General features: G+C 60.5%; 204 protein-coding genes and 8 tRNA genes (1 of these 212 cut by a window edge). 83 read left to right on the top strand and 129 right to left on the bottom strand.

What is annotated here, in order from left to right:
• Positions 1-255: 255 nt before the first annotated feature.
• Positions 256-1,143, top strand: coding sequence for a threonine/homoserine exporter RhtA (rhtA, locus tag EQV97_RS25300; protein WP_122841303.1), 888 nt, complete (start codon positions 256-258; stop codon positions 1,141-1,143).
• Between the two features lie 179 nt (positions 1,144-1,322).
• Positions 1,323-1,604: a hypothetical protein gene (locus EQV97_RS25295; protein ID WP_045058153.1), complete on the top strand. Its 282-nt coding sequence runs from the start codon at positions 1,323-1,325 to the stop codon at positions 1,602-1,604.
• A 7-nt stretch (positions 1,605-1,611) separates the two neighbouring features.
• Here EQV97_RS25295 and EQV97_RS25290 read toward each other — a convergent pair whose 3' ends face one another.
• Positions 1,612-2,172: a TetR/AcrR family transcriptional regulator gene (locus EQV97_RS25290; protein WP_225570752.1), complete on the bottom strand. Its 561-nt coding sequence runs from the start codon at positions 2,170-2,172 to the stop codon at positions 1,612-1,614.
• Positions 2,173-2,262: 90 nt separating this feature from the next.
• Between EQV97_RS25290 and EQV97_RS25285 the strand changes: the two genes are divergently transcribed.
• Both EQV97_RS25285 and EQV97_RS25280 read left to right on the top strand, forming a co-directional pair.
• Complete coding sequence (locus EQV97_RS25285) at positions 2,263-2,991, top strand: SDR family oxidoreductase (RefSeq protein ID WP_225570747.1); 729 nt, start codon at positions 2,263-2,265, stop codon at positions 2,989-2,991.
• Between the two features lie 34 nt (positions 2,992-3,025).
• Positions 3,026-3,616 (top strand): 2-hydroxychromene-2-carboxylate isomerase, encoded by a 591-nt coding sequence (locus tag EQV97_RS25280; protein WP_240890273.1) that lies wholly within the window; start codon positions 3,026-3,028, stop codon positions 3,614-3,616.
• 37 nt (positions 3,617-3,653) lie between these two features.
• Here the strand turns inward: EQV97_RS25280 and EQV97_RS25275 are convergent, their stop codons facing one another.
• The 4 genes from EQV97_RS25275 to EQV97_RS25260 form a co-directional block, all read right to left on the bottom strand.
• Complete coding sequence (locus EQV97_RS25275) at positions 3,654-5,462, bottom strand: aminopeptidase P family protein (RefSeq protein ID WP_240890272.1); 1,809 nt, start codon at positions 5,460-5,462, stop codon at positions 3,654-3,656.
• 65 nt (positions 5,463-5,527) lie between these two features.
• Entirely contained in the window at positions 5,528-6,685 is a 1,158-nt protein-coding gene (locus EQV97_RS25270) for an aminotransferase class V-fold PLP-dependent enzyme (RefSeq protein WP_240890271.1), read from the bottom strand.
• Between the two features lie 204 nt (positions 6,686-6,889).
• A complete protein-coding gene (locus EQV97_RS25265; RefSeq protein ID WP_122841309.1) occupies positions 6,890-7,504 on the bottom strand; it encodes a LysE family translocator in 615 nt (204 codons plus the stop codon).
• A 98-nt stretch (positions 7,505-7,602) separates the two neighbouring features.
• The gene (locus EQV97_RS25260; protein ID WP_240890270.1) at positions 7,603-7,872 is read right to left on the bottom strand and encodes a hypothetical protein; all 270 of its coding nucleotides are present in this window, start codon (positions 7,870-7,872) and stop codon (positions 7,603-7,605) included.
• A gap of 412 nt (positions 7,873-8,284) precedes the next feature.
• Between EQV97_RS25260 and msuE the strand changes: the two genes are divergently transcribed.
• The 4 genes from msuE to EQV97_RS25240 all read left to right on the top strand — a co-directional run bounded on the left by msuE (position 8,285) and on the right by EQV97_RS25240 (position 12,393).
• Entirely contained in the window at positions 8,285-8,848 is a 564-nt protein-coding gene (msuE, locus tag EQV97_RS25255) for an FMN reductase (RefSeq protein WP_240890269.1), read from the top strand.
• A gap of 10 nt (positions 8,849-8,858) precedes the next feature.
• Positions 8,859-10,004 carry an FMNH2-dependent alkanesulfonate monooxygenase gene (gene ssuD / locus EQV97_RS25250; protein WP_122841312.1) on the top strand — a complete coding sequence of 382 codons (1,146 nt, stop codon included), beginning with the start codon at positions 8,859-8,861 and terminating at the stop codon, positions 10,002-10,004.
• 73 nt (positions 10,005-10,077) lie between these two features.
• Positions 10,078-11,265, top strand: a complete 1,188-nt coding sequence (locus EQV97_RS25245; RefSeq protein WP_240890268.1) for an acyl-CoA dehydrogenase family protein — start codon at positions 10,078-10,080, stop codon at positions 11,263-11,265.
• Between the two features lie 24 nt (positions 11,266-11,289).
• A complete protein-coding gene (locus EQV97_RS25240) occupies positions 11,290-12,393 on the top strand; it encodes a sigma-54 dependent transcriptional regulator (protein ID WP_205892167.1) in 1,104 nt (367 codons plus the stop codon).
• On the opposite strand, the gene EQV97_RS25235 is transcribed toward EQV97_RS25240, so the two are convergent.
• Complete coding sequence (locus EQV97_RS25235) at positions 12,390-12,755, bottom strand: antibiotic biosynthesis monooxygenase (RefSeq protein WP_122841315.1); 366 nt, start codon at positions 12,753-12,755, stop codon at positions 12,390-12,392. The two genes, EQV97_RS25240 and EQV97_RS25235, sit on opposite strands and share 4 nt — an antisense overlap.
• A gap of 94 nt (positions 12,756-12,849) precedes the next feature.
• On the opposite strand from EQV97_RS25235, the gene soxR reads away from it, so the two are divergent.
• The 10 genes from soxR to EQV97_RS25185 all read left to right on the top strand — a co-directional run bounded on the left by soxR (position 12,850) and on the right by EQV97_RS25185 (position 20,217).
• Positions 12,850-13,305, top strand: a complete 456-nt coding sequence (gene soxR, locus EQV97_RS25230) for a redox-sensitive transcriptional activator SoxR (RefSeq protein WP_122841316.1) — start codon at positions 12,850-12,852, stop codon at positions 13,303-13,305.
• A 99-nt stretch (positions 13,306-13,404) separates the two neighbouring features.
• Positions 13,405-13,863, top strand: coding sequence for a VOC family protein (locus EQV97_RS25225; RefSeq protein ID WP_225570742.1), 459 nt, complete (start codon positions 13,405-13,407; stop codon positions 13,861-13,863).
• Positions 13,864-14,078: 215 nt separating this feature from the next.
• Entirely contained in the window at positions 14,079-15,272 is a 1,194-nt protein-coding gene (locus tag EQV97_RS25220) for a PepSY domain-containing protein (RefSeq protein WP_240890267.1), read from the top strand.
• A complete protein-coding gene (locus EQV97_RS25215; protein ID WP_122841319.1) occupies positions 15,269-15,811 on the top strand; it encodes a thiamine pyrophosphate-binding protein in 543 nt (180 codons plus the stop codon). Before EQV97_RS25220 ends, EQV97_RS25215 begins: the two co-directional genes overlap by 4 nt.
• Entirely contained in the window at positions 15,808-16,131 is a 324-nt protein-coding gene (locus EQV97_RS25210) for a hypothetical protein (RefSeq protein WP_122841320.1), read from the top strand. The genes EQV97_RS25215 and EQV97_RS25210 overlap by 4 nt, the downstream gene beginning before the upstream one ends.
• Entirely contained in the window at positions 16,128-16,700 is a 573-nt protein-coding gene (locus EQV97_RS25205) for a DUF6162 family protein (protein WP_122841321.1), read from the top strand. The genes EQV97_RS25210 and EQV97_RS25205 overlap by 4 nt, the downstream gene beginning before the upstream one ends.
• Positions 16,701-16,734: 34 nt before the next feature.
• Entirely contained in the window at positions 16,735-17,658 is a 924-nt protein-coding gene (locus EQV97_RS25200; RefSeq protein WP_225570739.1) for a metal ABC transporter substrate-binding protein, read from the top strand.
• The gene (locus tag EQV97_RS25195) at positions 17,655-18,398 is read left to right on the top strand and encodes a metal ABC transporter ATP-binding protein (RefSeq protein WP_225570738.1); all 744 of its coding nucleotides are present in this window, start codon (positions 17,655-17,657) and stop codon (positions 18,396-18,398) included. The genes EQV97_RS25200 and EQV97_RS25195 overlap by 4 nt, the downstream gene beginning before the upstream one ends.
• Positions 18,398-19,297 (top strand): metal ABC transporter permease, encoded by a 900-nt coding sequence (locus tag EQV97_RS25190; protein ID WP_045058132.1) that lies wholly within the window; start codon positions 18,398-18,400, stop codon positions 19,295-19,297. The genes EQV97_RS25195 and EQV97_RS25190 overlap by 1 nt, the downstream gene beginning before the upstream one ends.
• The gene (locus EQV97_RS25185) at positions 19,297-20,217 is read left to right on the top strand and encodes a zinc ABC transporter substrate-binding protein (RefSeq protein ID WP_240890266.1); all 921 of its coding nucleotides are present in this window, start codon (positions 19,297-19,299) and stop codon (positions 20,215-20,217) included. The genes EQV97_RS25190 and EQV97_RS25185 overlap by 1 nt, the downstream gene beginning before the upstream one ends.
• Before the next feature lie 100 nt (positions 20,218-20,317).
• Here the strand turns inward: EQV97_RS25185 and EQV97_RS25180 are convergent, their stop codons facing one another.
• The 5 genes from EQV97_RS25180 to EQV97_RS25160 all read right to left on the bottom strand — a co-directional run bounded on the left by EQV97_RS25180 (position 20,318) and on the right by EQV97_RS25160 (position 24,712).
• Positions 20,318-20,545, bottom strand: coding sequence for an MbtH family protein (locus tag EQV97_RS25180; protein ID WP_122841325.1), 228 nt, complete (start codon positions 20,543-20,545; stop codon positions 20,318-20,320).
• An 81-nt stretch (positions 20,546-20,626) separates the two neighbouring features.
• Positions 20,627-22,039, bottom strand: a complete 1,413-nt coding sequence (locus tag EQV97_RS25175; RefSeq protein WP_240890265.1) for an aspartate aminotransferase family protein — start codon at positions 22,037-22,039, stop codon at positions 20,627-20,629.
• A 41-nt stretch (positions 22,040-22,080) separates the two neighbouring features.
• Positions 22,081-22,602: a GNAT family N-acetyltransferase gene (locus EQV97_RS25170; RefSeq protein WP_122841327.1), complete on the bottom strand. Its 522-nt coding sequence runs from the start codon at positions 22,600-22,602 to the stop codon at positions 22,081-22,083.
• Between the two features lie 107 nt (positions 22,603-22,709).
• On the bottom strand, positions 22,710-24,035 hold the full coding sequence (locus EQV97_RS25165; RefSeq protein ID WP_045058127.1) for an ATP-binding protein: 1,326 nt from the start codon (positions 24,033-24,035) through the stop codon (positions 22,710-22,712).
• The gene (locus EQV97_RS25160) at positions 24,032-24,712 is read right to left on the bottom strand and encodes a response regulator (protein WP_122841328.1); all 681 of its coding nucleotides are present in this window, start codon (positions 24,710-24,712) and stop codon (positions 24,032-24,034) included. Before EQV97_RS25160 ends, EQV97_RS25165 begins: the two co-directional genes overlap by 4 nt.
• Positions 24,713-24,863: 151 nt before the next feature.
• Between EQV97_RS25160 and dsbD the strand changes: the two genes are divergently transcribed.
• Genes dsbD through dsbG form a run of 3 tightly spaced genes read left to right on the top strand, consistent with a single transcriptional unit; the run spans position 24,864 to position 28,203 of the window.
• Positions 24,864-26,600: a protein-disulfide reductase DsbD gene (gene dsbD, locus EQV97_RS25155; RefSeq protein WP_240890264.1), complete on the top strand. Its 1,737-nt coding sequence runs from the start codon at positions 24,864-24,866 to the stop codon at positions 26,598-26,600.
• The gene (locus EQV97_RS25150; RefSeq protein ID WP_045058124.1) at positions 26,600-27,457 is read left to right on the top strand and encodes a TlpA disulfide reductase family protein; all 858 of its coding nucleotides are present in this window, start codon (positions 26,600-26,602) and stop codon (positions 27,455-27,457) included. Before dsbD ends, EQV97_RS25150 begins: the two co-directional genes overlap by 1 nt.
• A complete protein-coding gene (gene dsbG, locus EQV97_RS25145) occupies positions 27,433-28,203 on the top strand; it encodes a thiol:disulfide interchange protein DsbG (protein ID WP_045058123.1) in 771 nt (256 codons plus the stop codon). Before EQV97_RS25150 ends, dsbG begins: the two co-directional genes overlap by 25 nt.
• Positions 28,204-28,392: 189 nt before the next feature.
• Here the strand turns inward: dsbG and EQV97_RS25140 are convergent, their stop codons facing one another.
• The gene (locus tag EQV97_RS25140; protein WP_240890263.1) at positions 28,393-41,376 is read right to left on the bottom strand and encodes a non-ribosomal peptide synthetase; all 12,984 of its coding nucleotides are present in this window, start codon (positions 41,374-41,376) and stop codon (positions 28,393-28,395) included.
• A gap of 271 nt (positions 41,377-41,647) precedes the next feature.
• Here EQV97_RS25140 and EQV97_RS25135 point away from each other — a divergent pair, with 271 nt between their 5' ends.
• Positions 41,648-42,196 (top strand): RNA polymerase factor sigma-70, encoded by a 549-nt coding sequence (locus tag EQV97_RS25135; protein WP_122841331.1) that lies wholly within the window; start codon positions 41,648-41,650, stop codon positions 42,194-42,196.
• Positions 42,197-42,348: 152 nt separating this feature from the next.
• Here the strand turns inward: EQV97_RS25135 and EQV97_RS25130 are convergent, their stop codons facing one another.
• The 3 genes from EQV97_RS25130 to EQV97_RS25120 all read right to left on the bottom strand — a co-directional run bounded on the left by EQV97_RS25130 (position 42,349) and on the right by EQV97_RS25120 (position 44,971).
• Positions 42,349-43,362 (bottom strand): GNAT family N-acetyltransferase, encoded by a 1,014-nt coding sequence (locus EQV97_RS25130; protein WP_122841332.1) that lies wholly within the window; start codon positions 43,360-43,362, stop codon positions 42,349-42,351.
• A gap of 99 nt (positions 43,363-43,461) precedes the next feature.
• On the bottom strand, positions 43,462-44,256 hold the full coding sequence (locus tag EQV97_RS25125) for an ABC transporter substrate-binding protein (protein WP_240890262.1): 795 nt from the start codon (positions 44,254-44,256) through the stop codon (positions 43,462-43,464).
• A gap of 88 nt (positions 44,257-44,344) precedes the next feature.
• Positions 44,345-44,971 carry a TetR/AcrR family transcriptional regulator gene (locus tag EQV97_RS25120; RefSeq protein WP_122841334.1) on the bottom strand — a complete coding sequence of 209 codons (627 nt, stop codon included), beginning with the start codon at positions 44,969-44,971 and terminating at the stop codon, positions 44,345-44,347.
• A 227-nt stretch (positions 44,972-45,198) separates the two neighbouring features.
• On the opposite strand from EQV97_RS25120, the gene EQV97_RS25115 reads away from it, so the two are divergent.
• The 8 genes from EQV97_RS25115 to EQV97_RS25080 all read left to right on the top strand — a co-directional run bounded on the left by EQV97_RS25115 (position 45,199) and on the right by EQV97_RS25080 (position 54,514).
• Complete coding sequence (locus EQV97_RS25115; RefSeq protein ID WP_163019542.1) at positions 45,199-46,989, top strand: acyclic terpene utilization AtuA family protein; 1,791 nt, start codon at positions 45,199-45,201, stop codon at positions 46,987-46,989.
• A gap of 12 nt (positions 46,990-47,001) precedes the next feature.
• Entirely contained in the window at positions 47,002-47,871 is an 870-nt protein-coding gene (locus EQV97_RS25110) for an SDR family oxidoreductase (RefSeq protein WP_240890261.1), read from the top strand.
• 3 nt (positions 47,872-47,874) lie between these two features.
• Positions 47,875-49,491 carry an acyl-CoA carboxylase subunit beta gene (gene atuC / locus EQV97_RS25105; protein ID WP_240890260.1) on the top strand — a complete coding sequence of 539 codons (1,617 nt, stop codon included), beginning with the start codon at positions 47,875-47,877 and terminating at the stop codon, positions 49,489-49,491.
• Between the two features lie 24 nt (positions 49,492-49,515).
• Positions 49,516-50,673 (top strand): citronellyl-CoA dehydrogenase, encoded by a 1,158-nt coding sequence (gene atuD / locus EQV97_RS25100; protein ID WP_122841338.1) that lies wholly within the window; start codon positions 49,516-49,518, stop codon positions 50,671-50,673.
• The gene (locus EQV97_RS25095) at positions 50,670-51,467 is read left to right on the top strand and encodes an enoyl-CoA hydratase-related protein (protein ID WP_122841339.1); all 798 of its coding nucleotides are present in this window, start codon (positions 50,670-50,672) and stop codon (positions 51,465-51,467) included. The genes atuD and EQV97_RS25095 overlap by 4 nt, the downstream gene beginning before the upstream one ends.
• Before the next feature lie 117 nt (positions 51,468-51,584).
• Positions 51,585-53,546, top strand: a complete 1,962-nt coding sequence (locus EQV97_RS25090; protein WP_240890259.1) for an acetyl/propionyl/methylcrotonyl-CoA carboxylase subunit alpha — start codon at positions 51,585-51,587, stop codon at positions 53,544-53,546.
• A gap of 71 nt (positions 53,547-53,617) precedes the next feature.
• A complete protein-coding gene (locus tag EQV97_RS25085) occupies positions 53,618-54,160 on the top strand; it encodes an exonuclease domain-containing protein (RefSeq protein ID WP_122841341.1) in 543 nt (180 codons plus the stop codon).
• Between the two features lie 69 nt (positions 54,161-54,229).
• On the top strand, positions 54,230-54,514 hold the full coding sequence (locus EQV97_RS25080) for a pyrimidine/purine nucleoside phosphorylase (RefSeq protein ID WP_045058110.1): 285 nt from the start codon (positions 54,230-54,232) through the stop codon (positions 54,512-54,514).
• 65 nt (positions 54,515-54,579) lie between these two features.
• Here EQV97_RS25080 and EQV97_RS25075 read toward each other — a convergent pair whose 3' ends face one another.
• Together EQV97_RS25075 and EQV97_RS25070 are read right to left on the bottom strand one after the other, a co-directional pair.
• On the bottom strand, positions 54,580-55,386 hold the full coding sequence (locus tag EQV97_RS25075) for an MOSC domain-containing protein (protein ID WP_240890258.1): 807 nt from the start codon (positions 55,384-55,386) through the stop codon (positions 54,580-54,582).
• Between the two features lie 76 nt (positions 55,387-55,462).
• Positions 55,463-56,398 (bottom strand): chemotaxis protein CheV, encoded by a 936-nt coding sequence (locus EQV97_RS25070; RefSeq protein WP_240890257.1) that lies wholly within the window; start codon positions 56,396-56,398, stop codon positions 55,463-55,465.
• 423 nt (positions 56,399-56,821) lie between these two features.
• On the opposite strand from EQV97_RS25070, the gene EQV97_RS25065 reads away from it, so the two are divergent.
• The 3 genes from EQV97_RS25065 to EQV97_RS25055 all read left to right on the top strand — a co-directional run bounded on the left by EQV97_RS25065 (position 56,822) and on the right by EQV97_RS25055 (position 59,049).
• Positions 56,822-57,292 (top strand): hypothetical protein, encoded by a 471-nt coding sequence (locus EQV97_RS25065; RefSeq protein WP_201148442.1) that lies wholly within the window; start codon positions 56,822-56,824, stop codon positions 57,290-57,292.
• Positions 57,293-57,499: 207 nt separating this feature from the next.
• Complete coding sequence (locus EQV97_RS25060; RefSeq protein WP_240890277.1) at positions 57,500-58,393, top strand: sensor histidine kinase; 894 nt, start codon at positions 57,500-57,502, stop codon at positions 58,391-58,393.
• Positions 58,390-59,049 (top strand): response regulator transcription factor, encoded by a 660-nt coding sequence (locus EQV97_RS25055; protein ID WP_122841346.1) that lies wholly within the window; start codon positions 58,390-58,392, stop codon positions 59,047-59,049. Before EQV97_RS25060 ends, EQV97_RS25055 begins: the two co-directional genes overlap by 4 nt.
• Here EQV97_RS25055 and yegS read toward each other — a convergent pair.
• The 3 genes from yegS to moaB all read right to left on the bottom strand — a co-directional run bounded on the left by yegS (position 59,033) and on the right by moaB (position 61,874).
• Entirely contained in the window at positions 59,033-59,950 is a 918-nt protein-coding gene (yegS, locus tag EQV97_RS25050) for a lipid kinase YegS (protein ID WP_122841347.1), read from the bottom strand. The two genes, EQV97_RS25055 and yegS, sit on opposite strands and share 17 nt — an antisense overlap.
• Positions 59,951-60,124: 174 nt before the next feature.
• Positions 60,125-61,312 (bottom strand): gephyrin-like molybdotransferase Glp, encoded by a 1,188-nt coding sequence (gene glp / locus EQV97_RS25045; RefSeq protein WP_240890276.1) that lies wholly within the window; start codon positions 61,310-61,312, stop codon positions 60,125-60,127.
• A gap of 22 nt (positions 61,313-61,334) precedes the next feature.
• Positions 61,335-61,874, bottom strand: a complete 540-nt coding sequence (moaB, locus tag EQV97_RS25040) for a molybdenum cofactor biosynthesis protein B (RefSeq protein WP_045058105.1) — start codon at positions 61,872-61,874, stop codon at positions 61,335-61,337.
• 81 nt (positions 61,875-61,955) lie between these two features.
• Between moaB and mobA the strand changes: the two genes are divergently transcribed.
• Both mobA and EQV97_RS25030 read left to right on the top strand, forming a co-directional pair.
• Positions 61,956-62,558 (top strand): molybdenum cofactor guanylyltransferase MobA, encoded by a 603-nt coding sequence (gene mobA / locus EQV97_RS25035; RefSeq protein ID WP_122841349.1) that lies wholly within the window; start codon positions 61,956-61,958, stop codon positions 62,556-62,558.
• A gap of 77 nt (positions 62,559-62,635) precedes the next feature.
• The gene (locus EQV97_RS25030) at positions 62,636-62,857 is read left to right on the top strand and encodes a YgdI/YgdR family lipoprotein (RefSeq protein WP_122841350.1); all 222 of its coding nucleotides are present in this window, start codon (positions 62,636-62,638) and stop codon (positions 62,855-62,857) included.
• Between the two features lie 68 nt (positions 62,858-62,925).
• On the opposite strand, the gene EQV97_RS25025 is transcribed toward EQV97_RS25030, so the two are convergent.
• From EQV97_RS25025 to EQV97_RS25015, 3 genes are all read right to left on the bottom strand, one after another.
• Complete coding sequence (locus tag EQV97_RS25025; protein ID WP_122841351.1) at positions 62,926-63,816, bottom strand: pseudouridine synthase; 891 nt, start codon at positions 63,814-63,816, stop codon at positions 62,926-62,928.
• 71 nt (positions 63,817-63,887) lie between these two features.
• Positions 63,888-64,205, bottom strand: a complete 318-nt coding sequence (locus tag EQV97_RS25020) for a transcriptional regulator (protein ID WP_122841352.1) — start codon at positions 64,203-64,205, stop codon at positions 63,888-63,890.
• Positions 64,206-64,334: 129 nt separating this feature from the next.
• Positions 64,335-64,571: a glutaredoxin family protein gene (locus tag EQV97_RS25015; protein WP_122841353.1), complete on the bottom strand. Its 237-nt coding sequence runs from the start codon at positions 64,569-64,571 to the stop codon at positions 64,335-64,337.
• Positions 64,572-64,775: 204 nt separating this feature from the next.
• On the opposite strand from EQV97_RS25015, the gene EQV97_RS25010 reads away from it, so the two are divergent.
• Positions 64,776-66,488, top strand: coding sequence for a monovalent cation:proton antiporter-2 (CPA2) family protein (locus EQV97_RS25010; protein WP_122841354.1), 1,713 nt, complete (start codon positions 64,776-64,778; stop codon positions 66,486-66,488).
• A 1-nt stretch (position 66,489) separates the two neighbouring features.
• On the opposite strand, the gene EQV97_RS25005 is transcribed toward EQV97_RS25010, so the two are convergent.
• Positions 66,490-67,698 (bottom strand): ammonium transporter, encoded by a 1,209-nt coding sequence (locus tag EQV97_RS25005; RefSeq protein ID WP_225570725.1) that lies wholly within the window; start codon positions 67,696-67,698, stop codon positions 66,490-66,492.
• A 305-nt stretch (positions 67,699-68,003) separates the two neighbouring features.
• Here EQV97_RS25005 and EQV97_RS25000 point away from each other — a divergent pair, with 305 nt between their 5' ends.
• The 9 genes from EQV97_RS25000 to EQV97_RS24960 all read left to right on the top strand — a co-directional run bounded on the left by EQV97_RS25000 (position 68,004) and on the right by EQV97_RS24960 (position 79,843).
• The gene (locus EQV97_RS25000) at positions 68,004-68,318 is read left to right on the top strand and encodes a YqjD family protein (protein WP_045058097.1); all 315 of its coding nucleotides are present in this window, start codon (positions 68,004-68,006) and stop codon (positions 68,316-68,318) included.
• A 1-nt stretch (position 68,319) separates the two neighbouring features.
• Positions 68,320-68,709, top strand: coding sequence for a phage holin family protein (locus EQV97_RS24995; RefSeq protein WP_122841356.1), 390 nt, complete (start codon positions 68,320-68,322; stop codon positions 68,707-68,709).
• Positions 68,706-69,047, top strand: coding sequence for a hypothetical protein (locus tag EQV97_RS24990; protein WP_240890256.1), 342 nt, complete (start codon positions 68,706-68,708; stop codon positions 69,045-69,047). The genes EQV97_RS24995 and EQV97_RS24990 overlap by 4 nt, the downstream gene beginning before the upstream one ends.
• A 135-nt stretch (positions 69,048-69,182) precedes the next feature.
• The gene (locus EQV97_RS24985; protein WP_240890255.1) at positions 69,183-70,346 is read left to right on the top strand and encodes an EAL domain-containing protein; all 1,164 of its coding nucleotides are present in this window, start codon (positions 69,183-69,185) and stop codon (positions 70,344-70,346) included.
• Positions 70,347-70,415: 69 nt separating this feature from the next.
• Positions 70,416-71,744, top strand: coding sequence for a deoxyguanosinetriphosphate triphosphohydrolase (locus EQV97_RS24980; RefSeq protein WP_240890254.1), 1,329 nt, complete (start codon positions 70,416-70,418; stop codon positions 71,742-71,744).
• A 180-nt stretch (positions 71,745-71,924) separates the two neighbouring features.
• Complete coding sequence (locus EQV97_RS24975) at positions 71,925-72,314, top strand: response regulator (protein ID WP_240890253.1); 390 nt, start codon at positions 71,925-71,927, stop codon at positions 72,312-72,314.
• A 251-nt stretch (positions 72,315-72,565) separates the two neighbouring features.
• Positions 72,566-73,192, top strand: a complete 627-nt coding sequence (locus EQV97_RS24970) for a response regulator transcription factor (protein ID WP_122841360.1) — start codon at positions 72,566-72,568, stop codon at positions 73,190-73,192.
• Between the two features lie 8 nt (positions 73,193-73,200).
• On the top strand, positions 73,201-76,845 hold the full coding sequence (locus EQV97_RS24965; protein ID WP_240890252.1) for a transporter substrate-binding domain-containing protein: 3,645 nt from the start codon (positions 73,201-73,203) through the stop codon (positions 76,843-76,845).
• Positions 76,846-76,894: 49 nt separating this feature from the next.
• Positions 76,895-79,843: an HD domain-containing phosphohydrolase gene (locus tag EQV97_RS24960; protein WP_240890251.1), complete on the top strand. Its 2,949-nt coding sequence runs from the start codon at positions 76,895-76,897 to the stop codon at positions 79,841-79,843.
• On the opposite strand, the gene EQV97_RS24955 is transcribed toward EQV97_RS24960, so the two are convergent.
• On the bottom strand, positions 79,844-80,326 hold the full coding sequence (locus tag EQV97_RS24955) for a GAF domain-containing protein (protein WP_240890250.1): 483 nt from the start codon (positions 80,324-80,326) through the stop codon (positions 79,844-79,846).
• Positions 80,323-81,213 (bottom strand): ATP-binding protein, encoded by an 891-nt coding sequence (locus EQV97_RS24950; RefSeq protein WP_122841364.1) that lies wholly within the window; start codon positions 81,211-81,213, stop codon positions 80,323-80,325. Before EQV97_RS24950 ends, EQV97_RS24955 begins: the two co-directional genes overlap by 4 nt.
• A gap of 166 nt (positions 81,214-81,379) precedes the next feature.
• Here EQV97_RS24950 and EQV97_RS24945 point away from each other — a divergent pair, with 166 nt between their 5' ends.
• A complete protein-coding gene (locus EQV97_RS24945) occupies positions 81,380-83,701 on the top strand; it encodes a response regulator (protein WP_122841365.1) in 2,322 nt (773 codons plus the stop codon).
• On the opposite strand, the gene EQV97_RS24940 is transcribed toward EQV97_RS24945, so the two are convergent.
• The 3 genes from EQV97_RS24940 to msrB form a co-directional block, all read right to left on the bottom strand.
• Entirely contained in the window at positions 83,685-84,143 is a 459-nt protein-coding gene (locus EQV97_RS24940) for a MarR family transcriptional regulator (protein ID WP_122841366.1), read from the bottom strand. The genes EQV97_RS24945 and EQV97_RS24940 overlap by 17 nt on opposite strands.
• Positions 84,140-84,628 carry a glutathione peroxidase gene (locus EQV97_RS24935; protein WP_122841367.1) on the bottom strand — a complete coding sequence of 163 codons (489 nt, stop codon included), beginning with the start codon at positions 84,626-84,628 and terminating at the stop codon, positions 84,140-84,142. The genes EQV97_RS24940 and EQV97_RS24935 overlap by 4 nt, the downstream gene beginning before the upstream one ends.
• Before the next feature lie 255 nt (positions 84,629-84,883).
• Entirely contained in the window at positions 84,884-85,279 is a 396-nt protein-coding gene (gene msrB / locus EQV97_RS24930; RefSeq protein WP_045058083.1) for a peptide-methionine (R)-S-oxide reductase MsrB, read from the bottom strand.
• Positions 85,280-85,505: 226 nt separating this feature from the next.
• Here msrB and EQV97_RS24925 point away from each other — a divergent pair, with 226 nt between their 5' ends.
• Entirely contained in the window at positions 85,506-86,717 is a 1,212-nt protein-coding gene (locus EQV97_RS24925; protein ID WP_008030363.1) for a pyridoxal phosphate-dependent aminotransferase, read from the top strand.
• A 318-nt stretch (positions 86,718-87,035) separates the two neighbouring features.
• On the top strand, positions 87,036-87,923 hold the full coding sequence (gene htpX / locus EQV97_RS24920) for a protease HtpX (RefSeq protein ID WP_045058082.1): 888 nt from the start codon (positions 87,036-87,038) through the stop codon (positions 87,921-87,923).
• Between the two features lie 121 nt (positions 87,924-88,044).
• On the opposite strand, the gene EQV97_RS24915 is transcribed toward htpX, so the two are convergent.
• Positions 88,045-88,701 (bottom strand): thiopurine S-methyltransferase, encoded by a 657-nt coding sequence (locus EQV97_RS24915; protein WP_045058081.1) that lies wholly within the window; start codon positions 88,699-88,701, stop codon positions 88,045-88,047.
• Positions 88,702-88,804: 103 nt separating this feature from the next.
• Here EQV97_RS24915 and EQV97_RS24910 point away from each other — a divergent pair, with 103 nt between their 5' ends.
• Entirely contained in the window at positions 88,805-89,572 is a 768-nt protein-coding gene (locus tag EQV97_RS24910; protein ID WP_122841368.1) for a class III extradiol ring-cleavage dioxygenase, read from the top strand.
• Positions 89,573-89,600: 28 nt separating this feature from the next.
• Here the strand turns inward: EQV97_RS24910 and EQV97_RS24905 are convergent, their stop codons facing one another.
• Positions 89,601-90,314 (bottom strand): UTRA domain-containing protein, encoded by a 714-nt coding sequence (locus EQV97_RS24905; RefSeq protein WP_122841369.1) that lies wholly within the window; start codon positions 90,312-90,314, stop codon positions 89,601-89,603.
• A gap of 340 nt (positions 90,315-90,654) precedes the next feature.
• On the opposite strand from EQV97_RS24905, the gene EQV97_RS24900 reads away from it, so the two are divergent.
• The 6 genes from EQV97_RS24900 to EQV97_RS24875 all read left to right on the top strand — a co-directional run bounded on the left by EQV97_RS24900 (position 90,655) and on the right by EQV97_RS24875 (position 95,947).
• Positions 90,655-91,719, top strand: coding sequence for an ABC transporter substrate-binding protein (locus EQV97_RS24900; RefSeq protein WP_122841370.1), 1,065 nt, complete (start codon positions 90,655-90,657; stop codon positions 91,717-91,719).
• A 118-nt stretch (positions 91,720-91,837) separates the two neighbouring features.
• Positions 91,838-92,644, top strand: coding sequence for an alkaline phosphatase family protein (locus EQV97_RS24895; protein ID WP_122841371.1), 807 nt, complete (start codon positions 91,838-91,840; stop codon positions 92,642-92,644).
• A 5-nt stretch (positions 92,645-92,649) separates the two neighbouring features.
• Positions 92,650-93,486, top strand: coding sequence for an ABC transporter permease subunit (locus EQV97_RS24890; protein ID WP_240890275.1), 837 nt, complete (start codon positions 92,650-92,652; stop codon positions 93,484-93,486).
• Positions 93,473-94,273 carry an ABC transporter permease gene (locus EQV97_RS24885; RefSeq protein WP_240890249.1) on the top strand — a complete coding sequence of 267 codons (801 nt, stop codon included), beginning with the start codon at positions 93,473-93,475 and terminating at the stop codon, positions 94,271-94,273. The genes EQV97_RS24890 and EQV97_RS24885 overlap by 14 nt, the downstream gene beginning before the upstream one ends.
• Complete coding sequence (locus tag EQV97_RS24880) at positions 94,270-95,259, top strand: ABC transporter ATP-binding protein (protein ID WP_045058074.1); 990 nt, start codon at positions 94,270-94,272, stop codon at positions 95,257-95,259. The genes EQV97_RS24885 and EQV97_RS24880 overlap by 4 nt, the downstream gene beginning before the upstream one ends.
• A 34-nt stretch (positions 95,260-95,293) precedes the next feature.
• Positions 95,294-95,947, top strand: coding sequence for an HAD family hydrolase (locus EQV97_RS24875; protein WP_240890248.1), 654 nt, complete (start codon positions 95,294-95,296; stop codon positions 95,945-95,947).
• A gap of 52 nt (positions 95,948-95,999) precedes the next feature.
• On the opposite strand, the gene EQV97_RS24870 is transcribed toward EQV97_RS24875, so the two are convergent.
• Positions 96,000-96,962, bottom strand: coding sequence for a zinc-binding dehydrogenase (locus EQV97_RS24870; RefSeq protein WP_240890247.1), 963 nt, complete (start codon positions 96,960-96,962; stop codon positions 96,000-96,002).
• Between the two features lie 139 nt (positions 96,963-97,101).
• Between EQV97_RS24870 and EQV97_RS24865 the strand changes: the two genes are divergently transcribed.
• Positions 97,102-99,183 carry a carboxy terminal-processing peptidase gene (locus EQV97_RS24865; RefSeq protein WP_163019545.1) on the top strand — a complete coding sequence of 694 codons (2,082 nt, stop codon included), beginning with the start codon at positions 97,102-97,104 and terminating at the stop codon, positions 99,181-99,183.
• A 130-nt stretch (positions 99,184-99,313) separates the two neighbouring features.
• Positions 99,314-101,143, top strand: a complete 1,830-nt coding sequence (locus tag EQV97_RS24860) for a bifunctional diguanylate cyclase/phosphodiesterase (RefSeq protein WP_240890246.1) — start codon at positions 99,314-99,316, stop codon at positions 101,141-101,143.
• A gap of 38 nt (positions 101,144-101,181) precedes the next feature.
• Here the strand turns inward: EQV97_RS24860 and EQV97_RS24855 are convergent, their stop codons facing one another.
• From EQV97_RS24855 to EQV97_RS24815, 9 genes are all read right to left on the bottom strand, one after another.
• Complete coding sequence (locus tag EQV97_RS24855) at positions 101,182-101,592, bottom strand: sel1 repeat family protein (protein ID WP_045058070.1); 411 nt, start codon at positions 101,590-101,592, stop codon at positions 101,182-101,184.
• Entirely contained in the window at positions 101,593-101,964 is a 372-nt protein-coding gene (locus tag EQV97_RS24850) for a hypothetical protein (RefSeq protein ID WP_045058069.1), read from the bottom strand. It abuts the gene before it with no gap.
• Positions 101,961-102,302 (bottom strand): helix-turn-helix transcriptional regulator, encoded by a 342-nt coding sequence (locus EQV97_RS24845; protein WP_045058155.1) that lies wholly within the window; start codon positions 102,300-102,302, stop codon positions 101,961-101,963. The genes EQV97_RS24850 and EQV97_RS24845 overlap by 4 nt, the downstream gene beginning before the upstream one ends.
• 127 nt (positions 102,303-102,429) lie before the next feature.
• The gene (locus EQV97_RS24840) at positions 102,430-102,885 is read right to left on the bottom strand and encodes a DUF1232 domain-containing protein (RefSeq protein WP_045058068.1); all 456 of its coding nucleotides are present in this window, start codon (positions 102,883-102,885) and stop codon (positions 102,430-102,432) included.
• 292 nt (positions 102,886-103,177) lie between these two features.
• Positions 103,178-103,894, bottom strand: a complete 717-nt coding sequence (locus EQV97_RS24835; RefSeq protein ID WP_045058067.1) for an FKBP-type peptidyl-prolyl cis-trans isomerase — start codon at positions 103,892-103,894, stop codon at positions 103,178-103,180.
• A 297-nt stretch (positions 103,895-104,191) separates the two neighbouring features.
• Positions 104,192-104,268 (bottom strand) — tRNA-Asp (locus tag EQV97_RS24830).
• 19 nt (positions 104,269-104,287) lie between these two features.
• A tRNA-Val gene (locus EQV97_RS24825) sits at positions 104,288-104,363 on the bottom strand.
• 197 nt (positions 104,364-104,560) lie between these two features.
• A tRNA-Asp gene (locus EQV97_RS24820) sits at positions 104,561-104,637 on the bottom strand.
• Positions 104,638-104,656: 19 nt separating this feature from the next.
• Positions 104,657-104,732 (bottom strand) — tRNA-Val (locus EQV97_RS24815).
• 161 nt (positions 104,733-104,893) lie between these two features.
• On the opposite strand from EQV97_RS24815, the gene rdgC reads away from it, so the two are divergent.
• From rdgC to sugE, 3 genes are all read left to right on the top strand, one after another.
• Positions 104,894-105,814 carry a recombination-associated protein RdgC gene (rdgC, locus tag EQV97_RS24810; RefSeq protein ID WP_045061665.1) on the top strand — a complete coding sequence of 307 codons (921 nt, stop codon included), beginning with the start codon at positions 104,894-104,896 and terminating at the stop codon, positions 105,812-105,814.
• A 157-nt stretch (positions 105,815-105,971) separates the two neighbouring features.
• Entirely contained in the window at positions 105,972-106,937 is a 966-nt protein-coding gene (locus tag EQV97_RS24805; protein WP_240890245.1) for a bile acid:sodium symporter family protein, read from the top strand.
• 119 nt (positions 106,938-107,056) lie between these two features.
• Positions 107,057-107,371: a quaternary ammonium compound efflux SMR transporter SugE gene (gene sugE, locus EQV97_RS24800; protein ID WP_045061667.1), complete on the top strand. Its 315-nt coding sequence runs from the start codon at positions 107,057-107,059 to the stop codon at positions 107,369-107,371.
• Positions 107,372-107,458: 87 nt separating this feature from the next.
• On the opposite strand, the gene EQV97_RS24795 is transcribed toward sugE, so the two are convergent.
• The 7 genes from EQV97_RS24795 to EQV97_RS24765 form a co-directional block, all read right to left on the bottom strand.
• Positions 107,459-108,253, bottom strand: coding sequence for an iron-containing redox enzyme family protein (locus EQV97_RS24795; RefSeq protein WP_122841380.1), 795 nt, complete (start codon positions 108,251-108,253; stop codon positions 107,459-107,461).
• 45 nt (positions 108,254-108,298) lie between these two features.
• Positions 108,299-110,758, bottom strand: a complete 2,460-nt coding sequence (locus EQV97_RS24790) for an EAL domain-containing protein (protein ID WP_240890244.1) — start codon at positions 110,756-110,758, stop codon at positions 108,299-108,301.
• Between the two features lie 105 nt (positions 110,759-110,863).
• Positions 110,864-112,642, bottom strand: coding sequence for an ABC transporter ATP-binding protein (locus tag EQV97_RS24785; protein WP_225570749.1), 1,779 nt, complete (start codon positions 112,640-112,642; stop codon positions 110,864-110,866).
• Positions 112,643-112,673: 31 nt separating this feature from the next.
• Entirely contained in the window at positions 112,674-113,276 is a 603-nt protein-coding gene (locus tag EQV97_RS24780) for a DsbA family protein (protein WP_205895994.1), read from the bottom strand.
• Positions 113,277-113,316: 40 nt separating this feature from the next.
• Positions 113,317-114,258: a rhodanese-related sulfurtransferase gene (locus EQV97_RS24775; RefSeq protein WP_225570713.1), complete on the bottom strand. Its 942-nt coding sequence runs from the start codon at positions 114,256-114,258 to the stop codon at positions 113,317-113,319.
• Positions 114,259-114,460: 202 nt separating this feature from the next.
• Positions 114,461-114,760: a BolA family protein gene (locus EQV97_RS24770; protein WP_240890243.1), complete on the bottom strand. Its 300-nt coding sequence runs from the start codon at positions 114,758-114,760 to the stop codon at positions 114,461-114,463.
• A 12-nt stretch (positions 114,761-114,772) separates the two neighbouring features.
• Entirely contained in the window at positions 114,773-115,294 is a 522-nt protein-coding gene (locus tag EQV97_RS24765) for a DUF2059 domain-containing protein (protein ID WP_045061674.1), read from the bottom strand.
• A gap of 192 nt (positions 115,295-115,486) precedes the next feature.
• Between EQV97_RS24765 and EQV97_RS24760 the strand changes: the two genes are divergently transcribed.
• Entirely contained in the window at positions 115,487-116,881 is a 1,395-nt protein-coding gene (locus EQV97_RS24760) for a class II fumarate hydratase (protein WP_122841385.1), read from the top strand.
• A 65-nt stretch (positions 116,882-116,946) separates the two neighbouring features.
• Here EQV97_RS24760 and EQV97_RS24755 read toward each other — a convergent pair whose 3' ends face one another.
• Positions 116,947-117,906, bottom strand: a complete 960-nt coding sequence (locus EQV97_RS24755) for a DMT family transporter (protein ID WP_122841386.1) — start codon at positions 117,904-117,906, stop codon at positions 116,947-116,949.
• Between the two features lie 199 nt (positions 117,907-118,105).
• On the opposite strand from EQV97_RS24755, the gene EQV97_RS24750 reads away from it, so the two are divergent.
• The gene (locus tag EQV97_RS24750; RefSeq protein WP_122841387.1) at positions 118,106-118,300 is read left to right on the top strand and encodes a DUF6316 family protein; all 195 of its coding nucleotides are present in this window, start codon (positions 118,106-118,108) and stop codon (positions 118,298-118,300) included.
• Positions 118,301-118,435: 135 nt separating this feature from the next.
• Here EQV97_RS24750 and EQV97_RS24745 read toward each other — a convergent pair whose 3' ends face one another.
• Together EQV97_RS24745 and pap are read right to left on the bottom strand one after the other, a co-directional pair.
• Complete coding sequence (locus EQV97_RS24745) at positions 118,436-119,620, bottom strand: thiolase family protein (RefSeq protein WP_225570711.1); 1,185 nt, start codon at positions 119,618-119,620, stop codon at positions 118,436-118,438.
• A gap of 102 nt (positions 119,621-119,722) precedes the next feature.
• Complete coding sequence (gene pap, locus EQV97_RS24740; RefSeq protein WP_122841389.1) at positions 119,723-121,237, bottom strand: polyphosphate:AMP phosphotransferase; 1,515 nt, start codon at positions 121,235-121,237, stop codon at positions 119,723-119,725.
• 159 nt (positions 121,238-121,396) lie between these two features.
• Between pap and mnmC the strand changes: the two genes are divergently transcribed.
• The 5 genes from mnmC to EQV97_RS24715 all read left to right on the top strand — a co-directional run bounded on the left by mnmC (position 121,397) and on the right by EQV97_RS24715 (position 128,992).
• A complete protein-coding gene (gene mnmC, locus EQV97_RS24735; RefSeq protein WP_240890242.1) occupies positions 121,397-123,379 on the top strand; it encodes a bifunctional tRNA (5-methylaminomethyl-2-thiouridine)(34)-methyltransferase MnmD/FAD-dependent 5-carboxymethylaminomethyl-2-thiouridine(34) oxidoreductase MnmC in 1,983 nt (660 codons plus the stop codon).
• Between the two features lie 297 nt (positions 123,380-123,676).
• On the top strand, positions 123,677-125,449 hold the full coding sequence (locus EQV97_RS24730) for an N-acetylglutaminylglutamine amidotransferase (RefSeq protein WP_240890241.1): 1,773 nt from the start codon (positions 123,677-123,679) through the stop codon (positions 125,447-125,449).
• Positions 125,450-125,452: 3 nt separating this feature from the next.
• Positions 125,453-127,201, top strand: a complete 1,749-nt coding sequence (gene ngg, locus EQV97_RS24725; RefSeq protein WP_225570708.1) for an N-acetylglutaminylglutamine synthetase — start codon at positions 125,453-125,455, stop codon at positions 127,199-127,201.
• A gap of 180 nt (positions 127,202-127,381) precedes the next feature.
• Positions 127,382-128,572 (top strand): osmoprotectant NAGGN system M42 family peptidase, encoded by a 1,191-nt coding sequence (locus tag EQV97_RS24720; protein WP_122841393.1) that lies wholly within the window; start codon positions 127,382-127,384, stop codon positions 128,570-128,572.
• Between the two features lie 192 nt (positions 128,573-128,764).
• Entirely contained in the window at positions 128,765-128,992 is a 228-nt protein-coding gene (locus EQV97_RS24715) for a YheU family protein (RefSeq protein ID WP_003199186.1), read from the top strand.
• Positions 128,993-129,000: 8 nt separating this feature from the next.
• Here EQV97_RS24715 and csrA read toward each other — a convergent pair whose 3' ends face one another.
• The 3 genes from csrA to EQV97_RS24700 form a co-directional block, all read right to left on the bottom strand.
• The gene (csrA, locus tag EQV97_RS24710; protein WP_045061684.1) at positions 129,001-129,186 is read right to left on the bottom strand and encodes a carbon storage regulator CsrA; all 186 of its coding nucleotides are present in this window, start codon (positions 129,184-129,186) and stop codon (positions 129,001-129,003) included.
• 153 nt (positions 129,187-129,339) lie between these two features.
• Positions 129,340-129,672 carry a YnfA family protein gene (locus tag EQV97_RS24705; protein WP_045061685.1) on the bottom strand — a complete coding sequence of 111 codons (333 nt, stop codon included), beginning with the start codon at positions 129,670-129,672 and terminating at the stop codon, positions 129,340-129,342.
• Positions 129,673-129,736: 64 nt separating this feature from the next.
• The gene (locus EQV97_RS24700; RefSeq protein WP_045061686.1) at positions 129,737-130,552 is read right to left on the bottom strand and encodes an SDR family oxidoreductase; all 816 of its coding nucleotides are present in this window, start codon (positions 130,550-130,552) and stop codon (positions 129,737-129,739) included.
• A 278-nt stretch (positions 130,553-130,830) separates the two neighbouring features.
• On the opposite strand from EQV97_RS24700, the gene EQV97_RS24695 reads away from it, so the two are divergent.
• Entirely contained in the window at positions 130,831-130,989 is a 159-nt protein-coding gene (locus EQV97_RS24695; RefSeq protein ID WP_169858239.1) for a DUF3309 family protein, read from the top strand.
• A gap of 58 nt (positions 130,990-131,047) precedes the next feature.
• Here the strand turns inward: EQV97_RS24695 and EQV97_RS24690 are convergent, their stop codons facing one another.
• The 10 genes from EQV97_RS24690 to EQV97_RS24645 all read right to left on the bottom strand — a co-directional run bounded on the left by EQV97_RS24690 (position 131,048) and on the right by EQV97_RS24645 (position 140,688).
• On the bottom strand, positions 131,048-133,141 hold the full coding sequence (locus EQV97_RS24690) for an LTA synthase family protein (RefSeq protein ID WP_122841394.1): 2,094 nt from the start codon (positions 133,139-133,141) through the stop codon (positions 131,048-131,050).
• 322 nt (positions 133,142-133,463) lie between these two features.
• A complete protein-coding gene (locus EQV97_RS24685; RefSeq protein ID WP_122841395.1) occupies positions 133,464-134,066 on the bottom strand; it encodes an START domain-containing protein in 603 nt (200 codons plus the stop codon).
• A 41-nt stretch (positions 134,067-134,107) separates the two neighbouring features.
• Entirely contained in the window at positions 134,108-134,362 is a 255-nt protein-coding gene (locus EQV97_RS24680) for a YkgJ family cysteine cluster protein (RefSeq protein WP_240890240.1), read from the bottom strand.
• A gap of 162 nt (positions 134,363-134,524) precedes the next feature.
• Positions 134,525-135,016 carry a translation initiation factor 2 gene (locus EQV97_RS24675; protein ID WP_122841396.1) on the bottom strand — a complete coding sequence of 164 codons (492 nt, stop codon included), beginning with the start codon at positions 135,014-135,016 and terminating at the stop codon, positions 134,525-134,527.
• Positions 135,017-135,105: 89 nt separating this feature from the next.
• Positions 135,106-136,545, bottom strand: coding sequence for a PLP-dependent aminotransferase family protein (locus tag EQV97_RS24670; protein ID WP_045061691.1), 1,440 nt, complete (start codon positions 136,543-136,545; stop codon positions 135,106-135,108).
• A gap of 282 nt (positions 136,546-136,827) precedes the next feature.
• Entirely contained in the window at positions 136,828-137,640 is an 813-nt protein-coding gene (locus EQV97_RS24665; RefSeq protein WP_045061692.1) for an OmpA family protein, read from the bottom strand.
• Complete coding sequence (locus EQV97_RS24660; protein WP_122841398.1) at positions 137,637-137,993, bottom strand: DUF4398 domain-containing protein; 357 nt, start codon at positions 137,991-137,993, stop codon at positions 137,637-137,639. Before EQV97_RS24660 ends, EQV97_RS24665 begins: the two co-directional genes overlap by 4 nt.
• 9 nt (positions 137,994-138,002) lie before the next feature.
• Complete coding sequence (locus EQV97_RS24655) at positions 138,003-138,818, bottom strand: transporter substrate-binding domain-containing protein (RefSeq protein WP_122841399.1); 816 nt, start codon at positions 138,816-138,818, stop codon at positions 138,003-138,005.
• A gap of 188 nt (positions 138,819-139,006) precedes the next feature.
• Positions 139,007-139,936 (bottom strand): FAD-binding protein, encoded by a 930-nt coding sequence (locus EQV97_RS24650; RefSeq protein ID WP_240890239.1) that lies wholly within the window; start codon positions 139,934-139,936, stop codon positions 139,007-139,009.
• Between the two features lie 2 nt (positions 139,937-139,938).
• The gene (locus EQV97_RS24645; protein ID WP_007987229.1) at positions 139,939-140,688 is read right to left on the bottom strand and encodes an electron transfer flavoprotein subunit beta/FixA family protein; all 750 of its coding nucleotides are present in this window, start codon (positions 140,686-140,688) and stop codon (positions 139,939-139,941) included.
• 548 nt (positions 140,689-141,236) lie between these two features.
• Here EQV97_RS24645 and EQV97_RS24640 point away from each other — a divergent pair.
• A complete protein-coding gene (locus EQV97_RS24640; protein WP_122839158.1) occupies positions 141,237-142,901 on the top strand; it encodes an electron transfer flavoprotein-ubiquinone oxidoreductase in 1,665 nt (554 codons plus the stop codon).
• A gap of 90 nt (positions 142,902-142,991) precedes the next feature.
• On the opposite strand, the gene EQV97_RS24635 is transcribed toward EQV97_RS24640, so the two are convergent.
• Positions 142,992-143,882: an AraC family transcriptional regulator gene (locus EQV97_RS24635; RefSeq protein WP_122839157.1), complete on the bottom strand. Its 891-nt coding sequence runs from the start codon at positions 143,880-143,882 to the stop codon at positions 142,992-142,994.
• A 190-nt stretch (positions 143,883-144,072) separates the two neighbouring features.
• Between EQV97_RS24635 and EQV97_RS24630 the strand changes: the two genes are divergently transcribed.
• Positions 144,073-145,125: an NAD(P)-dependent alcohol dehydrogenase gene (locus tag EQV97_RS24630; RefSeq protein WP_225570837.1), complete on the top strand. Its 1,053-nt coding sequence runs from the start codon at positions 144,073-144,075 to the stop codon at positions 145,123-145,125.
• Here the strand turns inward: EQV97_RS24630 and EQV97_RS24625 are convergent, their stop codons facing one another.
• From EQV97_RS24625 to EQV97_RS24600, 6 genes are all read right to left on the bottom strand, one after another.
• A complete protein-coding gene (locus EQV97_RS24625; protein WP_045061700.1) occupies positions 145,126-145,929 on the bottom strand; it encodes an IclR family transcriptional regulator in 804 nt (267 codons plus the stop codon).
• Between the two features lie 59 nt (positions 145,930-145,988).
• Positions 145,989-147,299, bottom strand: coding sequence for an MFS transporter (locus EQV97_RS24620; RefSeq protein WP_122839155.1), 1,311 nt, complete (start codon positions 147,297-147,299; stop codon positions 145,989-145,991).
• Between the two features lie 198 nt (positions 147,300-147,497).
• The gene (gene dgoD / locus EQV97_RS24615) at positions 147,498-148,646 is read right to left on the bottom strand and encodes a galactonate dehydratase (protein ID WP_240890238.1); all 1,149 of its coding nucleotides are present in this window, start codon (positions 148,644-148,646) and stop codon (positions 147,498-147,500) included.
• Between the two features lie 47 nt (positions 148,647-148,693).
• Positions 148,694-149,314: a 2-dehydro-3-deoxy-6-phosphogalactonate aldolase gene (locus EQV97_RS24610; protein ID WP_240890237.1), complete on the bottom strand. Its 621-nt coding sequence runs from the start codon at positions 149,312-149,314 to the stop codon at positions 148,694-148,696.
• Between the two features lie 21 nt (positions 149,315-149,335).
• On the bottom strand, positions 149,336-150,328 hold the full coding sequence (locus EQV97_RS24605; RefSeq protein WP_122839152.1) for a 2-dehydro-3-deoxygalactonokinase: 993 nt from the start codon (positions 150,326-150,328) through the stop codon (positions 149,336-149,338).
• Positions 150,329-150,517: 189 nt separating this feature from the next.
• Complete coding sequence (locus EQV97_RS24600) at positions 150,518-151,000, bottom strand: GNAT family N-acetyltransferase (RefSeq protein ID WP_045061705.1); 483 nt, start codon at positions 150,998-151,000, stop codon at positions 150,518-150,520.
• Positions 151,001-151,207: 207 nt separating this feature from the next.
• Between EQV97_RS24600 and EQV97_RS24595 the strand changes: the two genes are divergently transcribed.
• The 3 genes from EQV97_RS24595 to EQV97_RS24585 all read left to right on the top strand — a co-directional run bounded on the left by EQV97_RS24595 (position 151,208) and on the right by EQV97_RS24585 (position 153,134).
• Complete coding sequence (locus EQV97_RS24595) at positions 151,208-152,413, top strand: MFS transporter (protein WP_225570838.1); 1,206 nt, start codon at positions 151,208-151,210, stop codon at positions 152,411-152,413.
• An 84-nt stretch (positions 152,414-152,497) separates the two neighbouring features.
• A complete protein-coding gene (locus tag EQV97_RS24590; RefSeq protein ID WP_122839150.1) occupies positions 152,498-152,836 on the top strand; it encodes a hypothetical protein in 339 nt (112 codons plus the stop codon).
• Between the two features lie 43 nt (positions 152,837-152,879).
• Positions 152,880-153,134: a hypothetical protein gene (locus EQV97_RS24585; RefSeq protein ID WP_122839149.1), complete on the top strand. Its 255-nt coding sequence runs from the start codon at positions 152,880-152,882 to the stop codon at positions 153,132-153,134.
• A gap of 131 nt (positions 153,135-153,265) precedes the next feature.
• Here EQV97_RS24585 and EQV97_RS24580 read toward each other — a convergent pair whose 3' ends face one another.
• The 21 genes from EQV97_RS24580 to EQV97_RS24480 all read right to left on the bottom strand — a co-directional run bounded on the left by EQV97_RS24580 (position 153,266) and on the right by EQV97_RS24480 (position 171,352).
• Entirely contained in the window at positions 153,266-154,195 is a 930-nt protein-coding gene (locus EQV97_RS24580) for a PfkB family carbohydrate kinase (protein ID WP_122839148.1), read from the bottom strand.
• On the bottom strand, positions 154,188-155,654 hold the full coding sequence (locus EQV97_RS24575) for a cytosine permease (RefSeq protein WP_240890236.1): 1,467 nt from the start codon (positions 155,652-155,654) through the stop codon (positions 154,188-154,190). The genes EQV97_RS24580 and EQV97_RS24575 overlap by 8 nt, the downstream gene beginning before the upstream one ends.
• Positions 155,655-155,732: 78 nt before the next feature.
• Positions 155,733-156,731, bottom strand: coding sequence for an ADP-ribosylglycohydrolase family protein (locus EQV97_RS24570; protein ID WP_122839146.1), 999 nt, complete (start codon positions 156,729-156,731; stop codon positions 155,733-155,735).
• Entirely contained in the window at positions 156,728-157,441 is a 714-nt protein-coding gene (locus tag EQV97_RS24565) for a GntR family transcriptional regulator (protein WP_225570840.1), read from the bottom strand. Before EQV97_RS24565 ends, EQV97_RS24570 begins: the two co-directional genes overlap by 4 nt.
• Before the next feature lie 223 nt (positions 157,442-157,664).
• Positions 157,665-158,225, bottom strand: coding sequence for a DUF1285 domain-containing protein (locus EQV97_RS24560; RefSeq protein WP_122839144.1), 561 nt, complete (start codon positions 158,223-158,225; stop codon positions 157,665-157,667).
• Between the two features lie 17 nt (positions 158,226-158,242).
• A complete protein-coding gene (locus tag EQV97_RS24555) occupies positions 158,243-158,851 on the bottom strand; it encodes a DUF4823 domain-containing protein (protein ID WP_122839143.1) in 609 nt (202 codons plus the stop codon).
• A gap of 155 nt (positions 158,852-159,006) precedes the next feature.
• Positions 159,007-159,975 carry a radical SAM protein gene (locus EQV97_RS24550; RefSeq protein ID WP_240890235.1) on the bottom strand — a complete coding sequence of 323 codons (969 nt, stop codon included), beginning with the start codon at positions 159,973-159,975 and terminating at the stop codon, positions 159,007-159,009.
• 138 nt (positions 159,976-160,113) lie between these two features.
• Positions 160,114-160,752, bottom strand: coding sequence for a TetR/AcrR family transcriptional regulator (locus EQV97_RS24545; RefSeq protein ID WP_008152317.1), 639 nt, complete (start codon positions 160,750-160,752; stop codon positions 160,114-160,116).
• A gap of 397 nt (positions 160,753-161,149) precedes the next feature.
• Positions 161,150-161,941: a TatD family hydrolase gene (locus tag EQV97_RS24540; protein WP_122839141.1), complete on the bottom strand. Its 792-nt coding sequence runs from the start codon at positions 161,939-161,941 to the stop codon at positions 161,150-161,152.
• A gap of 15 nt (positions 161,942-161,956) precedes the next feature.
• Positions 161,957-162,313: a PilZ domain-containing protein gene (locus EQV97_RS24535; RefSeq protein WP_045061717.1), complete on the bottom strand. Its 357-nt coding sequence runs from the start codon at positions 162,311-162,313 to the stop codon at positions 161,957-161,959.
• A 32-nt stretch (positions 162,314-162,345) separates the two neighbouring features.
• Entirely contained in the window at positions 162,346-163,332 is a 987-nt protein-coding gene (locus EQV97_RS24530) for a DNA polymerase III subunit delta' (RefSeq protein ID WP_045061718.1), read from the bottom strand.
• The gene (gene tmk / locus EQV97_RS24525; protein ID WP_122839140.1) at positions 163,325-163,957 is read right to left on the bottom strand and encodes a dTMP kinase; all 633 of its coding nucleotides are present in this window, start codon (positions 163,955-163,957) and stop codon (positions 163,325-163,327) included. Before tmk ends, EQV97_RS24530 begins: the two co-directional genes overlap by 8 nt.
• 19 nt (positions 163,958-163,976) lie before the next feature.
• Positions 163,977-165,191: an endolytic transglycosylase MltG gene (gene mltG, locus EQV97_RS24520; RefSeq protein ID WP_122839139.1), complete on the bottom strand. Its 1,215-nt coding sequence runs from the start codon at positions 165,189-165,191 to the stop codon at positions 163,977-163,979.
• Between the two features lie 3 nt (positions 165,192-165,194).
• Positions 165,195-166,010 carry an aminodeoxychorismate lyase gene (gene pabC, locus EQV97_RS24515; RefSeq protein ID WP_240890234.1) on the bottom strand — a complete coding sequence of 272 codons (816 nt, stop codon included), beginning with the start codon at positions 166,008-166,010 and terminating at the stop codon, positions 165,195-165,197.
• Positions 166,010-167,254: a beta-ketoacyl-ACP synthase II gene (fabF, locus tag EQV97_RS24510; protein WP_122839137.1), complete on the bottom strand. Its 1,245-nt coding sequence runs from the start codon at positions 167,252-167,254 to the stop codon at positions 166,010-166,012. The genes pabC and fabF overlap by 1 nt, the downstream gene beginning before the upstream one ends.
• A 107-nt stretch (positions 167,255-167,361) precedes the next feature.
• On the bottom strand, positions 167,362-167,598 hold the full coding sequence (acpP, locus tag EQV97_RS24505) for an acyl carrier protein (protein WP_004371293.1): 237 nt from the start codon (positions 167,596-167,598) through the stop codon (positions 167,362-167,364).
• A gap of 191 nt (positions 167,599-167,789) precedes the next feature.
• Positions 167,790-168,533 (bottom strand): 3-oxoacyl-ACP reductase FabG, encoded by a 744-nt coding sequence (gene fabG / locus EQV97_RS24500; RefSeq protein WP_045061723.1) that lies wholly within the window; start codon positions 168,531-168,533, stop codon positions 167,790-167,792.
• Between the two features lie 16 nt (positions 168,534-168,549).
• Complete coding sequence (fabD, locus tag EQV97_RS24495; RefSeq protein ID WP_240890233.1) at positions 168,550-169,488, bottom strand: ACP S-malonyltransferase; 939 nt, start codon at positions 169,486-169,488, stop codon at positions 168,550-168,552.
• A 125-nt stretch (positions 169,489-169,613) separates the two neighbouring features.
• Complete coding sequence (gene plsX, locus EQV97_RS24490; protein WP_225570844.1) at positions 169,614-170,624, bottom strand: phosphate acyltransferase PlsX; 1,011 nt, start codon at positions 170,622-170,624, stop codon at positions 169,614-169,616.
• Positions 170,625-170,628: 4 nt separating this feature from the next.
• Positions 170,629-170,811 carry a 50S ribosomal protein L32 gene (rpmF, locus tag EQV97_RS24485; RefSeq protein ID WP_008152339.1) on the bottom strand — a complete coding sequence of 61 codons (183 nt, stop codon included), beginning with the start codon at positions 170,809-170,811 and terminating at the stop codon, positions 170,629-170,631.
• Positions 170,812-170,824: 13 nt separating this feature from the next.
• Positions 170,825-171,352 (bottom strand): YceD family protein, encoded by a 528-nt coding sequence (locus tag EQV97_RS24480; protein ID WP_004371317.1) that lies wholly within the window; start codon positions 171,350-171,352, stop codon positions 170,825-170,827.
• Between the two features lie 105 nt (positions 171,353-171,457).
• Between EQV97_RS24480 and EQV97_RS24475 the strand changes: the two genes are divergently transcribed.
• Positions 171,458-172,036 carry a nucleoside triphosphate pyrophosphatase gene (locus tag EQV97_RS24475; protein ID WP_122839134.1) on the top strand — a complete coding sequence of 193 codons (579 nt, stop codon included), beginning with the start codon at positions 171,458-171,460 and terminating at the stop codon, positions 172,034-172,036.
• A gap of 23 nt (positions 172,037-172,059) precedes the next feature.
• Here EQV97_RS24475 and sppA read toward each other — a convergent pair whose 3' ends face one another.
• From sppA to rluC, 3 genes are read right to left on the bottom strand one after another with little or no spacing between them, the layout of a single operon-like run.
• Positions 172,060-173,049 carry a signal peptide peptidase SppA gene (sppA, locus tag EQV97_RS24470; protein WP_122839133.1) on the bottom strand — a complete coding sequence of 330 codons (990 nt, stop codon included), beginning with the start codon at positions 173,047-173,049 and terminating at the stop codon, positions 172,060-172,062.
• A 22-nt stretch (positions 173,050-173,071) separates the two neighbouring features.
• Positions 173,072-173,734, bottom strand: coding sequence for an HAD-IA family hydrolase (locus EQV97_RS24465; protein WP_122839132.1), 663 nt, complete (start codon positions 173,732-173,734; stop codon positions 173,072-173,074).
• Positions 173,721-174,683, bottom strand: a complete 963-nt coding sequence (gene rluC / locus EQV97_RS24460) for a 23S rRNA pseudouridine(955/2504/2580) synthase RluC (RefSeq protein WP_045061729.1) — start codon at positions 174,681-174,683, stop codon at positions 173,721-173,723. The genes EQV97_RS24465 and rluC overlap by 14 nt, the downstream gene beginning before the upstream one ends.
• A gap of 701 nt (positions 174,684-175,384) precedes the next feature.
• Here rluC and rne point away from each other — a divergent pair.
• A complete protein-coding gene (rne, locus tag EQV97_RS24455) occupies positions 175,385-178,609 on the top strand; it encodes a ribonuclease E (RefSeq protein WP_240890232.1) in 3,225 nt (1,074 codons plus the stop codon).
• 76 nt (positions 178,610-178,685) lie between these two features.
• Here the strand turns inward: rne and EQV97_RS24450 are convergent, their stop codons facing one another.
• The 12 genes from EQV97_RS24450 to EQV97_RS24395 all read right to left on the bottom strand — a co-directional run bounded on the left by EQV97_RS24450 (position 178,686) and on the right by EQV97_RS24395 (position 190,151).
• Positions 178,686-179,276 (bottom strand): nucleotidyltransferase family protein, encoded by a 591-nt coding sequence (locus tag EQV97_RS24450; protein WP_122839129.1) that lies wholly within the window; start codon positions 179,274-179,276, stop codon positions 178,686-178,688.
• A complete protein-coding gene (locus tag EQV97_RS24445) occupies positions 179,273-180,256 on the bottom strand; it encodes an XdhC family protein (protein WP_122839128.1) in 984 nt (327 codons plus the stop codon). The genes EQV97_RS24450 and EQV97_RS24445 overlap by 4 nt, the downstream gene beginning before the upstream one ends.
• Positions 180,256-182,577 carry a xanthine dehydrogenase family protein molybdopterin-binding subunit gene (locus EQV97_RS24440; protein ID WP_240890231.1) on the bottom strand — a complete coding sequence of 774 codons (2,322 nt, stop codon included), beginning with the start codon at positions 182,575-182,577 and terminating at the stop codon, positions 180,256-180,258. The genes EQV97_RS24445 and EQV97_RS24440 overlap by 1 nt, the downstream gene beginning before the upstream one ends.
• Positions 182,574-183,044, bottom strand: coding sequence for a (2Fe-2S)-binding protein (locus tag EQV97_RS24435; RefSeq protein WP_045061734.1), 471 nt, complete (start codon positions 183,042-183,044; stop codon positions 182,574-182,576). Before EQV97_RS24435 ends, EQV97_RS24440 begins: the two co-directional genes overlap by 4 nt.
• Before the next feature lie 249 nt (positions 183,045-183,293).
• Complete coding sequence (gene murB / locus EQV97_RS24430) at positions 183,294-184,313, bottom strand: UDP-N-acetylmuramate dehydrogenase (protein ID WP_122839126.1); 1,020 nt, start codon at positions 184,311-184,313, stop codon at positions 183,294-183,296.
• Positions 184,310-184,774, bottom strand: a complete 465-nt coding sequence (locus EQV97_RS24425; protein ID WP_122839125.1) for a low molecular weight protein-tyrosine-phosphatase — start codon at positions 184,772-184,774, stop codon at positions 184,310-184,312. Before EQV97_RS24425 ends, murB begins: the two co-directional genes overlap by 4 nt.
• On the bottom strand, positions 184,774-185,538 hold the full coding sequence (kdsB, locus tag EQV97_RS24420) for a 3-deoxy-manno-octulosonate cytidylyltransferase (RefSeq protein ID WP_045061737.1): 765 nt from the start codon (positions 185,536-185,538) through the stop codon (positions 184,774-184,776). The genes EQV97_RS24425 and kdsB overlap by 1 nt, the downstream gene beginning before the upstream one ends.
• Positions 185,535-185,720 carry a Trm112 family protein gene (locus EQV97_RS24415; RefSeq protein WP_003179363.1) on the bottom strand — a complete coding sequence of 62 codons (186 nt, stop codon included), beginning with the start codon at positions 185,718-185,720 and terminating at the stop codon, positions 185,535-185,537. The genes kdsB and EQV97_RS24415 overlap by 4 nt, the downstream gene beginning before the upstream one ends.
• Before the next feature lie 24 nt (positions 185,721-185,744).
• The gene (lpxK, locus tag EQV97_RS24410) at positions 185,745-186,755 is read right to left on the bottom strand and encodes a tetraacyldisaccharide 4'-kinase (protein WP_122839124.1); all 1,011 of its coding nucleotides are present in this window, start codon (positions 186,753-186,755) and stop codon (positions 185,745-185,747) included.
• Entirely contained in the window at positions 186,755-187,186 is a 432-nt protein-coding gene (locus EQV97_RS24405; protein ID WP_045061739.1) for a biopolymer transporter ExbD, read from the bottom strand. The genes lpxK and EQV97_RS24405 overlap by 1 nt, the downstream gene beginning before the upstream one ends.
• Complete coding sequence (locus EQV97_RS24400) at positions 187,183-187,818, bottom strand: MotA/TolQ/ExbB proton channel family protein (protein ID WP_163019410.1); 636 nt, start codon at positions 187,816-187,818, stop codon at positions 187,183-187,185. The genes EQV97_RS24405 and EQV97_RS24400 overlap by 4 nt, the downstream gene beginning before the upstream one ends.
• Positions 187,819-187,916: 98 nt before the next feature.
• Positions 187,917-190,151 carry a DNA internalization-related competence protein ComEC/Rec2 gene (locus EQV97_RS24395; RefSeq protein WP_240890230.1) on the bottom strand — a complete coding sequence of 745 codons (2,235 nt, stop codon included), beginning with the start codon at positions 190,149-190,151 and terminating at the stop codon, positions 187,917-187,919.
• A gap of 135 nt (positions 190,152-190,286) precedes the next feature.
• On the opposite strand from EQV97_RS24395, the gene EQV97_RS24390 reads away from it, so the two are divergent.
• Complete coding sequence (locus tag EQV97_RS24390; protein WP_122839121.1) at positions 190,287-190,805, top strand: DUF2062 domain-containing protein; 519 nt, start codon at positions 190,287-190,289, stop codon at positions 190,803-190,805.
• 48 nt (positions 190,806-190,853) lie between these two features.
• Here EQV97_RS24390 and EQV97_RS24385 read toward each other — a convergent pair whose 3' ends face one another.
• The 4 genes from EQV97_RS24385 to EQV97_RS24370 all read right to left on the bottom strand — a co-directional run bounded on the left by EQV97_RS24385 (position 190,854) and on the right by EQV97_RS24370 (position 194,022).
• Positions 190,854-191,633 (bottom strand): ABC transporter permease, encoded by a 780-nt coding sequence (locus EQV97_RS24385; RefSeq protein WP_122839120.1) that lies wholly within the window; start codon positions 191,631-191,633, stop codon positions 190,854-190,856.
• Positions 191,630-192,562: an ABC transporter ATP-binding protein gene (locus EQV97_RS24380; RefSeq protein ID WP_045061744.1), complete on the bottom strand. Its 933-nt coding sequence runs from the start codon at positions 192,560-192,562 to the stop codon at positions 191,630-191,632. Before EQV97_RS24380 ends, EQV97_RS24385 begins: the two co-directional genes overlap by 4 nt.
• A gap of 133 nt (positions 192,563-192,695) precedes the next feature.
• A complete protein-coding gene (locus EQV97_RS24375; protein ID WP_122839119.1) occupies positions 192,696-193,319 on the bottom strand; it encodes a glutathione S-transferase in 624 nt (207 codons plus the stop codon).
• 43 nt (positions 193,320-193,362) lie between these two features.
• Positions 193,363-194,022 carry a transglutaminase family protein gene (locus tag EQV97_RS24370; RefSeq protein ID WP_240890229.1) on the bottom strand — a complete coding sequence of 220 codons (660 nt, stop codon included), beginning with the start codon at positions 194,020-194,022 and terminating at the stop codon, positions 193,363-193,365.
• Positions 194,023-194,266: 244 nt separating this feature from the next.
• Here EQV97_RS24370 and EQV97_RS24365 point away from each other — a divergent pair, with 244 nt between their 5' ends.
• On the top strand, positions 194,267-196,714 hold the full coding sequence (locus EQV97_RS24365; protein ID WP_240890228.1) for an acyl-CoA dehydrogenase: 2,448 nt from the start codon (positions 194,267-194,269) through the stop codon (positions 196,712-196,714).
• A gap of 74 nt (positions 196,715-196,788) precedes the next feature.
• Positions 196,789-197,196: a PA2817 family protein gene (locus EQV97_RS24360; protein ID WP_225570854.1), complete on the top strand. Its 408-nt coding sequence runs from the start codon at positions 196,789-196,791 to the stop codon at positions 197,194-197,196.
• A 163-nt stretch (positions 197,197-197,359) separates the two neighbouring features.
• Here EQV97_RS24360 and EQV97_RS24355 read toward each other — a convergent pair whose 3' ends face one another.
• Entirely contained in the window at positions 197,360-198,346 is a 987-nt protein-coding gene (locus EQV97_RS24355) for a LysR family transcriptional regulator (RefSeq protein WP_240890227.1), read from the bottom strand.
• 88 nt (positions 198,347-198,434) lie between these two features.
• On the opposite strand from EQV97_RS24355, the gene EQV97_RS24350 reads away from it, so the two are divergent.
• Positions 198,435-199,061 (top strand): alanyl-tRNA editing protein, encoded by a 627-nt coding sequence (locus tag EQV97_RS24350; protein WP_225570856.1) that lies wholly within the window; start codon positions 198,435-198,437, stop codon positions 199,059-199,061.
• Between the two features lie 173 nt (positions 199,062-199,234).
• Here EQV97_RS24350 and EQV97_RS24345 read toward each other — a convergent pair.
• From EQV97_RS24345 to EQV97_RS24330, 4 genes are all read right to left on the bottom strand, one after another.
• A tRNA-Gly gene (locus tag EQV97_RS24345) sits at positions 199,235-199,310 on the bottom strand.
• Positions 199,311-199,313: 3 nt separating this feature from the next.
• Positions 199,314-199,389, bottom strand: a tRNA-Glu gene (locus tag EQV97_RS24340).
• A 104-nt stretch (positions 199,390-199,493) separates the two neighbouring features.
• Positions 199,494-199,569: transfer RNA gene (locus tag EQV97_RS24335), tRNA-Gly, on the bottom strand.
• Positions 199,570-199,571: 2 nt separating this feature from the next.
• A tRNA-Glu gene (locus EQV97_RS24330) sits at positions 199,572-199,647 on the bottom strand.
• A 382-nt stretch (positions 199,648-200,029) separates the two neighbouring features.
• On the opposite strand from EQV97_RS24330, the gene EQV97_RS24325 reads away from it, so the two are divergent.
• Positions 200,030-200,800: a hypothetical protein gene (locus EQV97_RS24325; protein WP_082069242.1), complete on the top strand. Its 771-nt coding sequence runs from the start codon at positions 200,030-200,032 to the stop codon at positions 200,798-200,800.
• A 107-nt stretch (positions 200,801-200,907) separates the two neighbouring features.
• Here EQV97_RS24325 and EQV97_RS24320 read toward each other — a convergent pair whose 3' ends face one another.
• Both EQV97_RS24320 and EQV97_RS24315 read right to left on the bottom strand, forming a co-directional pair.
• Positions 200,908-202,872 (bottom strand): methyl-accepting chemotaxis protein, encoded by a 1,965-nt coding sequence (locus EQV97_RS24320; protein WP_240890226.1) that lies wholly within the window; start codon positions 202,870-202,872, stop codon positions 200,908-200,910.
• A 294-nt stretch (positions 202,873-203,166) separates the two neighbouring features.
• Complete coding sequence (locus EQV97_RS24315; protein ID WP_122839112.1) at positions 203,167-203,928, bottom strand: SDR family oxidoreductase; 762 nt, start codon at positions 203,926-203,928, stop codon at positions 203,167-203,169.
• A gap of 232 nt (positions 203,929-204,160) precedes the next feature.
• Between EQV97_RS24315 and EQV97_RS24310 the strand changes: the two genes are divergently transcribed.
• Complete coding sequence (locus tag EQV97_RS24310) at positions 204,161-205,165, top strand: NADP-dependent oxidoreductase (RefSeq protein WP_122839111.1); 1,005 nt, start codon at positions 204,161-204,163, stop codon at positions 205,163-205,165.
• Positions 205,166-205,303: 138 nt separating this feature from the next.
• Here the strand turns inward: EQV97_RS24310 and pyrF are convergent, their stop codons facing one another.
• The 11 genes from pyrF to EQV97_RS24255 all read right to left on the bottom strand — a co-directional run bounded on the left by pyrF (position 205,304) and on the right by EQV97_RS24255 (position 214,380).
• Positions 205,304-206,002: an orotidine-5'-phosphate decarboxylase gene (gene pyrF / locus EQV97_RS24305; RefSeq protein ID WP_045061815.1), complete on the bottom strand. Its 699-nt coding sequence runs from the start codon at positions 206,000-206,002 to the stop codon at positions 205,304-205,306.
• A gap of 114 nt (positions 206,003-206,116) precedes the next feature.
• Complete coding sequence (locus EQV97_RS24300; protein WP_122839109.1) at positions 206,117-207,169, bottom strand: AI-2E family transporter; 1,053 nt, start codon at positions 207,167-207,169, stop codon at positions 206,117-206,119.
• A 60-nt stretch (positions 207,170-207,229) separates the two neighbouring features.
• Positions 207,230-208,036 (bottom strand): DUF4892 domain-containing protein, encoded by an 807-nt coding sequence (locus EQV97_RS24295; protein ID WP_225570858.1) that lies wholly within the window; start codon positions 208,034-208,036, stop codon positions 207,230-207,232.
• A 136-nt stretch (positions 208,037-208,172) separates the two neighbouring features.
• Positions 208,173-209,027, bottom strand: a complete 855-nt coding sequence (locus EQV97_RS24290; RefSeq protein ID WP_240890225.1) for an alpha/beta hydrolase — start codon at positions 209,025-209,027, stop codon at positions 208,173-208,175.
• The gene (locus EQV97_RS24285) at positions 209,024-209,830 is read right to left on the bottom strand and encodes an alpha/beta hydrolase (protein ID WP_122839107.1); all 807 of its coding nucleotides are present in this window, start codon (positions 209,828-209,830) and stop codon (positions 209,024-209,026) included. Before EQV97_RS24285 ends, EQV97_RS24290 begins: the two co-directional genes overlap by 4 nt.
• Before the next feature lie 162 nt (positions 209,831-209,992).
• Positions 209,993-210,436, bottom strand: coding sequence for a hotdog fold thioesterase (locus EQV97_RS24280; protein ID WP_045061759.1), 444 nt, complete (start codon positions 210,434-210,436; stop codon positions 209,993-209,995).
• A gap of 32 nt (positions 210,437-210,468) precedes the next feature.
• A complete protein-coding gene (locus EQV97_RS24275) occupies positions 210,469-212,136 on the bottom strand; it encodes an AMP-binding protein (RefSeq protein WP_240890224.1) in 1,668 nt (555 codons plus the stop codon).
• A gap of 176 nt (positions 212,137-212,312) precedes the next feature.
• Positions 212,313-212,765 (bottom strand): phosphohistidine phosphatase SixA, encoded by a 453-nt coding sequence (sixA, locus tag EQV97_RS24270; protein WP_045061761.1) that lies wholly within the window; start codon positions 212,763-212,765, stop codon positions 212,313-212,315.
• Entirely contained in the window at positions 212,762-213,109 is a 348-nt protein-coding gene (locus tag EQV97_RS24265; protein WP_122839104.1) for a DUF4389 domain-containing protein, read from the bottom strand. The genes sixA and EQV97_RS24265 overlap by 4 nt, the downstream gene beginning before the upstream one ends.
• A gap of 43 nt (positions 213,110-213,152) precedes the next feature.
• Positions 213,153-214,178, bottom strand: a complete 1,026-nt coding sequence (locus EQV97_RS24260; protein WP_225570861.1) for an NAD(P)H-dependent glycerol-3-phosphate dehydrogenase — start codon at positions 214,176-214,178, stop codon at positions 213,153-213,155.
• A gap of 10 nt (positions 214,179-214,188) precedes the next feature.
• Positions 214,189-214,380, bottom strand: coding sequence for a hypothetical protein (locus EQV97_RS24255; protein ID WP_163019409.1), 192 nt, complete (start codon positions 214,378-214,380; stop codon positions 214,189-214,191).
• Here EQV97_RS24255 and EQV97_RS24250 point away from each other — a divergent pair.
• Positions 214,374-216,497 (top strand): TonB-dependent receptor, encoded by a 2,124-nt coding sequence (locus tag EQV97_RS24250; protein ID WP_122839102.1) that lies wholly within the window; start codon positions 214,374-214,376, stop codon positions 216,495-216,497. The genes EQV97_RS24255 and EQV97_RS24250 overlap by 7 nt on opposite strands.
• Position 216,498: 1 nt before the next feature.
• A protein-coding gene (locus tag EQV97_RS24245) for an ABC transporter substrate-binding protein (protein WP_240890223.1) crosses the window boundary here: on the top strand, positions 216,499-216,555 show its 5' end (the start). Its footprint extends 876 nt past the window's final position; only the first 57 of its 933 coding nucleotides appear in the window; its start codon is at positions 216,499-216,501; its stop codon lies beyond the right edge, outside the window.

The following is a 216,555-nucleotide window of genomic DNA, read 5'->3' as shown; positions in this document are numbered from 1 at the left end:
TTTGCGCTTCGATGACCTGAAGCAGCTGACCGTCAAAACTGCGTAACTCATTGTTTACCAAGGAGTTTTCCGTTTCGACTGCGCCGGAAGTGGGGCGAATTATAGACATCTGAAATCTGCCGTCAAGCACTGATTACGCTTTTCTATCAGAGCATCGAATTTGCTGCATAGAGATAGACGTAACACCACCGAATGCGCAGTATATTGCCCAGATATGGAATTACTCTCGCTTCCTGCCTTGGACGATGCCGCGAAATGAACAACCAGCCCCGCACTCTCTCCTCGACCCTGTTCTCGGTCGGCCTGCTATTAATAGCCATGGCATCGATCCAGTCTGGCGCATCGCTGGCCAAAAGCATGTTCCCATTAATAGGCGCTCAAGGGACCACGACCCTGCGCCTGATCTTCGCCAGCGTAATCATGCTGCTGATACTGCGGCCCTGGCGCGCCAAGCTCACCGCCAAGTCCCTGCGCACTGTCATCGTCTACGGCATGGCGCTGGGCGGCATGAACTTCCTCTTCTATATGTCCCTGCAAACGGTTCCCCTGGGGATCGCGGTCGCCCTTGAGTTCACTGGCCCCCTGGCCGTCGCGATCTATGCCTCGCGCCGAGCCATCGACTTCCTGTGGATTGCTTTAGCCGCGGTTGGCCTGCTCCTGCTGATTCCTACCGGGGCCACCAGCACCGGGATCGATCTCGTAGGCGCCGGTTATGCACTCGGTGCCGGCGTGTGCTGGGCGCTGTACATTCTTTTCGGGCAGAAAGCCGGCGCAGACAACGGCGTCCAGACAGCCGCGTTAGGCGTAATGATCGCAGCGCTGTTCGTCGCACCCATCGGGATCGTGCATGCAGGCGCGGCCTTGCTTACCCCATCGCTGATTCCCGTGGCCATCGGCGTTGCCATCCTGTCCACTGCCCTGCCCTATACGCTGGAAATGGTCGCCCTCACGCGCATGCCTGCCCGCACCTTCGGTACGCTGATGAGTATCGAACCCGCTTTCGGCGCACTGTCTGGCTTACTGTTTCTGCAGGAATACCTTTCGTTGTCACAGTGGATGGCCATCATGTGCATTATCCTGGCATCCGTCGGCGCGACCCTGACCATGGGCAGCAATGCCAAGCCTGCGGTCGCGGTAGATTGATGAAGGATTTTACGAGGGTCTGGTATTTGACGGCCAATTAGGCCATGTTTAACGCCCTGCCCGGCCCGACGACCCGGCGCCAGGCAGGAATGTTCAAGATCTGGATATCAAAACGCTTCAAACGAAAGCGAATGCAGTCAGACCCGGGCATCAGACCCGGGGACGCTATAGGGATAGTAATGAAACGAATTTTGATACTGATCGCGGTACTCGCAATTGCGGGTTGTGCGGCAACCTCCAAAACCCAGGTCAAGCACGGCAAGAAAGGGCTGCACATCAACTGTTCCGGTCTGTCGTCCTCTTGGGACAAGTGCTACACCAAGGCGGTCGACTCGTGTGCACCCAAAGGTTACAAGGTCATTGCCAAGTCGGGGGACTCAGTAGAAGAGCCAGGCGATTACCCGTTCGGCCTCAATCCAGCCGGCTACACCAGCCGCAGCATGATCGTCATCTGCAAGTAAGCGCACGTCAGGTTCGCGACTCTGCTATTTGCTTGCGGATTTCGTCGTAGCTGGACTTCAGCACCGTGCGCTGGACGTCCGGTGTCGCCAACATCCGCGCCACTACCAGCGCGCCAACGCACTGCGACAGGATGGCCCAGGCGAGGCTTTCGCTGCCCAGTGTCTGCGCCCAGTTTTGTTGAAGCCGACAGATCCAGTCTTGCGCCAGCTGACGAACCGCATCGTCCGAACGGGCAATCTCGGCGCCCAGGGCGGGCAAGGCACAACCGTTCTGCGCACTCTCGACATGCGCCATGCTGAGGTATTGCCGCAGACAGCGATCCAGCTTCTGCAAGTCCTGATCCCCTTCCAGCCGGCACAGGCTTTGCCCCAGCTCGCGCTCCACAATCGCAGCGAACAGTTCATCCTTGGACGAGAAGTGGCTATAAAAAGCTCCTCCGCTCAAACCGATCGCCTTCATCAGGCCATCCACCCCCACGGTAGAGAACCCGGACTGCTTCGCCGATACGGCGCTGCTCTGCAAGAGCCTTTCTCTGGTTTCCAGCTTGTGGTTGGCCGAATAACGCATCGCCTTGCCCTCAGAAGTAATCACCTTGACGCTAGTCGGATCGTAGCATAACGTTCGTTTAGTTAACGATCGTTTACTAAAGGGTTTGCCATGAATAACAAGAAGGTCGTACTCGTTGTTGGCGCCGGTGATGCTACAGGTGGCGCAATTGCCAAACGCTTTGCGCAGGAAGGCTTCATCGCCTGTGTCACCCGACGCAGCGCCGATAAACTCCAGCCTCTGGTCGATGCCATCAAGGCTCTTGGTGCAGAGGCCCATGGTTTTTCCTGCGATGCGCGCAAGGAAGACGAGGTCGTGGCGCTGATCGAGCAGATTGAAAGCCAGATCGGCCCCATCGAAGCCTTCGTTTTCAATATCGGCGCCAACGTCCCGTGCAGCATCCTTGAAGAGACCGCGCGCAAATACTTCAAGATCTGGGAGATGGCCTGTTTCTCAGGTTTTCTCAACGGGCGCGAAGTGGCCAAGCGCATGGCCCAACGGCAGCGCGGAACGATTCTGTTCACCGGCGCGACCGCCGGGCTGCGCGGTGCAGCAGGCTTTGCAGCTTTTGCCGGGGCCAAACACGGGATCCGCGCCTTGGCCCAGAGCATGGCCAGGGAACTGGGGCCGATGAATATTCACGTGGCCCACGTGGTGGTCGACGGCGCAATCGATACCGATTTCATCCGCGATAACTTCCCCGAGAAATACGCCACCAAAGACCAGGACGGCATCCTCAACCCCGAGCACATTGCCGACAATTACTGGCACCTGCACAGTCAGCCCCGTGATGCCTGGACCTTCGAGCTCGATCTACGTCCCTGGAACGAACGCTGGTAAGCCCTTCCCTACAATTAAGCAGAGCACTTCGATCATGACTAAAACCGTGGAGTTCTTTTTCGACCTTGGCAGTCCGGCCACCTTCCTGGCCTCTACGCAACTGCCGCGGATATGCCAGCAGACCGACAGCCAGCTGATCTACGTTCCGATGCTGCTGGGGGGTGTATTCAAGGCGACGGGCAACGCTTCGCCAGTAACCATTGCCGCCAAGGGCCGGTACATGTTCCAGGACCTGGCTCGATATGCGAAACGCTACGGCGTGCCACTCAAATTCAACCCGCACTTTCCCATCAATACCCTGACGTTGATGCGCGCGGTGACCGGCATGCAGCTACGCCATCCCGAGCGGCTCGAGGTATTCATCGACTGCCTGTTCCGGGCGCTGTGGGTTGAGGGTCGCAACATGGATGATCCGCAAACGGTTGCTGCAGTGCTGACGGAACACGGATTTGATCCAGCTGAAACGCTGGCACTGACCGCAGACGAGCAAGTGAAGACTGCGCTCAAGGACAACACTGAGCGAGCGGTGCAACGAGGGGTGTTTGGTGCACCGAGCATGTTCGTGGGTGATCAGCTGTTCTTCGGCCAGGACCGACTGGACTTCGTGGTTGAAGCCCTGAGCTGAAAACAGGCGCCGCCATCGGCGCCTGTTCTTGAGATAATCAGATGGCAGCTGTGCGTGTGTTCAACCACTCAAGCGCAGCGCCATCGAGCAGCGGAGCGAGGCGCTCACGCACTTGGGCGTGATACGCGTTGAACCACTGTTTTTCGTCCTCTGTCAGCAGCGCTGGCACCAGGCAGCGGGTATCGATTGGGCACAGCGTAAGCGTTTCGAATTTGAGGAATTCACCAAACTCGCTGTTGCCCGCTTCGCGATTCAGTACCAGGTTTTCGATTCGAACACCCCAGCGGCCAGGACGGTAGGTACCCGGTTCGATGGAGGTAATCATGCCCGGCTGCATGGCGGTTTGCGGTGCGGCAGCGGCTTGGTAGGCAATCACCTGCGGACCTTCATGCACGTTCAGGAAATACCCTACGCCGTGACCCGTACCGTGACCATAATCGACGCTTTCGGCCCAGATCGGCGCGCGCGCAATGGCGTCCAGAAGCGGTGAAAGAATGCCTTTGGGAAACTGTGCCCGGGACAAAGCGATGACGCCCTTGAGCACTCGTGTGCAATCACGCTTCTGCTCCTCGGTCGGGGTACCGACCGGAACCATCCGCGTAATATCGGTGGTGCCGCCCAAGTACTGGCCACCGGAGTCGATCAACAACAGGCCATCGCCCTCTATCACCGCGTGCGCTTCTTCGGTGGCGTGGTAGTGCGGCATCGCGCCGTTGGCGTTGAAGGCGGCGATGGTGTTGAAACTCAGCGACACATAACCCGGACGACGCATGCGTGCTGCCGTCAGGTGTTCGTCGATGGTCAGTTCGGTGATGCGCTCACGACCCCATGCCGACTCCAGCCAGGCGAAGAACTCGCACAGCGCCGCACCGTCCTGCTCCATGGCCAGGCGGATATGCTCGGCGTCCGCCAGGCTTTTCTGCGATTTGGCCAGGGTGGTCGGGTTCAGGCCCTCGACCAGTTTCACGCCGCTATCCAAATTGTCCAGCAACCCGGCGGTGACCCGTGCCGGATCGATTTGCAGGCTCGCGCCGGCCGGTAACGCGCGCAAAGCGTCAGCCACTTCGCTGTAATCACGCAGCGTTACGCCGTCCTGTTCAAGGGTGGCGCGCAACTCGGCGCTGACCTTGCTCATGGCCACGAACAAGGTAGCCTGGTCCTGCCCGATCAAGGCGAAGGAAACAAACACCGGATTGAACGACACGTCGCCGCCACGCAGGTTGAACAACCAGGCAATGTCATCGAGAGTGGCGATGAAATGCCAGTCAGCTCCACGCGCCTTCATTACCTCGCGCAGCTTGCCGAGTTTTTCGGTGCGGCTGACGGTCGCCTGGGGTGGCAGGTGCTGATAGATCGGCTCGTTGGGCAAGGTCGGGCGATCGCTCCAGACTTCGCTTAACAAGTCGATGTCCGTGCGCAAGCGAGCACCGCGCTCCTCGAGCTTGCCACCCAGGGTGCGCGCCGAGGCCACTGCCATCACCGCACCGTCCACTGCCACCACACCACCTTCGGGGGTTTGCTCAGCAAGCCAGTCCAGTGGCCCAGGCTGGCCAGGTTGCAGCTTGACCAGTTCGATGCCACTGCCCTCAAGCTCCCTGGTCGCCTGCTCCCAATAACGGCTGTCGGCCCAGACTCCAGCGAAGTCCGGTGTGACGATCAGCGTGCCGACGGAACCATGAAAGCCCGATAGCCACTGACGCCCTTGCCAGTAACCCGGCAGGTATTCCGACAAATGCGGGTCTGCTGACGGCACCAGCAGCGCATGAATGCCCTCCCGGCTCATCAGCTCGCGGGTTTGCGCCAGGCGCTGGGGCACTGACCCATTGATCGAAGGCTGCGTACTCATCATGTCTCCTGCTAATCACGTATTCATTATTGTTGAAGCGCTGAGGTGCATGGGCGCTTTAAGACCTATTGCCAGAATGCCGGAGCACTGGTGCAGGCCGCTTTTATCAGGTCTGCCGCCTGGTCGATGTCCTGCGCGGTGGTGAACCGTCCAAGACTCAAGCGGATGGTGCGACTTGCCGAGTGGGTGTCATGCCCCAGGGCGAGCAACACGTGAGAGGGGGCGTTGCTCGCGGAATTGCAGGCCGACGTCGCGGAAAAAGCGATCGAATGGCTCAACGCCGCGGAATTGAACTCACCCTCGGCAAACGTCAGGCTCAGGGTGTGGGGAATGCGTTGCGACGGGCTACCGTTGAGACGAACGCCGGGAATGCTTGAAAGTTGTTCGAGCAGGCGTTCGCGCAGACCGGCAACGATGACTTTTTCATCCTCGAACAGCTGCGCCGCCAACTCGAATGCCACACCCATGGCCGCAATCTGATGGGTAGCCAACGTACCCGAGCGCAAGCCGCCCTCGTGCCCGCCACCGTGAATCTGTGCGTGCAGGCGTTGTTGCGCACGGGGACCCACGTACAACGCACCGATACCTTTAGGGCCGTAGATTTTGTGGGCGGAAAACGACATCAAGTCCACCGGCAATTGCGCCAGGTCGATGACGACCTTGCCGGCGCCCTGCGCCGCGTCGACGTGAAACAAGGCATCACGCGCACGCACGATGTCGCCAATGGCGGCGATATCGTTGACCGTACCCAGTTCGTTATTGACCAGCATCAGCGAGACCAGGAAGGTGTCTTCACGCATGGCTTCGCTGACCGCCTGCGCGGTAATCAGGCCATCGGCATCAGGCACCAGGTAAGTGACCGCGACCCCGGCATCCTGCAATTGCCTGGCCGTGTCGAGTATCGCCTTGTGCTCGATCTGACTGGTAATGACATGGCCGCCAGCGACGCCTCGCGCCTGGGCCACGCCCTTGAGCGCGAGGTTATTCGATTCGGTGGCGCCGGAAGTCCAGACGATCTGATCGGCCTCGGCACCCACCAGATTGGCGACCTGCCGGCGGGCATGTTCTACGGTTTGCCGAGCCTGTTGCCCGAACGCATGGGAGCTGGACGCGGGGTTACCGAAGTTGCCGGTGAAACCCAGGCACTCGACCATGACCTTGATGACCCGCTCATCCACCGGAGTGGTGGCGGCGTAGTCGAAATACAACGGGCGTTTATTCATATAAGACTCGCAGAGCAGGTTCCGGGATCAGGAATCTCGTTGCTGGAACGGCAAAGCGCAGCCTCGTGAGCTACGCCGACATCCCAGAACGTTAGAAATACCCGATCAGAGGCCGTTAAAGAAGAACAACTTCATTTAAAAGTGCGTAGGAACGCTCCTGAAGTCGAGCTTAACAGGCATCGGCCAACCGGTTGAAGCAATGCATCAGCCGATGCTCTCCAGCAGCAGCGGATAAAGCGATATCACCAGCAGCGCGGCCATGCCCCAGTTGAACACGCGCAACCAGCGGTGATCCTTCAACACATTGCGCAGCAGCGTACCGCAGGCCGCCCAGACGCCGACGCTGGGCAGATTGATCACGGCAAAGACGGCGGCAATCACGATCACATTGATGAAGTAGCCCTGCATCGGTGTGTAGGTACTGATGGCGCCAATGGCCATGATCCAGGCCTTGGGGTTCACCCACTGAAAGGCCGCCGCACCCAGGTAGCTGATCGGCTTGCCCTTGCCGTCCTCGCTGTCGGACACCGGTCCGGAGTGGGCGATCTTCCACGCCAGATACAACAGATAGGCGGCGCCTGCATAACGCAACACGGTGTAAAGCAATGGATAGGTTTGAAACACCGCGCCCAGGCCGAAACCCACCGCCACCACCAATACGAAGAAGCCGCAGGTAATGCCCAGCATATGCGGGATGGTGCGGTTAAAGCCGAAATTCACCCCAGATGCCAGCAACATGGTGTTGTTCGGACCAGGGGTAATCGAGGTGACCAGTGCAAACAGCGCAAAGCCCAGCAGCAGATCGAGAGAGAGCGTCATCGGTGGCAGTCCGTCAGGGTCGGTCAGGTATCGACCCTATCGCAAGGGTTGCCTGAAGCCCATGGACAGTTAGGTAAAACTTCGAGCGGTACAGTCGTTCAGCTTGGGCGGCCGTGCAGCTGGACAGCACGTTCGGCGTTCATTTCGCCCTGTTTGTCGAAGCTGAAGGCTTTCTGCGGCTGGCCAAGCAATGCAGCTTTTTTCGCGTGGTACTCGTCAAACGACAGGCTGCGACGATTCAGATCTTCCAGGGCCAATTGGCGGCTTTCTTGCGGAGTGTATGGGCGTAACTCCGGGGAAAGGTGGCCCGCACATCCAGCGAGTACGGAGGCAGCGAGCAACAGCAAAACGGCGATGGGAGATTTCATGGCGTGGCGTCCTGGCATCTGGGTTCGGGGCAATGAACACAGGCTACTCGCGCCCCTCGCCGGGCAGAAATCAACGCTCTCGATAGTGGGTATCAAGCTTTCAGCCTCACTACCGCAAACACCTTGGAGGCAGACCGCCAATATTCTATATAGATCTATAAATATCTTTTAATGTTCTTTTGAGGAATAACAACTAGCCGTTATAACAACCCCATCGCGTCGGCATCACTGTTGCTCCTGCAACTGTTGGCCCGGCAACAGCGAATCAACAAACAGCACCCGGAAGCGACAGTGGTAAGCGCCAGGCGGGGCGCAGCCCCCATGAAACAAGGCTTTCAGGGGTTGGTATAGCTCTTGCTCAACCCAGTGACTACTCACTGCTCCCCGAGCAACTGTTTAAAAGGAACTGATCATGTCGCGCCCATTGAAAGTCGTTGCCGTCTCCGGTGGTACCTGGCGTCCATCCCGTACCCTGGCACTGACTCAAGCGCTGTTGGCCGAGTTGTCCGAACACTTGGTGATCGAAAGCAAAGTGATCGAACTGGGCGACATTGCCGGGCCCTTGGGTTCGGCGCTGTCCCGCCAGGAACTGGGACCGCAGGTCGAAGCCGAGTTGCAGGCGATCGAGAACGCCGATCTGTTGATCGTTGCCGCACCGGTGTTTCGCGGCTCCTATCCAGGCCTGCTCAAGCACCTGTTCGACCTGATTGACCTCAATGCGCTGATCGATACGCCGGTGCTGCTGGCTGCCACCGGCGGCAGCGAACGGCACGCCCTGGTACTCGATCATCAACTGCGCCCGCTGTTCAGTTTCTTCCAGGCCCTGACGTTGCCGATTGGCGTCTACGCCACCGAAGCCGATTTCTCCAACTACCAAATAACCAGTGAGCCCTTGAAGGCCCGCATTCGTCTTGCTGCAGAACGCGCCGCACCGCTGTTCGGCGCGCACCCCAAAAATCTGCTGAAAATCGCTTAAGGATCTCTTCATGGATGTTTTCTGGTTCCTGCCCACCCACGGCGACGGCCACTACCTGGGCACCACCCAGGGCGCTCGCCCGGTGACCCTCAACTATCTGAAGCAAGTCGCCCAGGCCGCTGACAGCCTTGGCTACCACGGCGTGCTGATTCCCACCGGGCGCTCCTGCGAAGATTCGTGGGTGATTGCCTCGGCACTGGTGCCGCTGACCGAGCGTCTGCGTTACCTGGTCGCCATCCGGCCGGGCATCATCTCGCCGACCGTATCGGCACGCATGGCTGCCACCCTGGATCGCCTGTCCGGCGGACGCTTGCTGATCAACGTGGTCACCGGTGGCGACCCGGATGAAAACCGCGGTGACGGCAGTTTCCTTGATCACAGCGAACGCTACGAGGTGACCGACGAGTTCCTGAAAATCTGGCGCCGTGTGCTGCAAGGCGAATCGGTTGATTTCGAAGGCAAACACCTGCGGGTCCAGAATGCCAAGGCGCTGTATCCACCGGTGCAGAAACCCTATCCACCGCTGTACTTCGGTGGTTCTTCGCAGGCTGCCCACGATCTCGCGGCCGAACAGGTCGACGTCTACCTGACCTGGGGCGAACCGCCCGCCGCCGTGGCGCAAAAACTCGCCGATGTGCGTGAGCGCGCTGCGCGCCAAGGGCGCACGGTCAAATTTGGAATTCGCTTGCATGTCATCGTGCGCGAGACGGCTGAGGAGGCCTGGAAAGCCGCCGACAAACTGATCGAGCACATCAGCGATGAAACCATCCAGGCGGCACAGAAATCCTTCTCGCGCTTTGATTCGGAAGGCCAGCGACGCATGGCCGCGTTGCATGACGGGCGTCGCGACAACCTGGAGATTTCACCCAACTTGTGGGCCGGTGTCGGCCTGGTACGTGGCGGTGCCGGTACTGCACTGGTGGGGGATCCGCAGCAGGTTGCCGCGCGGATTAAAGAGTACGCAGACCTGGGCATCGAGAGCTTCATTTTCTCCGGCTACCCGCACCTCGAAGAAGCCTACCGCTTTGCCGAACTGGTGTTCCCGCTGCTGCCCGAGCCCTACGCCAGCCTGGCCGGGCGCGGCGTGACCAACCTTACCGGACCGTTTGGCGAAATGATTGCCAACGATGTGCTACCCGGCAAAGCCACGGCTTAAAGGGTGCTCCCAGTGGGAGTGAGTCTGCTCGCTACCACTGGGGGATGTGCATCGAATTTCCTGAGGAACCCCCGTGACTGCCAAGCCACAAAGCGCCTTGATATCCCCGCTGCAGACCGCCCGGCAACTGGCCGCGCAGTTTGCACTCACCGCTGTCGAGCGCGATGAACGCGGCGGTACGCCCAAAGCCGAACGTGATGCGTTGCGTGAAAGCGGCCTGCTCGCCTTGAGCATCCCCACCGAATACGGGGGCCTGGGCGCTCGCTGGAGTGAAACCCTGGCCATCGTGCGCGAGTTCGCCAAGGTCGACAGCTCGATCGCCCATGTCTTCGGCTTCCATCACCTGATGCTCGCCACCGTGCGCCTGTTTGCCCGGCCCGAACAATGGCAACCCTGGTTTGAGCAGACCGCGCGCAAGAACTGGTTTTGGGGTAATGCCTTGAACCCCCTGGACACCCGCACCGTAGTACGCAAGCTGGATGGCTGGCGCGAGTTCTCCGGCAAGAAAAGCTTCTGCTCCGGTGCCAGCGATTCGCAAATGCTGATTGCCTCGGCGGTGGATGAAACGGCCGGTGGCAAGCTGTTGATCGCGGCGATCCCCAGCAGTCGCAGTGGCATTACCCTGCACAACGACTGGAACAATATGGGCCAGCGCCAGACCGACAGCGGCAGTGCCACCTTCGAACGTGTGCGGGTGGAGGAATCGGAACTGCTACTCGACCCAGGCCCGTTGAGCACGCCATTCGCCTGCCTGCGCCCACTGATCGCCCAACTGACCTTTACCCACATGTTTCTCGGTATCGCCGAAGGCGCCTTCGATGAGGCTAGGGCATATACCCTTACCGAAACCCGCCCCTGGCATAAATCCAACAGCCGGGAGGTCAGCCAGGACCCTTATGTACTGGGTCATTACGGCGAATTCTGGGTGGCGCTCGAAGGCGTTCGATTGCTCGTGGAGCGTGCCGCCGACCTGCTCGACAAGGCCTGGGCAAAGGGCCCGAAACTCAGTGCCGAAGAACGCGGGCACTTGGCGATTGCCATCGCTACCGCGAAGGTCGCCGCTACCCGCACCGGCCTGGACCTGTGCACCCGCCTCTTCGAGGTGACCGGTGCGCGCTCAACCCACGCCTCGCTCAGGCTGGACCGTCACTGGCGCAACCTGCGCACGCAAACCCTGCACGATCCGGTGGATTACAAACTCCATGAGCTGGGTGACTGGGCGCTGAACCAGTGCCTGCCGATTCCGACTTTCTATTCCTAGCCTGCCATTCATGGAGCGAACCCCATGCAACTGCTGACCTTACCGCCCTCGCCCGCGTTGGCCACCTCAATCCGAGCCACCGCCCAAGTGTTCGAAGACCCGAAATCCCAAGCTTTGCTTGCGCACTTGCAGCAGGTGGCGCCGAGTGAGGCCAGCGTGCTGATCATCGGCGAAACCGGCACCGGCAAGGAGCTGGTAGCCCGACACATTCATAACCTGAGCGCGCGGCGTAATCGCCCTTTCGTCGCCGTGAATTGCGGCGCCTTCTCCGAATCCCTGGTCGAGGCGGAGCTGTTCGGGCATGAGAAAGGTGCGTTTACCGGTGCACTCAGTGCCAAGGCCGGCTGGTTCGAAGAGGCGAATGGCGGCACCTTGTTCCTCGATGAAATCGGCGACCTGCCGATGGCGATCCAGGTCAAGTTACTGCGCGTGTTGCAGGAGCGCGAAGTGGTGCGCCTGGGCTCGCGCAAGAGCATTCCGATCGATGTACGGGTGCTCGCCGCCACCAACGTGCAGTTGGAGAAAGCCATCAACGCGGGGCACTTTCGCGAGGACCTGTATTACCGCCTCGACGTGGTCAGCCTGGAACTGAGCCCGCTGCGCGATCGACCCGGCGACATCCTGCCGCTGACCCGGCACTTCGTCGATGCCTACAGCCAGCGCCTGGGCTACGGCACTATCACGATCAGCAAAGAGGCTGAACTGAAACTGCGCAGCTACAGTTGGCCAGGCAATATTCGTGAACTGGAAAACGTCATCCACCACACCTTGCTGATCTGCCGCAATGGCGTCATCGAACGCGATGACCTGCGCCTGTCGAACATGCGCATCGAACGTCAGGACGACCAGGGCGGCAGCTTCGACGACTCCCCGGAAGCCCTGCTCGAGCGGGCATTTGAAAAACTCTTCGAGGAACAGGCCGGAGCGCTGCATGAAAAGGTCGAGGATGCATTGCTGCGCGCAGCCTATCGCTTCAGCCATTACAACCAGGTGCACACCGCCGCACTGCTGGGGCTGAGCCGCAATGTGACGCGCACCCGGCTGATCAAGATCGGTGAACTGGCGGTGAACAAACGCCGGCCTGCGGAAAACCTCCAGGGTGAGCGCTTGATGCAGCTGTCTATCTAGCCCACCAGATGGCAGTGCAGCGCGTTGTCATGACTACGTTCCAGGCTGTGCAACACCTGGAACGAGCCGAAGGTCACGGTCTTCGCCTGATGGGCACGAATCAATTGCCAGAAATCCTGCTCACCACTTTCAAACTGCTGGAACGCCGCTTCCCCAGCTTCGCGCGTCTGCCATTGAAGATAGTTGAGCACCCGCCGGCCATCTTCGCTGGCCTGGATACTGGCACTGAGGAAACCCGCGTAGTCCTGAGCCAGGCGTTCGGTTTGCATCGATAGCGCCGACACCAGTGCCGGTTGCTGATGAGGTTCGATCTCGAACTCGATTAGTTGGGTAAAACTGCGATTTTTCTCTGGCGCCTGCATGAAAAAGTCCCCGTCTGTGTATGCCGGACATTGCGATCCGAAGGCTTGCAGGGTAAAACCTCCAGTTAAGTCAAGGTCAAGAGGGATTTTTCAAATGATGACCCCGCCCCCCCTGCAGCGGGAACTCACGGTCGGCCAGGTTGCCGCCCGCAGCGGCGTGGCAGTCACCGCGCTGCACTTTTATGAAACCAAGGGCCTGATCAAGAGCAATCGCAACCAGGGCAACCAGCGCCGCTACCCGCGGGAAGTGTTGCGCCGGGTGGCGTTGATCAAGGTGGCACAACGCCTGGGCATTCCGTTGGCAGAGATTGGTAAGGCGCTGCAATCGCTGCCCGATAACCGCGCACCGACCGCCGCCGACTGGAGGGTGTTGTCGGCGCAGTGGAGCCGGGATCTGGATGAGCGGATCAACCAGCTGACGTTGCTGCGCGACCGGTTGAATGGATGTATTGGTTGCGGATGCCTGTCGATGGAGGCCTGCCCGTTGCGCAATTTTGGTGATGTTTTGGGGGACCGTGGACCTGGGGCACATTTGCTGGAGGAGGACTGAGTGCTGCGAAGGGTAAAGCAGGTCAAAAGATCGCAGCCTTCGGCAGCTCCTACTATATTTGTGGGACATTCTCATTGCATAAAAACTGGGAGAACCGCCATGAGCGTCAAACCCATTCCAGAGGGCTATCACAGCATTACGCCATATCTGGGTATTCAAAAAGCTGCCGAAGCCATCGAGTTCTACAAAAAAGCCTTCGGTGCCGTCGAAGTGATGCGCCTGGCGATGCCCGATGGTGGAATCGGTCACGCCGAATTGCGCATAGGCGATTGCCCGATCATGTTGGGCACCCCCTGTGATCAGGGGCCATTGAGCAATCCCGATGAGTCCCCTTGCGTGGGATTGCATCTGTACGTCAATGATGTGGATGCCTCGTATAAACAAGCGATTGCTGCTGGTGGCATTGTCGTGTCCGAGGTCAAGGATCAGTTCTATGGTGATCGGTCCGGCACGCTCAAAGACCCCTATGGACACCTGTGGTTTCTGGCCACGCGCAAGGAAGATCTGACCCAGGAGCAAATCGAGCAGCGCGCGCAGGAAATGTTCCAGCAGGGCTGACTTCCCGGTCCGCCTCCACCGTTACCTCGACGCTGGAGGCGGATTAACGACGCTAGAAACATTTTCTTGCATATGCGGGTTCGGGATTTTTGATTCTCATTCGTCTTATATAGATGCAGTCTGCTCGCGTAGGCAAAAGCCACGAGCGACTTTTCATCGACCCAACGCTGGGGAGCCTGCAGCCAAGGTCCTCTCATCGCTATAAGACTTACATCATGTCGAAGAAATCCCGTTCCAAAATCTGGTTTCTGGTGCACAGCTGGCTGGCGCTGCCGATCTGGTTTTTTGTACTGATCGTCTGCGTGACCGGCACACTTGCCGTGGTCAGCCAGGAGATCGTCTGGCTGGCCAATCCGCAAATGCGCGCCAGCCAGCCTTCCGATGATGCCCCGATGCTCAACTACGACCAGATCGTCGCCGCGATCAAAACGGCCGAGCCGAACACCCTGGTCGAAAGCATCAGCCGTCCCGACGAGTCGCACTTTGCCCTCGACGTCGAGGTCAGCTACCCGGACGGGCGTTCGGTGACGGTCTACGTCAATCCTTATACCGGGGTCATACAGGGCACGGCGCCGCAATTCAATTTCAAGGCCTTCACCCGCGCACTGCATGGCTGGTGGCTGGTGCCGTTTACCAACGGTTACAGCTGGGGCTGGTACCTGGTGTCGTTCCTGAGCCTGCCGATGCTGGCGTCCCTGATCACCGGGCTGGTGGTGTACAAGAAATTCTGGAAAGGCTTCCTCAAGCCGACCCTGCGCATTCGTCACGGTGCACGAATCTTCTGGGGCGACTTTCACCGGCTCAGCGGCATCTGGTCGATCTGGTTTATCGCGGTAATTTCCGTGACCAGCACCTGGTTCCTGATCGAGGCATTCATGTTCGATAACCAGGTGACGATTTCCACTGCCCCGGTGGCCCTGGTAGTGCCTCGAGAGAGCGTGCCGGTGAGTACCGATGGTTCGCCTGCGCCGATGATCAGCCTGCAGAATGCGATTACCCAGGCCAAGGAGCGTATTCCAGGGTTGGAGGACAGCTTTGTCAGCATGCCCGCCAATGCCTACAGCTACCTGACGGTAGGCGGACGCAGCTGGTACCCGCTGATGTTCCAGACCGCCGATATCAACCCCTACACCGGTGAAATCGCCTCCACTCGCCTGCTCTCGGATCGCTCCGGGCTGGAGCTGGTAACCGAATCCATGCGTCCCCTGCACACCGGCGACTTTGGCGGCCTGTGGATCAAGCTGATCTGGTTCTTCTTCGGCTTGCTGCTGAGCATGATGGTCCTCAGTGGCCTGCTGATCTGGACCAAACGCACCGCCCTGGCCACGGCCAACGCCCTGAAGCGGGAAAACAAACGTGCCCGAGTGCCAACTGCCCCTCGCCACGAAACCACGGAGGTGAGCCAATGAGCCTGCTCGTTGCGGATAAACCCTCTTCGAAACTGAGCCGTTTCTGGCACAAGTGGCGCTTCCACATCAATGTCCTGCTGTTGCTGGTACCGCTGGGTTTCATGCCCAAGTACTTCGCCGATGCCGCGCTGTTCCGGGGTGATACCGGTTTGGGTGAACGCGAAGCCGGAGAAGTGCAGGTCGGCCCCTGGAGCCTGCGCCTGGCTGAACTGCGCAACGAAGCGCCGCGACTGGATGGGCCCGCCGGCTACATGAAGAGCTTCAACGCCGCGCTATGCGACAGCTGCCGCGACCAGGTCAAGGCCACCTACCTGCGCATCGGCAAGCCCCGCAGCCTGCGCGCCGCCGGGGTGATTTTCTTTGGCACGCCTTACCGCATGGGCGCCATGTTGCCGATCCCGGAAAAGACCAAGGCCGATGCCGAACTGTGGATCACCATGGAGGGCTGGGACGGCGCCATGCACCAGGCTTCCATGCCCCTGAGCCAGGCATCCCCCGCCACCATCGAGTGGCTGACCAAACAAGGAGGCAAACCATGACTTTGCGTCATCTGCGCAACCTGGTGCTGGCGCTCTGCGCCGGATTCAGCACCAGCGCCCTGGCCCATAACCCGATGTGCGAATGCAAGGCCGTCGACGCCGAACAGATCGAATGTACCGGGGGCTTTTCCGATGGCAGCGGTGCCCCGGGTGTGACCCTGGATGTGATCGGCTACGACGAAACCATTCTGGTGCCCGGCAAGCTCGGCGCCGATTCGAAGATGACTTTCAAGAAACCCGCCGCCGAGTTCTATGTGCTGTTCGATGCGGGCCCGGGCCATGTGGTGGAAATAGACCAGGCGGACATCCAGACCCCATGAGCACCCCCACAAACCAGATAGTCCGCCCGGCCGGAGCCGGCCACGAAACGCTGTACGTATTGCTCTTGTGCCTCATGATCCTGGCCGTGGCCGCATCGGTCGTGGCCTGGCGCCATGAGTCCCAGGAGGTCAGCACCGTAGCCAGTCATCAACTGGATGCGCGCCGCGACCTGAGCGCTTCCGAACAGGGCATCTACGCCGACCTGCGGGTCACGCTCGACGAGATCCACTTGTTGCGCCAGGAGCAGCAGGCATTGCCAACGCCGGTGCTGCTGGCTGACGAAGGCTTCGCGCCATTTGCCCAGGACGCCAGCTCGGTCAGTCGTGGCAGCCATGCCTGGGAGTTGCTGCAGGACCAGGCTTATTTCGGCCAGAGCCAGTCTCCCGACGTGGCCGGCTCTTTCCTGATGCGCCTCACCGCGGGTGACGATGAGCCGGACATCTGGCTGCATCGCGGCAAAGCCCTCAAGGCGCCAGCCGATCTTGCCGACTCCGCGCTCGAAAGCGCCGGCTGGCAGCAGATCGTCGCGCAATTCGATGCCGGCGTCACTCGCCAGCATCGGCACTGACCCCTCGCCTTTACCCGAGAGAAACCGCTTTCCCATGCCTATTTCATCTCAACGTTTCATGCGCGCCCTGCTGGCTGGCCTGCTTGCCTGCCTGCTGGTCCCCCTGGCCAGTGCTGAAGAGGCCAAGCGCCTGCGCATCGGTATCACCCTGCATCCGTACTACAGCTACGTGGCAAATATCGTCGGCGACAAGGCCGAAGTGGTGCCTTTGATTCCCGCCGGTTTCAACCCGCATGCCTACGAGCCACGCGCCGAAGACATCAAGCGCATTAGCGGACTGGACGTGGTTGTGCTCAACGGGGTTGGGCATGACGATTTCGCCGACCGCATGATCGCCGCCAGCGAAACGCCCAACGTGGCGGTGATCGAAGCCAACGAAAACGTGCCGCTGCTGGCCGCTACCGGCGTGGCTGCCCGTGGGGCCGGCAAGGTCGTCAACCCGCATACCTTCCTGTCGATCAGCGCCTCGATTGCCCAGGTCAACAACATTGCCCGGGAGCTGGGGAAACTTGATCCGGCGAACGCCAAGACCTACACCCAGAACGCCCGAGCCTACGGCAAACGGCTGCGGCAGATGCGCGCCGACGCCCTGGCGAAACTCACCGAAGCGCCCAATGCAGAGCTGCGCGTAGCCACCGTGCATGCCGCCTACGACTACCTGCTGCGCGAGTTCGGCCTGGAAGTGACGGCCGTGGTCGAGCCTGCCCACGGTATCGAGCCCAGCCCAAGCCAGTTGAAAAAGACCATCGACCAGTTGCGAGAGCTGGACGTGAAAGTGATTTTCTCCGAGATGGACTTCCCATCGAGCTATGTCGACACCATCCAGCGTGAATCCGGGGTGAAACTGTACCCGCTGTCGCACATTTCCTATGGCGAATACACGGCTGAAAAGTATGAGAAGGAAATGACCGGCAACCTCAACACCGTGGTCCGGGCTATTCAGGAGTCGGGCGCATGACTGTCCAGGAGACCCTGATTGTCCAAAGCACCGGCCCGACCCTGGATTTTGCCGACGTCGGCCTGACCCTCGGCCGCACCACGATCCTTGACCAGGTGACCTTCCAGGTACAGCCCGGCAGCATTCATGCACTGGTCGGACCCAACGGGGGCGGCAAGAGCTCGCTGATCAAGACCCTGCTCGGGCAAATGCCCCACCAGGGCCGCCTGAGCCTGCAATGGCCAGGCACCCCGGGGACGATCGGCTACGTGCCGCAAGCGCTGGAGTTTGATCGCGGACTGCCGATGACCGTCGACGACTTCATGGCCGCGATGTGCCAGCGTCGACCGGCATTTCTGGGGGTGAGCAAGCATTACGCGGCAGCCATCGGTGATGCCCTGGAACGGGTCGGCATGCAGGACAAACGCAAACGACGCATGGGCGCTTTGTCCGGTGGCGAACGTCAGCGAGTATTGCTGGCCCAGGGGCTGATCCCGCCGCCGCAGTTGCTGGTGCTCGATGAACCCATGTCGGCTCTCGATGAAGCCGGCATCCAGGTTTTCGAGCGACTTCTCGGGCACTGGCGCCAAAGCGGCATCACGGTGCTGTGGATCGAGCATGACCTGGAAGCGGTAGGCCGTCTGGCGGACCGGGTCACCGGGCTCAACCGCCGGGTGCTGTTCGATGCAACGCCCAAGCAGGCACTGACACCGGAACGCCTGCTGACGCTGTTTTCCACCCATCCACGGAGCGCTGCCTGATGAGTTATGAAGCCTTTCGCCTGATGATTCAGGGCTGGGCGTCTTCGGGTTACCTGCCTGAAGCGCTGGCGTACGGGTTCGTGGTCAATGCGTTGTTGGCAGGCCTGCTGATCGGACCGGTGCTGGGTGGCCTGGGCACCCTGGTGGTGGTCAAGCGCTTTGCGTTTTTTTCCGAAGCAGTCGGCCACGCGGCACTGACCGGCGTGGCCGTCGGCATTCTGCTGGGGGAACCTTACACCGGGCCTTATGGCAGCCTGTTCGGCTACTGCCTGCTGTTCGGCATCCTGCTCAACTACTTGCGCAACCGCACCGGGCTGTCACCGGATACGCTGATCGGCGTGTTCCTCTCCGTTTCGTTAGCCCTGGGTGCCAGCCTGCTATTGATTCTCGCCGGCAAGATCAACGTGCACATCCTTGAAAACGTGCTGTTCGGTTCGGTCCTGACGGTCAACGGGAATGACCTGCTGGTGTTGGCCATCGTGGGTTCACTGGTCATGGCACTGGCCTTGCCGCTGTACAACCGCATCATGCTCGCCAGCTTCAATCCGCAGCTGGCGGCGGTGCGCGGGGTGGCGGTGAAGACCCTCGATTACCTGTTCGTGATTCTGGTAACCCTGATCACCGTCGCCGCCGTGAAAGTGATCGGCGCCATTCTGGTCGGGGCCCTGCTGGTCATTCCGGCGGCGGCTGCACGGTTGCTCAGCCAGTCGCTCAAGGGCTTTTTCTGGTGCTCGGTGCTGATCGCCACGATCAGTACCCTGTGCGGCATTCTCGCGCCGATCGTTTTTGATCTGCCTATTCCATCCGGTGCCGCGATCATCCTGGTGGCCGGCATCGCCTTCGCCCTGGCGGCCGTTGCCCGTGGCGTCGTTCCTGGCCTGAAAGGGAATATCGGATAATGTCTTTTAAGTTGCGTCAACTAACCCTGGCGGTCGCCTTGTGCACCTTGGCCCACACGGCCTTCGCGGCCAACAGCACAAAACCGCTACGCGTGCTGGCCTCACTGCCGATCACCTATGGCTTGGGCGAGGTCCTGCTCAAGGGCACCAACGTCCAGCTCGAACGCGCCGCGCCGGCGAACCTGCCCGGCAGCCGGCAGACCGCCTACTTCACCGGCCGAGGTGCACCGGCCCTGGCCAAACTGGCGACCGATGCCGATGCCGTGATCGGCCTGCGTTCGTTGTGGGCCGACGACCCGCTCTATCCCATGTCCCGACGCAGCAACATCCGGGTCGTCGAAGTCGATGCTGCCCGCCCGGTGGACGGCGCCTTGCCCGGGATCGCCGTACAGCCGGACAACAAGGTCGACGGCCTCAACAGCCAGCCATGGTTGTCCAGCAACAACATGGGACGCATGGCGGATGTGATGGCGGCAGATCTGGTGCGCCTGGCACCCGCAGCCAAGCCGGTCATCGAGGCCAACCTGGCGACGCTCAAACAGCGCCTGCTGAAGTTCAGTGCCGACAGCGAAGCGCGCCTGGCCCGCGCCGACAACCTCAGCGTAATGAGCCTCAGCGATCATTTCGGTTACCTGATTGGTGGTCTCAACCTGGAACTGATCGGCCTCGACGCCCGCCCGGATGCCGAATGGACCCCGGAGGCACTCAAGCAACTGGCGGCCACGCTCAAGGACAATGATGTGGCCGTGGTGTTACACCACCGCCAGCCGTCGGATGCGCTCAAAGCGGTGATTACCGAGGCAGGAAGCCGCCTGGTGGTACTGAATATCGATGGGGTGGATCCGGTGGCTGAGCTGGAAGGGAATGTGGATTCGGTGATCAAGGGGTTGAGTGACCCAGCCGCACCCTCCCCCCTGTAGGTGCTGTCGAGTGCAACAAGGCTGCGATCTTTTCTGCAGCCCAGGCACCAAAAAGCCCGCTGACTGCACCAGTCCAGCGGGCTTTTTGTGACAGGCAGGCTCAGAGCACCGCAGCCGCCTGCTCTTCCATCTTCTTGCGCAGGCTCAGTGGGCGCATATCCGTCCAGGTTTCCTCGATGTAGGCCAGGCACTCCTTCTTCAGGCCGCTCTTGCCCACGGTGCGCCAGCCTTGCGGCACGGCCTTGTAGTCAGGCCAGATCGAATACTGCTCTTCGTGGTTGACCACGACTTGAAATAGGATGTCCTCGCGGTCGAATACTGACGTCATTGGTGTTTCTCCATCGATGTAGGGTGGGCTGCACGCAAGTGCATCCGGTCTGTAGAAGGTACGTTCGGGACGCGGGAAAATTTAGAGACTGGCGGTGGCAGCGGCCATGGCCCTGCCAAAGATTTCGGCTACCTGATCGATTTCGCTGGAGGTAATCACCAGCGGTGGCAGGAAGCGCACCACGCCGCCATGTCGCCCGCCCAGCTCGAGGATCAAACCTCGCTTGAGGCACTCACGCTGCACCAGCGGAGCCAGGCGGGCAAAGATCGGCGGGTGACCTTGGGCATCCGGCACACCGGATGGATCAACCAGTTCTACGCCGAGCATCAGACCTCGACCGCGTATGTCACCCAGCTGCGGAAAATCCCGCTGCAGGATGCGCAGGTGTTCGCCCAGGCGCTCGCCCATGGCGATGGCATGCTCGCAGACCCTGTGCTCGGTCAGATATCGCATCACGGCGGAACCGGCGGCCATCGCCATCTGGTTACCGCGGAAGGTCCCGGCATGGGCGCCCGGAAGCCAGGTGTCGAGCCAGTCCCGATAGACCACCACCGCCAACGGCAGGCTGCCGCCGATGGCCTTGGACATCACCACCACGTCCGGAATGATCCCGGCGTGTTCAAAGGCAAACATCTTGCCGGTGCGTCCAAACCCGCTCTGGATTTCGTCGACTATCAGCGCCACCCCGGCTTTTTCGGTAATACGGCGCAAGCCACGCAACCAGTCGAGGTCAGCCGGAATAACCCCGCCTTCGCCCTGCACCGCTTCGACTATCACCGCCGCAGGCAACTCCACGCCCGCTTCCGGGTCACTCAGCAGATTTTCCAGGTAGCTCAGGTTGACCTTGACCCCTTGTGCACCGCCGAGCCCGAACGGGCAACGGTAGTCGTAGGGATAGGGCATGAATTGCACTCCGCTGCCGAGTAAGGCCGCCATGGGTTTTTTCGGCGCCAGGCTGCCCATCAGGCTGAGCGCGCCCTGACTCATGCCGTGGTAGCCGCCTTGAAATGACAACACGGTGCTGCGACCGGTGGCGGTGCGCACCAGCTTCAACGCCGCCTCCACGGCGTCGGTGCCGGTGGGTCCGCAGAACTGGATTTTCGCTTCGCCAGCCAACCCCTGTGGCAGCAGGGCGAACAGGTCCTGGACGAATTGATCTTTGACCGGAGTCGTCAGGTCAAGGGTGTGCAACGGCAATTCATCGGCCAGCACCTGCCGGATCGCCTCAATCACTACTGCGTGGTTGTGCCCCAACGCCAGCGTGCCTGCGCCGGCGAGGCAGTCGATGAAACGGCGGCCTTCGACGTCTTCGACATAGATACCCTTGGCCCGCTTGAGCGCCAGGGGGATGCGCCGTGGATAGCTGCGGGCGTTAGACTCCTGCCGGGTCTGTCGCGCCAGCAACGGCGACTCGTTGAACTGATAAAGCGTTTCGGCCGGCGCCGGAGTGACCCGCGCCGACTGATCTTGCACAAGGCTGGTAGCGACTGACATCTCTCGACCCCTCAAAAAGGTTTTCCTGTTGTGGAAACGCTTCAGGCGGCTGAGGATTTAGACCCTTGGTCAGCTTTTGCAGCAGGCAACAACAGCCCTTTACACATGGGAATGGCCTGCAGACCGGCAACCTTGAAGGTCGGGGCGCAGGGCTGGTATCCCAGATGCCGGTAGAACCCCTCGCCAGTGAGCGTGCTGTTGAGTTGCACGTGGTACAGGCCGTGACTGATCAACCAGCTTTCCAGGTCAGCCACCAGCGCCTGGCCCGCGCCGCGCCGAAACCATTCCGGTTGCACGTAGCAAAACGCCAGCTTGCCACTGATCGCAGCCATGGCGGCCCCCACTGGCTTGTCCTGTAGCAAGGCGATGTTGAGGTAAAACCGCGGGTCAGTCAGCCAGGCCATGACATGCCTGACGGTTTTGCTGTGGGTCCAGGTGGCAACGGTGTGTGGATCGTTGCGGTGATCAATGGCGCAGCCAACGCGGATCGAACGTTCGACTATCCGGCAGATGATGCCGGCGTCGGCGGGGGTTGCCTTGCAGACATGCAGGGATGTTTCCATGGCGCCAGTACCTCAATCCATTGAGTCAAAGCCGGCGAGGACGATAGCGCTACGGGGGCGGGATGCCTATCGGATAGACGTTACTTTTGATGTGTAACCACGCCCTCTCAGACCGGCTGCAATGGCATCGTCAGTTCAACCCGCAAGCCATCCGGCTTGCTGTCGAACTTCAGCGTGCAACCGCAGCGCTGGACAATTGCCTGGACAATCGCCAACCCCAGGCCACAGCCGGTGCTTTGGCCATTGCGCCAGAAGCGCTGGGTAAGATGTTGCAAATCATCCTCGGCGATACCAGGGCCATGATCGCGAACCACGAACTGCACGCGGTTTTCGACTGTTTCCACGCTCAAGTCCACCGGACCATCACCAGGGGTGTGACGCAGTGCGTTGTCCAGTAAGTTACGCAGTGCGGCAATCGACAGTACCGCCGGCATTTGCACCGGCGCTGCGGAAAGCCTTGCCGGCGCCTTGAAGCGGATGCGCTGGCGATCGCCACTGCCGGCGTCCTGGATCGCCAGCCTGGCCACCTGCTCGGCATTGCATTGCACACCGTCATCGAACGACAGACTGCCTTCGACACGCGCCAGCAACAGCAATTGTTCGAGGGTGCGGTGCAGACGGTCAGCCCCCTCTTCCGCCCGGGCGAGGGACTGGTCCCGAGCGGCGCCCTCGGTCATGCGCGCGACCTGCAGGTGGGTCTTGATCGCCGTCAGCGGGCTACGCAATTCGTGGGCCGCGTCGCCAGTCAGGCGCCGCTCGCGCTCGATGGTCTTGCCGATCCGTTGCAGCAACTGATTCTGGGTGTCGAGCAACGGCTGCAATTCGCTGGGCAGCGGCTGGATCTGCAACGGTTCCAGGGAGTCGGCGCTACGCCGCATCAGGGCATCACGCATGCGATTGAGCGGCGCCAGGCCCTGGCCGATCCCCAGCCAAAGGAGGCACAGGCAACCGAGCAACGCCACGCCGACCGGCACCGATGCCGCCAGCAGGATCGACATGTTCAACGCTTCGCGCTCGATCTGCCGGTCGGCGGTGGTGATGCGCAGGTCTCCCCGAACCAGGGTGAAACTGCGCCAGGGCGCGCCATCGATCATCTGGTCATGAAAACCCAGTTGCTCGGCTTCCAGGGTCTGTTGCGGATCGGTGTGACTGCGGGCCAGGATCTCGCCCCGCAGTGAACTGACCTGGCACGCCATGCCCCCCGGGATGTTCAGTTGCTCGGCACTGAAATGGGTGCCCTCGCCCTTGCTCGGAAGCGCCGGCAGTTGCTCCATCAACCCGGCGACCATGCGCGCCGACGCCACCAGGCGCTGGTCGAGGGAAAACATCATCTGGTTGCGCAGGTCGCTGAGCATCCAGGCAGCCGCCAGCGCCCAGATCAGCGCGAACGCGGCGCCCAGGGTCAGGCTCAGGCGCAAGCGCAGGCTCATCACTTCGAACGATCTCCACTGTCTGCCGGGCCCAGGCGGTAACCCAGGCCGCGTACGGTCTCGACGATGCCGTTACCGAGTTTGCGCCGCAGGTGATGGATGTGCACGTTCAGGGCGTTGCTTTCCAGCTCGTCGTTGAACCCATAGACACTGTCTTTGAGCTGTTCCGTGGACAGGACCCGGCCCCGGTTGTGCAACAGCGCCTGCAACAGCGATTGCTCACGCCGTGACAAGTCGACCGGCTGCCCGCCCAGGGTGGTTTCGCGGCTACTCGGATCGTAGGTCAGCGCGCCATGCTCGATCAGGTTGACGCTGCGCCCCGCCACCCGCCGCAACAAGGTGTGCAGGCGCGCGGCCAGTTCACGCAGGTCGAACGGCTTGAGCAGGTAATCGTCGGCGCCCGCTTGCAGCCCATCGACCCGGTCCGTGACCGAATCCCGGGCGGTGAGGATCAGCACCGGAATCTCCAGGCCACTGTGACGCAACTGCTGCAACAGCTTCAGGCCGTCCTCATCGGGCAGGCCAAGGTCGAGCACCATGACGTCGAACTCGGCAACCTTGAGCATCGCCCGGGCAGCCGATGCGGTAGCCACGTGCTCCACGGTCAGGCCCTGGGCGGTGAGGCCGGCGACTATGCCGCTGGCGATCAGCTCATCGTCTTCGCAAACCAGTACGTGCATAGTGAGTACCTGAAAAGAAACCAATTAGGCCTGTAGCCGATTAAGCCGACATTATGCCGCAAGCGCCGTTGCGACAAGGCCGTGGCGGTTAATCATCGGTTAATCGCCGTCTCTCATCCTGCCCCCACTTGCACAGGGATAAGGCTTACCCATGCGTCGAATTTTACTGCTTTTCGTTCTCCTGATATCGGGCATGGCCCAGGCCGCCAACGATCCATTCGCGACCAAACCGGACTTCCTTCCAGTAGGCAAGGCGTTCATCCTCACTTCCGAGCGCCTGGAGTCCGGTGAAACCCAACTTTTTTGGCAGATCGCCGATGGGTACTATCTGTACCAGCAGCGTCTGAAGTTCGACGGCTTGCCGCCAGAGCACAAGCCGGCCTTGCCCCCTGGCGAATCTCACAGCGATGAATTTTTCGGTGAGCAGCAGGTTTACCGCCAGGGCCTTGAGTTGAAAATACCGGCCGGTGCCACCGGCCAGGTGAAAGTAGGATTCCAGGGCTGTGCCGATGCCGGCCTGTGTTATCCGCCGCAAACCCAGGTCGTTGACCTGGGGGGGACAGTCATTGCCCCTGCCGCCGCCGAAGCGCCGGACCAGGCCCTGGCCAGCGGCCTGCAACAACGGGCGCTGGGCTGGAGCCTGCTGGTGTTCTTTGGCCTGGGCCTGCTGCTGGCATTCACCCCTTGCACCCTGCCCATGTTGCCCATACTCGCAGGGCTGGTCGTCGGCAGCGGCGCCAGCCCTCGACGCGGCTTCGCCCTGGCCGGCAGTTACGTGGTGTGCATGGCCCTGGTCTATGCCGCGATGGGCGTATTGGCAGCGATGCTTGGCGCCAATCTGCAGGCTTTACTGCAGAACCCCTGGCTGCTGGGCAGCTTCGCCGCCGTGTTTGTATTGCTGGCGTTGCCGATGTTCGGTTTTTTTGAATTGCAACTGCCCGTGGCCATTCGTGACCGCCTGGAAAATGTATCGCGCAACCAGCGTGGCGGCAGCCTGATCGGCGCTGGCGTGCTGGGTGCGGTGTCGGGGCTGCTGGTGGGACCTTGCATGACCGCGCCCCTGGCCGGCGCCCTGCTCTATATCGCGCAGAGCGGCAACGCCCTGCATGGCGGGCTGATCCTGTTCACCATGGGCATCGGCATGGGGATCCCGCTGCTGTTGCTGGTGACGGTCGGCAATCGCTTCCTGCCCAAGCCCGGCGCCTGGATGAACCTGCTCAAAGGCGTGTTCGGCTTCCTGTTCCTCGCCACCGCCTTGCTGATGCTGCGCCCGGTGCTGGATGAATCACTGTGGGTGGGGCTGTGTGGAGCATTACTGTTGATCGCGGCCTACAGCGCCTGGAAGCAATCGGAAGGTTTCGGCCGGGTTGCCCAGCTGTTCGGCGCAAGTTCCTTGCTGCTGGGGGTGTGGGGCAGCCTGCTGCTGATCGGTGCCGCCGGCGGCAGTGATGACCTGTTCAAGCCATTACAGGTCTACAGCACGGCAAATTCGACCAGCACCGCCCGCCCGGTTGGCCACGAGGCCTTCACCACCATCAAGGACCCGGCTGCGCTGCAACGGGAACTGGATGCGGCCAAGGCTCAAGGTCAATGGGTGTTGCTCGACTATTACGCCGACTGGTGCGTGGCCTGCAAAATCATGGAAAAACGCGTGTTCGGCCAGCCGCAGGTGCTCACGGCACTCAGTGACGTACGTTTGCTGCGTCTGGACGTAACCGCCGATAACGCCGCCAGTCGCGAACTTCTCGGTCGATACAAGGTGCCAGGGCCACCGAGCCTGCTGTGGATCGGCACCGACGGCGAGGAGCGACGTAGCCAGCGCATTACCGGCGAAGTTGATGCCGCCACATTCCTGCAACGCTGGAACCTCACCCGAGAGGCCCGTTAATGCTGACGCTCACCCTCGGCACGTTTGCCATTGCGCTCAATCACCTGCTGCTGATCGGTGCTCTGGCGCTGGCGACCTTTGTGGGTTGGCGAGCGGCCAGGCGCGGTGGCGAAAACCCCGAGTCGGTGCTGTTCAGCCTGTTCCTGATCGGCATGCTGGCGGCCCGGATCGGTTTCGTGGCGCTCTACTGGAAGCATTATCGTAACGATCTCTGGCAAGTCATCGACCTGCGTGACGGCGGCTTCCTCGCCTGGCCGGGGGTGATCGCGCTGTTGCTCGTTGCCCTCTACCGGGGCTGGCGCCGCCCGGGACTGCGTCGCCCCCTGGGGTTTGGCGTGGGTAGCGGCCTGGCGTTCTGGCTGCTCGCTACTTTTTCCCTCTCCATCTACGAACAAGGCACGCGCCTGCCGGAAATCACCCTGCGCAATGCGGCCGGGGAAACCGTGCGACTGGAGGATTACAAAGGGGGCCCGCTGGTGATCAATCTCTGGGCCACCTGGTGCCCTCCCTGTCGCCGGGAAATGCCGGTGCTGGAAAATGCCCAGCAACAGCGTCCGGACCTGACCTTCCTGTTCGTCAATCAGGCCGAAAGCATGCAAAGCGTAAGTACTTACCTGGAAACCCAGGGGCTGAGCCTGTCGAACGTATTGTTCGATGGCAGTGGCCGCCTGGGTCAGGCGGTGGGCTCCATGGCCTTGCCGACTACGCTGTTCTACAGCAATGAGGGCCGCCTGCTGGGCAGCCATCTGGGCGAACTGTCGGAAGCCAGCCTGGCCCGCGCCCTGGAAAACTTCGACAGCCCTGGTTCCGCCACTTCTTCAAGGAAACTGCCATGCCCCGCCTCCGCCACCTGCTGACGTTGACCCTGGGCACTGCCCTGCTGCACCTGCCATTCGCGCAGGCTGCCGAAGAATTGCCTGAAGCGATCAAGAAAATAGAAGCCAAGGGCGCAAAAATCGTCGGCCAGTTCGACGCACCAGACGGCCTGCGAGGTTACGCCGCGCAGTACCAGAACCGTGGCATGGCCCTGTACCTGACCCCGGATGGCAAACACGTGCTGCTGGGCAACCTGTATGACGCCGACGGCAATGACCTCAGCACCGCCCCCCTGCAAAAGCTGGTTTACGCGCCGATGTCCAAGGAAGTCTGGGGCAAGATGGAAGCGAGCAACTGGATTGCCGACGGCAACAAGGACGCACCGCGCGTGGTGTACCTGTTCAGCGACCCGAATTGCCCTTACTGCAACATGTTCTGGGAACAGGCGCGGCCTTGGGTGAAAGCCGGCAAAGTGCAACTGCGCCATATCATGGTCGGCATCATTCGCGAGGACAGCCCGGGCAAATCCGCAGCGCTGCTGGCCGCCAAGGACCCGCAAAAGGCCCTGGCAGACCACGAAAAAGCCGGCAAGGCCAGCTCGCTCAAGGCCTTGAAGGATGTTCCGCCGGCGATCCAGGCCAAGCTCGCGGCGAACATGCAGTTGATGGAAGAGCTGGAATTGTCGGCCACCCCGGCGATCTTCTATATGGACGACAAGGGTGAGTTGCAACAGCAGCAGGGCGCGCCGTCGCCGGATAAGCTGGTGAAGATTCTTGGGCCGAAGTAAGCGTCCGTTGGCTGCGGACTCCTTGAGTTCGCCTGTTTACTACTGACTGGAAGTTGAGTGTGGGTGCACGGCAATGACTCTACAGAAGGTTTCACTTAATGTGACTTACTGTTGAGTCATTTCAAACACCGCTGGTCTTTTCAACCTCAGGCATGGCAGCCCCAATCACTGCATTTCATTCCCAGACAGTCACAACCCCTCAAGCTCCGCCATCAGATCAGTCAACCGATCCACTTTCTCTTCGGTGATATCGCTCGCCGCCAGCCCATCGATGTATTCGGCCAGGTCCTCAACCGTACTGCACTCGAACATCGCCCGCAGCGGCACTTCGCGCTGCAGCGCTGTCTGCACCCGCGAAGCAATCTGCGTGGCCAGCAGCGAATGCCCGCCCAACTCGAAGAAATTATCGCGCACACCCACCCTGTCGACTTTCAACACCTGCGCCCAGATATCCGCCAGCTTCAGCTCAAGCTCAGTGCGCGGCGCCTGGTAGTCCTGGCTCTGCAACTGACCTATCTCCAGTGCTGGCAACGCTTTGCGATCCAGTTTGCCGTTGGCATTAAGCGGCATTTGCTCCAGCCACAGCCAGTGCAGCGGCACCATGTACTCCGGTAGCTCGGTGCGCAGACGCTGCTTGATGCGCTCCAGGCGTTCGCCGGAATTGAGCGCCGAATCCGCCGCTACCAGATAACCCACCAGGTGCTTGCCATTGGCGCCCTCCTGCACGCCCACCGCAGCGTCCCGCACTTCTGGTTGTTCGTGCAGGCGCGCCTCGATCTCACCCAACTCAATGCGATAGCCGCGAATTTTCACCTGATGATCGATTCGCCCGACGTACTCCAGCACCCCATCGCTGCGGCGGCGGGCCAGGTCGCCGGTGCGGTACAGACGATCCCCCGACGCGCCAAACGGGTTGGGCACAAATGCCTGGGCAGTGCGCAACGGATCGCTCACATACCCGCGGCCAACCCCTGTGCCGGCGACACACAATTCACCTACGGCACCCAAGGGCACCAGTTCCAGCGCGCCATCGAGCAGGTACAGGCGATTGTTGTCGGTTGGCATGCCGATCGGCAGATAACTGCTGCGGGTCGAGGCCAGGTCGACACGATGAAACGCCACGTCATCCGAACATTCCGCCGGGCCATACGCGTTCACCAGGCCGACTTGCGGGTAACGCAGCAGCCATTGGTGGGCCAGTTCAGGTGGCATGGCTTCACCGGTCGGCAGCATCCAGCGCAGGCCATCGAGGCTCATGTGTGCTTGAACGAGCATGCCCTGGATCAGCGACGGCACGCTTTCCAGCACGGTGACGCCCTGGGCCACCACGTGTGCCAGCAAGCCCTGCGGATCATGGGCGATGGCGTTCGGCACGATGTCCACACGTGCACCGAACAGCGGTGCCGCGAGGAACTGCCAGACGGATATATCGAAGCTTTGTGAAGCGGTCTGCGCGATCACATCGGCCTCGCCCAGCTTCAGGTACGGCACCTTGCTCAACTGATTGTTGAGCATGCCGCGCTGTTCGACCATCACGCCCTTGGGCAGACCTGTGGAACCGGAGGTGTAAATCACGTAAGCGAGGTTATCCGGTCCACTGTAGATCCCGGGATTGGCGACCGATGCAGCGCTCGCCTGCACCTCTTCCCAGACCAGCAACCTGGGCCGATGCGCACAGCTGAATGAATCCAGCAGCGAAACGGCCTGCTCCCGACAAGCCTGGGTGCACACCAGCAACGGCGTGCGGCTGAGATCGAGGATGCGGCTCAAGCGTTGGCTCGGCAGGCCCGGATCCAGCGGCAGATACCCCGCACCCGCCTTGAAGCTGCCGATGATCATGCCCAGCAATGCACAGTTGCGTTCGGCCAGCAGGGCCACCGGTTGATCCAGCCCCACCCCGGCCGCCAGCAGTGCATGACCGAGCCGGTTGCTGCACACGTTCAGTTCGGCATACGTGTGCCGCTGATCGAGACAGCTGGCCACCACTCGCTGCGGATGCCGGGCCACCTGCGCTTCGAACAGCGCCACGTAGCTCTGCTCCAGCGGATACTCATGGGCGCTCTGGTTGCAACCGTAGAGCAGGAAATCCCGTTCCTCGGTGCCCAGCAGCGGTAGATCCGCCATGTCACCATGGAAACCCTGTACCAGTGCCAGCAACAGGCGCTTGAACTCGGCGAGCATGCGCTCGACCGTGGTTTCATCGAAGAATCGCTGGTCGTACGACAGATGCAAGCCCAGGTCGTCCCCCGGATAACACACCGCCGTCAGGGGGAAGTTGGTGTGCGTACGGCCTGAGTCCGACGTGGCATTGAGGCTCTGCGCGCGGTCCAGAACGGAGACTTCGACCGGCGCGTTCTCGAACACGAACAGGCTGTCGAACAGCGGCTGGCCCTTGGGCAGCTCACTGTGTTCCTGGATGTTCACCAGCGGCAGGTACTCGTATTCACGCAGCTGCATATTGCTGTCGAGCAACTCGCCAAGCCATTGGCGAACGCTGCAACGCTGATCGTCCCCGGGCATCTTCACCCGCAGCGCGATGCTGTTGATGAACAGCCCGACCGTGCGTTGCATTGCCGGCATCTGCACCGGACGGCCGGCCACCGTGACACCAAACAACACGTCGCGATCACCGCTGAGGCGCCGCAGGACCAAGGCCCAGGCCGCCTGGGCGAAGGTATTGACGGTCAACTGATGGGCCTGGGCCAGTTCGCGCAGTTGCACACCGTCCCGGACAGCCAGACGGGTGTAACAGTCGCCGACGACCATGCCGCCGCTGTCGCCGGCATGCTCGCGCAGCAAGGGCCGATCGCTTGGAATCGGCGTTGTCCGTTCAAAACCCTGCAGATTGTCTTTCCACCACTGCCGGGCTTCGGCAAGGTTCTGCCGTTGCAGCCAGGCGATGTAGTCACGATAACGCGGCGGTAGCGATAATTGCGCTTCACGCCCCTCGCCCAAGGCGGTGTAGATCTCAAGGAAATCGTTCATCAATAGCGAACGGCACCAGGCATCGATAAGAATGTGGTGGTTGCTCATCATGAACCAGTAGCGCGCCGCGCCGACCCGGATCAGGCGCAGGTGAAACGGGGCCTGGTTGAGCAGGTCGAAGCCGGCTTCACGCTCGCTTTTGAGCAGCGCCTGCAACCTGGGTTCCTGCTCGGCCTGGGCAACAGCCGACCAATCGAGGTACTCGATCGGCGTGCTGCCCGGCTTGTGGATAACCTGCAGCATGTCCTCGCCAACGTTCCAGCAGAACGATGCCCGCAGGGCCTCGTGCCGGGCGATCACCGCGTGCCAAGCCTCGGCAAAACGTTGCGGGTCCAGTTCACTGTTGATGCGGTAACGGTCTTGCATGTAGTACAGGCCGGTGCCCGGTTCCAACAAGGTGTGCAGCAGCATGCCTTCCTGCATCGGCGTCAGCGCAAAGACATCTTCAATGAGCGCGGCAGGTACTGGCAGCGCATCGAGCTGGGGCTGGGTGAGTTTCGCCAGCGGGAAGTCCGACGGCGTCAGGCCTCCCGCGCCATCGCCCAGGCAATGCTCGATCAGACTCTGCAATTCTTCGAGGTAGGCGTGCGCCAGCTCGGCGATGGCCTGCGGGTCGTGACGCTCTGTACTGAAGGTCCAGCGCATTACCAGCTCACCGCCATAGACCTGGCTGTCGACGCTCAGCTCGTTGGGCAGCGGCGCCTCCGGATCGTGCGCCGCGCCGACCGGTTCGTCCAGCGGACGGAACAAGGCGTCGTCAGCAAAACTCTGGTCGAACTGGCCCAGATAATTAAAGGTGATCTGCGCCGCCGGCAAGGCCGACATGGCGTGGCGGCAGACGTCGTCGGCCAGGTACCGCAGTACCCCATACCCAAGGCCCTTGTGCGGTATGGCGCGCAGTTGCTCCTTGATTGCCTTGATCGTGTGCTCATGCTCAAGTCCTGGCGTCAGGCGCAGTACGAATGCGCTGGTGAACCAGCCAACCGTGCGGCTCAGGTCGATGTCGTCAAACAGGTTCTCGCGGCCGTGGCCTTCAAGTTGAATCAGCGCCGACTCGTGCCCGCTCCAGCGGCACAAAACCCGGGACAAGGCACTCAGCAGCAGGTCGTTAACCTGCGTGCGATAGGCACTCGGCGCCTGTTGCAGCAACTGGCGGGTGCGCTCGCCGTCGAGGCGTACGCTGATGGTCTCGGCGTGGCGATGCTGGCGTCCACCTTCAGGGCGGGCGCACGGCAGCGCAACATCCGGCCCTGCCAATTGTGCCTGCCACCAACCCAATTCCTCACGTAGCGAATCACTGCCCGCGTAGGCCTGCAGACGAGCCGCCCAGTCGCGCAAGGCGCTGGTTTTCGCCGGTAACTCGACGGGTTTTCCCGCGAGCAATTGACGATAAACCGTCTGCACATCGTCCAGCAGTACTCGCCAGGACACGCCATCCACCACCAGGTGGTGAATGGCGATGAACAGGCGTTGCTGACCCTGCGGTCCATCCACCAGCAGCGCCCGCAACAACGGCCCATGCTTGAGGTCCAGACTTCTCTGGGCGTCGGCGAACAGCGCGGTGCACTGTTCCATGGATTTGACCCGCACCTGCCACAGCACGGGGGTGTCGCTATCGATCCGATGTTCGGCGCGCCAGGCGCCAGCCACTGCGGTGAAGCGCAGCCGTAATGCATCGTGTTGCTCGATCACAGCCAGCAGTGCCTGCTCCAGGCAATGGGGTTCGAGCAGCACGGTCGGCTCTAGCAACAAGGCCTGGTTCCAGTGTTGAGGCTCAGGAATCTGGCTGTCGAAAAACCAGTGCTGGATCGGCGTCATTGGCGACTCACCGGTGAGCAGGCCTTGTTCGGCCACCACCTGTTCCGTACGCGTGGCGATGGCGGCGAGCGCCTGCACGGTCTGGTGCTGGAACAGGTCCCGTGGGCTGAAATGAATGCCCTGCTGACGGGCGCGGCTGACCACCTGGATCGACAGGATCGAGTCGCCACCCAGTTCGAAAAAGTTGTCGTTGAGACCCACCTGCGTGACGTTCAATACCTCGCGCCAGAGGCTGGCCAGGGTCAGTTCAAGCTCGCTGCCGGGTGCCACGTAATGCTGACGGTTGAGCGCCGGGTCCGGCGCCGGAAGCGCGCGACGATCGAGCTTGCCGTTGGCCGTCAGCGGCCAGTGTGCCAACAGGATCAGGTGCATGGGCACCATATAGTCCGGAAGCTGGGCATTGAGGTGAGCCTTGAGGGATTCGCGCAGGCTGCTCTGTTGCGCGTCATCCTGCTCGGCGACCGCCGTCAGCAGGTAGCCCACCAGCTGCTTGCCACTTGGCGCATCAAGCGCCAGCACCACCGCTTCACGCACCGACTCATGCTCCAGCAGGCGATTTTCGATCTCGCCAGGCTCGATACGGAAACCGCGAATCTTCACCTGATGATCGATGCGGCCGAGGTACTCCACCAGCCCATCGCCGCGCTGGCGCACCCGATCTCCCGTGCGGTACAGGCGTGTGCCATCGGCGGCAAAGGGGTCGGCCACAAAGCGTTCGGCGGTCATGCCCGGACGCTGGTGGTAACCCTGGGCCAGGCCGGCACCGCCAATGAACAGCTCGCCCGTCGCGCCCTGGGGTACCAACGCCAGGTCGGCGTCGAGGATGTACCCAACCCGGGCGCCGATCACGCTGCCGATCGGTACGCTGCCCATGCCCTCTTCCAGGTGTTCCGGGGCCAGGCTGGACAGGGGCATGACCACGGTTTCAGTGGGGCCGTAAGCATTGAAGAACAGGCTCGGCTTGAACGCCCCGCGAATTCGTTGCAGATGTTCGCCGGTCAAGGCTTCGCCGCCGGTGATGCACATACGCACTGGCAGGGTTTCATTGCGGGTGGCCAGCCACTGCGCCAACTGGCTGCCATAGCTTGGCGTGAAGCCAAGGATATTGATGTGGTGGCGACGGATCAGCTCGCAGATCTCCTGCGCATCCCACTGACCTTGCGCCCGCAAGACTACCTGGGCGCCGCTCAACAAAGGCACCAGCAATCGCTCGGTGGCGGCGTCGAAATTGATCGAATAGAAGTGCAGTTCGCAATCATCGACGCGCATGCCGAAGCGCTCGATCACCGCGCGGCAATGCATGGCGATTTCGCCGTGGGACACCATCACGCCCTTGGGTTTTCCGGTGGAACCCGAGGTGTAGATCAGGTAGGCCTGATGCTGGGGCAAGCTGCTGCGAGGCAACTCTGCCGCCGGGTAATCGGCCAGGGCGGCGCTGTCATCTTCAAGGCACCAGCGCGAAACGCCAGTCGGCAACTCGCCCAGGGCCGTGAACATGGCCGAGTTGCTGAGGAGCAAGCCGATGCCACTGTCCTTGATCATGTAGTGCAATCGGTCCAGCGGGTATTCCGGGTCCAGCGGCACGTACGCGCCGCCGGCTTTGAGTATCGCCAGCAGGCCGACCACCATCTCCAGCGAGCGCTCCAGCGCCAGGCCAACCCGCACCTGCGGCCCGACTCCACGCTCACGCAGCATCCAGGCCAGGCGATTGGCCCGGGCGTCGAGTTCGGCATAGCTCAGGGTTTGCCCGGCGAAGGTCAACGCCGGTGCATCGTTGCGCAGCAGCGCCTGTTCACTGAACAGGTGATGCACGCACTGGTCCAGACGATGCTCGCCCGGCTCCACGCCGAGGCTGCCGAGCAGGTGTTTCTGCTCGTCGGCGGCCAGCAGCGGCAACTCGCTCAGGCGCTGTTGCGGATCGACCAGCAATGCCTCCAGCAGGTTGCGCCAATGCCCGGCCATGCGCGCAATGCGCGGCTCATCGAACAGATCGGTGCTGTAGGTCAGGCAGCAACCCAGGCGATGGTCAAGGTCGGTGACTTCCAGGTTGAGGTCGAACTTGGTTGCACGAGCATCGTTGGCCAGGTACTCGACGGTCATCCCCGCCAGGGTGCGTTTTTGCTGGAATTCCCAGCGCTGCACATTGCACATTACCTGGAACAGCGGGTTATAGGCGGCGCTGCGCGGCGGCTGCAAGGCTTCCACCAGGTGATCGAACGGCAAGTCCTGATGGGACTGGCCTTCGATGACGGTGTGGCGCACCTGATCGAACAACTCGCCGACGGACATCTGCCCATTGAGCTGGCAGCGCAGTACCTGGGTATTGAGGAACGCCCCGATCAGTCCCTCGCTTTCCGGACGGATGCGGTTGGCCACCGGCGCGCCGATGCGCAGGTCGGTCTGGCCGCTATAGCGATAGAGCAATACGGCCAGTGCCGCGGTCATGGTCATGAACAGGGTCAGGCCATGTTGCGCATTGAAGGTTCGCACCCGCGCGGCCAGCTCGTCAGGCAGGTCAAAACGGTACAGCTCGCCCCGGTGGCTTTGCACCGGTGGCCGCGCTCGGTCGGCGGGCACCTCCAGCAACGGATGTTCCCGGCCCAGTTGCGCGGTCCAGTAGTCGAGTTGACGCTGGCGCTCGCCGGACTCCAGCCACTGGCGCTGCCAAACGCTGTAGTCGAGGTATTGCACCGCCAGCGGCACCAGGGGAGATTCGCGGCCATCGACCAGCGCCTCGTACAGTGCGCTGAGCTCCCGGGCAAAGATGTCCATGGCCCAGCCTTCGGTGACGATATGATGCAACGTCAGCACCAGGTAGTACTCCTGCAAGGCCGTCCTGACCAGGCAGGCGCGCAGCAGTGGACCTGTTTCCAGATCGAAGGGTTTATGGGCCTCGGCGTCAGCCAGAAGCTGGACCTGGCGCTCGCGGTCAGCGTCTGCCAGCGCGCTGAAATCCTGCAATTCCAGGAGCATGCTGCTGTGCGGGTGAACCTGCTGTCGAGCCACACCGTCGACACTCGGGAAGGTGGTGCGCAGGGTTTCGTGGCGCAGGATCAGCGCTTGCAGCGCAGCGTCGAAGCGCTTGACATCCAGCTCGCCGCGCAGTCGCGCCATGCCACCGACGTTGTAGGCAGGGCTGTCGGGCTCCATCTGCCAGAGAAACCACATGCGCTGCTGGGAATATGACAGCGGCACCGGCTGGCTGCGGTCAACCTGCTCGATGGGCGGCTGCCGATTGATGTTGCCGCTGATTTGGAGCAAGCGTACCTGTTCGGCGAACGCACCGAGTTCACTGTTCTCGAACAGGGCTCGCAGCGGCAGTTCGACGTCACACGCCTGGCGGGTCCTGGAGATGATTTGCGTCGCCAGCAAAGAGTGGCCGCCAAGGGCGAAGAAGTCATCGCGCAGGCCTATCTGCCCATGGCCCAATACCTGGTGCCAGATGCCGGCGAGCTGCTGTTGCAGCGCCGTCACCGGCTCGACATGCTCGCACACCTGCCACAGCGGCTCCGGCAAGGCCCGGCGGTCGAGCTTGCCGCTGGGGCTCAGGGGCATCGCGTCCAGGCGCATCAGTTGCGCCGGCACCATGTACTCGGGCAGCTCGGCCGCCAGGGCAGCGAGCAGCCGGGTGTTATGCCCGTCATGTGGCTCAGCGTCAGGCGTAGCGGTGTAGTAACCGATCAGCTGTGCACCAGCGACCGTGTCGCGCACCAGCACCGCGGCCTGGGCGACGCCTTCCTGAGCCAGCAGGCGCGCCTCGATTTCCTGCGGTTCTACGCGGAACCCGCGTAATTTGACCTGCTGATCGAGCCGCCCGAGATATTCAAGCACACCGTCTGCGGTCCACCGCGCGCGGTCTCCGGTTCGGTACAGGCGCGCCCCTGGCTGGCCCAGAGGGTCGACGACAAATCGTTCCGCAGTCAGCGCCGCACGTCCCAGGTAACCCCGCGCCAGGCCGAGACCGCTGATGCACAGCTCGCCCGGCACGCCGGCCGGGAGCGCATTCAATTCGCTGTCCAGTACCCGACACAGCACGTTCCCCAGCGGGCGGCCGATTGGCGAGCGCTCGCCGTCGGCGCGGGTGCAATGCCAGTGGGTGACGTTGATCGCGGTTTCGGTCGGGCCATACCGATTATGCAACTGCACGGCGGGCAACTGCGCCAGGACGCGGTCGCGCAGCTCGGGGGCCAGGGCTTCGCCGCCGCTGAACACTTGACGCAGGCTGGTGCACTCGGCGCTCAGCGGCTCGTCGATGAACAACGAAAGCAACGGCGGCACAAAGTGCAAGGTGGTGACGCCGAACTGTTGCACCAGCCTCGCGATACGGTGGGGATCGCGGTGCTCGCCAGGTCCGGCAATCAGCAAGCGCGCACCGGTCACCAGCGGCCAGAAGCATTCCCACACCGATACGTCGAAACTGATCGGGGCCTTTTGCATCAGCACGTCAGTCTGGTCGAGTCGGTAAGTGTCCTGCATCCACTGCAGCCGTTCGGCCAGGGCCGCATGCGTATTGCCCACGCCCTTGGGCTGGCCGGTGGAGCCCGAGGTGTAGATCACATACGCCAGGTTGTCGCCTTGCAGGTGCAGGCCCGGTGCGTGGCTCGGCCAGCTTTCCAGGTGCAGGGTGTCCATCGCGATGACGCTGACGCCTTCGGTGGCCGGCAAGCGGTCGAGCATTCCGGTCTGGGTCAGCAGCAACCCGACCGCGCTGTCGGCGAGCATGTAGGCCAGGCGCCCGGCAGGGTAATCGGGGTCCAGCGGCACGTAGGCACCACCGGCCTTGATGATCGCCAACAGGCCGATCAGCAACTGCGGCGAACGCTCGGCGGCAATCGCTACGCGCACGTCAGGACCGACGCCTTTATCGCGCAGATAATGGGCCAGGCGGTTGGCCTGGGTGTGCAGTTGGGCAAAATCGAGGCTGCCGCTTTCCCAGATCAGCGCCGTACGTTCGGGGGTCAGGCGCGCCTGTTCGTTGAGCTGGTCAGGCAGCCATTGAGTGGCCGGCGCGCGCGGGGCACCACTCCACTGCGCCAGTTGTGCCTGCTCGCTTGAGGTCATCAGGGGCAGGTCGCCGATGGCGGTACCAGGCTGCTGGCAAACCGCGCGCAGGAGGTTGCAATAATGCTCGGCCAGTCGCTCGAGGGTGCTGGCGTCAAACAGCTCGCTGGCGTAGTCGAAGGACAGGCTCAGGCGCCCCTTCTGGTCCTCTTCACTGTGCAATTGCAGGTCGAACTTGGCTTCGCGACTGTGCCACGGCAGCTCTTCGACCAACAGACCCGGCAGCCGCCGCAGTGCACTCAGGTCGCGCTGCTGGTGGTTGAACATGACCTGGAACAGCCCTTGTTCGCGCGCCTGGGGACAGGCTTGCAGCAGCTGCTCGAACGGCAGGTCCTGATGGGCTTGCGCACCCAGCGCGGCGTCGCGGGTCTGCGCCAGCAGCTCGACGAAAGGCTGCCGCGAATCCACCTCGGCACGCATGACCTGGGTGTTGATGAAGAAGCCGATCAGGCCCTGGGTTTCCAGGCGCGGACGGTTGGCGTTGGGCACCCCGATACGGATCTCGCGCTGGCCGCTGTAGCGATACAACAAGCTCTGGAAGGCCGCGAGCAGCAGCATGTACGAAGTCGATTGATGCGCCAGGGCGGTCTGGCGAATGGCATTGCTCAGGGCCCTATCGAGCTTCACGCCATGGCGTGCCGCGCGGCGCAGGTGCTGCGCCGAGCGCGGATGGTCGGTCGCCAGGTTCAACGTCGGATGTTCATCGCCCAAGTGCGCTTTCCAGTAGGCCAGCTGCCGCTCACCCTCCCCTTGCCCCAGCCATTGGCGCTGCCAGCTGGCGTAGTCGGCGTAATGGGTCTCCAGGGCACCCAGCGCGGCGGTCTGCCCCTGGGACGCGGCGGCGTAAATCCGCGAAAACTCGTCGATCAGTACGTTCAGCGACCAGCCGTCAGCGATGATGTGGTGCATCGTCACCAGCAGTTGATGGTCTTGCTCATCGAGGCGTACCAGGGTCACCCACCACAACGGGCCCTTCTCCAGATCGAACTGGGTCCGCGCTTCGTCCTCACGAATCTGCAAGGCACGGGCTTCACGCTCGGTCACCGGCAGGTGACTGATATCGATCACTTGCAGATTGAATTCAGCGGCGGCATCCACCTGCTGCAACGCCACCCCGTCATGCTCGAAAAAGCGCGTACGCAAGGCCTCATGACGCTCGATCAAATGCTGGAAACTGACGCGCACTGCGTTCTCATCCAGCTCGCCACGCAAGCGCAGGGCACCGGGAATGTTGTAGGCGCTGCTGTGCGGGTCAAGCTGCCAGGTGATCCACAACCGGTTCTGCGCCAGGGACTGTGGCAGCGCTTCGCGGCGTGGCAGGGCAGCTATTGTGCCTTGGGCCAGGCCACCCTCCTGCTGTTGCTGCAGGACTGCTGCGGTGAACGCGCCCAGGGTTGGCGCCTCGAACAGCAGGCGCAGGTTCAACTCCAGGCCGAGCGCCTCGCGCAGTTGGGCAATCACGTGGATGGCGGCGATGGAATTGCCGCCCAGCAGGAAGAAGTGATCGCCGGCGCCGAGCTGCTCGACCTGCAATTGTTCGGCCCAGATCTTGCCGATCAGGCCTTGCAGTTCAGACCCTGCTTCGCCCGTCGCCTCGTTGGCCGGGGTCGCTGACGGGAACTGTGCATAGCTGTCCAGGCTGCCCTCGGCCAGGCGAATGCGACAGGCCGAGCGTTGCAGTTTGCCGCTGGAGGTCTTCGGCAGCGCACCCGGATTGAGCAACACCACAACACCCGGGGCCTCCTGATACGCTTCGGCTACCGCTTGACGGATGGCCTTGATCAGCGCCTCGGGCGCAAGGATTTTCTGCACGCTGCGGCTGATTTCGGCGGCGATGCCGATGCCTTCGACACCGTCCACTGATACGGCAAATGCTGCGACGCGCCCCTTGCGCACCACCTCGACTTCGCGCTCGATGGTTTGCTCGATATCTTGCGGGTACAGGTTGTGGCCGCGCACGATCAGCAGGTCTTTCAGGCGACCGGTGATGAACAGTTCACCGTCACGCAGGAATCCCAGGTCGCCGGTTCGCAGCCAGGTGCGGCCGTGGTGCTGGACGAACGTCTCGGCACTGGCCTGGGGATTGCGCCAATAGCCGTGGGCAATGCTCGGCCCCGTGGCCCAGACTTCCCCCACGCAATTGTCTGCGAGTTCGGTCCGAGCCAACGGATCGACCACTCGCAGCCCATGGCCCGGCTGGCTGATGCCGCAACTCATGATCGCGCTGCCTGCACCCGCCTCGGCACGATTGGCGGCCAATGCCAGGTCGTCGACTCGCAGGCTGCCAATGCCTTGGCCTCGCGGACTGCCGGCAACGAACAATGTGGCCTCCGCCAGTCCGTAGGACGCCATGAAGGCATCCGGTGTAAAACCGCACGTGGCGAATTTCCTGGCGAAACATTCCAGCGTGTCGAGGCGAATCGGTTCGGAGCCGGAATACGCCACCCGCCAGCCACTGAGGTCGAGCTGCGCCAGGGCCGACTCGCTGACCCGCTCGCTGCACAGCCGGTAAGCAAAATCCGGTCCGCCGCTGATGGTGCCGCCGTACTCGCTGATCGCTTCGAGCCAACGCAACGGGCGCGCAAGGAAGTATGCCGGCGACATCAATACACAAGGTACGCCACTGAAGATCGGCTGCAGCAGGCCACCGATCAGTCCCATGTCGTGGTACAGCGGCAGCCAGCTGACGATCACGTCATCGGGGTTCAGATCGATACCAAAGCCTTGGCGGATCAGCGCCTCGTTTGCCACCAGATTGCCGTGGCTGACCTGCACACCTTTAGGCTGCGCCGTGGAGCCGGAGGTGTACTGCAGGAACGCGATATGCTCGTCCTGCACCGAGGGTTCGACCCATTGCCCGGCGAGCATGCGGTCGAGGGTGTCGACGCACAGCAGCGGCGGCGCTCCTTCGATTTGCCCCAGGGCGTCGCGCAGGCCGGCGCTGGTCAGCAGCAGGCGTGGCTCGGCATCGCTGATGATCGACAGCAGGCGTTCCTGATGATGACGCCGGCTTGATTCCGGCGGATAGGCCGGCACCGCGATCACGCCCGCATACAGGCAGCCAAAAAAGGCCGCGACATAATCCGGGCCGCTGGGAAACAGCAGCACCGCGCGATCACCCCGTTGCGTTTCCTGCTGCAACGCCCCGGCGATGGTCCGCGCCCGCTCATCAAGCTCGCGATAGCTGAGCACCAGCGCTTCATCCCGGGATTCGGCAAGAAACCTCAAGGCCACCCGATCCGGCGTCAGGGCCGCGCGGCGCTGGAGGGCTTGGACCAGATTGCTTGGAAGTTCGAACGCGTCGGTCATGGGGTTTCCTGCGAAAAATTTGGGCTGTATGTATGCGGTGCCATTCACCAAGGAGAACGGATGGGGTCAGGCAAGAATTAGTCGTCGGCGTCGATCGCCAACAGGGCTGGCGTGCGTCAGCGTGTCGCAGTTCGCAAAACGCACCGTCAAGGAGCATTAATTCTCTTTCCCAATTGACAATCATTATCATTCAACCTAATTTGTCGCTCGATGTGTAGGGCAGCCGGCTCTCTGGCCGCTCCACTAACCTATTTGCAGCAGGGTGTTTTCCATGACGGAACAAGTATCCACAAGCAGGTGCGATTCACCGCTACTTCAGGCATTCGTCGACAATCGACTGATACTGGTCAAGATTGCAGCACGCATTACCGGGTGCCGGTCGCGCGCTGAAGACGTGGTACAGGATGCGTTCTTCCGCCTGCAGTCGGCGCCGCAGATCACCTCCTCCTTCAAGGCACAACTCAGCTACCTGTTCCAGATCGTGCGTAACCTGGCGATCGATCACTATCGCAAGCAGGCATTGGAACAGAAGTATTCCGGCCCGGAAGAGGAAGGCCTGAATGTGGTGATCCAGGGCGCGTCGCCGGAAACCTCGCACATCAATTTCTCGACCCTGGAAAACATCGCTGACGCCCTGACGCAACTGCCCAGCCGCACCCGATATGCGTTCGAGATGTACCGCCTGCATGGCGTACCGCAAAAAGACATCGCCAAGGAACTGGGCGTGTCGCCCACCCTGGTGAACTTCATGATCCGCGATGCACTGGTGCATTGCCGCAAGGTGTCGGGAAGTCGCGCGGATACGTTTGCACGGCGTTGAGATCTCGCAATTGCGGTGCGCTCAATCACGAGCAGGCTCACTCCCACACGGGATCTCCCACCCTGGACCCATGCCACGCGCATATCCCCTGTGGGAGCCGGCGTGCTCGCGAAGGATGAATCAAGATCAATGAAGACCTTGATCCCTGGAACTCAAGCCAGCACACACCGTTCGAAAAACCGCTCCCGCCCCAACACCATCAACGCCGCCCGCTTGTGCGGAAAGTCGAACTCCTTCTCGCAGTGAAATCGCTGCCCCTGCATGTACCCGATCATCTTCGCGTTGTCCGCGCGCGGCTCGGCGACTACTCGCTGGGTGCGCGGGTCATCGAGAAACAGGTAGTGCGTCAGCGCCGATAACCAACTCGCCACTTTGTGCGGGCCGCGGTGCTGCTCTTCACCGACGAGCATATGGATTCCACGGTCGTAATCGCCCGCCTCGTAGAACGGCGCGAGGCGATCCTCCTTGGCCCAGTAGGCCTCGAAGTAGGCAAACGGCTGGTCATCGAAACAGCCGATCAGCGTCAGCGTGTGCGGGTCGGCCAGCAACTTGGCCAGATACTCCCGGTGCTGATCGAGGCTGCCCTCCTCCTGCCAGAAACTCGCAACCCGTGCGCTGTTCTGCCAGCGATTGAAGCGCGCCAGGTCATGTTCGATTTCGACCGTGCGCAGGGATATCCATGCCCCCAACCGCGCATCGAACCGTCGGTACACCTCGCCCCGAGGTTTGAGCGGCCGCAAGGGGTGGCGTTTGCCGTCGCTGATCACTGGATGCTGTGGGTAGCTGTTTACACTGGCCTGGCTCAACCAGGGCCGGGGCAACTGCCAGAACAGCGCGCGCTCGCAACGGTATTGGCCACTGATTTCACCGGTGACCAGCAAGCCGCTGAGCAGTGCCTCGGTGGGCAGTTCATCGAGGTGCCAGGTCAAGTGCTGACAGGCCGAATCGCGGGCGAACAACCAATAACAGGCCAGGTACAAGACTTCGCTGTCCGGGTGTTCGAAACGTTGCTCGATGGCCACGTGCAGCGCAGGCTCGCGGTTCACTCGCAAGCTGAGCAACGGCTGCCCGTCGCAGCCGAGGCTCAAGCGGTCGGTGGTTTCATCCGCCACAAGGCACCGGCCATCGGGCAGAGCCAGGGCAGTCAGAGCGTTCAGATCAGGCATGGGTCAGGCTCACGTTAGTCGTCCACTGTTAAACGAGGTGACGTGAGCCGATCAGGGAAATTTAACCGAAGACAGAAAATACCCGACGTGCGATCCCCATCAGTCCCCAGGAACAGGGACCACGGCGATTTGGTACGGCGCAAAAATTTTCATCATCTGGCCGCTCTCCCGCAACTCTTTCAGCAACTTGCCAAAGGCTTCACCGCTGATGGGTGCTGCAGGACGAAGGATCGCGTAATGGTGATAGACCTGGTCCACCCGTTGTGACACCAGCAGCTGATCGGCGACTTTTGCGTTGCGCAGCAGGTAATCGCTCAGGTACGAACGCGTGACCAACGCGATGTCCGCCCGGCCGCGCAGCACCATGAGCAAATTGCTGTCATGGGAATAGGTCAGCGAGGCGTTGTAGCGTTGCGCAAGTTTTTTGGGGTCGGCGTCAAAGTTGGCGAACTCGTAGTGATACCCACTGAACAGTGCCAGACGTTTGCCGGCAAGTTCGGCAAAATAGTCTTGCTGGCGGTCCGGCCGCTGTTGCGCGACGAAAATCTCGGCATCTTCCAGGCCCATGTCGACCGTAACATGTGGAATGTCCTTCCAGCCCCAATCAGGATTCTCGAAGATCGCCATGTCCACCCGGCCTTGCTTGAAATCACCAAAGCGGCGGGGAATCGAAGTCGGCACCAGGACAAACTGGTAGTCATGCTGGGCAACATTCAATGCTTCGACCAGCTGTTGCAGCAAGCCAGTGTCGGCCCCCATTTCCGGACGCACAGTGTAGGGAGGGAAATGCGCCGCTCCGACTCGAACCAGCTGTGCCGCCTGAGAAGGCAGTACCCATAATGCGGGAAGCGCCGCCAGTAAAAACCGGAAGGCCGTCCGTGTTGGCGAGGACATCAAAACAACCTACTCCCGAAAATTACACTCTATGGGTTCAAGCCAGGCGGTTTCGCCCGATTAGCCAGTGGCTACTGGCAAATCACCACTATCGTGGCTCTTTCAATACCATGATCAGGGCTTCGTCCGCCAGTTGATCCAGGCTCAGGCTGCCGCCGGCACGAAACCAGGTGGTGGTCCAGGACAGCGCCCCCGTCAGGAAACGACGCGTGATAAACACATCGCCGCCAATCAACCCGGCGTCCCTGGCCTCTCCCAGCACCTGCAACCATAGCTCTTCGTAGATATCGCGCAGGGCCAGCACCTGCGCCTGGCCCTCCTCGGATAACGACCGCCATTCGTAGACCAGCACGGCCATGGCCTCGCCGCTGCCCCCCATGATCGATTGCAGTTCGCAACGAATCAGCGCCAGCACCCGCTCACGCACGCTTGCGGCGTCACCGAGGGCGGCACGCATGAGCGCCGTGTTGTAGCGGATGGTTTCCTCCATCACTGCGCGCAGGATGTCGTCCTTGCTTTTAAAGTGATGAAAAATACTGCCCGACTGTATACCCACGGCGCCGGCCAGGTCGCGCACGGTGGTGCGCTCGTAGCCTTTGTTGCGAAACAGGTGGGCGGCCACTTGCAGCAGTTTGCCGCGGGCGCTGTCCGGGTCGGTCAACTGGCCGCTGTCGACCAGTTCGCGCATGACGCCCAGGGCTTTTTGCTCGTCCACCCATTCTCTCCTACAGTCGATCAATCCAGATGCGCCGCTCGCCGCTGAAACTGCGGGCTTGCGCGGGCAATTTAAGCTGGCGCCGGCAACCAAGCAAGCGCTCGGGAAGAAGATATTTCAAGGCATTTACAAACCAAGCGCTTGCTTGGTAGTCTCGAATCGTAAATCAGCAGTCACGCAGCGGTAGTCTCCCAACACTGTCGACGGAGGTGAGCATGAAGCCAACTGTGCCGGAAACCATTCGCATCGGGTGCGCCAGCGCGTTCTGGGGCGACACTTCGACGGCCGCGGCGCAGCTGGTGGAAGGGGGACGCCTGGACTATCTGGTGTTCGACTACCTGGCAGAAATCACCCTGTCGATCATGGCCGGAGCGCGGATGAAAGATCCCCAGGCCGGTTATGCCAGCGATTTCGTCGAAGTCCTCAGTCCGCTGCTCACGCAACTCGCCGAGCAAGGCATTCGGGTGATCAGCAACGCCGGCGGGATCAATCCACAAGCCTGCGCTGCGGCCCTGCAAGCTGCTTGCGACAAGGCCGGGGCGGGGTTGAAAATTGCCGTGTTGCTGGGCGACGACCTGCAACCGCAGCTCAAGCAGCTCAGGACCCTCGGCATCCAGGAGATGTTCAGTGGCGCGCCGTTGCCGGCGATGTGCGTCTCCACCAACGCTTACCTCGGCGCACCTGGCATCGTCGAAGCCTTGCGCCTGGGGGCGGATATCATCATCACCGGGCGGGTGGTAGACAGTGCCGTGGTCAGCGCCGCCCTGGTGCATGAGTTCGGCTGGTCGTGGCAGGACTACGACAAACTCGCCCAGGCCGCCCTCGCCGGCCACATCATCGAATGCGGAGCCCAATGCACCGGGGGCAACTTCACCGACTGGCGTGAGGTGCCAGACTACGAACACATCGGTTTCCCCATCGTCGAAGTCAGCCGCGACAGCCAGTTTATCGTCAGCAAACCCGAAGGCTCCGGCGGCCTGGTGACGCCGCTGACCGTGGGCGAACAGATGCTCTATGAAATCGGTGACCCGCACGCCTACCTGCTGCCTGATGTGGTGTGTGATTTCACCCAGGTCAGGCTCGTGCAACAGGGTAAAAACCGGGTTCAGGTGCACGGCGCCAAGGGCCTGCCGCCCACTGACCAGTACAAGGTCAGCGCCACCTTCCTCGACGGTTTTCGCTGCACTGCCAGTTGTCTGATCGCCGGGATCGATGCGGTCGACAAGGCCCGGCGCGTCAGCGCCGCGATTATCAATAAAACCTCGGACATCTTCAGCCAGCGCGGCTGGTTGCCCTACAGCGAGGTCAATGTCGAACTGCTCGGCAGCGAAGCCACCTACGGTTCTCACGGTCAGCGCCAGGACACCCGCGAGGTGGTGATCAAGCTGGCCGTGCGGCATCCGGACAAACAGGCGTTGATCCTTTTCTCCCGGGAAATAGCCCAGGCCGCGACCGGCATGGCGCCAGGGTTGACCGGGATAGTCGGCGGGCGACCGACGGTGTACCCGCTGATCCGCCTGTTCTCATTCCTGGTCGATAAATCCGCGTGCACCCTGGGTATTCACTTCGACGGTCAACGTCATCCCTGTGCCCTGCCCGCCATCGCGATGCTCGACACCCAGGACTTGCCGGTGCCGCTCGATCCGCCCAAACCGGTCGGCCTGGCCGACGCCAGCGTCGAGCTGGTCAAGCTGGCGGTTGCGCGCTCCGGGGACAAGGGCAACCACAGCAATATCGGGGTCATGGCCCGGGAAGCAGAATACCTGCCGTGGATCGCCGAAGCCTTGACCCCGGAGGTGCTGGTCGACTGGATGAGCCATGTTCTCGACCCGGTATACGGGCGAGTCGAGCGCTGGTACCTGCCGGCCACCCACAGCCTGAACTTCCTGCTGGAGAACGCCCTCGGCGGCGGTGGCGTGGCCAGTCTGCGCATCGACCCGCAAGGCAAGGCGTTCGCCCAGCAACTGCTGGAAATCCAGATACCGGTGCCGCAGAGCATCGCCGACCAGGTCAACTAGAGGACTGTCACCGTGGCCTACGATTCGATTTTCAAAGCCGGCTTGTTTACCGGGCAAAACATCATCGTGACCGGTGGCGGCAGCGGTATCGGCCGTTGCACCGCCCATGAACTGGCGGCATTGGGTGCCCATGTAATGCTGGTGGGGCGCAACGCGGCCAAGCTGGAGAACGTCGCTGGCGAGATAACCGCAGATGGCGGCCAGGCCGACTGGGTCGTGTGCGATATCCGGGAGGAAGAAACGGTGCGGCATATTGTCAGCGAATTGATCCGCGAGCATGGCCCCATCCATGGCCTGGTCAACAATGCCGGTGGGCAGTTCCCCTCGGCGCTGGCCTCAATCAACCAGAAGGGTTTCGAGACCGTGATGCGCACCAACCTGGTGGGCGGTTTCCTGATGGCCAGGGAAGTGTTCAATCAATCCATGAGCAAGCACGGCGGCTCGATCGTCAACATGCTCGCCGACATGTGGGGCGGCATGCCGGGCATGGGCCATTCCGGCGCCTCGCGCTCGGGTATGGACAACCTGACAAAAACGGCGGCATTCGAGTGGGGGTACGCCGGTGTGCGGGTCAACGCGGTGGCGCCCGGCTGGATCGCCTCAAGTGGCATGGACACTTACGAGGGTGCGTTCAAGGCAGTGATTCCTACCCTGCGCGAGCATGTACCGCTCAAGCGCATCGGCACCGAATCGGAAGTCAGCGCGGCGATTGTTTTCCTGCTCAGCCCGGCGGCGACATTCATTAGCGGCAGCACCGTGCGCATCGATGGCGCGGCGAGTCTTGGCGGGCGGGCGTGGCCCATGCACAAGGCGCACAACAGCGAATCGTACAACGGCTTTCACCGAGCGTACCTGCCCGAAGTACTTCAGGACAAGGACTAAGCCATGCCGGTCATACAGTCCCAGGTCGACCCCTTCAGCCAACATTTCGCGCAGAACCATGCCGCAATGCTGACGGGTATCGAGCAGATGCGTCAGCTCGAACAGAATCTTCTGAACAAGGCTGCCGAGGCAAAATCCAGGTTCGACCAGCGCGGGCAATTGCTGCCCCGGGAACGTCTCAACCTGCTGCTGGATCCCGGCGCGCCTTTTCTCGAACTGGCGAGTCTGGCCGGTTACAAGCTGCACGATGACAAGGATGGCCATTCGGCAGGTGGCGGCCTGATCGCCGGCATCGGTTACGTGTCCGGTGTGCGCGTGCTGGTGGTGGCGAACAACAGCGCGATCAAAGGCGGGACCATTTCCCCAAGTGGTCTGAAAAAATCCCTGCGCCTGCAGCAGATCGCCATGGAGAACAAACTGCCGGTCATTACCCTGGCCGAAAGCGGTGGTGCCAACCTCAATTATGCGGCGGAAATTTTTGTCGAAGGCGCACGCAGCTTTGCCAATCAGGCCCGGATGTCGGCTATGGGCTTGCCGCAGATTACCGTGGTGCACGGCTCGGCCACAGCGGGCGGTGCTTATCAGCCCGGCCTCTCGGATTACGTGGTGGTGGTGCGCGGCAAGGCCAAGCTGTTTCTGGCCGGGCCGCCACTGCTCAAGGCTGCCACGGGCGAGATCGCCACCGATGAGGAGCTTGGCGGTGCCGAGATGCACGCACAAGTGGCAGGTACGGCGGAGTACCTGGCGGAAAACGATGCAGACGGCGTGCGCCAGGTGCGTGAGATTCTGCGCCTGCTGCCATGGAACACGCGCCTGGCCATGCCCCCTCGGCCATCGTTCGAAGAACCTCTATACCCCATCGACGAATTGCTCGGGCTGATTCCCGACGACGCGAAAAAACCCTACGACGCGCGGGAAATCATTGCGCGGATCGCCGACGGGTCGAATTTCCTCGAGTTCAAAGGCGAGTACGATCAGCAGACGATCTGCGGGCATTTGCAGATCCAGGGTCGTGCCTGCGGCTTCATCGGCAACAACGGCCCGATCACGCCCAGGGGGGCGAGCAAGGCGGCGCAATTCATTCAGCTGTGTGACCAGAGCCAGACGCCGCTGCTGTTCTTTCACAACACCACCGGGTTCATGGTCGGCACCGAGTCGGAACAGCAAGGCGTGATCAAACACGGTGCGAAGATGATCCAGGCAGTCGCCAACGCCCGCGTGCCCAAATTGACCATCGTCGTCGGCGGATCCTACGGCGCCGGCAACTATGCCATGTGCGGTCGCGGCCTCGATCCGCGCTTCATCTTCGCCTGGCCCAACAGCCGCACGGCGGTCATGGGTGGCGCCCAGGCGGGCAAGGTACTGCGCATTGTCACCGAGGCCAAACAACTCAAGGATGGCCTGGTGCCCGATCCGAAAATGCTCGACATGCTGGAGCAGGTCACCGCGCAGAAACTCGACGGCCAGTCCACTGCCCTGTATGGCAGCGCCAACTTGTGGGACGACGGCCTGATCGACCCGCGCGACACCCGGACCTTGCTCGGCTACCTGCTGGACATCTGCCACGAGGCCGAAGTGCGGCCATTGCACGCCAACAGTTTTGGTGTAGCCCGCTTCTAAAGGGCGATCAGGAGAACAATAAAAATGATCTTCACCCAGGAACACGAAGCACTGCGCCGCACGGTCCGCCAATTCGTCGACAACGAGATCAATCCCCACGTCGACGAATGGGAAAAAGCCGGGCGTTTTCCCATTCACCAGCTCTTTCGCAAGGCCGGCGAACTGGGCTTGCTGGGGATTTCCAAGCCGGAGAAGTTTGGCGGCATGGGGCTGGACTACAGCTACTCGATCGTCGCGGCCGAGGAGTTCGGCACCATTCACTGCGGCGGTATTCCGATGTCCATCGGCGTACAGACCGACATGTGCACGCCGGCGTTGGCGCGTTTTGGTAGCGACGAACTGCGGGAAGAATTTCTGCGCCCGGCGATCACTGGCGAGCAGGTCGGTTGCATCGGAGTGTCGGAGGTCGGAGCCGGTTCTGACGTCGCCGGGCTCAAAACCAGCGCACGCAAGGATGGCGACGATTACGTGATCAACGGCAGCAAAATGTGGATCACCAACTCACCGAGCGCCGATTTCATCTGTTTGCTGGCCAACACTTCGGACGACAAGCCGCACATCAACAAGTCGCTGATCATGGTGCCCATGAATACTGCGGGCATCAGCCTCAGCTCGCACCTGGACAAGCTCGGCATGCGCAGTTCGGAAACCGCCCAGGTTTTTTTTGACAATGTGCGTATACCGCAGCGCAACCGCATTGGCCACGAAGGGGCGGGCTTCATGATGCAGATGCTGCAGTTCCAGGAAGAACGCCTGTTCGGTGCGGCCAACATGCTCAAGGGCCTGGAGCACTGCGTCGACAGCACGATCGAGTACTGCAAGGAGCGCAAGACTTTTGGCAATGCCCTGATCGACAACCAGGTGATTCACTTTCGCCTGGCCGAACTGCAAACCGAAATCGAGTGCCTGCGGGCGCTGGTCTATCAGGCCACCGAGCAATACATCAAGGGCCAGGACGTCACCCGCCTGGCGTCGATGGCCAAGCTCAAGGCCGGGCGCCTGGGGCGTGAAGTCAGCGACAGCTGCCTGCAATACTGGGGCGGCATGGGCTTCATGTGGGACAACCCCGTGGCACGGGCCTATCGGGATGTGCGCCTGGTGTCGATCGGCGGGGGCGCCGACGAAATCATGTTGGGGATCATCTGCAAACTCATGGGTATCCTGCCAGGGAAGAAGAAATGAACCGCTTGCCGGTATGCCAGACGTTGCTCCTCGAATTGCATAACGGCGTGCTGCACGTCACGCTCAATCGCCCGGAAAGTCGCAACGCCATGAGCTTGCAAATGGTTGCCGAACTGCGGGGCTTGTTGGCGAACGTGCGCGAGGACCAGGCCATTCGGGCATTGGTGATCGGCGGCGCCGGGGGGCATTTTTGCGCCGGCGGCGACATCAAGGATATGGCCAACGCCCGAACTCAAGGCCCGGAGGGGTTTCGCGAGCTGAATCGGGCGTTTGGTGCGCTGCTGCAGGAAGTGCAGCACGCGCCGCAAGTGGTGATCACGGTGCTGCAGGGCGCAGTACTGGGCGGTGGCCTGGGGCTGGCGTGCGTGAGCGATGTCGCGCTGGCGGACCACCAGGCGCAGTTCGGTTTGCCGGAAACCAGCCTCGGAGTACTGCCAGCGCAGATCGCCCCGTTCGTGGTCCAGCGCATTGGCTTGACGCAAGCACGGCGCCTGGCACTGACGGCCGCGCGATTTGATGGCACCCAGGCGCGACAGATCGGCCTGGTGCACTTCGTCGAGCATGACGCCCAGGCCCTGGCCGAGCGGCTCGATGAAGTGCTGGCCCATGTGCTGCGTTGCGCGCCGGGAGCGAATGCACTGACCAAGCGTCTGTTGCTGGCCAGTGCCGGACAGCCGACCGATGCCTTGCTGGATGAAGCGGCGCAATGGTTCAGCGACGCAGTGACCGGGCCTGAGGGAGTCGAGGGGACTATGGCTTTCGTGCAAAAACGTAAACCAGGGTGGGCTCTGTGAAAGCATCGCAGGCAAACCAGCCCCCACAGGGTTCGTCAACGCCACAGATCCCCTATGGGAGCGGGCTTGCTCGCGTAGAGGCCCGTAAATCCACCGTGTAACCAGAGCGAAGACTCCATGCCCTCCTTCAACAAGATCCTGGTCGCCAACCGCGGTGAAATCGCCTGTCGCATCCAGCGCACCGCCCAAGCCCTCGGCTATCGTACCGTCGCCGTCTTCAGTGACGCCGACGCCGACGCACTGCACGTGCGCATGGCCGATGAGGCCGTGAACATCGGCCCGGCCCCGGCGCAACAGTCTTACCTGAGCATTGCGGCGATCATCGACGCCGCGCGCCGCACCGGTGCTGACGCCATTCACCCAGGCTATGGTTTCCTCTCGGAAAACCCCAAATTTGCCCTCGCCTGCCGGGAGGCCGAACTGACCTTTATTGGCCCGAGCCCCGAAGCCATCGAACTGATGGGCAGCAAGCGGCTGTCGAAAATCGCCATGCTTGCCGCAGGAGTGCCCTGTATCGATGGCTATCAGGGCGCTGAACAGGACGACGCGAGCCTTGGTCGTGAAGCCGCGCGACTGGGTTATCCACTGATGATCAAGGCCAGTGCCGGAGGCGGCGGTCGCGGCATGCGCCTGGTACAGAATGCCAGTGACCTGCTGGCGCAGATTCACACCGCACGGTCCGAAGCGTTGAACGGTTTTGGCAGCGATGAACTGATCCTGGAACAGGCGCTGATCGATCCTCGGCATGTCGAGGTGCAACTGTTTGGCGACCAGCACGGCAATCTGATTTATCTCGGGGAGCGCGATTGTTCGATTCAACGCCGCCATCAGAAAGTCATCGAGGAAGCGCCCTGCCCGGTGATGACCGAAGCCTTGCGCCAGGCCATGGGAGAAGCGGCGCTCAAGGCCGGCCGCGCGGTGAATTACGTCGGCGCCGGGACGGTGGAGTTCCTGCTGGACCGGCAAGGGCGGTTTTACTTCCTGGAAATGAACACCCGTCTGCAAGTCGAGCACCCGGTGACCGAAATGATCACCGGCCTCGATTTGGTGGCGTGGCAGTTGCTGGTCGCGCAAGGACTGCCGCTGCCGTTGCGCCAGGACCAAGTGCAGCTCACCGGTCATGCCATGGAAGTGCGCTTGTACGCCGAAGACCCAACCCAGGGCTTTTTACCGCAAACCGGACGTGTCGGGGTATGGGAGCCCGTCTTGCAAAGCACTGTGCGGATCGACCACGGCTTGATTGCGGGCCAGAATATCAGCCCGTTCTACGACCCGATGCTCGGCAAAATCATCGCCCACGGCGCCACCCGCGAGGAAGCCCGGCGCAAGCTGGTGCGCGCCGTGCAGGACAGCGTGCTGCTGGGCGTGCAGACCAATCAGGCGCTACTGGCGCGCCTGTTGGAACATCCACAGTTCGTCAGCGGTGAATTCAACACCGGGTTCATCGCTACCCATTTCGCCGATCACGACTGTCTGCGCCCGCGGGTGCCGAGCGCTGCGCAACTGGCGATCGCGGCCGCACTGTTCCATCACCATTCGGCCCGGGTGCATGCCGGGCCGCTGGCCGGCTGGCGCAGCAATGCCAGCGTACCCCTGCTCTATCGCCTGGGCCTGGCGGAACAGGACTGGGCCGTGGAGTTGAATGGGCTTGCAGGACAACCCTACCGGGTACACATCGCCGGCCAGGCCCTGACCCTGAACGTGATCGAATGCGACGGCTGTTGGGCCATCCTGGACATCGACGGCATTCGCCAGCGCCATGCCTACCGTCTCGAAGCCGACCGCCTGTGGCTGTTCACCCGTCCCGGCAGCCTGTGCCTGGAAGACCGCACGCAAGCACCGGTCAGCGCGCAGGCCAGTATCAGCTCCGGCACCCTCAAGGCACCGATGGATGGCGCCATCGTCGATGTACTGGTCAGCGAGGGCAGCCCCGTGCACAAAGGCCAGCTGCTGGTGGTGCTGGAGGCCATGAAAATGGAGCACCCGCTGAAGTCCGGCATCGACGGCGTGCTCAAGCGCCTGCAGGTCAGTGTCGGCGACCAGGTGAAAAATCGGCAGATTTTGCTCGAGGTCGAATAAGCCGCTAGGCGGAACCGCAGGGTTTGGCTACGCTCAAAGCCTATCAGGACGCGGATACCAGGAAACCTGCGATGCCCCATTGGCTGGTCATTGATCTTGAAGCCACCACCGATGAGGGTGGTTGGCCAGTAACGGAAATGGAAATCATCGAAATCGGTGCCACCCTGGTGGATCGCCAAGGTCGCGAGCTCGATCATTTCCAGCGTTTCGTCCGGCCGCTACGCCGTCCCTTGCTGACGCCGTTCTGCCGCGAACTGACGCACATCACCCAGGCCAACATCGACGCCGCGCAGCCCCTGGACGAAGTCTGGGCTGCCTTCGAGCGTTGGCTCGGCAAGCATGAATCACGCCTGGAGGGCTGGGCCAGCTGGGGCGACTACGATCGCCAGCAGCTGGTACAGGAGTGGCAACGGCTGCAACTCGACAGCCTGCTCGGTCGGGTGCCCCACATGAACCTCAAGCAGCGCTTCGCCAAGGTGCGCAGGCTGGAGCGCCCGCTGGGCCTCAACGGCGCCCTGCAACTGGCGGGCATGCAGTTCACCGGACAACAACATCGGGCCCTCGAGGACGCACGCAATACAGCGCGCCTGTTGCCGCTGATTCTCCCCGCCTAGAGTGGTGACGGCGCCCAGGGGCTTGTGCATACTGGCCGGCCCTTTTAAGCCCTTTTTGAGGAATCGCCCATGTTTAAAGTCAACGAGTACTTTGACGGCACCGTCAAGTCCATCGCCTTCGGCACCGCAGAAGGTCCGGCGACTATCGGCGTCATGGCACCGGGCGAGTATGAATTCGGCACCAGCCAGCGTGAAATCATGCATGTCGTGAGCGGCGCACTGACCGTCAAGCTGCCAGACAGCACCGACTGGGAAACCTTCGCAGCAGGCAGCCAGTTCAATGTGCCAGCTAACAGCAAGTTCCAGCTGAAAGTGGCTGTCGATACCGCTTACCTGTGCGAATACCGCGGCTAAAACCGCGGGTTTTCATAGCGAAAAAATTGCCCGGGCCGACCCGGGCATTTTTATTTCCAGCGCCGTTATTCGAGCACCGACACTGGCATGCCGACTTCCAGCCGGCCATTGCCGTCGTTCACCAGGTTCTGGCCGAACATCGCGCCGTCAGCCTGGGCCCGGTATTTCTGCAAGGTGGCCAAGGGTTCACGGTCTTCGCTGCGTTGACCGGTCTGTGGATCGATCGTAGTCAGGATGCAGCGCGAACAGGGCTTGACCACCCGGAACTCGACATCACCGATGCGAATGCGCTTCCAGCCGTCTTCGGCAAATGCGTCACTGCCTTCGATGACCAGGTTGGGTCGAAAGCGCTGCATTTCCAGCGGGCGCCCGACCCGTTGCGACAGGTCTTGCAGGGACGCCTGGCCGATCAGCAACAGCGGAAAGCCGTCGGCGAAAGCCACTTGATCATCGTCCTTGCCATAGCCGGACTGGGTCGTACGGGCACGATCGAGAGGGATTTGTACCAGTCGAGTAGGTTTGCCTATGAACTCGCTGACCCAGGCACCCGCCTCGTCTCCGGCATCGGGTACGCGCAGGCTGTCGCGAAAGATGGTCACTCCGCGCAGTTCGGCATCGCCGCCAGGCAGGGGTATATCAATGGTCGAATGCCCCGGAGCGCTAAGCGTCAGGCCGCCCTGGGCATTCCACAAGGCGGACAACTGGCTCATCGTTGCCACCGCACGCTGGGTGAGGAAGCGGCCGGTGGCTTCGTCCACCAGCATCCAGCGTCGATCACCGTCCACGCCCAGTTTGTCCAGGCTGACCTGTTGCAGGGCCTCGCCTTTGCCGGATTTCAGGGGGTAACGGTAGAGTGCGCTCAGATGCAGCATGGCCAGGTTCCTGAGGGGAAAACGTCACCCTATACGAGCTTGGGGCCTGAATCAAAGAACGCGTGTCTGGCGTCGATCAAACCGGTACGTCATCCAGCAACAATCGCTGGCGCACCACATCAACCAGTTTGTCCGGCTGGAATTTGGACAGGAAATTGTCACAACCCACCTTCTTCACCATCGACTCGTTGAAACTGCCGGACAACGACGTATGCAGCACCACGTAAAGCCCGCGCAAGCGCGGATCGTTGCGAATTTCGGTGGTCAGGCGGTAGCCGTCCATTTCCGGCATCTCGGCGTCGGTGAATACCATCAGCAGCTTGTCGGTCATGTTCTCCCCTGTGTCGGCCCAGGCCTTGAGCATCCTCAAGGCCTTGAGACCATCGCTGGCGATATGCATCTTTACGCCCAACTGGCCCAGGGTGTCGCGCAATTGCGCCAAGGCCACATTTGAGTCATCCACCAGCAACACTTCACGGCCCCTTGCGCGCTCAAGCACCGGATCCTCGAGTTTCTCGCGAGACACTTTGGCGTTGTACGGGACGATTTCCGCCAGGACTTTCTCGACATCGATGATTTCCACCAACTGGTCATCAACCTTGCTGATCGCAGTCAGGTAGTGCTGGCGGCCGGCGCTGGTCGGTGGAGGCAGGATGGCTTCCCAGTTCATGTTCACGATCCGATCTACGCCACTGACCAGGAATGCCTGCACCGAGCGGTTGTATTCGGTGACGATGATCGTGCTGGTCGGCCCCGGGACCAATGGCCGCATGCCGATGGCCTGGGACAAGTCGATCACTGGCAGGGTCTGACCCCGCAAATTGACCACGCCGCAGACGAATGGATGGCGCTGGGGCATCAGGGTCAGCTTTGGCAACTGCAACACTTCCTGGACCTTGAACACGTTGATCGCAAACAGTTGCCGGCCCGCCAGGCGGAACATGAGGATTTCGAGGCGATTCTCACCCACCAGTTGCGTGCGTTTATCTACCGTGTCGAGAATGCCGGCCATTATGACTCCTGGGCTTGTACGGGTGAATTCATTAAGAAGGTTTATCGGCTGCGCACGGCAGACCTTGACCCCCTGGTGAAGATGCCATGCCGAGGCATTGATGTCACATTAGCATCATGCTTTACTGGCAGCGATCTCCAGCCCTGCACCCACCGCGCGAGACAGTCTTTTGCTCGCCAGGTTCCCTCGCCTAAGGGTTCCCCCTACACGCGATCAGGCCCGACCTGATATTCGTCCTTTCCGATAGCCATTAATGTGATGCCATTCTCATTGTATGAACGGAGTCGGCTTTTGTGTGCGATCGAAGGCAAGTGGTCCTGTGCCCGACCGAATACGCGGGCGCCGTCCGCAACAACAGGAGCGCAGCCGCTCACATCGCCACACACGACAATTGCTCATTTGACATGATGGTGTGGAGTCAGCATGCGAATCGACCATAAAGGGTGGGCTCAGCGGTTCACCGAGTTTCAAGTCGAGGCGGAACTGCTTTTGGCCAAAACGGAGGAATGCCTGAGTCACTTGCAACTGATCAGCGACGACAACGATGCGATCGACTGCATACTCAGCACCCTGCTCAAGCTCGCAAGCAAGGCTGAATCACTGGCCCTTGCCGCGGTGTCAGGCTTTTCGCTGCACATTCACAGCGTGCTTAACCATGCCCACCATCACCTGCCACTGCACGACGAAGCGCTTGGCGCGCTGAAAGACTGCCTGACGTTAATGGCCTGGCAACTTGAGCTGATTGATCAGAAAACCGGTGAGCTCTGCCTGGACGACAGCGAGCAGACCGAACTGATTGAAGCCTTTGCGTTTCAGGTCGGCCACCGGCCGTTCCAGCCACCCGTGACCGCCAAACCTTTTACTGTCGTGGGCTTCGCGGCGGTTCATGCCTGATCCGTGGCGAACATGTTTGAAGGAAGAACCGTATAGACGTAGGGGCTGACGCTTCAGCCCTCTGGAGCTGGCGCGACCAACGGTATCTTCGGTGTTATCATGCCGACCAATAATTGACGTCAATTAATGGCGCATTGATTCCACACCCGGATACGCCACTGCATTTGGCTGTCCTTTCGCAGCGAACATTCATTGGCTCCATCCGCTATGTACGCCAGCCTGAAGTCAATCATCCCGTGGCCCCCCACCCCCGTGAAGGCGCGACGGCTGACGCTGTTGCTGTGCACCAGCTCGGTGCTGGGCAACCTGCTGGTCTATTGCATGGCCCTGCAGTTTCCACCTGGCCTGCTGGCGCTGAATTTCGCGACGCTGTTGGCCCTGTGGCTGCAACATCGCCTTTCCAGCACGATGATCAAGTTTCAGCCCCAGGAACTGGCTGATCGGCTGCTGCAGGTCCAGGAAAATGAACGTCATCGCCTCAGTCGCGAGTTGCACGACGATATCGGCCAATTGCTCACGGCGGCCAAACTGCAAAGTGAATGGCTCAAGCGCCGCATGCCCGAAGACCTGCAAAGCCAGTGCGCGACGCTCTGCGATACGCTGGAAGAAACGCTGGCGAAGGTTCGCGATGTGTCGGCCATTCTCAATCCGCGGCAACTGGCCAGTCTTGGCCTGGAAGCCAGCTTGCGCGCGCATCTGCTCAAGGCTTTGGCCAATACCGCCTTGCACTGGAGCCTGGAGTGCCAGCAGCGACTGATCGGGATTCCCGAAGAAACAGCCGTGGCGGCATTTCGACTCACGCAGGAAGCGGTGACGAACGTGTTGCGCCATGCCAGGGCGAAAAACCTCCTGGTTCGTCTGCAGCGCCTGCCCCAGGGCCTGTCACTGTCGATCAGTGATGATGGCCGGGGATTCTCTCCCGCGACAGATCCGGGGCTTGAGGGGCAGCGAGGCATGGCCGGCATGGCCGAGCGGGTCCAGCAACTGGGCGGCACATTGTCGATCATCAGCGAGCCGGGCAAAGGCACGCGCATCGAAGTACTTTTCCCCTGGGCGCCCCGTGCGCTTGAACGGGCCAGCACGAATAAGGTTCTGCATTGACTTGTAACTTGCTTCTGGTGGATGACCACTCGCTGATCAGGGCTGGCGTGCGCGCCCTGGTACTGGATATTCCCGGTTACTCGGTCGTGGGAGAAGCGAACGACGGCTCGCAGCTGGTCGAGACGGTCGAGCGCCTGGTGCCCGACATCGTCCTGCTGGATCTTTCCATGAAGCAAACCGGTGGCATGGAGGCGCTGCAACGACTCAAGCGCGTGCGTCCGCAATGCAAGGTATTGATCTTGTCGATGCACACCGACCCTGCCCTGATCATGCAGGCGCTGGAGTCAGGTGCCCACGGCTACCTGCTCAAGGACACCACCGCCACCGAGCTCGAACAGGCACTGGAAGCCCTGCGCAACAACGAGCGCTACCTGAGCCCGGCTATCGCCCACACCGTGATCAACCAGGCGCTGTTGCGCAATCGCACGAACCAGGCGCAAACAGGCGATACCCACAACCTGACGGCGCGCCAGCTGGAAATCCTGCGCCTGATCGTTCGCGGCAAATCCACCCGGGAAATCGCCAGCGGCCTTGGGCTGAGCATCAAGACCGTGGAAACCCATCGCTCGCAGATCATGAAGCGCTTGCAGATCTACGACGTGGCCGGGCTGGTTCTGTTTGCCGTGCGTGAGCGGATCATCAGTCTGGATGATTAACGATCGTCGAACCGCTCAATAAGGGTGAGTTCGCTGGCAGATGCACTCGAAGGGCTGCCGGACGCGCCGCGAAGCGCAGGTTGTCGCCTTCCAGTGGCTCGCCATCAAGGTTGATGTAGAGCCCTTCCGAAACCTTGATTTCAACCCAGGGCAAGCGGGCACGCACGAACATGTTGTCCAGACCGAAGCCATCGGCCAGCAGGTTCTTCAGGGTGCCGACCACTTCCTGGGGTGCAGGCAGAATGCTGATATCAAGCAAACCATCGTCAGCCAGTGCTTCGGGGCACAGGACGTGGCCGCCACCGGCCTGTCGACCATTGCCGATGCCCAGTGCCAGGAGCTCGCCTTTCCATTGGAAATCAGGCCCCTGCAACTCGCCGTAGGCGGCGTGCAACTCGCTGAAACGCGACAATCCGGTAAACAGATAGGCAGCTCCACCGAGCACTTTTTTCAGGTCTTCCGACGTGTTGGCGGTGACCTGGCTACCGAAACCACCCGTGGCCATGTTCAGGAAAACTTGCGAGCCGGCTTCGCCCAGGTCAATGGCACTGGCCGGGGCATCCAGTAGCTCCAATGCGGGCCCAGGTTCCAGCGGTACCCCGGCGGCGCGAGCAAAATCATTCGCGGTGCCCAAGGGCATCAGCACCAGGCTGGCATCTGCCGAGTGGTTGGCGATTGCTTCGGCGATATCGCGCAGGGTGCCATCTCCGCCCCCGGCGATAATCTGCACATAACCGGCATCCAGTGCCTCATCGACCAGCCGCTGGGCATCGCCAGCCTCCCAGGTCACCCGTACAGCCAGGTCCCAGCCCTGCTGCCGTTTCTCTTCAACTGCGGTACGCACCGCTTCGTTGAGCGCTTGCTTGCCGTGCAGAATTAACAGCGCTTTGCGTTCGCTCATGGCAGTCACTCCCAGGATTGGATTCCGTATGGCAGCTGTTGACCTCGCCCACCGCCAAAAAAGCCGTAAAAAAACCAAATATTTAAGCGAGGCCAGAGGCGAGTCCTACAGCGGTGACCATGCTGGCCCGGTGACCGGGTGCAACACGCACCCGTCAGTTGCCGGCCACAGGTGTCAGCCCAGGACTTCACTCAGTGGAATGAACCCGACAAACTCACCTGCGACCAGCGTGCGATCCTCCCGTACCTCAACCAGTCCCTCGGCCCACGCTGCACTGCGTAACACACCGGAGCTCTGGTTCTTGTAGATGATCGCTTGGCCGTTTTCCAGACGCCCTCGCAGGTACTCTCGACGATTGCCTGCCATCGGCCAGTCGAAACCCGCCGGCACCTGGAACTTCAGGGGCTCTACGTCCTGCACGCCTTGACGGCGCAAGAGATAAGGTCGGGTCAACAAGGCAAAGGTCACCAGGGTCGAGGCCGGATTACCTGGCAGACCGATCACCGGCACCCCGCGAAAGTGCCCGAAGGTCAGCGGCTTTCCAGGCTTGATGGCGAGTTTCCATAGCGTCAGCTCACCCTCCTCGCGCAAGGCAATTCCAAGAAAGTCAGCCTCACCCACCGAGACGCCTCCGGTGGAAAGGATCAGGTCAACGTCGTTGAGTTCGCCGAGGCGAGCGCGGGTAGTGGGCAGGTCGTCGGGGAGAATACCGGCGTCGATCACCTCGCAACCCAGGCGCTGCAACCAGCTGCACAGCAGCACCCGGTTGCTGTTGTAGATTTGCCCCGGGCCGAGGCGCTGACCAGGCTCGATCAGTTCATCACCGGTGGAAAGCACCGCAACGCGAACCTTGCGAATGACTTCCAGCTCCGCGCAGCCCAGTGATGCAGCCAGGCCCTGTTCGATCGGGCCCAAGCGAGTCCCGGCCACCAGCACCTGTTCTCCGGCAGTGGTTTCCTGGCCCTGAGGACGGATGTTTTGCCCCACTTTCAGACTTTGGGTGAACGCTACTCGCCCGTCCGGCTGGACCTCGGCGTTTTCCTGCATCTCGACGCAGTCGGCACCCGCCGGCACTGGAGCACCGGTAAAAATTCGCGCACACGTACCGGGCTGCAGGGGCTGCGGCGCGTTACCGGCGAAAATCTTCTGGCTAACCACCAGCGGTTCGCCGGTCCAGTCGCCCAAGCGCAACGCATAGCCGTCCATGGCGCTGTTCGGCCAGGGCGGCAAATCCAGGGTTGAAATCAAGTCCTCGGCCAGAACGCGGCCCTGCACTTGGGCCAGGGGCAAGCGTTCACGCTGCAGAATAGGCGTGGCGCCAGCCACTTCCAGCAGGCGTGCCAGTGCGGCTTCGACCGGCATCAAAGCGCCGGTCTTGCCAGGCTTACCCGCGGGATTCACAGGGTGCCGCCTGTTTCAGGTGAGTCACGAAGTTGCACGGGCGGTGCCGCGAGTCCAACTGCTCGGCGAGGATGCCATCCCACCCGGTACGTACTGCATTCGTCGAACCCGGCAGGCAGCAGACCAGCGTGCCATTGGCCAGGCCGGCCAGCGCACGGGATTGCACAGTGGAAGTGCCGATGTCGGCTACGGAAATTTGCCGAAACAGCTCGCCAAATCCGTCAACCTGCTTGTCCAGCAGGCAGCTCACCGCTTCCGGCGTGCTGTCGCGGCCGGTGAAACCGGTGCCGCCAGTGATCAGTACGACCTGCACGACATCTTCGGCAATCCAGTGGGCGACTTGCGCTCGAATTTTGTACAGATCATCTTTGAGCAGTACCCGCTCGGCCAGGCGATGCCCGGCAGCGCTCAGGCGGTCGACGAAGACCTGGCCAGAAGTGTCGGTTTCCAGGGTACGGGTGTCGCTGACCGTGAGCACCGCAATGTTCAGCGGCGCGAAAGGTACATCAGCCTTGGCTTTCATAGGCTCGTCCAGTTGTAGGAAAAACAGGCCGGTGTTATATCACAGCCCTCACTTTTTTCGCCGCCCCCATGGAGGCTCGCCATGACCCTCGAAACCCAACTGCCGCCCTGCTCCATTCTGCTCCTGGCCGGCGGGCGCGGCCAACGCATGGGGGGGCAGGACAAAGGGTTGCTGGACTGGCACGGCGAGCCGCTGATTGCGCATCTGCACCGCAAGACCCGGCCACTGAGCGATGACCTGATTATTTCCTGCAATCGCAATCTGGACAAATACGCACCCTATGCCGACCGCATGGTGCATGACGTTGAAGGGGATTTCCCGGGGCCCCTGGCGGGGATTCGCGCAGGCCTGCAGGCCGCACGGCACCGTTTCATGATGGTCTTGCCCTGTGATGTGCCGCGCATTGACGCCGCGCTGCTGCAGGCCATGCGCGAAACCGCCAGCCGGCATCCGGACAAACCATTGATGCTGCGCCATGGCGAGCATTGGGAACCGCTGTTATGCGTCATCCCCGTGGAACTCTGCCAGGCATTCGACGAGGCTTGGAGTGAGGGGGAACGCAGTCCCGGCCGGATCATGCGCAAACTGGGTGCGATCGCCCTGCAATGCCCCGAAAACGACCCGCGGCTGGCCAACCTGAATACTCCGGAGCTGTTAAGCAGCCACGGCACTGTGTCAGACTGACACTAGCCAAGGAACTTGCGCGCGTTGTACACGTCTACAAGCTCAGTAACCAAAGAATTCATATCGGAGACACACTCATGACTCAACGGACCCTCGCCACTTTCATGCTCGCACTGGGCCTTGCGACCCTAGCCGGTTGCTCTTCGCCTACCGTGATCACCTTGAATGACGGTCGCGAAATCCAGGCTGTCGACGCGCCACAGTATGATGAAGATTCCGGTTTCTACGAGTTCCAGCAACTCGACGGTAAAGAAACCCGCATCAACAAGGATCAGGTTCGTACCGTTAAAGAGCTGTAATCTTTACGGCATAGCCCGATACAGAAAAGCCCGCTTCGGCGGGCTTTTTCATGCCTGCAATACCGTCATCACCAGTCCAGAAACAGCGAGCTTTCAAAACAACGCTCCTGCCCGGTGATCGGGTCGACGAAGCGCAATCCCTGGGCCAGCAGCTTCAAGGGGTTGGCATAGTCATCGACGACGTCCTTGAGCACCTGGGGATAGAACGGATCATTACAGATGCCCGCGCCCAGGGCGGCCATGTGCACGCGCAGCTGATGTTTCTTGCCCGTGACCGGGTACAGCGCATAACGCCAGAAGTCGCCGTTCTTTTCCTTAACGTCCACCGCTGTCTCGGTATTGGTCGCGCCGGGACCTTCCTGCATGCGGAAAAAAGGTTCGCCCTCCACCAGCCTACTTTTGTGCACCCGCGGGAAACACAGCCCGGGCAACGCAGGAGCAATAGCTTCGTAGCGTTTTTCGATCTGCCGGGTCGGGAACAGGGACTGGTAGGCCGAGCGGCTGTCAGGATGGGCTGAAAACAGCACGAGGCCCGCTGTGTGGCGATCAATGCGATGCAGGGGCACCAGATGCGGATTATCCAGGCGATGGATCAACCTGCGTAGCAGGGTTTGCTCGACGTATTCACCGGCAGGCGTTACTGGCAGGAAGTGCGGCTTGTCCGCCACCACCAGATGCTCATCTGCGTACAGGATCGACTCGACCACCGGAATCGGTTTTTCATCCGCGACTTCCCGGAAATAATGAATGCGCAAACCTTCCTTGTACGGCAGGTCGAGGGGGATAGGTTGCCCAAAGCCATCCAGTACACGACCGCGGGCGATGCGGTCGAGCCATTGCTCGCGGCCGATGGCACTGAAGTGCTCGCATAGGCAGTCGAGCACGGTCTGCCACGCACCCGGGGGCAGATACAGAGTACTGGCTTGAGTGCGCGCAGCAGAAAACGATGAAGTGGACATAAGAACGCTCTGACCCCTAATGCAGGTCAGCATTATCCTGCAGCGGCCAGAACGATCCTAGAAGAGATTACTCACGCCGGTATCCGGTCGCGGGCGGCGGCCTCGGTGAACTCCTTGAGCCAGCGCAACACGTCGACCGCCTCCCAGCGGCCAGGGTCATACAATGCGTACAGCAAGCCCTGGTAACCGACCACATCCAGCTGCCGGTGATACCCTGCGCGCTGGAACAAGGCTTCGATTTCGGCGAAACAGGTGTTGAAATGCAGCTTGTTGAAGGGGGTCTTCCCTTCGGTCACCAGGCCGTCCAGGCGCAGTTCGAGAACGGCCTCTCGCACCACGTCCGCCGACATGCGGTTCACGCTGTTCTTCAACTGTTCGACATTGACCATGACTCATCCTCTGACTCGCAGGATCGCCCGCAAGACAGGCCATCCGAATAACTGTATACACATACAGTAACCGAATCAGCGAGCTTTCGCCAACGGATCAATCGGGCAGAGCGATAAGTGGAGCGCTGTTCAACGCAAAAAAGCCACTATCTGCTCGGCATCGAATGGCCAGTCCAGCTCCGCTCCCGTATCCACGCGGCGCAGCACCGGAATTCGCAACCCGTAGTCCTCGACCCAGTCTTCGTTCTCGGCAATGTCGATCAGCTCGACCAGCAAACCGTGCTCGACCAGGGGCATCAACTCTTCTTCGGCAAGTTCACACAGATGGCAACCAAGGGTGCCGAACAGCTGACATTCAGGAGGCATGGCGAGGGGCCCAGGCAAAGTAGGGGTTCATTCTAGGCCCACGATCCAAGTCAGTCGAGACGAAGCCTGCAGCGCCTGGGCAATGGCGGTTCGAGGATCTGGCAATCCCCTGACTCAAATCATTCCCGGCAAATGCCATATGAGTGATGCTCGGTCTTTTTTTGCCTCTACGCTTCATTAGCCAACTTCAAATTCGGAGAGTTCGTGTTCGCCAATCTGCTGATCATCCTAGCCTCCTCCCTGGTGGTGATTGCGCTGTTCCAGCGACTGCGCTTGCCACCGGTCCTGGGCTACCTGTGCGTGGGGCTGATGATCGGCCCCACTGCGTTCAATTGGGTCAATGAAAGCGAAGAGCTGCCGGATCTCGCCGAGCTGGGCGTGGTGTTCCTGCTATTTTCCCTGGGGCTGGAATTTTCCCTGTCGAAAATGCTGGCACTGCGACAGGTGGTGTTCGGCCTTGGCAGCCTGCAAGTGCTGATATGTGCGGTATTGCTGGGGAGCCTGCTGATGCTGTTCGGCATGCCGGGTATACCTGCGCTGTTACTGGGTGCGGGGCTGGCCCTGTCATCGACCGCCATCGTCAGCAAGGAGCTTGGCAGCCTTGGTGAAATATTCAGCAGCCACGGCCAGAACGCCATCGCCGTGCTGTTGTTCCAGGACGTGGTCGCCGTTCTGCTGCTGACCCTGGTGCCCGTGTTTGCAGGCAGTAGCGAGCAACCCTGGTACTGGGCGCTGCCCATGACGCTGGGCAAAACCCTGGTGTTGTTTGTCGGCTTGCTGATGGCCAGCCGCTGGCTTTTGCCGCGGTTATTCCATGAGGTGGCGGCGGCTCGCTCCGCAGAGCTGTTTGTGCTGCTGGCGCTGGTGATTGTCCTGCTCACCGCATGGCTGACCCACCTGCTCGGCCTGTCGCCTGCACTGGGGGCGTTTCTCGCCGGCATGTTGCTGGGCGAGAGCCACTACCGCCATCAGATCGAGGCTGACATCCGCCCCTTCCGCGACATCCTCCTTGGATTGTTTTTCGTCAGCATCGGCATGTTGATCGACTTGCAGCTATTTGCCAGCCATGGCCTGCTGATCCTGGGGTTGACGCTGGCGTTGCTGCTGATCAAGGGCAGCGTTGTCGCGCTGCTGGTCAAATGGCGTGGCAGTGACACCGAAACCGCCTGGCGTAGCGGCCTCGCGCTGGCCCAGGGCGGGGAGTTCTGCTTTGCGCTGATGGCGCAAATGCAAACGAGCAAAATGCTTCCGGGCGACTTCGCCGCACTGCTGCTTGCCGCCACCTTTTGCTCGATGCTGGTGACGCCCTTGCTCCTGCGCGCGGCGCCGCGCATAGCCGCGCGCTTGCATCGCAAACCCAATGAAGAAGCGCAGCTGGAACAGATCAGCGCACTCAATGCCGGCCTGGACGGTCACGTAGTCATCTGCGGATACGGCCGGGTTGGCCAGTCCATCGGCCGCTTCCTGCGCCATGAACATCAAGCCTACATTGCGCTGGACAACGACCCGGTGCGAGTACAGGAGGCCGCTGTCAGCGAACGTTGCGTGCACTACGGCGACTCCCGCCGCGGCGAACTGCTGCTCGCAGTGGGACTGGACCGCGCCCGGCTGCTGGTGATTGCCGTGGACCGGGCCGACATTGCCATGCTCATCCTCAAGCAGGCGCGCGTGCACAACTCGAGCGTACCGATCCTGGTGCGCACTCGCGATGACAGCCAGCTCGCCGAATTGAATGCAGCAGGGGCCAGCGAGGTCGTGCCGGAGCTGCTGGAATCGAGCCTGATGCTCGCCTCCCACGCGCTGATCATGCTCGGCCTGCCCGCACAACAGGTTAAGGACCGCGTAGACCAGGTCCGCATCGATCGCTATCGCCTGTTGCACGACTTCTATCCAGGTTCGGACGACGATGAACGTTGAATCAGTCCTGGCTGACCGCGCCGATCTTGTGGATCGCCAGGTCCGCACCGTGATACTCATCTTCCTGGCTCAGGCGCAGGCCATGCAGCGCCTTGATGCCGCCATAAATCGCCAGGCCGCCGAGCAGCGCCACGATTACGCCCAGCGCCGTACCGATCAACTGGCTGATCAGGCTGACGCCGCCCAAGCCGCCCAGTGCGACCTGGCCGAATATCCCGCAGGCGATCCCCCCCCAAACCCCGCACAGGCCATGCAGCGGCCACACGCCCAGCACATCGTCAATGCGCCATTTGACTTGCGCGGCAGTAAAACACCAGACAAACAGCGCCCCGGCAATCGCACCGGTAACGAGAGCGCCCACCGGGTGCATCAAATCGGAACCGGCGCAGATCGCAACCAGTCCGGCCAACGGCCCGTTATGCAGAAAGCCGGGGTCGTTGCGCCCGACGATCAGTGCCGCCACAGTACCGCCCACCATGGCCATCAGCGAGTTCACTGCCACCAGTCCGCTGACGTTACCCAGGGTCTGCGCGCTCATGACGTTGAACCCGAACCAGCCAACGATCAGAATCCACGACCCCAACGCCAGGAACGGAATACTCGACGGCGCGAACGCGACCAGCCGGCCGTCGCGATATCGGCCCTGTCGTGGTCCCAGCAGCAACACGGCCGCCAGCGCCAGCCAGCCGCCCATGGCATGGACTACCACCGACCCGGCAAAGTCATGGAAGCTGGCGCCAAAACGCGCCAGCAGCCAGGCTTGCAGGCCGTAGTTGCCATTCCACATCATGCCTTCGAAAAACGGGTAGATGAACGCCACGATCAAGGCTGTCGCGCACAGCTGTGGTACAAACCTTGCGCGCTCGGCGATGCCCCCGGAGATGATGGCCGGGATTGCAGCGGCGAAGGTCAGCAGGAAAAAAAACTTCACCAGTCCATAACCATGATCGGCGTTCAGTATCGCCGCCGGTTGCATGAAGGTGACCCCATAGGAAATCCAGTAGCCTATAAAGAAATAGGCAAGGGTCGAAATGGCGAAGTCACTGAGGATTTTCGACAGCGCGTTGACCTGATTTTTCTGGCGAACCGTGCCGACCTCGAGAAAGGCGAAACCGGCATGCATGGCCAACACCATGACGGCGCCGATCAGAATGAACAACGTATTGGAGCTGTGAACCAGAGTGTTGACAGCGCTTTGCAGATTTTCCATGGGATCGGCAGACCTTAAGGCTAAAAAAGCACCAAAGCAGTTCGCGCAGAAGATTTATGCACCAAGTTGCACCTCAACAAGGTTCTCAAGGGAAGCCTGGGGAGCCGTTTTGGTGCGCAAGGTCATGACCTATGCGCGGGTTTCAATTATTTGAGTTATGGTTTTGCTCAAACCATGCCCAGCAACAGCGCAACGGCGCGGGCTGGCGCACCATGGCAAAGCAAAAGCTGTACCAGTCATTTGGACTGAACCTTCACTTACCGCTCATACTCGAACGCAACAGACGCCACTTACGGAGATCACCAATGGCCAGCATCAAGGCAAAGACTGCTCAAGAAATACTGATGAATGATTTTCAAACATTGGTCAGCGACACTGAACGGTTGCTGGAACACACCAAAACCATCGCTGGTGATCAGGCTGATGAATTGCGCGACCAGATTCACGACAGCCTCCTGCGCGCCCGGGAAACCCTCAAACTGACCGAAGACTCCCTGCGCGAGCGCGGTCAGGCTGCGGTCACTGCGACCGAAGATTACGTCCAGGCCAACCCGTGGCAATCGGTCGGGATTGCCGCCGGCGTAGGTTTCCTGATCGGCCTTCTGGCCACCCGGCGCTGATATGGCGATCGGCGAATCCAGCTCGTCCGCGACGGGCCAAAGCTCCTCACCGCGGCGCTTGGGTGCCGCTTTTCTCGGGTTGCTGCACAGTCATGTCGAGCTCTTCGGCATCGAGTTGCAGGAACAGAAAGCCCGCACCGTAAGCCTGTTGTTGTTTGCGGGCCTGGCGCTGGTGTTTGCCCTGCTGTTGCTGGTGGGCCTGTCGACCCTGGTCATGATCCTGTTCTGGGACACCTACCGCCTGGCAGCCATCATCGGCCTCTGTGTGTTCTACACGCTGGCGGCCATCTTCTGCGCTGTGCGCCTGAAGGCAGCGATTTTCGATGAGTCCTCGCCATTCCACGGTACGCTGGAAGAACTGGCCAATGACCGGGAGCGCCTGTTGCCATGAGTCTGCCCGAACTGCCGCACAACACCTCACGCACTGAAATGCGCAAGGCGCTGATCCGCCTGCGCATGGAAATGCATCGCCAGGAAATTCGCCACGAATCCGCGCAATTGCTGCAGCCTTTGCACCGCGTGCGCGGGATGACGCAAAGCATTCAAGGCGGGTTTGGCATCAAGCATGCACCGCTCTGGGGCGTCGCCGCAGTGACACTGCTGGGCTTCCTGACCGGCAAAGGCGCCAAGACCGGCGGCGCCGGTGGCGTTACCCGGCTGATTCGCCTGACTACGACCCTGGGCCCGTTGATCAAACTGGTCATGCAGGGCTCATCGCGCAAACACTAAGCAAGCTGGCTGTATTCTTGCAACATCATGCGGGGTTGGATCTCTTGGACAAGAGGTTCAACCCCGCGTGCCTACTGCTGCGTGCCTGACAGGTACCCGGATAATCCCAGAACAAGAATTTAGCAAGGAGGCCTCGTGATCGACGGGCAACCGCTCGCCTGTTTCCAACCGTTCATTGATACCGCCACCGGTCGCATCGCAGGCGTCGAGGCCTTGGGAAGACTGCGTCAGGCGGACGGCCAGTTGACGTCGGTCGGCCCATTGTTTGCCGATCCCAGAATCCCTGCGGCCGCCTTGCGTCGCCTCGACCGGCAGATCCGCGACCACGCCTTGAGCCGCCTGCATGCAGCCCCCGCAGACTGGTTCCTGAGCCTGAACATGTCACCACGATGGGTCAATCGCCTGCGTCCAGAGCAGGACCTGCCAAGCCTCAAGCAGATGACCAGGCATGACGTCGACCCGCAACGCATCGTCTACGAAATCACCGAGGTCGGTGGCGACATCCAGCGCCTCGCCGACGTGGTCGCGCGATATCGCCGGGCAGGCGCCAGGATTGCCATTGATGATTTTGGTGCCGGGTATTCCCAGCTCGATCGGGTACTGGCCCTGCAACCGGATATTCTCAAACTCGACATGCGCCTGTTTCAGGCTGCAGCGTTGGGTGGGCCGAGCAGCGACGTGGTCAAGGCCCTGGCGCAAATGGCCGAAAAGACCGGTTGCTGGATCATCGCCGAAGGGGTGGAAACCGATGCCCAGCTCAATTTTGCCCTGGAGTGCGGTTCGCGCTACGTCCAGGGCTTTCTGTTCGCCCGGGCCGAGGAAGACTTCTTCCACACCGATGCGTTCGTCGACCATTTCGCCCAGCTGCGCCACCGCTACGTCCAGCAAAAACTGCTTGAGCGTGGCCGCCTGATGGTCATGCGCCAGCAGCTGAGCGAACTGATGGGCATTCTGCAGGACTGGGCCCAGGCTAGCGCGCCGCTCAGCGCCCTGCCCCGGCTCGATGCCTTCCCCTGGTTGCTGCGGTTTTACCAATGTGATCGACACGGCACACAACTGACGCCGAACCTGGAATGGAGCCAGAATGGCTGGAAAGCCGACAATCGCTATCTGGGCCATAACTGGTCATGGCGCCCATATTTCTATCACCTGCTGGCCGAAGGCTGGGACGAGCGCCGCCTGACGCTCTCCAATACTTACCGAGATGCCACCACCAACCAGTATTGCCTGACCGCCGGACAGTTTTTCGCCCATGGAGAAAGGCTGTTGCTCATCGACATCGACGCCGCCGGCCTTTAGTTCCGCTTGCACGTCCCGACCTGAACCCGGAAGCTTAGGCCATCAGTCACCTGACGGAGAGAATCAGCCTTGGATTGGCAAACCCTGCTCACTCGCGAACGCCTCGGAAAGCCCCTGCACAGTCCGGAAGAGCTCGGACGCAGCCCCTTTCACAAGGACCACGACCGCATCATCTTCTCCGGAGCGTTCCGTCGCCTGGGGCGCAAGACCCAGGTTCACCCGGTCACCAGCAACGACCACATCCACACTCGCCTGACGCACTCGCTGGAAGTCAGTTGCGTCGGGCGGTCCCTGGGCATGCGCGTTGGCGAGACCATCCGCAACGCCCTGCCCGACTGGTGTGAGCCCAGCGACCTGGGCATGGTGGTGCAATCGGCTTGCCTGGCGCACGATATTGGTAATCCGCCGTTCGGCCATTCCGGCGAAGACGCCATCCGCCATTGGTTTCAGCAGGCCGCCGGGCGCGGCTGGCTGGATGCGATGAGCGAGGTCGAGCGCAATGATTTTCTCAATTTCGAAGGTAACGCCCAAGGCTTCCGGGTGCTGACGCAACTTGAATACCACCAGTTCGATGGCGGCACCCGTTTGACCTATGCCACTCTGGGGACTTACCTCAAGTACCCATGGACGGCAAAGCATGCCGACTCCCTGGGCTACAAGAAGCACAAGTTCGGCTGCTACCAGAGCGAGTTGCCGTTACTGGAACAGATCGCCCACAAACTCGGCCTGCCGCAACTTGAAGATCAGCGCTGGGCGCGCCATCCGCTGGTCTACCTGATGGAGGCTGCCGATGACATCTGCTACGCGCTGATCGATCTGGAAGACGGCCTGGAAATGGAGCTGCTCGAGTACGCGGAAGTCGAGGCGCTGTTGCTGGACCTGGTGGGTGACGATCTGCCTGAAACCTATCGCCAGCTAGGCCCGTCGGATTCGCGGCGGCGCAAATTGGCGATCCTGCGCGGCAAAGCCATCGAACACCTGACCAACGCCGCCGCGCGGGCGTTTGTCGAGCAGCAGGACGCACTTCTGGCCGGCGTGCTGCCCGGCGATCTGGTGGAGCACATGCACGGTCCGGCAAAACGCTGCGTGCTGAATGCCAAGGACATGGCGCGTAAAAAGATCTTCCAGGACAAACGCAAGACCCTGCATGAGATCGGAGCCTACACGACCCTGGAGATCCTGCTGAATGCCTTCTGCGGTGCGGCGCTGGAACAGCATGACGGTCGAACGCCGTCCTTCAAGAGCCGGCGCATCCTGGATTTGCTTGGCAACAATGCACCCGACCCTCGCGGCCCGTTGCATACGTCATTCTTGCGCATGATCGACTTCATCGCCGGCATGACCGACAGCTACGCCAGCGAAATGGCCCTTGAAATGACCGGTCGTTCCAGTCACTGACCGACACCTGCTGATCGCCCATTACGCCCTGCGTGTGGCCGATCAGCCCTCAGTAGCCCTGAAACACTCAAGGCCTGACGAATCGTCCTACAGCGCATGTCGCGCCGACTGATCGATTGCTCCCACCTGTCGCGAAATAATCACCCTCCGTCAGCTCGACGGCTCAGTGTGAGTATCCCGATGAAAGAAGCAGACTTGCGCATCCTTCTGGTTGAAGATCACGACTTCCAACTTCGAGCAACTCAAATCCTGCTCCAAAGCTACGGCTTCGAACACATCACCACGGCCGGCAGTGCCGAGGTCGCCCTGCATAGGATGCGCGAGACGCCTACACCCTACGACGTCCTGTTGTGTGATCAATGTTTGCCCGACTTGCGCGGCTTGCAACTGATCGAAGCGGCAACGCACATGGGAATGATCAAGCGCGCGATACTGCTCAGTAGCCTGACATCAGTAGAACTGGACGAACTTGCACAGTCGGCGATCAGACTGGGATTACCGCTGTCAGGTTTTCTGATAAAGCCTCTGAAACATCTGGAACTTATAACGCTATTGACTTCAGCCAAGTAATTAACGCCAAAATCTCGCAAACTTAAACTCAGTAAATCGCTCTGGAGCTTGTTTTTTTAAACTTATCAGCACCCGCTTGAAACCTTGAAACTTTTAAATATCCAATACAATCACTGATTATAACGTAGTACTTTTCCTGCTCTGCTGTAGGAATCATCTGATATTAAGGATAGAGGTAGGCCTGTTCATGCGATAGCGGAACCTTCTGAGCTAAGGTGCGCGCTTTATCTACATTCGCATGGGATTTGATTATGAACTCCGTTTTTATCGTCGACGACCACCCAGTTATCCGCCTTGCCGTAAGAATGTTGCTGGAGCATGAAAAATTCAAAGTCGTCGGTGAAACGGATAACGGCGTAGACGCGATGCAGATGATTCGTGAATGCATGCCTGACCTGGTGATTCTCGACATCAGCATTCCCAAACTTGACGGGCTGGAAATTCTCACCCGACTCAACGCCATGAATCCCCGCATCAAGACTTTGGTATTGACGGCGCAATGCCCGACACTGTTTGGCATACGTTGTATGCAGTCGGGCGCGTCCGGATATGTGTGCAAGCAGGAAGGCCTGAGTGAACTGGTCAGCGCCATCAAGGCTGTATTATCAGGATACAACTACTTTCCAAGTGCGGCGCTCAATCCCATTCGTGGCGACCACATTCGCCACGCCGAGATCGAACTGTTCAAATCAGTCAATGATCGAGAATTGATGGTGCTACAACTTTTTTCCCAGGGCCGCAGTAACAAGGAAATTGCCAAGGCCATGCTGCTGAGCAACAAGACCGTCAGCACTTACAAAAAAAGACTCATGCACAAGCTGAAGGCCAGATCGCTGGTCGAACTCATTGAACTGGCAAAACGCAACGCACTCGTGTGAGAAACAGCATGCCCAGTCGCGCCAAGGAATACCTGATGCTGATGACCGTAGCTCTTTTCCCGAGCAGTCCGGTACAGGCCGCGCCGATCGAAAGTCAAAGCTACTCCTTGCTCAGTCGGGCCACGGCCGCACAACATGAGGTGCCATTGGATCGACCGCAACGACTCTGGATACTGAACAGGTCCGAGCTGGTCCTGGGCACCTCAGCCCCCGATTATCCGCCCTTCGACATGACCATCGACAGCAGCCAGGATTACGAAGGGCTGACCGCCGACTATGCAGGTCTTCTCGGCGCGACCACCGGTTTACCGATCAAGGTCAGGCGGTTCTCCACCCGGGATGATGCCATCGAGGCGCTGGAGAATGGCGAAGTCGATTTTCTGGGGACGTCCAACGGCTTCGAAGCCGAACATCCGGACATCCTGCTGTCCGAACCCTATGCCGTTGATCAACCGGTGCTGGTCACGCGCGAGGAAGAAACCCGATCCCTGACCGATGGGCTGAGGGGTTTGCGAATGAGCATGGTCTATCACTATCTGCCGCTGGGGGAAGTAAAGAGGCTATACCCCAATGCGGTTATCACGCCCTACCCCTCCTACCAGAATGCGATCAATGCAGTGGCCTTCGATCAGGCCGATGTTTTTCTCGGCGACGCGATTTCAACTCACTACATGATAAACAAGGGCTACCTGAACAACATCCGCATGGCGAGCTTCGGCAAACATGAAGCGCATGGCTTCAGTTTTGCGGTGCACAAAGACAATCCGCAATTGCTGGGCATCATCAATTCGATGCTGGCCGCCCTCCCAACCAGTGAAAAAGACAACATCGGCAAACGCTGGGGCGCCGGCGGTGACATCCTGATCAGCGATCACAACCTGCAGTTCACCGATCGCGAAAAGCGCTGGATGGCAGCCCATCCGGTGGTTCGCGTAATTGTGAACGAAGCCTATGCACCGCTGACGTTTTTCGACCGCGACGGCAACTTTCGTGGCGTCACGGCCGACCTGCTGGAATTGATCAGGCTGCGCACCGGCTTGCGCTTCGATATTCAGCGCAGCCGCAATGATGGCGAGATGATCGAACGCGTCGCTGACAAGCAGGCTGACATGATCACCGCCCTGCTCCCCAGTACCCAACGTGAATCTACCCTTAATTTCACACGGCCCTACCTGCAGAACTCGTTTGTCTTGCTCACGCGAAAACTGGCCGGTAGCCCGACCAATCTCGAACAGATGCAGGGCAAGCGCCTGACCATCGCACAGGGCAATCCGATGGTGGATTATCTGCGTCGCGAATTCCCGCAAATCAAACTGATCGAAACACCCGATACCTTCAGCGCCGTGGAAATGCTGTCCGATGGGCGCGCCGACGCTGCGGTCAACTCACTGGTCATCGCCAACTATTTCATGTCCGCGCGGATTTTCGGCCGTGATCTGCAGATCGGCACCACAATCGGCACTCAGCAGGCCGCGTTTTCTCTGGCGACCGCCCGGGACTCCAGGGAACTGAACTCGATTCTCGACAAGGCGTTGCTGAGCATCGCACCGGACGAACTGGGGGTAATCAACAGTCGCTGGCGCGGCTACTCGGCTTCAGCGCAGGACTCATGGCAGGACTACCGTCGCATTTTTTACCAGATCGTTATCACTGCCGGCATCCTGCTGCTGATTTCATTCACCTGGAACGCTTACCTGCGCCGGGAGATCAAACAGCGCCAGGCCGCAGAGCGTGCGCTGAGTGATCAATACGAATTCATGCGATCGCTGGTCAATGGCACGCCGCATCCCATGTATGTCCGCGACCGCCAGGGGTTGCTGCAAAGCTGTAACGACAGCTATCTCGAAACATTCAACGCCAAACGCGAGGACGTCATCGGTAAAAGCGTGATGCCGGGCAACATGAGCAACGCATTCGAGGCCCGGGAATATCAGGCCGACTATCAGCGCGTAGTGGCAGAAGGCATCCCGCTGGTGCTCGACCGGGATTTGCACATCGGCGGACGCAGGCTGACCATTTATCACTGGGTACTGCCCTATCGTGATTCGCGCGGCATGGTCCAGGGCATCATCGGCGGCTGGATCGACATCAGTGACCGGCGCCAATTGTTCGAAGAACTGCGGCGTGCCAAGGAACGCGCCGATGAAGCCAACCGGGCCAAAAGCAATTTCCTGGCGACCATGAGCCATGAAATCCGCACCCCGATGAACGCCGTCATTGGCATGCTCGAGTTGACGCTCAAGCGAATCGAGCAGAATCACCCGGATCGGCCCGCGATCGACGTTGCCTATACCTCGGCGCGGGACCTGCTGGAGCTCATCGGTGACATTCTGGACATTGCGCGGGTCGAATCCGGCCGCCTGGAATTGAACCCGGAACGGGTCAATCTCCATGAAGTCGTCGCGTCGGTGGTCAATATCTTCGAGGGCCTCGCGCGGCAGAAAAAACTCGAGCTACTGCTGGAGTTTCAATGCGACGACCCCGCCATTGACGTGCTGCTGGACCCTGTGCGGTTCAAGCAGGTGCTGTCCAACCTGATCAGTAACGCCATCAAGTTCACCCCCCAGGGCCATGTCCGGATCGCCGTCGACCTGAGCCCCACCGGGCCGGACGCAGTGCAGATGCATCTGAGCGTTGAGGACAGCGGCATCGGTATCAGTGAAGACGATCAGAGTCGGCTGTTCGCCCCTTTCGTCCAGGCAGACAACGGTGCCAAAGCGGGCCGTGGCGGAGCAGGCCTGGGGCTGATGATCAGTCGCAGCCTGTGCAAGTTGATGGGAGGCAGCCTGCAACTGAGCAGTCACCCAGGTATCGGAACTCAAGTGCAGGTCTCACTGCACCTGCCAGCTCTGGCGCAGCAACAGGCGGCATTGACCATTGAACAGCTACCCCAGCCGCCCAGGACAGTGCTGAAAGTCCTGGTGGTCGATGACCACCCTGCCAACCGGCTACTCATGTGCCAGCAACTGGAGTTTCTTGGTCATGTGTCCCGGGTTGCGGAGGATGGCGCGGCGGCGTTCAGACTTTGGCAGACCGAGGCGTTCGACCTGGTAATCGCCGACTGCAACATGCCGGTCATGAACGGGTATGAACTGGTTGGCGCCATTCGCGGCGAGGAGCAACGCCTGCAGCGCCCGCCCACTGTCGTTTTGGGTTTCACTGCCAATGCCCAGCCGGAAGAGATCGCCCGCTGCAAAGAAGCCGGCATGGATGACTGCCTGTTCAAGCCGCTCCCCCTGAACGCATTGAGCCACTGGATTGAAAGCCTCAATCCCGAGGCGCAGTCCCCGGCATTCAACCTTGCGGGGCTGCAGCAACTGACGGGAGGAAACCCGGCGCTGGACCTGCGATTACTCAACGAACTGCTTAAAAGCAATCGTCTGGACCGCCAGGAGTTATTGGCGGTGCCCAGCAACGCTGAGCCACAGGCTTTTTTGGATATTGCCCACAAAATCAAGGGCGCAGCGCGGATCATCCAGGCCTCGAGCCTCATCGACAGCTGCGAATCACTGGAGGCAGCCTGCCAGGGTGGGTTGGACGCGCAGGCCATATCCGACTGCACCCAGGCGATGGCACGCGACATGGTGCAACTGGAACTGGCTCTTTTGCAGCAAATATGCGAGCACGAGCGCAGCACAACGGGGGAGCCTTAACTATGCTTGGGCGCTAAGCAGTGAGTTAAATCCCATGGAGAACACTGCAATGCCCAGCCCACTGCGCCCGGATCGGCGGCGTTTGCCGTTGCACATCCATATCAGCGTCATGTTCACCTTGCTGTTGCTGCTGACCGGCGTAGTGCTGGGGATCTTCAACTATCGACAGACCACCCAGATCATATTGTCGAGCAGTGAAAAGCTCTTCGAACGGATCGAGCAGGACGTGCGGCTTGACCTGCACGCCACCTACCAACCCATTCGTCATCTGTTGAGCCTGCTGGCGGACTACCCGGCCACCCAGGCCACAGACCTCGAGCAGCGGCTGGCTTTGCTCAAGCCTTTGAGCCAGGCGCTTACGGACAATCCAGACCTGGCATCGCTGTATCTGGGTTATGGCAACGGTGATTTCTTCATGGTGCGGCCCTTGCGCACCTCGGACCTGAAAGCGCGCACCCAGGCGCCGGATGCCGCCGCATTCCAGGTCTGGAGTATCGAGCGCGACCGCAGCGATGGCCAGGTCAGGTCCCAATCACTGTTTTTTGACCGCGACCTGATGCTCCTTGGCCGTCTCGACCACCCCGACGAAGACTACGATCCGCGGACTCGCGCCTGGTTTTCCAGCGCTCGCAGCGAGCAGGAACAGATCACCACAGAGCCTTACGTGTTCTTCTCCACCCACAATGTGGGCACCACACTGGCCCGACGCAGTGGCGAACAGGCAGTCATGGGCGCCGACCTGACGTTGGCCGAACTGTCAGCCACCCTGGCCAAACACGTCGTGACCCCGGCAACCGAAATCGTGCTGTTCGACGCCCAGGGCAATGCCATTGCCTATCCCGACAGCAGCAGGCTCATTGTTGACGACCAGAGCGCCCGCTTGATCAAGGCGGCCGATTTAAGCCCGGGCCTCGGCGCGCTGCTGAACAACCAGGCGGTGGGCAATCGGCTGGAGGCCGGTGGTCGACGCTGGATTGTGGCCCAAAGCAGCATCCAGGAAGGTGGTCCCCAGGGATTGCACCTGGCTTTGCTCGTTCCCGAGGATGAACTGCTCGTCGATGCGTACCGCCTGCGCTGGCAAGGTGCGCTGGTGACCTTGGCGACGTTGCTGTTGTGCCTGCCGCTGGGATGGCTGACCTCCCGAATACTGGTCCGGCCCCTGCGCGCGCTGGTTCAGGAAGCTGACGCTATTCGCAGTTTCGACTTCAACTCCCCCCCCATCAGGCGTTCACCGGTACTTGAAGTGGACCAGTTGGGCGTGTCGATGGCGCGCATGAAAGACACCTTGGCCAGTTTCTTCCAGATCACCGACAGCCTCAGCGCCGAGACCCGCTTTGGCCCGCTGCTGGAGCGCGTACTGTTTGAAACGGTAAATATCGGCCAGGCCCAGGCCGGCCTGATCTACTTACGGGAAAATGACGGTGACCGCTTCGTTCCCCTCGGCCTGGTGATCGACGGCGCGTCCCAGGATTTGCCCGCATTCGACGTTCAGGCGCACGAGCCGAAGTCTGCGCAGAGTCCTGCCTGGCTTGGGCAACTGGTGGAAGTCGACAACATGGTGACCAGTCTGGGGTTCGAAGAGGCCGGGGATTGGCGCAAGGTGCTGCTGGCGTTGGAGTGCCCGCGGGTCCACCTGATCGGCATTCGCCTGCGCAACCGGCATAACGAGACGGTGGGCCTGCTGGTACTGCTGCTGGCCGACAGCGGCCACCCGAGCGACCTGAAAAAACTGCGCCCGGATCGCATCGCCTTTCTGCAGGCGGTTTCCGGAGCGGCGGCGGTGAGCATCGAAAGCCAGCGCCTGCAAACCAAACAGAAACAATTGCTGGACTCGTTCATTCAACTGCTGGCCGGTGCAATCGACGCAAAAAGTCCCTATACCGGCGGCCACTGCCAGCGGGTACCGGCGCTGACCCTGATGCTCGCCCAAGCCGCTGCCGCCAGCCAGGCGCCGGCTTTCAAAGGCTACCAGCCGACCGAAGACGAGTGGGAAGCCTTGCACATCGCGGCCTGGCTGCACGACTGCGGCAAGGTCACGACCCCGGAATACGTGGTCGATAAAGCCACCAAGCTTGAAACCCTGAATGACCGTATCCACGAAATCCGCACCCGTTTCGAAGTGCTCAAGCGCGACGCCTGGATCGATTACTGGCAAGGCGTGGCTCAGGGCGTAGACGAGCAGCCGCTGGCTGACTTGCGAGAGGCTAGCCTTGCGGCGCTGGATGAAGACTTCGCCTTCATCGCCCGCTGCAACCTGGGCAGCGAAGCCATGGCTGAAGAGGATCTGCAGCGCCTGCGCAGCCTCGCGCAACGCACCTGGAGTCGTACCCTGGACGATCGCCTGGGGGTTTCCTGGGAAGAGAACCGCCGTCAGGCGCGCACCCCGGCGCCGATCCTGCCGGTCAATGAACCCCTGCTGGCGGACAAACCCGAGCATCTGTTCGAGCGGGCAGAGAGTGAGCTTATTCCGGCGGAAAATCCCTGGGGCTTCAAGCTCGACGTGCCCCGCTACAAGTACAACCGGGGTGAGTTGTACAACCTGAGCATTGCCCGTGGCACGCTGACTCGTGAGGAGCGCTACATCATCAATCACCATATGGTGCAGACGATAATGATGCTCAGCCACCTGCCCTTTCCCGGCCACCTTGACAACGTCGCGGAAATCGCCGGCGGCCATCACGAAAAAATGGACGGCACCGGCTACCCCAAGCAGTTGAAGCGAGAAGAAATGAGCCTGCCGGCGCGGATGATGGCCATTGCCGATATCTTTGAAGCGCTGACCGCCGCCGATCGTCCCTACAAGAAGGCCAAGTCCTTGAGCGAAGCACTGGGCATCATGGCGACGATGTGCCGGGACGCGCACATCGATCCCGAGTTGTTCGGATTGTTCATCAATGCCGGAATCTACCGGCAATACGCCGAGCAATTTCTCGATCCACAGCAGATTGATGCGGTAGACACTGCAAGCCTGCTGGTCAAGGCAGGCTTGCAGGGGTGATCAGCAATCGGTCAGGCGCAGGAAAATCGCGGCCAACTGCTCGATGCCCGCCTGGTCCTGCGCGGTAAATCTCGCCAGTTTCGGACTGTCGAGATCGAGCACGCCAATCAGCTGACCGTCCTTGACCAGAGGCACCACCAACTCGCTGTTGGAGGCGCTGTCGCAGGCGATATGCCCGGCAAACGCATGAACATCCTCGACCCGCTGAGTCTGTAAAGTTGCCGCCGCAGCCCCGCACACACCCCGTCCGAAAGGAATGCGCACGCAGGCGATCTGCCCCTGGAACGGCCCCAGCACCAACTCCTGGTTACGGTTGAGATAGAAGCCGGCCCAGTTCAAATCATCGAGCTGGTTGAACAGGAACGCGGAAAATTGCGCTGCGTTGGCAATGAAATCGCGCTCGTCCGCCAGCAGCGACTCCAATTGCGCCTGCAACATGCCGTAGCCTTCGAGGCCTTGGCCGCTCTGTTGTAAATCGATCATGCCTTGTGCTCCAACAGCTTTAACCCGACCCAATAACGGGCAAATTGATAGGCGCAACGGCCGTTGCGGTTACCGCGTCCGGTGGCCCAGCGCACGGCGAGGATATCCAGCGCTTCGTCACGCTGCCATTTGAGGCCTGCCTTGCCAGCCAGTTGCCCGATCCAGTGTTCGACCACGTTCAGGAAGTGCTCCTGAGTGAACGGATAGAAAGACAACCACAAGCCGAAGCGGTCCGACAGTGCGATCTTGTCTTCCACCGCTTCGCTGGGGTGCAGTTCACCGTCGACGCGTTTCCAGTTTTCGTTGTCACTTTCTTTTTCCGGCACCAGGTGCCGGCGGTTGGAAGTGGCGTACAGCAATACGTTGTCCGGGGCCTGCTCGAGGGAGCCGTCGAGTACGCTCTTGAGCACCCGGTAATCGCCCTCGCCGGATTCGAACGACAGGTCGTCGCAAAACAGCACGAACCGCTGGGGCAGCTTGGCGATCTGTTCAACCACGCGTGGCAGGTCCGCCAGGTGATCGCGCTCGATCTCGATCAGGCGCAAGCCTGCCTGGGCATGTTCGGCCAGCAGCGCCCGGACCAGCGAGGACTTGCCGGTCCCCCGGGAGCCCCACAGCAGCGCATGGTTGGCAGGCATGCCATCGAGGAATTGTTGAGTGTTGCGACCCAACTGCTCCAACTGCCGATCGACGCCGATCAGGTCGCTCAAGCGCATGTCGAGGCTGACTTCCAGGGGCATCAGGAATCCGCTGCGCCCCTCTCGCTGCCAGCGCGCAGCCAGGCAAGTGGTCCAGTCAATGGCCTGCCGGGGTGCGGGCAGCAGCGGTTCGATACGGGCCAGAACGGCATCGGCGCGCTCCAGGAAAGCATTCAATCGGGAATCCACGTCTTCTCCTTGGGCACATTCACATTAATGATTGCGCAACAGCGATAATCCACAACGACCAGGTGCCTGTCCCAACCCATGTTTGAGGGCTCGCGACAACAGCGGTATCCATGCATCATCGACTATGCTTGAGCAGCGAAGGGAAACGGAAGTGGTTCAACACCCTATGGATATCAAATTCACCAACCGGCTGTCTTACAAACAAGCCCGGCTGACCGTGCTCGTGGGTTTCATTCTCGGCACGCTGCTCAGCCTGCTGCAGATTGGCATCGATTATGCCAGTGAAGATGCCTCCATCAACCGGGAAATCCAGTCTTTGCTGGAAATCAGCCATAACCCGGCCTCGCGCATCGCCTATAACATCGATGCAGAACTCGCCCAGGAGCTGACCTTGGGCCTCTTGCGTTCGCCCGCCATCATCGGTGCGCGATTGATCGACAACAACGGCACGGTACTGGCCAACGTCAAGCGACCCGGGCAGCAAAGCAATTACCGGATGATCAGCGACTTCATGTTTGGCGCCGAACGTCAGTTTGAAGACCGCCTGTACCTGGATCACTTGCCCGCCGAGTCCCTCGGCACCCTGCGCCTGGACGTCGACACCTACGCCTTCGGCAGCCGCTTTCTGCGCCGGGCCGAAGTGACGCTGCTCAATGGTTTTGCCCGCAGCCTGTTGCTGACTGGCATCCTGCTCGCACTGTTCTATGTGATGCTGACCAAACCGCTGGTGCGCGTTATCCGCGAACTGAGTGGCCGCGATCCACGCAGCGTCGAACCGACCTGGCTGGAGTACCCGGCGGGGCATCAGAACGATGAAATCGGCGTGCTGGTCAAGGTCGCCAACCAGCAATTCGAGAACATCGCCACGGAAATCCAGCAAAGGCGCAATGCCGAAAACCGCCTGACTGACTACCTCGCGCAACTGGAGAACATCGTCTCCGCCCGGACTGCGGAGCTCAAGGCGATCAACAGTCGGCTCAGCCAGTCCAACCAGGAACTGGAAATTGCCCGCAGCACCGCCCTGGATATGGCAGAAGCGCGCTCGGTGTTTCTGGCCAACATGAGCCACGAAATCCGCACCCCGCTCAATGGCCTGCTGGGGATGATCGCATTGTCCCTGGACGGTCCGCTCAATGCTGAGCAGCAGCAACAACTGTCCATCGCCCATGACTCCGGCAAGGTCTTGGTGGAACTGCTCAACGACATTCTCGACCTGTCGAAATTCGACGCTGGCCAGCTCGAACTCGAGCACATTCCATTCGACCTCGGTGCGCTGGTCGAGGACACTGCCAACCTGCTGTCCCAGAACGCCGCGCCCAGTGTCGAACTGACCTGTCTGATTGATCCGCAGTTTCCGGCACTGGTGTTGGGTGATCCGACTCGGGTTCGGCAAATCGTCAGCAACCTGCTGTCCAACGCACTCAAGTTCACTCGTTTCGGCCGCGTCGATGTGCGCCTCGGCACCTTCAAGGACGGCGTCAGAATCGAAGTCTGCGACACTGGCATCGGTATCCCCCAGGACGCCCAAGTGAAGATTTTCCAGCCGTTTACCCAGGCGGGTGCCGGCATTACCCGACAATTTGGCGGCACCGGCCTGGGCCTGGCCTTGACCTACAACCTGTGCGAAGCCATGAAGGGACGACTGTCCATCAGTTCGGAAGCCGGGTTTGGCAGCCAGTTCTGTGCCGACCTGCCGCTGCCCTGCCACACCCGCGCCCTGGCACCTGCGCCCTTGCAGGGGAAGGTCATTGCCATCACGGCAGCCAGCAGCGGCCTGGCAGAGCTGCTCAAGACCGTGTTGCCGGTGTGGGGGCTCGAGTATCAACAGCGCTCGATCGATGATTCGATGATCGGCCTGGACCCCGACGTGGTCATCACCGATTGCCCCGAATGCCTGTTTGTCCTGCGCCCCGCCTGCACTGCGCCGATCCTGCTGGTGACTGCCTACGGCAGCTTCATGCCCAGCGAACAGGCCAGCGCCCTCGCCCCTTTGCAACAGCAGGCGCGGCCGCTGGCGCGAAACGCACTGTTCCAGACATTGCGACGGGTACTGCAACCTGAGATCAATACGATCAACGATGCGCGACTGCAAACGCTGTCACCCCAGCGCCGCGGGCGGGTACTGCTGGTGGAGGACAATCCGGTCAATCAGCTGGTAGCCAAGGGCATGCTGGGCAAGCTCGGTTGCGAGGTCATCGTCGCCGCGCATGGTGCCGAGGCCCTGGATCTGCTTGAGCACGACGAGTTCGACCTGGTGCTGATGGACTGCAACATGCCGGTGATGGATGGCTATGAAGCCAGTCGGCAAATCCGTCGCAGCGGACGCTGGCCACAATTGCCTATTGTGGCCTTGACCGCCAATGCCATGTCCGAGGAACGCGAACGCTGCCGTGCCGCGGGCATGAGCGATTACCTGGCCAAACCCTTCCGCCGCGAAGAGCTGGCGGCCCTGCTGGATTCATGGATGCCGGCTACGACAACGCCTTGATCTGCCCCAGCAAATGATCGAGCCCTTCACGCAAATCATGCAGCCGATCCAGATCCACGCCGCTGTCGCACAGTAGCCGGGCCTTGAGCGGCGCGACCCGATCACGCAACGCCTGGCCCGCAATTGTAAGGCTCAGGTGCACTTCGCGTTCATCGCGGGATGAACGCTGGCGCTGCACCAGTTGCAGCTGTTCGAGTCGTTTGAGTAACGGCGTCAGGGTCCCGGAATCAAGCGCCAGGCGTTCACCCAGGGCCTTGACTGTTGGCTGCTGTGGGGCCTTTTCCTGCCATTCCCACAGCACCAGCATCGCCAGGTACTGCGGGTAGGTCAGCCCGAGCTGGTCCAGCATTGGTTTGTAGGCCCGGATCACCGCACGGGACGCGGCGTACAGCTTGAAGCACAGCTGGCTGTCGAGTTGCAGGGAGTCGAACGGCGGATTCATTTGAGCAGGGCTTCAATCTCGCGGCTCAGGTCCTGCGGTTTGGTCGCCGGTGCGAAGCGCCTGACCAGTTGACCGTCTTTGCCGATCAGGAATTTGGTGAAGTTCCACTTGATGCCTTGGGAACCCAGTAACCCGGGGGCGCGTTTTTTCAGCTGGACGAACAGTGGATGGGCGCCGGCGCCGTTGACTTCGATTTTTTTGAACAGCGGGAAGCTGACGCCGAAATTCAGTTCGCAGAATTCGGAGATCGCGCCTTCGTTACCGGGTTCCTGTTTGCCGAATTGGTTGCAGGGGAAACCCAGGACTACCAGGCCCTGATCCTTGTAGGTCTGCCAGAGCGCTTCGAGTCCCTTGTATTGTGGGGTGAAGCCGCATTTGCTGGCGGTGTTGACGACCAGTACGGCTTTGCCGGCGTAGTCGGCCAGGGTTTTCTGTTCGCCGGTGATGGTGGTGCAGGGGATGGTCAGCAGGGGGTCGTCGGTCATCGTTAGGCTCTGGGTTTTTTGGGGTGGTGTCTTTAAGATAGTTAGCAATTGAATTGTGTGCAATTCAATTTTGGGTTGGTTGGTTTCTTTGGGACGGGGGCAGATCCGTTTTTTTGGTCAGGGCTGCTTAGGGTTCCGCCCTTACGGCGGGTCACTTTTGATAGAGCGCAAAAGTGACCCGCCGTAAGGGCGGAACCAATAGAAGCCATTACCCCAGAAATGGATATACACACGACCAACCCGGGTAAACCCTGGTCATTCCCGAGGCACAAGCTCCAGACACACCGAATTGATGCAATACCGCAATCCGGTCGGCGGCGGCCCATCCGGAAACACATGCCCCAAATGCGCATCGCACTTGGCACACACCACTTCAGTACGAATCATCCCGTGACTCACATCACGAATCTCAACCATCGCACTGTCACCTATCGGCGCATAAAAGCTCGGCCAGCCGCAGCCTGAGTCAAATTTGGTCTTCGAATCAAAAAGCGGCTCGCTGCAACAGATACAGTGATAGACACCATCAGTTTTGGTGCCATTGTATTTGCCGGAAAACGGACGTTCGGTGCCCTTGAGACGGCAAACGTTGTACTGCTCCGGATCGAGCATGGCCTTCCATTCTTCAAGGGTTTTTTCCAACTTTTCCATCGTCACACCTCAGCAGCTGAAAAAGCCCGATCTGTACCTTTTCCACGGATCGGGCGGCACGTATGATTGCGCCTCGTCAAACGCCAGTCTGGCAGCCAGACCACGCGCATTCAAACGGATTTACGGGTGCTGCCTTTCAAGGCGCCAGGCCTGTGTGAATACGCAGGATTCCCAGTACGGTAGTTCATATGCCGCCTGGATCGTTCATTTTCAGGAACACATCGCCATGCAGGTCAGCAAATCGAACAAGCTCGCCAACGTCTGCTACGACATTCGCGGCCCAGTGCTCAAGCACGCCAAACGCCTGGAAGAGGAAGGCCATCGCATCCTCAAGCTGAACATCGGCAATCCTGCGCCCTTTGGTTTCGAAGCGCCGGACGAAATCCTCCAGGACGTGATCCGCAACCTGCCTACAGCCCAGGGCTACAGCGACTCCAAAGGGCTGTTCAGCGCACGCAAGGCCGTCATGCAGTACTACCAGCAAAAGCAGGTGGAAGGCGTCGGCATTGAAGACATCTACCTGGGCAACGGCGTTTCCGAGCTGATCGTGATGTCGATGCAGGCCCTGCTCAACAATGGCGACGAAGTGCTGGTGCCGGCCCCGGACTACCCATTGTGGACCGCAGCTGTCAGCCTCTCGGGCGGCAACCCGGTGCATTACCTGTGCGACGAGCAGGCCAACTGGTGGCCGGATCTGGCCGACATCAAGGCCAAGATCACGCCGAACACCAAGGCCCTGGTGATCATCAACCCGAATAACCCGACCGGTGCGGTGTATTCGAAAGAAGTCCTGCTGGGCATGCTGGAACTGGCCCGCCAGCACAACCTGGTGGTTTTCTCCGACGAGATCTACGACAAGATCCTGTACGACGATGCCGTGCACATCTGCACCGCATCCCTGGCGCCGGACCTGCTGTGCCTGACGTTCAACGGCCTGTCCAAGTCCTACCGCGTGGCGGGTTTCCGTTCCGGCTGGATTGCCATCTCCGGCCCGAAACACCACGCCCAGAGCTACATTGAAGGCATCGACATGCTGGCCAATATGCGCCTGTGCGCCAACGTGCCAAGCCAGCACGCGATACAGACCGCTCTCGGTGGCTACCAGAGCATCAATGACCTGGTGCTGCCCCAGGGCCGACTGCTGGAACAGCGCAACCGTACGTGGGAGCTGCTCAACGACATTCCCGGCGTAAGCTGCGTTAAACCGATGGGTGCCCTGTATGCCTTCCCACGGATCGATCCGAAAGTCTGCCCGATCCACAACGACGAGAAATTCGTGCTCGACCTGCTGCTGTCGGAAAAGCTGCTGGTCGTGCAAGGCACGGCGTTCAACTGGCCATGGCCCGATCACTTCCGGGTGGTGACATTGCCACGAGTGGATGACCTGGATATGGCCATAGGCCGCATCGGCAATTTCCTCAAGTCCTACCGCCAGTAACACCGCCAGTCACCGTGCGACCCTCATTCCCGTCGCACGATGACTAATTCAGCAATACATATTCCCCTCCTACCCTGCAACGCTAAGGCGCTCACAGACCTGGACCCGTTTTCAGGCCGCGGTCTAACAACGACGGGGCCCGGACCTCGGAAATGCCCTACAGGAATTTCAACGGAGCGAGTCGCAAGCGTCCTTCAAACAGCTAGTCTTTTGCCGTAGGACACAGTTTGAAATAGTCACCCGGTTGAATAGCCCGTTGCAGCACCTTATATACCCCGCAGTACGCTACATCTTTAGCTTGAGGAGATTTCTACAACCATGATGCGCATCCTGCTGTTTTTGGCCACTAACCTGGCGGTCGTGCTGATTGCCAGCATCACCTTGAGCCTTTTCGGCTTCAACGGGTTCATGGCGGCCAACGGGGTTGATCTCAACCTCAATCAGCTGCTGATCTTCTGTGCGGTCTTTGGTTTTGCCGGTTCCCTGTTCTCGCTGTTCATCTCCAAGTGGATGGCGAAGATGAGCACCAGCACCCAGATCATTACCCAGCCGCGCACACGTCACGAGCAATGGCTGCTGCAAACGGTGGAGCAACTGTCCCGGGAAGCCGGGATCAAGATGCCGGAGGTCGGTATTTTCCCGGCCTATGAGGCCAACGCCTTCGCCACCGGGTGGAACAAGAACGATGCACTGGTTGCGGTCAGCCAAGGCCTGTTGGAGCGCTTTTCGCCGGATGAGGTCAAAGCCGTTCTGGCCCACGAAATTGGTCACGTTGCCAACGGCGACATGGTCACCCTGGCGCTGATTCAGGGTGTGGTGAACACCTTCGTGATGTTCTTTGCGCGAATCATCGGTAACTTTGTCGACAAAGTGATTTTCAAGAACGAAGAAGGCCAGGGTATCGCGTATTACATCGCGACCATCTTTGCCGAGCTGGTGCTGGGCATCCTGGCCAGCTCGATCGTCATGTGGTTCTCGCGTAAACGCGAATTCCGTGCAGACGAAGCCGGTGCCCGCCTGGCGGGTACCAGCGCGATGATCGGTGCCTTGCAACGCCTGCGGGCTGAACAGGGGTTGCCCGTACACATGCCGGACACGCTGAATGCATTCGGTATCAACGGCGGCATCAAGCAAGGGTTCGCTCGCATGTTCATGAGCCACCCGCCGCTGGAAGAGCGTATCGACGCACTGCGTCGTCGCGGCTGACAGGTTGCGCTAAAACAGAAAGGCCCGCACAGATGCGGGCCTTTTTTGTCTGTCTTGATTTGTGCTGCTGACCTTATGTAAAAGTGAGCCTGCTCACGAATCGCCAGCGCAGGCAGCTTTCTTACCGGGCAGAAACCCGATAAACCCGCTCTTCAAGGCGCGTCACGCCACTCTCGATAAATTTCCAGCTCTCCCCCAGCACATCCTGATCTTCCAGGATCTTCAGCGCCCAGAAGTTGCCGAACAAGTGCCGTACCTCATCATCAAGCACAGCAAACGGCGGTCCGTCCTTTTGCGTCTGATCGTAATCGAGGGTTATCAGCAACCCCATCGCGTCCTTCGGCAGTATCCGGTTCAGGTGCGCCGCGTACTGCTCGCGCATGGCGGGTGGCAGCGCAATCAGCGCAGCACGGTCGTACAGACCGGCGCAGTCGGCCACATCCCCTGCAGTCAACTCGAAGAAGTCCCCGCACCACAGTTCGATCGAACCGGCGCGATAAACCTTGAACGGCCCCTGTTCGCTGACATCAGGATCAAACTGATGCTCGCTGAAGAAGTCCTCAACGGCCTTCTCCGACAGTTCAATCCCCAGTACTTCATGGCCCTGATGAGCAAGCCACAGCAAATCCAGACTTTTTCCACACAACGGCACCAACACGCGAGCGCCCTCTTCCAGGTCCAATTGTGGCCAGAACCGTTGCAGATAAGGATTCACTTCCCGCAGATGGAAGCCGATCTGATCTGACTGCCAACGCTTGTGCCAAAACTCCGGCTGCATAAATAACCCCGAAAATTCGATCAAAACACCCTAAAACTTATATTAGATTTAGATCAATGATCTGACTGAAGATGAGCCCATCTTAACTCTCAGGAGCTCCTACATGTTCCCCAGCCTGTATATATCCCACGGCTCCCCCATGCTGGCGCTGCAACCGGGCGCCAGCGGCCCCGCACTGGCAAGGCTTGCGGCCCAATTGCCGCGACCCAGGGCGATCGTGATTGTCTCGGCGCATTGGGAAAGCGATGAACTGCTGGTCAGCGCTAATCCGCATCCGGACACCTGGCACGACTTCGGCGGTTTCCCCAAGGCGCTGTTCGAAGTGCAATACCCCGCCCCCGGTGATCCGCAACTGGCGGTGGAGGTAGTCGACCTGCTCAAAGCCGCCGACCTGCCTGCTCGCATCGATGCCAAAAGGCCATTTGACCACGGTGTCTGGGTACCGCTTTCGCTGATGTACCCGCAGGCCGACATTCCGGTGGTACAGGTCTCTCTGCCCACACGGGGCGGCCCCGCGTTGCAGACTCAGGTCGGACACGCCCTCTCCAGCCTGCGTGAACAAGGGGTGCTGCTGATAGGATCAGGCAGCATCACCCATAACCTCGGAGAACTGGACTGGCACGCTGGCCCGGAAAGCGTGGAACCCTGGGCCGAAGCGTTCCGTGAATGGATGATCGAGAAACTCTCTGCCAACGATGAGGCCGCGCTGCATGATTACCGCCGCCAGGCGCCAAATGCCGTGCGTAACCATCCCAGCGATGAACACCTGCTGCCGTTGTACTTCGCTCGCGCTGCCGGGGGTCCGTTCAGCGTCAGCCACAAGGGCTTCACCATGGGCGCCCTGGGCATGGACATCTATCGATTCGGCTAACAGCTGTTGCAACCGCCGGCTACCTGGCTCAGGTGACATCGACGCCCACGTGAATGGCATCGTGTCGCCAGAATTCCAGGTCGCAATCGATCAGTCGCTCGTGCTGGTCGTAGTTGACCCGGGCAATGCGCAATCCCGGGCTACCCACCGACACTCGCAACGCTGCCGAAGCGTCCACGGAGAGCGCCGTCGGCACGATTTCGAAACGTACCCTGCCGTAGTGCAGGTCGTAATGCCGGGCGTACAGTTCGGTAATGGACTGATTCAGGTCGAAATCGAGTATTCCCGGGAAAAACCGTGGGTTCAGATAGTGCTCGACGTACAGCACCAGCCGCTCGTCAATGCGCCGCGCCCGGCAGATCTGGATCACGCTGGACAGTGCGGGTAACTGCAGCCAGGCGCAGACCGCCGCTGACGCCGGTTGCAGGCGAGCGCTAATCACCTCGGTGGACGGCACCCGGCCCTGGGCGCTGACCATTGCGTGAAAGTGACTGCGTTGCATCAGGTTATAGGCCAGGCGCGGGGGCGAGACGAACCAGCCCCGGCGTTCCTCGCGATAGATCTGCCCCTGTGCCTCCAGCTGCAACAACGCTTCACGCACGGTAATTCGGGTGGTACCGAACAACTCACTGAGCTTGCGCTCCGCTGGCAGTTTGCTTCCGGGCGCCAACAGCCCGTGATCGAGCTGTTCCTGTAGCACCTGCCCGATGGCTGTCACCGCTTTGGTGGTCTCGATGCGCATCAACGTTACCTATCTGGACTAGACCAGCACTGTTTCGGGGCGAAACCTGCATTGGTTTTACCCTCCAAGCAGCCTAGGCCCTACATGTGACTGGTGGATGACAAACGTGCCGAACGGTGTTGAACGTTGCCTGCAATATCACGGCCATGTCCTTTCATATCAGCCTCTTAGCCATGGTCTACGCTTACTTCGCAGCCTGAGGGTTCCCCTACGGGAAATCCGGGCGGGCCACTCATCGACATCAAAATGTCATCCAGACCGCCTAGATTGGCTCAGGTATTGCTGACCTAGACCAACATAACCGCAATCGCAGCGTTGAAAACGCCCAAAGGAGCTTCGGATGAAACAGCTTTTCCTGGCATCACTGTTAGGCTCGACCATTGCCATGTGCACCGCCGCCATGGCGGCTGATGATTTGAAAACCCTTGAGGCCGCAGCGAAAGCGGAAGGCGCGGTCAACAGCGTCGGCATGCCCGATGACTGGGCTAATTGGAAAGGCACATGGGATGACCTGGCCAAGACCTACGGCCTGAAACACATTGATACCGACATGAGCTCCGCGCAGGAAATCGCCAAATTCGCCGCCGAAAAAGATAACGCTAGCGCGGACATCGGTGACGTCGGTGCAGCTTTCGGGCCGATCGCAGTCAAGCAAGGCGTGGTGCAACCGTATAAACCAACGACCTGGGACCAGGTGCCGGACTGGGCCAAGGACAAGGATGGCAACTGGGCACTGGCCTACACCGGAACTATCGCCTTCATCATCAACAAGAAGCTGCTGCACGGTTCCGAAGCACCGACCAAGTGGGCCGATCTCAAGAACGGCAAGTACAAGGTCTCCATTGGCGATGTCAGCACTGCGGCCCAGGCGGCCAACGGTGTCCTGGCTGCCGCACTGGCCAACGGGGGTGACGAGAAGAACATCCAGCCAGCCCTGCTGATGTTTGCCGATATTGCCAAGCAAGGCCGCCTGTCGATGGCCAACCCGACCATTGCCACCATGGAAAAGGGCGAGATCGAAGTCGGCGTGGTCTGGGATTTCAACGGCCTGAGCTACAAGGCCAAGATGGCGAACCCGGATGATTACACCGTGCTGATCCCTTCCGATGGCTCGGTCATTTCCGGCTACACCACCATCATCAACAAATACGCGAAAAACCCTAATGCGGCCAAACTGACCCGCGAATACATCTTCAGCGACGCCGGCCAGACCAACCTGGCACGCGGCAACGCCCGCCCGATCCGCGCCGAACACGTGAAGCTGCCGGATGACGTCAAGGCCAAGCTGTTGCCGAACGAACAGTACAAAGGCGTGACGCCGATCAAGGACGCAGACGCGTGGGAAAAGACCTCCAAGTCGCTGCCGCAGAAGTGGCAGGAAGAAGTGATTATCAACATGCAGTAATGCTGCATCCGTAGGAGCTGCCGCAGGCTGCGATCTTGGTTTTTTCAAGCACCATCAAAGATCGCAACCCGCGGCAGCTCTTGCACCGTTCAGCAATGATTCTGGAGTCATCGCCCCTATGAACCACAACGTCATCCTTGTCGTGCTCGACGGCCTCAACCACGAGGTCGCTCGCCACGCCATGGGGCACCTGCAGGCGTATGTCGGCGCAGGACGCGCGGCGCTCTACAAGCTGGAGTGCGAATTGCCGGCGTTATCCCGTCCGCTTTACGAATGCATCCTGACCGGCGTCACGCCAATTGACAGCGGCATCGTTCATAACAATGTCTCGCGCCTTTCCAGTCAGCGCAGCATCTATCACTACGCACGCGACGCCGGGCTCAAGACTGCGGCGGCGGCCTATCACTGGGTCAGTGAACTGTACAACCGATCACCGTTCGTGGCCGCGCGGGACCGTCACACCGACGACCCTGACCTGCCGATCCAGCACGCGCATTTCTACTGGAATGACCACTACCCCGATTCACACCTGTTTGCCGACGCCGAACATCTGCGCCTGCGCCACTCGCCAAACTTCCTGCTGGTCCACCCGATGAACATCGACGACGCCGGGCACAGGCACGGCCTCGACTCCGCGCAATACCGCAACAGCGCCCGCTCCGCCGACATCGTTCTCGCCGACTACCTGCAAGGCTGGCTCGATGCGGGCTACCAGGTTTTGGTGACCGCCGATCACGGCATGAACAATGACCGATCGCACAACGGCCTGTTGGCCGAAGAACGCGAAGTACCGCTGTTCGTGCTCGGCGATGCCTTCAGCCTCGATGCCAGTGCTGCGCCGAAACAGATCGAGATCTGCGGTACGGTCTGCGAGCTGCTGGGCGTGGCCCACGATAAACCTGTGTGCCGGGAGCTGCTCAAATGAACACCATGACTCGCGGCAAATGGTTGACAGCCCTGTGCCTGGTGCCTTTTGCACTGTTCTTTATCGTGTTCCAGATTGCCCCGCTGCTGTGGGTCATGATCAACAGCCTGGAGTCACAGGAGTCTGGCTGGGGCCTTGCCAACTTTACGAAAATCTTCAATTCAAAGTTCTATCTGCAGGCGATCCAGTACAGCCTCGAGATCAGTTTCTGGTCGAGCGTATTCGGCATCATCATCGCAGTGCTCGGCGCCTATTCCCTGCGCCGGGTCGATTCCAGGCTGCGTAACTTCGTCAACGCCTTCGCCAACATGACCAGCAACTTTGCCGGCGTGCCCCTGGCGTTTGCGTTCATCATCCTGCTCGGCTTCAATGGCAGTTTCACCATCCTGCTCAAGCAGGCCGGGATCATTCAGGATTTCAACCTGTACTCGAAAACCGGGCTGATCATTCTCTACACCTACTTCCAGATTCCCCTTGGCGTGCTGCTGCTGTATCCGGCATTTGATGCGCTGCGTGAAGACTGGCGCGAGTCTGCGGCGCTGCTCGGCGCCAGCGGCTGGCAATTCTGGCGCCACATCGGCCTGCCAGTGCTGACACCCGCGCTGCTGGGCACCTTCGTGATCCTGCTGGCCAACGCGCTGGGTGCCTACGCCACGGTTTACGCCCTGACCACCGGCAACTTCAACGTACTGCCGATCCGTATCGCCGCCATGGTTTCCGGCGACATTTCCCTGGACCCTAACCTCGCCAGCGCCCTGGCCGTGGTACTCGTGGCGTTGATGACCCTGGTGACCATCGTGCATCAGTTGCTGTTGAAGAGGAGCTACCATGTCTCGCGCTGAACGGGGTCCCGCCGGCATCTACCACCGGATTGTGGTGTACCTGCTGTTTGCCATTCTGTTGCTGCCCCTGGCTGGCACCCTGATCTATTCGATCGCCAGCAGTTGGTCGGCGACCATCCTGCCGAGCGGCTTCACGTTCAAATGGTATGTGCAGTTGTGGAGTGATCCGCGCTTCCTCCACGCATTCGGCCAGTCGCTGCTGGTATGCGTCGGTGCACTGGTCCTGTCAGTGGTGCTGATCTTGCCGCTATTGTTCGTGGTGCATTACCACTTCCCGAAACTCGACGCGCTGATGAACATCCTGATCCTGCTGCCCTTCGCCGTGCCGCCAGTGGTGTCGTCGGTGGGGCTGTTGCAGCTGTATGGCTCCGGCCCGTTCGCGATGGTCGGTACGCCGTGGATCCTGATTGGCTGCTACTTCACCGTGGCGCTGCCCTTCATGTACCGGGCAATCACCAACAATCTGCAGGCGATCAACCTGCGCGACCTGATGGACGCCGCCCAATTGCTCGGCGCCAGCACCTGGCAAGCGGCATTCCTGGTCGTGCTGCCGAACCTGCGCAAAGGCCTGATGGTGGCACTGCTGCTGTCGTTCTCGTTCCTGTTCGGTGAGTTCGTGTTCGCCAACATCCTGGTAGGCACCCGTTACGAAACCCTGCAGGTCTATCTCAACAATATGCGAAACAGCAGCGGCCACTTCACCAGTGCGCTGGTTATTTCCTACTTCTTTTTTGTGCTGGTTCTGACCTGGGTGGCCACTATCTTGAACAAGGACAAAAGCGAATGAGCTACGTCAGCGTCCAACATCTGGAGAAAAATTACGCAGGCACCACGGTGTTCAGCGACATCAACTGCGAAATCCACAAAGGCGAGTTTGTCACCTTGCTTGGGCCTTCGGGCTGCGGCAAATCGACCCTGTTGCGCTGTATCGCCGGGCTGACACCGGTAGATGGCGGGCAGATTTTGCTGGACGGTGTCGACCTGGTGCCCATGAGCCCGCAAAAACGCGGGATCGGCATGGTGTTCCAGAGCTACGCGCTGTTCCCGAACATGACCGTGGAGCAAAACGTGGCATTCGGCCTGCGCATGCAGAAGGTCAATGCCGACGACAGCCACAAACGCGTCGCCGAAGTGCTGGGGCTGGTGGAGTTGAACGATTTCGCCGCCCGCTATCCCCACCAGCTGTCCGGCGGCCAATGCCAGCGAGTCGCCCTCGCTCGCTCCCTGGTGACGCGTCCGCGGTTGTTACTGCTGGATGAACCGCTGTCGGCGCTGGATGCGCGAATTCGCAAGCATTTGCGCGAACAGATCCGTCAGATCCAGCGTGAACTGGGACTGACCACTATCTTTGTCACACATGACCAGGAAGAAGCCCTGACAATGTCTGACAGAATATTCCTGATGAATCAGGGAAAGATCGTACAAAGCGGCGACGCGGAAACCCTGTACACCGCGCCAGTCGATGCATTTGCGGCCGGCTTCATCGGCAACTACAACCTGCTGGATGCCGACAGTGCCTCGAAACTGCTGCAAAGACCGGTCACCGGACGCATCGCCATTCGTCCGGAAGCCATCGAGCTCAGCCTCAATGGCGCGCTGGATGCCCAGGTGCGCAGCCACAGCCTGCTGGGCAACGTGATTCGGTACCGGATCGAAGCCCGCGGCGTGGAACTGGTGGTGGATGTGCTCAACCGCTCAGCCGCAGATCTGCACCCCGATGGTCAGCGCCTGGCACTTTCCATCGATCCGACAGCCCTGTGTGAGGTAGCCTGATGGCCTTGCTGATGTTGAAGAGAGAACCGTACTGATGGCCCTGGCAATTTTTGATCTGGACGAAACCTTGATTCACGGCGACTGCGCCACCCTCTGGAGCGAACAGATGGGCAGGCTGGGCTGGGTCGATCCCGAGTCGTTCATGCGCCAGAACAACGAACTGATGGACGCTTACAGCCACGGCAAACTGCGGATGGAAGATTACATGACCTTCAGCCTGGAACCCATGATCGGTCGCACCCCCGAAGAGGTCGATCATCTGGTGGGACCGTGGGTGGAGGACTTTATCGAGCCGATCATCTTCAGCGACGCCACCAAGGCCATCGCCGCCCACCGCAAGGCAGGCGACCGGATCCTGGTGATTTCCGCCTCGGGCACCCATCTGGTCAGGCCGATTGCCGATCGCCTGGGCATCGACGAGATTCTCGGGATTGAACTGGAAGTCGCACATGGCGTGTACAGCGGCCACACCGTCGGCACCCTGACCTACCGCGAAGGCAAGATCACCCGATTGCTGGAATGGCTGGATGCCGAAGAAGAGAATCTGGAAGGCGCGAGTTTTTATTCGGACTCACGTAACGACCTGCCGCTGTTGCTCAAGGTGGATTTCCCGCACGTGGTGAACCCGGACCCGATGTTGCTTGAGCACGCCGAAAAAGCCGGCTGGCCGATCCATTTCTGGAAATAACGCAAAACCCTGCAGGAGCAAGGTCAACCTTGCTCCCAAAGGTCGCGGGTTGTCAGGCGAGGCTCTCGTCGATCAACAGCACCACCTTCCCCGCCACGGTATTACTCGCCAACTCGGCAAACGCCGCTTCGGCATCCTTGATCGCAAAAGTCTTCGCCAGCTGCGGACTCAACCGTCCTTCGGCAAACAGCGGCCAGACGTGCTGACTCAGGTCGCTGAGCAGGTCGGCCTTGAACTGGTCATCTCTGGCGCGCAGCGTCGAACCCAACAGTTGCACGCGCTTGGCCAGCACCTGGGCCAGGTCCAGCTTGGCCTCCCGACCGCCCATCAGGCCGATCAGGACCCAGCGGCCATCACTGGCCAGCAGTTTGAGATTCAGCGCTGCGTAATTGCCCCCAACCGGATCGAGGATGACATCGAACGGCCCCAGGTCGCTCAGGCTGTCCAGGTCATCGCCACGGATCACCCCACCCTGGGCTCCCAGAGCCTCGCAGTAGGCCAAACGCTCTTTCGACCCGACGCTGACCCAGCACGGGTTGCCAAATGCCTTGCACAGCTGAATGGCAGCTGAACCGATTCCACTTGCTCCGGCATGCAGCAGAACTTTCTCACCGGGTTTGAGCGCCGCAAGTTGAAACAGATTCAGCCAGACAGTGGCGTAAACCTCAGGCAGCGCTGCCGCTTCGGTCAGGTACAATCCGTCCGGGACCGGCAGCACATGCCGCCCGTCGACAACCACCTCTTCGGCCATCCCACCCCCTGCCAACAACGCGCAGACGCGATCACCCACCTGCCATGAAGACCCCGCGCCGACCTCGCTGATGATCCCGGAACACTCCAGCCCCAGCACATGACTGGCCCCGGGAGGGGGTGGATACAGTCCCGCTTTCTGTAGCAAATCCGCCCGATTGAGTCCCGCAGCGGACACTTGAATGCGAACTTGCCCTACATCACAGGTAGGACTGGGCACTTGCGCCCATACCACTTGACCTTCCACGCCTTGCAATGCTTTCACAGTGCCTCCATAGTGAGTCTGGACTGAGCCCGTAGCTGTAGCGTCGGGCTTTCTTGCATTATGCGACCGGCCCTCGTGGAACCGGCGACTTCAAAGACGGCCTAATATGCGTGATCAATTGTCCCCGCGTCGAATCAGCATGAAGCATTTTTTCCCCAGCACCGCCCTAGCTCTAGTCATTGGTATCGGCCTGCTGCCGATGTCGACCAATTCGTTTGCAGCCAACAGCTGGGACAAGCTTCAGCCTGATCGTGACGAAGTGATCGCCAGCCTGAACGTCGTCGAGTTGCTCAAGCGCCATCACTACAGCAAGCCGCCGCTTGACGACGCGCGCTCGGTGATCATCTACGACAGCTACCTGAAGCTGCTGGATCCGTCGCGCAGCTATTTCATGGCCAGCGACATCAACGAATTCAACAAGTGGAAGACCCAGTTCGACGACTTCCTCAAAAGCGGCGACCTCAACGCCGGGTTCACCATCTACAAGCGCTACCTGGACCGCGTCAAGGCGCGTCTGGACTTTGCCCTTGCCGAGTTGAACAAGGGCGTCGACAAGATCGACTTCACGACCAAGGAAACCTTGCTGATCGATCGCAAGGACGCACCTTGGCTCAAGTCCACTGCCGAGCTCGACGACCTGTGGCGCAAACGCGTCAAGGACGAAGTGCTGCGCCAGAAGATCGCGGGCAAGGACTCCAAGCAAATCCAGGAAACCCTGACCAAGCGCTACAAGAATCAACTGGCGCGTCTGGACCAGACCCGCGCGGAAGATATCTTCCAGGCCTACATCAATACCTTTGCCATGTCCTACGACCCGCACACCAATTATCTGTCACCGGATAACGCGGAGAACTTCGACATCAACATGAGCCTGTCCCTCGAGGGCATCGGCGCCGTGTTGCAAAGCGACAACGACCAGGTGAAAGTCGTGCGCCTGGTGCCCGCTGGCCCGGCCGACAAGACCAAGCTGGTGGCACCCGCCGACAAGATCATCGGCGTTGCCCAGGGCAACAAGGAAATGGTCGACGTGGTGGGCTGGCGCCTGGACGAAGTGGTCAAGCTGATCCGTGGTCCAAAGGGCACCGTGGTGCGCCTGGAAGTGATTCCGGCCAGCAATGCGCCGAACGATCAGACCACCCGAATCGTGCCGATTACCCGCGAAGCGGTGAAGCTTGAAGACCAGGCGGTGAAGAAGTCGGTCCTCAACCTCAAGCAGGATGGCAAGGACTACAAGCTGGGAGTGATCGAGATTCCAGCGTTCTACCTGGACTTCAAGGCCTTCCGTGCAGGTGATCCGGACTACAAGAGCACCACTCGCGACGTCAAGAAGCTGCTGACCGAGTTGCAGAAAGAGAAAGTGGATGGCGTGGTCATCGACTTGCGCAACAACGGCGGCGGCTCCCTGCAGGAAGCTACCGAGCTGACCAGCCTGTTCATCGACAAAGGCCCGACCGTACTGGTGCGCAATGCCGATGGCCGTGTCGATGTCCTGGAAGACGAGAACCCGGGCGCGTTCTACAAGGGCCCGATGGCGTTGCTGGTCAACCGCTTGTCGGCCTCGGCTTCGGAGATCTTCGCCGGCGCCATGCAGGACTACCACCGTGCACTGATCATCGGCGGCCAGACCTTCGGCAAAGGCACCGTGCAAACCATTCAGCCGCTGAACCATGGCGAACTGAAACTGACCCTGGCGAAGTTCTACCGGGTATCCGGCCAGAGCACCCAGCATCAGGGCGTTCTGCCGGACATCGACTACCCGTCGATCATCGACACCAAGGAAATCGGTGAGAGCGCGCTGCCCGAGGCCATGCCGTGGGACACCATCAAGGCCGCCATCAAGCCGGCAGCCGACCCGTTCAAGCCCTACCTGGCGCAGCTCAAATCCGAGCACGACCTGCGTTCGGGCAAGGACGCCGAGTTCGTGTTCATTCGTGACAAGCTGGCACTGGCCCAGAAGCTGATGGAAGAAAAAACCGTCAGCCTTAATGAAGCCGAGCGCCGCGCCCAGCACGCCGATATTGAAAACAAGCAGCTGGTGATGGAGAACATCCGCCGCAAGGCCAAGGGCGAAGAGCCGCTCAAGGAGCTGAAGAAGGAAGACGAAGACGCCCTCGCGGCGGAGCCGGACAAGACCAAACCGGAAGACGACGCTTATCTGAGCGAGACCGGTCGCATCCTGCTGGACTACCTGAAGCTCAATACTGCGGTGGCCAAGCACTAGGACAATGGCGATATAAAGGCGACGCTCTGCGGAGCGTCATCAAATAGTCATCAATCTGTCGTGAAATACGGGACCGGACGCGCGCTTGACCAAGCGCTCGTCCGGTCCTTTTTTTTTGCCAGAGATTGCCATGACCACAACCGAACAGCTGAGCGCACTGGGTTCAATATTGACTCAGGGTGGATTGCACAGCCTGTTCCAGCCAATTGTGTGCCTCTCGGAAAAGCGCGTGATCGGCTACGAAGCCCTCAGTCGCGGCCCCTCCAACAGCCCGCTGCACTCCCCGCTCGCACTGTTCGCCGTGGCCCGCCAGGCAGGCCGTCTGAGCGAGCTGGAGATCGCTTGTCGCCAGAGTGCCTGCCGACGCTTCAATGACCAGCAACTCCCCGGCAAGCTGTTCCTGAACGTCTCGCCGGAATCGCTGCTGGAAGCGGCGCATCAACCCGGACGCACGTTGCAGTTACTGCAGGATTTCGGGATTCCGCCCAGCCAGGTGGTGATCGAGCTGACCGAACAAACCCCGACTGATGACTTCCAGCTGTTACAAACCGCGTTGCATCATTATCGGGCCATGGGTTTTTCCATCGCACTGGATGACCTGGGCGCAGGGTATTCCAGCTTGCGGCTATGGTCGGAACTGCGCCCGGACTACGTGAAGATCGATCGGCACTTCATTGACGGTATCCATCAGGACGCGCTCAAACGCGAATTCGTCGGCTCGATCCTGCAAATCGCCAAGGCCTCCCGTGCGCAGGTGATCGCCGAAGGCATCGAGCTGGCGGAAGAACTTGCAGTGCTGACGGAGATGGGGGTCGACCTGGTCCAGGGCTATCTGCTGTGCCGCCCTCAGGAGCAACCGCCGAGGGATGCGCGCAAAATGCTGCCCAAACACGACAGTAGCGCCGTGGCGCTGAACGATGAAGGTTGCGACCTCAGCGCCTTGCTCAACGAACAACCGGCAGTGGCCCGCGAGACGCCGACAGCCACGGTACTGGAAGCCTTTCGCCGCCAGGCCAACCTGAACTCGCTGGCGGTACTGGACGCCCAGGGCCACCCCTGTGGCATCGTCCACAGGCATTCCCTCTCGGACGCATTGCTCAAGCCCTTCGCCACAGACCTGTTTGCCCGCAAGCCGATCAGCCGCCTGATGAGCGATGACTTTCTAGCCGTGGAGATGACCCAATCGCTGCAGCAGGTCAGCCGGCTGATCACCAGCAGGGCGCGGCAGCGCATCGAAGAGGATTTCATCATTACTCTCGATGGCGGCTACCTGGGACTGGGCCGGGTAATCGACGTGCTGAAGCTGATCACCGAACTGAAAATTCAGCAGGCCCGCTACGCCAATCCGCTGACCTTGCTACCTGGCAACGTGCCGATCCAGCAGTGCCTCACTCGCTTGCTCCAGCAGCAACGTGAGTCGGTGATCTGTTACGTGGACATCGACAGCTTCAAGCCCTTCAACGACATCTATGGCTACGGTCGTGGGGATGAAGTGCTGCTGTGCCTGGCGCAATGCCTGAATGACCGCGTGGACCCCTCCCGCGACTTCGTCGGCCATATCGGCGGCGATGATTTTTTGCTGGTACTGGGTCCCGAAGACTGGCGCAAACGCTTGAACCAGCTGGTGGATGATTTCCAGAGCCAATGCCGGCGGTTCTACCGCAGCGAGCACCTGGAGGCCGGCTGCTTTATCGCCCCAAACCGGCAGGGTGTGCGCCAGGAGTTTGCATTGCTGTCATTGTCGATTGGCGTGGTGCACCTGCATCCTCAGGCATGCGCGCAACTCGATGCGAGTCAATTGGCGGAGATGGCTTCCCAGGCCAAGCATCATGCGAAGAATGTACCCGGGTATAGCGTGTATCTGATTGACAGTCTGGTGGTGTCCGGGCGGGCGCCTTCGCGGGCAAGCCCTCTCCCACAGGGATCTGTGTTGGTAAAGGATTTTGCAAGCGACACATAAATCTGTGCGGGCTCGCCCCGAAGGCGTCAGACCAGACACTAATTATCCAAAGGACCGCGAGACGCCAACTCCTGCAGCTTGATCTCAGCCAAGGGATGCCCGGCCTTCGCCGCAATCTTCCAGAACCGCGTCGCTTCAACCGGATCCGGCGCCTTGCTCGCCGTCCCGGCCAAACTGAACACGCCTACCTGATACGCTGCCTTGCCATCCCCCGCCAACGCCGCCAGACGCAACAATCGCACGCCTTCCTCACGAGCGCCCAGGCCGACACCACGAAAGGCCAGGATGTGCCCATAGAAGCTTTGCGCCCCTGCATCGCCCAGGTTGGCCATGCGTGCGAACTGACCTTCGAGCCAGCTCCACCCCCGGGGCTGACGCACGAACCACGACCAGTGAAACAGCCGGCGGGCCAGCCAGTAACCGGCCCGAGCCTTGAGCTTGAGGAACACTCAGGCCTCTGCCGATTCGGGGTATTCGTACTCAAACACCCGAACCACCTCCGAAGCGTGCCAAGACGCGGCGGCCACACCATCCGACGGCCCGGAAAAACGCCCAAGGCGTTCAACACATTCGAAAAAACCGGTACGTGGCAGGCGGCTGGCACCCTGGCTGATCACCAGCGAGCTGCGCAATGGCTGTTCCGCCTTGGCGTCCAGTGCGGCCAGGTGCTCAAGTGCCGCAGTCAGGGTCTGCATGGCAGGTGTCGGCAGCTGCAATCGCTCCAGCAATGCGCGGTACGTCAGTAAATGTCGCTGCCGTCGCGCCTGATCCAGCTCGCCCAGCAACCCGTCCCAATGTTGACGACTGATGCGTACCGTCACGATTCGTCCCTCCACCCTGGCACCGTCAGTTCCCAGGCCAGGCTGCGGCGAATCGCAGCGTCGGGTAGACGCTCGCCACTTTCAATCAGGGCCAGATAAGACGGGCTGATGCCTACCGTGCGGGCGAGCGCCTCAATGGCGATGCCCTTCGCTTCGCGCAAACTGCGTAATTGATCCAGACCTGGAAGAATCTGGTCCGGGTTTGCCACGGGAGGTTGTGGTGCGACCCGCGGCGATGGCTGGTCAATGCCTGCTGCTTTCAATAAAGCCTGGTACTGAGCCCACGGCAGAACCGCATACTCGGGCTCGCCTTCGCGTGTGATTATCTGAATATCCATGACTTCCCCGTAGGACAACGACACTTTGCGAGTCGGCACTTTTCCCTTGAAGTGTAATCCTAACAGCGACCACGGTCGCGGACCACGGTCACGAGGTGCATGAATACAGGGACGATTTTCTATCAGATCATGGTTTTTTCGGGTTTTGCAGCTGAAGTTGCTCCGGTGTGTCAGGCAGCCGCTCCACCACTGCCAGCTTCTCCGGCAATTGGCGCTTGCGCCAGGCACGAAAGGCAGACAACTCGTCATCCAGTACTTTCATGAGCCAGGCCAGCACGGCGATATCGTCAAGCATCCCGAACATGGGAATGAAGTCGGGGATCGCGTCCACGGGACTGAGGAAATACATCAAGCCGGCCACTACCGAAATCAGCGCCTTGGGGCTGATCGCGCGGTACTCTCCTCGCCAATAGGCCAGGCACAATGCCTGCAGCAGGCGCAGGTCTTCCTTGAGCTTGCCCAGGCGGTTGCCCTGACTGGCACCTTTGCTGGCGACAGCGAACAGCAAAGTCGGTAGACGGCCCCGAGCAAGCAGCCGGCCGGCCAGTGGCAGGAAACGGGCAAAGTTCCAGGGTGCTTTCATATTTCCTCCCGCTGAAATGTTATCCACACAAATTGTGGATAACCTTGTGAACAGAGCTGCATTTTGTCGCTGAAGCCCCCGTTTCATAAGGGCTGAGCTCAGATCGGGCGTTTTTTACTCACATAAAAAAACCAAACATTTCATTGACTTGGCGCCCCAGCGCAGCTAGCGCAGGCGCCTTCAATGGCTATGACTGCATCCTGCCACGTCCGTTCGTTTTGTTTGAGCTCGTTAAATCCCGAATGCAACAACGCCCCGCATGAGCGAGGCGTTGGTTCACAACAGACGCAAATTACTTGGCTGCGTCTTCCTGTTTTGCCGGATCCTTGATCGCCAGCAGTTCCAGGTCGAATACCAGCACCGAGTTGGCCGGGATTGCCGGGCTTGGGCTTTGCGCGCCGTAAGCCAGTTCGCTAGGAATGTAGAGTTTGTACTTCTCGCCTACGTGCATCAGTTGCAGGCCTTCGACCCAACCCGGGATCACACCGCTGACCGGCAGGTCAATCGGGCTGCCACGTTCAACGGAGCTGTCGAACACGGTGCCGTTGGTCAGGGTACCGGTGTAGTGCACAGTCACTACGTCGGTCGGCTTGGGCTGGGCGCCGTCGGCCTTTTTGACGACTTCGTACTGCAGGCCCGAAGCAGTGGTGGTAACACCCGCTTTCTTGGCATTGTCTTCGAGGAATTTCTTGCCAGCGGATGCCGACTCTTCGCTCATTTTAGCCATGCGCTCTTCAGCACGCTTCTGCAGCGCGGCGAAGGCTTCGACCAGCTCTTCATCTTTCAGTTTCTGTTCTTTCTTGCCAACGGCATCTTCGATGCCCTGGGCAACGGCTTTGGAGTCCAGATCATCCATGCCTTCCTGAGCCAGGCTTTTGCCCATGTTCAGGCCAATCCCGTAGGAAGCTTTTTGCGCCGGGGTTTTCAGCTCTACGCTGGTCTGCGAATCACAACCCGCAAGTACCAGGCTAACCAGGGCCACCGCCGCCGCCAACCGATGCTGTTTCATGCTATTTCCTTGTTCATGCGCCTAAAGGGCAATCGAATAAAGCCGCGAGCTTATCAGGCGGCCACGACCAATGGCTACCGGCATGAGAGCAGGAAACGTCTGATAAGTTCAGGTGTTGTAACGCATTTCGGCATTCGGCGGGTGAAGCTTCTGTCATCTACTTCCCACGGCGGCGAATGTCTTGCGCTGGTGCAATGACGCTGACAAGGCAAAAGCCAAATCGCAGACGAAAAAAAGCCCGCACTAGGCGGGCTTTTCCGTGGTGACCTGGCGTTCAGCGTTCCAGATTACCGAATATGGCGCAGCGGACGGGACTCGAACCCGCGACCCCCGGCGTGACAGGCCGGTATTCTAACCGACTGAACTACCGCTGCGCGAAACGCTTGAAACGAATGGTGGGTGATGACGGGATCGAACCGCCGACATTCTGCTTGTAAGGCAGACGCTCTCCCAGCTGAGCTAATCACCCTTCGCTTCGTTACGGGACGCATTATGCCACAAGTTTTCGCAATGTGTTGATTTAATTGAATATTTTTCAAATAAATCAGAAAACTGGTGAAACGACACGCTCTGCAGGAACAACGTACAAACTTGAGGCAGAAAAAAACCCGCCTAAGCGGGCTTTTCCGTGGTGACCTGGCGTTCAGCATTCCAGATTACCGAATATGGCGCAGCGGACGGGACTCGAACCCGCGACCCCCGGCGTGACAGGCCGGTATTCTAACCGACTGAACTACCGCTGCGCGTAACACTGAATGCGAATGGTGGGTGATGACGGGATCGAACCGCCGACATTCTGCTTGTAAGGCAGACGCTCTCCCAGCTGAGCTAATCACCCTTCACGTTCGGTGTGGCGCGCATTCTACGGAGCACCCCCCTCTCTGGCAAGCACTTTTTAAAATAATTTTCCGAGCCCTTCCAAAGGCTTAGAGAAGGGTTGGCCTATGGCACCGCGAAGAGAATAATGCCCCCCTTTGCATATAAGGAGAGACTCACCCCATGTGGTTCAAAAACCTGCTTATCTATCGCCTGACCCAAGATCTGCCTTTTGATGCCGAGGCGTTGGAAACTGCACTGGCCACCAAACAGGCGCGTCCATGTGCAAGCCAGGAGTTGACCACCTATGGCTTCGTTGCGCCGTTCGGCAAGGGCGAAGATGCGCCCCTGGTCCATGTCAGCGGCGATTTCCTGCTGATCTCGGCCCGCAAGGAAGAGCGCATTCTGCCAGGCAGCGTCGTACGTGACGCGGTCAAGGAAAAGGTCGAAGAGATCGAGGCCGAACAAATGCGCAAGGTCTATAAAAAGGAACGCGACCAGATCAAGGATGAAATCATCCAGGCCTTCCTGCCGCGCGCATTTATCCGTCGTTCGTCCACCTTTGCTGCCATCGCGCCAAAACAGGGGCTGATCCTGGTCAACTCCGCCAGCCCGAAACGCGCCGAAGACCTGCTCTCCACCTTGCGCGAAGTTATTGGCACACTGCCAGTGCGTCCGCTGACCGTGAAGATGTCGCCGACCGCCACGATGACCGAATGGGTCACCACCCAGAAAGCGGCGGACGACTTCTTTGTGCTGGACGAGTGCGAGCTGCGTGACACCCATGAAGATGGCGGCATCGTGCGCTGCAAGCGCCAGGACCTGACCAGCGAAGAAATCCAGCTGCACCTGAGCACCGGCAAGGTGGTTACCCAGCTGTCGCTGGCCTGGCAGGACAAGCTGTCCTTCGTCCTCGACGACAAGATGGTGGTCAAGCGCCTGAAGTTCGAAGACCTGCTGCAGGATCAGGCGGAACAGGACGGAGGCGAAGAAGCCCTCGGCCAGCTGGATGCCAGTTTCACCCTGATGATGCTCACCTTCGGCGACTTCCTGCCAGCATTGGTGGAAGCATTGGGCGGAGAAGAGACGCCTCAGGGAATCTGATCATTCAGAGCGGCAGCGCCTGTAAAGAGATCGCTGCCTTCGGCAGCTCCTGCATTGGAATGCGTTTCCCGTGTAGGCGCTGCCGCAGGCTGCGATCTTTTTTTGCAAGCAGCGTATGCTTAGCTCCCTAACGCTTTCATACAATAAGGATCAGGCCATGCGCGCACTGGCTGCATTGAGTCGCTTTGTCGGCAACACCTTCGCCTACTGGGTACTGATTTTCGCCGTGTTAGCGTTCCTCCAGCCCGCTTGGTTCGTCGGTCTCAAGGTGGCCATTGTGCCGCTGCTGGGGCTGGTGATGTTCGGCATGGGCCTGACCCTCAAGCTCGAAGACTTCGCTGAAGTGGCCCGCCACCCGTGGCGCGTGGCGCTGGGCGTCGTCGCGCATTTCTTGATCATGCCCGGCATGGCGTGGTTACTGTGCCAGGTGTTCCAGTTGCCGGCGGAAATTGCCGTCGGCGTCATTCTGGTCGGCTGCTGCCCGAGTGGCACGTCGTCCAATGTCATGACCTGGCTGGCCCGCGGTGACCTGGCGCTGTCGGTGGCTATCGCGGCAGTGACCACCCTTCTCGCCCCGCTGCTGACCCCGGCGTTAATCTGGTTGCTGGCTTCGGCCTGGCTGCCGGTGTCTTTCATGGAGCTGTTCTGGTCGATCCTGCAAGTAGTGCTGCTGCCGATCGTGCTCGGCGTACTGGCTCAGCGCGTGCTCGGCGAGCGGGTTCGTCACGCAGTGGAAGTACTGCCGCTGATTTCGGTGGTCAGCATCGTGATCATCGTCGCCGCCGTGGTGGCTGCCAGCCAGGCGAAGATTGCCGAATCGGGTCTGTTGATCATGGCCGTAGTGATGCTGCACAACAGCTTCGGTTATCTGCTGGGCTATTTCACCGGCCGTTTGTTCAAGCTGCCACTGGCCCAGCGTAAATCCCTGGCGCTGGAGGTGGGCATGCAGAACTCTGGGCTGGGTGCCGCGCTGGCCAGCGCACACTTCTCGCCACTGGCAGCGGTGCCCAGCGCCTTGTTCAGTGTTTGGCACAACATTTCAGGGGCGCTGCTCTCGACCTGGTTCCGGCGGATGAGTGAAAAGCAGGACCGTGAGACCGCCATGCGACAAGTCACTGACTGAGCCGGAAACTTGATCCCCAGGTTAATAATGGGCACTATACTGCGCATCGCGAGGACGACCTTGCGGCTCGATCGAGTCATTTACCTGGGGACGACCCCGTCAATCGATGGAGGTCTTACATGTCCTGGATCATTCTGTTTTTCGCCGGCCTTTTCGAAGTAGGCTGGGCCGTGGGCCTGAAGTACACCGACGGCTTCAGTCGTCCGCTTCCCACGGCCCTGACCATTGCAGCCATGGCCATCAGCCTTGGCTTGCTGGGCCTTGCCATGAAGGAGCTGCCGCTGGGCACCGCTTATGCCATCTGGACGGGCGTCGGCGCTGTCGGCACCGTGATCGCCGGGATCATCCTTTTTGGCGAGTCCATGGCGCTGTTCAGGCTGGCCAGTGTCGCCCTGATCATCGCAGGTCTGGTCGGACTCAAGATCAGCGCCTGAACCAGCGTGGCGGCGATGAAAAAGCCCGCTCCCACTGTCGATCGGACAGCAGGGGCGGGCTATTTTTTTGCAGCAGGTATCAGTCGATCAACTTTCCGCCAGCGCCATGCGCTCACGGGTGACCGGCGCCCGTTCCGCGTGCTCAAGCTGCATGCACCGTTCCAGGAACAAGTACATGTAGTCATAGCTTTTGCGAATCGCCTGGCGTAACTCAGCCTGCAATGCCTGGCTCGGATTCAGGCCCGCCAGGGTGCAGATGATTTCCAGCGCCTCCCACGGGTGGGCGTCGTCGTACTGGGCGTGCATCTTCAGCCACTTCATGGCGCGCTTGCGTTCCTCTTCGGGGAAGGAGGCGGCATACACGCCATTGGAACAGACCACCGCTGACCACTCCCCCGTCGCCCCTTCAATGGCGTAGTTGGTCGCGGCGATGGCCACGATCAGCGAATCGGACGAACTGGTGTGCCAGCACCAGTGACTCAATGCATGAAGTTCAGGGGCAACAGTTTGTGCCTGCAACTCTTCCAGTGTTACGCCATGCGCCCGGCTCCAGTGCACCCAGTAGTCGGCATGATTAAGCTCCACTCGAATATTGCGCATCAACCAGCGCCGCGCCATGTCTTCGCCAGGGTGTCGGGCAAAGCGGGTCTTGGTCAGGTTCTGCGCCATATACAAGGCAAACTGTTCGACGACCGGCCAGCCACCAATGAGGTAGTGGCGCATGGTCTTCGCACTGAGTTTGTTGTCACGCAGCCGTTGATAGAGTTCATGTTCAACCACCCGGCGTTTGTTCTCGCTGCAGTCCTGAATCAGGCGTTGTGCCCAGTTCGGATAACTTGCAGCTTCCATGAGAGGTCCGGTTCTGATGAATGTGTCGATCACTGTCGAGCTCCTTTTGATTGTGATTTGAAGGATCGGCAAGATGTTTCAGCGAAAGGTGCCCGGCGCCTTGAATAACAAAGGCTGAGGCCTCGCCGGACGACGCTGCAAACTTTCACAGGTAAACAGGTGCGGGCGTTCAATCACATACCCTTGAGCATAATCGACCCCAATCTCAAGCAGTGCCTGCTCGATCTGTGGTGTTTCGACAAACTCGGCAATCGTGCGTTTACCCATTACATGACCGATGTGATTAATCACTTCGACCATGGCGAGGTTAATCGGGTCGTCCAGCATATCCTTTACGAAACTCCCGTCGATCTTCAGGAAGTCTACAGGTAAATGTTTCAAGTAGGCGAATGAAGACATTCCGGCACAAAAATCATCAAGTGAAAAATGGCAACCTAAACCTTTGAGTTCATTGATAAACCTAATCGCACTGCCCAAATTTGATATCGCACTGGTTTCAGTAATTTCAAAACAAATCATTTCAGGAGGGATTGAGTAAACAACAAACTGTTTACGCAGGAAGTTCAGAAATGCGTCATCTCCTATAGTAGTGCCTGACAGATTAATCGCACACATGGCCAAAGGACCTTTGTGATTTTCCTGTATGCATTGCGCAATGATCTTGAATACGTTCTCCACTACCCAGCGATCAAGGGAAGTCATTAGCCCATAACGTTCCGCCGCCGGTATGAAACTGTCCGGTAGTATCATTCGCCCGGCTTCATCATGCAGACGCAACAGGATTTCAATATGTCCACCGCCCTCCTCTACATGCCCGAGCGGCGCGATCTGTTGGGCATAGAGGCAGAACCGGTTGTCTTCCAGGGCCATATGCAGGCGTTGTACCCAAGCCATCTCGCCAAAGCGCAGGGACAGCTCCGAATCATCGGCGTGGTAGACCTGAATGCGGTTGCGCCCCTTCTCCTTGGCCATGTAGCAAGCCATGTCGGCGGCACGCAGAGAGGCTTCCAGGGTCGTTGGATGCTGAGTGACATGTACCAGGCCGATGCTGACAGTGGTCACGAATGGGCGGCCTTTCCATACGAAGTGCAGGTTCTGAACCGTCTGACGCAGGCTGTCGGCGATCTTCTCGGCAGCGTCGGGCGCGCAGTTTTCCAGCAGAATGCCGAATTCGTCGCCCCCCAGCCTGGCCAGGGTGTCTCCCTCACGCAAACCTGACTGCAACAGGGCACAAATGTGCCGCAGCAACTCATCACCGGCCGCGTGGCCGCAGGTATCGTTGACCAGCTTGAACTGGTCCAGGTCGAGAAACATCAGCGAGTGACGCCCGGCCTGACGCGTCAGATTGTGCAGGGCCTGCTCCAGGCGGAACTCGAACTCGCGGCGGTTGGCGAGCCCGGTCAGGGCGTCGTGCGTGGCCTGCCACGAAAGATTGGCAATGTACTGGCGCTCCTGGGTCATGTCGTGCAGTACCAACACGGTGCCACTGACCTTGCCGGCGTTACGGATCGGCGCGCCCACCAATGTCACCGAAACGGTGCTGCCATCCAGGCGCTGGATCAGCTTGGAGTGCTCGCTGCCGCCTCTGAGCTGACCACTGAGGATATGTTCGATCAGGGTGAAACCTTCCGCCTGGGCATTTTCATCCAGCAAGTTGAACAGCGCCGCCAACGGCAAACCTGCGGCCTGTTCGGCTTTCCAGTGGGTCAGCGCCTCGGCCGCCGGGTTCATGTAGGCAATTGCGCCGTCGACGTCGGTCGTGATGACGGCATCGCCGATCGATTGCAGGGTGATCTGCGCCCGATCCTTTTCCAGCTGCAAGGCGTCGGCAAAGGCGTGGCGCTGCTTGAGCAGTTTGTGGGTGCGCATCAACGCCAGCGCAATCAGGCCCAGCGCGGTGGCAAGGTTGATCACCAGCAGCAGGCGCAGGATCATTCGCGAGCCCTCGCCCAACGCATCACTAAAGGCCTTGGCCGCAGGTGTGACACCGTCATTGATCGCAAAAATCCGGTCTTTCCAGCGAGTGACGTCGGCATCCGACGCCTGGCCGTCGGTCATGCGCTGCTGCATTTCGCTGGCGACTTCATCGAGCTGAACCAGATAGTCGTCACCGACTGTCCACAGGTCGATGGCTTTTTCCAGATAGCTGAAATTGCGAAAATTAAGGTAGAGCCAGATCAGGCTGGACACATCGTCGGGGTGATTGCCCCCTTTGAGGATCGCCAGCCGGGCGGCCTCGAGGTTGGGCGGCTGGTGATCGAGGGCCAGGCGCAGCTCATGGCCGCCATGGGGCACGGCGATGGCGTTCTGATACTTGAGGAAAATCGCCTCGTCGCGATTTTCCGCGTATAGGTTCAGGTAATAGATGGCGTCTTTCTGGCCTTTGGACCACAGGCTTTCACCGGCCACGTAGCCGCGAACCGCAGACAACACATATAGACTGAAGCCACCCAGCAGCGCCTGAAATAACACGACGGCGATGAAAGGCCATACGATGCCCAGCAACCGTGGAGTTCCGAGAGTCCGCGTTTGATTCATGAGGTCCCTTGCATTAGCACTGCCAGATCATCATCCCGACGTGATCGCTACCCCCAGACTAGGGGGCGTTCTCGCTCCCGGCAAGTCAGAGCCCTGCTGACGAGGCTAGTGCTGCTGCAAATGCCCGTAAAGCTTGGCGTACAGACCGCCGTCTGCAATCAGCTGCTGGTGATCGCCGTCCTCGGCGATCTGCCCCCCGTCGAACACCAGCACCCGGTCAGCCTGTTTCACGGCGGACAGCCGGTGGGCGATGATCAGGGTGGTGCGATGACTGAGGAAGCGCGTCAACGCCTGGTGCAGGTTGTATTCGGTGGCGGCGTCCAGCGCCGACGTAGCCTCGTCGAGGATCACTACCTTGGGCTCGGCCAGCACCATGCGGGCAATCGCCAGGCGCTGGCGTTGGCCGCCGGACAAACGCACGCCGGATCGACCGACGATGCTGTCCAGGCCATTGGGTAATTCCCGTACCGTGTTATCCAGTTGGGCAATTTCCAGGGCCTGCCAGCAGGCTTCGTCGCTGCGTTCGCGGCCCATGGTGAGGTTGGCACGCACGGTGTCGTTGAACAGCGCGGGATGCTGCAGGACCACGGCAACATTCTCGCGCACGGTCTCTAGGCCGATTTCTTCCTGGGTAGATCCGCCGAAACGAATGGTACCGGCCAGGGGTGTGTACAGGCCGAGCAGCAGCTGCACCAGTGTGCTCTTGCCACCGCCACTGGCACCAACGATCGCGACCTTTTCCCCCGGCGCTATCGACAGGTTCATCTTGTTCAGCACCAGTTCATCGCCATAGCTGAAGCTCAGGCCCTGGACTTCGATGCCCACGGTTTCGCGACCCTGGAACGGATCGACGCCCCCCTCGTATTGCGGTTCGTCGGCTCGGGCGAGCAGCTCGTTGATCCGCGACAGGGCGCCGCCGGCTGCATAAAAGGCGTATTGCAGGTTCAACAGTTGCTCCACCGGGCCGATCATGAACCACAGGTAGCTGAAGACCGCGAGCATCTGGCCGATGGACAGGTCGGAAAACAGCACGGTGAGCATCGCTGCGGCGCGAAAGATGTCGATACCGAACTGGAACAGCAGGCCGCTGGCGCGGTTCGACGCATCGGTTTTCCACTGCGAGGTGACTGCGTAATCCCGCACTTCCCGGGCGCGCTGCCCGAGTCGACCGAGGAAAAAGCCCTGGCGGTTGCCGGCACGGACTTCCTGAATGGAGTCGAGGGTTTCGGTGAGTGCCTGGGTGAAGCGCGAGGTGCTGTCGTTCTCCAGTTTCTTCAAGTGCTTGACCCGTTTGCCGAGCAACACCGTGGCGTAGATCACCAGCGGGTTGAACAGCATGATCAGCAGCGCCAGCTTCCAGTGCATCCACATCAAAATACTCGCCGTGCCGACCAGGGTCAGCATGGCCACCAGGAAACGGCTGAGGGTCTCGCCAACGAATTTGTCGAGGGTGTCGAGATCGGTCACCAGATGCGTGGTGACCGTACCGCTGCCAAGGCTTTCGTACTCCCCCAGGGAAATTCGCTTGAGCCGCTCGATCAGGCGCAAGCGAATGCGGTAGACGATGTCCTTGGCCAGCGCTGCAAACAGGCGCGCCTGCACCACGTTGAACAACAGGGCGGCGCACCGCAGGCTCAGGGTGACCAGCAGCATCAGGCCTATGTAGCCCGCTGCTTTCTGCCAGTGCTCCGGCAGTGCGTGGTTCATGATCTTCAGCGCTGAATCGCCATGCCCCAGCAGCACCTCATCCACCAGCAGTGGCAGCAGCAAGGGAATCGGCACGCTGCACAAAGTAGCCAGGACCGCTACGCCGTTGGCGATCCACAAGGCTTTTTTATGCTGCAGGGCCAGGCGACGTATTTCGGCCCAGCTCAGTCGATCCATGCGCTTGGGAGAGGGTTCATCGTCAGGCAGGTCATGCACAGGCGGCGCGCTCCAGCCAGCGGCCAAGCAATGGCGACAGCTCGCTGAGCGGTTGATAACCATTAGTCAGCAGCGCCAATTGCCCGTCCCGCTCGGCCAGCAATGTGGGGAAGCCGGCAATGCCAAGATCCTGGACCCAGGTGAAATCGGCGGCAGTCGCGGCGTGCTGGTCGGCACGGTCAAATGCCGCGGCGAACTCGATGCGAGGGACCCCGGCCTGCTCCGCCAACTCGACCAGGACACTGGCCTGGGTGACGTCGCGCCCCTCGGCGTAGAACGCATGCTGAATCAAACCGAGCAATGTCCACGCACAGTCGGCTGCCAGGCCACGCGCGGTCACGAGCGCCCGGCACGCGGGTTCGGTGTCGTAGACAAAGCCGTCGGGCAATGCGCCCTCAAGCTTGAACGGCTGGCCGGTGGCATCAGTCACCGCCTGCCAGTGTTCGAGAATATAACGTCGGGTGGTCGGTTCCAGCGCCGAACCACTACCGGTGCGCAAGCCGCCCACTACCAGATGCACCTCAACCCCGGCTGCGCGCGCCTGCTCGACCAGGGCTTGGGCCACCGGAGCAAAACCCCAGCACCAGGAGCACATCGGGTCCATCACATAGAGCAGGCGGCGCGCAGACATGGGATCAAGCCTCGGAAGGAGTTTGCTTGTAGTTGTAGCCAATCGGATGCGGCATGTTGCGCGCTTTCGCCAGTTCGATCTGCTTCTGCCGGTCGATGGCGCTACGGCGAGTCTTCTCGCTCAGCTTATCCCAGCAATGCGGGCAACTGATGCCTGGCACGTAGTGCTCGGATGCACGGTCTTGCACGCTCACCGGGGTGCGGCAGGCATGACATTGATCGTAGTCGCCTTCGCTGAGGTCGTGGCGCACCGTGACCCGGTTATCGAAGACAAAACAGTCGCCCTGCCATTTGGTTTCTTCCTGCGGCACCTCTTCAAGGTACTTCAGGATGCCACCCTTGAGGTGATAGACCTCATCGAAGCCCTGGCTGAGCATGTAGCTCGAAGCCTTTTCGCAACGAATGCCGCCGGTGCAGAACATCGCGACCTTCTTGTGCACGGCCGGGTCGAAGTGTTCCTTGATGTAGTCTGGAAATTCGCGAAAGCTGGTGGTCTTCGGATCAATGGCGCCTTCGAAGGTGCCGATGGCCACTTCGTAGTCGTTGCGGGTATCAATCAACAGCACTTCAGGGTCGCTGATCAGCGCGTTCCAGTTCTCTGGATCAACGTAGGTACCGACTTTTTTGTTCGGATCCACGCCTTCGACGCCCAGGGTGACGATTTCTTTCTTGAGCTTGACCTTGGTGCGGTAGAACGGCTGCTCGTCGCAGTACGATTCCTTGTGATCGATATCGTCCATGCGCGGGTCGTTCTTGAGCCAGGCCATGAGCCCATCGATGCCTTCACGGCTGCCGGATACGGTGCCATTGATGCCTTCTTCGGCGATCAGCAGCGTGCCTTTGATGCCGTTGTCGACCATCGCCTGCAGCAAGGGCTCGCGCAGGGTGACGTAATCTTCCAGGGTGACGAACTTGTACAGTGCCGCCACAACAATCTGTTGTGTCATCGGGTGTTTCTCCAGGTGGCTACCCTCGTAAGGGGTGAACCGGATTCAAAAAAAAACGCGCCGGGTTAGCGGCGCGTTGCGGATTCTAGCAAAAAAAATGTGGTTTCTGTAGGAGCAAGGCTCGCCCGCGATGGCAATCTCGAGCACGCTATCGCGGGCAAGCCTTGATCCCACACAAGCCGTGCACCTGCAGCAGGTGATCTCAGTGCTTGCTGCCGCCAGCACAGGTCGGCGAGGCCGGAGCCGCGTCCATCTGTGCCCATTCCTCAGGTGTGTAGGTATGCAGCGCCAACGCATGAAACTCGCCCATCATCTCGCCAAGCGTGCCGTAGACTTTCTGGTGACGCTTGACGCGGTTGAGCCCTGCAAACTGCTGGCTGACGATCACAGCCTTGTAGTGAGTCTGCAACCCACGACTGTGCATGTGGCTCTCATCCAGCACTTGCAGGTGCTCGGGCTGTAACAGGCCCAGCGTCGATTCAATGCGTTGTTGCATGGTCATGCCCGACTCCGCTTAAGGCTTTTTCTTGGCAGGAGCTGCGCCCTTGGGCTCGAGCTCCGCGGTCATGTCAGCCAACAGTTTGTTGACCACAGGGACCGCGCTTTCCAGCTTGGCCTGAGTCATCTGCGCCGATTGCTGGGTCAGTTGCGGCATTTTTTCCAGGACCTTCTTGCCCAGTGGCGACCGGTAGAAAGCGACCAGGTCCTTGAGCTCCGATTCACTGAAGTTGGTGGTGTAGAGCTTGACCATGTCCGGCTTCAGCTTGTTCCAGCCAATGGCCTGGTCCAGCGCTGCGTTGGCCTTGGCCTGGTAGGTTTCCAGCAGGGCTTTTTTCGACTCGGGAGCTTTGGTCTGTTCAAAGCGCTGAGCGAACATTTGCTGCACTTGCATGTACACCGGAGTGCCCAGTTTGTCAGCGTGCGCCAGGGTCAGGAAAGCCTCGGCACTGGCGTTGTGGCTGGCGGTATCGGCAAAAACAGGGCCGCTGGCGCAAACCAGTGCAACCGCGGTACAGATGGCACGAAGACGAGTCATCGAGTTTCCTTTTCTAGCAGGCGAGGTAAAACCCCAAGGGCGTCCATTCTGCGCCTAAAAAAGTGTGTCACTCAACCCCAAGCCTTGTGGGGCCTAATTTAGAGGGGTCCAGCAGACAATTTCGACACCGATGGAACCACCACGGACGATCACGGCCTAAACTGCGCTAACTGACCTACAGGAGTGTGCACGATGAGCCGTATCGAAACCGACAGCCTTGGCGAGGTGGAAGTCCCGGATGAGGCGTACTGGGGCGCTCAGACGCAACGCTCGCTGGTCAATTTCGCGATTGGCAACGAACGCATGCCACTGGCGGTGCTGCATGCGCTGGCCTTGATCAAGAAAGCCGCCGCACGGGTCAATGACCGCAACGGTGACGTGCCGGCCGACATTGCCCGCCTGATCGAACAGGCGGCCGACGAAGTGCTGGACGGCAGCCACGATGATCAATTCCCGCTGGTGGTCTGGCAAACGGGCAGCGGTACCCAGAGCAACATGAACGTCAATGAGGTGATCGCCGGTCGCGCCAACGAATTGGCCGGTAACCCGCGGGGCGGCAAATCGCCGGTTCATCCCAACGATCACGTCAACCGCTCCCAGAGTTCCAACGACTGCTTCCCCACCGCCATGCACATCGCAACCGCCCAGGCGGTGCAACAGCAGCTGCTGCCGGCGATCAGCGAACTGTCCGGCGGGTTGGCGGAGCTCTCCGCCCGGCACATGAAGCTGGTCAAGACCGGGCGCACCCACATGATGGATGCCACGCCGATCACCTTCGGCCAGGAACTGTCGGCATTCATCGCACAGCTGGATTACGCCGAACGAGCGATCCGCAGCGCGTTGCCCGCCGTCTGTGAACTCGCACAGGGCGGCACCGCAGTCGGCACCGGGTTAAATTCGCCCCACGGTTTTGGCGAAGCGATTGCCGCCGAACTGGCAGCCCTTTCCGGCCTGCCGTTTGTCACGGCACCGAATAAATTTGCCGCGCTGGCAGGGCATGAACCTTTGACCACCTTGTCGGGTGCGTTGAAGACCCTTGCCGTCACCCTGATGAAAATCGCCAACGACCTGCGCCTGCTGGGCTCCGGGCCGCGTGCCGGTTTCGCCGAAGTGAAACTGCCCGCCAACGAGCCGGGCAGTTCGATCATGCCGGGCAAGGTCAACCCAACTCAGTGCGAAGCCTTGTCGATGCTGGCCTGCCAGGTCATGGGCAACGACGTGGCTATCGGTTTTGCGGCAAGCCAGGGACACCTGCAGCTGAACGTATTCAAGCCGGTGATCATTCACAACCTGCTGCAATCGATCCGTCTGCTGGGCGATGGCTGCAGCAACTTCCAGCAGCATTGCATTGCCGGCCTGGAACCGGATGCTCAGAAAATGGCTGAACATCTGGAGCGTGGGTTGATGCTGGTGACGGCGTTGAATCCGCATATCGGTTATGACAAGTCCGCGGAGATAGCCAAGAAAGCCTATGGCGAAGGGCTGACATTGCGCGAGGCGGCGTTACAGTTGGGCTACCTGACCAGTGAAGAGTTCGATGCCTGGGTACGGCCGGAGAATATGCTGGAGGCTGGGGCCAAAGGTTAAGTAACGCAGGGGCCAGTAGTCCTTCATCGCGGGCAAGCCTTGCCCGCGATGAACGATGACGCGGTCTAACTGGCCGCCAACCGCGCCCGCCGCGCCCTCAGTCCGGCAATCAATGAAGGCCCCAGCGCCACCAGCGCCGAGCCCAACACCACCAGCACGGCCCCGCCATAGCCCAGGCCATTGATTGTCTCGGCATGCACGTACGCCGGCCAGAGCCATGCGGCGACAGCCACCGCAGCGAAAGTCACCAAAGGTGTGATCGCCAGCGTCGCACTCACCCGCGAAGCCTCCCAATGGGCCAGCGCCTCGGCGAATGCACCGTAGGCAATCAAAGTGTTCATGCAGCACGCCAGCAGCAGCCAGCCCTGCAGCGGGCTCAGTTGCAGCACCTCCAGCGGATGCACCCAGGGGGTCAGCAGCAACCCGCAAAACAGGTAGATCACCATCATCACTTGCAGCGAATTCCATACCGTCAGCAGTTGCTTCTGCCCCAAGGCATAGAAGGTCCAGACCGTGGAAGCCAGCAGGACCAGCAACACGCCGGCGGTGTAGTCGCTCAGGGAAGTCAGCAACTCACTCAGGCGCTGGTTGAAGAACAACACGAAGCCGATCAGCAGCACCAGCAGCCCAATCCCCTGCCCTACGCTGAAACGCTCCTTGAACACAAACAGACTGGCGATCAGCAACATGATCGGCCCCATCTGTACCACCAGTTGTGCCGTACCGGGGCTCAGCAGGTTCAGGCCCATCAGGTACAACACGTAGTTGCCGACCAGCCCCAGCACCGCCATCACCACCAGCCAGCCACCGCGCGGGCCGAGGACCTTGCGACTGGGCAGGCGCCTGGTGGCCGCCAGGTAGATGAACAGGCAACTGCCGGACACCATCAGGCGAAACCAGGTCACCGTCACCGGGTCCATCACCTGCAGCACCTGCTTGAGCTTGATCGGCAGGATTCCCCACAACAGCGCGGTCAGCAAGGCCAGGAACAGGCCATAGACCCAGCGACCGGATGAAATGTGCATGCGTACCTCAACAAGGCCAGACGGCAAGAACTGGTCATTCTAGGCCCATGCACTGTTGGTACACAGGCACAGTTGCCCACTTGCCGCGCATGCAACTGTGCAGGTCGCATGCCGTCGATCGGTTGGTTGGGCAGGTCAAATGGTTCAGACATAAGCTGAGTCGATCCACCCATAGGACATCACCTTCAGGAGAACCTTCATGTACGGCATGCGCGCCCAGGACAACGCCCCCGCTACGCACTTTCGCAGTGACCGTCTATGCCGGGTGAACGGGGAGTTGTATTTCAGTACCCGGGAAAACACGCTGGAGGGGCCGTTTGAAAATCCGCAGGTGGCGGAGCGGGGTATTCGGGAATACATCGAGCGGATGCAGAAGATGAGTGACCGGCGCTAGACCCAGGCGCGAGTATTCGCCAGCAAGTCGAATCCTCGCACCGCCGCAAGAGCTGCGTGAGCGGCGTGAGCGGCGGCGCGGTTATTGGACTTGCTCGCGAAGGCTACTTCACAGTTTCCACACCAATACAGGTCATCACCGCACCGCTTCAAACAGCCCGGTAGCCCCCATGCCCCCGCCCACGCACATGGTCACCACGCCATAGCGCAGATTACGCCGCTGCAACTCGCGCACCAGATGCCCCACTTGCCGCGAACCGGTCATGCCGAACGGGTGGCCAATGGAAATCGAGCCGCCGTTGACGTTGTATTTTTCGTTATCGATTTGCAGGCGGTTACGGCTGTAAAGGCATTGCGAAGCGAACGCCTCGTTGAGTTCCCACAGGTCAATGTCGGCCACCTGCAACCCTTTGGCCTTGAGCAGTTTGGGCACCGAAAACACTGGGCCGATCCCCATCTCATCCGGTTCGCAACCTGCCACGGTAAATCCGCGGAAGAACGCCTTGGGCTTCAATCCCAGCTCCAGGGCTTTTTCCAGGCTCATCACCAGCGTCATCGACGCACCGTCGGACAACTGCGAAGAGTTGCCGGCAGTCACCGAGCCGTCTTCGGCAAATACCGGTTTCAAGCCCGCCAGGCTTTCCAGCGTGGTGTCCGGGCGGTTGCAATCGTCGCGATCGACAATGCCGTCGAGGATCTGCACCTCGCCGCTGTTCTTGTCCTCGACCCGGTATTTCACCGCCATCGGCACGATTTCGTCATTGAACAAGCCGGTGGCCTGGGCCTGCGCCGTACGCTGCTGGCTCTGCAGCGCATACAGGTCCTGTTCTGCGCGGCTGACGTTATAGCGACGCGCCACGATCTCGGCAGTCTGGCCCATGGGGAAGTAGATGCCCGGGACCTGCTCCTTGAGCAGCGGGTTGATCAGATTGTCAGTATTGACGCTCTTCATCGTCAGGCTGATCGACTCGACACCGCCAGCCACAATGATGTCACTGCAGCCCGAAGCGATCTGGTTGGCAGCGATGGCGATCGCCTGTAAACCCGACGAGCAGAAGCGGTTGAGGGTCATGCCGGCAGTGCCAGTACCCAGGCGCGACAACACCGCCACATTACGGCCGATGTTGTAGCCTTGGGCACCTTCGTTGGAGCCTGCGCCGACGATGCAGTCCTCCACGCTCGCCGGGTCGATGCCCGAGCGCGCCAACAAGGCGTCGACGCAATGCGCCGCCATGTCGTCAGGACGGGTCTGGTTGAACTTACCGCGAAAGGATTTGGCCAGGCCGGTCCGTACGCTGTCGACGATCACCACTTCACGCATGGCATACCTCATTGTTTTTGTCGGTTGAGAGTAGACCGAGCATAAGTCCACCACATAACCGGCTGCGACAATCATTCACCTCGCGTATGCGCAACCATCGGTTCACTTCCTGTGTTTCTTGTCCTTGCGGTCGGACTTTTCGAACGCCTCTTCCAGCGCACTGTTAATCGTGCGCAGCACTTTGACCCGCGCCCAGCGCTTGTCATTGGCTTCCACCAGCGTCCATTGCGAGATATCGGTGCTGGTACGATCCACCATATCGCCTACCGCAGCACGATAGGCGTCCCACTTGTCGCGGTTGCGCCAGTCGTCTTCGGTGATCTTGAAACGCTTGAAGGGAATCTCCTCACGGGCCTGGAAGCGCTCCAGCTGAGTCTGCTTGTCGATGGCCAGCCAGAACTTGACCACGATCACGCCGGAATCAACGATCTGCTCTTCGAAATCATTGATCTCGCTGTAAGCGCGCAACCAGTCCGACGGCGGGCAGAAGCCTTCGATGCGCTCCACCAGCACCCGCCCGTACCACGAACGATCAAACACCGTGAACTTGCCCTTGGCCGGGATGTGCCGCCAAAACCGCCACAAGTACGGCTGCGCACGCTCTTCTTCGGTCGGCGCGGCAATCGGTACGATGCTGTACTGACGCGGATCCAGGGCCGCCGCCACCCGGCGAATCGCCCCGCCCTTGCCCGCCGCATCATTGCCTTCGAAGACGGCGACCAACGCGTGGCGGCGCATGCGTTTATCCCGCATCAGGCCAGAAAAACGTGCCTGTTCGGTGATCAGCTGTTCTTCGTAATCGTCCTTGTCCAGGCGCAGGGTCAAGTCCAGGCTGTCGAGCAGGTTCAACTGATCGACGCTGGTGGGCAGTGGTGCGGCGTTGACTTTTTCCGGGTGCAGGGATGCTCGTTGGAGAGCACCTTGCAGGCCGGCGAGCAGAATCCGCCCGACCGCCAGGCTGCGATAGTTCGGGTCGACGCCTTCGATCACATGCCAGGGCGCATAGTCACGGCTGGTGCGGCGCATGACGCGCTCGCCGTATTTGACGAACTTGTCGTAGGTCTGCGATTGCTGCCAGTCCAGCGGGCTGATGCGCCAGCTGTGCAAGGGGTCGTCCGCCAGCGCCTTGAGGCGGGCCTTCATCTGTTTCTTGGACAGGTGGAACCAGAACTTGAAGATCAGCGCGCCTTCGTCGCACAGCATCTTTTCCAGACGCTCGGCGGCATTGATGCCCTGATCGAGCCGTGGGTTCTTGAACTCGCCATGGACTCGCCCCTGAAGCATCTGGCTGTACCAATTGCCAAAGAAAATACCCGTGCGGCCCTTGGCCGGCAGCATTCGCCAGTAGCGCCAGGCCGGCGGACGGGCCAGCTCCTCATCGGTTTGCTGATCAAAGGTACGCACTTCGATCAGTCGCGGGTCCATCCACTCATTGAGCAGCTTGACCGTCTCACCCTTGCCGGCCCCTTCGATGCCGTTGATCAGCACGATGACCGGAAAACGTTTCTGCTGCTGGAGTTCAAATTGCGCGTCAAGCAACGCTTCGCGCAGCGCCGGCACTTCCGCCTCGTAGGTTTCTTTATCGATGAAATGACCGATTTCAGCAGATTCGAACATGGATGGCTCCCTTCCCGGATTGAGCAAGACTAGCGGATTGACCTCCCCCACGTAGTAGAAATCCATTTTCATCGTTAGATGGGCCGCTGCCGATGCCATGGATCAGGCATTGCCACGATGATCAGCTAGAATGGCCACCTTGCCGCTGCCGAGCCTGCCATGAAACCCGTATTACCCCACGCCCAGCTCGACTGGGACGACCAGGGACTCCCGCGTTCGCGGATGTTCGACGACGTGTATTTTTCCGATCTGTCTGGCCTGGATGAGACCCGTTACGTGTTCCTCCAGCAAAATGCTTTGAGTGAGCGCTTTGCCGCGCTGCAGGCCGGTGAGCGACTGGTCATTGGCGAGACCGGATTCGGCACCGGCCTGAACTTCCTCTGTGCCTGGCAGTTGTTCGAGGCACAGGCGGTGCCTGGCGCGCGGTTGCATTTTGTCAGCGTTGAAAAATACCCGCTGACCCTGCCGGACCTGCAGCGAGCACTGGCGTTGTGGCCCGAGCTCAAGCCGTTCGCCGATCAACTGCTGGCGCAATACGTGGCCATCCATCAAGGCTTCCAGCGACTGGTGCTGGACAACGGCCGCGTCACCCTGACGTTGCTGATTGGCGACGCCCTGGAACAGTTGCCGCAACTGGACGCCCAAGTTGACGCCTGGTTTCTCGACGGCTTCGCCCCGGCAAAAAATCCCGACATGTGGACCGCCGAGCTGTTTGCCGAACTGGCCCGCCTGGCAGCGCGCGGCTCTACCATCAGTACGTTTACCAGTACCGGCTGGGTGCGCCGTCTGCTGAATGCGGCGGGCTTCAAGATGAAGCGTACGCCCGGCATCGGGCACAAATGGGAAATCCTGCGGGGCGTATTTCTCGGATGGCCGCAAGAGGCAGCGCCGCCGGCGGTAACCAAACCGTGGTTCGCGCGTCCGCTGCCACTGACTGGCGAGCGGCATGCCATGGTGATTGGCGCCGGTCTGGCCGGTTGCGCCACGGCGGCCAGCCTAGCGGCAAGGGGTTGGTGCGTGAGCCTGCTGGAGCGTCACGCGGCTCTGGCGCAGGAAGCATCGGGCAATCCCCAGGGCGTTTTGTACCTCAAGCTTTCGGCCCATGGCACGGCGTTGTCACAGCTGATTGTCAGTGGATTTGGCCACACCCGGCGGTTGCTCGAACATCTGCAACGGGGAGTCGACTGGGATGATTGCGGTGTTCTGCAACTGGCGTTCAATGCCAAGGAAGCCGACCGGCAGGCACAATTGGCCGCAGCGTTTCCCGACGATCTGCTGCATGAGCTCGATCGCGAACACGCCGAGCAGCGCGCGGGTATCGCGCTGCCATCCGGCGGCCTGTTTTATCCAGAAGGCGGCTGGGTGCATCCGCCAGCCCTGTGTGCCTGGCAAGCGGCTCATCCCAATATCAGCGTCCTGACTCATCACGAGGTGGTGCAACTGCGCCGTGATAAAGGGCAATGGCAGGCGTGGGCTGGGGAAAGATTGCTGGCCCAAGCGCCAGTGGTGGTGCTGGCAGGCGCTGCCGACGTCAGGCGTTTTGACTTCAGCAGCGACTTGCCGCTCAAGCGTATCCGGGGCCAGATTACCCGCCTGCCTCAAACTGCTGACAGCCAAAGCCTGAGCACCGTGGTGTGCGCCGAAGGCTACGTTGCACCGGCGCGGCTGGGCGAACACACCCTGGGCGCCAGTTTCGATTTCAACAACGACGACCTGACACCCACGGCAGCCGAGCATGCCGGCAACTTGCAGATGCTCGAGGAAATATCCGCCGATCTGGTCGCCCGCCTGGGTGCCGACACCTTACAACCAGAGGCCCTGGCAGGTCGCGCCGCGTTTCGCTGTACCAGCCCGGATTACCTGCCGATCGTCGGTCCGCTGGCCGCTACCCAGGCCTTTGCCAACGCCTATGGCGTCCTGAGCAAAGATGCCCGGCAAACGCCGGACATCCCTTGCCCATGGCTGGACGGTGTGTACGTCAACAGCGGTCACGGTTCCCGGGGCTTGATCACCGCACCATTGTCAGCTGAGCTGCTGGCGGCCTGGCTCGACAACGAACCGCTGCCGTTGCCCCGGGCCGTCGCCGAGGCGTGCCATCCCAATCGATTCGTCTTGCGGCGCCTGATCCGCGCAAAGGCTTGAAAGACTAAAGACTGCCGCAACGCTTCTTTCAGCACTTGCACCCCATCCCGACCCGCACCCGCCAGCCAATGCGGCAAGGCCGCCTGCAGTACTCGGGCCTTGTCCAGGTCGGCGGTGTGTTCTACCAGCGCCTTCAGTCGCTGGTCGGAGGTCCGTGGCACAACCGCAGCCGCGGCGAGCGGCTTATTCCTTATCGATCTAAAACTCCCAGGATCGCAGCGGGTCAGTTTCTGAGTGCCCGCTGTTTTAGCCGGGTATCGATTGAACCTCCCCAACGGAAAAACCGGTAAGGACTTTATGTGCGGATTAGCTGGCGAGTTACGCTTTGACAATCAACCTGCGGACCTTGCAGCCGTTGAACGAATCACCCATCACCTGGCACCCCGCGGACCTGACGCGTGGGGCTTCCACAGCCAAGGGCCGATTGCCCTGGGCCATCGCCGCCTGAAAATCATGGACCTGTCGGACGGCTCGGCGCAGCCGATGGTCGACAACCAGTTGGGCCTGTCCCTGGCGTTCAATGGCGCGATCTACAACTTCCCAGAGCTGCGCACCGAGCTTGAAAGCCTCGGTTATGCGTTCTACTCCGGCGGTGACACCGAAGTGCTGCTCAAGGGCTATCACGCCTGGGGCGAAGCACTGCTACCCAAGCTCAACGGCATGTTTGCGTTCGCCATCTGGGAACGCGACGCCAAGCGCCTGTTCATCGCCCGTGACCGTCTGGGCGTGAAGCCGCTCTACCTGTCGCGTACCGGCCAGCGCCTGCGCTTTGCCTCGGCTTTGCCGGCTCTGCTCAAGGGCGGTGACATCAACCCGATCCTTGATCCGGTGGCTCTCAATCACTATCTGAATTTTCATGCGGTGGTTCCAGCTCCGCGCACCTTGCTGGCAGGCATCGAGAAACTGCCGCCAGCGACCTGGATGCGCGTCGAAGCTGATGGCAGCACCGAGCAGAAAACCTGGTGGACCCTGCCCTACGGTCCGCGTGCCGATGAAATGAACCTGACACTGGAAGACTGGCGCGACCGCGTGCTGGACAGCACTCGTGAAGCGGTGGCCATTCGTCAACGAGCCGCTGTCGACGTCGGCGTATTGCTCTCCGGCGGAGTGGATTCGAGCATGCTCGTGGGACTGTTGCGCGAAGTCGGGGTGGAGAACCTGTCGACCTTTTCCATCGGCTTCCAGGATGCCGGCGGCGAACGCGGCGACGAGTTCCAGTACTCGGACCTGATCGCCAGGCACTACGGCACCCAGCACCATCAGTTACGCATCGACGAAAAAGAGATCATTGAGCAATTGCCGGCGGCGTTCCGCGCCATGAGCGAGCCGATGGTCAGCCATGACTGCATTGCGTTCTACCTGCTGTCCCGTGAAGTGGCCAACCACTGCAAGGTGGTACAGAGCGGCCAGGGTGCAGACGAACTGTTCGCCGGTTACCACTGGTATCCGCAAGTCGATGGCGCCGCCGACCCTTACGCTGCCTACCGCGAAGCGTTTTTCGACCGCAGCTATGAAGATTACGCCGCCACCGTGCAGCCCAAATGGTTGACGGCGAATGACGCCGCTGGCGATTTCGTGAAAGAACATTTTGCCCAGCCTGGCGCCGATGCCGCTGTGGACAAAGCCTTGCGCCTGGACAGCACGGTGATGCTGGTGGACGACCCGGTCAAGCGCGTCGACAACATGACCATGGCATGGGGCCTGGAAGCCCGCACGCCGTTCCTGGACTACCGCCTGGTGGAATTGTCGGCACGCGTACCGGGCAAATTCAAGCTGCCCGATGGCGGCAAGCAGGTGCTCAAGGAAGCCGCGCGACTGGTCATTCCAAGTGAAGTGATCGACCGCAAGAAAGGTTACTTTCCGGTCCCCGGCCTCAAGCATCTACAGGGCGATACGCTCAATTGGGTGCGCGAACTGCTGCTGGATCCGAGCCAGGATCGTGGCCTGTTCAACCCGGCCATGCTTGACCGCCTGCTGACTGATCCACAAGGTCAACTGACGCCCTTGCGTGGCTCCAAGCTGTGGCAACTGGCGGCCTTGAACCTGTGGCTCAGCGAACAAGGAATCTGATCGATGAAACCCCACGCCACGGCTTACAGCCAACGCTTGTTGCGCGGTCAGGCGCCTACCTACGAACGCTTGCAGGCACGCTTGGCTGAGGATGGCAGTGAACCGAACGCGGCCCCGATTGCGCTGCATTGCGGTTGGGGTCGATTACTGATCGGCCACACCTTCGCTGACCCTGCCAGTCTTGCCCAGGAACTGCTCAACGAAAAACCCGGCGAGCGGGATATCGCGCTGTACGTGGCCGCGCCCCAACAGGTGTTGGGGCTTGAGCCGGCGCAATTGTTCCTCGACCCTTCGGACACCTTGCGCCTGTGGTTCACGGACTATCGCCCCTCCACGCGAGTATTTCGCGGCTTCCGGATTCGTCGGGCGCAAAGTGAGGCGGACTGGCAGGCGATCAACACGCTGTACCAGGCCCGCAACATGCTGCCCATCGATGCCAGTTTGCTGACCCCGCGTCACCTCGGGGGTCCGGTGTACTGGCTGGCCGAGGATGAAGACAGCGGTGCGGTCATCGGCAGTGTGATGGGGCTCAACCATCACAAGGCCTACAACGATCCAGAGAACGGCAGCAGCCTGTGGTGCCTGGCCGTCGACCCCCTTTGTTCCCGACCGGGGGTGGGGGAAGTGCTGGTCCGGCACCTGATCGAACACTTCATGAGTCGCGGGCTCAGTTACCTCGACCTGTCGGTATTGCATGATAATCGCCAGGCCAAAAACCTCTACGCCAAGCTGGGTTTTCGCAACCTTTCGACCTTTGCCATCAAACGCAAGAATGGCATCAATCAGCCGCTGTTCCTGGGGCCTGGGCCGGAGGCTAACTTCAACCCTTACGCGCGGATCATTGTCGAGGAGGCCCATCGTCGAGGTATTGATGTACTGGTCGATGACGCCGAAGCCGGGATGTTCACCCTCAGCCATGGCGGGCGTCGGGTACGTTGTCGCGAGTCCCTGAGCGACCTGACCAGCGCCATCAGCATGAGTCTGTGCCAGGACAAAAGCCTGACGCACAAGGTACTGAAGGCGGCGGGGCTGAAATTGCCGTCCCAGCAACTTGCCGGCAACGCCGATGACAACCTGGCATTCCTCGACGAGCATGAGCGCGTAGTGGTCAAGCCGCTGGACGGCGAACAGGGCCGAGGGGTGGCGGTGGACCTGCAGACGATCGAAGAGGTCCAGCAAGCCATTGAGTCAGCTCGCCAGTTTGACACCCGGGTGCTGCTGGAGAGTTTTCACGAAGGTTTGGACCTGCGGATTCTGGTAATCGGTTTTGAAGTGGTGGCTGCGGCCATCCGCCGACCGGCCGAAGTGATCGGTGATGGCCAGCACAGTGTGGGCGCGCTGATCGAGGCTCAGAGTCGTCGGCGCCAGGCTGCCACCGGCGGCGAGAGCAAGATCCCCCTCGACCACGAAACCGAGCGTACCCTGGCGGCTGCCGGTTACGACTACAGCAGTGTTTTACCGGCCGGCGAGCACCTGTTCGTGCGGCGCACGGCGAATCTGCATACCGGCGGCATCCTTGAGGATGTCACGTCCATCCTGCATCCGACCCTGGTCGACGCTGCGGTGCGGGCAGCGCGGGCGCTGGACATTCCCATGGTCGGGCTCGACCTGCTGGTGCCGGCGGCGGATCAGCCGGAATACGTATTTATCGAGGCCAATGAACGCGCCGGACTGGCCAATCATGAACCGCAACCGACGGCGGAACGCTTTGTGGATCTGCTGTTTCCCCATAGTCAGCCGGCGGCCCAATAGATAGATGTTGCCTGGACTGACGTCATCGCGGGCAAGCCTGCTCCCACAGGGATTGTATGAGGCCCGGCTCTGGGAGCCAGGCTGCTGTGAGAGCAAAGCCTGCCCGCGATGACGGCCTGACCGCCTCCCATTCTTAACCTCATCGAAACCATCGATGCACTCAACTCATCAGGAGTTTCCATGACCAGTAGAATCCCGGAACCGGATCTCAACTACCTGCAAAAAGTCCTGTTGGAGATGCTCGCCATTCCAAGCCCCACAGGATTCACCGACACCATCGTGCGCTACGTCGCCGAGCGTCTTGAAGAGCTGGGCATTCCCTTCGAAATGACCCGGCGCGGGACCATCCGCGCAACTCTAAAGGGCAAGAAAAACAGCCCGGACCGCGCGGTCTCGGCCCATCTGGACACCATCGGCGCGGCAGTTCGCGCGGTCAAGGACAACGGTCGACTGACCCTGGCACCGGTGGGCTGCTGGTCCAGCCGTTTTGCCGAGGGCAGCCGGGTCAGCCTGTTCACCGATAATGGCGTGATTCGCGGCAGCGTATTGCCCCTGATGGCTTCCGGGCACGCCTTCAACACGGCCGTGGACGAGATGCCGATCAGCTGGGATCACGTCGAATTGCGTCTGGATGCCTACTGCGCCACCCGTGCAGACTGCGACTCACTGGGGATCAGCGTCGGCGATTTCGTGGCCTTCGATCCTTTGCCCGAATTTACCGAAAGCGGCCATATCAGTGCCCGCCACCTGGATGACAAGGCCGGCGTGGCGGCGCTGCTGGCAGCCATGAAAGCCATTGTCGACAGTGGCGAAGAGCTGATGATCGATTGTCATCCGCTGTTCACCATCACCGAGGAAACCGGCAGTGGCGCGGCCGCGGCGTTGCCGTGGGACGTCAGTGAGTTCGTCGGCATTGATATCGCCCCCGTGGCTCCTGGCCAGCATTCCAGCGAACATGCCGTGAGCGTGGCCATGCAGGATTCCGGTGGGCCGTATGACTATCACCTGTCCCGGCACTTGCTGCGCCTGGCCAGCGATAATGAATTACCGGTGCGTCGCGATCTGTTCCGTTATTACTTCAGCGATGCGCATTCGGCGGTGACCGCCGGGCATGACATCCGCACCGCCCTGCTCGCTTTCGGCTGCGATGCAACTCACGGCTACGAGCGTACCCACATCGACAGCCTGGCCGCGTTGAGTCGCCTGCTCGGCGCCTACATCCTCAGCCCGCCGGTGTTTGCCAGCGATGCGCAGCCAGCGAAGGGTTCGCTGGACCGGTTCAGTCACCAGATCGAGCATGACACGCAGATGGAAAGTGATACCCGGGTGCCATCGGTGGATAGCCTGGTGGGACAGCGCAACGATAGCTAAGCCGATATCTGCGGCGCCGGCACGACCGATCGCGAGCAGGCTCGCTCCCACAGAATTTTCCCCGTGCAGGAAACGGTTTTGGTGTGAGGGCAAGCCTGCTCGCGATGACGATGTAGCAGCCTGCGCTTAACCGACGGTAGCCGCCATCTGCCAATCGCCGTAGCATCGCGCCATTGTTCAACCGAGGTGCCTATGCTGATTCCCCACGACCAACTTGAAGTCGATACCTTGACCCGCTTGATCGAAGATTTCGTGACCCGCGACGGCACGGACAACGGCGACGACACCCCGCTGGAAACCCGGGTCTTGCGGGTTCGCCAGGCCCTGACCAAGGGACAGGCACTGATCGTTTTCGATCCGGAGAGCGAGCAATGTCAACTGATGCTCAAGCACGATGTGCCCAAGCATTTGTTCGACTGAAACGTCTGTTACTTGTGTTTCCCGGTCTTTTTTTCGTCCTGAATGCGCTCGTAGATCTCGCTGCGATGGACGGTAAAGCTGCGCGGTGCTTCAACTCCGATGCGCACACTGTCGCCACTGACGGCCAGGATACGCACGGAAATGGTGTCGCCAATGGAGATCAACTCTTGGGCTACACGGCTGAGAACTAGCATGGGATAGGTCCTACTGGGTGACAGGACCTTGAAGATGCCCGGCAGAAAACGCTCATTCAATATGTTGTAGGCAAATCAGTTTTTCCCTACAAACCTGAGGGAAGCACTCCGTAGGATTTATCCGACAAAACCGCAGAATGTCGGATCTTTCCTTCAGGAAGCCGACAGTCGTGGGCCGAAGAGAATCACCGTCGCGCCAATGACGCACAGCGCCACACCGATCCAGTCCGAGCTCAAGGGACGAATCCGCTCCACCACCGCCAACCAGCCAATTGACGCCACGATGTAGATGCCTCCATAGGCGGCATAGGCGCGACCTGCATAGGTCGCTTCCACGCGCGTCAGCAGGAGTGCGAACAGCGTCAGGCTGAACAGTGCCGGCACAATCCACAGGGCACTCTTGCCCTGGCGCAACCACATCCAGAATGCAAAACACCCGGCGATTTCAAACAGGGCGGCAAGAAAGAACCACAGGTAATTGAGCATGCAGGGGTCTCGCTAAAATGGCCGATGGCGGCCACCCTAGCGACGGCGGGACCATCGGGCAAGCTCAGCCTGCGGTCTGTTTGGCCTTTGCGCGCATTTTATCGGCCATGACCGTCATTTCGTTGTACAGCAGTTGCGGGTTCTTCTGCTTGATCGCCCAGGCCATGCGGCCCTGCTCGTGCGGCAGGATCATGAATTCACCGGCACCGATCTGCTGATAGATGTAGTCGGCAATGTCGGCAGCGGTGATCGGCGAACTTTCAAGCAATTTGCCGACTTGCGCTTTCATTGCAGGCGTCGGGCCTCGGAAAGAGTCCAACAGGTTGGTCTGGAAGAACGATGGGCATACCACATGCACCCCGACTTCCTGCTGCGCCAGTTCGATCAGCAGGCTTTCGGACAATGCGACCACGCCGGCCTTGGCCACGTTGTAGTTGCTCATGGCAGGGCCTTGCATCAACGCGGCCATGGACGCGATGTTGATGATCTTGCCCTTGCTCTTTTCCAGCAGCGGCAGGAACGCCTTGCAGCCCTTGACCACGCCCATCAGGTTGATCGCAATCTGCCAATCCCAGTCCTCCAGGGACAGCTCGCTGAAGAACCCGCCGGAGGCCACTCCGGCGTTGTTGACGATGATGTCAATGCCGCCCAGCTTCTCCTCGCAGGCCTGGGCAAACGCCGTCAGCTGACTGTAGTCGCGCACGTCACAGCGCTGGATAAACCCGTCGCCACCCGCCTCGCGCACCAGCTTGAGGGTTTCCTGCAGGCCGGGATCGCTGACATCGGACAAGGCCAGTTGCCAGCCCTCGCGCGCCCAACGGAGCGCGATTTCGCGACCCAGGCCCGAGCCTGCGCCAGTGATCATCATGCGATTTTGCATAGCAGACAGCCTTGTTGTTCCGGGGAAGATGTGCCGAGTGTAGCGAAGGAGATAGCGGGAGCCACGCTGCATCAGATTGCTGAATAGGCTGCTCAAACCCCAGCCACGGAAGAATTAACTTAGCCAATAAAAACGAAATAACGCTTTCTTCGAAATACATTAAAAAAACTTGGAATTTTCTCGCGATCAGCGCAGTCGGATCGTTTAAGCAGCTAGGATTTAATACATTCCTGCTGATAGTTATAGCTAGGTCATTCCGGAACACTTTCAACAAGGAAATAGACATGGGCACAATTCTAATCGTTATTCTGATCCTTCTTCTGGTAGGCGGCTTGCCGGTCTTCCCCCACTCCAGAAGTTGGGGTTATGGCCCGTCGGGTATCATCGGTGTAGTACTGGTGGTGCTGTTGATCCTGCTCTTGCTTGGCAAGATATAAAGCGTTAGCAGAAAAAAAAGAGGCCCTGAAAAGGGCCTCTTTTTTATTGCCTGGACTTTCAGTCCGGCTTGCCGTCAACCACACCGGCAGTGTTATCGATCAGGCTCTTGGTCGCCGTTTGCAGGAAAGCTTCAAGTTTCTGCTTGAGCTCGGCGGTACGCGGTGCATCAGGGATGACCTCGGCCTTGGGTGTAGCGCCCAACTGATACTGGTACACCTTCGGCGCCATTTCTTTTTCCTTGGGCAGTACCAGGATCTGGTCCGCGGTGATGATCGCGGTGGTCTGCTCGCTGCCCGAAGGCTTGATCACGCCAAAACCGGTGTCGCCTTCCGGCAGGTTCAGCAGGTCACGACCCCAGCATTGATGGCGCACTTCGCCACCGATGCGACCCATGATGGTCGGCACGATATCGATCTGGGTGCCAACGGTGTGGTCACGCTCGCCGAATTTCTCCTGGATGCCCGGTGCGATCAGCAGCATCGGCACGTTGAAGCGACCCAGGTCCATTTCGGTGATCTGGCGCTCGTTGCCGAAACCGTGGTCACCAACGATCACGAACAGGGTCTCCTTGAAGTAAGGCTCCTTGCGGGCCTTCTCGAAGAACTGGCCCAAGGCCCAATCGGCGTAGCGCATGGCCGTCAAATGTTCGTTGAGGCTGCCGCGATCCGTCACGCGCTCGACCGGCAATGGCGACGGCAAGGCGTATGGAGTGTGGTTCGACAAGGTTTGCAGCAGCGCATAAAACGGCTTGCCGTTTTCCCGCGCCTTGAGCTCGATCAGGCCGCGATCGAACATATCCTGGTCGGAAACGCCCCAGGTCGGATCGGAGAACACCGGGTTCACGTAATCATTGCGACCAATGAAGTTGGTCATGCCCTGGCTACTGAAGAAGCCCGACTGGTTATCCCAGGCGAAGTCGCCATTGTAGACATACACATCATCGTAATCGCGGACACTGAGCAGTTGCGGTAAACCGGACAGCTTATGGCTGCCTTCCGGGGTCTGCATCAGGTATTCGAAACCCGGCAGGTTCGGGAAGCACGCCATGGTGGCGAACATGCCCTGGTGGGTGTGAGTACCGTTGGAGAAGAAGCGATCGAACAGCAGGCCCTCTTTCGACAGTTTGTCGAGGTACGGCGTGATGTTACCCGAGGCACCCAACGCGCCTACCGAGTGACCGGCCATGCTTTCCATCAGGATCACGACGACGTTCTTGATCGGCAGGGTCTTGTCGGCCGGTGGCGTGTAGTCACGGCGCACGGCTGCCGTGTCCGGATCGACCAGCTTGTCGTCAGGCATGACCAGCATGTCGCGCACGATTTGCTGGGCTTCTGGCTGCGGCAAGGTAGCCTTCCAGATATTGTCGCGATCTTCAGACATGCGGCTCTTGGCAGCAGCGATCAGCGACAGCGTGCCATTGAGGCCCAACTGATTGGCGAAATTGGAATCGGTGGTGTAGACGTCCCCCCAGCGCAAAGGCGGACCTTGACGCAAGGTGCCGCGAGCCGCGACGACGCAGATCAGCAGGCAAACCACGAACACGGCAGTGCGCGCGTACCATGGAGCCACCTGGCGAGTACTGATGGTACCGCCGCTGAACGGGCCGCGTGGTCGGGTGGCGCGGTCTGCACCCTTGAACGCCAGCGCGAGGATGACAGTGCCGCCGACCCATGCCAGCACGTAACGAACCACGGGAAAACCGTACCAGAGCATGCTCATGACGGTTTTCGGGTCTTCCTTCACATACTGGAAGACCAGGCCGTTGAGACGTTGGTGGAATTCGCGGTAGAAGTCCATCTCCATCAGGCCGAGGAACAGCGCGATGCTCGAAGCCACGGTCAGCCACAGGCGGAAGAAACCACGGGCCGCCATTGCGCGGACGCTGAACAGCGCCAGTACCAGCGGGATGCTGAGGTAGACCACCAGGCGCAGGTCGAATCGCAGACCGTTGAAGAACGCTTCGGCGAAGGTCGAGGCCGGTGTATCAAGAATCATCTCGCTGTTGTAGACCAGCAGCGCAACGCGCAGCAGGCTGAACATGACCATCATGACCAGGGCGCACAACAAGGTGTAGGCCAGGTGCGATTTGACGGTTGGTTGCAGCAGGCGACTTGAAGCTCGCTGCTGTTTCAGGGCGTCCGGGTTTGCCATGTCGTTTTAGGACCCATTGGAAGTTGAAGTTGCAAAATACAGCGGCGCTTAGCCCTCTGTTGGTCGATACCTGACCCCGGGGCTTGCGCGGTGCGCAAATGTTGCACGATCACCCGCAGCATTGCCATTGATTACTGTTTGGGTTGGCGCGGGCGAGATTGTCTTGGACGGGTTGTGAAAATTTCGTGCAGTGAATATTCGGATACAAAATATAGGCTTGGGTGGCTCGATCTGTTGGCCTCGGTGGGCCAGGTGCAGGGGCTGTCGAGCGAAACGAAGCAGCTCCTGCACAGCTTTCAGACGGATGTGCAAAAAAGCGAAATTACTTCTCCGCCCGCTCCTTCAACGCCTTCAACGTATTGAACGGCGCATCAACCACAAACTTGTTGGCCACCATCGAAGGCACGCTGCCGCCCGGCTCGGTGTGCACCTGGTAGGTGACTTCGACCTGGTCACCCTTGGGCACGAACTTCCAGAAACCCTCGACCTTGACCACCCGCACAAAACCCTTTTCCTCGGGCATGTACGTGGGCACGCCTTCGAGCTTGCGGGTCAGGCTGCCATCGGCGCCTTCGACGGTGGTGATGTGCAGCACCGAATCTCGCGGAGTCACCGGCCATGGCGTATTGAATTGGGTGTAGGTCCAGCTCTGGTCGCCTTCATGCTTGAGCAGTTTCTGCAGCTTGCATTCGTGAATCCAGGCACAGGCACCCGGCACATCCTCCTGCAAGGCGCGCAGTTTGGCCATGGAGGTTTTCATCAGGGCGACGCCCTGGTAAGCCTTGTAATCAGAACCGGCCACTTCACTCAAGGAGACCTTGATACCGTCCTCGTTCTTGGCAACTTTCCATTCTTCGGCCTGGACCGAAGTCGCCAGCAAAACGCTGAAACCACACAGCACAGCCAAACGATGCAGCGAACCCATAGTGTTATTCCTTATTGTTGAAGTTCAGACCGTTGAACACATCACGCCGCCGTCATTTGCTCCCACCAGCCAATCAGCTTGATCGCTTCTTCGCTGCTGTTGCCGCAAACATCGGGGTCGGCCGCGAATGACGAACAAACAGCCGGGCGCTCCGGCTTACCGAAAATGTTGCACAGGTTTTCGACAGACAGTTGCACGCAACGTTCTCCCGCCAGTTTGCCGTGGGGCATTCCGGGGATCGGTGAACTGATGGAAGGGGCAATGCAACAGGCGCCACAACCCTCACGGCATTTCATGACGACAAGCTCCTCGCGACGGGCGATGTGTAAAGACGGGGCACAGAGTAACCGCTAAAACAGTTGTTTTAAATTAAACCGGCCGAGGTTTTTCGATCAAATGGGCGTGACCGACCAGTCTCCGACAAAGCGTCCTGGCCTGGGGTCACAAGAGAGAGCACATCACTGCTTGAATTCGAATTCCAGCGCGGCACCTTCAACGTCGCGCCGTTCTTCATTGCGCAACTGCAGCTGCATTTCGTTGCTGAGCAGGCGCCCGTTGAGCTGAAAAGGACTGCTGCCCGTCTTGTCGCCAAACATTTGCGGCAATATCGCATCGTGTTTGGGCAACGGCACCGTGCCGACCGGGTCCAGCTCTTCAACCATGTCCTTGGGCAGGCTCAGGTCGAGTTTGGCCGATGGTAGCGGAGTTTTCGCTATTTCACTGGCGGATTTGGACTTGGAAGCAATCGGTGCGCGTTTTTTCACCGGTTTGCTGTTCTTTTTAGCGGGAGCCGCCTTTTTGCCAGTGGCGGTCTTTTTTGCCGGGGTAGACTGACTTGCAGGCGTGCTTGCCGAAGGAGTTTGCTGGGCCGGAGCCGCCATGAGGCCTTGTGCCTGAAAAGACATCAGCAAGCATAAGGATAACCACACGGCGGGGAAAATCGATTTCATGGACCCGGCAACACTAATGGCGGAGGGCCTTATGCTCGCCTGTTAGCCGGCACAAGACAAGTATGCACCGCAATAACCTGCCCGTTCCGTCAAAAACCGGCCGCCGTTTCCTGGCACAGCTGGGTGGCGAGCATGCCCAAAGTCATCAAGGCGCGCTCTGCTTCACGGTTCCAGGGGATGCCACAATTGAGCCGGATACAGTGGTTGAATTGCTCGGTGTTACTGAATATCAGCCCCGGGGCGATGCTGATCCCCTGTTGCAACGCCCGCACATGCAGTTCCTGGGTGTTCACTCGCCCCGGCAGGCTTACCCAAAGAATGAAACCGCCGGTGGGCCGGGTCATTTGCGTGCCTTCGGGAAAGTACTGCTGGACGGCCAGTTGAAAGGCGCTGAGGTTCTTGCGGTATTCCTGGCGGATGTAGCGCAAATGCCGATCGTACCCGCCGTTTTCCAGATAAGCAGCAATGCCCATCTGGGTGACGCTGCAGGCCGAATGGGTGCTGAAGGTCTGCAGGCGCTGGATTTCCTGCTGGTACTTTCCGGCAATCATCCAGCCAATGCGCACCCCGGGCGACAGGGTCTTGGAAAAACTTGAGCAATAGATCACCCGATCCAGCCGGTCATAGGCCTTGAGCGCCTTGGTACGGCCCTGCTCGAACATCAGTTCGCCATAGATATCGTCTTCAACGATCTGGATATCGAAGTCCGACGCCAGGCGCAGCAGTTGCTTCTGGCGTTCCTCTGGCATGGTGCCGCCCAGGGGATTACTGAGACGTGTGGTCAGAACCAGCGCCTTGATCGACCATTGATTGGCGGCCAGTTGCAGGGCTTCCAGGCTCATGCCGGTGGCGGGGTCGCTGGGAATCTCGATGACCTTCAGGCCCAGCAGGTCGGCCAGTTGCAACAACCCATAGTAAGTCGGCGACTCGGCGGCTATGAGGTCACCCGGCCGGGTCAGCACGCGCAAGGACATCTGCAGGGCGTCGACGCAACCGTGGGTGATCACCACTTCCGAGGGATCGACCACCACTCCGGCATCACGCATGCGAATCGCCACCTGGCGCCGCAGCGGTTCAAAGCCTGGGCTGAACATGTAGCTGAAGGCCCGCGGGCTATGGAACCGCGTGACCTTGGCCAACTGCTGATGCAGGGCCCGCACCGGCAGGTAATCGACGCTCGGTACTGCAGCGCCAAGAGGAAACACCCCTTCGCGGCGGGACTCGACCAACACCTGTTGAATGATGCTGCTGCGCGTAACCAGGCTGGGCCGTTCGACCCTGGCGATGTCCGGCGTCGGCGCGGTAAGGGCCGGGGTTTGGTGTACGTAATAGCCCGACTGAGGCCGGGCACGAATCAATCCCTGATCCTCAAGATTGGCGTAAGCCTGCAACACCGTGGCGTGGCTGACGTTAAGCTGCGAACTCATCTTGCGCACCGAAGGCACGCGCTCCCCCGGTTGATAGACACCGCGGCGGATGTCTTCTGCCAGTTGTTGAGCAATACGTTGGTACAGCAAGAGATTGGTCATGACGCAGCACTCGATTTCACGGGCATTTTATTCTTATGTGACACAGTACCGGAACAGTTTAGAAGTGTACGGGGACAGTTGCCAGAATAGTTGACCGTACAGTGCAGTGTCAGCAAAAACTGTACTGGCTTACCTCTGTAGGAGCGAGCTTGCTCGCGATAAACGGCAACGATAACGCGTGAAGTCTGGATAACGCAGTGTCGATGAGTTTTTCGCGAGCAAGCTCGCTCCTGCCATGAATAGCAACACGGCATTGCCAGGTTGTATGCAGTTCAGCCGCCGTTAACGGGCGGCGCCGAGCTGGCCCTTTTCGTCGGAGAACACGATCTCTACCCGACGGTTCTGTGCCCGACCCCGTTCCGAGGCGTTCACGTCGACTGGATACTCATCGCCGTAACCTTCGACCTTGATGCGCTTGTCATCAATGCCAAGGTCCATCAGTACATTGGCCACGGATTGCGCGCGGTCACGGGACAATTTGAGGTTTTCCTGCTTGCCACCGGTACTGTCGGTGTAACCCTCGATCCGGACTACGCGTTTGGGATTGAGCTGCAGGAATTGCACGATCTTCAGCACCACGCGGTTAGCGGAGCTTTTCAACTCGGCTTCGCCGGTGTCGAACAACACGTCACCCAGGGTCATGACCAACCCGCGATCGGTCTGGGTGGTGGCGAGTGCGACAATCTGCTCTTCCAGCCACTTGCCCTGCTGTTGCACGCTGAGCAACTTGGATTCGCGCAGGGCCAGTTGCAGGCGCTGGCGTTCCAGTTCGAGCTTGGCCGCGCGCTCTTCGTTAAGCACCTGGTTGGTGTGTTCCCGGGCGATTTCACTGTAGCGCTGGCTCAGGTAGGCGTAATGCAGCACGTCCGAGCCACTGCCCCAGTAGCTGGACAGACGGTCGGCGCGAGCCAGGGATTCACCGGCCCGGATCACGTCCTTGGGCGCAATACGCAGCACGTTGGAGTCTTCCTTGACCTTCTGGAAGTCAATACCGGCTTCCTGCAACGCGGTTTCACTGTGCTGGCCGGCACAGCCATAAAGGCTTGCACAACCCACCAGGATCAACCCTCCAAAAGCTCTGGACGCACTATTCATTGGGCATCTCCCAATTGCTTGCGCAAGCGGGTGATGCGGGTATTCAGTACGTTCAACTGCTCTTCGCTCTTGAGGGTCAGCACCCGGGCTTCGGCCAGGCGCGCATCCAGTTCGGCCTGTTCGGCGCGCATGCGCGCATTCTTGAAGGACTGGTCGTTCATGCTGCCTTGGGCGCGGTTGAACTTGTCTTCGGCCAGTTTCATTTCCGGTACGTCGGCAGCGGTAGCCCCCACGGCCCGGGCCTGTTCGAGAGCCTGCTCGGTCAGGCGCATTTGTTCATTCGGCGCCGGATCGGCTGCACAACCCGCCAGAGCCAGAACGGCCAGGGCAGCGAAAAGAGGTCGAATACTCACTAAAAATCCCTACTGTTTTGGGGCACTGACGGGTTGTTGCTGCTGCAATTTCCAGCGCTCGATATTGCGCTGCAACGCAGCTTCCGCCAGACCGGACGCGGGCAATTCTGTCATCTTTTTCGCCAGCTGTCCGCGCAACCACGGATCGTTGCACGCCGAGTTGTGGGAAACAGCCAGATACAGCCCGGGTTTGTCGACCGGTTCAGCACCGGCGACAAGGTCATTGGCCATGCTCAGCGACTGCGCGGCGGCGATGCCTGAATATCGGCCCGCCAGCACAAACTCCACTTCACCCAACAGCAGTTTCTGCAATGCCTGCGTCAGGTTGGGCGTGCGGATCAGGTCCAATTGCTGCTCGGCGTACGTACCGAACTGCGGCGTCAACCGCGCCTTTTCCGAGATCGCACCGGTATGCCCATGAAGGTCTTGTGCCTGGTTGTAGACCAGCGGCGAATCCTTGCGGGTCCAGACGAGGTAGTCGTTCTCCAGCAAGGGCGGATGAATGTAATCCAGCGAGTCGAGCTCGCCGAACGTCAGCGGCGCATCGGCGAGCAGGTCTATGCGCCCGCTGCGCACTTCGTCCAGCGCCTGGGACCGTTTGCCGGCATAGAGCAGTTCGACCTTGATGCCCAACTGCCCCGCCACCTGCTGCAACAGATCGGCACTGGCGCCGATCAGGTGCTTGGGATCCTGCGGGTCTTGCCAAAGATAGGGGGGTGCATCCGGGCTGCCGGTGACCACCAGGCGCTCGCACTTGCCTGCGGCATTGGCCAGTCCAGACAGCACCGTCAAACCCAGCAATACACAACCGAAAACTCGATGCACGACACCCTCCCATTCCAACGAATACCACCTGCAGGAGCGAGCTTGCTCGCGAAAAAACCCAGGATGCCGCAGGGTGACAGGCTCCCAGCGTCATCGTTGAATTCCATCGCGAGCCAGCTCGCTCCTACAGTGGACGCAAAAAAAAACCCGGCCATAAGGCCGGGCTCTTTATAAGTGAAGCCGCTGGATTAGACCAGCTTCTCCAGCTCAGGGATGGCTTCGAACAAGTCCGCCACCAGGCCGTAATCGGCCACCTGGAAGATCGGTGCTTCTTCGTCCTTGTTGATCGCAACGATCACTTTGGAGTCTTTCATGCCAGCCAGGTGCTGGATCGCGCCGGAGATACCGACGGCGATGTACAGCTGTGGCGCAACGATCTTGCCGGTTTGACCGACCTGCATGTCGTTCGGAACAAAACCTGCGTCGACCGCGGCGCGGGAAGCACCCACGGCAGCGCCCAGCTTGTCGGCCAGGGCGTACAGGTGTTTGAAGTTGTCGCCGTTCTGCATGCCGCGGCCGCCGGAAACGACGATCTTGGCAGCGGTCAGTTCCGGACGATCCGATTTGGCCAGTTCTTCGCCAACGAAGCTGGAAAGGCCAGCATCGTGAGCAGCAGCAACGGCTTCAACGGCAGCCGAACCACCGGTCGCAGCTACCGGGTCGAAACCGGTGGCACGAACAGTGATCACTTTGACCGCAGCGTTCGATTGAACGGTAGCGATGGCATTACCGGCGTAGATCGGGCGCTTGAAGGTGTCGGCGCTTTCTACCGAGATGATCTCGGAGATCTGGTCAACGTCCAGTGCAGCGGCAACGCGCGGCAGGATGTTTTTGCCGTTGGAAGTGGCGGCAGCCAGGATGTGGCTGTAGCTCTTGCCAAGCTCTGCGATCAGAGGCGAAACGTTTTCCGGCAACTGATGCGCATAGGCGGCGTTGTCGGCCACCAGCACTTTAGCCACGCCAGCAATTTTCGCAGCGGCTTCAGCCACGGCGCCAGCGCCAAGGCCGGCAACCAGAACGTGGATGTCGCCACCGATTTTGGCAGCGGCAGCTACGGTATTCAGGGTGGCCGGAGCCACTACCTTGTTGTCGTGTTCAGCGATTACCAAGATAGTCATAATTAGATTACCTTCGCTTCGTTTTTCAGTTTCTCGACCAGTTCAGCCACCGACTTGACCTTGATACCCGCGCTGCGTGCAGCAGGCGCTTCGACTTTCACGGTCTTGTTGGTGGAGGCGGTGGAAACGCCCAAAGCATCCGGAGTCAGCACTTCGAGAGGCTTCTTCTTGGCTTTCATGATGTTTGGCAGGGACGCATAACGCGGCTCGTTCAAACGCAGGTCAGTGGTGACGATGGCCGGCAGCTTCAGGGAAACCGTCTGCGCGCCGCCGTCGATTTCGCGGGTCACGGCAACGCTGTCGCCGCTGATTTCCACTTTCGACGCGAACGTGCCCTGGCCATAACCGCTCAATGCCGCGAGCATCTGGCCAGTCTGGTTGTTGTCGCTGTCGATCGCTTGTTTGCCAAGGATCACCAGCTGTGGCTGTTCCTTGTCGACAACAGCCTTGAGCAGTTTGGCAACGGCCAGGGAAGTCAGATCTTCAGCGGATTCGACGAGGATGGCGCGGTCGGCACCCAGGGCCAGCGCAGTGCGCAGTTGCTCCTGAGCGGTGGACGGGCCGACGGAGACGACGACGATTTCAGTCGCAACACCCTTTTCTTTCAGGCGTACGGCTTCTTCCACTGCGATTTCGCAGAATGGGTTCATCGACATCTTGACGTTGGCGAGGTCAACGCCGGAATTGTCCGCCTTGACGCGAACCTTGACGTTGTAATCAACAACGCGTTTGACAGCTACAAGAACCTTCATGGATTCCTCGTTACTCTCCGGTGAAAAGAAAGCCGCCTAGGCGAACCTGGCGGTTGATACTCATCGGGCGCAAGGGCACCTCTAAAAACGCCGGCATAAGTGTCAAGTGACCATCGCTCATAATGTTGATGACCGTTGGTCAGGGGTGACCGACGAGTCATTCATTATCGCGGCGTGTAAACTGCGCGCCAAACCCGCGCTGCGCATCACCTTCTACTGCCATCGCCCTGTCTTTAGAGGTGCTCTTGAAACCAACAGCCAGCCTACGGCGAGCGCAAAACCGACCGTATCTTGACCGGAACACCTATTCCGGTCAATACGGCAAAATGGCCGTTCATAAGCCGCGTGACTTTGATTTCTCTGGGCTTGAGGCAATTCAAACAAACGTTTGTATTGGACGCTGAGAGTGGTGTAGATATAATGCGCCACCCAGAGAGAAAGGTGGTCAATCGATTGTCCTGTTCGGCGCATTGCGCAGAAATTCATGGATGCGACACCAAACCTCCAATTAGAAAAAAAACTGTTGAGCCTTGAGTAGGAGATAACCTGTGGAACGCGAATACATGGAATTCGACGTCGTCATCGTCGGTGCCGGCCCCGCTGGTCTTTCCGCCGCCTGCCGGTTGAAGCAGAAAGCCGCTGAAGCCGGTAAGGAAATCAGCGTCTGCGTGGTCGAAAAAGGCTCCGAGGTCGGTGCACACATTCTCTCTGGCGCGATTTTCGAACCCCGCGCCCTGAACGAATTGTTCCCGGACTGGAAAGAACTGGGTGCGCCACTTAACACGCCTGTCACGCGCGACGACATTTTTGTCCTGAAGAACGCCGACAACGCGCAGAAAATTCCTGACTTCTTTGTGCCCAAGACCATGCACAACGAAGGCAACTACATCATCTCCCTGGGTAATCTGTGCCGCTGGCTGGCCCAGCAGGCCGAGAACCTTGGCGTGGAAATCTACCCGGGCTTCGCCGCACAGGAAGCGCTGTTCGACGAAAACGGCGTGGTTCGTGGGATCATCACTGGTGACCTGGGCGTTGACCGCGAAGGTCATCCGAAAGAAGGCCTGTACACCCCGGGCATGGAGCTGCGTGGCAAATACACGCTGTTCGCCGAAGGTTGCCGTGGCCACATCGGCAAGCAACTGATCAAGCGCTTCAACCTCGACAGCGAGGCAGACGCCCAGCACTACGGCATCGGCTTGAAAGAAATCTGGGAAATCGACCCGGCCAAGCATCAACCAGGCCTGGTGGTCCATACTGCCGGTTGGCCGCTGGACATCATGGGCACTGAAAACACTGGTGGCTCGTTCCTGTATCACCTGGAAAACAACCAGGTGGTTGTCGGCCTGATCGTCGATCTCTCCTACAGCAACACCTATCTGTCGCCGTTCGACGAGTTCCAGCGCCTCAAGCATCACCCTGTGCTGAAGCAGTACCTGGAAGGCGGCAAGCGCATCAGCTACGGCGCTCGCGCCATTTGCAAAGGCGGCCTGAATTCGCTGCCGAAGATGGTCTTCAAGGGCGGCGCGCTGATCGGCTGCGACCTCGGCACCCTGAACTTCGCCAAGATCAAGGGCAGCCACACCGCGATGAAGTCCGGCATGCTCGCCGCTGAATCCGTGGCTGAAGCGCTGTTTGCCGAAAAAGACGGCACTGAGGAGCTGACCAGCTACGTCGATGCCTTCAAGCAGAGCTGGCTGCACGAAGAACTGTTCGCCAGCCGCAACTTCGGTCCGGCGATTCACAAGTTCGGCGCCATCGTGGGTGGTGGTTTCAACTGGCTGGACCAGAACATCTTCGGCGGCAAACTGCCGTTCACCTTGCACGACACCAAGCCGGACTATGCGTGCCTCAAGCTCGCGGCTGACTGCAAGAAGATCGATTATCCCAAGCCAGACGGCAAGATCAGCTTCGACAAGCTCAGCTCGGTGTTCATCTCCGGTACCAACCACGAAGAAGAGCAGCCTTGCCACCTGAAGCTGACCGACCCGAGCATCCCGATCGGCAAGAACCTGCCCCTGTACGACGAACCAGCCCAGCGCTACTGCCCCGCCGGCGTGTATGAAGTGGTGACCAGGGAAGACGGCGAGAAGCGCTTCCAGATCAACGCCCAGAACTGTGTGCACTGCAAGACCTGCGACATCAAGGACCCTGCGCAGAACATCACCTGGGTGGCACCGGAAGGTGCCGGTGGCCCGACTTACCCGAACATGTAAGTCACGCGCCTGAACATCAAGGCTCCCGGAATGGGGGCCTTTTTGTTGCCTGCGATTTTCAACAACAACCTGTAGGGGGATCTATGGGGGTCAGGCGGCGCGTTCTTCGCCGGGATTGCGCTCGAAGTAGCGCTTGTACTCGCGGCTGAACTGCGAAGTGCTCTGGTAACCCACGCGATGCGCCACTTGCGCCACGCCCAACCCTTCGGCCATCAGCAAGGCCTGGGCCTTGAGCAAGCGCAAGCGCTTGAGATACTGCACCGGGGACAACAGCGTGCTGCGCTTGAAATGCTCGTGGAAGGTCGACGCACTCATGTTCGCGCAACTGGCCAGGGTCTCGACGTTCAGCGGTTCGGTGTAGTGCGCATGCAGATGACTGAGCGAGGCGGCAATTCGCGCGAATTGCCCCTGTTGTTCAACCAGCGCCCGCAGCACATCGGCCTGAGGCCCGCGCAATGCCACGTACAACAACTCACGCAACCGCGCCTGGCCCATGATCTGGCATTCCAGCGGATCGTGCAGGCAGCGCAACAGCCGCTCCACGCAACCGCGCATGGCATCGTCGAGCACCGCAGAGGTCATGGACTCTGGTGTCTGTGCCGGAATATGCCGCCCCGACGCCAACCCCATGGCCAGCACCAGCTCACCGAGCAGCACCCGGTCAATGGCGATGGAAACCCCCAGCATAGGCCCATTCGGCGCCGAAAATGTTTCGCACTCAAACGGCACCGGCAATGCCTGGATCAGATAATGCCCGGCACCGTATTCCAGCGTACGCGGCCCCAGGTACGCCAGTTTGCTGCCTTGGGCGATGATCACCAGGCTGGGCTCGTAGATCTGCGGACCGCGCGCGACGTCACAACTGGCCCTTAGAACCTGGACGCCCGGCAACGGCGTAGGGGCGAAACCATCGCGAGTGGTCAGGGGCTCAATCAGCGAAACCAGCGTGGCATTGGCATCGAGATGACGGGTTAACAGCATGGGGATTCTTCACCAAAAATGTCGCGAAAAAAGGTATGAAACCATCATCGCAGGTCTGGTTGGCCAATTGATCACACGACCATTGATATCGGAGGAATAGGCATGACACACGGAGGAATCGCCATGGCCGGTGACAGGTTGGGCGGCCAAAATGCGTCGCCTCACTTGTCACTGCTTTGCGAGGTTCCTCATGTACACCGCTATCGGATATGCCGCCCAGTCGGCCTCCACTCCCCTCGCCCCGATGAAATTCGAACGTCGCAGCCCGCGCCCCGACGACGTGGCCATCGACATTCTCTACTGTGGCGTCTGCCACTCCGATATTCATCAGGCCCGCAACGAATGGGGCATCGCCGTTTACCCGTTGATGCCCGGCCACGAGATTGTCGGCAAGGTTACCGCCATCGGTGCGAACGTCACCCGGCATAAAGTCGGCGATCTGGTCGGCGTTGGCTGCATGGTCGATTCCTGCCGTAGCTGCGAAGCCTGCCGGGCGAATCTGGAGCAGTATTGCCTGGAAGGTCCGACCATGACCTACGCCACCCCTGACCGGGTCGATGGCAGCAATACCATGGGCGGCTATTCCGACAGTATTGTAGTCAGCGAGCACTTTGTGGTGCGCATCCCGCAAAAACTCGACCTTGCCAGCGCTGCGCCGATCCTCTGCGCCGGCATCACCACGTATTCACCGCTCAAACACTACGGGGTGAAGGCCGGCGACAAAGTCGGGATTCTGGGCATGGGCGGCCTGGGCCATATGGGCATCAAGTTCGCCAAGGCCATGGGCGCCGAAGTCACGCTGTTCACCCGTTCGGCGAGCAAGGCCGAAGAAGGTCGTCGCCAGGGTGCCGACCACGTGATCGTGTCCACAGATGCCGAACAGATGAAGGCGGCCGCAGGGCATTTCGACTTCCTGCTGGACACCATTCCGGTGCAGCACGACCTCAATCCCTACCTCGACACCCTGAGATTCGACGGCGTGCACATTCTGGTGGGCCTGATCGAACCAGTGGAACCGCCGGTCCACGCCGGCAAGCTGGTGATGAGTCGTCGGGTGCTGGCCGGCTCGCTGATTGGTGGCATCGCCGAAACCCAGGAAGTGCTGGATTTCTGCGCCGAACATGACATCACCTGCGACATCGAAATGCTCGACATCCGCCAGATCAATGAGGCTTACACCCGCATGATTGCCGGTGACGTGAAGTACCGCTTCGTGATCGACATGGCCACCCTGAAGGTGTAATCAGACCTTGGCACCCAGCTCGGCCGACAGCCGGGCTGTGACCCCTTTGATCAGGGGAATCAGCTCGGCCATTTTTTCCAGCGGCATGTACGGCACGGTGCTGGCGATGCTGATGCCGGCAACGATACGCTTGCTGGCATCACGAATCGGCGCCGCGACACAGCGGATCGATGGCTCGTTGTCCTCCAGATCGAAGGCATAACCGCCTGCCACGTATTCCATCATGCGCTGCTGAAACTGCTCCCAGGATTGCTCAGGGTGCTGCGGCCAGAACAGATTTTTCCCACCCACCGGCAAGCTGACTTCGTACAGCCGTTGCCATTCTTCCTGGCTGTCATCGAGCATCAGCGCCTTGCCGATGCCGGTGCGCGCCAACGGCATGCGATGGCCCACCCGCGAACGCATTTCCGGACCATTGCGGCCCGGATTCTTGTGCAGGTACAGCACTTCGTCGCCTTCGCGAATCGCCAGGTGAATGGTGTCGCCAGTCAACGCCGACAACTCGTCCAGATAAGGTCCGGCCAGGGTCACCAACGGCAGCTCTTCACGCGCCTGGAAACCCAGCTCGATCAGCTTGGGCCCCAACAGATAGCCGACTTGCGGCACCACGCGCAGATAACGCTCGTCCACCAGGCAGCTGGCCAGGCGATGAGTCGTGCTGCGCGTGGTCCCGATCAGCCGGGCAATTTCCTTGAGGTCCCGGGCGCCACTGGCCACGGCCTGGACCACACCCAGGCCGCGAAGCAACGTCTGGGTGCCGGTCGGTGCGGCGTCCTTGGCGATTTTTGCGGAGTCTTCCTGCATATCCAGCCTTTACCGTTGAGCGAGTGACGGGCGGCATTATGGTCGCCCGATGGTGGTCACTACAACTTGATGCGCTCGACCTTGCCTACCAGCAGCACATAGGACAGTGCGCCGATCAGCGCCAGGACCGAGATATAGGTGATCGCTGGAGCAAAGGAATCTCCGGTAGCCAGGAAACCGATGACGATCGGCGTGGTAATCGCCGACAGGTTGCCGATGAAATTGAACACGCCACCGGTCAAGCCGAGCAACCGCGCCGGGGCCAGGGTCGAGACCAGGGACCAGGTGATCGACGCCAGCCCGTTTCCGAAAAATGCCAGCGCGAGGAAGGCGATAACCAGCGGCGTAGACTCGACGAAGTTGGCGCCAATGATCGAGGTGGAAATCAGCAGGCCGCCAATGATCGGCAACTTGCGCGCGAACCCGACGGTGTAGCCGCGCCGGATCAGCAAGTCCGAGAAGAACCCCGAACACAACACGCCGACGAACGCGGCAAGAAACGGCAGCGACGCCAGCAGGCCGGACTTGATGAAGTCCATTCCGCGATATTTCACCAGGTAGGTCGGGAACCACGTCAGGAAAAACCACAGGGTAGAGTTGAGGCAGAACTGACCGAGGTAGATGCCCCACAATTTGCGTTTGGTCAGAACGATGCCCAGGTCAGTCCAGCTGAATTTCGCCTTGACCCTGGCCTGCTCGGCCTGGATATCCACCAGCCCGCCACCTTCGCGGATCAGCTCGATCTCGGCGGCGTTGGCACCCTTGAAGTCCCGTGGTTCGCGATACACCGCGTACCAGATCACCGCCCACAGAATGCCGACTGCACCCGTGCTGACGAACACCATGTGCCAGCCATACTGGTGTTGCAACCACGCCAGTACCGGTGTCAGGAAGGCCAGGCCAACGAACTGTCCAGAGGTGTAGAAGCCGATGGCCGTGGCACGCTCGCGCTCAGGAAACCAGGTGGTAACCACGCGGCTGTTAATGGGATAGGCCGGCGCCTCAAGCGCACCAACGGCCATGCGCAGGACGAACAGCGCGATGAAGCTGGCGGCGAAGCCGAGCATCACAGTGGCAATCGACCACAACAACAGGGCAACGCTGTAGAGAATGCGCGGCGGCACGCGATCCACCAGCCAGCCGCCGGGGATCTGCATGGCAGCGTAGGTCCAGCCGAAGGCGGAGAAAATCAGTCCTACGTGAATGGGGTCGATGCCCAGCTCGCTCGTCAGCGCCGGGGCGGCGATCGACAGGTTGCTGCGGTCCAGGTAGTTGATGACCACGGTGATGAACAGCAGCACCATGATGAAAAAACGCTTACGGCTGGGTGCCACCAACGACGCCTGCCCGGTGAGGGTTTGCGGTTGCATGGGGGATGCCTCTTTTTATGTTTATTGAGGTCGATGTGAAATCGGGGTTTGCCGCAAATCTCTCTGTCCATGGAGATCAAACTGTGGGAGCCAGCCTGCTGGCGATAGTGGTGAGTCAGTCACCAAAAATACCGGGGGTGCCGACCAAATCGCCAGCAGGCTGGCTCCCACAGGGATTTGCGGGGGATCAGAGAGCACTCACCACTCGGCAAAACTGCCATCGGCGTGGCGCCAGATCGGGTTGCGCCAGCGATGGCCGACGGCTGCGCGCTCGATCACGTACTCCTCGTTGATCTCGATCCCCAGGCCCGGGCCGTTGGGGATTTTCACGAAGCCTTTGTCATAGTCGAACACCCGCGGATCCTTGACGTAATCCAGCAGGTCGTTGCTCTCGTTGTAGTGGATGCCCAGGCTCTGCTCCTGGATGAACGCGTTGTAGCAAACCGCATCCAGCTGCAGGCAGGCGGCCAGTGCGATCGGGCCCAGCGGGCAATGCAGCGCCAGGGCGACATCGTAGGCTTCAGCCATGTTGGCGATCTTGCGGGTCTCGGTGATACCGCCGGCATGGGACGCATCCGGCTGGATGATGTCGACATAACCTTCGCTGAGCACGCGTTTGAAATCCCAGCGCGAAAACAGCCGCTCGCCGAGGGCAATCGGGGTGCTGGTCAGCGGCGCCAGCTCTTTGAGCGCTTCGTAGTTCTCACTGAGCACCGGTTCTTCGATGAACATCAATTTGTACGGATCCAGCTCCTTCATCAACACCTTGGCCATGGGCTTGTGCACCCGGCCATGGAAGTCCACCCCGATGCCGACGTTAGGCCCCACCGCGTCACGCACGGCAGCAACGTTGGCCAATGCCAGGTCGACTTTCTCGAAGGAGTCGAGGAACTGCAATTCTTCGGTGCCGTTCATTTTCACCGCAGTGAAACCACGTCCCACCGCTTCTTTGGCCGCACGGGCAGTGTCCGCCGGGCGGTCACCACCGATCCAGGAATACACTCGAATCTTGTCGCGAACCTGACCACCCAGCAGATCGCTGACAGACACGCCCAACGCCTTGCCCTTGATGTCCCACAGCGCCTGGTCGATACCCGCCAGTGCGCTCATGTGGATGGCACCGCCACGGTAGAAGCCGCCGCGATAGAGCACAGTCCAGATGTCCTCGATGTTGCGTGGGTCTTTGCCGATCAGGTAGTCGGACAGTTCTTCGACGGCTGCGGCGACGGTGTGGGCGCGGCCTTCGACCACGGGTTCGCCCCAACCGATCACGCCCTCGTCAGTTTCGATCTTGAGGAAGCACCAGCGCGGCGGCACGATGAAGGTGGTGAGTTTGGTGATTTTCATCTGTATCTCTCTCTTATTGGATGCAGCGCTAGCAGCGCCAAGAAGTCTTAGCGAAGGGCTTTCCAGGCAGCCACATAGGCCTTGGCGTTGTTCGCCACCTGCTCTGGCGTCATGCCCGGCTTGAACAGCCCGGAACCCAGGCCGAAACCTTTGGCGCCGGCGTCGATAAACACCTGCATGTTGTCGGGCGTGATCCCGCCAACCGGCGCCAGGACAGTCCCTGCCGGCAGCACGGCGAGCCAGGCTTTCACCACGGAGGGGCCCATTTGCTCGGCGGGGAACATCTTGAGTACGTCTGCGCCTTCGGCCAGCGCGGCGAACGCTTCGGTCGGAGTGGCGACACCGGGCGACAGGAACAGGCCGGCCGCTTTGGCCGCACGCAGCACCTTGGGATCGCTGTGGGGCATGACGATCACCTGGCCGCCTGCGACTTTCACCTGTTCGACCTGTTCCGGCGTGAGCACTGTGCCTGCGCCGATCAGGCAATCGGCCGGCAAGGTGCTGCGCAGGATGCGAATGCTGTCGTACGGCTCGGGGGAATTGAGCGGCACTTCGATGACGCGAAATCCGGCGGCATACAGGACTTCGCCAATGGCGGCCGCTTCTTGCGGACGCAGGCCACGCAGGATCGCGATGAGACCGTTTTGCGCCAGGGCTTGCTTGAGCATGTCAGACCTCCAGTGGGGGGGTTAACGGGAAAGGGTTGGCGGGATGAGGCCGGCGGCAAGCGCCAGTTGCCACAACCCGCGCTCGGTGGCCTGCTCGGCCAGGGACACCCGGGCAAATCCACAGGCGTCCAGGGCCCTGCAGTAGCGACTGCAGAGTTGGGAATTGCCAATGAGGATGATTGAGGGCAGATGCACGCTGTTGCGTCGATGACGCTGGGCATGTGCCAACGCGCAAACTTCGTGGCCGATCAACAGCCCGGACAGGTAGTCCGGCTGGGCGCTGGCACTCAGTTCGCCGGTCAGGCCGAGGCTGCGGGCACTGAACAGCGTGGACAGCGGGCCGATCTCGCCATCGGACGATAGCGCCACTTGTACGCCACGGTCGAACGCATCGCCGTCAAAGGATCCGCCACGTTGCTGCGTACGGCCGAGAATGCTGTGCTCGCTGAGCACCGCGAAAATTTCACCGGTCATGAAGGTATCGAAATGCACGATGCAGCCTTCGGCCACTTCCACCCATTTCGAATGACTGCCGGGCAAGCCGATCAGCAGATCATCGCCACTGTTGCCTTCAAGATTGTGCAGAACGCCCAGCACCTGGGTTTCTTCGCCGCGCATCACATTGGGCAGGCGCGAGCGCTGGATGACGCCGGGCACGATGTGCACGTCGACTCCGCGAATGCTGCGCACAGCCTGCAGGGAGTTCCCGAGATCGGCGACGTTGGCCGGGGTCTCCCGGTAGGCCGCTTCGCGCCAGCCCTGGGCGCTGCCGACCATGCCACAGGCAATGACCGGCAAGCCTGGCTGTGCATCGAGCCAGTCACCGCAGGCTTCATCAAAGGCCAGTTCAAAACCGTCAGCGCACGGCTGGCCGGCGATCACTCGGGGGGTGCGGGGCAGCTGCATGATGCCGGTCGACAGCGACCGCTGCTCCAGCACTTGACCACCTTCGGCGAGTTTGTAAGCACGTAATGAGGTTGTCCCCCAATCGAGCGCGATCAATTGCGCCAGCATCGCTTCACCTGTTCTGTTTGTTGGGCAGTGAGTGCGCTGGACTATAAACCCGGGAGGGGATAAATCTCAATATATAAATATCAATCCCACATATTGAAACAAAGTAGAAAAAATCGCAGCCTTCGGCAGCTACTACAGGGATTACAAAACTGTAGGAGCTGCCGAAGGCTGCGATCTTTCAAGAGGTAATCAATTACCCGCGGCGAAGTCCCGCAACACAGCCCCATCCATCCGATAGCGCACCCACTCTTCCTGCGGCTGCGCACCCAGGGATTGATAGAACTCGATCGCCGGCTTGTTCCAGTCCAGCACGCTCCACTCGAAGCGCCCGCAATCATTGGCGCAGGCAATCTTCGCCAGGTGCCGCAGCAGGGTCTTGCCCGCCCCGCCGCCGCGCTGTTCGGGGGTGATGTACAGGTCTTCGAGGTACAGGCAATTGCTGCCCAGCCAGGTGGAGTAACTGAAGAAGAACACCGCGAAGCCGATCGGCAGGCCATCGCGCAGGCAGATCAGGCCGTGGGCGGTGGCGCCTTCGCTGAACAGGCTGCGCTCGATGTCGGCCACGCTGGCGATGACTTCGTGCCGGGCCCGTTCGTAGTCGGCCAGCTCAGTGATGAACGCGAGGATTTGCGGCGCATCGCTGGGGGTCGCCGGGCGGATGTCGATCGTCATGGACGGGCCTTCATCAAAATTGAAAAAAACATACTAAGACGCCACGCGACGCTCGTCACATGGGAAATCGGTTTTTCCGCTCGCTGCCGTTGCGCAATCACTCCGGCCAGCACTAACCCTGAAATCGCGAACCTCGCACCTAACGCCGGCGTCCCCCGTGTTAGATAGACAGCCTGTGCATTTTTTATCAGGACAAGGACCCGCCTCATGCCCACCGCAATACCCGCCGTTTCGAACCGCCTGTTCGGTTTGTTCTGCTTCGCCAGCTACCTGCTGTCGTTGTCCTACGGTTCGACCTTCCTGCTGTCGCTGTTGATCAGTTCGCGAGGGGGCAATGAGCACGATGCCGGCAGCGTGATCTCCGCAGCGATGCTCAGCACCTTTGCGGCAGTGATTGTGTCCGGGCACTTGTCGGATGCGCTCGGTGCCGCCCGCTCGATCGCCCTGTTCGGCATTTTGCTGGCTGCTGCGAGTCTGGGATTTGCCATGGCACCAGGGTTTGGCGACCTGCTGCTGTTGTTCGGTTTGCTGCTGGGCCTGGGCTGGGGCGTCTTCTACACCTTGGGGCCGATCATTGTGGCAAGTCTGGTGACGCCCGCGCAACGAGCCCGCTATTTCGCCTTGCTGTCGGGCAGCATGCTCACAGGGATTGGCAGCGGGCCCCTGCTGGGGCGCCTGGCCAGTGCGCTGGGGTATCCCGTGACGGCGGCGTTTTACCTGGCCGCACTGGCCAGCCTGATCGGCGTGCTGTTGTTCTGGCGGCTCGATGTGCACCTGCGGCAAGTGCCTTCAGCGTCAATTGCAGGCGCTCGCATATCCTGGCGGGCGACGGCTCGGGTGCTGTCATCCAAAGCGGTGTTCCCGATCATCATGGTCGGCCTTGGCGGCAGCATATTTGGCGGTTTGTCGAGCTTTCAAACCAGCTACGCTGCCGCTCGCTCAGTCGACTACTCGCTGTTTTTCCTGGGTTTCATGGGTGCTGCGATCGCCGGGCGAATGGTGATTGCCGGGTGGGTGGTCAAGCGCGACCCGCTTCGCGCGTCCTGTCTGCTGTCCGGGCTGACCCTGGGCTCGATCCTGATGTTCGGCTACGGGGTGAACGACAGCGTCAGTTACCTGATGGCTGCAGTGATGCTGGGCATCGGCTACGGCCTGACCTATTCGGTGATCAATGGCCTGGCGGCCAACGAAGCACCCGCTGGCACTCTCTCGCAGGCGCTGCTGTTATTCAGCCTGGCGTACTTCATCGGCGTGTTTGGCTTTCCGTTCGTGGCCGGCAAGATCATCGTCGAATATGGAATGACGACACTTTTGCACACAGTTCTGATGATCAGTCTGCTGAACTGGCTGATCACCGCAGGCCGCCTGCTCTGGCGGCGAATCTTTGCCACCAGGGCGACGCAAAGCGCCTGAACCGTTCGTCGACCTTCAGGCACCAATTCAAAACAGGGGCGGACCAATATTCGGTAAGGACTTTAAATAAATGGAGACGACAAAATGATCCTGTCCAGATTGACTGCCCTGTCCCTCGCCACCTTGCTGTCCGCTAGCGCTTTCGCGGCGACCGTAGCCACCGGCACCGGTCCGACCAATCCTGTCGAAGCGCCCAAAGCTCCCGCCATCCAGAGCGCTCCAGGCATTAACACCAATGGTACGGGTGTCGACAGCAGTTTACCGCCGTCCACCGGTACCGACCCACGGACCCAAGGCAGCGATATGGGCCGTCAGGGTGGGATGAACGCGCCGGACACCCAGACTCCCGATAACGCAGAAACCGGCACCGGCTCGAAAACCACTACGGGTGGTTCGGGTTCCGAAGGTGGTGCCAGCAAATAGCTCGCCCACGCGAGCGTCCTTCTATCGCCATGAAGAGGTAAGCATGAACGTCGATGAAAACCTTGAGAAAGAAGTCCTGACCCGCCTGTTGCACGCCCACCCGAGTGGTTTGGGCAAGGAGGTCCTGGATAATTATCGCGGGGAGAAAGTCGTGGCCAGCACCCTCGCCACGTTGCAGGATCGCGGCCTGATCCAGCATGGGCATGTGACCTGTAACGAGGCCGGCGAGCATTCGCTGAATTTGCCGATCAAGCTCAGTGCTGCCGGGGTCGAAGCGGCGCGCAAGCTGGAAGTGTAAAGCCGTTTGACGCGAGGCTGGTGTCGCTGGCCTCGCCTTGTTGCCAATACCGCCATCGCGGGCAGTCTCATATCGGTCCCGCCACCCACCATGCCCCCTGTGGGCGCGAGTCTGCTCTCGATGACGGCCACTCAGGCACCCGCAGTCCTGCTGATCAAAGCATCAACCTCACTCGAGCCAGGCGAAGTCGCCGGCCCCCAGCGAGTCACCGCCAAAGCCGCCGCTGCATTGGCCCGCCGCGCGGCCTCGATCACCGTCAGACCCTGAGCCAAACCGGCGATGAATACTCCGGCATGCGCATCACCGGCGCCATTGCTGTCCACCGCTTCTACCTTGAAACCCGGCACGTGCTGAGGTTTACCACCCTGGCTGACCCAGCAGCCTTGCGGCCCATCGCGAACCACCAGCAGGACTTTGTCCGGCAGGTGATCAGCCAGCGTCACCAGAGCCTGGGCAATATCCGTCGCACCGGTAAAGTGCAGCGCCTCGACGCCATTGCTGGTCCACAGGTCTATGCGCGGCAACAGCGCCTGCATCAGCGGCGCATCCGGCGAGTCCACCAGCGGGCCCGGATCAAACACCACCTTGATCCTACCGGGTAGCGCCAGCACCCAATCCACCAGCGCCTGGGCCTTGCCGACATGCAGCAGGCTGTAGCCACTGACGTAGACATAGTCCCCCGCCTCGACTTTCACGCCGGCGAGGTCCTGGGCAGTCAGTTCGCCTTCGGCACCAATATAGGAAATGAACGTCCGCTCGGCCGATGCCTCGGTCACGGCTACGCACAAACCGGTATCTTGCCCGGCGCTGTGGGCGATGCCGATGTGAATGCCCTCGGCCGCCATCGCCTCCCGGGCCAGATCACCGAAACGACCGGTGCCGTGCCGCCCCAGGTACACCACGGGTAAACCATTGCGCTGGGCGGCGGCCATGACATTGAAGCCACCCCCGGCCTCGAAACTGGCCGACTGCGCCAATACGTCGCCACCCGATTGAGGCAGTTTGGCCACGGCCATGACCAGGTCGATGATGACCTGGCCGGTGTGCAGCAATCTAGGCATGAGTATTCTCGATCAGTCCCGGGCGACGATCCCTGGCGCCGCCCAGTAGCCCGTAAACACCGCCCGCCACGAGGAAGGTAACGATCCAGCCGAGGCCGTTATGCCCCAACCAGGAATCGGACAGGAACCCGCGGAACCACAGCGTCTGCTCGGTGGTACCAATGGTGGTGAAGCTGTAACCCAAAACGATTGCCAGCGCCCAGGCGCCGAATGCGCGCCACTCAACGCCGCCGCGATACCAGTACGCACTGCTCGGGCTGACGTCCAGCAGGTCTCGGGGGCTGTAGTAGTGACGGTGAATCAGGTCCACCACAAAAATCCCCACCCAGGCCGTGATTGGCACTGCCAGCAGCGAAATAAAGGTAATGAAGGGACCGTAGAAGCTGTCGGCAATCAACATGAAGTAGATCGACCCGGCGAAGATCGCGACGATGTCGACCACCACGGCATACACCCGCTTGACCTTGAGGCCGAGGGTCAATGTGGTGAGGCCTGCGGAGTACACCGACAGGTTGTTCGACAGCAGCAGACCACCGAATGCCGTGATCAGGTAGGGCACCGCCATCCACGTGGGCAGCATGTCGCGGATCGCGACGATCGGGTCGGTGGCCGAGGCCAGGTCATCGTTGCCCACCGATAGCAGGCCGCCCAGGGTAATCAGCAACACCAGCGGAATACCCGCGCCAAAGGCCGCTGAGGCAACCAGGCGCACGGCCTTGACGCTGCGATGCTGGTAGCGCGACATGTCGGCGCCAGCATTCGCCCAGCCGATTCCGGTCCCCGCCGCCATGGTGCCGACCCCGATGATCATTGCGCTCAGCGGCGCCGGTGTCGCATTAAACACGGCGCTCCAGTCGATGGTGGCGCAGAGAAAACCGCCTACCAGAATGTTCAGCGCGCCAAATACGTAAGTCGCCCATTTTTGGATGACCAACAACGTAGCGTGGCCGAGGCCGGAGACCGACAACGTCAGCAGCACAAAAATCGCGATGAAGATCAGCGTCAGCACCGGCGCGCTCTTGGCTTCCACCGGCGAACCGAACAGGATCGAGCACAGCGACAGCAACACGAACGCGGCGGTGGTGGTGTTGACCGTCTCCCAACCCAGGCGCGACATCAGCGAAACAAGCGTCGGCCCAATGTTGCCGCGCACACCGAAGATGGCGCGGGACAAGGTCAGGCTCGGCGCCCGCCCCCGTCGTCCGGCGATGGAGATGATGCCCACCACCGCGAAGGAACCGGCAGCCCCGAGGACCGCCACGATGATCGCCTGCCAGATCGCGAGCCCGCGAAACGCCACTAGCGTGGCCCCCAGCGGCAGGCCAAGGATGGAAATGTTGGCGGCGAACCAGACCCAGAACAGTTGCAGCGGATGACCGTTGCACTCCGCTTCCGGCACCGGTTCGATGCCACGGGTCTCCAGTTGCCCGGCGGCCTGCCCGCTATTTGAAGAACTCATGAAAATGCTCCTGTTGCCATTTTTGTGATTGTCGGCAATGAAATTACGACGCGCCTGCAGGGTGTGGCGTTGTCGCCTTCAGCGCAAAGCCAAAAGGCCCTGCACCAACGGTTCCAGCGCCAGACCGTTAACCGTCTTGACCCTGTCGATCATCGCCACAGGCCAGCTCTCCAGTCCAAGGCAGGCACCGAGCATGGCACCGAGGATCGCCGCGATGGTGTCGGTGTCGCCACCCAGGCTCGCGGCCATGCACAGCGCCTCGAACGCGTTCATTTCGCCAATGGCCACCTGTTGCGCCAGGGCAAAGGACACCACTACCGATTCCTGGGATGCCACCGAGGTGCCGATCACGTCGTATAGCAGGTCGGCGAGCAACGCTTTGTCGCTGTCGACACTGATGGTCCGGGCCCAACTGATGCGCGAAGCGATGCGGCCACCGGCGACCCAATGTCCATGGCTCTCGGCTTGCTGGGCGATGTGTTGACCCAGGTTGAGCGCAGCGCCCAGGTCCATGCCGTTGATGCCGGCGGAGACCACCGCCGCCACCGCTGCCGCGCTGGAAATGCCCAAGGTGGTGTTGTGGGTGACCTGGCAGGCCTGCACGACGGACTGAATGAAACGTTCGGGGTCGGCGATGTCCGCCGCGATGCCCACCGGCGTAATGCGCATGGCCGCACCGTTGGTGGTGCCGTAGCGCCCGGCCTCTGCCGGCGAATGCCCGGCAAGGATCATTTCGATTGCTCGTTTGGTCGAGGGCCCCAGCAGATCCTGCGAGCCCTTGGCCTGCATCTCGGCTTCCCATTCGATCAGGCGCTGGGCGAGCACCGAAGGCTCGATCCGGCCCTGGCCCTCGATCAGTAACTGACCGACCAGAATCGCCTGTTCGGTGTCATCGGTGATCGAACCGGCGGGCATATTGGCCGCGATCGGCTGATCGGGGCCGGCGTCTTGCAGGTCGTTGATCTGACCGAAACGCGCCTTGATATCAGCGCGGCTGAGCGATTGCGTCGGCATGCCCAATGCATCGCCCAGGGCCAGTCCGTAGAACGCGCCGAGGGCACGATTGAGCGGGGTCATTGCGAGGTTCCAAATTGCAGGTGCAGGCGAAAGTGCACGGGATCAAGCAGGCTTTCGACCTGTTCCATGAAGCGGTTTCGCCGGTCGTAGGTGGTACGCATAGCCTTGAGAAAGACCGTGCCCACCGGACGTCCGAGCAGTTGTGCGTCTTCGGCATTCAGCGGCTCGGCGCCGATCCATTGATCGCCGCGCTCGCCGATAAAACCATAGGCCGCCAGGGTGATGGTCAGGGAGTTGTCGATCAGGCCGACCCGGGGCAGGCTTTCCAGGCCGCCGTTGGCGGGCATCAAAGAGCGCTCAAGAGACACCAGGGTGCCATCGTTGGAGCGCCGGCGGCGGTCCAGGGTGATGAATTTTTCAGTGCCAAAGCGCGACAGCAAATCGGGTCGATCCACTGCCTCCAGGCGCAGCACTTCGGTATTGACCAGCGCCCCGCTGTCGGCCAGGGCCTGGGCCCAACCGCTGCGCTGGTCGAGCACCACCCCGTCAAATGTGACGATGGAACCGACCCCCGTTTGCGTGGCGATGTAATGGCGCCGTTTCAACTCGGCCAGGGCTTCACGCAGCGTGCCTCGGCTGACTTTGAATTCCTGAGCCAACTGATGCTCGCCAGGCAACAGGAAACCGTCCTCCATGAGGCCGCTTTCGATGCGTCGGATAAGCTCGTCGACCACACGTTTCTTCTTGTCAAATCGTACCTGTCTAATCATGTACAAAGAGATACCCGAAACGGGCTGGAGCGGGCAAGGAATATTTCAGTGAGGTGACAGATGGAAGGTGACCGCTTCGCGGTCAATCGCGGGCAAGCGTTGCTCCCACAATGCCTTGCTCCCACAGGTGGTGTGCGCCCCCCATCAGGGAAGGGAGTCCAGCAAGTTACCTGCAAACCCTGTGGGAGCAAGGCTTGCCCGCGATGGCGTCAGAAATAACCACTCAGGGCTCAAGACCGATGGGGAAGAACTCACCACCACTCCACACGCCAAGCCAGTGCTGCCCGTCGATCTCCCGGGTGACCGCCAGCTCCACCAACTGATAGAACACATTGCGATGAATCAGCGCCTCGAGATTGGTTCGCACGTGCACGTAGGGCGCCGGCTCCTGGGTGACCGGGTCGATCACCACGCGGATGGGGTGTTCGCCCCCCGCCTCGGCAGTCTCCTCAACGTTGGTGGTAAACCGCAGCAACTGGGCCTCACCCTCGCCCTCCACTTCCACGGCAATGGCCACGAACGGTGCGTCATCAACCTTGATGCCGACCTTCTCGACCGGGGTGATCAGAAAGTAATCATCTGCGTCGCGGCGGATGATGGTGGAGAACAGCTTGACCATCGGCTTGCGTCCGATCGGCGTGCCCAGGTAATACCAGGTACCGTCCCGGGCAATGCGCATATCAATGTCACCACAGAACTCGGGGTTCCACAGGTGGACCGGCGGCAGGCCTTTGGTCTTGGGGATTTGCCCCAGCAGGTCGTTGGCTTTTTGCGGTCCGCTCATGGTGTTCTCCTGGAAAATTATTGATCACTGATGCCCAGCAGGCTGCGCGCGTACTGTTCAAGCGGCGGACCCATCAGGTCTTCGGGCCGGGAGTCGTGGAACGTCAGCAAACCGCCGCGACTCTTGATGCGTGCAGTATCGATCAAATACTGGGTGCTGGTCTCGATCAACATGATCTGAATCACACCGGTATCGACGCCCAGCCGGTCCACAGCCTCCTGGTCCAGCCACTCATCGGAGTTGCCGATACGGTCATCCGCCTTGGCAAAGCGCGTGTATAGCAGGTAATGAGCGCCCACGGCGCGGGCCTCCCCCATCGCCTCGTCAAGCCCCTCAGGCGCGCGAGCGCGGCGCACCATGGGGAAATACTCGATGAATCCATCGAAGGCGACTTCGGCGATAACGTTGGGGCGCGGATAAGCAGTGCCGCCACGCGGCGCGAATGCGCCTTGGGCGATGTAGATGAAGGAGTCCGGCTGGATTCGCAGGTTACTGACCCGACGACTGTCGCTGTGGTCGAGCAGGCCGGCATCGCTCATGTGATAACGGGTGCCTTCGGCCATGTCACTGACGTTCATGCAGCCACCAAGCGCCAAAATGGCCAGCAGCAAAACCGGGTTACGCATCCTGTCCTCCAGAGGCCGGTGACGGAAAACCGGCGAATGGGCATTGGATGCAGCTTCCGCGCCAGCTCAAGCTCAAGCTCCTGCCACAGGGAAATGCATTGCACCTGTGAATGCAGGTCGACTGTGGGAGCGGGCGTGCTCGCGAAGGCAGATTTTCAGCCGCCGATGATCTTCATGATGGTCGCGCCGCCGGAGAACGCCACTTCCTGCTTGTCTCCCAGCGCTTTGACCAGAAGCCGTTGCAAGGCTGGCAACGCCTGGTGGCGCGGTTTATCCAGCAGATCGCCGACATAGTGGCGGTTGCTCGAAGACAGGCAGCCATGCAGCCAGCCGGTGGACGACAGCCGCAGCCGCGAGCAGGTGCGGCAGAACGGCACGCTTTCGTTGGCAATGACCCCGAAGTGGCCCATTCCCGGAATTTCGTAACGCACCGCCGTGGCATCGACGGGCGCATCGGCCTGCAAGTACTCGTAGCGCTCGCCGATCAGGTCGAGCAATTGCTGGAGGCTGACGAATTGCTGCAGGAAGGCATTGGAGTCACTGGCCAGATGCCCCATGCGCATCAATTCGATGAAGCGCAGCTCATAGCCGCGCTCCAGGCAATAATCGAGCAGCGGCATCACCTGATCGAGGTTCTGCCCGCGCAACGGCACCATGTTCACCTTGATCTTCATGCCTGCCGCGCTGGCCTGGTCCATGCCATCGAGCACGGTCGCCAGGTCGCCGCCACGCGCGATACTACGGAAAGCGCCGGCATCCAGGGTATCGAGGGACACGTTGATGCGCCGAATGCCGGCACCGACCAGCAGCGGCAGCTTCTTCGCCAGCAACTGGCCATTAGTGGTCAGGCTGATGTCTTGAAGGCCCATCTTACCGACGGCGGTCATGAAGGCTTCGAGTTTCGGGCTGACCAGTGGCTCGCCACCGGTGATGCGCAAACGCTCGATGCCGGCCGCTTCGATGAGATAGGCCACGCCACGTGCCATGGCATCGGCCGACAGTTCATCCTGCGCAGCCACCAGCCGCTTGCCATCAGGCACGCAGTAGTTACAGGCGTAATTGCAGGCTGAAGTCAGGCTGATCCGCAAATTGCGAAAACGCCTGCCTTGACGGTCAACGATCATGGAGCACTCCGGCGAAAGGAAATGGAACTGCTAAAACTTGACTCACAAATCAAGTTTTAGCAAGTCCCATGCCTGAGTATATTCCTGCGGTATGCACCATGGGGTGAATATCATGGCGCAATCAGGCTGCTGAATGGCTCAGCTGCTTGGGGTGTCGGTGTCGCGCTTGCGCTTGTTGCCCATGCGCACGCCGATGTCCATCAGGAACTGGAAGAAGCCTTCCTGGTCTTCCAGCACATTGCTCCAGAACGGCGAGTGATACAGCGCCACGGCACCGTGCACCAACGCCCAGGATGCGCAGTAGTGGAAGTAAGGCGGGACATCTTCGAGCTTGCCTTCGCTGATACGCCCCTTGATCAGCAGGGTCAGCCGCTCGAAGTTCGAGGCGCGGATCTTGTGCAGTTCCTCGACCATCTCCGGCACCTGGTTGCCCTTGACCACCTTCTCTTCCAGGCGATCGAACAACCGGTAGCGTTGCGGATCGCGCATGCGGAATTCGAAGTAGGCGCGCGACAGCGCTTCCTTGTCCTTGTCGACGTCGGCGGAATGCAACAGCTCGTTCAGGTCACGCTCGTAGTCGAGCATCAGGCGCAGGTAGATCTCGGCCTTGGACTTGAAGTGCTTGTAGATCGTGCCTTTGCCGATACCGACGGCATCAGCAATCATCTCGACGGTGACACTGTCTTCACCTTGGTCGAGGAACAGCTTTAGCGCGGTATCGAGAATTTCCTGCTCGCGGCGACGAAACTCACGGACCTTACGAGGTTCTTTATGCATAAGAAAAGGTCTGTAGGGGTCAAAATTCGAAGCCGCGTATTATGCCTAACTTGCGCCAAAATGCACGGATCATCCGACCATATCTGTGTTTCATGAGGTTTTCATGCACGCTGGCCGGTTGATGAGAACTCTTCCGAAGCGCGCGTATTCCAAAATTGTTTAAAAACCTGACCGGCTAAACTGGACTCGGCGCAATACTGATCAATACTTCAACTGTCGACGGGACATCTCCCCCAAGTGTCTCGACGATAAAGGTACCAACGGACCGCGTATCTTTGTTTTACTCCTAATGGTCTTAACCCGGATTCACCCCCCAGAACCCGGGTTTTTTTTGCCTGCGATTCAGGGGCCAAAGCCCCGTAGTAGCTGCCGAAGGCTGCGATCTCTTGTACCTGCGTTACGCCGACGCCCTGACGTGGGCCAATGGAAACAGCCGTTTGAAGTTCTCAGTGGTCTGGGCTGCAAATTGCTCGTAGGACTCCCCGCGCAACATTGCCAGAAATTCCGCTACCTCGCGCACATACTGCGGCAGGTTCGGCTTGCCGCGATGAGGAATGGGGGCCAGGTACGGCGAGTCGGTTTCCACCAGCAATCGATCGGCCGGGACCTTGCTGGCAACGTCGCGCAGGGCGTCGGCATTGCGGAAAGTGACAATCCCGGATAAGGAAATGTAATAACCCATGTCCAGCGCCGCTTTGGCCATGTCCCAGTCTTCGGTGAAGCAATGCAGCACCCCGGCCTGAGGCAGCGCGGCTTCGCGCAGCAGGTCCAGCGTATCGGCGCGGGCTCCGCGGGTGTGAATGATCACCGGTTTGCCGGTCTGCTGCGCCGCCTGCAGATGCAGACGAAAGGACGCCTGCTGCAACTCGGCCGCTTCCGGCTCGTAGTGATAGTCCAGGCCCGTCTCACCAATGGCTACCACGCGCGGATGGTTGAGCTCCTGCAGCAGCCAGTCCAGTGCTGGCGCAGCACCGGGCTGTACGTCCAGCGGATGCACGCCCACCGAGCAGTCGACGTCGTCGTAACGCTCGGCGAGGGCCTTGACGTCGGCGGCATTGTCGACGCTGACGCCAATGCACAGGAAGTGACCGACGCCCCGTTGGCGGGCCGCGTCCAGCGCGGCATCCAGTGAGCCGTTGTGCGCGGCAAGGTCGAGTCGATCAAGGTGACAATGGGAATCTACGAGCATAAAGAGGGCTGCAACTTACATCGTATGAGTGGGACGGTCGGACTTAAGGGCTCCGGCCAGATGGGTTTCGATTCGACTGCGGGCCGTGTTGTCGCCGTCATTGAACTGCACGCCGACCCCGGCGGCGCGATTGCCCTGGGCGCCTTTGGGCGTGATCCAGGTGACCTTGCCGGCGACCGGAATCTTTTCGGCTTCATCCATCAGGTTGAGCAGCATGAAGACTTCATCACCCAACCGGTAACTCTTGTTGGTCGGAATAAACAGGCCACCGTTCTTGATGAAGGGCATGTACGCCGCGTAAAGCACCGACTTGTCCTTGATGGTCAGGGACAGGATGCCGTTGCGCGGCCCGGAGTTGACGGGTTCATTCATGCTGGCCTCCTCGGCTGATGTTCAGAGTCTAGTCACTTCTGGCCGGGCAAAGACGCCCACTGCACCAACAAGGCCTCGAGCAGTAATACCCGATTGAGGTTGGCTTTGCTCATGACTTTCTGGCGCTGGGCGAGAATCCAGTCCTGGATATCGAGGACCTTGTCCTGGGCCGACTTCTGCGCCAGGTATTGAATCACTTTGCGCATGTCCGCCAGCCCCAGCCCTTCTTCATCCTGGGTCAACTGATAACGCAGGATAAGGCTCGACCAGTCGCAGAACCAGTCGAACAGCAGCAACAGAGGAATCGCGTTCCAGCCTTCTGCCAATTGTGTCGGCGACTGCTGCTGCTTGAGCAGCTTCTTGACCCCTTCGACCACCAGCGCCCTTTGCTCACGCACGCCCTGGGCCTGCAGCTTGACCGCCGCCAGCGGCGAGCCGGCCGCCAGGGTCAACAGTTCCACGCGCTCCTCCTCGGAGCAATCTGGCAAGGTCTGCGCCAGCCAGGCCAGGCTCATGGCCTCGCCAGGCAATGGGCAGGCCTGCTGCACGCAACGACTCTTGATGGTCGGCAACAGACGGCTGGTCTGGTGGCTGACCAGCAGCAATACGGTATCGCCGGAAGGTTCTTCAAGGCTTTTGAGCAAAGCGTTGGCGGCGTTGATGTTCATCGCTTCGACAGGCTCGATCAGCACGACTTTGCGCCCGCCCATCTGCGCGGTCTGCACCACGAAGCTGACCAGTTCGCGAACCTGATCGACCTTGATCGCCTTGTCCGCCTCTTCCGGTTCGAGGACGTAGTTGTCCGGGTGGCTGCCGGCCTTGAGCAGCAGGCAGGATTTACACTCGCCGCAGGCATCCTGGGCAGTCGGGCGCTGGCACAACAGGCTGGCCATCAAGCGCTCGGCCAATGCGCGCTTGCCAATCCCGGCCGGGCCATGCAACAGGTAGGCGTGGGCATGCTGCTTGCGACCGGCCAGTTGCTGCCAGAGCGAGTCCTGCCAGGGATAGGCTTCAGCCACGGGCCAGCTCCAGCAGACGCGGGAGCAACGCGTCCAGGGACTGCTGGACCTGCGCCAGCGGTTGTGCGGCATCGACCAGCACATAGCGCGCAGGATCGGCTTCAGCGCGCTTGAGGAAGGCGCTGCGCACCGCGTCGAAGAAGGCCCTGCCTTCCAGCTCGAAGCGGTCGAGGCGACCACGGGCACTGGCACGCGCCAGACCGACTTCCACCGGCAGGTCGAAAATCAGCGTCAGGTCCGGGCGCAGATCTCCCTGGACGAAGGTTTCCAGGGTGGCAATACGCTCCAGCGACAGGCCACGGCCACCACCTTGGTAGGCATAAGTGGAATCGGTGAACCGGTCGCACAGCACCACCGCCCCCCGGGCCAATGCCGGGCGGATGACTTCGGCCAGGTGCTGGGCGCGAGCGGCGAATACCAGCAGCAGCTCGGTGTCCGGGTTCATGGCTTCTTCGACCGGCGCCAGCAGCACCTCACGAATTCGCTCGGCCAGCGCGGTGCCACCCGGCTCACGGGTCAACACCACTTCGATACCGGCGGCGCGCAGGCGCTCGGCCAGGTATTCGCGATTGGTGCTCTTGCCAGCGCCCTCAGGGCCTTCCAGGGTAATAAACAAGCCAGTCACAGGCAGTCCTTAGTCAGGGTCATTGCGGGCTTTGCGGCGTGGTGGCGTCCGGTTCGGCTGCAGGCGCCGCTGGCGGCTCCTGCGGTGCGACCTGGGGCAAAGCCTCGGGATCGGGGTTGGGCGACGCGGCAGGAATCGGCGCTTCGTGGGCCGGGCTGTTGGTGTCAGGTGTTTGCGGCGCTGTTGCCTCAGGTGCAGTCGCCGGTGCCGGGCTGGAACGGTAATCGGCGCGACGCTTGAGCTGGTACTCGCGCACTGCGTTGTTGTGCGCATCCAGGTCATCGGAAAAAACATGACTGCCGTCGCCACGGGCAACGAAATACAGACTGCTGCCGGCCACCGGATTTAATGCCGCGTGAATCGCTTCGCGCCCGACCATGGCGATGGGCGTCGGTGGCAGGCCGGAAATCATGTAGGTGTTATACGGCGTCGCTTCCTTGAGGTGGGCGCGAGTCAATTTGCCGCTGTAGCGATCGCCCAGGCCGTAGATCACGGTTGGATCAGTCTGCAGGAGCATGCCCAACGCCATGCGTCGCACGAACACGCCGGCAATCTGCCCGCGCTCCTGTGGCACACCGGTTTCCTTCTCCACCAGGGAGGCCATGATCAGCGCCTGGTACGGATCGGCGTAGGGCAGATCAGCCGCTCGCTGGTTCCATTCCCTGGCCAGCACTTCGTCGAGGCGCTCGTAAGCAGTCTTGAGCAATTCGATGTCGCTCATGCCGCGAACGAAACTATAGGTATCGGGGAAAAAACGCCCCTCCGGAAAAATCCCCGGGTGGCCGAGCTTTTCCATCACCTGGGAGTCGCTCAAACCTGCGAGGGTCTGCTGGAGTTTTTCGTCCCTGGCGAGGGCCGCACGGACCTGATGGAAATTCCAGCCTTCGACCAGCGTCACGCTGTACTGCACCACATCCCCGCGTTTCCACGAATCGATCAGGCCTTCGACGGTCATGCCGGGCTGCATGCGGTATTCGCCGCTGTGCAAGGGTTGTCCGGCGAGGTTGAAGCGCCAGTACACGCGAAGCCAGAACGCGTCCTTGATGACGCCATCGGCTTCGAGTCGGTAGAAAGTGCGGGTGGGTGTCGTACCCTTGGGTACTTCGAGCATTTCCTCCTGGGTGATGTTCAGCGACTGATCCAGCGCCGAATGAATTTTCCAGGCGGAAAAACCGAATAACAGCCCTGCCAGAACCAATCCGGTTTCCAGCAGCAGCAAGAATTTACGTCTCACGAATCAAGCATCCAATAGCGCACGGGCAATGGTTTGGAGTTTACGGGTGAGTGGCCCAACCGGCCAGCTCAGTGCAGCATACGCACGCACCGGCCAAATGCCATAAACACTATTACAGACAAAGACTTCATCGGCCCATTGCAGCTGTTCCAGGGTGATATCGATGATTTGTACAGGGATCGCTGAAGACTCAGCTTGAAACAATAATTCAGCGCGCATTACCCCGGCGACGCCGCAGCGACCGAGATCGGCGGTGATCAACACACCATCACGCACCAGGAACAGATTACTGAACACGCCCTCGACCACACGACCGGCCTGGTCCAGCATCAGGCCTTCGGCGTGCTCAGCGTCTTGCCACTCGGAACGGGCGATGACCTGCTCCAGGCGATTGAGGTGCTTGAGACCAGCCAACAAGGGTTGCAAGGACAGCCGGGTGACGCAAGGGAACAGGCGCACGCCCTGCTCCGCATGGGCTGGCGGGTAAATCGCAGGAGGATTGCCCTGCATGATGCGGCGCGCCGCAACGACAGGGTCCGGGGCATAGCCGCGAGCACTTTCGCCCCGGGTGACGATCAGCTTGAGTACGCCTTCACCGAGCGCGAGGGCATAGGCCAGCAGCTCGGTGCGCACCACCGCGCCATCAAGGTTGATTGCCAGGCGCTGGCAACCCTCAAGCAACCGCACCAGGTGACGATCCAGCAATACCGGTGTGCCATTGCGCACGGCGATGGTCTCGAACAGACCATCGCCGTAGGCCAGGCCGCGATCCTTCAGCGACACAGCGTGCGCCGGCTGACCGTCGACCCAGCAGTCCATCAGCCAGCGAACCGGCGGAACACCAGGGAGCCGTTGGTACCGCCAAACCCGAAGGAGTTGGACAGCACCACGTCGATATCCATGTTGCGCGCAGTGTGCGGCACGAAGTCGAGGTCACAGCCTTCGTCCGGCTCGTCAAGGTTGATGGTCGGTGGCGCCACCTGGCTGTTGATTGCCAGCACACTGAAGATCGCTTCAACCGCACCCGCGGCACCCAGGAGGTGACCGGTCATGGACTTGGTCGAACTGACGGCCAGCTTGTAGGCGTGATCACCAAACACCGACCTGATCGCACAGGCTTCGGCAAGATCACCGGCCGAAGTCGAAGTGCCGTGGGCGTTGATGTACTGGACCTGGTCACTGTTGATCTTCGCATCGCGCAAGGCATTGGTGATGCAGCGTGCAGCACCCGCACCATCGGCAGGTGGCGAAGTCATGTGGAACGCATCGCCACTGGTGCCAAAACCGATCAACTCGGCGTAAATGGTCGCACCGCGAGCCTTGGCGTGCTCCAGTTCTTCAAGTACCAGCGCGCCAGCACCGTCGGACAGTACAAAGCCGTCACGCCCCTTGTCCCATGGACGACTGGCACGGGCAGGCTCGTCGTTGCGGGTCGACAGCGCCCGGGAGGCACCGAAGCCGCCCATGCCCAGGCCACAAGCGGCCATCTCGGCGCCACCGGCGATCATCACGTCGGCTTCGTCGTACATGATGTTGCGTGCCGCCATGCCAATACAATGCGTACCCGTGGTACAGGCCGTGGCGATGGCGTAGTTGGGCCCCTGTGCTCCAAGGTGGATGGACAGGAATCCGGAAATCATATTGATGATCGAGCCGGGCACGAAAAACGGCGAAATCCGTCGTGGGCCGGAATCATGCAGGGTACGGCTGGTTTCTTCGATGTTGGTCAGGCCGCCAATGCCTGAGCCCATGGCGACGCCGATGCGTTCACGGTTGGCATCGGTCACTTCCAGGCCTGCATTTTTTACTGCCTGAAACCCTGCGGCCAGACCGTATTGAATGAACAGGTCGAGCTTGCGCGCTTCCTTGACCGACAGGTATTCCTCGACATTGAAGCCCTTTACCGAGCCGCCAAAACGGGTGGAATAGGCAGAAAGGTCGGTGTGTTCGATCAGACCAATGCCACTGCGGCCGGCCAGAATGCCCTGCCAGCTGCTTGGCACATCCGTGCCCAGTGGCGACAACATACCCATACCGGTGACTACGACGCGTCTACGCGACACAGCACTCTCCTTTTTCAAATGACGACTTTGCATCAGGCCTAAAGAAAAAACCGCACGCCAGGAGGCAGTGCGGTTTTTCCATGACAGCAAACAACGACTACAAACTATTACGCCTGGTGGCTGGTAACGTAGTCGATTGCAGCTTGTACAGTAGTGATCTTCTCAGCTTCTTCGTCAGGGATTTCGGTCTCGAATTCCTCTTCCAGAGCCATCACCAGCTCAACGGTGTCAAGGGAGTCAGCACCCAGGTCTTCAACGAAGGAAGCGCTGTTAGTCACTTCTTCTTCCTTAACGCCCAGTTGCTCGGCAACGATTTTCTTGACGCGCTCTTCGATGGTGCTCATACCTTGTTTTCACTCCTAATGGACAAATTCAGGCAGCTGGCCAGTGGGTAAGTGTATAGAAAGACTTTTCAGTTTTTCAACTGAAAGCTTCACTCCTCTAACCCTGCAGCCCGATGCCTATAAATAGATTGCAGCTTTATAACGGATTTTAGACAGCTCGTATGACATTTTTTTGAAGCAGTCCGTCACATTTAACTCATGTACATCCCGCCGTTCACCGGGATTGTAGCCCCAGTAACGTAAGCCGCACCGTCGGATGCAAGAAAAGCGACCACAGACGCGATCTCTTGCGCTTGCCCCAGACGACCCAGCGGAATTTGTGTAACCAGGTTTTGACGCTGCGCTTCGGGCAGTTCACGAGTCATATCGGTGTCGATGAACCCTGGGGCCACCGAGTTTACCGTAATCGAACGCGATCCGACTTCACGCGCCAGCGCACGGCTGAAACCTTCCAGACCGGCCTTGGCGGCAGCGTAGTTTACTTGGCCTGCGTTGCCCATGGCACCCACAACCGAACCAATACTGATAATTCGTCCCCAACGCGCCTTGGTCATGCCACGCAAAACGCCCTTGGACAGGCGGAACAGACTGTTCAGGTTGGTATCGACGACGTCATGCCATTCGTCATCTTTCATCCGCATCATCAGGTTATCGCGGGTGATACCGGCATTGTTGACCAGGATCGCCGGCGCACCGAACTGCTCGGCGATGCTCGCCAACACGGCGGCGACGGACTCGTCACTGGTCACATTAAGTTCCAGGCCAGTGCCCTGGATACCGTTTTCCTTCAGGGTCGCGGCAATGCGCTCGGCGCCGGATGCGGAAGTCGCAGTACCCACGACGATGGCACCCTGACGACCCAGTTCCAGGGCGATGGCCTGGCCGATACCGCGGCTTGCACCGGTGACCAGTGCAACTTTACCTTGCAGACTCATGCAAGTTTCTCCTGATTCAGGCCAACGCTGCACGGGCGGCAGCGTAAGCGTCTGGGGTATTGAGGTTGGAGGTTGCTACGCCTTCGGCGCAACGCTTGTTCAGACCGGCCAGCACTTTGCCAGGACCGCATTCGACCAGCTGGGTCGCACCCTTGGCCGCCAGCGCCTGCACAGACTCGACCCAGCGCACAGGCTTGTAGAGCTGCTCGAGCAAATCGCGTTTGAGGGTTTCCAGATCAGCCGGCACTGCTGCGCTGACGTTCTGCACAACTGGAATCTGCGGGGCCTGCCAGTCGATCGCAGCGATCGATTCAGCGAAACGCTCGGCCGCCGGGCGCATCAGCTCGCAATGGGACGGCACGCTCACCGGCAATGGCATGGCGCGCTTGGCACCACGAGCCTTGCAACCTTCAATGGCGCGCTCAACCGCCGCCTTGGCACCGGCGATGACGACCTGGCCCGGGGAATTGAAGTTGACGGCACTGACCACTTCACCTTGCGCTGCTTCAGCGCAGGCTGCCAGCACGTCAGCATCGTCGAGACCGAGTATGGCGGCCATGCCGCCCTGCCCGGCCGGAACCGCTTCCTGCATCAACTGGCCACGGCGCTCGACGAGCTTGACCGCGTCAGCCAGGCTCAGGCTGCCGGCAGCAACCAGAGCGCTGTACTCACCCAGGCTGTGACCGGCCACGTAGGCCGGACGCGCGCCGCCTTCTGCCAGCCACAGACGCCACAGGGCGATCGAGGCGGTCAGGATGGCCGGCTGGGTCTTGTCGGTTTGATTGAGTTGCTCTTCCGGCCCTTGCTGGGTCAGCGCCCACAGGTCGTAACCGAGGGCATCGGAAGCTTCTTTGAACGTTTCAAGGACAACCGGATGTTGCGCGCCCAACTCGGCCAGCATGCCGAGGGACTGCGAACCCTGTCCTGGAAAGACGAATGCGAGGGAAGCAGACATGTAACAAGCCCCTAATGATCTTGTCGTCGGAGAATTGACGTCCCGCCAGGGGGACGCAAGAAACTGACAGTTGGATGGCAAATTGAACTGAGCGGTCACATTTAAGCATTGTCCGACGAAAACGCCTAAAGCAACAAATCCTCCAGACGACCGCGGATGCGTTCCGGCAGGTTTTCCTGGATCTCGATCAACGCGCGGGATATAGCACTCTGAAATCCCTGCACCCCGGCCGAGCCGTGGCTCTTCACCACAATGCCCTGCAGGCCGAGAAAGCTCGCACCATTGTGTCGCGCAGGGGCCAGATCGGCCTGCAGGCGCTTCATCAACGGCAACGCCAGGGCACCCACCATGCGCGAAGCGAGATTCTTCTTGAACAACGCTTCAATACGCCCGGCAATCATGGTGGCCAAGCCCTCGCTGGACTTGAGCAGGATATTGCCGACGAAGCCGTCACAGACCACCACATCCGCTTCACCGCGATACAGGCCATCGCCCTCGACAAAACCGATGTAGTTGATGCCCCGCGCCTCCTGCAACAAGGTGGCGGCCAGCTTGACCTGCTGATTACCCTTGATGTGTTCGGTGCCGATGTTCAACAAAGCGACTCGCGGGCGGACGATACCCAGCGTCTCGGCCGCCACCGAGCCCATGACCGCAAACTGCAGCAGGTGTTCGGCGCTGCAATCGACGTTGGCCCCGAGGTCGAGCAGCTGGCAATAGCCCGTCTGCGTCGGAATCGCCGCCACCATCGCCGGCCGATCAATGCCCGGCAAGGTCTTGAGCACGAATCGTGACAACGCCATCAACGCCCCGGTATTGCCGGCACTGACACAGGCCTGGACCTTGCCATCGCGCAACAGCTCCAGCGCAACGCGCATCGACGAATCCGGCTTGCCACGCAATGCCTGGGCCGGTTTCTCGTCCATGGTAATGACTTCGCTGGCGGGCACGATAGACAGGCGCGCGCGATCCGCAGCCGATTGGCCTGCAAGCAATTCTTCAAGGAGAGAGGGTTGACCAACGAGGGTCAGGTGCAGCGAGGGTGTAGCATTCAGACAAGCGAGGCTGGCCTGAACAATGCTGCGGGGACCGAAGTCCCCGCCCATTGCGTCAATCGCGATGACTTGAGCAGACAAGTGATTACTCGTCAGCGCCCTTGTCGATCACTTTACGGCCACGGTATACGCCTTCTGGCGATACGTGGTGACGCAGGTGAATTTCACCGGTGGTTTTTTCTACAGACAGAGTGCTTGCCGTCAGGGCGTCGTGCGAACGACGCATGTCACGGGCAGAGCGGGATTTTTTGTTCTGCTGAACAGCCATAATTGATTAACTCCTAAACGTTTGGGTCACGCTTTAACTGCGCCAATACACTGAACGGGTTGGACCGCGTTACCTCGTCCTCGCTCGGTTCGGGCTCATCGAGACCCGCCGGCTGCTGGCATTCTTCCGGATGATGAGCAGGCACAATGGGCAAGGCGAGCAGAAGCTCCTCCTCGATCAGTGACTGCAGATCCAATGGATCTTCGCCCAGTTCCAGCACGTCATAACCTTTCGGCAACGACTGGGTATTCGCACCCTCCTTCACCACAGCATAACTGCATTCGCTATGGATCGGCAGGGTGACCAGCTCAAGACAACGCTGGCAAACCATTTTGACTTCGGTGTCGATAAAGCTGTGGATTACCACAGACTTACGTTCATCTCGTTCAAAAACGAATTTCGCCTGCACCGTACCGACAGTGTCGGAAAGCGGGTCGCAGAGTCTCTCCAAATCGGCCAGCAGCAGTTCACCTTGAAGGGTGGTGCCACGGTCAGCCAATTTGCGCGGGTCAACGTGAGGTGGAATCGGGTCATTCAACATAGGCGCAGCATTATAGGGATGCACCCAGCCATGTCAAAGGAAATTCAGCCCTGTGCGTCACTTGGAAGCCTCGCTAGAATTCGCAACTGACTTCTGGAGTTGCGCATGCTGCCTTTATTACTCGCTTCAAGCTCGGTTTACCGCCGGGAATTGCTGGCCCGCCTGCGGTTGCCGTTCGTCTGCAGCTCGCCAGACATCGATGAAAGTCATCGCCCACAAGAGCCGGCCATTGAACTGGTCAAGCGCCTGGCCAGGGAAAAAGCCCAGGCGCTGGCTGGCATTTTTCCCGACCACCTGATCATTGGTTCCGACCAGGTCGCGGTGCTCGGCGAGCGCATCATCGGCAAACCGCACACGTTCGAGAAGGCGCGGGATCAGTTACTCGCCGCCAGCGGCGCCAGCGTGACCTTCCTCACGGGCCTGGCCCTGCTCAACAGCCAGACCGGGCATTGCCAGGTGGATTGCGTGCCGTTCACGGTGCACATGCGCACCCTCGACCAGGCAAGCATCGAGCGTTACCTGCATGCAGAGCAGCCCTACGACTGCGCAGGAAGCTTCAAGGCCGAAGGATTGGGGGTGAGCCTGTTTCAACGCACCGAAGGCCCTGACGCCACCAGCCTGATCGGCCTGCCGCTGATTCGGCTGATCGATATGCTGCTGGTCGAGGGCGTGCAAGTCCCTTGAAAGCAAAAGATCTTTTAAACGGCTTAACGCAACGACGGGCCGTTGAAACCCATCCACATCGCCAATTGCTCAGCCACGCTGGCGCCGAGCTTCTTCGAGAAGCGGTCGAACGTCGACTCCTGAACGGTAAAATCCACCAGTTCTTTCTCGCCAATGACATCGCGGGCTACCGAGCTGGCACTGCCCAGACCATCGATCAACCCCAGCGGCAGCGCCTGCTCACCCGACCAGACCAAGCCAGAGAACAGCTCCGGGTGCTCCTTGTCTTTCAGGCGATCGCCACGACCCTTCTTCACACTATTGATGAATTGCTGATGGGTGGTATCGAGCACGCCCTGCCAGAACCGAGTCTCATCAGGCTTCTGCGGCTGGAACGGATCGAGGAAGGACTTGTGCTCGCCAGACGTATAGGTCCGACGCTCCACGCCCAGTTTCTCCATGGTGCCGACAAAACCATAACCGGCCGCAGTCACCCCGATGGACCCCACCAGGCTGGCCTTGTCCGCGTAGATCTGATCGGCCGCACTGGCAATGTAGTAAGCGCCGGACGCCCCCAGGTCGGAGATGACTGCATACACCTTGGTATCAGGATGCAGCGCGCGCAGGCGAACAATCTCGTCGTACACATAGCCTGATTGCACCGGGCTGCCGCCCGGACTGTTGATCCGCAGGACCACGCCCTTGACCTTGTCATCCTCGAAGGCCGCTCGCAGGCTGCCAACGATGTTATCGGCGCTGGCCTGTTCCTTGTCGGCGATCACACCAGTGACCTCGATCAGCGCGGTGTAGTTGGCACCGCGAGTGGCGGCTTTTTCCATGTCCATCAGCGGCGTGAACAGCATCAAGGCGCCAAACAGATACACAAAGGTCAGCAGCTTGAAGAAAATCCCCCAGCGACGGGACCGGCGTTGCTCCTGCACGCTGGCCAACAGGGTCTTTTCCAGCAATTTCCAGCTTTTCTCGTCACCGCTCTGCGCATCCGCCTTGGCGGGCGCCTTCCATTCGTCGGTCATGCCATCTACCCCAAAAAACCTGTTAAGCCTGCTGATTCAGCCAGGCATGCAATTCTGAAAAACGATCAATCGCCAGTCGCGGCTCGAACAGCTTCAGCGCCTCGATCGATTGCGCGCCGTAACTGACGGCAACCGACGCCATACCGGCGTTGCGGGCCATCTGCAGATCGAAAGAGGAGTCGCCAACCATCAGCGCCTGCTCCGGGCGAACCTCGCAGTACGCGAGGATCTGCTCCAGCATAAGAGGATGAGGCTTGCTGGCAGTTTCATCCGCCGCACGGGTGATATCGAAATACTTTTCCCAGCCGTGGGCCTTCAATACCCGGTCGAGCCCGCGACGAGCCTTGCCGGTCGCAACGGCCAAATGATAACCCTCGGCGCGAAAGGCCTCCATTGACTCGAGCACACCCTCGAACAACGGCGAAGGCACGGCTTCGGCGGCGATATAGTGATCGGCGTAATACCCGCGAAAGGCGATAAGCTGCCCTTCACTTATGTCCGGGTACAGGGTACGAATCGCTTCCGGCAAGCCGAGACCGATGATGCCCTTGACGGCAAAATCATCGCGCAGCTCGAATCCGGAGCGCTCTGAGGCCACATGCATGGCCTCGACAATCCGCCCGATGGAGTCCGCGAGGGTCCCGTCCCAGTCAAATATCAGCAGTTTGCAATCAGAGGGGTGCACTCAGGCGCTCCACAGTCTTGGCCCACATTTCATCCACCGGCGCCTGCAACTTCAGCTCGCCACCATCAGGCAGCGGCACGGTCAGCAGATAAGCGTGCAGGAACAGTCGCTTGCCACCCAGGTCGCGGATTTCCTTGCTGAAACCCTCATCCCCGTATTTCGGGTCGCCAGCGATGCAGTGCCCGGCATGCAGGGTGTGCACACGGATCTGGTGGGTGCGGCCAGTGATTGGCCTGGCTTCGACCATGGTCGCAAAGTCTCCGAAGCGCCGTAGCACCTTGAACACGGTCACAGACTCCTTGCCCTCCTCCTCGTCGACCTCGACCATGCGCTCGCCGGAACGCAGGTTGCTCTTGCCCAGCGAGGCACGGACTTGCTTGATCGAGGCGGCCCAGTTGCCACGAACCAGCGCCATGTAGCGCTTGTCCACGCCATCACCGCGCAACGCCGTGTGCAAGTGACGCAGCATGCTGCGTTTCTTGGCAATCATCAGCAGGCCAGAGGTGTCTCGGTCCAGTCGGTGGACGAGCTCGAGCTCCTTGCAATCGGGGCGCAACTGACGGAAGGCTTCGATCACGCCGTAGGTCAGACCGCTACCGCCGTGAACCGCAATGCCACAAGGCTTGTTGATCACGATCAGGGCCTTGTCCTCGAAGATAATCGAGGCTTCGAGGCGCTGCAGCAGGCCTTGTGCCAGGGGCACCGGCTCGTCGCGCTCGGGCACGCGCACAGGCGGCACGCGCACGATATCGCCCGCCTGCAGCTTGTATTCGGGCTTGATCCGACCTTTGTTCACTCGCACTTCGCCTTTACGCAAAATGCGATAGATCAAGGTCTTGGGCACGCCTTTGAGCCGAGCGAGAAGGAAGTTATCAATACGTTGGCCGGCATATTCCGGCGAGACCTCAAGCAGTTGTACGCTTGGGGTCGAGGGGGCAGTAGTCGTCATGGCGCAGATGATATCAATTTTTTATGGAATTGAAGCACTTAATCATTGCTGCTATAGTCGCGAACGCCGCCAAAAGCGGCCTGGACAGCGGACCAACGGTCTAAAACCGGCCCTGACCAATGCAATTCACCAGGACGCGAGGCCGTCCTACGGGGCTTTCGCTACTTAACGGTGGAGTTTGCAGCTGTAACGAGCGCAGGTGACATGAGGCCTGAATCAAGCCGCAGGGCAGAGTTTTCACTCGCTTTGCGAGCCAATATTCATGGCCAGTTCACAAAGTGCAGTCAGTTGCGAATGACCCCGAGCGAAGGTTTCGGAAACAACGCCTAAATTAGCCATGATGCGTGACCTCCCCTTTTGGAGCTCACGGTAAATGCCAACCCGCTGCGGATTCTGCGCGCGGCAGCACCCGAATTATCAGGGATACGTGTAGGGTGGAGATGCACAACCGCTGGACTGTGTAGCAATAGGCTTTTTCAAGACGCTTCATCTCGTCCACAGCCACTGGTTGATTCCTCCTCCTGACTGAGTGCTTAAGTAGCCACAGCAAGCAGGACGCGTACGTCGCGACGAAGGCCCACATTGGCCGGACATCGCTGGACACGGGAATGGCCAACCACTCCCGACGCACCTGACACCGACCATGAGAAGTCGTGTGTGCCGAACGCCGTTTCCGGCAGCCCGGAAACCGACGGTACTACATGAAAAGAATGCTGATTAACGCAACTCAACCCGAAGAGTTGCGTGTTGCACTGGTAGATGGCCAGCGCCTCTACGACCTGGACATCGAATCCGGTGCACGCGAGCAGAAGAAGGCCAACATCTATAAAGGCCGGATTACTCGCATCGAACCAAGCCTTGAGGCTGCCTTTGTCGATTTCGGCTCTGAGCGCCACGGCTTCCTGCCCCTCAAAGAAATCTCCCGCGAATACTTCAAGAAAGCCCCGGAAGGCCGCGTCAACATCAAGGACGTCCTGAGCGAAGGCCAGGAAGTCATTGTCCAGGTCGAAAAAGAAGAACGTGGCAACAAGGGCGCCGCCCTGACCACCTTCATCAGCCTGGCCGGTCGTTACCTGGTACTGATGCCGAACAACCCGCGTGCTGGCGGCATCTCCCGTCGCATCGAAGGCGAAGAGCGCAACGAACTGCGTGAAGCCCTGAACGGCCTGGTTGCCCCGGCTGACATGGGTCTGATCGTGCGCACTGCCGGCCTTGGTCGCAGCAGTGAAGAAATGCAGTGGGACCTCGATTACCTGCTGCAACTCTGGACCGCCATCAAAGAAGCCTCGCTCGATCGCTCCGCGCCGTTCCTGATCTACCAGGAAAGCAACGTGATCATCCGCGCCATCCGCGATTACCTGCGCCAGGACATCGGCGAAGTGCTGATCGACAGCGTTGAAGCCCAGGACGAAGCCCTGACCTTCATCCGCCAGGTGATGCCGCAGTACGCCAGCAAGATCAAGCTGTACGAAGACAGCGTTCCGCTGTTCAACCGTTTCCAGATCGAAAGCCAGATCGAGACCGCTTTCCAGCGGGTCGTTGAACTGCCTTCCGGCGGTTCCATCGTCATCGATCCGACCGAAGCCCTGGTGTCCATCGACATCAACTCGGCGCGCGCCACCAAAGGCAGCGACATCGAAGAAACCGCGCTGCAGACCAACCTTGAAGCTGCTGAAGAAATCGCCCGTCAGTTGCGCTTGCGCGACATCGGCGGCCTGATCGTCATCGACTTCATCGACATGACCCCTGCCAAGAACCAGCGCGCCGTGGAAGAGAAAGTCCGCGAATGCCTGGAAGCCGACCGCGCTCGCGTGCAAGTCGGTCGCATCTCGCGCTTCGGCTTGCTGGAAATGTCCCGTCAGCGCCTGCGTCCATCGTTGGGCGAAAGCAGCGGCATCGTTTGCCCACGTTGCAACGGCACCGGCATCATCCGTGACGTTGAATCGCTGTCGCTGGCGATCCTGCGCCTGATCGAAGAAGAAGCCCTGAAAGACCGTACCGCCGAAGTTCGTGCACAAGTGCCGATCCCGGTGGCCGCGTTCCTGCTCAACGAAAAACGCAACTCGATCACCAAGATCGAACTGCGCACCCGAGCCCGCATCGTCATTCTGCCGAACGATCATCTCGAAACGCCGCACTTCGAAGTTCAGCGTCTGCGCGATGACAGCCCGGAAGCCCACATCAACCAGTCCAGCTACGAAATCGCTGCTGCCGCTGCCGAAGTGGAAGAAGTCCAGCCAGCCGCTGCGACCCGCACCCTGGTCCGCCAGGAAGCTGCAGTCAAGACGGCCCCTGCCCGCGCCAATGCGCCGGTTCCTGCCGAAGTGGTTGCTGCCGCGCCTGTGGCTGCACCGGCCGCCGTGCCAGAGCCAAGCCTGTTCAAGGGCCTGGTGAAGTCGCTGGTCAGCCTGTTTGCAACCAAGGAAGAGCCCGCCGCACCGGTTGTGGTTGAAAAACCTGCGACCACCGAGCGTCCGGCTCGTAACGAAGAGCGTCGCAACGGTCGTCAGCAGAGCCGCAACCGTAACGGTCGCCGCGACGAAGAGCGCAAGCCTCGCGAAGAACGTGCACCGCGTGAAGAACGCGCTCCACGGGAAGCTCGTGAACCACGCGAAGCTCGTGAAGAAACGCCGGCAGTAGCCCGCGAAGAACGCGCGCCACGTGAAGAGCGTGCACCACGCGCACCGCGTGAGGAACGTGCACCGCGAGCTCCACGTGAAGACCGCAAGCCACGTGGCGAGCGTGAAGAACGTGTACGCGAATTGCGCGAACCCCTGGACGCTGTTGCTCCAGCCGCTGCCGCTGTCGCTACCACTGAAGAGCGTCCGGCTCGCCAGCCACGCGAAGAACGTGCTCCACGCCCACCGCGTGAAGAACGTCAGCCACGTGCCGAGCAAGCAGCAGCTCCAGTAGCCGAAGAAGAACTGCTGTCCAACGAAGAGCAACTGCAGGAAGACGGACAGGAAGGCGCCGAAGGCGATCGTCCACGTCGTCGCTCCCGCGGCCAGCGTCGTCGCAGCAACCGTCGCGAGCGTCAGCGTGATGCCAACGGCAATGTGATCGAAGGTTCGGAAGAGTCTGACTCCGCTGAAGGCGAAGTGGCGGCCACTGCCGACGCACCAAGCGCTAACGACCTGGCCGCTGGCCTGGCTGTTACCGCAGCCGTTGCCAGCTCGGTGATCAGCGCTCCAGCTGAAGCACAGGCCAACGAGCAAGCCGAGCGCGCTACTGCTGCTACCCTGGACACTGCTCCAGTCGAAGCGCCAGTGGTTGAAGCGACCTCGCCTGTCGAAGCCACCGCTTCGCCGGAAATCGAAGTGGCGCCGGTTCGTGAAGCGCAGCCTGAAGTAGAAGCGGCACCGCAACCTGCGGCAGTCGTCGAAGCTCCAGCAGTCATTGCAGAGCCTGCTGCCGAGACAGTCAGCGAAACCGTGACCGAATCGATTCGTGAAGTTCGCGAAGAGCAAACCGCTTTCAACTGGGTTGCCGAGCCAGCTGTTGCAGAAACACCCGCCCCGGCAGCTGAAACTCCGGCTTACGAGCCAGAGCCAGTAGTTGCGGCTGCAGAGCCTGCTCCAGTGGTTGAAGCGCCGGTTGAAGCGCCGGTTGAAGCCGAAGTGGCTGCACCTGTGGTCGAAGCCGCGCCGGCAAGCGCCCTGACTGAAAATGGCCGCGCGCCAAACGACCCGCGTGAAGTGCGTCGTCGCAAGCGTGAAGCCGAGCGTCTGCAGAAGGAAGCTGAATTGGCTGCCGCTGCTGCTCCAGCCGTGGTCGAGGCTGCACCGGTGGTCGCTGAAGCCCCTGTTGAAGTTGCCGCTGAGCCTGTAGCGTCAGTGATTGATGAAGCACCACGCTCCGTTCAGGACGCGGTAGAGCAACACGAAAAAGCCCAGGAAAAAGAGCACGAGCCTAAACCCCTCGTCTGATTCCGACGGCTGACAAAAAGCCCCGCCTGGTGATCCAGAGCGGGGCTTTTTTATACCTTGAAGATCAAAAGATCTTTTACACAAACACCAGGGCGCCGGGCACATCCACATCCCACAACACCCCAGGATCATCCACCTCTACTTCAACCACCCTGGCCGTAGCAAACAGCGGCCTGGCCCCGCCGTCCCCCGAGAGCGCGATCAACGCCGGTCCGAAAGAATCCGCGAACGCCACCGGGTGCCCATACTCGCCGTCATGCACTGGCACACTGATAGTGTCAGCCGCCCTCCCTGCTATCACCCGCTCAATGCTCGAAGGCAGGATGAACGGCATATCCCCCAGCACAATCAACCAACCACCGGGCTGCGGACACGACGCCACGCCGGCAGCAATGCTGTCCCCCATGCCCGTGGACTCGATCAGGACCACCTCGAACCCATAGGCCTGGGCCATGCGAATCACCTGGGGACGATCTGCAGTGGTAACCACAACCCGTTTGCCCGCCTTAGCCGGCAGGTTCACGAGGACATGCTCGATGACCGACCGCACGGCACCGTCGCGCCCGGTACAGTCCGCCAGCAACTTGTCCTTGTCGGCGCCCGCCACCTGGCGAAAGCGCTCGCCCTGCCCCGCTGCCAGCACGATGACGGCGATGGGTTCGCTCATGGCGCCTCCTGCAAGGGCTTCTTCTGTTTGAGTTCGACACCGTTCTTGATTGCGACAATTTCAGCCATCAGCGACAAAGCGATTTCCGCTGGCGAATGGCTACCAATGTGCAAGCCGATCGGGCCGTGCAGCCGTTCAATGGCCGCGGCCGACAAGCCTAGCTGAGCCAGATTGTCCCGGCGCTTCAGGCTGTTGACCCGAGACCCCAGCGCACCCACGTAGAATGCATCGGAGTCCAGCGCCGTCAGCAGCGCCATGTCATCCAGGCGCGGGTCATGGGTGAGCGCAACAATGGCGGTGCGCTCGTCGGTCTGGATAGTCAGTACCGCTTCGTCGGGCATGCCCGGGACGAAGCGTCCATGCTGCTCTTCCCAGCCATGGACAAATTCGCTGCGCGGATCGCAGATCAGCACCTCGAAATCCAGCAGCCGCGCCATCTCGGCGACATATCGCGACAGTTGACCTGCGCCGATCAGCAGCAGACGCCAGCGCGGACCATAAATGGCCCGCAGCGTCCTGCCGTCAAAGGTCAGCGTTTGCAACTTGTCTGCGGGCTCCAGCAACACCTCACCGGTTTCAATCGACAGCGAGCGCGCCACAATCTCGTGCGCCTCGCAACGCGCCAGCAATTGTGCCACCCAGGCCGGATCGCCGACGCGCTCCTCAGTCAGGCGCAAGGTGCCGCCACAAGGCAAGCCAAAGCGCGCCGCCTCCTCGCGAGTCACGCCGTAGGTGATCAACTGCACGGGCGGTCCGTCAACCGGGATGCGCCCATCGTGCAGGCGGGCAATCAGATCATCCTCGACACAGCCGCCGGAAACAGACCCTATCACCACGCCATCTTCACGCAACGCCAGCATGGCGCCAGGTGCCCGGGGCGCAGTGCCCCATGTCTGGACCACGCTGTACAGCACCACCCGCTGGCCCGCATTGCGCCATTCCAGCACGCTGCGCAGGACATTCAGATCGACGCTGTCCATCAGGCTTGCGCCTTCTGCCAACCCTGTAACTGGAAGCGCACCGGCAGGTTGCGAATACGCTGGCCCGTGGCAGCAAAAATCGCATTACATAGCGCCGGCGCAATCGGTGGAACGCCAGGTTCGCCGACGCCCCCAAGCGGCACGTCTCCCGGCGGAGTGACCATGTGCACCGCCACCTCCTTCGGCGCCAGGGACATGCGTGCTACTTCGTACATGTGGAAGTTATCCTGTTGGACCTTGCCGTCCTTGAAGCTGATTTCGCCGAGCACCGCATTACCCAGGCCCATCACACAGGCACCTTCAAATTGCGAGCGGATGCGCTCGGGGTTGATCTGCGGACCGCAGTCCACTGCGATATCCGCCTTATGCACGATCAACGTGCCGTCATCCTTGACCTCAACCTCGATCACCGCCGCGACATAGGTGACAAAACTGTAGTGCACCGCCAGGCCCAGGCCACGCCCCTTGGGCAAGTCACGACCCCACCCCGCCGCCTTCGCCGCAGTTTCCAGGACCTTGCGCATACGGCCGGTATCAATCGGATAGCGTTCCGGTGACTCGCCATAGTTCCACTCTTCGCTCAAGGTGCGCGGATCGATCTGGCGGTCCGGACCGAGCAGTTTGATCTGGTACTCCAGCGGATCGCGGCCGGCCTTGTGGGCCAACTCATCGACGAAACTCTGGATCGCAAAGCCGTGGGGGATGTTCGACACCGAACGGTACCAACCCACCCGGGTATGCACCTTGGCCTCGGGGTTTTCCAGGCGCACGTTGGGGATCGCATAGGCCATGTTGGTGAAGCCCATGCCCAGCTCGAAAGCCGCTTCATGGTTCATGCCCGGTGCGAACAGCGCAGTGATACTGGGCGCGACTGTGCGGTGCAGCCAGCCGGACGGCAGGCCGTCCTTGTTCAGGCTGGCTTTGAGGTACTCGGCCGACACGGTATGAAAGTACGAACAATGGATATCGTCTTCACGCGTCCATTGCACCCGCACTGCCTTGCCGGGAAATTCCTTGGCGAGGATCGCCGCTTCGATGACAAAATCCGGCTTGGACTTGCGCCCGAAGCCGCCGCCGAGCAGGGTCACGTTGACCGTGACGTTATCGAACGGGACGCCGAGGCGTTCGGCAATTCGCTCTCGCGTCACCTGGGGTGCCTGGCTCGGTGCCCAGGCCTCGCAGACGCCGTCCTTGAAGCGCGCAATGGCAACCATCGGTTCCATAGGGGACTGTGCCAGGTGCGGCAGATAGTAAGACGCTTCCAGCGTGGTTTCGGCGTTGCCCATGGCCTCGTCGATGTTGCCGGTGTTGCGCACGACCTTGCCGGGCTTGAGCGATGCGGCTTCGAGCTCCTTGCGGTAGGCGATCGAGTCATAGCTGGCATTCGGGCCATCGTCCCACTCGATCTTCAGCGCTTCGCGCCCTTTGATCGCCGCCCAGGTATTGCTGGCGATCACTGCCACGCCACCCAGGGGCTGGAACTCCGACGGCATTGGCCGCCCTTCGATATTGATGACCTTGAGCACGCCAGGCACTTTCAGCGCCGCACTCGAGTCAACGGATTTGACCTTGCCGCCGTAAACCGCCGGGCGCGCAATGGTTGCGTAGAGCATGCCCTCAATGTGCACATCGGCGCCGTAGACTGCACGACCATTGACGATGTCGGCACCATCAATCGCCTTGATGCCTTCCTTGCCGATGTATCGAAACTGCGCAGGCTCCTTGAGCCGCAGGCTGTCGCGGGCCGGCACTGCCAGTGCAGCAGCGGCAGCCGCCAGGGCGCCGTAACCCAGTTCACGCTTGGTGGGCTGGTGAATGACTTTGTGCAACTGTGCCCGACACTCGCCTACCGGCACTTTCCACTGCTCGGCAGCCGCTTGCTCAAGCATCGTGCGCGCAGCGGCGCCACAACGACGCATCGGCTCGTACCAATGGCGCATGCTGCGCGAGCCGTCGGTGTCCTGGTTGCCATAGCGAACTTCATCACCGGGCGCCTGCTGCACCTTGACCATCGCCCAGTCGGCATCCAGCTCGTCCGCCACCACCATGCTCAGGCTGGTGCGCACGCCCTGGCCCATTTCCGAGCGGTTGCACACCACGGTCACGGTGCCATCGGCGGCAATGCTGACATACACTTTTGGATCGTCGATCCAGCCATTGGGCATACCGTCTGCGCCGAATTTCTGCTTTTTGTCGGCGGCAAGTGCGTCCTGCCAACCCCAACTGGCGGCGAGCACCAGCGCGCTGGTAGCGCCTACGCCCTTGAGGAAACCACGGCGGCTGAGATTGCTCAGCGCAAAATCATTCGGTAGCCCGCTCATGCCTTGGCCTCCTTCAGGTGGGTGGAGGCTTGGCGTATGGCGGTCTTGATACGGTTGTAGGTGCCGCAACGGCAAATGTTGCCCACCATCGCTTCTTCGATTTGCTCGTCGCTGGGGTTGGGGTTGACCTTGAGCAATGCCGTCGCCGACATGATCTGCCCGCCCTGGCAGAACCCGCACTGAGCCACTGCTGTGTCGAGCCAGGCTTGCTGGACGACTTGCCCAACCGGGTCACTGTGCAAATTGTCGATGGTGCTGACGTCCTGGCCGATCACCGACCCGATCGGCGTGATGCAACTGCGTGCCGGGGAGCCGTCGATGTGAATGGTGCAGGCACCACACAGGCCCATGCCGCAGCCAAACTTGGTGCCGTTGTAACCGGCCACGTCGCGAATTGCCCAGAGCAGGGGCATGTCCTCGGTGACATCGAGTTGATGGTCTTGACCGTTGAGTTTCAGGGTAATCATGGGCACGCCCGCATATCTAAAGACGGTTATGGGGTCGAGCAATCTGCCGCCAGAGGCTGGCGGTTGGAATCACGCAGATCGACTCAGGCTAAGGAGGCTCTCTCATGCCGACGGCGACGTCTGCATCGGGCCTTTGGTGCAGCAAAATGGCTTGTATCGTTAGGCGGCTAAGTTAACCCAGGATTAACAAAAAAGCCCTGCACATCGACGAATGTGCAGGGCCTCCAGGGCAGTGCTGAAAGCGTAGCCTCAATATCTGTTGGGCTCCATTTCCAGCTCGACCTGGAATCGTTGCCAAATGTCTTTCTGGATCCGTTGCGCCAGGTCCAGCAATTGCAGGCCCGTGGCAGCGCCATAGTTGACCAGCACCAGCGCCTGCAACTTGTGCACACCGGCGTCGGCTTCGCGAAAGCCCTTCCAGCCTGCGCGCTCGATCAGCCATCCAGCCGCCAGCTTCATCTGCCCGTCGGGTTGCGCGTAGGCCACCAGATCCGGGAATTCAGCCTTGAGCCGGGTCACCAGCGCCGCCGGTACCAGAGGGTTCTTGAAGAAACTGCCAGCATTGCCCAGCACCGCAGGGTCAGGCAGTTTTTCGCTGCGAATGCTGCAGATCGCCTGGCTGACGTCGCTGGCGGTCGGACGGTCGATACCCTGCTCGGTCAGGCGCTGACGCACCGGGCCGTATTCCAGATGCAGGTGTTCAGTGCGGTTCAGGTTGAAGCGCACCCGCAAGATCAACCAGCGCCCCGGCTCCTGCTTGAACAGGCTGTCGCGGTAGGCGAACTTGCACTCGTCCAGGCTGAAGTCGCGCAGTTCGCCAGTCTGGCGATCAAGCGCGGTCAGGCCGGCAAACACGTCCTTGATCTCCACGCCATAAGCGCCGATGTTCTGCATCGGTGCCGCGCCAACCGTACCGGGGATCAGGCTGAGGTTTTCCAGGCCAGACAAACCCTGGGCCAGGGTGTGTTGCACAAACGGATGCCAAGGCTCGCCGGCTTCGGCTTCGATCACCACCTGCTGGCCGTTGTCGCTGAGCAGGCGAATCCCGCGGGTGGCCATGCGCAGCACCAGCGCCTGGATATCGGCGGTGAGCAGCAAATTGCTGCCCCCACCGATTACCAGCAATGGCACCTCGTGCTGCGTGGCATACGCCAAGGCGTCGCGCACGTCGTCGTCACTGTGGGCCTGGGCAAACAGGCGGGCCTGCACATCCACGCCAAAGCTGTTGTACGGTTTGAGCGATACCCGGGCTTGCACCTGCAGACTCATAACCGCCCCTTCAATTCGATCACCAGCAGGTCACTGGCGCGCTCGATCAGGTCCAGTACCTGCTCGAAGCCCTGGTCACCGTCGTAGTACGGGTCTGGAACTTCATCGAGTTCCGACTGATAGCGGCGCAGGAACAGGTCAAGCTCCGCCTTGCCCTTCGCAGGCTGCAATGCCTTGAGATTGCGCAGGTTGCTGTTATCCATCGCCAGGATCAGGTCATACATTGAGAAATCGGCACGACTGACTTGCTGCGCGCGCTGGGCAGACAAATCGTAACCGCGCAGGCGGGCGGCGGCCTGGCTGCGTTTATCCGGGGCCTTGCCGACGTGCCAATCGCCCGTACCGGCGGAGGCGACCTCGACTTGCCCCGACAGCCCGGCCTCGCGCAGTTTATGGCGCAGCACGCCTTCGGCGGTCGGCGAGCGGCAGATGTTGCCCAGGCAGACGAACAGAACCCGCATCAGGCCTCCAGCAGGCGACGAACCCGCTCCAGGTCTTCAGCGGTATCGACGCCGGTCGGTGGCGCGATCAAAGCGTCAGCCACGTGGATACGCACGCCGTGCCACAAGGCCCGTAGTTGTTCCAGGGATTCAGTGTTTTCCAGCCAGCAAGGGCCCCAGCTGACGAAGTCATGCAGGAACCCGGCGCGGTAAGCATAAATGCCGATGTGGCGACGGTACGGCACGCCTTCCGGCAATTGCTCGCGACTCCTGGCAAAGTCATCGCGGGCCCACGGCAAGGTCGCCCGGCTGAAGGTCAGCGCCAGACCGTTGAGGTCACTGACCACCTTGACCACATTAGTGTTGAACAGGGTTTCCACATCTTCGATCGGCTCAGCCAGAGTGGCCATGCGCGCTTCGGTGTGGGCTGCCAGGTTGGCCGCGACCTGATCGATCACATCAGGTGGAATCAGCGGTTCGTCACCTTGCACGTTGACCACGATGGCGTCGGGCGCCAGGCCCAGCTTCGTCGCCACTTCGGCCAGGCGATCGGTACCGGAGTTGTGATCTTCACGCGTCAGCACCACTTCAGCGCCAAAGCCTTTGCAGGCTTCGACGATGCGCAGGTCGTCGGTGGCCACCACCACGCGCTCGGCGCTGCTTTTGCTCGCCTGTTCCCAGACGTGCTGGATCATCGGTTTGCCGGCGATCAGCAACAACGGCTTGCCTGGCAAACGGGTGGAGGCGTAACGCGACGGGATGACGACAGTAAAGGCTGCGGTCATTTATCCAGGCGCTCGTCGGTGGTCAGGGTGCGCGCTTCGGATTCGAGCATGACCGGGATGCCGTCGCGAATCGGATAAGCGAGGCCGGCGCCCTTGCTGATCAGCTCGGTCTTGTCAGCGCTGAGCTTGAGCGGGCCTTTGCAGACCGGGCAAGCGAGGATATCGAGCAATTTGGTGTCCATGAGCATTCCCTGGATAAAACGGAGTTAAGGCAAAAGACGGTCCGGCACCAGGCGCATCAGCTGCGTATCGAACCAGGCGACAAAGGCCGGGGATGGCGCAGCATCGACCGTCAGGTACCACCAATCGGTGGCGGCGAAGGCACGGCACTTCACCGCGTCCTTTTCAGTCATTACCAAAGGCAATGACGGAGCGAAATTCAGTGCCTGCACGCTGTACTCGGCGTGGTCGGCGAACGCGTGCGGTACAGGCTTCCAGTGTAGCGTTTCGAGGGTCGTGAAGAAACGCTGTGGATTACCGATGCCGGCCACGGCATGCAGTGCCTGACCCGCAGGAAAATGATCGAGCGACCGCCGTTCACCGCTACGCAGATTGACCAGCGCGGTAGGTTGCAGCTGGAACGCAAACCCGTCATGGCGATCGTCCGCAGCGCCGTTGTAGAGCACCGCATCGACGCTCTCAAGGCGCTCGACCGGCTCACGCAGGGGCCCGGCGGGCAGGCAGCGCCGGTTACCCAGGCCACGGGCGGCGTCGATCAGCACCAGCTCAAGGTCACGGGCCAGGCGATAATGCTGCATGCCGTCGTCCGACAGGATCAGGTCCAGCGGTTCACTCTCGAGCAAGGCCCTGACCGCCTGACTGCGGTCCGGGTCGATCATCAAGGGTACGCCGGTGCGCTGGACGATCAACAGAGGCTCGTCGCCCGCAGTATCGGCGCCCTGATCCGCCGCGACTCGCCATGGCAGTTGCGGTGGTTTGGCGCCGTAACCCCGACTGACCACCCCGACGCGCAGCCCGCTACGCTGGCAGTGCTCGATCATCCAGAGAATCAGCGGAGTCTTGCCCGTGCCGCCAACGGTGATATTACCGACGACGATCAACGGCACTGGCGGCTGATAGATCTCGCCCTCGCCCGCCAGGAAACGCTTGCGCTTGTTCGTGACCACACGGCGATAGAGCCACTCCAGCGGCTGCAAGAGCTTCAGGGCCGGATGTCCCTGGTACCACGCGGCGAGCAAGCGATCGGACATGGCCATCAGGGCGCGGGCGGCGCCGCCTCGACAGTGGTCATGCGCAGGTGGCTGAAACCGAGCTTGCCGGCAGCATCCATGGCGATGATGACCGACTGATGCTGGGTCTTGCCGTCGGCGCTGATGGACAGCGGCAGGCTGGTGTCGCCGTTGGATTCTTTCTGCAGGGCGTCCATCAGGGTCGCCAGGTCGTTCTTGGGCAAGACCTGGTTATTCACCGAAAACGCGCCTTCAGCATTGATCGCCACGTCCAGGTGCTTGACCTGCTGATCTTCGGCGGGCGTTCCGCTGACGGCTTCCGGCAGGTCGACGCGCAGCTGGGTTTCACGGGTGAAAGTGGTGGTCACGACAAAAAACAGCAGCAGGATAAACACCACGTCGATCAGCGAAGCGAGGTTTATATCGACCGTTTCCCGAGGCTTGCGGCGGAATTTCACGCTCTGCCCTCGGCCAGGTCAACATCACGGTCGCCCTGTACGACCTCAACCAGCTTGATCGCTTCCTGTTCCATGCCCACCACCAGTTCGTCGATCCGGCGTTGCAGGAAACGGTGGAAGAACACCGCCGGGATACCGACCATCAGGCCTGCGGCCGTGGTGATCAGGGCTTTGGAAATACCACCGGCGAGTACCGCCGCGTTGGTGCCCATGCCGGTGCCCATGAACGCACTGAAGATATCGATCATGCCCAGCACGGTGCCGAGCAGGCCCAGCAACGGCGCCATGGCGGCAATAGTGCCCAGGGCGTTGATGTAGCGTTCGAGTTCGTGAATGACTCGCGCCGCGGCTTCCTCGATGCACTCTTTCATGATTTCGCGACCATGCCGGGAGTTGGCCAGGCCAGCCGCGAGTATTTCGCCCAGAGGGGAATTGGCGCGCAATTCCTTGAGCTTTTCCTTATTGAGCTGTTTGTCTTTGATCCAGACCCAGACCTGGCCGAGCAAATGCTCCGGAGTCACACGACTGGCACGCAGGGTCCACAGGCGCTCGACGACGATCGCCATGGCCACGATGGAACTCAGAATGATCGGCAGCATCATCCAGCCGCCGGATTTGACCAATTCCCACACAGTGACAGTCCCCTCGAAAAAGTGCGCCACTCTACCATAGGGGCTCCTCGCACCGAAGACCACGATGGCGCAACCGGTCGGGGCCCGCTGCCCGCCAGTCATTCTGCCAGCGGTGCCGGATCACGCCAGAAGCGCCGTTGTTGACGCATCGTCGCCGGTGCCGAGAAGGTCCCCAGTTGCAGATGAACGGCGCCCTGCTGCGCACTGTCGTAGATCCCCATTGCCAATTTTCGATAGCGTGCAATCACCGTCGGGTGCGGATGGCCGAACGAATTGCCGTTGCCGCGGGAGATCAGCACCGCCTTGGGCTGGAGCACGTTGAGCAGGGGCATCGTGGATGAAGTGCGACTGCCATGGTGCGGAGCCTGCAACCAGTCAGTGGCGACGGCCAGCGGGCTGCCGAGCAATGCCTGCTCGGCGGCCCGTTCGATATCACCGGTCAGCAGCAACCGCTCGCCTGAGGCCTCGATTTGCAACACGCAGGATCGGGAGTTGCTGTCCTGCGCCGACGCCCACTGCCAGAGCCGGAAGCTCACCCCGTCCCAATTCCAGTACCCGCCACTCTCGCAGGCATCTGCGAGCAGGCCGTCTGCCGGGGGAAAGGGTTCGCCGCCCATTATCCTGCGGACCGGTATTGCGTCGACCACTGCGTTGGCGCCTCCGGCATGATCGGCGTGAGCATGGCTGATCAGCATCAGGTCAAGCTGTTCCACTCCCAGCTTGCGCAACGTCGGCAGCACCACTCGCGCGCCCATGTCCATGCCCGCGGAACGCGGCCCGGCGTCATACAACAGGTTGTGATGACGAGTGCGCACCAGGATCGCCAGGCCCTGGCCGACGTCCAGAAGCCAGACCTCGGCAATGCCTTCGGCGATTGTGGGACGCGGTGGCAAGACCAGTAACAGCAACATCGGCCAGCCCAGCCATCGCAGCGGCACCCCCGCCGGCATTAGCAGCAGCAGGGCGCCGGCGGCGGCCAGCGCCCAGGTCCAAAACGCAATCGCCATAGGGTCCCAGGCGGGCACCTGCCCCGCCGCTTGCGCCAGGCCCTTGAACAGCCAGTCGAGCAGCCCCCCGGCGAGCCACAGCAACCCCTCGCCCACATAAGGCATTGGCAGCAGCAAGGTGCCAAGCAATGCAGGCGGCAGGACAAACAGACTGATCCAGGGCACCGCGAGTAAATTGACCAGCGGCCCACTGAGGCTGATCGGCAGGCCGAGGATGAGTAAAAGCGGACTCAAACCAATGGCGATCATCCACTGGGCGCGAGTCCAGGTTTGCCACCAGGGCAATGAGCCAAGCCGACCGCCGAAAGTGAAGATCAACACCCCCACCGCCGCAAAGGACAGCCAGAAACCGGGTTGCAGGCTCGTCAGCGGGTCCATCAACAGGACCCCGTTCAGCGCCAGCAGCAGCGGCCACCAGGCGCCGAGATGGCGCAAACGCAGGCGCCACAGCAGCACCAGGCCGATCATCACACAGGCCCGGCGCACCGGTACGTCGAAGCCGGCAAGCAAGCCATAACCAAGAGCCGCCGCAAATGCCAATCCGCACGCCCAAGGCAGCCAAGGCAAACGGCGCGGCCATAAGCCATAACGAGCCAGCCCCGCGATCAGCAAGTACATCACGCCTGCCAGCAAACCGATGTGCTGCCCGGAAATCACCAGCAAATGTACGGTGCCGGTGTCTTGCAGCACCTGCCAGTCCTCGCGGCTCAGGCCGCTGCCGTCGCCCAGCACCAAGGCCGCCAGCGCGCCGCTGCGGCCCTGCGCATCTACACTCAGCAAGCGCTGGCGCAGGCTATCGCGCCAGGCTCCCCGGGCATCTGCGAGTATTTCGCCAGCCTTCACCGTGCCGGTGGCGCCGATGCGTTGCGCCAGCAGCCAGGCGTCGTAGTCGAATGCATGGGGATTGAGCAGCCCGATGGGTCGTTTCAGCTTGACTGCCAGGCGCCAGCGTTCCCCGCTATTCACCGCAGGGCCGTCGTACCAGGCCAGGCGCATCCGCTGCGGGAGCTTTGTACGGCGGGAATGGCTGTCCGACAGCTCGAAGCGCACGACACCTTCGCCGTTCTGCGGCAGTCCCGTGACCGTCCCCTCCACCCAACGGGTTTCACCCTCGAGCTGAATCGGCAAGCGATCGTTTAGCGCCCATTGCGCCTGGGTACAGGCCCAAGTGAAGCCAAACAGGAAAAAAGCCAGCGGATAGGCGCGAAACGGCAGCACCATCAAGCCCACTATCGGCATCAGTATCAACGACCAGACCGGCGGTAATGCCGGTAAGAAACGCAGGGTCAGCAAACCCAGCCCCAGCGCTATCATCCCTGTGCGCATACGCCCGTCCTTGGAGTCCACCCACTAGGCATAGTCGGGGGATGGCACGGCCGTCGTTATTAATTGTCACAAAGTCTGAATGGGCGGTTCACAGAATCGAGACATACTTGCCGCCTTAACCGACCGAGAAGCCTTATGCCCCGGCGCTTATTCAAACGCTACATGCCAGATCCGACGAGCATCAGGGAACATAAGTCCTTACGCTTCCTTGGCACCCTGCTGCATGACCCGAACCTGTGGCACCTCAACCGCCATTCCGTTGCCCGGGCGATGGCCGTGGGTTTGTTCGCCGCCTTCCTGCCCATTCCCTTGCAGATGCTGGTAGCCGCGGCGTTGGCCATCATGGTGCGCGGCAATATCCCCATCGCCGTCAGCCTGGTCTGGCTGACCAATCCAATCACCATGCCGGTCGTGTTCTTTTGTACCTACCAGACGGGCGCCTGGTTGATGGACATTCCTGCCCGGCACTTGCCGGACGAACTGACGTGGGAATGGATCAGCGGCGAGCTGTCCACGATGTGGCAGCCATTCCTGCTGGGTTCGGTGGTCACGGGACTGGTGCTGGGAGCCTTGGCCTACTGCCTGACGATGCTGTACTGGCGCTGGTGGGTTGCGCGGCAGTGGCGGCGGCGCAAGAAAAACCGGATGTCGTGATGCAAAACGGCCTCCGCATGGGAGGCCGTTTGTCTATCCAGGATTACTTTAAGTACGCATCCCGCGGCCACTCACCAGCAACCGCGCGCAACCGATATACAGCACCACAGTCGCCACCAGCATGAAGGTAATCGCTACGCTGATGCGGATGTCCGAGACCCCGAGGATGCCGTAACGGAACGCATTGACCATGTGCAGCACCGGGTTCGCCAGGGACACGGTCTGCCAGAACGGCGGCAGCAGGGAAATCGAGTAGAACACCCCGCCCAGGTACGTCAGCGGCGTCAGCACAAAGGTCGGGATGATCGAAATGTCATCAAAGTTGCGCGCAAACACGGCGTTGATGAAGCCCAGCAACGAGAAGATCGTTGCCGTCAGCACCACCACCAGGATGGTCACGCCCAGGTGGTGCACCTGCAAATGGGTAAAGAACAGCGACAACAGGGTCACGATCACCCCCACCATCAACCCGCGCAGCACGCCCCCGAGGGTGTAGCCGATCAGGATTGTGTGCGGCGACACCGGCGACACCATCAATTCCTCGATGGAGCGCTGGAACTTGCTGCCAAAAAAACTCGACACCACGTTGCCGTAGGAGTTGGTGATCACCGACATCATGATCAGGCCCGGCACGATGTACTCCATATAGGTGAAGCCACCCATGTCACCAATCTGCCGACCGATCAGGTTCCCGAAAATCACGAAGTACAGCACCATGGTGATCGCTGGCGGCAGCAAGGTCTGCGGCCAGATTCGGGTGAAGCGCCTGACCTCGCGGTAGACGATAGTGTTCAGGGCAACGAGGTTGGGTTGCAGCTCGGAACTCATACCGCCACCTTCGACAGATTTTTCTCCACCAGGGACACGAACAACTCCTCAAGGCGATTGGTTTTGTTGCGCAGGCTCAACACTTCGATGTTCTGCTGCGCAAGCTGGGTGAACAGCGCGGTGATGCCCATGGCCTTGTCGACCTGGACCTCAAGGGTATGACCGTCGACCAGTCTGGCCGGGTAACCAAGCAACTGCGGCGCAACGCTCAAGGTGTTCTTGAGATCGAGCAGGAAGGTTTCCACATGCAACTGCCCCAGCAATTGCTTCATGCTGGTGTTCTCGACGATGGTGCCGTGGTCAATGATGCCGATGTTGCGGCACAGCTGCTCAGCCTCTTCCAGATAATGGGTGGTGAGGATGATGGTGATGCCTTTCTGGTTCAGCTCGGTGAGGAAGGTCCACATCGAACGCCGCAACTCGATGTCCACCCCCGCCGTCGGCTCGTCGAGGATCAGCAAGCGCGGTTCGTGAACCAGCGCGCGGGCAATCATCAACCGGCGCTTCATCCCGCCAGACAGGGATCGCGATGGCGTATCGCGCTTGTCCCACAACCCCAGTTGGGTCAGGTACTGCTCGGCGCGCTCCTTGGCGATTTTCGGCGGGATGCCGTAGTAGCCGGCCTGGGTCACGACGATGTCGAAAGTCTTTTCGAACTGGTTGAAGTTGAATTCCTGGGGCACGACGCCGATGGAGCGCTTGAGCGCCGCCGGGTTCTTGTCCAAATCATGACCGAAGATGTTCACCGTGCCGCTGGTCTTGTTCACCAGGGTCGAGAGAATGCCGATGGTCGTGGACTTGCCCGCACCGTTAGGGCCGAGCAAGGCGAAAAAATCACCTTCGGCGACATCCAGATCGATACCACTCAGGGCCTGGAAACCGTTGCCGTAGGTTTTGGTTAGCTGCCGGATGGACAGAGCGGAACTCATATCGGATTACGCACCAAGAAGGGAAAGGAAGGAATAGATAAGGGCGGGCGGTGACTAACACAACCGCAGCGCATGAGCGCAATGGTGCTTGTCCCCGCCACACAAGTACAGTCAAGCGTGTCGATAGTGAGTATTAAGTCAACGCGGTCATGACGGCTTTCTGATACGCCGGACGCTGCTTGAGCCGTGCGTACCAGGCCTCAAGATGGGGCTGGGGTGCGCGCTCGATGGGCATTTCAAACCAGGCATAAATAAAACTGCCCAGGGGTATGTCACCCATGCCGATCTCGTCACCCGACAGGTAGGGTTGGGCCGTCAACGCCTGATCGACTACCGCCAGCAGCGCGTCGCACTCCTTGATCGCAGCGTGGATGGCCGGCCAGTCCTGTTGATCGGCCGAGGTGCGCAGCACACCCCAGAACACGGTGCGGAACGGGCCTGCAAAGTTCGAAGTGGTCCAGTCCATCCACTTGTCGGCGCTGGCGCGGGCTTGCGGATCCGCCGGGTACCAGGCGCTGTTGCTGGCGTGGCGGGCCAGGAGATAACGCACGATGGCATTGGATTCCCACAGCACGAAGCCGTCGTCTTCAATCACCGGCACACGACCATTAGGGTTCATCGCCCGGTAATGCGCGGTGTCCACGACGCCAAAGGCACCGCCGGCATCTATTGCCTCGTAAACCAGGCCCAGCTCCTCGGCGGCCCACAACGGTTTCCTGACATTCGACGAGTTCTTGCGACCCCAGATCTTCAGCATGAGCGCCTCTTTATGGATGAATGCGCAGGCAGCATACGCCGGATCAGGCGCGACTCAAATCGCTCTGCATGTCCCCCAGCAGCGCCGGCAACTGCCCGGCAAACAGGTGCGGGTAACATTTTTCCAGGTGCTCGAAAAAGAACGCTTCAGGCACATCGGTGAACTGGCCATGGTCGACCAGGTACTCCATCAACGGCTCGCCATCGCGATTGAAAGGGTGGAACACGCTGTCGTTGATCCCGTCGAACTCCAATGGCGCGACGTTGAACAATTCGCACAGGCCTTGATTGAATGCCGGCGTGGCCTTGACCCAGCGTCCGTTCAGGAACAGTTCGGTATAACCGTGCATGGCGAACACGTCGCTCCTGAGCAGTTCGAGCAGCCGCGGGGTCGAAAGGTGATTGCGCACGTCAGCCAGGCCGATACGTGCCGGGATTGCGCAATGCCGCGCCGCGCCAGCCAGCAATGTGGCCTTGGGCACGCAATAGCTTTCTCCTGCCGCCAACGCGTAACTGCCGCACAGGGTCTGCGGGTCGCGGCTGAAGGTATAAGGGTTGTAACGCACAGCTTCGCGCACGGCGTAATAGAGATTGATCGCCTGCTCGAGCGGATCGCGACTGGCGCCACGGTGTTTTTCAGCGAACTCCACTACTGACGGGTGGTCACTATCGATGAAGCGGCCGGGGCTCAAATACTCGCGCATGAGATCAATCTCCTGGGGAAGACCCGAGTCTAGCGACAGGATAAGCACAGAGATAACGACATTTCGGCCAAACATGGGCGCATTGTCGCGCGAGCAGCGAACGATTTGCGCAGGCTGTTGCCAACCGTGCCTGCAAAACTTTTACAAGGTTTCTCACAATTCAACACCTTGCCCTGATCACCCTGCTACGGATGCCGTCTAAGCTCTGAGGGTTGGTTTTGCCCTGGTTCACGGAGGATTAAATATGCTGTTGTTGTGGATACTGGTTCTGATCGTCGGCGTTGCCTATCTGGCGCATCGCCGCACCGCCCCACTCCCCGCCTTGTGCATCGTTGGCGTTTTTGTGGTGGCAATGGGCGCCTTCAGTCACGCGCCAGGCTGGTTGTTGCTGCTGCTATGGGTGTTGATCGCCGCCGTGGCGGCGCCCTTGTTGCTGCCGGACCTGCGCCGCAAGTTTTTCAGCGCGCCACTGTTCAGCTGGTTCCAGAAAACCCTGCCGCCGATGTCGCAGACCGAGCGCGATGCGATCGACGCCGGCACGGTGTGGTGGGACGGTGAATTGTTCAGTGGCCGTCCGGACTGGGATAAGTTGCTGGCCTACCCGAAAGTGCAGTTGAGCGAAGAGGAACAGGCCTTTATCGATGGCCCGACCGAAGAGCTCTGCGCCATGGTCAGTGACTGGCAGATCGGCCAGGACATGGACCTGCCACCGCAAGCCTGGGCCCACATCAAGGACAACGGCTTTTTCGCCCTGATCATCCCCAAGGAATTCGGCGGCAAGGGCTTTTCCGCCTATGCCCACTCCCAGGTGGCGATGAAACTGGCGACTCGCAGCGGCGACCTCGCCTCCACCGTGATGGTCCCCAACTCCCTCGGCCCTGCCGAGCTGCTGCTGCACTACGGCACCGACGAACAACGCAACCACTACTTGCCACGCCTGGCGCGCGGTGACGATATTCCGTGCTTCGCCCTGACCGGCCCGCTTGCCGGCTCCGATGCCGGCGCGATGCCCGACACCGGGATCATCTGCAAGGGTCAATGGGAAGGCCAGGAAACCCTTGGCCTGCGCCTGAACTGGGAAAAACGCTACATCACCCTGGGCCCCGTCGCGACCCTCCTCGGCCTGGCGTTCAAGGCCTACGACCCGGACCATCTGCTGGGTGACAAGGAAGACCTGGGCATCAGCCTGGCGCTGATTCCAACTGACACCCCTGGCGTCGAGATCGGACGTCGCCACCTGCCACTGGGCGCGGCGTTCATGAACGGCCCCAATTCCGGCAGGGACGTGTTCATCCCCCTGGACTACCTGATAGGCGGCCAGGAGATGCTCGGCAAGGGCTGGATGATGTTGATGAACTGCCTGTCCGTCGGCCGTTCGATTTCCCTGCCGGCAGTTGGCACCGGCGCCGCCAAGTTCACCAGCCTGGTGACCGGCCAGTACGCCCAGGTCCGCGAGCAGTTCAACGTGCCACTTTCGGCGTTCGAGGGTATCCAGGAAGCCATGGCGCGTATCGGCGGCAATGCGTGGATGATGGATGCAGCGCGGATGCTTACCGCCAATGCCGTAGACCTGGGCGAGAAGCCTTCGGTGCTGTCGGCGATCCTCAAGTACCACCTGACCGAACGTGGACGCGAATGCATCAGCCACGCCATGGATGTACACGGCGGCAAGGCCATCATCATGGGCCCGAACAATTACCTGGGACGCAGCTGGAACGGCGCGCCGATCTTCATCACCGTGGAAGGCGCCAACATCCTTTCGCGCAACCTGATGATCTTTGGCCAAGGCGCGATTCGCTGCCATCCGTTCGTACTCAAGGAAATGGCCCTGGCGGGGCGCGAGGACAAGGATCAGGCCCTGGTCGAGTTCGATGCGTTGCTGCTCAAGCACATCGGATTTGCCGTTAGCAACGCCGCCAGCACCCTGGTGCTGAACCTCGGCTTTGGTCACTTTGAACGAGCGCCAGGCAATGCCCTGAGTCAAGGGTACTTCCGCGCGCTCAACCGCCAGGCCGCCGCGTTCGCCATGCTCGCCGACCTCAGCATGATGCTGCTGGGTGGCGAACTTAAACGTCGCGAACGCCTGTCGGCACGCCTGGGTGATGTACTCAGCAACATGTACCTGGCCTCTGCGGCACTCAAGCGTTACCACGATCTCGATTCGCCTGAACATATGGCGCCGCTGTTCAACTGGGCGATGGAAGAAAGCCTCGGTCAGTCGGAAAAGGCCCTCGACGAATTGCTGACCAACTTCCCGAACAAAGTACTGGGCTGCCTGCTGCGGGTGATCGTGTTTCCATTCGGTCGCCGTCACAAAGGTCCGTCGGATAAGCTCGGTGCCGAGGTCGCTGCTGTCATCGGTCGCGCCAAAGGTGATCCGACCCTGGAAGAGTTGCTCGGTGGTTGCTACCGCCCGCAGGCGGCAGATGACGCGGTCGGCGCGTTGCAGCACGCGTGCAACCTGTTGAACGCCGCGCAGCCTTTGCAGAAGAAGCTGCATGTGGCGCTCAAGAGTGGCCAGGTCAAGCCGGCTGCCGGGGAACACGCGATTGATGCGGCACTGGAAGCGGGCGTGTTGCAGCCAGTGGAAGCGCTGACGTTGCGTGATGCCGAGGCGGCACGACGCAAGGTGATCGATGTCGATGACTTCGACAAGGAAGAGCTGGCACTGGCCGACGGAAAGGTCCGCTGATTCCGTTCTACCTGTAAAAACGGGCGCAGGAGCTTTATACTCCCGCGCCCGTTTTGCTCTTGAGGACTTATCTCGTGTCCAACATCGTTGCCGATCATCTCGTCCTGCTGGACCACTTGCGCAGCATCCTGGTCGCCGTGGGCGAGGCCGAGCAGGTTCCCGAAGAAAGCCATGCCTTGTTCCTGGAGCGTTTCGACGAACTGCGGGCATTGTTGCCAGTGGACCCGATTGAAAGCCAATACCTGGGCCAGGACATCCTCTGCCAGGTGATCACCCGCTACCCGCAAATCGCCCACCTGGTCCCGCGCGACCTGCTGTGGTATTTCGCCGGTGACTGCCTGCACTACATGCCTGACGACGAAATCGACTTGTACCAGGCGCTGGAAGAACGTCGCTTCGAAGCCGAACAGAACGATGAGCCGTTCGACTGGAATCAGGAGAAGCAACTGCTGTCGATGTCCAACGACGACAGCAAGCACTGATCCACGATCAGCAATACCAGAGGCCCGCACGGTGAACATGCGGGCCTTTTTCGTGGCAGCCGATGACGCCATCGCGGGCAAGCCTTGCTCCCACAGGTAAAACCGGACCATGGCGGGCTGACCTTGACCCCGTGGGAGCAAGGCTCGTCCGCGATGGGGCCTCTCAGGGCAAACCTTCACCTTCAGGCGTCTCATAGGCCGCCAACTCAGCTCCCCGACCAGGCTTGCCCAAGGTCGGCTCTTTCTCCAGGCACTCCACCAGATAATCGATAAACACGCGCAACTTCGGCGGCATGTACCGGGTTGGTGAATGCAGCAGCCAGGCACCACCATGGTAGGACGCCAGAAAGGTCCAGTCCGGCAACACCTGCACGATCACCCCCTGCTCCAACGCGTGACGTGCCGTGAAATAAGGCAGGCTGCCAATTCCGATATGCTGCAACACCGCCCCCAGGCGAACGCCGGTGTGATTGGCCGCATAACGCCCGCGCACACCGACCGTGATCGCCTTGGTGCCCTTTTTGAATTTCCAGCGCGCATCGCTTGGGGTTTCTCCCAGGTAAATGCAACTGTGATTGAGCAAATCATGGGGGTGCGTCGGTATGCCGTGTTCGGCCAGGTATTGCGGAGTGGCGCACAGCATATGATCGATCGTCAGCAGCTGGCGCCCCACCAACCCGGCAGGTGGCCGATCAGTGATTCGAATGGCCAGGTCGACATGGTCATCGATCAGATCCACCTGCCGATCCTCCAGCAACAACTCAACGTCCACCTTGGGGAAACGCCGCAAGAATTCCGGCATGTGCGGGTGAATCACAAACCGCCCAACCGCCTTGGGCACGCTCACCCGTATCAGCCCTTCTGCCTCATCCGTGAACTGGCCACTGATCTCCATGACCGACCTGGCGGCGCTGACCATTTCCTGGCAACGCTTGAACACCTCCTCGCCACCATCACTGAGCCGCAACTTGCGCGTGGTGCGTTGCAGCAAGCGAGTGGCCAGCGCTTTTTCCAGGCGCGAAATGCTGCGACTGACCGCAGACGGCGAGGAGCCGAGTTGACGAGCCGCTTCAGAGAAGCTGCCAGTCTCGACAACCTTGACGAAAATCGCCATTTCACCCAGCAGCGGCAACGGAAGATTTATGCTCACAGCGCAACAGTCCTTTGATGTTTGACCGGATTATCACGCTTTTCCCCGCTACCTATAATAAAAAACAGTATTTATCCGGATTCGGCACATGACGCTTCGCCTCTTTTTCCACAGTGATGACCTCAATGCCAACGTGGAAGTACTGGACTGCATGCCCCACGAGAACGAATTCGCCGTCGTGCTGCGGGCCACACTCTTTCACCCCCAGGGCGGTGGACAGCCTTTTGATACCGGCTGGATCGGCGAGAGCCAAGTGCTTCGTGTGGTCCAGGATCCCGACCGCATCATCCATTTTGTCGACCGCCCGATAACCCCGGGCATGACCCGGATTCGGATCGACGAGCAACGTCGCCAATTCAATACCCGCATGCATTCTGCCGGACATTTGATCGGCCACCTCGTCCAGGCCATGGGCTGGATGCCAGTCAAGGCGCATCACTGGCCAGGTGAAGGCCGGGTGCAATTCAAACCTGCCGAGTCCGCCCAAGAGGTCGACGTAAAGACTGTCCAGATCGGCCTCGATCAGTGGATTGCCGACGACCTGCCGCGCCTGACGTCGCTACGCGAAGGCGCACGGGAAATCAGCTTTGGCGAACTCCCTGCCTATGGCTGCGGCGGCACTCATGTACGCAGCCTGAGGGAGTTGGGCACGGTCGCCATCGCCTCCGTCTCGTCGAAAAAAGGCGTGCTATCGGTTCACTACAGCGTGGACTGAGGCTGGGGCAGCCATTCACTTCTGGCGGTATTGCCGGTCACCTGACCCTTTGGATCTAAACAGCCACACACGCAAAAGGCCCGCTCAGTCTGACTGGCGGGCCTCTTCACTTCTCGGGAACAAATTCTGCACAAACAAAAACGCCGCTCAATGAGCGGCGTTTTCGTTAAATATGGAGCGGGAAACGAGACTCGAACTCGCGACCCCGACCTTGGCAAGGTCGTGCTCTACCAACTGAGCTATTCCCGCAAATGGCGTCCCCTAGGGGACTCGAACCCCTGTTACCGCCGTGAAAGGGCGGTGTCCTAGGCCACTAGACGAAGGGGACACGCTGCCCGGAACACATGGTGTGTGTTTCGGTACCCAGAGCCGCATCCGAAGACTTGGTTCTGGTTTCACTCAGTGCTGCCCGAAAGCAACACTGTTTAAAAATGGAGCGGGAAACGAGACTCGAACTCGCGACCCCGACCTTGGCAAGGTCGTGCTCTACCAACTGAGCTATTCCCGCATTGGCGTCCCCTAGGGGACTCGAACCCCTGTTACCGCCGTGAAAGGGCGGTGTCCTAGGCCACTAGACGAAGGGGACACACGTACAACATTCACTCCCTACCGCGTTTCGCTGTGTGCTTTACGCTGTAAGTGGCGCGCATTCTATGGATGGATTGAGAGGTCGTCAACCCCCAGATATAAATTTATTTAAATCAATGACTTCGACCTGGATTCAGGCGCGTTTCGGGCTTTTCCGCCGCCCGGTGTCTGACGCCTATATTCTGACGCCTGCCAAGACGTTATAGTCGATCCGGGCCACAGATGATGGCCATATGCACCCAGTACAGAGATTACTTATATAAGGCGCATGACGGCCGATACAGGCTGGACACTGTCCGATTCAACCCGTCGTGCGGCGCTATGCGCTCCAATGCCAAGCCACTACACTCGCTCGCGAATCCCATAAAGAGGTCTTACCGGTGACTCCACTCATGATCACCCTGCTCGTCGTAGCCGGGATCGCGCTATTGATCGTCATTGGCTACATGAACAATGTGGTGGAAAACAACAAGCTGGAGAAGGCCCGCACCAAGGTTGAGCTCAACGACCGCCTGCGTCGTTGCGGTGAGATCACCGAGACGTTCCCTGGGCAGTTGATGACACCGGCACTCAAGCTGCTGTTGACGCGCCTGGAGCTCAATGTCTGCCAGCGCCTGCTCAACCTGGAAAAATCCAATGCCGGGCTCAAGGCCCGGATTGCCGAGCTGACGGCGCTGGTCGCGCAAGGGGAATCGATTCCGGTCAATAACCCGCCGGCGCCGATCCAGACTGAGGCCAAAGCCAAGGACGTACGTTTCCTGCTTGAGGCCCTGCACGGTCAAATTACCCGCGCAGCCCAGGACGGTTTCCTGCCCACCAACGAAGCCAAGCGCTGGATCCGTGAGGTTCGCCATATCCTGGTGCTGCTGCACATCGAGTTTTTCAACAATCTGGGCCAGCACTCGCTGCAGCAAAATCAACCTGGCCAGGCGCGACTGGCTTTCGAGCGCGGCGTTCAATACCTGCGCAAACAGCAGGAACCGCAGGTTTACGCCGAACAGCTGCAGTATCTGGAGAAACTCCTGGCTCGTGCCAATGCCCAGGTGATGGACAAGACTGCGCCTGCCGAAGACGAAGTGAACCAGTTGACCGAAGGCCTCAAGGACGTCGAAGCCGATGCGGACTGGAAGAAAAAAGTCATCTACGACTGATCGACCTGTGCAGGGGCGAGCTTGCTCGCGAAAAACGTCTGAGCGCTGCGGGGTGTCTGAATCCCCGAGTCATCGTTGACGACCATCGCGAGCTCGCTCCTACAGAGTCAGAGCCTGAAATGCCCCACCATCCCCTTCAGTTCAATCCCCAACTGCGCCAGCTCGATACTGGAAGCGGCATTGCCCTGCATCGCCAGCGAAGACTGGTCGGCACTGGCACGGATGCTCGTTACGCTTCTATTGATTTCCTCTGCCACCGAGCTCTGTTCCTCGGCGGCTGCAGCAATTTGCTGGTTCATCTGCTGAATCAATGACACGGCAGCCGCGATGCTGCCCAAGGCACTTTCGGTCTGCAGTGCATCGCTCACCGCCAGCTTGACCAGCTCCCCGCTGTTCTGGATCTGTTGCACCGATGAGTGCGCCGCAGAACGCAAGGCGCTTACCAGGCGTTCTATTTCCTCGGTCGATTGCTGGGTGCGCTTGGCCAGGGCTCGAACTTCATCTGCAACCACTGCGAAGCCCCTGCCCTGCTCTCCGGCGCGCGCGGCTTCAATCGCCGCGTTCAGCGCCAGCAGATTGGTCTGCTCGGCCACGCTCTTGATGACGCCGAGCACCGTGCCGATGTTCTGGATCTCGGCGCTCAGGCTTTCAATGCTTGAACTGGCCGAGGTCGCTGAATCCGCCAGCAGCTCGATCCGGGCCATGCTCTGGCGCACCACTTGCTGTCCGCTTTCGACCTTGCTGTCCGCCGTCTGCGCCGCTTGAGCGGCCTCCTCTGCATTACGCGCGACGTCATGCACGGTGGCGGTCATCTGGTTCATTGCGGTGGCCACCTGCTCGGTTTCCTCCTTCTGGCTACTGACCTCAAGATTGGTCTGCTCGGTGCCTGCCGATAACGACTGCGCCGAACTGGCCAACTGTTCGATGCCGGCCTGCAAGCCACTGACGATGGTGCTCAGCCCTGCCCCCATCTGCTGCATGGCATGCATCAGTTGACCGATTTCGTCGCGCCGGGTCACCTCGACCGTCGCACTCAGATCCCCCGATGCAATTCGCTGGGCGACCTGGATCACACTGCGCAGAGGCGCCACGATCAGGCGGGTGATTACCCACGCGGCAATCAGGCCGGCCAGGAGTGCCAGCACAGAGGAACCGATGATCAGCAATGCATTCTTTTTCAGCTCTGCCTGCATGGACTGATCTTCGGCGACATAGGCCTGGTCCACTCGATCCACCACTTGGGCGGCACGCTGGTGCAACTGCGCATAGACGGTCTTTTCCTGAGCCAGCAGCCCGGTGTACTCCGCGAGTTTTTCACTGAAACCGGCAATGTGGCCAGTCACTTCGTTGAGCACCGTCTTGTAGCCGTCATCCAGGACCGTGGATTTGAGCTGCTCAGCCTGGGCCAGCGCCTGGTCAGCCTGCTCGATCTTGCCCTGGCCGGCGCCGTCATCACCCTTGCGACTCAAGTCCAGGCGTACCCGTGCCTCGTTCATCGCCTGCAGCATCAACCGCGAGACCTGACTGACCTGACCGGCCTGTTCGATGAATTGCGCGCCATCCTTGCCCTGGGACTCTTTCAGGGTGTAAGCCCCATCATCGGCGAGCCCGGCCTGCAAAACATCGAGGTTGTTGGCAACGCTTGAGACTGACCAATTGGCCATTTCCAAGGCCAGGTCCTTGGTCTGGCTGAGCGAGACGAACTCGTCGAAGGCTTTTCTATAAGCCAGAAGCGATTGCTCCACGTCATTCATGACCGGCACATTCGCTGCAGAGGCCTGCTTGAGCCCGGTCGCCAGGGCAATCAGCTCGTCGACCCCGGCGTGCAAGGCCTCGACGGTTTTAGCGTCGCCCCGCAAGGCGTACTCCTGCTCGAGCAAGCGCACCTTGAGCAGGCCGCTATTAAGCGAGGACATCTGTTTGAGATCATTGAAGCGCTGGCTGATGGCCTGCAATGACCATACGCCGATTGCCGCGATAAGCGCCGTCAACAACAGTACCAAGGCAAACCCCACACCCATTTTTTTTGCCATACCGAGGTTGGCAAAACGTCCTTGCACGGCCGATTTCATTGCACTGGGTCCCCTGATCGAGTCTATTCAAGCAGATTCGCAACGGGCACAAGGCAACACAAGACTCTGGCGTCGGAATAATGGCAAAAAGCTACGCACCCGTCGTTTTCAGAACGCTGGAGGTCGATCCGGCGAAGTCGCCATGAAGAAGCGGCGAGCCTGCGGATCACACGCATGGAAAATGGCTGGATCTTACTTGGGTGACACAGTAAAAGATCGCAGCCTCGTTGCACTCGACAGCGCCTACACAGCGTCCTAAGCAGGGTCTGCGCAGGCTTGTGCGAAGCGGGCGGGTTAGAAGGCCGTTACGCCGCCGTCCACTGCCAAGGAGTGCCCGGTGGTGAAAGCGGCGCCGTCGCTGCACAGGTACAACACCGCACTGGCGATCTCCTCCACTTTGCCGATGCGACCGACCGGGTGCATCGCGTTGGCGAACTCGCCCTTCTTCGGATCCGCCTCATAAGCGCGGCGGAACATGTCGGTGTCGATCACCGCAGGGCACACGGCATTGACCCGGATTTTCTTTTTCGCATACTCGATCGCAGCCGACTTGGTCAGGCCGATCACTGCGTGCTTGGACGCCGCATAGATGCTCATCTTCGGCGCAGCGCCCAGGCCCGCCACCGAAGCCGTGTTGACGATGGCGCCACCGCCCTGGGCCAGCAGCAGAGGCAGCTGATACTTCATGCACAGCCATACGCCTTTGACGTTGACCCCCATGATGGCGTCGAACTCGTCAAGCGTGCCGTCCGCCAGCTTGCCCTTCTCGATTTCAATGCCGGCGTTGTTGAAGGCATAGTCCAGGCGCCCGTAGGTATTCACCACCTCGTCCATCAGGTGTTTCACTTCGCTTTCCTGAGTGACGTCGCAGCGCACGAAGGTCGCTTCGCCGCCCAGAGTACGAATCAGCGCCACGGTACCTTCGCCGCTTGCCGTGTCCAGGTCGGCGACCACCACTTTCAAGCCTTCAGCGGCGAATGCCTGGGCAGTCGCGCGGCCGATACCATTACCGGCGCCCGTCACTACTGCTACCTGACCAGAAAACGTCATGCTCATTGTCATGTCCTCGAAGAAAGCCGGGAAAGTGCGTGCACCCAGTCTAGACACAGGTGCCTGCAGCACGTCAGCACTATCAAGAGGCCGGTTGGCTGCCCATGAGTAGCAGTGATGAAACCGCCCAAGCGACTATCACTGCTCTGGATCGAACTGCATTCGCCGTATCAGCGAGACTTGCGGCCTGGGTCATGAAGGGCTATCAACAAGGCTTCATCCCTCTTGAGCGCCTGTCATGACTACCCAGACCAATCGCCAGTTCCTGCTCGCCAAACGTCCGGTGGGCCCGGCGACCCGCGAAACCTTCACCTATCAGCAAGTACCGGTTGGTGAACCGGGCGCAGGACAGATCCTGGTCAAAAACGAATACCTGTCCCTGGACCCGGCCATGCGTGGCTGGATGAACGAGGGCAAGTCCTACATTCCTCCGGTCGGTATCGGCGAAGTCATGCGTGCATTGGGCGTGGGCAAAGTCGTTGCGTCGAACAATCCCGGTTTTGCCGTCGGCGACTACGTCAACGGTGCCCTTGGCGTGCAGGATTATTTCCTCGGCGAGCCAAGGGGTTTTTATAAGGTCGATCCGAAACTGGCCCCGCTGCCACGCTACTTGTCAGCGCTGGGCATGACGGGCATGACCGCTTACTTCGCCTTGCTCGACGTCGGCGCGCCAAAAGAAGGCGACACCGTGGTGCTGTCGGGCGCCGCTGGCGCTGTGGGCAGCATTGCCGGGCAGATCGCCAAGCTCAAGGGGTGTCGTGTGATCGGCATCGCAGGTGGCGCGGACAAGTGCAAGTTCCTGATCGAGGAACTGGGTTTCGACGGCGCTATCGACTACAAGAACGAAGATGTGCACGCCGGCCTGAAGCGTGAATGCCCCAAAGGGGTCGACGTCTATTTCGATAATGTCGGCGGCGATATTCTCGATGCAGTGCTGAGCCGCTTGGCGATGAAAGCGCGAGTGGTTATCTGCGGCGCCATTAGCCAGTACAACAACAAGGAGGCAGTCAAGGGACCCGCCAATTACCTGTCGCTATTGGTCAACCGCGCTCGCATGGAAGGCTTTGTGGTGATGGACTACGCGGCGCAGTTCGCCGCCGCCGGGCAGGAAATGGCGGGCTGGATGGCCAAGGGACAACTCAAGAGCAAGGAAGATATCGTCGAAGGGCTGGAGACGTTCCCGGAGACGCTGATGAAGTTGTTCAGCGGGGAGAACTTTGGCAAGTTGGTGCTGAAGGTGTAACGCTGTCACTAACTGAATCAAAACCCTGTGGGAGCGGGCTTGTGGGAGCAAGGCTTGCCCGCGATTGAGGCGCCGCGGCCCATAGGCCCGACCGCGTCATCGTTCATCGCGGGCAAGCCTTGCTCCCACAGAGGGGGATTACGCCAGCTCGGCTACCACGGCGGCCAACGCCTTGGCTGGATCAGCCGCCTGGCTGATAGGACGGCCGATCACCAGGTAATCCGAACCGGCATCCAGCGCCTGCCGCGGGGTCAGGATGCGGCGTTGATCGTCCTGGGCGCTGCCGGCCGGACGAATACCTGGCGTCACCAGTTGCAACGACGGGTGAGCCGATTTCAGGGCCTGGGCTTCCAGCGCCGAGCACACCAGGCCATCCATTCCGGCTTTTTGCGCCAATGCAGCCAGGCGCAGTACCTGCTCCTGCGGTTCGATGTCCAGGCCGATACCTGCCAGATCCTCACGCTCCATGCTGGTCAGCACGGTCACGCCGATCAACAGCGGCTTTGGCCCCGTGCGCTGGTCGAGCACTTCGCGACACGCAGCCATCATGCGCAGGCCACCGGAGCAGTGCACGTTGACCATCCACACGCCCATTTCCGCAGCGGCTTTCACCGCCATGGCGGTGGTGTTGGGGATGTCATGGAACTTGAGGTCGAGGAATACTTCGAAACCCTTGTCGCGCAGGGTGCCGACAATTTCCGACGCACAGCTGGTGAACAGCTCCTTGCCCACTTTGACCCGGCAGAGAGTCGGGTCCAGTTGATCGGCCAGCTTCAGTGCGGCGTCACGGGTGGGGAAATCCAGGGCGACGATGATAGGAGTCTGGCAGACGGACATGGGCGGGCTCTCAGGCAGGACGAAATCGGCGCGCATTGTAGCGGAACCAGCGGCGCTGCGGGACCCGATGATCGGTAAATCGTCCCGACAGCTCAGGCAATACCAGCTTTTCCCTCAGCGCCGCTCTTCTATGCGGGCGTGACTCTTGCTCCAGTCCGTCAACAAGCTATAGGCCACGGCCAGCAACGTGGGGCCGATGAACAAGCCAATGAAGCCGAATGCGATCAGGCCGCCAAATACGCCCAGCAACACAATCACCAGCGGCAGGTTACCGCCGCGGCTGATCAGGTAGGGTTTGAGCACGTTGTCGACGCCGCTGATGATGAATGTGCCCCAGATCCCCAGGAACACCGCCATCCCGTAATCACCTTTCCACGCCAGCCACGCCGTCGCCGGAATCCACACCAGTGGCGGGCCCATGGGAATCAGGCTGAGCAGGAAGGTCACGATACCGAGCACCAGGGCCCCGGGAACGCCGGCAATCAGGAACCCGACCAACGCCAGCAACGCCTGCGCCGCTGCCGTGCCGATCACTCCGTTGACCACCCGCTGTACCGTACCGGCCACCAGCTCGATGTAATAGCCGGCGCGATCGCCGATCAATCGTTCGAGCAAGCCATGGACGAAGGCCGCCAGGCGCGGGCCGTCGCGATAGAAAAAGAATACAAAGACGATGCTCAAGGTCAGTTCGAGGATACCGCCGCCGATCTGCGCACTGCGGGCCAGCAGCCAGTTGCCGACCTGCCCCAGGTACGGCTTGACCGCCACCATCATCGCTGCGCCCTGCTGGTCGATGCTGTCCCAGATCCCCACCAGCCGCTCGCCAATCAGCGGAATCGAACCAAGCCAGGTCGGTGCCTCGGGCAGGCCGTCGACCTGCACGTCCTTGATGAACGCCGTGGCATCGCGCACGTGATCGGCCAGGTTGAACCCCAGCCATACCAGGGGCACCGCTACCAGCAACATCCAGCCCAGGGTCAGCACGGCGGCGGCCAGGGATTCGCGACCGTTCAGCCAGCGAGTCAGCAGTCGCATCAGTGGCCAACTGGCAAATGCCAGCACCGCCCCCCAGAACAACGCCGACCAGAACGGCGCCATCACCCATAAGCTCGCGCCAAACAGCACCAGGAGCAGGATCTGCACCAACAGCCGATCATTGTTGATCATGTAGGTCTCGTCAGTCAGGAAAGAGTCGGCGAGCGCGCATCGGCGCTCGCCTGATGAAGCTTATCGCAATAGTTCGATGTGCAGGCCAGAGCCTTCGTTGCTGCCGGTTTCCATCCTTGCCGCGCGCACGCCCTGCTTTACCAGCGCCTGACGCCAGGCTTCGGCGTTCGCCCCGGAGACACTGACGCGCAGGCCGGTATCCAGGTTCAAGCCACGCGACAGCAAGCGCAACCAGGTCTCGTCGGGGGCGCCGGACAACTTCGCAAAGTCGAGTTCGCCCGTACTTTTAAGCTGTCGCAGCAAGGTGGCGGAGGTCGGCAGCAATTCGCCCAGTGGCGCGGCGGCGTCAAACTGCTCGGCATGCAGGTACGCTTTACGATTGCCCCTGGTGATGCTGTAGAGCGCTACCAGGGTATTGTCCCGGGGCGCCGCCAGACGCAACAGCAGATAGGCCTGTTGATCATCGGCCCCGTACAGTTTTGCGTTGCCAAATACCTCATTGGCCCACAGGCTGCTCTCCCCGCAGTCACGCGCCTGGCACCAGAACAACAACTCGGCGCCCTGCTTCTGCAAGGCCTCACGGGCCGCGGTAAAAGCGTCAGTGGAAGAGTGTTCCGGGGGCAGTTCGTAGGTGACGGAAGTGATCTGCCCACGCGCCGTGACCTGTCCGTCAAAGCGCAACTGCCCGCTGATCTTGCGGATCGACCCCAGCGGATAGATCCGTTCCATTTCCACAGCGGGGCGATAGTCGACGATTTGCGCATCGCCCATCCGCGGCAGCATCGGCAGGTCCTGGCTACCGGGCAAGTCGGCAGCAAACGACTGGGCACTGAAACAGCACAGCGCGACAAAACTGAGTGAGCGCATGGAAAGACTCATCGGATCGGCATGCCCTGGGCACGCGGGACGACCTGTTGGTCATTCGGGGTCGCTGCGGTGTAGAGATCTTTCATGGTTGTCTCCCATTTCAAGCCGCCCAGCCTCGACAGTTGCCAGGCGCAAGTCAAGGAACGGTGAAGAACCGATTGAAACAGTCTGCGACAAGATCCGCGCCAGCCTCATCATTCAGGTGCAAATGATGGCCACCTGGCAGTTGTTCCCGGCTGAAGGGTAGACGTTCCAGCAACGCCTCGTGTCTGGCGAGCATGCCATCGGCGGCGACCACCAGTTTGGCTCGGCAACTGACCCGCTGCACAAAGGTCATCGCCTGTTCCGTGGTCAGGCGCAAGGGCGAAGGCAGCGTCAGGCGGTTGTCGGTGCGCCAGGTGTAACCGCCCGGCACCGGCATCAGCCCGCGCTGAGCCAGCAACTCGGCGGCTTCGCGACTTACCGCTACCAGGCCTTTCATCCGCGCTTCGACGGCCCGGTCGAGCGTGGCATACACCGGCTTGCGCTTCTCCCGCAGGTCCAGTTGCGCCTGCAAGGCCATCCCCATCCGCTGCGCGGCATTTTCCGCATCGTCCGTAGGAGGAATGATGCCGTCGATCAGCGCCAGGTGCGTGACGCGTTCCGGCAGTGAACCGGCGATGATCAATGAAGCAATCGCCCCCATCGAATGGCCCAGCAGCGCAAAGCGTTGCAAACCCAGTTGCTCGGCCACTTGCAGTACATCGTGGGCATAGTCCCACATCGCGTAGCCGGCACCGGCGGGCCGGTGTCCGGAATGACCGTGCCCGGCCATGTCCAGGGCAATGATACGCAGGCCATGGAGTCTGGGCGCCAGCCGGGCAAAGCTGTTGGCGTTGTCCAGCCAGCCGTGCAAGGCGATCACGGGCAGCCCGTCCTCAGGCCCGAACAAGTGTGCCGCCAATTCGATGTGCGGCAGGTTCAGGCGAATTTCTTCCACGGCATGGCTCATGCGCAATCCTGCTTGGGACGAGCTTGCCAGCGGCTGAACAGGTTCTTCAGCAGCGTGGCGGTATCCTGGGGACGCTCGAGCGGAAACATGTGGCCGCCGGGCATGGTCAGGGACTCACCCAGCGGCATGCGACCCACGGCACTGGCGTGATGGCGCATGACCACCCGGCTCTTGTGCCCGCGAACCACCGCCAGCGGCACTTTCAACTGCCGCGCCCGGCCAGGACTGGTATGAGGTACGCCCCGATAGATACTGATTTCCGTGGCAGGATCGAAGCGCAATCGCAAGGTGTCGCCAACCTGATGCAATCCGTGAAGCAGGTAGGCATCCAGGCACTCCGGATCAAAGCTGCGAAACAGGCTTTTGCCAGCAAAATAGCGGCGGGCGCTGTCCATGTCGCGGAATTCTTCGCGCCGGCCCAGGGTGCGGCCGGCCGGCGTCAGGCGATCGATGAAGCCAAAGCGCTTGGCGGCGCGAATCACCCATTGATCGGCACGAGTCAACACCGGCGAATCAAGCATCACCACCCCGCGATACAACTCCGGGCAGCGCAACGCGGCATGCAGGTGCAGCACGCCGCCGAAGGAATGGCCGACGCCCCACACCGGCTCCGGCTGCTGTTGCAGGTGATGGATCAGTTCATCCACGAGGTTGTACCAGTTGTCGTCCGCCGGAAAGCGCGGATCGTGGGCGTGCTGCTCCAGATGCGTGACCTGAAACTCAGGCGCCAGCGCCGCAAACAATTTGCCATAGGTTCCGGAGGGGAAACCGTTGGCGTGGGCGAAGAATATCTGTTGCGGCATACCGGCAAATCCATGAGCGAGAACATGGGGGTGATTGTCCGTAAGACGGTGGGTTACGGCAATGACCATAACGGTCAGGAATGGTGGTAGGAGATATCGCAGAGATTAAAAGATCGTCCGAAAGCTCGGGCCGCGTTCGAACGATTTTTTGACTTTAAAACCTCAGCGCGCCGGAGGATTCTCGCCCAGCGGCACCACGGCCATGGTCAGGCGCGACACGCAACTGGCCTTGCCCTCGTCACTGGTCAGGCGGATATCCCAGACGTGAGTGGTACGGCCGATATGAATCGCCCTGGCCACTGCCGTCACCCGGCCACTGCGCAGGCCACGCAGGTGGTTGGCATTGATCTCCAGGCCCACGCAGTAGAACTTGCTGGCGTCGATGCACAGGTAACTGGCCATCGACCCCACGGACTCCGCCAGCACCACCGAGGCGCCGCCATGCAGCAGGCCATAGGGCTGGTGAGTGCGATGGTCGATGACCATGCTCGCGGTCAGGGACTCGTCGTCGAACGCTTCGAAGCGAATATCCAGCACCTCGCCAATGGTGTTTTTCTGGATAGCGTTCAACTGCTCAATGTTCGGGGTGGTGCGCCACAGGCTCATCGCTGACATCCTTTGTTGGTTTTGTTCGTCACTCAATCCTGCCACAGCACGGTCTCGTTGCGCTCGCTCCATTCCTCGAACCGCCCACCGTAAGCCGCTTCGATCACATTGCGCTTGATCTTCAGGGTCGGCGTGAGGAACCCGTTCTCCACTGCCCAGCTGTCCCTGACCACCACCAGGCGGCGCAAGCGTTCATGTTTATCCAGGGCACCATTGACCTCCTCCAGGAGTTTTTCCAGGCTCGCATGCAGGCCCGCGCGGCCAGTGCCCCCGGCGTCCTGCTGGCCAACGGCGGACAGCACGCACAAGCCCAGCGGCGCGCTCAAGCCATCGCCCACCACGCACACCTGCTCGATGCGCGAGTGCACCGCCAGGCGATTTTCGATGGGCGCCGGGGCCACGTATTTGCCTTTGCTGGTCTTGAAGATTTCCTTCAGGCGTCCGGTCAGGCGCAGGTTGCCCTCGGCGTCTTCTTCACCTTTGTCCCCGGTACGCAGAAAGCCGTCGGCGGTGAGGGTGTCGGCGGTTTTCTCCGGTTCCTTGAAGTAACCGAGCATGGTCGCGCCGCTGCGTACCAGCACTTCTCCGGAAGGCTCGATACGTACCTCGACATCGGGGCAGGGTTTGCCGATCCAGCCGGGTTTCTGCTGGCCGGGCAGGCAGATATGCGAGTAACCACAGCTTTCGGTCATGCCGTAGACCTCCAGCACATCCAGCCCGAGCTTGCGGTACCACAGCAGCAACGTCTGCGGCACCGGAGCTGCTCCGGATAACGCGACACGCAACGCGTCCAGGCCAAGCCCGGCGAGCACTCTGTGCCCCACGCGTTTGCCAATGATTGGCAAGCCAAGCAGGAAATCCAGGCGCTTTGCCGGAATCTTGCTGTAGACGCCCATCTGGAATTTGGTCCAGATCCTGGGCACCCCAAACAAGGCCGTGGGCCGGGCGCGTTGCAGGTCGGTGAGGAAGGTGTCCAGGCTCTCGGCAAAGAACACCGTTTGCCCGGTGTAGATCGACGCCAGTTCAACGAACATCCGCTCGGCCACGTGACACAGCGGCAGGTAGGACAGCAGGCGGTCCGACTCGTTGAGGCCGAACAACTGCGTGCCGCGGCTCGTGGCGAAACCCAGATTGGCGAAACTGTGCATCACGCCTTTGGGCATGCCGGTGGTGCCGGAGGTGTAGATGATGGTCGCCAGTTCGTCGGCGGCAGGTTTGGGATCGTCCTGTATGGGAGAACTGGCCTGCAGGTCGGCCCAGCTGAAATTGAAAGTACCCGGAGGATGCAGTGGCAGGCTGATGGTCGGCAGATCGGCGGCAACGCCCCGGGACATGCCTGGCCAGTCGTCGAGCTTGCCAATGAACGCCAGCGCCGCTTCGGAATGCTCGAGCACCTGGCTCACCGATTCGGCAGTCAGATTGGGGTAGAGCGGAACAGACACATGGCCGGCCATCCAGATCGCCAGGTCGGCAATGATCCAGTGCGCACAGTTTTTCGAGATCAGGGCGATGTGGCTGCCTTGGGGCAATTCCCGCGCTCGCAGCCAGTGGGCAGCGCAGCGTGCCTGATGACCAACGTCGGCCCAGGTCAGCGTTTCGACCTGTCCGCCGCCCGTGGGTTGCACCAGATAACGCTGGCGGGGATGGCGGGCTTCACGCTCGTAGAAGACATCCAGAGGCAATCGAAAAGCGCCAGGCATGCGACTCGCTCCTTTTATTGGTCTGGAGCAAGCGTAGTCAACCAAGCGATTGCTTGGTTGGATATTTTATTGCCGTATGAACGAGGCCTGCACGCGATGGGGTCGCCTCGGTGGCCGGTTGTGAATCGGTGAACTCATCGCGGGCAAGCCTTGCTCCCACAGCGATCGCTGAACAATCAAGGATGCTTGATGCTGTTGAGCTTCATCGCCCCCGCGAGCGGTAAATCGCCCTCCAGCTCCGCCAGTCCGGCCGTAGACACTCGCTCCGGATCCTGCACATGACCATGCTGCAGATACCCGAGCAGATTGCCCACCAGCGGGTTATGACTCACCAGCAGCGCATAATCGACAGATACCAGCTGCTCCGCCACGGCTTGTGGGCGGGAATCGGGAGTGAGCCAATCAACCGTGCGAATATCCGGCTTGAAACCCAGGGCTTCACGCACCAGTTCTGCCGTCTGCTGCGCACGCTTGAAAGGACTGGCGTAGATCGCCGTCAACGGCTCGCTGATCAGTAAAGCAGCACTGCGCAACACTTCTGCGCGGCCACTGGCCGTCAATTCCCGCTCGGAATCAGGACGTGTGCCGTGCGGCTCAGCCTCACCATGACGCAATACCCAGAGTTTCATAGTTTCGGTTCCTCATCTCGGGCCGGATGCGGTGCTGGCGGCACTGCGTGCGGCGCTTCACCTTCAGGTGTGCGCGGCGTCGGCCAGTCGGCGAAAGGCCAGGGCTTCTGGTCACTGTGAAAGCTGCCGAAGCGACCGATCTGCGCCAGGAACTGGCTCAGGCTGTCGCCGAAATTCATCAGGCTGGCGCTCGGGGCACCGTAGATCAAACGATAAATCAACTGTACCAGCACCACTGCGCCAAGGATGAATTGCGCGACTTGCCAGACCAGCACGTAAACGATCATCCACAGCACGCGCAGCAGAATGGACTCGTATTTGGCTTCTTCTTTCGGTTCGTTCATTTCTCGCTCCCTGATTCAATAGATTGGACGTGCGTAGATAAATTCAGTTGAAACCACTGGTAGAAATGAAGTCGACGTCGGTTTTCGGTTCGCCGCGCATCAACAGCCCGATCACCTGCTCAAGCGTGCGCCCTTCAAACAGTATCGCGTGCAGTCCGGCGACCAGCGGCATATATACACCCACTTCCTGAGACTTGACCTTGAGCACCTTGAGCGTATTCACGCCTTCGGCGACCTCGCCCAGGCGCGTCACCGCGTCTTCCAGGCTCAAGCCCTGGCCAAGGGCAAAACCCACCTGGTAATTTCGGCTTTTGGGCGATGAACAGGTAACAATCAAGTCGCCAACGCCGGCCAACCCCAGGAACGTCATCGGGTTGGCACCCTGGTTCACTGCAAAGCGGGTCATTTCCGCCAATGCCCGGGTGATGAGCATGCTCTTGGTGTTTTCACCCATGCCCAGTGCCGCCGCCATGCCAGCGATGATCGCATAGACGTTTTTCAACGCCCCGCCCAATTCCACGCCGTAGCGGTCGGCACTGGCATAAACGCGGAAGGTGCGGCCATGCAACGCCTCCTGCACGCGCTGGCACAGCGCTTCGTCTTCACTGGCGACCACTGTGGCGGTCAGCGCATGCTCGGCAATCTCCCGGGCGAGGTTCGGCCCGGAGATCACGCCAATGCGGGCCTGCGGGGCGATTTCCTCAAGGATCTGGCTCATCAACTTGAAGGTGTGGGCTTCGATGCCTTTGGTCAGGCTCACCAGCAACTTGCCGCTCAAACGTTCGGCATGCGGCATCAGCACCGCGCGCAACGCGCTGGAGGGCAGCGCGACGAAACACAGGTCACAGGCGTCCAGCGTGGCCTGCAGGTCGGTGACCGGCTCCACTGCTGGCAAAATCTTGATGCCCTTGAGGTAACGCGGGTTCTCACGATTGACCCGGATGGCCTCGGCCTGCTCCGGATCTCGCATCCACTGTCGGACCTGATGCCCGTTTTCAGCCAGGAGATTGGCCACGGCGGTACCAAAACTTCCGCCTCCCAGGACCGCGATTGGGCGCTGTTCAGTCATATGCAATCCGTTAATCCATACCAATGGCGATGCCGGCATTATACGGAGCGTCCCGGTCGCGGCCAGCCCTCACGAAAATTAGCCTCGCGAACCGGGACACGCGCAACAAATCCTCGGAAATGCCGGCATCCTCCATGGAAAAGTCGACCGGCTCGGTTAACATGCGCGCCCATTCACCACGATCAGGGATGTGTTGTGTCATTTGGTTCCACGTCATCGCGCTCGCCGCTGGTTCTGGCGCTGATTTTCAGCTCGCCATTGCTGGCAGACGACCTGTTCCTCGACGGCGAACCCTTGCCGCAAGTCCTGACGGCGACTCGGCTGAAGCAGTCGCCGGCGGCGGTACCGGGCAGCATGACGGTGATCGACAGCCAACTGATCACAGCCAGCGGCGCCCGGGACATCAGCGAACTGCTGCGCCTGGTGCCGGGGATGATGGTCGGCAACATCAGCGGCAATCAGGCAGCGGTGAATTATCACGGCACCAGCGCCAGCGAAGCACGGCGCATGCAGGTGCTGATCGATGGTCGCTCGGTTTATCGAGCCGGCTTGTCCACAGTGGACTGGAGCGATATTCCGGTGCCCCTGGACGACATCGAGCGCATCGAGGTATTCCGCGGTCCGAACACCGTCAGCTACGGCGCAAATGCCTTGATGGCGGTGGTCAATATCATTACCCGCCGCCCCGCCGACAGCCATGGCTCCCGGATGAAAATTATCCGCGGTCAGCGTGACATCAATGATTACTACGCCAGCCAGGGCTTGGGCTGGGATTCCGGCGATCTGCGCCTGTCGCTGTCCGGTCTGCAAGACGACGGCTTTGACTCTGACCGCAACGGCGCCGACTACCGCGACAGCCGTCGCCTCAACCGCATTAATCTCGCCGTCAGCCAGACACTCGATGAACGACAGAGCATTGACTGGCAGCTCAACGCCAAGGACGGCAGCAACCAACGGCCGTACACCTACAGGCCGGTGTTCTCGGGGATTACTGACGCGGGTAACAATTCCGACGTAGTTGCCAAGACCTACGCAGGCTCACTGCGCTGGAACCTCGACGTCGATCCCGATCACAGCCTTTATATGCAGGGCACCGCCCAGCACTGGGACCGCCAGCAGACATGGCGTGCCTGCGATGCCGAAGTGTCATTCAGCCCGGAACTGACCCGGCTGTGGCAGCTCAACCCCAACTACACCGAAGCGCTGGCGCGTAATATTGCACGCTTCACCACCACCGGTGCGCCGCCGGGCCCGGCTGCGGAACGGGAGCTGGGCAATCAGGTGCTAGGGCAATGGAACAATGGCGCCCGCCAGACCCTGTGCGGCGATATCGACCAGAGTACCCGGGAATCACGCTTCGACCTGGAATTGCAGGACACCCTGAGCCTGTCCGATAGCCTGCGCCTGGTCAGCGGCCTGAACTATCGTTACGACCGGGCAGATTCCGAAACCTACTTCAATGGCACCCTGAATGACACCACCTGGCGCACGTTCGGCCAGCTGGAGTGGCGCGCCACCGAGCACTGGTTGCTGCAGGGCGGCGCCATGTTCGAAGACACCCGGTTGATCGGCAGCTCCCTGACTCCGCGACTGGCCATCAACTACCTGATCAACCCGCGCCATGGCCTGCGGGCCGTGTACTCCGAAGCGATCCGCTCGCCGGACATGTTTGAGAACAACGTCGACTGGAGCTACCGGGTCACCAACCTGCGCCCCAGCGCATACGGACAATCCAGTGCGCGCTATTTCGTCAGGACCCGAGGCCCCGGTGACCTCGAGCAGGAACACATGCGCTCCCGGGAGCTCGGCTACAACGGCTACTTCATCGAGCTGGGGCTGGCGCTGGACGTCAAAGTGTTCCACGACGAAATCAGCGGGATGATCAGCGAACCTTTGCGCAACAATCAGTACATTGCCAGTAACGCCAACCAGGCCCGCTTTACCGGGGCCGAAACGCAAATGGACTGGAGCATCAACCGCACCGACCGCCTGCGCCTGACCTATGCCTACGTCGATGCTCACGCGAGCAATCCGGAAGATGAACTGCAGACCGCGCGCAACAGTGGCTCGGCCGGTTGGCTGAGAGACTGGGGGCACGGCTGGAACAGCGCCCTGTTCTACTACGGCGACGATGCGCTGAACGGCTACCGCTTCGAACGGGTCGACACACGTATTGCCAAGCGCATCCAGCTGGGCAAGGCCAGCCTGGAACTGGCCGGCGTGCTGCAGCAGCGCCTGGACCATCAACCCACTACCTTTATCGACAACCAGTACGACCAGCGCCAGGTGATGTATTTCAGCGCGCAGCTGGAGTTTTAGAATGCCAGGTCGTTTGTCAGGAAAGACGCCGACCATTGGCCGCCTGTTGGCCGGTTTG

It is taken from the genome of Pseudomonas sp. TMW22090 (assembly GCF_022496665.1).
In the GTDB taxonomy this organism is placed as follows: domain Bacteria; phylum Pseudomonadota; class Gammaproteobacteria; order Pseudomonadales; family Pseudomonadaceae; genus Aquipseudomonas; species Aquipseudomonas gregormendelii.
The sequence above is the reverse complement of the archived record's forward strand: the minus strand, read 5'-3'. Positions and strand labels throughout refer to the sequence as shown.

Coding starts and splice junctions, on each gene's coding strand:
- EQV97_RS24715 (WP_003199186.1), top strand. CDS start 128,765: ATGCTGATTCCCCACGACCAACTTGAAGTCGATACCTTGACCCGCTTG.
- EQV97_RS24280 (WP_045061759.1), bottom strand. CDS start 210,436: ATGAGCCTGTGGCGCACCACCCCGAACATTGAGCAGTTGAACGCTATC.
- htpX (WP_045058082.1), top strand. CDS start 87,036: ATGATGCGCATCCTGCTGTTTTTGGCCACTAACCTGGCGGTCGTGCTG.
- EQV97_RS24415 (WP_003179363.1), bottom strand. CDS start 185,720: ATGGACACCAAATTGCTCGATATCCTCGCTTGCCCGGTCTGCAAAGGC.
- fabD (WP_240890233.1), bottom strand. CDS start 169,488: ATGTCTGCTTCCCTCGCATTCGTCTTTCCAGGACAGGGTTCGCAGTCC.
- EQV97_RS24940 (WP_122841366.1), bottom strand. CDS start 84,143: ATGAATCCGCCGTTCGACTCCCTGCAACTCGACAGCCAGCTGTGCTTC.
- EQV97_RS25140 (WP_240890263.1), bottom strand. CDS start 41,376: ATGACCGACGCGTTCGAACTTCCAAGCAATCTGGTCCAAGCCCTCCAG.
- EQV97_RS24935 (WP_122841367.1), bottom strand. CDS start 84,628: ATGACCGACGACCCCCTGCTGACCATCCCCTGCACCACCATCACCGGC.
- EQV97_RS24645 (WP_007987229.1), bottom strand. CDS start 140,688: ATGAAGGTTCTTGTAGCTGTCAAACGCGTTGTTGATTACAACGTCAAG.
- EQV97_RS25150 (WP_045058124.1), top strand. CDS start 26,600: ATGCTGACGCTCACCCTCGGCACGTTTGCCATTGCGCTCAATCACCTG.
- EQV97_RS25235 (WP_122841315.1), bottom strand. CDS start 12,755: ATGCAGGCGCCAGAGAAAAATCGCAGTTTTACCCAACTAATCGAGTTC.
- msuE (WP_240890269.1), top strand. CDS start 8,285: ATGTCGCGCCCATTGAAAGTCGTTGCCGTCTCCGGTGGTACCTGGCGT.
- EQV97_RS25265 (WP_122841309.1), bottom strand. CDS start 7,504: ATGACGCTCTCTCTCGATCTGCTGCTGGGCTTTGCGCTGTTTGCACTG.
- EQV97_RS25060 (WP_240890277.1), top strand. CDS start 57,500: ATGTACGCCAGCCTGAAGTCAATCATCCCGTGGCCCCCCACCCCCGTG.
- EQV97_RS25240 (WP_205892167.1), top strand. CDS start 11,290: ATGCAACTGCTGACCTTACCGCCCTCGCCCGCGTTGGCCACCTCAATC.
- EQV97_RS24965 (WP_240890252.1), top strand. CDS start 73,201: ATGCCCAGTCGCGCCAAGGAATACCTGATGCTGATGACCGTAGCTCTT.
- EQV97_RS25080 (WP_045058110.1), top strand. CDS start 54,230: ATGTTTAAAGTCAACGAGTACTTTGACGGCACCGTCAAGTCCATCGCC.
- EQV97_RS24865 (WP_163019545.1), top strand. CDS start 97,102: ATGAAGCATTTTTTCCCCAGCACCGCCCTAGCTCTAGTCATTGGTATC.
- EQV97_RS24755 (WP_122841386.1), bottom strand. CDS start 117,906: ATGCACATTTCATCCGGTCGCTGGGTCTATGGCCTGTTCCTGGCCTTG.
- ssuD (WP_122841312.1), top strand. CDS start 8,859: ATGGATGTTTTCTGGTTCCTGCCCACCCACGGCGACGGCCACTACCTG.
- EQV97_RS24680 (WP_240890240.1), bottom strand. CDS start 134,362: ATGAAATGCCGTGAGGGTTGTGGCGCCTGTTGCATTGCCCCTTCCATC.
- EQV97_RS24805 (WP_240890245.1), top strand. CDS start 105,972: ATGCGCGCACTGGCTGCATTGAGTCGCTTTGTCGGCAACACCTTCGCC.
- EQV97_RS24350 (WP_225570856.1), top strand. CDS start 198,435: ATGACGCTTCGCCTCTTTTTCCACAGTGATGACCTCAATGCCAACGTG.
- atuC (WP_240890260.1), top strand. CDS start 47,875: ATGCCGGTCATACAGTCCCAGGTCGACCCCTTCAGCCAACATTTCGCG.
- mobA (WP_122841349.1), top strand. CDS start 61,956: ATGACCCTCGAAACCCAACTGCCGCCCTGCTCCATTCTGCTCCTGGCC.
- EQV97_RS24785 (WP_225570749.1), bottom strand. CDS start 112,642: ATGGATCGACTGAGCTGGGCCGAAATACGTCGCCTGGCCCTGCAGCAT.
- EQV97_RS24315 (WP_122839112.1), bottom strand. CDS start 203,928: ATGAGCATGACGTTTTCTGGTCAGGTAGCAGTAGTGACGGGCGCCGGT.
- EQV97_RS25160 (WP_122841328.1), bottom strand. CDS start 24,712: ATGCACGTACTGGTTTGCGAAGACGATGAGCTGATCGCCAGCGGCATA.
- EQV97_RS24570 (WP_122839146.1), bottom strand. CDS start 156,731: ATGACCCCGCTCAATCGTGCCCTCGGCGCGTTCTACGGACTGGCCCTG.
- EQV97_RS24780 (WP_205895994.1), bottom strand. CDS start 113,276: ATGTGCTCCTGGTGCTGGGGTTTTGCTCCGGTGGCCCAAGCCCTGGTC.
- EQV97_RS24365 (WP_240890228.1), top strand. CDS start 194,267: ATGCTGTTGTTGTGGATACTGGTTCTGATCGTCGGCGTTGCCTATCTG.
- EQV97_RS24885 (WP_240890249.1), top strand. CDS start 93,473: ATGTCTCGCGCTGAACGGGGTCCCGCCGGCATCTACCACCGGATTGTG.
- EQV97_RS24310 (WP_122839111.1), top strand. CDS start 204,161: ATGACTACCCAGACCAATCGCCAGTTCCTGCTCGCCAAACGTCCGGTG.
- EQV97_RS24265 (WP_122839104.1), bottom strand. CDS start 213,109: ATGAACGAACCGAAAGAAGAAGCCAAATACGAGTCCATTCTGCTGCGC.
- EQV97_RS24720 (WP_122841393.1), top strand. CDS start 127,382: ATGACCAGTAGAATCCCGGAACCGGATCTCAACTACCTGCAAAAAGTC.
- EQV97_RS24970 (WP_122841360.1), top strand. CDS start 72,566: ATGAACTCCGTTTTTATCGTCGACGACCACCCAGTTATCCGCCTTGCC.
- EQV97_RS24770 (WP_240890243.1), bottom strand. CDS start 114,760: ATGACCATGCAACAACGCATTGAATCGACGCTGGGCCTGTTACAGCCC.
- EQV97_RS24590 (WP_122839150.1), top strand. CDS start 152,498: ATGATCCTGTCCAGATTGACTGCCCTGTCCCTCGCCACCTTGCTGTCC.
- EQV97_RS25225 (WP_225570742.1), top strand. CDS start 13,405: ATGAGCGTCAAACCCATTCCAGAGGGCTATCACAGCATTACGCCATAT.
- EQV97_RS24290 (WP_240890225.1), bottom strand. CDS start 209,027: ATGAGCCATGCCGTGGAAGAAATTCGCCTGAACCTGCCGCACATCGAA.
- EQV97_RS24370 (WP_240890229.1), bottom strand. CDS start 194,022: ATGCGCGAGTATTTGAGCCCCGGCCGCTTCATCGATAGTGACCACCCG.
- EQV97_RS25290 (WP_225570752.1), bottom strand. CDS start 2,172: ATGCGTTATTCGGCCAACCACAAGCTGGAAACCAGAGAAAGGCTCTTG.
- EQV97_RS24375 (WP_122839119.1), bottom strand. CDS start 193,319: ATGCTGAAGATCTGGGGTCGCAAGAACTCGTCGAATGTCAGGAAACCG.
- EQV97_RS24745 (WP_225570711.1), bottom strand. CDS start 119,620: ATGCGTGAAGTGGTGATCGTCGACAGCGTACGGACCGGCCTGGCCAAA.
- EQV97_RS24610 (WP_240890237.1), bottom strand. CDS start 149,314: ATGCTCAAGCAAGCCCTGGCGCAAAACGGTCTCATCGCGATCCTGCGT.
- EQV97_RS25095 (WP_122841339.1), top strand. CDS start 50,670: ATGAACCGCTTGCCGGTATGCCAGACGTTGCTCCTCGAATTGCATAAC.
- mnmC (WP_240890242.1), top strand. CDS start 121,397: ATGAAACCCGTATTACCCCACGCCCAGCTCGACTGGGACGACCAGGGA.
- EQV97_RS25070 (WP_240890257.1), bottom strand. CDS start 56,398: ATGGCCGGCATTCTCGACACGGTAGATAAACGCACGCAACTGGTGGGT.
- EQV97_RS24690 (WP_122841394.1), bottom strand. CDS start 133,141: ATGGCAAACCCGGACGCCCTGAAACAGCAGCGAGCTTCAAGTCGCCTG.
- EQV97_RS25025 (WP_122841351.1), bottom strand. CDS start 63,816: ATGTCCACTTCATCGTTTTCTGCTGCGCGCACTCAAGCCAGTACTCTG.
- EQV97_RS24620 (WP_122839155.1), bottom strand. CDS start 147,299: ATGCAACCGCAAACCCTCACCGGGCAGGCGTCGTTGGTGGCACCCAGC.
- EQV97_RS24790 (WP_240890244.1), bottom strand. CDS start 110,758: ATGAATCAAACGCGGACTCTCGGAACTCCACGGTTGCTGGGCATCGTA.
- EQV97_RS24585 (WP_122839149.1), top strand. CDS start 152,880: ATGAACGTCGATGAAAACCTTGAGAAAGAAGTCCTGACCCGCCTGTTG.
- EQV97_RS24580 (WP_122839148.1), bottom strand. CDS start 154,195: ATGCCTAGATTGCTGCACACCGGCCAGGTCATCATCGACCTGGTCATG.
- pyrF (WP_045061815.1), bottom strand. CDS start 206,002: ATGTCCGTCTGCCAGACTCCTATCATCGTCGCCCTGGATTTCCCCACC.
- EQV97_RS24925 (WP_008030363.1), top strand. CDS start 85,506: ATGCAGGTCAGCAAATCGAACAAGCTCGCCAACGTCTGCTACGACATT.
- EQV97_RS24540 (WP_122839141.1), bottom strand. CDS start 161,941: ATGCTCGTAGATTCCCATTGTCACCTTGATCGACTCGACCTTGCCGCG.
- ngg (WP_225570708.1), top strand. CDS start 125,453: ATGAAACCCCACGCCACGGCTTACAGCCAACGCTTGTTGCGCGGTCAG.
- EQV97_RS24845 (WP_045058155.1), bottom strand. CDS start 102,302: ATGGATATTCAGATAATCACACGCGAAGGCGAGCCCGAGTATGCGGTT.
- EQV97_RS24835 (WP_045058067.1), bottom strand. CDS start 103,894: ATGAAACAGCATCGGTTGGCGGCGGCGGTGGCCCTGGTTAGCCTGGTA.
- EQV97_RS24900 (WP_122841370.1), top strand. CDS start 90,655: ATGAAACAGCTTTTCCTGGCATCACTGTTAGGCTCGACCATTGCCATG.
- EQV97_RS25210 (WP_122841320.1), top strand. CDS start 15,808: ATGACTTTGCGTCATCTGCGCAACCTGGTGCTGGCGCTCTGCGCCGGA.
- EQV97_RS25295 (WP_045058153.1), top strand. CDS start 1,323: ATGAAACGAATTTTGATACTGATCGCGGTACTCGCAATTGCGGGTTGT.
- EQV97_RS25015 (WP_122841353.1), bottom strand. CDS start 64,571: ATGCCTCCTGAATGTCAGCTGTTCGGCACCCTTGGTTGCCATCTGTGT.
- EQV97_RS25030 (WP_122841350.1), top strand. CDS start 62,636: ATGACTCAACGGACCCTCGCCACTTTCATGCTCGCACTGGGCCTTGCG.
- EQV97_RS25135 (WP_122841331.1), top strand. CDS start 41,648: ATGACGGAACAAGTATCCACAAGCAGGTGCGATTCACCGCTACTTCAG.
- fabG (WP_045061723.1), bottom strand. CDS start 168,533: ATGAGTCTGCAAGGTAAAGTTGCACTGGTCACCGGTGCAAGCCGCGGT.
- EQV97_RS24730 (WP_240890241.1), top strand. CDS start 123,677: ATGTGCGGATTAGCTGGCGAGTTACGCTTTGACAATCAACCTGCGGAC.
- moaB (WP_045058105.1), bottom strand. CDS start 61,874: ATGAAAGCCAAGGCTGATGTACCTTTCGCGCCGCTGAACATTGCGGTG.
- EQV97_RS24595 (WP_225570838.1), top strand. CDS start 151,208: ATGCCCACCGCAATACCCGCCGTTTCGAACCGCCTGTTCGGTTTGTTC.
- acpP (WP_004371293.1), bottom strand. CDS start 167,598: ATGAGCACCATCGAAGAGCGCGTCAAGAAAATCGTTGCCGAGCAACTG.
- EQV97_RS24880 (WP_045058074.1), top strand. CDS start 94,270: ATGAGCTACGTCAGCGTCCAACATCTGGAGAAAAATTACGCAGGCACC.
- dgoD (WP_240890238.1), bottom strand. CDS start 148,646: ATGAAAATCACCAAACTCACCACCTTCATCGTGCCGCCGCGCTGGTGC.
- EQV97_RS24435 (WP_045061734.1), bottom strand. CDS start 183,044: ATGATTACCCTGAAACTCAACGGTCAAGACCATCAACTCGATGTCACC.
- rdgC (WP_045061665.1), top strand. CDS start 104,894: ATGTGGTTCAAAAACCTGCTTATCTATCGCCTGACCCAAGATCTGCCT.
- EQV97_RS24895 (WP_122841371.1), top strand. CDS start 91,838: ATGAACCACAACGTCATCCTTGTCGTGCTCGACGGCCTCAACCACGAG.
- EQV97_RS24545 (WP_008152317.1), bottom strand. CDS start 160,752: ATGCATAAAGAACCTCGTAAGGTCCGTGAGTTTCGTCGCCGCGAGCAG.
- EQV97_RS25215 (WP_122841319.1), top strand. CDS start 15,269: ATGAGCCTGCTCGTTGCGGATAAACCCTCTTCGAAACTGAGCCGTTTC.
- EQV97_RS25220 (WP_240890267.1), top strand. CDS start 14,079: ATGTCGAAGAAATCCCGTTCCAAAATCTGGTTTCTGGTGCACAGCTGG.
- EQV97_RS24915 (WP_045058081.1), bottom strand. CDS start 88,701: ATGCAGCCGGAGTTTTGGCACAAGCGTTGGCAGTCAGATCAGATCGGC.
- EQV97_RS24550 (WP_240890235.1), bottom strand. CDS start 159,975: ATGATCGTTGACCGTCAAGGCAGGCGTTTTCGCAATTTGCGGATCAGC.
- sixA (WP_045061761.1), bottom strand. CDS start 212,765: ATGAAACTCTGGGTATTGCGTCATGGTGAGGCTGAGCCGCACGGCACA.
- EQV97_RS24910 (WP_122841368.1), top strand. CDS start 88,805: ATGTTCCCCAGCCTGTATATATCCCACGGCTCCCCCATGCTGGCGCTG.
- EQV97_RS24320 (WP_240890226.1), bottom strand. CDS start 202,872: ATGAAATCGGCCGTGCAAGGACGTTTTGCCAACCTCGGTATGGCAAAA.
- EQV97_RS24385 (WP_122839120.1), bottom strand. CDS start 191,633: ATGAGTTCCGAGCTGCAACCCAACCTCGTTGCCCTGAACACTATCGTC.
- atuD (WP_122841338.1), top strand. CDS start 49,516: ATGATCTTCACCCAGGAACACGAAGCACTGCGCCGCACGGTCCGCCAA.
- EQV97_RS24675 (WP_122841396.1), bottom strand. CDS start 135,016: ATGAAATCGATTTTCCCCGCCGTGTGGTTATCCTTATGCTTGCTGATG.
- EQV97_RS24395 (WP_240890230.1), bottom strand. CDS start 190,151: ATGCGCACAGGGATGATAGCGCTGGGGCTGGGTTTGCTGACCCTGCGT.
- EQV97_RS24685 (WP_122841395.1), bottom strand. CDS start 134,066: ATGGGTTCGCTGCATCGTTTGGCTGTGCTGTGTGGTTTCAGCGTTTTG.
- EQV97_RS25260 (WP_240890270.1), bottom strand. CDS start 7,872: ATGAAATCTCCCATCGCCGTTTTGCTGTTGCTCGCTGCCTCCGTACTC.
- EQV97_RS25190 (WP_045058132.1), top strand. CDS start 18,398: ATGAGTTATGAAGCCTTTCGCCTGATGATTCAGGGCTGGGCGTCTTCG.
- EQV97_RS25170 (WP_122841327.1), bottom strand. CDS start 22,602: ATGGAAACATCCCTGCATGTCTGCAAGGCAACCCCCGCCGACGCCGGC.
- EQV97_RS25130 (WP_122841332.1), bottom strand. CDS start 43,362: ATGCCTGATCTGAACGCTCTGACTGCCCTGGCTCTGCCCGATGGCCGG.
- EQV97_RS24905 (WP_122841369.1), bottom strand. CDS start 90,314: ATGCGCATCGAGACCACCAAAGCGGTGACAGCCATCGGGCAGGTGCTA.
- EQV97_RS24285 (WP_122839107.1), bottom strand. CDS start 209,830: ATGCCGCAACAGATATTCTTCGCCCACGCCAACGGTTTCCCCTCCGGA.
- EQV97_RS25205 (WP_122841321.1), top strand. CDS start 16,128: ATGAGCACCCCCACAAACCAGATAGTCCGCCCGGCCGGAGCCGGCCAC.
- EQV97_RS24760 (WP_122841385.1), top strand. CDS start 115,487: ATGAGCCGTATCGAAACCGACAGCCTTGGCGAGGTGGAAGTCCCGGAT.
- rpmF (WP_008152339.1), bottom strand. CDS start 170,811: ATGGCTGTTCAGCAGAACAAAAAATCCCGCTCTGCCCGTGACATGCGT.
- EQV97_RS24750 (WP_122841387.1), top strand. CDS start 118,106: ATGTACGGCATGCGCGCCCAGGACAACGCCCCCGCTACGCACTTTCGC.
- EQV97_RS25195 (WP_225570738.1), top strand. CDS start 17,655: ATGACTGTCCAGGAGACCCTGATTGTCCAAAGCACCGGCCCGACCCTG.
- msrB (WP_045058083.1), bottom strand. CDS start 85,279: ATGGAAAAGTTGGAAAAAACCCTTGAAGAATGGAAGGCCATGCTCGAT.
- EQV97_RS24775 (WP_225570713.1), bottom strand. CDS start 114,258: ATGACACAACAGATTGTTGTGGCGGCACTGTACAAGTTCGTCACCCTG.
- EQV97_RS24605 (WP_122839152.1), bottom strand. CDS start 150,328: ATGCTGGCGCAATTGATCGCGCTCGATTGGGGGACAACCTCATTACGT.
- EQV97_RS24380 (WP_045061744.1), bottom strand. CDS start 192,562: ATGAGTTCCGCTCTGTCCATCCGGCAGCTAACCAAAACCTACGGCAAC.
- EQV97_RS24600 (WP_045061705.1), bottom strand. CDS start 151,000: ATGACGATCGACATCCGCCCGGCGACCCCCAGCGATGCGCCGCAAATC.
- EQV97_RS24535 (WP_045061717.1), bottom strand. CDS start 162,313: ATGAATGAACCCGTCAACTCCGGGCCGCGCAACGGCATCCTGTCCCTG.
- EQV97_RS24635 (WP_122839157.1), bottom strand. CDS start 143,882: ATGCTGTTAACCCGTCATCTCGATGCCAATGCCACGCTGGTTTCGCTG.
- EQV97_RS24560 (WP_122839144.1), bottom strand. CDS start 158,225: ATGAGCGGACCGCAAAAAGCCAACGACCTGCTGGGGCAAATCCCCAAG.
- EQV97_RS24565 (WP_225570840.1), bottom strand. CDS start 157,441: ATGATTAGACAGGTACGATTTGACAAGAAGAAACGTGTGGTCGACGAG.
- EQV97_RS24475 (WP_122839134.1), top strand. CDS start 171,458: ATGCTGCCTTTATTACTCGCTTCAAGCTCGGTTTACCGCCGGGAATTG.
- EQV97_RS24625 (WP_045061700.1), bottom strand. CDS start 145,929: ATGCAGGAAGACTCCGCAAAAATCGCCAAGGACGCCGCACCGACCGGC.
- EQV97_RS25020 (WP_122841352.1), bottom strand. CDS start 64,205: ATGGTCAATGTCGAACAGTTGAAGAACAGCGTGAACCGCATGTCGGCG.
- EQV97_RS25085 (WP_122841341.1), top strand. CDS start 53,618: ATGCCCCATTGGCTGGTCATTGATCTTGAAGCCACCACCGATGAGGGT.
- pap (WP_122841389.1), bottom strand. CDS start 121,237: ATGTTCGAATCTGCTGAAATCGGTCATTTCATCGATAAAGAAACCTAC.
- EQV97_RS24555 (WP_122839143.1), bottom strand. CDS start 158,851: ATGCGTAACCCGGTTTTGCTGCTGGCCATTTTGGCGCTTGGTGGCTGC.
- EQV97_RS24300 (WP_122839109.1), bottom strand. CDS start 207,169: ATGATCAACAATGATCGGCTGTTGGTGCAGATCCTGCTCCTGGTGCTG.
- dsbD (WP_240890264.1), top strand. CDS start 24,864: ATGCGTCGAATTTTACTGCTTTTCGTTCTCCTGATATCGGGCATGGCC.
- EQV97_RS24260 (WP_225570861.1), bottom strand. CDS start 214,178: ATGACTGAACAGCGCCCAATCGCGGTCCTGGGAGGCGGAAGTTTTGGT.
- pabC (WP_240890234.1), bottom strand. CDS start 166,010: ATGGACTGCTGGGTCGACGGTCAGCCGGCGCACGCTGTGTCGCTGAAG.
- EQV97_RS24295 (WP_225570858.1), bottom strand. CDS start 208,036: ATGCGCTCACTCAGTTTTGTCGCGCTGTGCTGTTTCAGTGCCCAGTCG.
- rluC (WP_045061729.1), bottom strand. CDS start 174,683: ATGACGACTACTGCCCCCTCGACCCCAAGCGTACAACTGCTTGAGGTC.
- EQV97_RS25280 (WP_240890273.1), top strand. CDS start 3,026: ATGACTAAAACCGTGGAGTTCTTTTTCGACCTTGGCAGTCCGGCCACC.
- EQV97_RS24945 (WP_122841365.1), top strand. CDS start 81,380: ATGGATATCAAATTCACCAACCGGCTGTCTTACAAACAAGCCCGGCTG.
- EQV97_RS24390 (WP_122839121.1), top strand. CDS start 190,287: ATGCCCCGGCGCTTATTCAAACGCTACATGCCAGATCCGACGAGCATC.
- EQV97_RS25180 (WP_122841325.1), bottom strand. CDS start 20,545: ATGACGTCAGTATTCGACCGCGAGGACATCCTATTTCAAGTCGTGGTC.
- EQV97_RS24425 (WP_122839125.1), bottom strand. CDS start 184,774: ATGCGGGTTCTGTTCGTCTGCCTGGGCAACATCTGCCGCTCGCCGACC.
- EQV97_RS25065 (WP_201148442.1), top strand. CDS start 56,822: ATGCGAATCGACCATAAAGGGTGGGCTCAGCGGTTCACCGAGTTTCAA.
- EQV97_RS24575 (WP_240890236.1), bottom strand. CDS start 155,654: ATGAGTTCTTCAAATAGCGGGCAGGCCGCCGGGCAACTGGAGACCCGT.
- EQV97_RS24275 (WP_240890224.1), bottom strand. CDS start 212,136: ATGCCTGGCGCTTTTCGATTGCCTCTGGATGTCTTCTACGAGCGTGAA.
- EQV97_RS24875 (WP_240890248.1), top strand. CDS start 95,294: ATGGCCCTGGCAATTTTTGATCTGGACGAAACCTTGATTCACGGCGAC.
- EQV97_RS24890 (WP_240890275.1), top strand. CDS start 92,650: ATGACTCGCGGCAAATGGTTGACAGCCCTGTGCCTGGTGCCTTTTGCA.
- csrA (WP_045061684.1), bottom strand. CDS start 129,186: ATGCTAGTTCTCAGCCGTGTAGCCCAAGAGTTGATCTCCATTGGCGAC.
- EQV97_RS24860 (WP_240890246.1), top strand. CDS start 99,314: ATGACCACAACCGAACAGCTGAGCGCACTGGGTTCAATATTGACTCAG.
- EQV97_RS25075 (WP_240890258.1), bottom strand. CDS start 55,386: ATGCTGCATCTGAGCGCACTCTACCGTTACCCCCTGAAATCCGGCAAA.
- EQV97_RS24480 (WP_004371317.1), bottom strand. CDS start 171,352: ATGTTGAATGACCCGATTCCACCTCACGTTGACCCGCGCAAATTGGCT.
- rhtA (WP_122841303.1), top strand. CDS start 256: ATGAACAACCAGCCCCGCACTCTCTCCTCGACCCTGTTCTCGGTCGGC.
- EQV97_RS24445 (WP_122839128.1), bottom strand. CDS start 180,256: ATGGACAGCGTCGATCTGAATGTCCTGCGCAGCGTGCTGGAATGGCGC.
- murB (WP_122839126.1), bottom strand. CDS start 184,313: ATGAGTCTGCAGGTGCAAGCCCGGGTATCGCTCAAACCGTACAACAGC.
- glp (WP_240890276.1), bottom strand. CDS start 61,312: ATGCCGGTCGAAGCCGCACTGGCACGCCTGCTGGAAGTGGCTGGCGCC.
- EQV97_RS25270 (WP_240890271.1), bottom strand. CDS start 6,685: ATGAATAAACGCCCGTTGTATTTCGACTACGCCGCCACCACTCCGGTG.
- EQV97_RS24700 (WP_045061686.1), bottom strand. CDS start 130,552: ATGCAAAATCGCATGATGATCACTGGCGCAGGCTCGGGCCTGGGTCGC.
- EQV97_RS24665 (WP_045061692.1), bottom strand. CDS start 137,640: ATGAATAGTGCGTCCAGAGCTTTTGGAGGGTTGATCCTGGTGGGTTGT.
- EQV97_RS24995 (WP_122841356.1), top strand. CDS start 68,320: ATGGCGATCGGCGAATCCAGCTCGTCCGCGACGGGCCAAAGCTCCTCA.
- EQV97_RS25275 (WP_240890272.1), bottom strand. CDS start 5,462: ATGAGTACGCAGCCTTCGATCAATGGGTCAGTGCCCCAGCGCCTGGCG.
- EQV97_RS24705 (WP_045061685.1), bottom strand. CDS start 129,672: ATGCTCAATTACCTGTGGTTCTTTCTTGCCGCCCTGTTTGAAATCGCC.
- EQV97_RS24840 (WP_045058068.1), bottom strand. CDS start 102,885: ATGAAAGCACCCTGGAACTTTGCCCGTTTCCTGCCACTGGCCGGCCGG.
- EQV97_RS25285 (WP_225570747.1), top strand. CDS start 2,263: ATGAATAACAAGAAGGTCGTACTCGTTGTTGGCGCCGGTGATGCTACA.
- EQV97_RS24670 (WP_045061691.1), bottom strand. CDS start 136,545: ATGACCAATCTCTTGCTGTACCAACGTATTGCTCAACAACTGGCAGAA.
- EQV97_RS25090 (WP_240890259.1), top strand. CDS start 51,585: ATGCCCTCCTTCAACAAGATCCTGGTCGCCAACCGCGGTGAAATCGCC.
- EQV97_RS24440 (WP_240890231.1), bottom strand. CDS start 182,577: ATGAGCGGGCTACCGAATGATTTTGCGCTGAGCAATCTCAGCCGCCGT.
- EQV97_RS24450 (WP_122839129.1), bottom strand. CDS start 179,276: ATGAGCGAACCCATCGCCGTCATCGTGCTGGCAGCGGGGCAGGGCGAG.
- EQV97_RS24630 (WP_225570837.1), top strand. CDS start 144,073: ATGTACACCGCTATCGGATATGCCGCCCAGTCGGCCTCCACTCCCCTC.
- EQV97_RS24975 (WP_240890253.1), top strand. CDS start 71,925: ATGAAAGAAGCAGACTTGCGCATCCTTCTGGTTGAAGATCACGACTTC.
- EQV97_RS24990 (WP_240890256.1), top strand. CDS start 68,706: ATGAGTCTGCCCGAACTGCCGCACAACACCTCACGCACTGAAATGCGC.
- yegS (WP_122841347.1), bottom strand. CDS start 59,950: ATGAGCGAACGCAAAGCGCTGTTAATTCTGCACGGCAAGCAAGCGCTC.
- dsbG (WP_045058123.1), top strand. CDS start 27,433: ATGCCCCGCCTCCGCCACCTGCTGACGTTGACCCTGGGCACTGCCCTG.
- EQV97_RS25125 (WP_240890262.1), bottom strand. CDS start 44,256: ATGTCCTCGCCAACACGGACGGCCTTCCGGTTTTTACTGGCGGCGCTT.
- sppA (WP_122839133.1), bottom strand. CDS start 173,049: ATGACCGACGAATGGAAGGCGCCCGCCAAGGCGGATGCGCAGAGCGGT.
- EQV97_RS25000 (WP_045058097.1), top strand. CDS start 68,004: ATGGCCAGCATCAAGGCAAAGACTGCTCAAGAAATACTGATGAATGAT.
- EQV97_RS25200 (WP_225570739.1), top strand. CDS start 16,735: ATGCCTATTTCATCTCAACGTTTCATGCGCGCCCTGCTGGCTGGCCTG.
- EQV97_RS24765 (WP_045061674.1), bottom strand. CDS start 115,294: ATGACTCGTCTTCGTGCCATCTGTACCGCGGTTGCACTGGTTTGCGCC.
- EQV97_RS25175 (WP_240890265.1), bottom strand. CDS start 22,039: ATGTCAGTCGCTACCAGCCTTGTGCAAGATCAGTCGGCGCGGGTCACT.
- kdsB (WP_045061737.1), bottom strand. CDS start 185,538: ATGACCGCAGCCTTTACTGTCGTCATCCCGTCGCGTTACGCCTCCACC.
- EQV97_RS24255 (WP_163019409.1), bottom strand. CDS start 214,380: ATGACACAACACATCCCTGATCGTGGTGAATGGGCGCGCATGTTAACC.
- EQV97_RS25185 (WP_240890266.1), top strand. CDS start 19,297: ATGTCTTTTAAGTTGCGTCAACTAACCCTGGCGGTCGCCTTGTGCACC.
- sugE (WP_045061667.1), top strand. CDS start 107,057: ATGTCCTGGATCATTCTGTTTTTCGCCGGCCTTTTCGAAGTAGGCTGG.
- EQV97_RS24960 (WP_240890251.1), top strand. CDS start 76,895: ATGCCCAGCCCACTGCGCCCGGATCGGCGGCGTTTGCCGTTGCACATC.
- rne (WP_240890232.1), top strand. CDS start 175,385: ATGAAAAGAATGCTGATTAACGCAACTCAACCCGAAGAGTTGCGTGTT.
- EQV97_RS25005 (WP_225570725.1), bottom strand. CDS start 67,698: ATGGAAAATCTGCAAAGCGCTGTCAACACTCTGGTTCACAGCTCCAAT.
- EQV97_RS24955 (WP_240890250.1), bottom strand. CDS start 80,326: ATGATCGATTTACAACAGAGCGGCCAAGGCCTCGAAGGCTACGGCATG.
- lpxK (WP_122839124.1), bottom strand. CDS start 186,755: ATGGCCATGTCCGATCGCTTGCTCGCCGCGTGGTACCAGGGACATCCG.
- EQV97_RS24650 (WP_240890239.1), bottom strand. CDS start 139,936: ATGACTATCTTGGTAATCGCTGAACACGACAACAAGGTAGTGGCTCCG.
- soxR (WP_122841316.1), top strand. CDS start 12,850: ATGATGACCCCGCCCCCCCTGCAGCGGGAACTCACGGTCGGCCAGGTT.